This is a genomic window from Corallococcus sp. AB038B (genome assembly GCF_003668955.1).
Taxonomy (GTDB): domain Bacteria; phylum Myxococcota; class Myxococcia; order Myxococcales; family Myxococcaceae; genus Corallococcus; species Corallococcus exiguus.
The window spans coordinates 747,874-976,918 of the sequence record NZ_RAWO01000001.1 but is presented as its reverse complement, the minus strand read 5'-3'; the positions used below and the strand labels follow the sequence as shown (position 1 = coordinate 976,918).

The 229,045-nt window shown below is 69.8% G+C and carries 188 protein-coding genes and 1 pseudogene (2 of these 189 running past the window's edge); 99 read left to right on the top strand and 90 right to left on the bottom strand.

Annotated elements, in window-relative coordinates:
* Positions 1-4,382, bottom strand: the 5' portion of a protein-coding gene (locus D7Y04_RS04130) for a non-ribosomal peptide synthetase/type I polyketide synthase (protein WP_121758379.1). It extends 4,255 nt beyond the left edge of the window; the window shows 4,382 of its 8,637 coding nt (coding positions 1-4,382); the start codon lies at positions 4,380-4,382; its stop codon lies beyond the left edge, outside the window.
* An 85-nt stretch (positions 4,383-4,467) separates the two neighbouring features.
* Between D7Y04_RS04130 and D7Y04_RS04125 the strand changes: the two genes are divergently transcribed.
* Together D7Y04_RS04125 and D7Y04_RS04120 are read left to right on the top strand one after the other, a co-directional pair.
* The gene (locus tag D7Y04_RS04125) at positions 4,468-5,004 is read left to right on the top strand and encodes a metal-dependent hydrolase (protein ID WP_120593229.1); all 537 of its coding nucleotides are present in this window, start codon (positions 4,468-4,470) and stop codon (positions 5,002-5,004) included.
* A gap of 32 nt (positions 5,005-5,036) precedes the next feature.
* Complete coding sequence (locus D7Y04_RS04120; protein WP_121758378.1) at positions 5,037-6,785, top strand: carboxypeptidase regulatory-like domain-containing protein; 1,749 nt, start codon at positions 5,037-5,039, stop codon at positions 6,783-6,785.
* A gap of 6 nt (positions 6,786-6,791) precedes the next feature.
* Here D7Y04_RS04120 and D7Y04_RS04115 read toward each other — a convergent pair whose 3' ends face one another.
* Both D7Y04_RS04115 and D7Y04_RS04110 read right to left on the bottom strand, forming a co-directional pair.
* The gene (locus tag D7Y04_RS04115) at positions 6,792-7,595 is read right to left on the bottom strand and encodes a glutaminyl-peptide cyclotransferase (protein ID WP_121758377.1); all 804 of its coding nucleotides are present in this window, start codon (positions 7,593-7,595) and stop codon (positions 6,792-6,794) included.
* Between the two features lie 59 nt (positions 7,596-7,654).
* Complete coding sequence (locus tag D7Y04_RS04110) at positions 7,655-8,122, bottom strand: response regulator (protein WP_233601266.1); 468 nt, start codon at positions 8,120-8,122, stop codon at positions 7,655-7,657.
* 433 nt (positions 8,123-8,555) lie between these two features.
* Here D7Y04_RS04110 and D7Y04_RS04105 point away from each other — a divergent pair, with 433 nt between their 5' ends.
* The gene (locus D7Y04_RS04105; RefSeq protein ID WP_120593224.1) at positions 8,556-10,070 is read left to right on the top strand and encodes a Do family serine endopeptidase; all 1,515 of its coding nucleotides are present in this window, start codon (positions 8,556-8,558) and stop codon (positions 10,068-10,070) included.
* 54 nt (positions 10,071-10,124) lie between these two features.
* Here the strand turns inward: D7Y04_RS04105 and D7Y04_RS04100 are convergent, their stop codons facing one another.
* Positions 10,125-10,874: an immunity 52 family protein gene (locus D7Y04_RS04100; protein ID WP_199749611.1), complete on the bottom strand. Its 750-nt coding sequence runs from the start codon at positions 10,872-10,874 to the stop codon at positions 10,125-10,127.
* A 12-nt stretch (positions 10,875-10,886) separates the two neighbouring features.
* On the bottom strand, positions 10,887-12,473 hold the full coding sequence (locus tag D7Y04_RS46490; protein ID WP_121758376.1) for a Tox-REase-5 domain-containing protein: 1,587 nt from the start codon (positions 12,471-12,473) through the stop codon (positions 10,887-10,889).
* Between the two features lie 356 nt (positions 12,474-12,829).
* Between D7Y04_RS46490 and D7Y04_RS04090 the strand changes: the two genes are divergently transcribed.
* Entirely contained in the window at positions 12,830-16,747 is a 3,918-nt protein-coding gene (locus D7Y04_RS04090) for a serine/threonine-protein kinase PknK (protein WP_199749610.1), read from the top strand.
* Positions 16,748-16,775: 28 nt separating this feature from the next.
* Here the strand turns inward: D7Y04_RS04090 and D7Y04_RS04085 are convergent, their stop codons facing one another.
* Positions 16,776-18,593 carry an OPT family oligopeptide transporter gene (locus tag D7Y04_RS04085; protein ID WP_121758375.1) on the bottom strand — a complete coding sequence of 606 codons (1,818 nt, stop codon included), beginning with the start codon at positions 18,591-18,593 and terminating at the stop codon, positions 16,776-16,778.
* On the bottom strand, positions 18,590-20,854 hold the full coding sequence (locus D7Y04_RS04080) for a PAS domain S-box protein (protein ID WP_171807203.1): 2,265 nt from the start codon (positions 20,852-20,854) through the stop codon (positions 18,590-18,592). The genes D7Y04_RS04085 and D7Y04_RS04080 overlap by 4 nt, the downstream gene beginning before the upstream one ends.
* A 262-nt stretch (positions 20,855-21,116) precedes the next feature.
* On the opposite strand from D7Y04_RS04080, the gene D7Y04_RS04075 reads away from it, so the two are divergent.
* The 3 genes from D7Y04_RS04075 to D7Y04_RS04065 all read left to right on the top strand — a co-directional run bounded on the left by D7Y04_RS04075 (position 21,117) and on the right by D7Y04_RS04065 (position 25,029).
* Positions 21,117-22,505 (top strand): serine/threonine-protein kinase, encoded by a 1,389-nt coding sequence (locus D7Y04_RS04075; protein WP_121758374.1) that lies wholly within the window; start codon positions 21,117-21,119, stop codon positions 22,503-22,505.
* Positions 22,506-22,858: 353 nt separating this feature from the next.
* Complete coding sequence (locus D7Y04_RS04070) at positions 22,859-23,734, top strand: hypothetical protein (protein WP_120593219.1); 876 nt, start codon at positions 22,859-22,861, stop codon at positions 23,732-23,734.
* 311 nt (positions 23,735-24,045) lie between these two features.
* Positions 24,046-25,029, top strand: coding sequence for a sensor histidine kinase (locus D7Y04_RS04065; RefSeq protein WP_120593218.1), 984 nt, complete (start codon positions 24,046-24,048; stop codon positions 25,027-25,029).
* Positions 25,030-25,032: 3 nt separating this feature from the next.
* On the opposite strand, the gene D7Y04_RS04060 is transcribed toward D7Y04_RS04065, so the two are convergent.
* Positions 25,033-25,743 carry a TetR/AcrR family transcriptional regulator gene (locus D7Y04_RS04060; protein WP_120593217.1) on the bottom strand — a complete coding sequence of 237 codons (711 nt, stop codon included), beginning with the start codon at positions 25,741-25,743 and terminating at the stop codon, positions 25,033-25,035.
* Between the two features lie 142 nt (positions 25,744-25,885).
* Between D7Y04_RS04060 and D7Y04_RS04055 the strand changes: the two genes are divergently transcribed.
* The 5 genes from D7Y04_RS04055 (at position 25,886) to D7Y04_RS04035 (ending at position 33,431) form a co-directional block, all read left to right on the top strand.
* Positions 25,886-26,728, top strand: coding sequence for a sterol desaturase family protein (locus D7Y04_RS04055; RefSeq protein WP_121759269.1), 843 nt, complete (start codon positions 25,886-25,888; stop codon positions 26,726-26,728).
* Positions 26,729-26,856: 128 nt separating this feature from the next.
* Positions 26,857-28,350: an FAD/NAD(P)-binding protein gene (locus D7Y04_RS04050; protein WP_121759268.1), complete on the top strand. Its 1,494-nt coding sequence runs from the start codon at positions 26,857-26,859 to the stop codon at positions 28,348-28,350.
* A 131-nt stretch (positions 28,351-28,481) separates the two neighbouring features.
* Positions 28,482-29,768, top strand: a complete 1,287-nt coding sequence (locus D7Y04_RS04045) for a hypothetical protein (protein WP_121758373.1) — start codon at positions 28,482-28,484, stop codon at positions 29,766-29,768.
* Between the two features lie 116 nt (positions 29,769-29,884).
* Positions 29,885-32,116 (top strand): hypothetical protein, encoded by a 2,232-nt coding sequence (locus tag D7Y04_RS04040; RefSeq protein WP_121758372.1) that lies wholly within the window; start codon positions 29,885-29,887, stop codon positions 32,114-32,116.
* Positions 32,117-32,282: 166 nt separating this feature from the next.
* Positions 32,283-33,431: a bestrophin family protein gene (locus tag D7Y04_RS04035; protein ID WP_121758371.1), complete on the top strand. Its 1,149-nt coding sequence runs from the start codon at positions 32,283-32,285 to the stop codon at positions 33,429-33,431.
* A gap of 3 nt (positions 33,432-33,434) precedes the next feature.
* On the opposite strand, the gene D7Y04_RS04030 is transcribed toward D7Y04_RS04035, so the two are convergent.
* Positions 33,435-34,223 carry a 2-keto-4-pentenoate hydratase gene (locus D7Y04_RS04030; protein ID WP_121758370.1) on the bottom strand — a complete coding sequence of 263 codons (789 nt, stop codon included), beginning with the start codon at positions 34,221-34,223 and terminating at the stop codon, positions 33,435-33,437.
* A gap of 183 nt (positions 34,224-34,406) precedes the next feature.
* On the opposite strand from D7Y04_RS04030, the gene D7Y04_RS04025 reads away from it, so the two are divergent.
* From D7Y04_RS04025 to D7Y04_RS03995, 7 genes are read left to right on the top strand one after another with little or no spacing between them, the layout of a single operon-like run.
* Positions 34,407-35,849, top strand: a complete 1,443-nt coding sequence (locus tag D7Y04_RS04025; RefSeq protein ID WP_121758369.1) for an aldehyde dehydrogenase — start codon at positions 34,407-34,409, stop codon at positions 35,847-35,849.
* 16 nt (positions 35,850-35,865) lie between these two features.
* Positions 35,866-36,294, top strand: a complete 429-nt coding sequence (locus D7Y04_RS04020) for a RidA family protein (protein ID WP_014393721.1) — start codon at positions 35,866-35,868, stop codon at positions 36,292-36,294.
* A 1-nt stretch (position 36,295) separates the two neighbouring features.
* Entirely contained in the window at positions 36,296-36,820 is a 525-nt protein-coding gene (nbaC, locus tag D7Y04_RS04015; protein ID WP_120593208.1) for a 3-hydroxyanthranilate 3,4-dioxygenase, read from the top strand.
* On the top strand, positions 36,817-37,833 hold the full coding sequence (locus D7Y04_RS04010; RefSeq protein ID WP_121758368.1) for an amidohydrolase family protein: 1,017 nt from the start codon (positions 36,817-36,819) through the stop codon (positions 37,831-37,833). Before nbaC ends, D7Y04_RS04010 begins: the two co-directional genes overlap by 4 nt.
* A complete protein-coding gene (kynU, locus tag D7Y04_RS04005) occupies positions 37,830-39,107 on the top strand; it encodes a kynureninase (protein ID WP_121758367.1) in 1,278 nt (425 codons plus the stop codon). The genes D7Y04_RS04010 and kynU overlap by 4 nt, the downstream gene beginning before the upstream one ends.
* The gene (locus D7Y04_RS04000; protein ID WP_121758366.1) at positions 39,094-40,485 is read left to right on the top strand and encodes an NAD(P)/FAD-dependent oxidoreductase; all 1,392 of its coding nucleotides are present in this window, start codon (positions 39,094-39,096) and stop codon (positions 40,483-40,485) included. The genes kynU and D7Y04_RS04000 overlap by 14 nt, the downstream gene beginning before the upstream one ends.
* Positions 40,475-41,200, top strand: a complete 726-nt coding sequence (locus D7Y04_RS03995) for an SDR family oxidoreductase (RefSeq protein WP_233601265.1) — start codon at positions 40,475-40,477, stop codon at positions 41,198-41,200. The genes D7Y04_RS04000 and D7Y04_RS03995 overlap by 11 nt, the downstream gene beginning before the upstream one ends.
* Here the strand turns inward: D7Y04_RS03995 and D7Y04_RS03990 are convergent.
* Positions 41,197-41,706 carry a hypothetical protein gene (locus D7Y04_RS03990; RefSeq protein WP_121758365.1) on the bottom strand — a complete coding sequence of 170 codons (510 nt, stop codon included), beginning with the start codon at positions 41,704-41,706 and terminating at the stop codon, positions 41,197-41,199. The two genes, D7Y04_RS03995 and D7Y04_RS03990, sit on opposite strands and share 4 nt — an antisense overlap.
* A 115-nt stretch (positions 41,707-41,821) precedes the next feature.
* On the opposite strand from D7Y04_RS03990, the gene D7Y04_RS03985 reads away from it, so the two are divergent.
* Together D7Y04_RS03985 and D7Y04_RS03980 are read left to right on the top strand one after the other, a co-directional pair.
* Entirely contained in the window at positions 41,822-42,301 is a 480-nt protein-coding gene (locus D7Y04_RS03985) for a hypothetical protein (RefSeq protein ID WP_121758364.1), read from the top strand.
* Complete coding sequence (locus D7Y04_RS03980) at positions 42,298-42,879, top strand: hypothetical protein (RefSeq protein ID WP_121758363.1); 582 nt, start codon at positions 42,298-42,300, stop codon at positions 42,877-42,879. The genes D7Y04_RS03985 and D7Y04_RS03980 overlap by 4 nt, the downstream gene beginning before the upstream one ends.
* A gap of 7 nt (positions 42,880-42,886) precedes the next feature.
* Here D7Y04_RS03980 and D7Y04_RS03975 read toward each other — a convergent pair whose 3' ends face one another.
* Positions 42,887-43,381 (bottom strand): hypothetical protein, encoded by a 495-nt coding sequence (locus D7Y04_RS03975; protein WP_121758362.1) that lies wholly within the window; start codon positions 43,379-43,381, stop codon positions 42,887-42,889.
* A gap of 222 nt (positions 43,382-43,603) precedes the next feature.
* Between D7Y04_RS03975 and D7Y04_RS03970 the strand changes: the two genes are divergently transcribed.
* Both D7Y04_RS03970 and D7Y04_RS03965 read left to right on the top strand, forming a co-directional pair.
* On the top strand, positions 43,604-46,807 hold the full coding sequence (locus D7Y04_RS03970; protein ID WP_121758361.1) for a TonB-dependent receptor: 3,204 nt from the start codon (positions 43,604-43,606) through the stop codon (positions 46,805-46,807).
* A gap of 40 nt (positions 46,808-46,847) precedes the next feature.
* Complete coding sequence (locus D7Y04_RS03965) at positions 46,848-47,600, top strand: hypothetical protein (protein ID WP_233601264.1); 753 nt, start codon at positions 46,848-46,850, stop codon at positions 47,598-47,600.
* Here D7Y04_RS03965 and D7Y04_RS03960 read toward each other — a convergent pair.
* Entirely contained in the window at positions 47,572-48,285 is a 714-nt protein-coding gene (locus D7Y04_RS03960; protein ID WP_120577663.1) for an HAD family phosphatase, read from the bottom strand. The genes D7Y04_RS03965 and D7Y04_RS03960 overlap by 29 nt on opposite strands.
* A gap of 212 nt (positions 48,286-48,497) precedes the next feature.
* Between D7Y04_RS03960 and D7Y04_RS03955 the strand changes: the two genes are divergently transcribed.
* From D7Y04_RS03955 to D7Y04_RS03940, 4 genes are all read left to right on the top strand, one after another.
* Positions 48,498-50,141 carry a sigma 54-interacting transcriptional regulator gene (locus tag D7Y04_RS03955; protein WP_121758359.1) on the top strand — a complete coding sequence of 548 codons (1,644 nt, stop codon included), beginning with the start codon at positions 48,498-48,500 and terminating at the stop codon, positions 50,139-50,141.
* Between the two features lie 18 nt (positions 50,142-50,159).
* Positions 50,160-50,531: a hypothetical protein gene (locus tag D7Y04_RS03950; protein ID WP_233601263.1), complete on the top strand. Its 372-nt coding sequence runs from the start codon at positions 50,160-50,162 to the stop codon at positions 50,529-50,531.
* Positions 50,532-50,672: 141 nt separating this feature from the next.
* Entirely contained in the window at positions 50,673-51,050 is a 378-nt protein-coding gene (locus D7Y04_RS03945) for a hypothetical protein (protein WP_233601262.1), read from the top strand.
* A 146-nt stretch (positions 51,051-51,196) separates the two neighbouring features.
* Positions 51,197-51,547: a hypothetical protein gene (locus D7Y04_RS03940; protein WP_147477033.1), complete on the top strand. Its 351-nt coding sequence runs from the start codon at positions 51,197-51,199 to the stop codon at positions 51,545-51,547.
* Positions 51,548-51,552: 5 nt separating this feature from the next.
* Here the strand turns inward: D7Y04_RS03940 and D7Y04_RS03935 are convergent, their stop codons facing one another.
* From D7Y04_RS03935 to D7Y04_RS03900, 8 genes are all read right to left on the bottom strand, one after another.
* Positions 51,553-55,095 carry a serine/threonine-protein kinase gene (locus D7Y04_RS03935; protein ID WP_121759266.1) on the bottom strand — a complete coding sequence of 1,181 codons (3,543 nt, stop codon included), beginning with the start codon at positions 55,093-55,095 and terminating at the stop codon, positions 51,553-51,555.
* A 122-nt stretch (positions 55,096-55,217) separates the two neighbouring features.
* Complete coding sequence (locus D7Y04_RS03930) at positions 55,218-58,406, bottom strand: DUF4215 domain-containing protein (RefSeq protein WP_121758356.1); 3,189 nt, start codon at positions 58,404-58,406, stop codon at positions 55,218-55,220.
* Between the two features lie 60 nt (positions 58,407-58,466).
* Positions 58,467-60,236, bottom strand: a complete 1,770-nt coding sequence (locus D7Y04_RS03925) for an OmpA family protein (RefSeq protein WP_120593195.1) — start codon at positions 60,234-60,236, stop codon at positions 58,467-58,469.
* Between the two features lie 220 nt (positions 60,237-60,456).
* Positions 60,457-60,873: a nucleoside diphosphate kinase regulator gene (gene rnk, locus D7Y04_RS03920; protein WP_120593194.1), complete on the bottom strand. Its 417-nt coding sequence runs from the start codon at positions 60,871-60,873 to the stop codon at positions 60,457-60,459.
* Positions 60,874-61,235: 362 nt separating this feature from the next.
* Positions 61,236-61,820, bottom strand: a complete 585-nt coding sequence (locus D7Y04_RS03915) for an imm11 family protein (RefSeq protein WP_121758355.1) — start codon at positions 61,818-61,820, stop codon at positions 61,236-61,238.
* Between the two features lie 17 nt (positions 61,821-61,837).
* Positions 61,838-63,166 (bottom strand): AHH domain-containing protein, encoded by a 1,329-nt coding sequence (locus D7Y04_RS03910; protein ID WP_121758354.1) that lies wholly within the window; start codon positions 63,164-63,166, stop codon positions 61,838-61,840.
* 476 nt (positions 63,167-63,642) lie between these two features.
* The gene (locus tag D7Y04_RS03905; protein WP_216669162.1) at positions 63,643-64,242 is read right to left on the bottom strand and encodes an imm11 family protein; all 600 of its coding nucleotides are present in this window, start codon (positions 64,240-64,242) and stop codon (positions 63,643-63,645) included.
* Positions 64,239-65,570 carry an AHH domain-containing protein gene (locus tag D7Y04_RS03900; protein WP_121758353.1) on the bottom strand — a complete coding sequence of 444 codons (1,332 nt, stop codon included), beginning with the start codon at positions 65,568-65,570 and terminating at the stop codon, positions 64,239-64,241. Before D7Y04_RS03900 ends, D7Y04_RS03905 begins: the two co-directional genes overlap by 4 nt.
* Positions 65,571-65,655: 85 nt before the next feature.
* Between D7Y04_RS03900 and opgC the strand changes: the two genes are divergently transcribed.
* A complete protein-coding gene (gene opgC / locus D7Y04_RS03895) occupies positions 65,656-66,765 on the top strand; it encodes an OpgC domain-containing protein (protein WP_121758352.1) in 1,110 nt (369 codons plus the stop codon).
* A gap of 1 nt (position 66,766) precedes the next feature.
* On the opposite strand, the gene D7Y04_RS03890 is transcribed toward opgC, so the two are convergent.
* The 4 genes from D7Y04_RS03890 to D7Y04_RS03875 form a co-directional block, all read right to left on the bottom strand.
* Complete coding sequence (locus D7Y04_RS03890; RefSeq protein WP_121758351.1) at positions 66,767-67,843, bottom strand: nitronate monooxygenase family protein; 1,077 nt, start codon at positions 67,841-67,843, stop codon at positions 66,767-66,769.
* 220 nt (positions 67,844-68,063) lie between these two features.
* Positions 68,064-69,011, bottom strand: coding sequence for a serine hydrolase (locus D7Y04_RS03885; RefSeq protein ID WP_121758350.1), 948 nt, complete (start codon positions 69,009-69,011; stop codon positions 68,064-68,066).
* A gap of 12 nt (positions 69,012-69,023) precedes the next feature.
* Positions 69,024-70,226, bottom strand: a complete 1,203-nt coding sequence (locus D7Y04_RS03880) for a DUF819 domain-containing protein (RefSeq protein ID WP_233601261.1) — start codon at positions 70,224-70,226, stop codon at positions 69,024-69,026.
* A complete protein-coding gene (locus D7Y04_RS03875) occupies positions 70,223-71,242 on the bottom strand; it encodes a dipeptide epimerase (RefSeq protein ID WP_120593187.1) in 1,020 nt (339 codons plus the stop codon). The genes D7Y04_RS03880 and D7Y04_RS03875 overlap by 4 nt, the downstream gene beginning before the upstream one ends.
* Positions 71,243-71,338: 96 nt before the next feature.
* Here D7Y04_RS03875 and D7Y04_RS03870 point away from each other — a divergent pair, with 96 nt between their 5' ends.
* Complete coding sequence (locus D7Y04_RS03870) at positions 71,339-72,733, top strand: M20/M25/M40 family metallo-hydrolase (RefSeq protein ID WP_121758349.1); 1,395 nt, start codon at positions 71,339-71,341, stop codon at positions 72,731-72,733.
* A 136-nt stretch (positions 72,734-72,869) separates the two neighbouring features.
* Here the strand turns inward: D7Y04_RS03870 and D7Y04_RS03865 are convergent, their stop codons facing one another.
* The 6 genes from D7Y04_RS03865 to D7Y04_RS03840 form a co-directional block, all read right to left on the bottom strand.
* Entirely contained in the window at positions 72,870-73,403 is a 534-nt protein-coding gene (locus D7Y04_RS03865; protein WP_158627446.1) for a TetR/AcrR family transcriptional regulator, read from the bottom strand.
* Positions 73,404-73,531: 128 nt separating this feature from the next.
* Entirely contained in the window at positions 73,532-74,287 is a 756-nt protein-coding gene (locus D7Y04_RS03860; RefSeq protein ID WP_368666412.1) for a class I SAM-dependent methyltransferase, read from the bottom strand.
* A gap of 134 nt (positions 74,288-74,421) precedes the next feature.
* Positions 74,422-77,298, bottom strand: coding sequence for a HEAT repeat domain-containing protein (locus D7Y04_RS03855; RefSeq protein WP_121758346.1), 2,877 nt, complete (start codon positions 77,296-77,298; stop codon positions 74,422-74,424).
* On the bottom strand, positions 77,291-78,508 hold the full coding sequence (locus tag D7Y04_RS03850; RefSeq protein WP_121758345.1) for a VWA domain-containing protein: 1,218 nt from the start codon (positions 78,506-78,508) through the stop codon (positions 77,291-77,293). The genes D7Y04_RS03855 and D7Y04_RS03850 overlap by 8 nt, the downstream gene beginning before the upstream one ends.
* Positions 78,505-80,817, bottom strand: a complete 2,313-nt coding sequence (locus D7Y04_RS03845; protein WP_121758344.1) for a DUF5682 family protein — start codon at positions 80,815-80,817, stop codon at positions 78,505-78,507. The genes D7Y04_RS03850 and D7Y04_RS03845 overlap by 4 nt, the downstream gene beginning before the upstream one ends.
* On the bottom strand, positions 80,817-81,902 hold the full coding sequence (locus D7Y04_RS03840; protein ID WP_120576491.1) for an AAA family ATPase: 1,086 nt from the start codon (positions 81,900-81,902) through the stop codon (positions 80,817-80,819). The genes D7Y04_RS03845 and D7Y04_RS03840 overlap by 1 nt, the downstream gene beginning before the upstream one ends.
* 277 nt (positions 81,903-82,179) lie before the next feature.
* Here D7Y04_RS03840 and D7Y04_RS03835 point away from each other — a divergent pair, with 277 nt between their 5' ends.
* From D7Y04_RS03835 to D7Y04_RS03820, 4 genes are all read left to right on the top strand, one after another.
* A complete protein-coding gene (locus tag D7Y04_RS03835; protein WP_121758343.1) occupies positions 82,180-82,872 on the top strand; it encodes a hypothetical protein in 693 nt (230 codons plus the stop codon).
* A 165-nt stretch (positions 82,873-83,037) separates the two neighbouring features.
* Positions 83,038-84,369 carry a ferritin-like domain-containing protein gene (locus tag D7Y04_RS03830; RefSeq protein ID WP_121758342.1) on the top strand — a complete coding sequence of 444 codons (1,332 nt, stop codon included), beginning with the start codon at positions 83,038-83,040 and terminating at the stop codon, positions 84,367-84,369.
* Between the two features lie 206 nt (positions 84,370-84,575).
* On the top strand, positions 84,576-85,838 hold the full coding sequence (locus D7Y04_RS03825; RefSeq protein WP_121758341.1) for a C39 family peptidase: 1,263 nt from the start codon (positions 84,576-84,578) through the stop codon (positions 85,836-85,838).
* 239 nt (positions 85,839-86,077) lie between these two features.
* Positions 86,078-87,517 carry a glutamine synthetase family protein gene (locus tag D7Y04_RS03820; protein WP_120593179.1) on the top strand — a complete coding sequence of 480 codons (1,440 nt, stop codon included), beginning with the start codon at positions 86,078-86,080 and terminating at the stop codon, positions 87,515-87,517.
* Here the strand turns inward: D7Y04_RS03820 and D7Y04_RS03815 are convergent.
* Complete coding sequence (locus D7Y04_RS03815) at positions 87,514-88,362, bottom strand: DUF1206 domain-containing protein (protein ID WP_121758340.1); 849 nt, start codon at positions 88,360-88,362, stop codon at positions 87,514-87,516. The genes D7Y04_RS03820 and D7Y04_RS03815 overlap by 4 nt on opposite strands.
* Positions 88,363-88,489: 127 nt before the next feature.
* Entirely contained in the window at positions 88,490-89,296 is an 807-nt protein-coding gene (locus D7Y04_RS03810) for a S9 family peptidase (protein WP_121758339.1), read from the bottom strand.
* A 119-nt stretch (positions 89,297-89,415) separates the two neighbouring features.
* On the opposite strand from D7Y04_RS03810, the gene D7Y04_RS03805 reads away from it, so the two are divergent.
* From D7Y04_RS03805 to D7Y04_RS03795, 3 genes are all read left to right on the top strand, one after another.
* Positions 89,416-92,871 (top strand): serine/threonine-protein kinase, encoded by a 3,456-nt coding sequence (locus tag D7Y04_RS03805; RefSeq protein WP_121759263.1) that lies wholly within the window; start codon positions 89,416-89,418, stop codon positions 92,869-92,871.
* An 84-nt stretch (positions 92,872-92,955) separates the two neighbouring features.
* Positions 92,956-93,300, top strand: coding sequence for a VOC family protein (locus tag D7Y04_RS03800; protein ID WP_121758338.1), 345 nt, complete (start codon positions 92,956-92,958; stop codon positions 93,298-93,300).
* A gap of 17 nt (positions 93,301-93,317) precedes the next feature.
* Positions 93,318-93,797 (top strand): PaaI family thioesterase, encoded by a 480-nt coding sequence (locus D7Y04_RS03795; RefSeq protein ID WP_121758337.1) that lies wholly within the window; start codon positions 93,318-93,320, stop codon positions 93,795-93,797.
* A gap of 578 nt (positions 93,798-94,375) precedes the next feature.
* Here the strand turns inward: D7Y04_RS03795 and D7Y04_RS03790 are convergent.
* The gene (locus D7Y04_RS03790; protein ID WP_121758336.1) at positions 94,376-95,278 is read right to left on the bottom strand and encodes an SDR family oxidoreductase; all 903 of its coding nucleotides are present in this window, start codon (positions 95,276-95,278) and stop codon (positions 94,376-94,378) included.
* 80 nt (positions 95,279-95,358) lie between these two features.
* On the opposite strand from D7Y04_RS03790, the gene D7Y04_RS03785 reads away from it, so the two are divergent.
* Positions 95,359-95,991 carry a TetR/AcrR family transcriptional regulator gene (locus D7Y04_RS03785; protein WP_121758335.1) on the top strand — a complete coding sequence of 211 codons (633 nt, stop codon included), beginning with the start codon at positions 95,359-95,361 and terminating at the stop codon, positions 95,989-95,991.
* A 27-nt stretch (positions 95,992-96,018) separates the two neighbouring features.
* On the opposite strand, the gene D7Y04_RS03780 is transcribed toward D7Y04_RS03785, so the two are convergent.
* The 3 genes from D7Y04_RS03780 to D7Y04_RS03770 form a co-directional block, all read right to left on the bottom strand.
* Positions 96,019-96,522, bottom strand: a complete 504-nt coding sequence (locus D7Y04_RS03780) for a hypothetical protein (RefSeq protein WP_121758334.1) — start codon at positions 96,520-96,522, stop codon at positions 96,019-96,021.
* 63 nt (positions 96,523-96,585) lie between these two features.
* The gene (locus D7Y04_RS03775; protein WP_121758333.1) at positions 96,586-98,211 is read right to left on the bottom strand and encodes a sigma 54-interacting transcriptional regulator; all 1,626 of its coding nucleotides are present in this window, start codon (positions 98,209-98,211) and stop codon (positions 96,586-96,588) included.
* 25 nt (positions 98,212-98,236) lie between these two features.
* Positions 98,237-98,620 carry a hypothetical protein gene (locus D7Y04_RS03770; RefSeq protein ID WP_120593168.1) on the bottom strand — a complete coding sequence of 128 codons (384 nt, stop codon included), beginning with the start codon at positions 98,618-98,620 and terminating at the stop codon, positions 98,237-98,239.
* A gap of 236 nt (positions 98,621-98,856) precedes the next feature.
* Between D7Y04_RS03770 and D7Y04_RS03765 the strand changes: the two genes are divergently transcribed.
* Positions 98,857-99,471: a DUF2378 family protein gene (locus D7Y04_RS03765; protein ID WP_121758332.1), complete on the top strand. Its 615-nt coding sequence runs from the start codon at positions 98,857-98,859 to the stop codon at positions 99,469-99,471.
* 20 nt (positions 99,472-99,491) lie between these two features.
* Positions 99,492-99,893 (top strand): TonB family protein, encoded by a 402-nt coding sequence (locus D7Y04_RS03760; RefSeq protein WP_120597243.1) that lies wholly within the window; start codon positions 99,492-99,494, stop codon positions 99,891-99,893.
* Here D7Y04_RS03760 and D7Y04_RS03755 read toward each other — a convergent pair.
* Positions 99,880-100,893, bottom strand: coding sequence for an NAD(P)-dependent alcohol dehydrogenase (locus tag D7Y04_RS03755; protein WP_120597244.1), 1,014 nt, complete (start codon positions 100,891-100,893; stop codon positions 99,880-99,882). The genes D7Y04_RS03760 and D7Y04_RS03755 overlap by 14 nt on opposite strands.
* A 47-nt stretch (positions 100,894-100,940) precedes the next feature.
* On the opposite strand from D7Y04_RS03755, the gene D7Y04_RS03750 reads away from it, so the two are divergent.
* Entirely contained in the window at positions 100,941-101,573 is a 633-nt protein-coding gene (locus D7Y04_RS03750) for a hypothetical protein (RefSeq protein WP_121758331.1), read from the top strand.
* 86 nt (positions 101,574-101,659) lie between these two features.
* Positions 101,660-103,138 (top strand): S28 family serine protease, encoded by a 1,479-nt coding sequence (locus D7Y04_RS03745; RefSeq protein ID WP_121758330.1) that lies wholly within the window; start codon positions 101,660-101,662, stop codon positions 103,136-103,138.
* Positions 103,139-103,141: 3 nt separating this feature from the next.
* Here the strand turns inward: D7Y04_RS03745 and D7Y04_RS03740 are convergent, their stop codons facing one another.
* Positions 103,142-104,047, bottom strand: coding sequence for a LysR family transcriptional regulator (locus tag D7Y04_RS03740; protein ID WP_121759262.1), 906 nt, complete (start codon positions 104,045-104,047; stop codon positions 103,142-103,144).
* Between the two features lie 106 nt (positions 104,048-104,153).
* Here D7Y04_RS03740 and D7Y04_RS03735 point away from each other — a divergent pair, with 106 nt between their 5' ends.
* Positions 104,154-105,200: an NAD(P)-dependent alcohol dehydrogenase gene (locus tag D7Y04_RS03735; RefSeq protein WP_120597247.1), complete on the top strand. Its 1,047-nt coding sequence runs from the start codon at positions 104,154-104,156 to the stop codon at positions 105,198-105,200.
* Here D7Y04_RS03735 and D7Y04_RS03730 read toward each other — a convergent pair.
* From D7Y04_RS03730 to poxB, 4 genes are all read right to left on the bottom strand, one after another.
* Positions 105,184-105,648 (bottom strand): DoxX family membrane protein, encoded by a 465-nt coding sequence (locus D7Y04_RS03730; protein ID WP_120597248.1) that lies wholly within the window; start codon positions 105,646-105,648, stop codon positions 105,184-105,186. The two genes, D7Y04_RS03735 and D7Y04_RS03730, sit on opposite strands and share 17 nt — an antisense overlap.
* An 83-nt stretch (positions 105,649-105,731) precedes the next feature.
* Positions 105,732-106,247: a hypothetical protein gene (locus D7Y04_RS03725; protein ID WP_121758329.1), complete on the bottom strand. Its 516-nt coding sequence runs from the start codon at positions 106,245-106,247 to the stop codon at positions 105,732-105,734.
* Between the two features lie 30 nt (positions 106,248-106,277).
* Positions 106,278-106,796: an RNA polymerase sigma factor gene (locus D7Y04_RS03720; RefSeq protein WP_120597250.1), complete on the bottom strand. Its 519-nt coding sequence runs from the start codon at positions 106,794-106,796 to the stop codon at positions 106,278-106,280.
* Positions 106,797-106,922: 126 nt separating this feature from the next.
* On the bottom strand, positions 106,923-108,659 hold the full coding sequence (gene poxB, locus D7Y04_RS03715; RefSeq protein ID WP_121758328.1) for a ubiquinone-dependent pyruvate dehydrogenase: 1,737 nt from the start codon (positions 108,657-108,659) through the stop codon (positions 106,923-106,925).
* A 217-nt stretch (positions 108,660-108,876) separates the two neighbouring features.
* Between poxB and D7Y04_RS03710 the strand changes: the two genes are divergently transcribed.
* Entirely contained in the window at positions 108,877-110,391 is a 1,515-nt protein-coding gene (locus D7Y04_RS03710; RefSeq protein ID WP_121758327.1) for a hypothetical protein, read from the top strand.
* Between the two features lie 157 nt (positions 110,392-110,548).
* On the opposite strand, the gene D7Y04_RS03705 is transcribed toward D7Y04_RS03710, so the two are convergent.
* Genes D7Y04_RS03705 through D7Y04_RS03695 form a run of 3 tightly spaced genes read right to left on the bottom strand, consistent with a single transcriptional unit; the run spans position 110,549 to position 113,519 of the window.
* Positions 110,549-111,331 (bottom strand): LytTR family DNA-binding domain-containing protein, encoded by a 783-nt coding sequence (locus D7Y04_RS03705; RefSeq protein WP_120597253.1) that lies wholly within the window; start codon positions 111,329-111,331, stop codon positions 110,549-110,551.
* On the bottom strand, positions 111,324-112,445 hold the full coding sequence (locus D7Y04_RS03700) for a sensor histidine kinase (protein WP_121758326.1): 1,122 nt from the start codon (positions 112,443-112,445) through the stop codon (positions 111,324-111,326). The genes D7Y04_RS03705 and D7Y04_RS03700 overlap by 8 nt, the downstream gene beginning before the upstream one ends.
* 54 nt (positions 112,446-112,499) lie before the next feature.
* Entirely contained in the window at positions 112,500-113,519 is a 1,020-nt protein-coding gene (locus tag D7Y04_RS03695) for a zinc-binding alcohol dehydrogenase family protein (RefSeq protein ID WP_121758325.1), read from the bottom strand.
* An 87-nt stretch (positions 113,520-113,606) separates the two neighbouring features.
* Here D7Y04_RS03695 and D7Y04_RS03690 point away from each other — a divergent pair, with 87 nt between their 5' ends.
* Positions 113,607-113,987, top strand: coding sequence for a helix-turn-helix domain-containing protein (locus tag D7Y04_RS03690; protein ID WP_120576442.1), 381 nt, complete (start codon positions 113,607-113,609; stop codon positions 113,985-113,987).
* Positions 113,988-113,998: 11 nt separating this feature from the next.
* Here D7Y04_RS03690 and D7Y04_RS03685 read toward each other — a convergent pair whose 3' ends face one another.
* Positions 113,999-114,655 (bottom strand): hemolysin III family protein, encoded by a 657-nt coding sequence (locus D7Y04_RS03685; RefSeq protein ID WP_366928088.1) that lies wholly within the window; start codon positions 114,653-114,655, stop codon positions 113,999-114,001.
* Positions 114,656-114,783: 128 nt separating this feature from the next.
* Here D7Y04_RS03685 and D7Y04_RS03680 point away from each other — a divergent pair, with 128 nt between their 5' ends.
* Entirely contained in the window at positions 114,784-115,422 is a 639-nt protein-coding gene (locus tag D7Y04_RS03680) for a TetR/AcrR family transcriptional regulator (protein WP_169819916.1), read from the top strand.
* Between the two features lie 2 nt (positions 115,423-115,424).
* On the opposite strand, the gene D7Y04_RS03675 is transcribed toward D7Y04_RS03680, so the two are convergent.
* Positions 115,425-117,338: a propionate--CoA ligase gene (locus D7Y04_RS03675; protein WP_121758324.1), complete on the bottom strand. Its 1,914-nt coding sequence runs from the start codon at positions 117,336-117,338 to the stop codon at positions 115,425-115,427.
* A gap of 145 nt (positions 117,339-117,483) precedes the next feature.
* Here D7Y04_RS03675 and D7Y04_RS03670 point away from each other — a divergent pair, with 145 nt between their 5' ends.
* The 3 genes from D7Y04_RS03670 (at position 117,484) to D7Y04_RS03660 (ending at position 123,654) form a co-directional block, all read left to right on the top strand.
* Positions 117,484-117,882: a hypothetical protein gene (locus D7Y04_RS03670; protein ID WP_120597257.1), complete on the top strand. Its 399-nt coding sequence runs from the start codon at positions 117,484-117,486 to the stop codon at positions 117,880-117,882.
* 363 nt (positions 117,883-118,245) lie between these two features.
* Positions 118,246-120,105, top strand: coding sequence for a hypothetical protein (locus D7Y04_RS03665; protein WP_121758323.1), 1,860 nt, complete (start codon positions 118,246-118,248; stop codon positions 120,103-120,105).
* Between the two features lie 39 nt (positions 120,106-120,144).
* The gene (locus tag D7Y04_RS03660) at positions 120,145-123,654 is read left to right on the top strand and encodes a hypothetical protein (RefSeq protein ID WP_121758322.1); all 3,510 of its coding nucleotides are present in this window, start codon (positions 120,145-120,147) and stop codon (positions 123,652-123,654) included.
* A 61-nt stretch (positions 123,655-123,715) separates the two neighbouring features.
* On the opposite strand, the gene D7Y04_RS03655 is transcribed toward D7Y04_RS03660, so the two are convergent.
* Positions 123,716-124,546, bottom strand: coding sequence for a hypothetical protein (locus D7Y04_RS03655; protein ID WP_147477032.1), 831 nt, complete (start codon positions 124,544-124,546; stop codon positions 123,716-123,718).
* Positions 124,547-124,850: 304 nt separating this feature from the next.
* Here D7Y04_RS03655 and D7Y04_RS03650 point away from each other — a divergent pair, with 304 nt between their 5' ends.
* From D7Y04_RS03650 to D7Y04_RS03625, 6 genes and pseudogenes are all read left to right on the top strand, one after another.
* Positions 124,851-126,215: a cytochrome P450 gene (locus D7Y04_RS03650; protein ID WP_121758320.1), complete on the top strand. Its 1,365-nt coding sequence runs from the start codon at positions 124,851-124,853 to the stop codon at positions 126,213-126,215.
* 105 nt (positions 126,216-126,320) lie between these two features.
* A complete protein-coding gene (locus D7Y04_RS03645) occupies positions 126,321-127,796 on the top strand; it encodes a DUF2252 domain-containing protein (protein WP_121758319.1) in 1,476 nt (491 codons plus the stop codon).
* A gap of 37 nt (positions 127,797-127,833) precedes the next feature.
* Positions 127,834-129,128, top strand: a pseudogene (locus D7Y04_RS03640) (AHH domain-containing protein).
* Between the two features lie 9 nt (positions 129,129-129,137).
* Complete coding sequence (locus D7Y04_RS03635; RefSeq protein ID WP_199749608.1) at positions 129,138-129,725, top strand: imm11 family protein; 588 nt, start codon at positions 129,138-129,140, stop codon at positions 129,723-129,725.
* A gap of 462 nt (positions 129,726-130,187) precedes the next feature.
* Positions 130,188-131,270: a hypothetical protein gene (locus tag D7Y04_RS03630; RefSeq protein ID WP_233601260.1), complete on the top strand. Its 1,083-nt coding sequence runs from the start codon at positions 130,188-130,190 to the stop codon at positions 131,268-131,270.
* On the top strand, positions 131,267-131,617 hold the full coding sequence (locus D7Y04_RS03625; RefSeq protein ID WP_121758316.1) for a DUF2019 domain-containing protein: 351 nt from the start codon (positions 131,267-131,269) through the stop codon (positions 131,615-131,617). Before D7Y04_RS03630 ends, D7Y04_RS03625 begins: the two co-directional genes overlap by 4 nt.
* A gap of 12 nt (positions 131,618-131,629) precedes the next feature.
* Here D7Y04_RS03625 and D7Y04_RS03620 read toward each other — a convergent pair whose 3' ends face one another.
* The 11 genes from D7Y04_RS03620 to D7Y04_RS03570 form a co-directional block, all read right to left on the bottom strand.
* Positions 131,630-132,532: a MerR family transcriptional regulator gene (locus tag D7Y04_RS03620; protein ID WP_121758315.1), complete on the bottom strand. Its 903-nt coding sequence runs from the start codon at positions 132,530-132,532 to the stop codon at positions 131,630-131,632.
* A gap of 12 nt (positions 132,533-132,544) precedes the next feature.
* Positions 132,545-133,405 carry a MerR family transcriptional regulator gene (locus tag D7Y04_RS03615; protein WP_121758314.1) on the bottom strand — a complete coding sequence of 287 codons (861 nt, stop codon included), beginning with the start codon at positions 133,403-133,405 and terminating at the stop codon, positions 132,545-132,547.
* A complete protein-coding gene (locus D7Y04_RS03610) occupies positions 133,402-134,079 on the bottom strand; it encodes a lysophospholipid acyltransferase family protein (protein ID WP_121758313.1) in 678 nt (225 codons plus the stop codon). Before D7Y04_RS03610 ends, D7Y04_RS03615 begins: the two co-directional genes overlap by 4 nt.
* Positions 134,076-134,423: a lycopene cyclase domain-containing protein gene (locus D7Y04_RS03605; protein WP_120596448.1), complete on the bottom strand. Its 348-nt coding sequence runs from the start codon at positions 134,421-134,423 to the stop codon at positions 134,076-134,078. The genes D7Y04_RS03610 and D7Y04_RS03605 overlap by 4 nt, the downstream gene beginning before the upstream one ends.
* The gene (locus D7Y04_RS03600) at positions 134,420-134,803 is read right to left on the bottom strand and encodes a lycopene cyclase domain-containing protein (protein WP_120596449.1); all 384 of its coding nucleotides are present in this window, start codon (positions 134,801-134,803) and stop codon (positions 134,420-134,422) included. The genes D7Y04_RS03605 and D7Y04_RS03600 overlap by 4 nt, the downstream gene beginning before the upstream one ends.
* A complete protein-coding gene (locus D7Y04_RS03595; RefSeq protein ID WP_121759261.1) occupies positions 134,800-135,918 on the bottom strand; it encodes a glycosyltransferase in 1,119 nt (372 codons plus the stop codon). Before D7Y04_RS03595 ends, D7Y04_RS03600 begins: the two co-directional genes overlap by 4 nt.
* 100 nt (positions 135,919-136,018) lie before the next feature.
* Positions 136,019-136,978 carry a carotenoid 1,2-hydratase gene (locus tag D7Y04_RS03590; protein WP_121758312.1) on the bottom strand — a complete coding sequence of 320 codons (960 nt, stop codon included), beginning with the start codon at positions 136,976-136,978 and terminating at the stop codon, positions 136,019-136,021.
* Entirely contained in the window at positions 136,975-138,426 is a 1,452-nt protein-coding gene (locus D7Y04_RS03585) for an NAD(P)/FAD-dependent oxidoreductase (protein ID WP_121758311.1), read from the bottom strand. Before D7Y04_RS03585 ends, D7Y04_RS03590 begins: the two co-directional genes overlap by 4 nt.
* A complete protein-coding gene (locus D7Y04_RS03580; RefSeq protein WP_121758310.1) occupies positions 138,423-139,457 on the bottom strand; it encodes a phytoene/squalene synthase family protein in 1,035 nt (344 codons plus the stop codon). The genes D7Y04_RS03585 and D7Y04_RS03580 overlap by 4 nt, the downstream gene beginning before the upstream one ends.
* Complete coding sequence (locus D7Y04_RS03575; RefSeq protein ID WP_121758309.1) at positions 139,454-140,995, bottom strand: NAD(P)/FAD-dependent oxidoreductase; 1,542 nt, start codon at positions 140,993-140,995, stop codon at positions 139,454-139,456. The genes D7Y04_RS03580 and D7Y04_RS03575 overlap by 4 nt, the downstream gene beginning before the upstream one ends.
* 10 nt (positions 140,996-141,005) lie before the next feature.
* On the bottom strand, positions 141,006-142,094 hold the full coding sequence (locus D7Y04_RS03570) for a polyprenyl synthetase family protein (RefSeq protein ID WP_120596454.1): 1,089 nt from the start codon (positions 142,092-142,094) through the stop codon (positions 141,006-141,008).
* A 123-nt stretch (positions 142,095-142,217) separates the two neighbouring features.
* On the opposite strand from D7Y04_RS03570, the gene D7Y04_RS03565 reads away from it, so the two are divergent.
* The 6 genes from D7Y04_RS03565 (at position 142,218) to D7Y04_RS03540 (ending at position 147,717) form a co-directional block, all read left to right on the top strand.
* Positions 142,218-142,781, top strand: coding sequence for a hypothetical protein (locus D7Y04_RS03565; protein ID WP_171809218.1), 564 nt, complete (start codon positions 142,218-142,220; stop codon positions 142,779-142,781).
* Positions 142,778-143,686 (top strand): TIGR01777 family oxidoreductase, encoded by a 909-nt coding sequence (locus tag D7Y04_RS03560; protein ID WP_120596456.1) that lies wholly within the window; start codon positions 142,778-142,780, stop codon positions 143,684-143,686. Before D7Y04_RS03565 ends, D7Y04_RS03560 begins: the two co-directional genes overlap by 4 nt.
* 98 nt (positions 143,687-143,784) lie before the next feature.
* Positions 143,785-144,837, top strand: coding sequence for an alpha/beta hydrolase-fold protein (locus D7Y04_RS03555; protein ID WP_120596457.1), 1,053 nt, complete (start codon positions 143,785-143,787; stop codon positions 144,835-144,837).
* Between the two features lie 257 nt (positions 144,838-145,094).
* The gene (locus D7Y04_RS03550) at positions 145,095-145,694 is read left to right on the top strand and encodes a hypothetical protein (RefSeq protein ID WP_120596458.1); all 600 of its coding nucleotides are present in this window, start codon (positions 145,095-145,097) and stop codon (positions 145,692-145,694) included.
* A 102-nt stretch (positions 145,695-145,796) separates the two neighbouring features.
* Positions 145,797-147,053: a metallophosphoesterase gene (locus D7Y04_RS03545; protein WP_121758308.1), complete on the top strand. Its 1,257-nt coding sequence runs from the start codon at positions 145,797-145,799 to the stop codon at positions 147,051-147,053.
* Between the two features lie 19 nt (positions 147,054-147,072).
* Positions 147,073-147,717: a TetR/AcrR family transcriptional regulator gene (locus tag D7Y04_RS03540; RefSeq protein WP_120599011.1), complete on the top strand. Its 645-nt coding sequence runs from the start codon at positions 147,073-147,075 to the stop codon at positions 147,715-147,717.
* Positions 147,718-147,858: 141 nt separating this feature from the next.
* Here the strand turns inward: D7Y04_RS03540 and D7Y04_RS03535 are convergent, their stop codons facing one another.
* Entirely contained in the window at positions 147,859-152,451 is a 4,593-nt protein-coding gene (locus tag D7Y04_RS03535; RefSeq protein WP_121758307.1) for a lamin tail domain-containing protein, read from the bottom strand.
* Between the two features lie 238 nt (positions 152,452-152,689).
* On the opposite strand from D7Y04_RS03535, the gene D7Y04_RS03530 reads away from it, so the two are divergent.
* From D7Y04_RS03530 to D7Y04_RS03520, 3 genes are all read left to right on the top strand, one after another.
* Positions 152,690-154,297, top strand: coding sequence for a serine/threonine-protein kinase (locus D7Y04_RS03530; RefSeq protein WP_120599009.1), 1,608 nt, complete (start codon positions 152,690-152,692; stop codon positions 154,295-154,297).
* A 75-nt stretch (positions 154,298-154,372) separates the two neighbouring features.
* On the top strand, positions 154,373-155,227 hold the full coding sequence (locus D7Y04_RS03525) for a RimK family alpha-L-glutamate ligase (protein WP_121758306.1): 855 nt from the start codon (positions 154,373-154,375) through the stop codon (positions 155,225-155,227).
* A gap of 89 nt (positions 155,228-155,316) precedes the next feature.
* A complete protein-coding gene (locus D7Y04_RS03520; protein ID WP_121758305.1) occupies positions 155,317-155,856 on the top strand; it encodes an FHA domain-containing protein in 540 nt (179 codons plus the stop codon).
* A gap of 69 nt (positions 155,857-155,925) precedes the next feature.
* On the opposite strand, the gene D7Y04_RS43955 is transcribed toward D7Y04_RS03520, so the two are convergent.
* Entirely contained in the window at positions 155,926-156,648 is a 723-nt protein-coding gene (locus D7Y04_RS43955; RefSeq protein WP_147454776.1) for a tetratricopeptide repeat protein, read from the bottom strand.
* A complete protein-coding gene (locus D7Y04_RS03505; protein ID WP_121758304.1) occupies positions 156,617-158,146 on the bottom strand; it encodes a serine/threonine-protein kinase in 1,530 nt (509 codons plus the stop codon). Before D7Y04_RS03505 ends, D7Y04_RS43955 begins: the two co-directional genes overlap by 32 nt.
* 420 nt (positions 158,147-158,566) lie before the next feature.
* Here D7Y04_RS03505 and D7Y04_RS03500 point away from each other — a divergent pair, with 420 nt between their 5' ends.
* From D7Y04_RS03500 to D7Y04_RS03490, 3 genes are all read left to right on the top strand, one after another.
* Positions 158,567-159,004: a host attachment protein gene (locus D7Y04_RS03500; RefSeq protein WP_121758303.1), complete on the top strand. Its 438-nt coding sequence runs from the start codon at positions 158,567-158,569 to the stop codon at positions 159,002-159,004.
* Positions 159,005-159,081: 77 nt separating this feature from the next.
* Complete coding sequence (locus tag D7Y04_RS03495) at positions 159,082-160,974, top strand: methyl-accepting chemotaxis protein (protein WP_121758302.1); 1,893 nt, start codon at positions 159,082-159,084, stop codon at positions 160,972-160,974.
* Positions 160,975-160,987: 13 nt separating this feature from the next.
* Positions 160,988-161,587 carry an HAD family phosphatase gene (locus D7Y04_RS03490; RefSeq protein WP_121758301.1) on the top strand — a complete coding sequence of 200 codons (600 nt, stop codon included), beginning with the start codon at positions 160,988-160,990 and terminating at the stop codon, positions 161,585-161,587.
* A 185-nt stretch (positions 161,588-161,772) separates the two neighbouring features.
* Here the strand turns inward: D7Y04_RS03490 and D7Y04_RS43950 are convergent, their stop codons facing one another.
* On the bottom strand, positions 161,773-162,108 hold the full coding sequence (locus D7Y04_RS43950) for a hypothetical protein (protein ID WP_158627445.1): 336 nt from the start codon (positions 162,106-162,108) through the stop codon (positions 161,773-161,775).
* A gap of 36 nt (positions 162,109-162,144) precedes the next feature.
* Here D7Y04_RS43950 and D7Y04_RS46690 point away from each other — a divergent pair, with 36 nt between their 5' ends.
* Complete coding sequence (locus D7Y04_RS46690; RefSeq protein WP_368666411.1) at positions 162,145-162,465, top strand: helix-turn-helix domain-containing protein; 321 nt, start codon at positions 162,145-162,147, stop codon at positions 162,463-162,465.
* Positions 162,462-163,694, top strand: coding sequence for a type II toxin-antitoxin system HipA family toxin (locus D7Y04_RS03480; RefSeq protein WP_121758299.1), 1,233 nt, complete (start codon positions 162,462-162,464; stop codon positions 163,692-163,694). The genes D7Y04_RS46690 and D7Y04_RS03480 overlap by 4 nt, the downstream gene beginning before the upstream one ends.
* Positions 163,695-163,721: 27 nt before the next feature.
* On the opposite strand, the gene D7Y04_RS03475 is transcribed toward D7Y04_RS03480, so the two are convergent.
* Together D7Y04_RS03475 and D7Y04_RS03470 are read right to left on the bottom strand one after the other, a co-directional pair.
* On the bottom strand, positions 163,722-164,372 hold the full coding sequence (locus D7Y04_RS03475; protein WP_120597267.1) for a glutathione S-transferase family protein: 651 nt from the start codon (positions 164,370-164,372) through the stop codon (positions 163,722-163,724).
* 38 nt (positions 164,373-164,410) lie between these two features.
* Entirely contained in the window at positions 164,411-165,022 is a 612-nt protein-coding gene (locus D7Y04_RS03470; protein ID WP_120597268.1) for an adenylate/guanylate cyclase domain-containing protein, read from the bottom strand.
* A 305-nt stretch (positions 165,023-165,327) separates the two neighbouring features.
* Here D7Y04_RS03470 and D7Y04_RS03465 point away from each other — a divergent pair, with 305 nt between their 5' ends.
* Complete coding sequence (locus D7Y04_RS03465; protein ID WP_121758298.1) at positions 165,328-166,170, top strand: hypothetical protein; 843 nt, start codon at positions 165,328-165,330, stop codon at positions 166,168-166,170.
* Between the two features lie 53 nt (positions 166,171-166,223).
* Here D7Y04_RS03465 and D7Y04_RS03460 read toward each other — a convergent pair whose 3' ends face one another.
* On the bottom strand, positions 166,224-168,302 hold the full coding sequence (locus tag D7Y04_RS03460; RefSeq protein WP_121758297.1) for a S46 family peptidase: 2,079 nt from the start codon (positions 168,300-168,302) through the stop codon (positions 166,224-166,226).
* Positions 168,303-168,431: 129 nt separating this feature from the next.
* Between D7Y04_RS03460 and D7Y04_RS03455 the strand changes: the two genes are divergently transcribed.
* Together D7Y04_RS03455 and D7Y04_RS03450 are read left to right on the top strand one after the other, a co-directional pair.
* Positions 168,432-169,574 carry a triacylglycerol lipase gene (locus D7Y04_RS03455; RefSeq protein WP_120597272.1) on the top strand — a complete coding sequence of 381 codons (1,143 nt, stop codon included), beginning with the start codon at positions 168,432-168,434 and terminating at the stop codon, positions 169,572-169,574.
* 10 nt (positions 169,575-169,584) lie between these two features.
* Positions 169,585-170,448 carry an N-acyl homoserine lactonase family protein gene (locus D7Y04_RS03450; protein ID WP_121758296.1) on the top strand — a complete coding sequence of 288 codons (864 nt, stop codon included), beginning with the start codon at positions 169,585-169,587 and terminating at the stop codon, positions 170,446-170,448.
* A gap of 3 nt (positions 170,449-170,451) precedes the next feature.
* Here the strand turns inward: D7Y04_RS03450 and D7Y04_RS03445 are convergent, their stop codons facing one another.
* Positions 170,452-170,982, bottom strand: a complete 531-nt coding sequence (locus tag D7Y04_RS03445; protein WP_167547800.1) for a DUF4442 domain-containing protein — start codon at positions 170,980-170,982, stop codon at positions 170,452-170,454.
* A 40-nt stretch (positions 170,983-171,022) separates the two neighbouring features.
* Between D7Y04_RS03445 and D7Y04_RS03440 the strand changes: the two genes are divergently transcribed.
* The 12 genes from D7Y04_RS03440 (at position 171,023) to D7Y04_RS03385 (ending at position 184,710) form a co-directional block, all read left to right on the top strand.
* Positions 171,023-172,393, top strand: a complete 1,371-nt coding sequence (locus D7Y04_RS03440; protein WP_121758295.1) for an FAD-dependent oxidoreductase — start codon at positions 171,023-171,025, stop codon at positions 172,391-172,393.
* Positions 172,394-172,553: 160 nt separating this feature from the next.
* A complete protein-coding gene (gene dps, locus D7Y04_RS03435; RefSeq protein WP_121758294.1) occupies positions 172,554-173,117 on the top strand; it encodes a DNA starvation/stationary phase protection protein Dps in 564 nt (187 codons plus the stop codon).
* 101 nt (positions 173,118-173,218) lie between these two features.
* Entirely contained in the window at positions 173,219-174,094 is an 876-nt protein-coding gene (locus D7Y04_RS03430; protein ID WP_121758293.1) for an SDR family oxidoreductase, read from the top strand.
* Positions 174,091-174,708 (top strand): glutathione S-transferase family protein, encoded by a 618-nt coding sequence (locus D7Y04_RS03425; RefSeq protein ID WP_121758292.1) that lies wholly within the window; start codon positions 174,091-174,093, stop codon positions 174,706-174,708. The genes D7Y04_RS03430 and D7Y04_RS03425 overlap by 4 nt, the downstream gene beginning before the upstream one ends.
* An 18-nt stretch (positions 174,709-174,726) precedes the next feature.
* Complete coding sequence (locus D7Y04_RS03420) at positions 174,727-176,193, top strand: YdiU family protein (protein ID WP_121758291.1); 1,467 nt, start codon at positions 174,727-174,729, stop codon at positions 176,191-176,193.
* Positions 176,194-176,277: 84 nt separating this feature from the next.
* Positions 176,278-176,778, top strand: coding sequence for a hypothetical protein (locus D7Y04_RS03415; RefSeq protein ID WP_171808251.1), 501 nt, complete (start codon positions 176,278-176,280; stop codon positions 176,776-176,778).
* 52 nt (positions 176,779-176,830) lie between these two features.
* Positions 176,831-177,787 carry a hypothetical protein gene (locus D7Y04_RS03410; protein ID WP_121758289.1) on the top strand — a complete coding sequence of 319 codons (957 nt, stop codon included), beginning with the start codon at positions 176,831-176,833 and terminating at the stop codon, positions 177,785-177,787.
* Between the two features lie 90 nt (positions 177,788-177,877).
* On the top strand, positions 177,878-178,417 hold the full coding sequence (locus tag D7Y04_RS03405; protein ID WP_121758288.1) for an inorganic diphosphatase: 540 nt from the start codon (positions 177,878-177,880) through the stop codon (positions 178,415-178,417).
* Positions 178,418-178,423: 6 nt separating this feature from the next.
* Positions 178,424-179,311 carry a CHAD domain-containing protein gene (locus D7Y04_RS03400; RefSeq protein ID WP_121758287.1) on the top strand — a complete coding sequence of 296 codons (888 nt, stop codon included), beginning with the start codon at positions 178,424-178,426 and terminating at the stop codon, positions 179,309-179,311.
* A 127-nt stretch (positions 179,312-179,438) separates the two neighbouring features.
* Positions 179,439-181,274: a DUF4114 domain-containing protein gene (locus D7Y04_RS03395; RefSeq protein ID WP_121758286.1), complete on the top strand. Its 1,836-nt coding sequence runs from the start codon at positions 179,439-179,441 to the stop codon at positions 181,272-181,274.
* Positions 181,275-181,360: 86 nt separating this feature from the next.
* A complete protein-coding gene (locus D7Y04_RS03390; protein WP_121758285.1) occupies positions 181,361-183,496 on the top strand; it encodes a DUF4114 domain-containing protein in 2,136 nt (711 codons plus the stop codon).
* 326 nt (positions 183,497-183,822) lie between these two features.
* Entirely contained in the window at positions 183,823-184,710 is an 888-nt protein-coding gene (locus D7Y04_RS03385) for an RNA polymerase factor sigma-32 (protein WP_120578168.1), read from the top strand.
* Between the two features lie 95 nt (positions 184,711-184,805).
* Here D7Y04_RS03385 and D7Y04_RS03380 read toward each other — a convergent pair whose 3' ends face one another.
* Entirely contained in the window at positions 184,806-185,660 is an 855-nt protein-coding gene (locus D7Y04_RS03380; RefSeq protein WP_121758284.1) for a hypothetical protein, read from the bottom strand.
* 159 nt (positions 185,661-185,819) lie between these two features.
* Between D7Y04_RS03380 and D7Y04_RS03375 the strand changes: the two genes are divergently transcribed.
* From D7Y04_RS03375 to D7Y04_RS03365, 3 genes are read left to right on the top strand one after another with little or no spacing between them, the layout of a single operon-like run.
* Positions 185,820-187,076 (top strand): Hsp70 family protein, encoded by a 1,257-nt coding sequence (locus D7Y04_RS03375; RefSeq protein WP_120578170.1) that lies wholly within the window; start codon positions 185,820-185,822, stop codon positions 187,074-187,076.
* 3 nt (positions 187,077-187,079) lie between these two features.
* Complete coding sequence (locus D7Y04_RS03370; RefSeq protein WP_233601258.1) at positions 187,080-187,574, top strand: hypothetical protein; 495 nt, start codon at positions 187,080-187,082, stop codon at positions 187,572-187,574.
* Positions 187,575-187,592: 18 nt separating this feature from the next.
* On the top strand, positions 187,593-188,159 hold the full coding sequence (locus D7Y04_RS03365; RefSeq protein ID WP_121758282.1) for a hypothetical protein: 567 nt from the start codon (positions 187,593-187,595) through the stop codon (positions 188,157-188,159).
* A 12-nt stretch (positions 188,160-188,171) separates the two neighbouring features.
* On the opposite strand, the gene D7Y04_RS03360 is transcribed toward D7Y04_RS03365, so the two are convergent.
* The 7 genes from D7Y04_RS03360 to D7Y04_RS03330 all read right to left on the bottom strand — a co-directional run bounded on the left by D7Y04_RS03360 (position 188,172) and on the right by D7Y04_RS03330 (position 195,209).
* Positions 188,172-188,702: a hypothetical protein gene (locus D7Y04_RS03360; protein WP_121758281.1), complete on the bottom strand. Its 531-nt coding sequence runs from the start codon at positions 188,700-188,702 to the stop codon at positions 188,172-188,174.
* Positions 188,669-189,562, bottom strand: a complete 894-nt coding sequence (locus tag D7Y04_RS03355) for a hypothetical protein (protein ID WP_121758280.1) — start codon at positions 189,560-189,562, stop codon at positions 188,669-188,671. The genes D7Y04_RS03360 and D7Y04_RS03355 overlap by 34 nt, the downstream gene beginning before the upstream one ends.
* 5 nt (positions 189,563-189,567) lie before the next feature.
* Complete coding sequence (locus tag D7Y04_RS03350) at positions 189,568-192,186, bottom strand: TonB-dependent receptor domain-containing protein (RefSeq protein WP_121758279.1); 2,619 nt, start codon at positions 192,184-192,186, stop codon at positions 189,568-189,570.
* A 30-nt stretch (positions 192,187-192,216) separates the two neighbouring features.
* Positions 192,217-193,029, bottom strand: coding sequence for an OmpA family protein (locus D7Y04_RS03345; protein ID WP_120599470.1), 813 nt, complete (start codon positions 193,027-193,029; stop codon positions 192,217-192,219).
* A 119-nt stretch (positions 193,030-193,148) separates the two neighbouring features.
* Positions 193,149-193,751: a chalcone isomerase family protein gene (locus tag D7Y04_RS03340; RefSeq protein ID WP_233597476.1), complete on the bottom strand. Its 603-nt coding sequence runs from the start codon at positions 193,749-193,751 to the stop codon at positions 193,149-193,151.
* A gap of 157 nt (positions 193,752-193,908) precedes the next feature.
* Positions 193,909-194,544 carry a hypothetical protein gene (locus tag D7Y04_RS03335; RefSeq protein ID WP_147477030.1) on the bottom strand — a complete coding sequence of 212 codons (636 nt, stop codon included), beginning with the start codon at positions 194,542-194,544 and terminating at the stop codon, positions 193,909-193,911.
* Positions 194,545-194,639: 95 nt separating this feature from the next.
* Positions 194,640-195,209: a hypothetical protein gene (locus D7Y04_RS03330; protein ID WP_147477029.1), complete on the bottom strand. Its 570-nt coding sequence runs from the start codon at positions 195,207-195,209 to the stop codon at positions 194,640-194,642.
* A 130-nt stretch (positions 195,210-195,339) separates the two neighbouring features.
* Between D7Y04_RS03330 and D7Y04_RS03325 the strand changes: the two genes are divergently transcribed.
* Positions 195,340-197,505 carry a molybdopterin oxidoreductase family protein gene (locus tag D7Y04_RS03325; protein ID WP_121758276.1) on the top strand — a complete coding sequence of 722 codons (2,166 nt, stop codon included), beginning with the start codon at positions 195,340-195,342 and terminating at the stop codon, positions 197,503-197,505.
* Positions 197,506-197,868: 363 nt separating this feature from the next.
* On the opposite strand, the gene D7Y04_RS03320 is transcribed toward D7Y04_RS03325, so the two are convergent.
* A complete protein-coding gene (locus D7Y04_RS03320; protein WP_199749606.1) occupies positions 197,869-198,948 on the bottom strand; it encodes a lysylphosphatidylglycerol synthase domain-containing protein in 1,080 nt (359 codons plus the stop codon).
* Positions 198,949-199,229: 281 nt separating this feature from the next.
* On the opposite strand from D7Y04_RS03320, the gene D7Y04_RS03315 reads away from it, so the two are divergent.
* Both D7Y04_RS03315 and D7Y04_RS03310 read left to right on the top strand, forming a co-directional pair.
* Positions 199,230-200,216: a zinc-dependent alcohol dehydrogenase family protein gene (locus D7Y04_RS03315; protein WP_120597432.1), complete on the top strand. Its 987-nt coding sequence runs from the start codon at positions 199,230-199,232 to the stop codon at positions 200,214-200,216.
* 32 nt (positions 200,217-200,248) lie between these two features.
* On the top strand, positions 200,249-201,013 hold the full coding sequence (locus tag D7Y04_RS03310) for a glucose 1-dehydrogenase (protein WP_120597431.1): 765 nt from the start codon (positions 200,249-200,251) through the stop codon (positions 201,011-201,013).
* 34 nt (positions 201,014-201,047) lie between these two features.
* Here the strand turns inward: D7Y04_RS03310 and D7Y04_RS03305 are convergent, their stop codons facing one another.
* Positions 201,048-203,597: a hypothetical protein gene (locus D7Y04_RS03305; protein WP_121758275.1), complete on the bottom strand. Its 2,550-nt coding sequence runs from the start codon at positions 203,595-203,597 to the stop codon at positions 201,048-201,050.
* Between the two features lie 84 nt (positions 203,598-203,681).
* Complete coding sequence (locus D7Y04_RS03300) at positions 203,682-204,014, bottom strand: YnfA family protein (RefSeq protein ID WP_120562296.1); 333 nt, start codon at positions 204,012-204,014, stop codon at positions 203,682-203,684.
* Positions 204,015-204,148: 134 nt separating this feature from the next.
* Here D7Y04_RS03300 and D7Y04_RS03295 point away from each other — a divergent pair, with 134 nt between their 5' ends.
* A complete protein-coding gene (locus tag D7Y04_RS03295) occupies positions 204,149-204,880 on the top strand; it encodes an SDR family NAD(P)-dependent oxidoreductase (protein ID WP_121758274.1) in 732 nt (243 codons plus the stop codon).
* A gap of 293 nt (positions 204,881-205,173) precedes the next feature.
* On the opposite strand, the gene D7Y04_RS03290 is transcribed toward D7Y04_RS03295, so the two are convergent.
* Entirely contained in the window at positions 205,174-205,659 is a 486-nt protein-coding gene (locus D7Y04_RS03290; protein ID WP_121758273.1) for a VOC family protein, read from the bottom strand.
* Positions 205,660-205,765: 106 nt separating this feature from the next.
* A complete protein-coding gene (locus D7Y04_RS03285; protein WP_121758272.1) occupies positions 205,766-206,887 on the bottom strand; it encodes a BMP family protein in 1,122 nt (373 codons plus the stop codon).
* A 50-nt stretch (positions 206,888-206,937) separates the two neighbouring features.
* Here D7Y04_RS03285 and D7Y04_RS03280 point away from each other — a divergent pair, with 50 nt between their 5' ends.
* Positions 206,938-208,515 (top strand): hypothetical protein, encoded by a 1,578-nt coding sequence (locus D7Y04_RS03280; protein WP_121758271.1) that lies wholly within the window; start codon positions 206,938-206,940, stop codon positions 208,513-208,515.
* A 3-nt stretch (positions 208,516-208,518) separates the two neighbouring features.
* On the opposite strand, the gene D7Y04_RS03275 is transcribed toward D7Y04_RS03280, so the two are convergent.
* On the bottom strand, positions 208,519-209,490 hold the full coding sequence (locus tag D7Y04_RS03275) for a hypothetical protein (RefSeq protein ID WP_121758270.1): 972 nt from the start codon (positions 209,488-209,490) through the stop codon (positions 208,519-208,521).
* Positions 209,491-209,568: 78 nt separating this feature from the next.
* On the opposite strand from D7Y04_RS03275, the gene D7Y04_RS03270 reads away from it, so the two are divergent.
* Complete coding sequence (locus D7Y04_RS03270) at positions 209,569-211,245, top strand: amidase (protein ID WP_121758269.1); 1,677 nt, start codon at positions 209,569-209,571, stop codon at positions 211,243-211,245.
* A 67-nt stretch (positions 211,246-211,312) separates the two neighbouring features.
* On the top strand, positions 211,313-212,413 hold the full coding sequence (locus D7Y04_RS03265; protein ID WP_121758268.1) for a PE-PPE domain-containing protein: 1,101 nt from the start codon (positions 211,313-211,315) through the stop codon (positions 212,411-212,413).
* 36 nt (positions 212,414-212,449) lie between these two features.
* On the opposite strand, the gene D7Y04_RS03260 is transcribed toward D7Y04_RS03265, so the two are convergent.
* Together D7Y04_RS03260 and D7Y04_RS03255 are read right to left on the bottom strand one after the other, a co-directional pair.
* Positions 212,450-212,851, bottom strand: a complete 402-nt coding sequence (locus D7Y04_RS03260) for a hypothetical protein (protein ID WP_121758267.1) — start codon at positions 212,849-212,851, stop codon at positions 212,450-212,452.
* A 132-nt stretch (positions 212,852-212,983) separates the two neighbouring features.
* Entirely contained in the window at positions 212,984-213,523 is a 540-nt protein-coding gene (locus D7Y04_RS03255; protein WP_121758266.1) for a nuclear transport factor 2 family protein, read from the bottom strand.
* A gap of 88 nt (positions 213,524-213,611) precedes the next feature.
* Here D7Y04_RS03255 and D7Y04_RS03250 point away from each other — a divergent pair, with 88 nt between their 5' ends.
* From D7Y04_RS03250 to D7Y04_RS03240, 3 genes are read left to right on the top strand one after another with little or no spacing between them, the layout of a single operon-like run.
* A complete protein-coding gene (locus D7Y04_RS03250; RefSeq protein ID WP_120578231.1) occupies positions 213,612-214,391 on the top strand; it encodes an alpha/beta fold hydrolase in 780 nt (259 codons plus the stop codon).
* Positions 214,373-215,170, top strand: a complete 798-nt coding sequence (locus D7Y04_RS03245; protein ID WP_147452122.1) for a ZIP family metal transporter — start codon at positions 214,373-214,375, stop codon at positions 215,168-215,170. Before D7Y04_RS03250 ends, D7Y04_RS03245 begins: the two co-directional genes overlap by 19 nt.
* A gap of 28 nt (positions 215,171-215,198) precedes the next feature.
* The gene (locus tag D7Y04_RS03240; RefSeq protein ID WP_121758265.1) at positions 215,199-215,999 is read left to right on the top strand and encodes an SDR family oxidoreductase; all 801 of its coding nucleotides are present in this window, start codon (positions 215,199-215,201) and stop codon (positions 215,997-215,999) included.
* Positions 216,000-216,001: 2 nt separating this feature from the next.
* Here D7Y04_RS03240 and D7Y04_RS03235 read toward each other — a convergent pair whose 3' ends face one another.
* The 4 genes from D7Y04_RS03235 to D7Y04_RS03220 form a co-directional block, all read right to left on the bottom strand.
* Positions 216,002-218,386 (bottom strand): hypothetical protein, encoded by a 2,385-nt coding sequence (locus tag D7Y04_RS03235; RefSeq protein WP_121758264.1) that lies wholly within the window; start codon positions 218,384-218,386, stop codon positions 216,002-216,004.
* A gap of 129 nt (positions 218,387-218,515) precedes the next feature.
* Positions 218,516-219,553 carry a trypsin-like peptidase domain-containing protein gene (locus D7Y04_RS03230; protein WP_120597418.1) on the bottom strand — a complete coding sequence of 346 codons (1,038 nt, stop codon included), beginning with the start codon at positions 219,551-219,553 and terminating at the stop codon, positions 218,516-218,518.
* 214 nt (positions 219,554-219,767) lie between these two features.
* Entirely contained in the window at positions 219,768-222,137 is a 2,370-nt protein-coding gene (locus D7Y04_RS03225; protein WP_199749605.1) for an alpha-2-macroglobulin family protein, read from the bottom strand.
* Positions 222,134-225,244, bottom strand: coding sequence for an MG2 domain-containing protein (locus D7Y04_RS03220; protein WP_121758262.1), 3,111 nt, complete (start codon positions 225,242-225,244; stop codon positions 222,134-222,136). Before D7Y04_RS03220 ends, D7Y04_RS03225 begins: the two co-directional genes overlap by 4 nt.
* A 104-nt stretch (positions 225,245-225,348) precedes the next feature.
* Here D7Y04_RS03220 and D7Y04_RS03215 point away from each other — a divergent pair, with 104 nt between their 5' ends.
* On the top strand, positions 225,349-226,536 hold the full coding sequence (locus D7Y04_RS03215; protein WP_120598931.1) for a hypothetical protein: 1,188 nt from the start codon (positions 225,349-225,351) through the stop codon (positions 226,534-226,536).
* A gap of 66 nt (positions 226,537-226,602) precedes the next feature.
* Here the strand turns inward: D7Y04_RS03215 and D7Y04_RS03210 are convergent, their stop codons facing one another.
* A complete protein-coding gene (locus D7Y04_RS03210) occupies positions 226,603-226,893 on the bottom strand; it encodes a hypothetical protein (RefSeq protein ID WP_121758261.1) in 291 nt (96 codons plus the stop codon).
* Entirely contained in the window at positions 226,886-227,128 is a 243-nt protein-coding gene (locus tag D7Y04_RS03205; protein ID WP_121758260.1) for a hypothetical protein, read from the bottom strand. The genes D7Y04_RS03210 and D7Y04_RS03205 overlap by 8 nt, the downstream gene beginning before the upstream one ends.
* Before the next feature lie 250 nt (positions 227,129-227,378).
* Between D7Y04_RS03205 and D7Y04_RS03200 the strand changes: the two genes are divergently transcribed.
* A complete protein-coding gene (locus D7Y04_RS03200) occupies positions 227,379-227,588 on the top strand; it encodes a hypothetical protein (protein ID WP_014393545.1) in 210 nt (69 codons plus the stop codon).
* 32 nt (positions 227,589-227,620) lie between these two features.
* Here the strand turns inward: D7Y04_RS03200 and D7Y04_RS03195 are convergent, their stop codons facing one another.
* Positions 227,621-228,526 (bottom strand): AEC family transporter, encoded by a 906-nt coding sequence (locus D7Y04_RS03195; protein ID WP_121758259.1) that lies wholly within the window; start codon positions 228,524-228,526, stop codon positions 227,621-227,623.
* Between the two features lie 242 nt (positions 228,527-228,768).
* Between D7Y04_RS03195 and D7Y04_RS03190 the strand changes: the two genes are divergently transcribed.
* Positions 228,769-229,045: the 5' portion of an MFS transporter gene (locus D7Y04_RS03190; RefSeq protein WP_120598934.1), read on the top strand. 977 nt of this gene lie beyond the right edge of the window; only the first 277 of its 1,254 coding nucleotides appear in the window; its start codon is at positions 228,769-228,771; its stop codon lies beyond the right edge, outside the window.

The window sequence follows — 229,045 nt, the reverse complement described above, 5'->3', positions numbered from 1 at the left end:
TCGATCTCGCCCAGCTCGATGCGAAAGCCGCGCAGCTTGAGCTGGCGGTCGGACCGCCCGTGGAAGTCGATGCCGCCGTCCGGGCGATGGCTGCCAATGTCTCCGCTCTTGTAGAGGCGCGCGCCCGGCTCCGAGCTGAAGGGATGCGGGATGAACCGTTCCGCGTCGAGTTCGGGACGGTGCAGATAGCCGTGCGCCAGCCCCTTGCCTCCGATGTAGAGCGCGCCGCGCACGCCCACGGGGACGGGGGTCAGGGTTTCATCCAGCAGGTAGACCTCGTAGCCGGAGAGAGGTGTCCCGATGGGGTACGGCCCCTCGCCCGCCACGCACTCCGCGGCTGTCGTGAAGACCGTGGCCTCGGTGGGCCCGTAGACCTGGATGAACCGGCGGCCCGGCGCCCACGTGTCCACGAGCCGCGCGGGAAGCTCCTCGCCTCCAATCGCGAGCGTCTTCAGGTCCGGAAGCGCTCGCCACGCCATGGAGCCCAGCGCCGACGGCGTGAACATCGCGGTGTGGATGCGCTGGGTCTCCAGGAAGTCCGCCAGCTCCTCACCGGCGGCCACGTCCTCCTGGGCCATGAGGTACAGCGTGGCGCCAGAGGAGAGCGTCGGGAAGATCTCCGCGACGGAGAAGTCGAAGCCATACCGCGCGCACTGCGCCACGCGCTGTCCCGGTGCGAAGCCGAAGTCCCAGGCCACGGTCTCCGTCAGGTGCACCGCGCTCCGGTGGCTGATGCACACGCCCTTGGGCTGCCCCGTCGAGCCGGAGGTGTAGATGACATACGCAAGGTCATCCCCGGTGACGTGGACCCGTGGCGTGTCCTCCGGACCGCCGCGCACCTGCTCCAGCGCGACCACCGGGACGCCCGCACCGTCCATGAGCGCGAGCGTCGTCTCCTGAGCGAGGATGAGCCTCAGCCCCGCGTCCCGCACCGTGAACTCCAGCCGTGCCCTGGGATAGGCAGGGTCCAGAGGCACGTAGGCCGCGCCCGCCTTCAGCGTCGCCAGCAGAGCGATGATCAGCTCGAAGGAGCGCTGGATACAAACACCCACGAAGTCTCCAGGCCGGACGCCCTGGGAGATGAGGTGATGGGCCAGCCGGTTCGCTTCCACATTCAACGCCCGGTAGCTCAGGGACCGTCCCTGAAAGACGAGGGCCGGCGCGTCTGGCGTGCGCTCCACCTGTGCTTCGAACGGGTGGTGCAGACAGTCGGAGTGAGGCACGTCCCGCACGGGTCCGTGAGCCCAGGCGAGCACCTGTGTCTGCTCCGCCTCCGAGAGCAGCGGCAACGCCGAAACCCGTTGCTCCGGGTCGTGCGTGGCCTCGCGCAGCAGCGTCACGAAGTGCTGACCCAGTTGGTGGATCATCCAGGGCTCGAAGACGTCCAGCGCGTATTCCCACCGCACGGACATGCCGCCGGGCCGCTCGTCCAGCTCGATGGCGAGGTCGAGCTTCGACGTCCCCGTGTCGACGTCGTGGGGCTCCACCCGCCAGTCCGACACCGGCACCGCGATGCGCGGCTCCAGCGTGCAGCACACCTGGAACAACGGGTTGGCGCCAGTGATGCGCGCCGGGTTCACCGCCTCCACGATGCGCACGAGCGGCGCGTCCTGATGTTCGAGCGCCTCCAGGCAGACGCGGCGCACCTGTGCCAACAGGCCTCGTACGGTCAGCCCTTCGGAGAATCGCAGCCGCAGCGGCAGCAGGTTCACGAAGTGCCCGGAGATGGCCCGCGACTCCGCGCGGCTCCGCCCGGAGAAGGCACCGCCGACGATGAGGTCCTCCGCCCCCGAGTAGCGGTGCAGCAACGCGCCGAACACGGACAGCATCGTCATGAAGAGCGAGGTGTCCTGGCCGCGCCCCAGCGCCTTCACGGACTCCAGCAGGTCCCCGGGGATTCGCACGACGTGCTTGGCCCCTCGGAAGCTCGGGGCCTGGGGGCGGGGATGCTGCATGGGCAACTCCAGGTGCGGAGCCCCCGCGAGTGACTGCTTCCACCAGTCGAGGTGTGACGCGATGGCTCCCTGGTAGCGAGGCCCCTGCTGCCAGACGGCGGCGTCGCCGTACTGGAGCGGCAGTGGCGGCAGCGAAGGTGCCTCCGCCAGGTAGAACCCGTGCAGTTCCTGGAGGAACGCCGCCATCGTGAAGCCATCCACGATGAGGTGGTGCATCACCAGGGCGAGGCGACTCTCCGCCGCGCTCAATCGCATCCACGTCGCACGCAACAGTGGCCCGTGCTCCAGGTCGAAGGGCTCACGCGCCTCCTGGGTGGCCAACTGCAACGCCTTCGCGCTCCGCAGGCCTCCGGGCACAGCGTGCAGGTCCACACGTCGCAGGTGGAACGGCATGTCCGGATGCACGCGCTGGAACGGACCGTCCGGAGTGGAGCCGAAGGTCGTCCGCAGCACTTCATGCCGGGCGATGAGTGAACGGAACGCGCGCTCCAGCGCGTCGGGCTGGAGGTCACCGGGCAGATACAGCGTGAAGGGCTCGTTGTAGACGGCGCTCCGGGGCGCCAGCTGCTCCAGGAGCCACAATTGCCGCTGGGAATCAGACAGGGGCAGCGGCCGCGTCCGGTCCACCGGGACGATGGGTGGCACGTCGATGCTTCGACCTGTTCCCCGTGCTGCTTCCACCGACCGCGCCAGCTCCGCGATGTTCGGACTGTCGAAGAGCGCCCGCACGGGCAGACGGACCGATACCGCCTGCTCCAGCCGTTCAATGAAACGGATCGCGAGCAGCGAGTCCCCACCTGACTCCATGAAGCGGTCCTGCGTGCCAGCCTGCTGCGTCCCCAGGACCTCCGACCAGACGCGCGCGATCTCCTGCTCCAGCAGCGTGCGCGGTGTTTCACCCTCCCCCGAACCAAAGCGCGGCACAGGAAGCCGCGAGGGGTCCACCTTGCCGCTGGCGTTGAGCGGCATGTGCTCCAGCGCCATGACCGCATGGGGAAGCATGAAGTCCGGCAGCTTCGAGCCCAGATACGCGCGCAGCTCCGCGTCCTCCACACCGCGCGGTGAGACATACGCGACGAGCCGCTTGTCGCCCGGAGAGACCTCGTGCACGCGGACCACGGCGTCACCGACTCGCGGGTGGGTGCGCAGGACGCTCTCGATCTCCGCCAGCTCGACTCGCGCGCCACGAATCTTCACCTGGTGGTCCACCCGCCCCAGGAACTCCAGGTTGGCATCCTGGAGCCACCGCGCCCGGTCTCCCGTCCGATACATCCGCGCCCCGGGCACGTCGCTGAACGGATCCGGCAGGAACCGCTCGCCAGTGAGGACGGGCCGGTTCAGGTAGCCCCGCGCGAGCCCCTCTCCGCCCAGGTACAGCTCCCCCACTTCGCCCACGGACAGCGGCTTCCCCGCGTCGTCCAGGACATGCAACTGAAGCCGCGCGAGCGGTCTGCCGATGGGAATGGACACGCCCGGCTCTGGAGGCGCGAGGAGTTCATACGCCGTCGCGGAGGTGGTGCACTCCGTGGGGCCATAGCTGTTGAGCAGCCGCTGGGGCTTTCCCTGCGCCATGACTCGCGCCACCCACTTGGGGTCCAGCACGTCGCCACCCACCATCAGGACACGGAGCCCACCGAACGCATCCGGGATGGCGGCGGCCAGTTGATGGAACAGCGATGTGCTCAGCACCGCGGCGGAGATGGCATCCCGCCGGAGCTTCGCCGCGAGGAGCGGAGGCGACAGCAGGGTCTCCCGCGAAACCAGACACAGCGTCGCGCCGTTCAGCAACGCGCCCCAGACCTCCAGCGTCGAGGCATCGAAGGCATACGACGCGGCCTGGAGGACGCGGTCCTCGCGCCGGAAGCCCATGAAGCCCGCATCCAGCACCAGCCGCGCCACGCCCCGGTGCGGGATGCACACACCCTTGGGCCTGCCCGTGGAGCCGGACGTGTAGAGCACATACGCCAGCGAGTCCGGCCCCGCTCCGCTCTTCACGTTCACGGAATCCTGCGCCTCCAGAGGTTCATCCGAAGAGGGAGGCGCGACGACGTGCCCCTGGAAGCGCAGCCCCTGGACCGCCTCACGCCGTCCGACGAGGACCCGCATCCCGGAGTCCGCCACCATCGCGGCGAGCCGCTCCGGAGGATGACTCGGGTCCAGAGGGAGATAGGCGCCTCCTGCCTTCAGGATGCCCAGCAATCCCACCACTGTTTCCGGTGTGCGGTCAGCGAGGATGCCCACGGGCTGGTCGAGCCCCACACCGAGCGCTTGGAGCCGCCGCGCCAGCCGGTTCGCGCGCTGGTTGAGCGTGTCATAGCGGAGCACACCTCCTTCGAAGTGCAGCGCCACGGCCTCGGGTGTGTTTCGTGCGTGCGCTTCAAAAAGCGTAGCGATGCCCAGCCGCGGGTGTGCGGAGATGGAATTCATGATGAGTCATTGCCCCCACCTTCTCAACGCACTGCCCCGGGAACCTTCGCCGTGGGCCCGGCATGCCGTACGCTAGCGCACACCCATGAATCCCATCGTCCACGCCGAATTGTCCTGGCTCCTCTCGCAAGGCCTGCGCGAACGGCGTGACCGGGTCCTCGTCACCTGCGCGGGACTCGCGCCGGACCTGGATGGTTTGTCATTGCTGGCGGGTGAAGAGTTTTATTCGCGTTATCACCACGTGATTTTTCATGGCTACGTGGGGGCGCTCGTCACCATGGCGGTGTGTACGGCGCTGGCGCGGCAAAGAGCAGCGGTGGCCCTGCTGTCGGTGGCTGCGTTCCACGGTCATCTGCTGTGCGACCTCGCCGGCAGCGGGCCGGACTGGCCCATCCACTACCTGTGGCCCACGAGCATGGAGCCGTGGTCGTGGTCCGGGCAGTGGAACCTGGGCTCCTGGCAGAACTCGCTCATCGGACTGGCCGCGACGCTGGCGTGCCTGGCGTGCGCCCTGCCCTTCCGGCGGACCGCGCTGGAGTTGCTGTCACCGCGCTGGGACGTGGAGGTGGTCCGGACCGTGCGGCGGCGCTTTTCCAGACAGGCTGATTCGCAAGCCCATTGAGCTGAAGGCAGACGCGGCCCCAGAATCCAGCCATGGTCCTGATGGGTCTGGGAGTGCTGCTCGCGGGGATGATGGGCGTGGTCGTGGAGGCGGAGGACACCACGGTCACCGTCTACAAGGACCGGACGCTCGTTGAGCGGACCACCACCGTGAACCTGGCTGGCACGGAGCGCGTCGTGTGGCCGCTGCTGCTGGGCGACGTCGACCCCACCGCGGTTCGCGTGGAGGCGGAGGGCGCCGAGGTCCAGCAGTTCGAAGTGCGTCCCACCTATGTCCCCGCATTCACCGCCGAGCAGGCCCGAGCGGCCATGGACGCCGTGGCCCCGCCCGCGCCCCCAGGCACGGAGAGGTCGTACGACCCCGAGAGGGGAGCCGCGAGCTTCGCGCTCACCCGCCTCGCATCGAAGCCCTCACCTCCGGCACTGGAGGTGACAGCCACCCTGAAGGGCGAAGGGGCCGTGAAGGTGGTGCTCCGCCATTTCCTGCCCAAGGCCTCCGTGCACTACCGGGTGGCGCTGGCCGTGCAGGACCCGCCATCCCAGGTGGAGGCGACGTTCCAGGGGCAGATCCTCCAGCGCACGGGCACGGACTGGAAGGATGCGCTCGTCCAGTTCGACGTGAACCAGGGCGCGCCCTCCTTCGAGTCCCTCCGCCCCCTGCCGGTGGTGCTTCAGCAGCCTGACGCGCTGGAGGAGGAAGCCCGCCTGCGGCGCCAGATGTTCGAGCGCGGGGGGTGGTCCACCCTCCCGGTCTGGAGCGCGAAGGCCCTGCAACAGCGGGCTGCACCCGTGAGCCTCAGCGGCAGGGTCGTGGACGTGAACACAGGCGCTCCCCTGAAGGACACAGTGGTGAGCGTCCTCACCAGCCGTCTCCAGACAGAGGAGGTGTTTGCATTCACGGACGTGCGCGGCGAGTACCACATCTCCAACCTCCCCCCCGCCCCCACTGGCTACCGGTTGCGATTCGGGCGCGAGGGCGCCAGCGTGCAACTGTACGAGGCCGTTGCCGCTCCCGCTGGCGCGAACTTGCGTTTCGACGAACAGCTCTGGACGGGCGCCGGGCCGAATCCGGAGCCATCGTCACCGCTGACGTACGGGTGTTACATCGGGAACTCACCGCAGGAGCTCGCGTATATCGATTTCATGGTCGCGGGGGTGGGACCGACTGAGCTCCTGCCGATTCCTCCCCCTCGGGATTTCGCGCGGGAGGGGGACACTTCCCAGAAGAATCCGATGCCTCCCGCCGGGCGCCTCGTCGCACCCGGACGACACACGCTGCGGGATGGGACCTCGCCGCGCGTCCCCCTCATCACCGAGCACTGGCCCATGACGCTCCACCGCCAGGTCTTCCCCGCGCAAGACCCGGCCACCTACCTCATCGCGGAGGTGAGACCTTCCTCGCTGGGAGAACTCGTCATGTATCGCTACGTCCACCCGCTCGTGGACGGCAAGCCACGCACGCTGCTGAAGCTGACCCCGCTGCGGCCAGACAACACCTTCACGCTCCCGCTCGGCACCGACCCGAAGGTCCAGGTCGTGCGAACCGAGCAACGCGTTCCCGTGCAATGGAATGCGCGCGAGGTCCACGACGTCACCCTGCGGGTGCCCAACCCGTATCCCGTGCCCATGAGCGTGCGCGTGCTGGACACCTGGCCTCAAGGAAGCCGGCTCGTCCGCGCCACGCCCGGTGCCCAGCGGGATGACACCACGCGAGGCCTGACGTGGGACCTGAAGGTGCCACCGTCCAGCACGGGCACCGTGTCCTTCCAATACTCGCGCTGACGTGCGCTACGGCGTGGCGGCGGGCCCCACCAGCGTCACTTCGAAGAGGTCGGGCCACAGCTTGCCGGTGAGGAACAGGCGACCGGTGCCGGGCTCCAGCGCGATGCCGTTGAGCACCGCCTCGTAGCTGCGCACCCGGCCTCGCACCGCCTGCGCCAGCGCCGACGCGTCGATGACCGCCAGCACGCGGCCCGTGGCGTAATCAATCTTCAGGATGTTGTTGGAATGCCAGACGTTGGCGTAGACGCCGTCCTCCGCGCACTCCAGCTCGTTGAGCATCTCCTGCGGCGCGCCCTGCAACGTCACCTGCACCTGGGACTTCACGTGGAAGTCCTTCGGGTCGTGGAAGCGCAGCGTGGACGTGCCGTCGCTGCGCACCAACTGGCCCTGCCAGTAGCACAGGCCCCAGCCCTCGCCGTCGTACTCCACCTGCTTCTCCTGCGCGGGCGGCGCGCCGTTCCACACGAAGAGCGCCTCGTCCTGCCAGGTGAGCTGGTACAGCCGCTGCCCGTCGCTCGCTAGTCCCTCCGGGAACACGTCCGGCAGGGGCTGCTTCCACAGGGGCGCCGCCTGCTCCAGCGAGATGCGGCGCAGGTCGCCCTTCTCACCGGTGCTCTCGTAGAGCTGGCCCTGGTGGAACTGGAGCCCCTGCGTGAAGGCCGTGGGGTCGTGCGGATAGGTGTGGACGATGTGCGCCACCAGCCGCTGGGGCTTGACCTCCGGAGTGCCCGCGTCCGGCGTCTGGCGCTGCGTAGGCGCGCATGCCAGGCACAGGAGCGACAACGACAGGGACCAGGGGAGGCGGCGCATGGGCTTCCTTGCGACAGGCATTGCCGCGCCACCTTAGCGCGCCATCACCCGGGGTGGCGTCACTCGCGTGTCACCGCGAGGGCCACCTCCACCGCGCCTCGCAGCTCGTCCATGTCGAACGGCTTGTTGAGCACACAGGCAGCCCCCAGGCGCAGGGCCTCGCGGTGCAGCTGCACGTCGCCGAAGGCGGTGATGAGGATGACCGGCGTGTTCCACTGCTCGCGCCGCAGCCGGGCGAGCACCTCCAGGCCCGTGAAGCCCGGCATGCGCACGTCCGTGATGATGAGGTCGGGCGCGCGCGACTCCTCCGCCGTCAGCCCTTCAATGAGGACGCGCACCAGGTCCGGCCCGTCCGACGCCTCCACCACGTCATAACCGCGCCGCACCAGCATCTTGCGGATGAGCGTGCGCATCTCCGTCTGATCATCCGCGACCAGGATGCGAGGAGGCCTCGCGGGCTCCGAGTGCGGGTCTTCCCAGGCCGCGCCGCGCGCGACTCCTTCTGATTGCTCGTGCACCATGGGCATGAACTCCTGGAGGGGTTGAAGGTGCCGCGGCGGCGACGCTCGCGGGGGGACCTTTGGCTCCATGAGCATCCGCCGTGCCATGTCCGGCGGGAGCCACGGGGGTGGGGTCTGGGGCACGCCGCCCCCGGGCGAAATGCCCCGGTTGGGGCACTTTGCCCCGCGCCCTGGGGCCTTCTGGGGCCCGGCTCCCCTCTGAAGGGGGGTCTGGAGGGGTTGGCCCACGGACTGCAATGAAGTCCCAGCGTCGGACCGGATGCGGGGCTTCCTCCAAGAGCTCCCTTCAGGCAGCTGGGCCACCGGTGGCTCCCGGTGTCGCTGGTGGAACGGGACCGCTGCCTCCTTCCCAGGGTGCCCACCGCATCCGGTTCGACTCTTTCTTTCCCATCTCCGACCGGAAGGCCCTCTTCCGGCCGCCACTCAAGGAGAACGCACGATGGTCCGCACGCTTCCGTCCCGCCGCCACCTTGCCCGCGCGCTCACGCTGATGCCCCTGGTCGCATTGGGGGCCTGCAAGCCGGCCGCGGACGTGGCTCCGCCCGCACGCCCCACGCTGTCGTTGAAGACAGCCACCACGCCCTCGGGCGCGAAGGTGGAGCCGGCGGTCTATTCGCCCACGCCCGGGTCTCCCGGCGCGCTCATGTCGCTGGCGCCGCTCGTGGACACGGTGAAGGGCGCGGTGGTGAACGTGGAGGTGCAGGCCCGCGCCCGCCCCGCGATGGGCGGGATGATGCAGGGCCTGCCCCCCGGCCTCGCCGAGCGCTTCGGCATGCAGGGCGGACAGAATCCCTATGGCGAGGGCGGCGCGCCCGCGAAGCAGGGGCTGGGGTCGGGCTTCGTCATCGACCCGTCCGGCCTGGTGCTCACGAACAACCACGTGGTGGAGGGCGCGGACACCGTCCGGGTGAAGCTGGAGGACGGGCGCTCGTTCGAGGCGGAGGTGCTGGGCCGCGACGCGCTCACGGACGTGGCGCTCATCCAGATGAAGGGCGTGTCCGGGAACCTGCCGTTCGTGAAGCTGGGGGATTCAGATGGCCTGCGCGTGGGCGATCCGGTGATGGCCATTGGCAATCCATTCGGGCTCGCGTCGAGCGTGAGCGCGGGCATCCTGTCCGCCCGGGCGCGCGACATCCACGCGGGTCCGTATGACGACTTCCTGCAGACGGACGCGGCCATCAACCCGGGCAACTCCGGCGGCCCGCTCTTCAACATGAAGGGCGAGGTGGTGGGCATGAACACGGCCATCATCGGCGGCGCGACGGGCATTGGCTTCGCGGTGCCGGCGAACCTCATCCAGGCGCTCCTGCCGCAGCTCCAGGAGACGGGCGTGGTGCGCCGGGGCTGGGTGGGCCTGGCGGTGCAGGACCTCACGCCAGAGTTGGCGCGCGCGCTGCGCGTGGAAGCGGCGAAGGGCGCGGTGGTGGCCGGCGTCAGCGCGGGCGGCCCCGGTGCGAAGGCGGGCCTGCGCGAGGAGGACATCATCACGTCCGTGGGCGAGCGAGCGGTGGACTCCGCCGGGTCGCTGACGCGCGCGGTGGCGTTGCTCAAGCCGGGCAGCGAGGTGAAGGTGAGCCTGGTGCGCGGCGGCAAGGCGATGGAGGTGCCGGTGAAGCTGGGCACCCGGCCCACGCAGCGGGGCGAGGAGGAGATGACGCCTCGGGACGCGACGCCCGCGCCCCTGTCGAAGCGGATGGGCCTGCGGCTGTCGGAGGCGCAGGACGGCAGCGGCGGCGCGCAGGTGGTGGCGGTGGAGTCCGGCAGCCCCGCGGAGCGCGCGGGACTGGCGCCCGGGATGGTGCTGACGCAGGTGGGTGACCAGAAGGTGTCTGGTGTCACGGAGGCGGCGCAGGCCCTGACGTCCGCGGAGCCGGGAGCCGCGCTGCTCCTGCGCGCGCGGGTGCCAGGACAGGATGGGTCGCTGCTGCGTGCGATTGAAGTGCCGCAGCGGTAGGACTGTTGTTGTTGGCGCGCTCCGCCGGCCGGGGTGGAGCGCGCCGTTTTTCTTTCAGCGGGTCTTGATGAGCCCGGCCCGGGTGAGCAGCTCGCGCACGCGATTGGCCAGCGCCACGTGTTCCGGGTTCGCCACGGTGAAGCGCTCCGGGGTCAGGACGATGAGGGTGCCCTTGTCCTCCACGGGCTCGATGCGCACGGGCGCGGGCAGTGGGGGCACCGTGCCTCGCTGCTTGGAGAAGTAGGTCAACCAGCCGACCCATGCGTTGGTCCTGTTGTCCGGATCATCCAGATCCCGATGATCTCTGGACATGGCAGCGATCCAGTCCGGCGCCCACGCGACCACCATTCCGCGCATCACGGCCTCCAGCACGTAGGGGGTCAACACCCGCTCCGCGGTCGGTCCGTCGAATGGGAGGGACAAGAGGCAGTTGTTGGGACTGGGGGCATCGAAGGCTCCGCATTTGATGCTCAGGCGTGCGTCATCGGAGGCGGCACCTCCGTTGAGGAAGCCGACGCGGAGGCCCAGTTCCTCGATAACGGGTCCTCGGCCCTCACGGTTGACGCCCCGCCGGAACAAGTCCGTGAGCACTGACACGTCGGGCGGCATCAATGACAGCTTCTGCGTGCCCTTACGGGAACGGATGGACTTGTACCAGTGGGCCAGGAGCGGATCGCATGCGGCCAGGATTTCCAGGAAGACTGCCGCACGACGCGCGCACGCTTCTGGCGACTCCCGACGTGCCCCCCAGTAGGCACCCACAAAGAAGCTATCCGGGTAGGCCTGGGTGGACTCGGTGGTCAAGGGGTCCTCTGATCAGCGTGCCGGAGTGTGAACGACTTCGATTCCGTCCATACCATCACCCTTGAGAAGGCTCCGGATGGCATCCGCCGCTTTCTTCTCCGCGACATGCCACTCGATGCGGACTCCCATGTTCCGCGTCTTTCTCCACTGCCGCTCCGCTTGGTCCCGGAGCTGCCTGGCCCCCGTCTCCTCGAACCAGACCTTTGGCGCCAGGCTTTCCTGGAACTTGTTCGCGTAGCCCGGGCCCTTGGCCTCCCGTAGCACTCCGTCCCGGAATCCGTCGAACTTCACGCCGCCGCTGTTCCGTCCTACGCCCCCGACCCAGTAGGCCTCGTCCGCTGTGTGTCCGGAGATCTGCTCCTGGTAGCGCCGGGCCCGCGCGGACATCGACTCCTCGGCAGGCCCCCACTTTCCTGGCTCGGCTGGAGCCGGTGTCGCGTTGGCCTTCTGCAGGACGATGGCCGCCCCGGGTCCTCCACTCAGCACCGCCGCCGCGCGTCCCACGGGCACCGCGACACGCTCGACACTGAGCAGTCCCTCCGCGGACACGGCGAGCACGGGCACCGTGGCCTCCACTCCCGCCGCCGCTCGCGTCAACGTGCGCGTCGTCGCCGAGGCCGTGCCCCACAGCGTGATGACGTTCGTGGTCAGCCGCGCTGCTTCACGGATCTGCTCGCCCTCCGTCATGTACCGGAAGCGCTCCCAATACTCGGGCGATGACGCGATGAGCGCCGCCACGCCCTGCGGGAGATGGCGCAGACTCGCGAAGCTGTCCGTGGGATGGGACAGCAGCTGTCCCATGCCGTGGTACAGCTCCACGAACGCGTCCTCCGCGCCATCCAGGGAGCGACTGAGGACATCCGCGTCGTCGTACACCTCCGCGAGCGGGCGCCAGTCCGCCGCACGCAGCTGTGCATCGACGCTTCGGAAGACACCGCCCTTGCCGCTGTAGAAGCGCCCCAGCTCGAAGTTGCCCGCGCGGAAGGTCCCGTCCTTCCACTGCACGGCCCTCACCTTCTGCTGCGTGCGCCCATCGAGCGCCCAGGCCAGGTACCCGTCCGGACGCAGCACCGCCACCTGCTCCCGGACGAACCGCTCCACCCGACGCTCCAACTCCTCGCGCGACACCGCGCCGCCTTCCAGCACCTCGCGCAGCACGAAGCCCGCCGCCATGCGCGGCGGATACGTGCCTGGTGTCACCGGCTTCTCCATCAGCCGGTTCAGCACCTCCGCCGCGTCCTCGGGCGTGAAGGGATTGCGACGGACCGGCGACTCCTCCAGCCCGGCGCGCAGCAAGAGCTTCTCGAACGCGTCCACCTCCAGCAGGCCCAGCTCCACCGCCTGCCGCGTCCGTTCCTCCGCGCTCCCGATGAGCACCGTTCCCGGAGGAATGCGCACCGGAGCCTCATCCCCCACCGTGCCGCCCGCGCCCTCGGGCGCAGCGCCCCCATGCAATGGTGCCGGCGATGCGCTGTGGTAGCGCGCGTAGCCGTGCAGCCCCACCGGCAACGAACGGGCTCGTCCTCCCGCGCAGCCCACCAGCCCGGCGATGAGAACCAGGCACAGCCACTCGCGCCTTGGCGACTGAATCCCTTTCATGCCTGTTCCTCCTGTTGAACAGGGCTAGCAGGGACTGCTGACATCCTTGCCGCGATGCGGTGTGAAATGACGCAGCCGGTGCGCGGTCGACCCTCTGACTTGCTGGCTGCCCCGGATGTCCGGTGTCGCGTGGTTCACAGGATGTGACGCCTGGAAGCCCTCCGGGCTTCTGACTGATGCTTCACGTGTCCGTCGAATCACTGACTCTGGTGGTTCGGAAATCACGGCGGCGCTGGCATAGAGTGACGCTCGTGCCGCGTTGCCTCACATGCGGGCGGCGTTGGGAGGGCTCTCATGCGCCATGCCCGCCCGGCGTCTCGCCTCCCATCGCTCCGCCATCCGATGCCTCGCTCGTCGTGCCCGACGTCCCGGGCTACCGCTGCGAGAAGGTCATCGCGCGCGGTGGCTTCGGCGTGCTGCTGGCCGCGCACAAGCGCTCCGCCGACGGCACCGAGGGTGAACGCATCGCGCTGAAGCTGGCGCGGCCCGGCATCGCGCTCGCGGAGGCGCAGCTGGCCCGCGAGGCGGAGGCCCTGCGCGTCATCGGGCCTCCCACCGTGCCCGCGCTCCATGCCGTGGGCACGCTGCCCGGCGGACAGCGCTTCGTCGACATGGAGTTCGTGCCGCTGCCCACGCTCGCGGACTGGCTGGCCCGGGTGTCCGGGCCCATGTCGCCGCAGGAGTTCGGGCCTCGCGCCAATGCGCTCCTGGAGGCGGTGGCCGTCGTGCACGCGCACGGACTGGTGCACTGCGACCTCAAGCCCGAGCACGTCTTCCTGGACGACGCCCACAAGCGCGCCCGCGTCTTCGACTTCGGCCTGGTGCAGCGTCCGACCCCCGGCGTGCTCGCGGACGACGGCACTCCCGGCGACACGTCCTCCTTCGCCGGCACCGCCGAATACATGGCGCCCGAACAGTGCGCCGGCCACGCGGTCCTGGACGCGCGCACGGACGTGTACGCGCTGGGCGTCATCCTCTACGAGCTCATCGCCGGCCGTCCGCCCTTCTTCGGCTCGCTCACGGAGGTGCTCCAGGCACACCTGTCGCTGCGGCCCCCGCCTCCTTCGGAGTACGCCCCGGTGGCGCCGCCCGTGGAGGAGGTCGTGCTGCGCTGCCTGGCCAAGGAGCCCGCGCGCCGTCCCCGTGACGCCGCAGCCGTGGCCCAGGCCCTGCGTGCGGCGCTGGACCACGCGGGCCAGTCCGCCGTGCAGCCCGCGCCCCGGCTCACCCTGCTGCCCGAGGTGCGCCCCGCCCAGACGCGCCGCTCGGTGGCGGTGCTGTTCACCTTCTCTCGCGCCAACCCCGTGGCGATGCAGAAGGCCCTGACCGCCTACGGAGGCCACATGGCCTTCGCGGAGGGCGAGCGCTTCGCGGGCGTCTTCGACCCCGACGTGGGAGAGAACCCCGTGCGCCGCGCGCTGCGGGCCGCCGAAGGACTGGCCGAGCGGGGACTCGCCCCGGTGTCCATCGTCGACGTGGCCAACGTCACCGTGCAGCGCCGCCGCGACGGCGCTCCCCGCTACCTGGGCGCCATCTTCGCGCGCGAGGAGCGCTACCCCCACCTCGCGGAGCTGCGCGGACCCCTGCTCTCCCCCGCCGCCGCGGAGGCCGTGCCAGAGGTGCCGTGCCTGGCGGTGGCGGGACGGTCCGGGCTGATGCGCCCCGCGCCCTCGGGTGCCGCGCCCCGGCCGGACGCCACCGTGCTGCAACTGGGCAGCGCGATGCTGGTGGGCCGCGACGTGGAGCTGGAACAGCTCCTGGAGAGCGCCCGGTCCGCGGTGACGGACGCGGCGCCCACCATCGTCACCGTGCGCGGCGACCGGGGCCACGGCAAGAGCCACCTGTCCTCCACGCTGGGCCTGCGCCTGAGGGCCGCGCTGCCGCACGCGCGCGTCCACTCCCTGCGCGCGCGTGAGCCCGTGCAGGGCGACCCGGAAGGCACGCTGCGCACGCTCCTGCGCGTGGCGCTGCACGGCTTCGACCGCGACGACACCGACACGCAGGAGGACGGCCGCACCGCCATCCTCGACCGGCTGGGCACCCGGCTGGGCATGGAGCTGTGGCCGGGCGTGGCCGCGACGCTCGGGTGGTACGCGCCGGGCGGGCCAGAGCTGCACAGCTGGGCCGCGGCCCCGGGCGCGCTGCGCTCGCTGGCCATGCGCGCCACGGGCGAGCTGCTGGCGGCGCACGCCCGCGAACGGCCCCTGTGCCTCATCGTGGACGACGCGCACTTCGCGGAGGAGACCGCGCTGGACGCGCTCGAGTACGCGGCGCTCGCGGAGACGCGCGTGCCGCTGTGGATCTGCGTGCTGGTGCGCCCGGGCTTCGAACAGAGCCGTCCGGCATGGAGTGCCCGCGCCGCCCGCCAGTTGGACCTGCCCCTGTCCGGCCTGTCCCCGGGCGACGCGCATGCCCTGTGCCGCACGCTGCTCAAGCCGGTGGAGAACGTGCCCGCGCAGGCGGTGGAGCGCATCATCGAGCGCGCGCAGCGCGTGCCCCTGTTCCTGGTGGAGCTGGTGCGCGGCCTCAAGCGTCAGGGGCTGGTGCGGCAGCGTTCGCCGGGCGGTAACTGGTACCTCGTCACGGACGAGCTGGACCGCCTGCCAGAACTGCGGCTGGTGGAGTGGCTGGCGGACCGCGAACTGGGCGCGCTGCCTCCGGCGCTCGCCGCGCATGCCCGGCTGTGCGCGCTGCTGGGCGCGACCTTCACCGGCACGGCGGCGGACGGCGTGGTGCGCGAACTGGAGCGCGACGGGGCGGCATCCCAGTTCCCGCTGGACATGGGGCATGCGACGCGGCGGCTCCTGGACCTGGGGCTGCTGGTGGAGCACCGCTCGGAGGGGCTGAGCTTCCGCAACGAGCTGGTGCGCGAGGCCGTGGTCGCGGGCCTGCCCGCGGAGGAGAAGGCGCGCATCCACCACGCCGCGTACCGCCACTATCTGAGCCCGGCGGGCGCGCAGGAGCGCCAGCGGCTGGCCCGGCTCGCGCTGCACGCCGCGTCGGCGGGCCTGCGCGACGAGGCGGCGGCGCTGACCATCGACATCGCGGAGTCCGCTCGCGGCCGTCACGCGTACCTGGACGCGGAGGCCATGTACACGCGCGCCCTGGAGCTCATCGAGCCCGAGGACGAGCTGCGCAGGCTCACGGCGCTGCGGGGCCGGGGCCTGATGCGCTACCGCATCGGCCGGTACGAGGACTCGCTCACGGACTTCGCCATCGCGCGCGAGCGGGCACGGAGCGTGGGGGATGCGCGCGCGGAGGTGGAGCTGCTGCTCGACGAGGCGGTGGCGCTCGACTGGGTGAATGACTACGCGCGCAGCGAGGCGCGGGTCCAGGAAGCCAAGCAGCTGACGGAGACGGTGACGTCGCCCTACGTGCAGGCGCGGCTCCTGCTGGCGCTCGGCCGCACGCAGTTCCGCAAGGGCGAATGGATGGACTCGCTCATGACCCTGGAGGCCGCGGCGGAGCGGGCGCGGAAGCTGGGCGACGCGGGCTACGAAACGCTGGTGGTTTCCCTGCTCCTGCTGGTGGCCATCCTGCCGAGCCTGGGCGACATCGACGCCGCGGAGCGGGTGCTGGACGAGCTCATCTGCGCGTGCACGGAGCGCGGAGACCGCTTCCACCTGGGCTCGGCCATCAACAACCGCCGCAACCTGAGAGTGGCTCGGCGCGACCTGACGAACGCGCTGAAGGACCAGGAGCGCTTCATGCAGCTGGGGCGCGAGCTGGGCGTGGTGGGCTGGGAGTACTTCGCCGAGTACAACCTGGGCGAGCTGTACTACCAGGCGGGCGACGTGGAGGCCGCGGCCCCGCACATCGCGCGGGCCATCGTGCTGGAGCGCCGGCATCCGGAGGTCGCGCACCGTCCCTGGGCGCTGCTGCTCCAGGCGCGGGCCATGGCGTGGACGGACAGACACGACCGGGCGCGAGACCTGCTGGAGCAGGTGCGGCAGGCGATGGCGACCAACCGGCATGGCGTGAACCTCAGCCCGTCGGAGGAGGTGCTCTTCTCCATGGTGGAGCTGGCCTCGAAGGACGCGACCGTGGAGGAGTGGCACGCCCTGCGCGAGCGCTCCGCCCAGGCCTCCGTGGAGCAGGAGCCGCTGGAGGTCCTGGAGATGATGGGACTCGCGGCCTGGCGCCGAAGCGACTTCGCGGAGGCGATGCTCGCGCTCGGAGAAGCGCTGGCGCGCGCGGCGCACATGCCGAACCTGATGGAGGACCGCATCCGCCGCTCACTGGAGCGGGTGCGGGACCTCACGCCCGCGGCGTAGCGACGCCTCCGGAAACTCGGGCCTCTCGCTACACCGACCGCGAGAGTGCCGTCGTCGCCGCGATGAGCAGTCCCATCAGCGACTCGCCCACCAGCGCACCGGAGCCCAACGCGGGCACGTGCGCGTCCGTGGCCTTGGGCGACCACCTGCGCGCGAGCGCCGCCATCCCCGCGCCCAGGCACAGCGTCACCGCGAAGTACGCGGGCGTGAGGAAGCCGATGCCCATGGCCACCGGCGACGGCAGCCACCGCGCCGCGCGGCCCTTCGATGCCAGCGTCAGCAGCGCGCCCACCGCGCAGCCCACCAGCGCGCCCCAACCCGCGTACGGAGGCAGGCCCGCCAGGCCTCGCACGGACACCTCCGCCACCGCCCGGAACTGCGCCGCCGCCGGCACCGGCAACGCCGCGGTTCCCAGCCCGTACGCGTCCACCAGCAGCAGATAGGCCGGCACCGACACCAGCGCGCCCACCGCCACGCCCACCAGCTGCGCGGCGAGCTGCCGCGAGGCCGACGCCCCCAGCAGGTGCCCCGCCTTCAACGACCACAGGCTCACGCCAATCTGCGCCGACGCGTTCGCCACCACCGAACCCGCCGCCACGTTGGTCGACAGCTCGCCGGGCCGCACCACTCCGAAGACGACCTGCGTGAGGTTCCCCATCTGGCTCACCGGCGACACGTCCGTCTGCCCCGCGCCTCGCGCGCACACCGCGCACAGCGGCACCAGCAGCGCGAGCGCCAGCAGCATCGACGGCACGCCCAGCCCGAACAGCACCCGGCCCAGCACCACCGCCAACACGCACGTCACCGCCGCCACGCCCAGGCTCCACCGGGGCAGTCCGCCCCGGCTCGCGCCCACCGAGCGAAGGTCCTTCGCCGCGCCCAGGAAGTCCCGCGCCTGCGCCGCCAGCGACACCACCGCCGCGCCCAGCATCAATCCCACGCCGGGCCACATCAGCCACGCGGACAGCGACTCGTATCCCGCGCCCGCCACCACGCCCGTGCCCAACAGCCCCGGCGCGAGCACGCCCCACGCCAGCCCCGAGCCCAGCAGCATGCTCAGCGCCAGTTGCAGGCCCGTCATCATCCCCACCGCCAGCAGCATGGGGCTCATCCCCACGCCCCACGTCAGTGCATCCAGCCCGACGCCACCCACGCGGCCCGGCAGCGCCACCATCCCCGGCAGCCACCCGCGCGAATCCCGCATCCACGTGAGCGCCATCGCCACCACGCCGGCACCCACCAGCGTCCGGCCCCTGCCCGCGGGCGTGCTCCGCGCCTCCGAGGGCGAGGCCGCGTGCAGCGTGGAGATGAGCTCCGCCGTGGCGATGCCCGTGGGAAACGGCAGGGCTTCCTGCTCCAGCAGGCGCCGCCGCAGCAGCCCCGCCACCAGCACGCCCAGTACGCCGAGCACCACGCCCCAGGCCGCGATGCCCCAGCCCGGCACGCTCATGCCCAGGAAGGCCAGCGCCGGCAGCGCGCCCAGGAGCCCCGCCGACGCGGGCATCGCGCCCACCGACGACGCGGCCGTCTGCGTGAGGTTGTTCTCCAGCGGCGTGTACGGCACGCCCCGCTTGCGCCCATAGGCCGCCAGGCCACTGAACCCCAACACCGTCGCGGTGATGGAGCCCGAGTCCCACCAGCCCGTCTTCATCCCCATGTAGAGGTTGGTGACGGCCAGCAGCGCGCCGATGAGCAGGCCCATCCCCAGCGACCGGGCCGTCCACTCCCGGCCCTCTGAAATCTCCGCCCCCGCGAACGCCATCCTCACTGGCGCCACGGGGTCGGGGGCCTCCGGCTCCGCCGCGGCCTCTGGAGGAGCGGCGGGTTGCCCGGAGGAAGCGCTCATCGAGACGCCTCCGCCGAGCGGCCGACCAGTTCGCGCAGCTGCGCCAGGTCCAGCGGCTTGCTCAGCTTGAGGTTCGGCACGTCCCGGAGGAACGACGTCGTGCGCGGCGTGAAGGCTCCACCCGTCATGAACACCATGCGCCCCGCCTGCTCCGGCACCGAGCGCCCCAGCTCGAAGTACAGGTCCATGCCCGTCATCCCCGGCATCATCACGTCGCAGAGGATGAGGTCGAAGCGGCCGCCCTCGTTCACCAGCCGCAGGGCCGCCTGCGCGCTGTTCGCCGTGGACACCTCGTGCTCCGAGGCCAGCGAGCGCTGCAGCGCCACCGTCACGTTGGGCTCGTCATCCACCACCAGGATGCGCGCCCGCGCCCCCGCTGGCGCCGTCGCCGACAGCCGCGGGTAGAGGTCCACTTCGTGCGCCGCCGAGCGCAGCACCACGCGGAAGATACTGCCCTGCCCCGGCGTGCTCTCCGCGTGGATGGAGCCGCCCATGGACTCCACGATGCCGTGGCAGATGGACAGCCCCAGCCCCGTGCCCACGCCCACTGCCTTCGTGGTGAAGAACGGATCGAAGATGCGCCCCAGCACCTCCGGCGTCATGCCCACGCCGGTGTCGCGCACCTCCACCACCACCTTGCCCGGCTCGCCCGGACGGATGATGGCGCGAATCTCATGCTCGGTGACGGAGGATGGATGCTCCGGAATCGCCTGCGCCGCGTTGAGCAGCAGGTTCAAGAACACCTGGCACAGCCGCGCCTCGCTCGCCTCCACCGCGGGGACGGGTTCAAATTCCGTCACGAGCCGCGCGCGGTGGCGGATGACGTTGTCCGCCATCTTGCACGCCAGCTCCACCGACCGGCGCACGTCCACGGGCATGGGGCGCGACTCCTGCTCGCCGCGCGCGAACACCTTCAGGTCCCGCACGATGGTGGCGATGCGCTCCGCGCCCTCCGTCGTCTCGCGCACCAACTGCTGGATGGAGGCCACCGGCTCGGACGGGGCTCCTTGAGCCTCCAGCTTGTCCAGCCCCTCGCGGATGAGGTGCAGGTTCACCAGCATGTACGCCAGCGGGTTGTTGATTTCGTGCGCCACGCCCGCGCCCAGCGTGCCCACGCTGGCCAACCGGTCCGCCACCACCAGGCGCGCCTGGAGCTGCCGGCGCTCGCTCAGGTCGCGGTGCACCATGATGTTCGCGATGATGCGCCCTTCCGCGTCGCGCAGCGGCACCACCACGGACTCGCAGACGCACGCCATGCCGTCCGAGCGCTTGAACTCCATCTCCCCGCTCCAGCGCCCGTGCACCTCCAGCGCGGTGAGGACGGCGCCCGTCAGCCGGTCCGGCTCACCGGGGTGCAGCACGCTGAAGAGCGTCTGTCCCATGGCCTCCTTGCGGCTGCGTCCGAACATCCGCTCCGCGCTGGTGTTCCAGTCGATGACCCCGCCCGCCAGGTCCGTGATGACGACGCCGTCGGAGATGCTCTCGAAGATGAGCGCCTGGCGGTGCAGCTCCTGCTCCGCCTGCTTGCGCGCGGTGATGTCCATCACCGTGCCCGTCACCCGCGCGGGCTGCCCCGACGCGTCCAGCAGCACGTCGCCCTTGCACGAAATCCAGCGGTAGCCGCTGCCCGCGGGCTCGATGCGGTACTCCACGTCCACCTGCGAGCGCTGCTGCAGCGCCGTGGCCAGCCCCGCGCGAAGCCTGGGCAGGTCCGCCGGGTGCACCACCTCCTCCAGGTCCATGGCGCGGCCGGACAGCTTGCCCACGGCCAGGCCCAGGAGCCGGTCCACGTGCTCGCTCCAGGTCACCTGGCCCGTCTTCGCGTTCCAGTCCCAGATGCCCACGCGCGCGGCGGACAGCGCCTGCCGCAGCTGCTCCTCGCGCTGCTCCAACACCTCACGGCGGGAGAAGCGGAACACCGTCACCGTGCCCACCTGGAGCCGGTCGCCCTCCTGCAGCTCCGCGGTGGACACCGGCAGGCCGTTGAGGAACGTGCCGTTGGTGGACTCCAGGTCCGTGACGAGGCACGAACCGTCCGACTTGCGCTGGATGCGCGCGTGCTTGCGCGACACCCCGTGGTCGTCGATGCGCACCTCCGCTTCCGACCCACGCCCGATGACGTGCTCACCCGGCTCCAACCGGTACGCCTTGCCGATGGCCGCCGGCGTCGTGGTGCTGATGAGGATGAGGCACGCCCCGGTCGAGGACGGGGCCGTCACCGACTGGCCCGCACAGGTCGTGAGCTCGTCCACCAACGTCATCATGTATGCAAGCCCCCTGACGTCCCCCTGCGCTCGGGCTGGCAGTGTCCTCGCCGCCTGTCGTGCATGACGCCGCGCTCCGTTTGGGCCCGAAGTCCTGGACCGGACCGCAACCATACCCCAACGGCTTCCAATGAACGTCCCCTCCCCCTTCAGGACAGGGACCCTGACTCCTGGTGAACGGCCAGGCAGGCAAGCAGGGCAGCCAACCCGGCACGGGCACTCGCGACCCACCCCGTGGATGGTAGGGTGCGGGGTATTCATGGCGGTGGATTCAGAGAGCACCTTCCGCATCCAGGCACGCGCGAACGCGAATACCTCGGACAAGGGGCACGACACACCCAGCCGTGCCGAGCGCGGGCCGGGCACCCTGGCGGGTGAATACGTCCTCAAGTCCATGCTGGCGGCCGGCGGCCACGGCAGCGTCTACGAGGCGGAGCACCGCATCCTGGGGCGGCACGCGGCGGTGAAGGTGCTGCACTCGCACCTGGCGGACCAGGGGGAGATGCTCCAGCACTTCGTGCGCGAGGCGCGCGTCGTCAATCAGATCCACCACCCGAACATCGTGGACGTCTACGACTTCGGGCTGATGCCGGACGGCAGCCCCTACTACGTGATGGAGCTGCTCTCCGGGCGAACGCTGAGCCAGGTGGTGCAGGAGCGCGGGCGGCTGTCCGCGTCCCGCGCGCTGGCGTACCTGGAGCCCGTCTGCGGCGCGCTGGAGGCGGCGCACCGCGCGGGCGTCGTGCACCGGGACTTGAAGTCCAGCAACATCCTCGTCGTGGAGGAGGGGGAGAAGCCCCGGCTGAAGCTGTTGGACTTCGGCATCGCGAAGCTCATCCAGCAGGAGCCCGGGCAGGAGGGGCTCACCACCGCGGGACAGCGACTGGGCACCGCGCACGCGATGGCGCCCGAGCAGTTCCGCGGCGGCACCATCGGGCCGCCCACGGATGTGTACGCGCTGGGCGTGCTCCTGTATCAGCTGCTCACCGGCCGCTATCCCTTCCAGTCCGATGATCGCCTGGAGTTGGAGCGCATGCACCTGGAGGCCCCTCCTCCGCGCCCCAGCGTGAAGGCCCCGGTGTCCCCCGCCGTGGACGCGGTGGTGCTCCGGTGCCTGGACAAGGACGCCACCCGCCGCTACCCCAGCGTGAACGCCTTCCTCACCGCGCTGCGCGAAGCCACGGAAGAGCCCAATCAGGTGGAGAGCCAGACGCGGCTCGTGCTGGCCGTGAACGCGGAGGTGGTGCTCCCCGCCACGGACATGGACGACGACACCACCTACGCCGCGCTCGCCCACGTCATGGACACACTGGAGCAGGGCCTGCGCGCGGAGCACTTCATCCTGGCGCTCCAGACGGGCACCGCGCTTCTGGGCGTGCGGCCCGTGGCCGCCGGCATCACTTCCGCGCTCGCCCTTCGACCCCTGAGAGAACTGCAAGCCGAGGCGCAGCGTCTGGCCGAAGCCGTCCACGCCCGCGTCCACCTCTGCCTCCACCATGGTGAGGCGGAGACACGCGGCGACTCCGGCGAGGCCGAGGTGGTAGGCGGCCCGGTCACGCATGTGGCAACCTGGAACGTAAGGGACCCCGGTGGCTTCGCCATCACACGTCCCGCGTCCCAGTACCTCGAAGAGACTCCTCCGCAGTAGGCCGTCCCCGCCGTCCCCGCACTCCTCCTCCCCCGCGGCACCCCACTTGAGTCGTGTGGTCCCATGCCTTTCACCGGCACACGTCTGCCCCCGTGAGAATTAGACCCACACCATAATTTTTTGACGAAACCGTATTTATTTTAGATCCTGAATCCGTCACGATTCCCCTGTCTGACAGTTTCAGCACCTTTCTAGGTGAAAGCCTGGACTGCCTGACATTCTGGAAGCCGGTCCTCCGACTTCCCTCAAGCGGGAGCCCCTACATGCGCCTCACCCCTGCTTTTCGGCCTGGAAGTGGATGCAGCGAGTGGTGGAACCGAGTTGCCTCACGCCAACCCCTGAAGGCGGTGTTGATGACGGGGGCGCTGTTCGCCCTCGTGGGTTGCGGTGGCGCGATGCCGGAGGACGCGGCGTGGGAGGCCGATCCAGCATCGGTGGATCAGGCGCTTCAGGTGGACAACGGGCTGACCGTCAACGGATTGACGGTCAACGGGCTCACCGTCAACGGGCTCACCGTCAACGGGCTCACCGTCAACGGACTGAACACCGAGAGCTTCAACGCGTGGTTCAGCCAGAACGCGGACACGGCGCCGATGCTGATGGCGTACATCGTGAAGTGTTCGGTGCCCGAGGGGCAGACGCGCACCTTCCAGTCCACGACCACCGGGGCGAAGTACACGTGGCAGGGCAGCCTGGGCCTGGCGCCGGGTTGGGCCACGGGCAAGGCCGCGACGGTGACGGAGCAGCAGGCGGTGAGCGCGTGTCTGGCGGCGCACGCGAACAAGTACGGCCTGCACATCGCGCTGTCCGTGCTGGGCCGCACCGCGGAGGGCGCGGCGATTCCCTACTCCGCCGAGGAGCTGTCGCAGTTCAGCGCGAAGGAGGCGTGCTTCTTCGGCAACCTCTTCACCAACGAGGGCCTGTTCGCCGCGAGGGATCGCGACTTCAGCTCGGCGGAGAGCTCCACGCGGGCTTGCGGCCTGACGCTGAAGGCGGACTCCTGCGCGCCCATCACCAACATTGGCAGCTGCGCACAGTTCTGCACCAAGGGCGACCCGAGCCAGCCCTACTACACGCAGTGCACGTACAACGGGAAGTCGTACCCGGCCATCACCACGCGCGTGAAGCCCACGGAGCTGTTCCGCTGCGGTGACGGCGTGTGCCAGTTCACCGAGCGCGCGGGCTCCGGCAACACGGCGGACAGCTGCCGCGCGGACTGCGGCGCCTGAAGCGAAACGCACCTGTTGAACCGGTGGTGAGAAGCGCGCTGGCATGAACGGCCTCCCCCAAGGCCGCGTGTCCAGATGCCTCCGGGCGTGCGGTGAGTTCCTCCCGCGCGCCCGAATCCCCCAGTGGAAAATGACAGTCGGGACGTGAAACCAAAGCGGTGTCCGCTCGACGTCATCACGTACTCGCGCGCACCTTGCCGGGCACGGGGCGGCGGTGTTGGATGGACGTCCACAGGCCGTTCCCGAGAGCAGGGACCCCCGCCACGAGGAACGGTGACGGCCGCGGATGGACGTGGGTGGAGCGGGCCGCGATGACGTTACGAGCAAAGGTCGGGCGGTTGACGGCGATGACGCGCCGGCGGGGCACGCTCCGCCAGGCCTTCGAGCGCCTGGGCCCCGGTTCCAAGACCCGGTGCGCCGTGGAGACGCCCTGCGCGGACAACCGGCTCCTGGAGGAGACGGTGCGCGAGCGCACCGCGGCGCTGGAGGCCGCCAACGCGAAGCTGTCCAGCAGCCTGGAGCAGCTGCACGCGACGCAGACCCAGCTGCTCTTCGCGGATCGGCTCATCGCGCTGGGGCGCATCGCGGCGGGCGTGGGCCATGAAATCAACAACCCGCTGGCCTTCATCCTGAGCAACCTGGAGTACATCCACCAGGAGCTGCAGCAGAAGGAGCGCCTGTCGGAGCAGGACCGGCAGGAGATTCTGGAGGCGCTGGCGGAGACGCGCGACGGCGCGGAGCGCATCCGGCTCATCGTGCGCGACCTGCAGACGCTGTCGCGCGCGGAGGACGTGGGCAGCGGGCCCGCGGAGCTGGCCGCCGTGGTGCGCACGGCGGCGAAGATGGCCATGCACGAGTTGCGGCACCGCGCGCGGCTGGTGGTGGAGTGTGACGGCGTGCCGCCGGTGCAGGGCAACGGCTCGCGGTTGGGGCAGGTGTTCCTCAACCTGCTGCTCAACGCGGCGCAGTCCATCTCCCCGGGGAACGCGGAGGGCAACGAGGTGCGCGTGGTGGCGCGTCCCGGAGAGCCCGGTCACGTGCTGGTGGAGGTGCGTGACACCGGCTGCGGCATCGAGCCCGAGCACCGCGAGCGCATCTTCGACCCCTTCTTCACCACCAAGCCGCTGGGCGTGGGCACGGGGCTGGGGCTCGCGGTGTGCCATGGCATCGTCACCTCGCTGGGCGGCACGCTGACGATGGAGAGCGCGCCCGGCCGGGGCAGCGTCTTCCGCGTGACCCTGCCGGTGGCGGGCGCCTTCGTGCAGCCGCAGCGCCCGCAGGCCGACTGGACCTGAGCTTCAGCCTCCGCCGGGCGGCTTCATCCCAAGAGCCCCCTGGAGCATCCCGCCGAGCACCTCGCGGAACCGCGCGTCCGACGCCGCGTCCGCCGGACGCCCCATCACGGGCAGCAGCGCCTCTCGCGCGAGCAGGAACCACTGCGACGCGCACAGCGCCACGAGCAGCGTCATGTCCACCGTGTCGCGCGAGGGCGGCTGCGTGCCCTGCGCCTCCGCCACGCGGCCCGACTGGAACTCCAGCGCGTCCGCCAACAGCCGCAGGCCTTGCGCGCGCACCAGCGGCATGTGCTCGGCGCGGCCGGTGAGCAGCGCCCACGCCATCAGCCGGCTGTGCTGCCCCTGCTGGACCACGGCGAAGAAGCGCTCGAGCAGCGCACCGGCGTTGGGAGGCGCCTCCGCCGCGAGCAGCTGCTCCCGGAAGGACGCGGCCAACAGTTCGTTGCGGCGCAGGAGCACCTCGCGCACCAGGGCCTCGTAGGTGCCGAAGTAGTGCGTGACGAGCGCGTGGCTCACCCCCGCCGCCTTCGCCACCGCCTGCAGCCCCACCTTGTCCGGCCCCTGCTCCACGAACAGCGTCTCGGCGGCCTGGAGGATGACGTCTCGCGCCTCCTCCGGGGTGCGCCGCTTCCGGGGCGCGGCGGGCTTCGCGGGACGACGGGGAGCGGAGGTGCGCCGGGCCGGAGCGCGGCCCTGGGGACGCTTGGATGCCATCGCCGCGCATCCTAGCCCTCCGCTTCATCGTTCAACGCACCATCGCTATTGTCAGATTTGACAATAACTACGGACGGGCATTATCCATGAGGTGTCCGGGCATGACTGGCCCGGGGGTGTGCTGGCCTTCGCGAGGTCCGTGATGCATGCGCTGCTGCCTGAGAATCCGTCGCTGCCGGTGCTGTTCCTGCTGGTCCTGCTCATCTCCGGGACGCTCAAGCTGCTGACGGTGGTGGGTGGCTGGGGGGTGTGGCGCACGCGGCTGGCGGAGCGCTTCCGGGTGTACCGGCGGGAGCTGGCAAAGGGGCAGCTGCGCAGCGAGGCGCTGGCGGCGGTGGGCGTGGTGTTGACGGACGCGGTGCTCATCGGGACGTTCCGGTATTTCACCGGGCCCCTGATGGCGCCGTTCAGCCTGTCCACGGCGCTGTGGTCGTACGCGTGGATGTTCGTGGGCTTCGAGGTGTGGTTCTACGTGACGCACCGGCTGCTGCACCTGCCGCGCTTCTACCGCTTCCACGCGCAGCACCACGTGGCGCAGGTGACGGAGCCGCTCACCGCGCTGTCGTTCTCCGTGGTGGAGCGGGTGGTGCTGATGGGCGGCGGGCTGGGCCTGCACTTCGCGGCCATGCACGTGTTCCCGGGCACGCAGGTGGGAATCCTGGCCTACATGCTGACCAACTACGTCCTCAACGCGTTCGGGCACGGCAACACGGAGTGGCTGCCGAAGCGCTTCGTGACGTCCTGGGTGGGCCGCGTCTTCTTCACCCCCACGTTCCACGCCCTGCACCACGCGCGCTACCAGGGGCACTACGGCCTGTACACCGTGGTGCTGGACCGGTGGCTGGGCACCGCGTTCGCCGACTATCCGCAAGTGCATGCGCGCGCCCGCGATGGCGAGGGACTGACGCGCATCGGGGAGCGGCTGGCGGTCGCGCCCCCTGCTCCTTCCCTCCCCTCCCAGCCCGAGGCGCACCAGGCGGTTTGAGGTCCGCCGGGCCCCGCCGTCACAGGGTGGGCCTGGAAGGCCAGAGGCCGTGGGCCTACGGACAATCCGAGCAGGTGGCGACGCTCGGGAGGGATGGCATCCGGGGGGGCCGGACCTACAATCGCGCGGTGAACTCCCGGCAGGACGTGATCATCATCGGCGCGGGCGCCAGCGGAACGCTGCTCGCGGCCTGTCTCTTGCGGGGCGCCCGTTCGCCCCTGCGCGTGGCCCTCGTGGAGCGGGGGGAGCGCCTGGGCCGGGGGGTCGCGTACTCCACCACCAGCGCGCGTCACCTGCTCAACGTCCCGGCCGGCCGCATGAGCGCCTGGGTCGACGACCCGGAGCACTTCCTTCGCTGGCTTCGCATGGAGGCGCCGGACACGCCGCCATCCGCGTTCGCCGAGCGCCGCCGCTATGGCCAGTATCTGGAGTTCGTGCTGAAGGACACCGCCGCGAAGGCCGCGCCGGGCGTCCAGTTGGAGACGCCGCGCGACGAGGTGACCTCGGTGGAGGACACGGCGGACGGCGTGAAGGTGACGCTCGCGAGCGGCCAGAGCCTGGAGGCGAAGGGCGCCGTGCTGGCGCTGGGCAACGCGATGCCCGCGGACCTGCGCGTGCCGGACGGCGGGCTGTACGCGAGCGCGCGCTACCACCGCTCGCCGTGGGTGCCCGGGGCGCTGGAGGGCATCGGCTCCGGTGAGTCGGTGCTGCTCATCGGCACGGCGCTCACCATGGTGGACACGGTGCTGTCGCTGGGCGAACGCGGTCACCAGGGCCCGGTGCACGCGCTGTCGCGCCATGGCCTGCTGCCGCACCCGCACCGCGCGCATGGCGCGAAGACGCCCGCGGCGGCGGAGCCCCTGCGCATCCGTGAGCTGTTGCGCTCGGTGCGCCGGGAGATGGACCGCTGTCGCGACGCGGAGACCGCCACGCAGGCCGCGTCCCCTTCCGCGGAGGGCGTGGTGCCGTTCAGCACGCTGCGCATCCGCGACGTGCTGCGCACGATGCGCCAGGAGGTCGAGGCGCAAGCGGCGGCGGGCGCGGACTGGCGCGCGGCGGTGGACTCGCTGCGGCCGGTGACGACGCCGTTGTGGCAGCGGCTGTCGGAGCCGGAGCGGCGGCGGTTCCTGCGCCACCTGCGGGCGTACTGGGAGGTGCACCGCCACCGCATGGCGCCGGAGATCCACGACGTGACGGACGCGTGGCGGCGCGACGGGCGGCTGACGCTCCACTCGGGCCGAGTGCTCCGCTTCGAGTTGGAGCCGGACGCGGCGGCGGTCCACCTGCGTCCCCGGGGCGAGCGCGAGCCCCAGGTGCTGCGCGTGCAGCACGTCATCAACTGCACCGGCCCCGAGTCGAACCCGGCCTCGCGCGGCCAGCCCGTCCTGCGCGGCCTGCTGGAGGCGGGACAGGCTCGCGCGGACTCGCTGGGCATGGGGCTGGCGACGGCGCCCGACGGCGAGGTGCTGGACGCACGTGGACAGCCCTCCGCCCACCTCTTCACGCTGGGCCCGACGCGGCGGGGGGACCTGTGGGAAACCACAGCCGTCCCTGAAATCCGTTCGCAGGCCCGCGACCTGGCGGAGCTCCTGCTGCGCCGGTTGAGCACGCCTGCCCGGTAGAGGACCTGACAGGCTCCATGACCTGGAGGTGAGGCTCCTGCTCGCCAGGCAACGTCGCTCTCGGTGGGTGGCTGTTGGGGCTCTGGCGTTTCGTGCGACATTCCAGGTCCCCCTCCTGGAGTTCCGTCCCGATGGCCTTGAAGCGCCCCCTCCCCGCCCTCATGGGAGGCGTGTCCCTGTCCGTCCTCGTGAGCCTCGGGGCGCTGGCGCACCAGCACCTGCGCACCGACGCGCTGGAGGAACGGCTCCTGCGTGAGGTGAACACGCTGACGCACGCGGAGCACCCGCGTCCGGCGCACATCACCGCCACGCGGCCCGGCACCTTCGGGGACGCGATGGTTCCGCTCCTGCCCGCGCTGCTCCAACAGGCCCGCGCGACCCCGGCCCCCACCTCGGCGGAGGCCGCGACCCTGGAGGCCGTGACGGAAGGACGCGCTCCGGTGACGGACCTTCCCGCCTCCCGCCGTGAAGCCCTGGAGCAGGGCCTTCCGCTGATGCGGCGGGTGCTCGCCGCCACCCATGCGGAGTCCGGTGGCCTTCCGGAGGACCTGCGTCCCCTGTCCGGTCCGGAGGTGTCGCGGCGGGACGCGATGATCCACGCGCTTCGCCGCGTGGTGGAGGACGCGGCGCTGGAGACGCGGCGGCTCGTGTCGCGGGGTGAAGCGGATCCCGCGGTGGACACGTGCCTGGACGCGCTCGCGCTGAGCCGGGAGCTGGCCCTGGGCGGCGGGCTCGTGGGACAGCGACTGTCCGCGGCCGGCTATGCGCGCACGTGGCGGGCCTGCGCGGACGCACTCGACGCGGCCTCCCTGTCCCGCAAGCGTCAGGCCATCTCGCAGCTCACCCGGCTGCATGAGAGCTTCCCGCCGGTGTCCCTGATGCTGCACGAGGAGGCCGTCGCCGCGCAGCTCCACGCCTTCCGCGACCTGCTCTCCGACGACACCCGCGCCGAGCTGCCGCCCACGTGGTTCGACGCCCCCGAGCAGCCCGGAGCCCTGTCGCGCCGGCTCCAGTGGCGTCAGTGGGTGGAGGACGCGGACCACCTCCTCGCCGTGGCGGATCAACCGGCCGAGGAGCGCCGCCGCTCGCTGGCGGCCCTGGAGACCCGGAAGGCCGGGGAGTACTTCCGTCAGGCGGAGGCCCCGTCGGTGCGCCTGTCGCCCGAGGACATGGAAGCACTGGAGCTGCGCACGCTCCGCTCCGAAGCCCTCATCGCCCTGGCGGAGGTGGACGTGGCCCACGCGGAGAAGGGCCAGTGGCCGCGCGCGCTCCCCACGCGGACGACGTCGCTGGTGCTGGAGCCCGTGGATGAAACCCAGGTCAGCATCCGCTCCTGCATCCCGGGGCTGATGCCCGACCCGCTGGTGGTGAAGGCAGACGGTACGCCCGCGCTCCAGCAGGTCCACGACGTGCATTGAGCCGGTGACGGCGACTCCCTGGTGGGTCCGCTCGCGCCCGCTTCACGTCCGGCCTCCCACGTGGGACCGACCATGTAGGATGCGGCCTTTCCGTGGACGTCGGGGAGGGAGCCGTCATGTCGTGGAAGCTCGCGCTGCTGGACGAAGTGTCGAAGGTGCTGCCGGATGCGCCGCTCAAGGGCTCGGACATCCGCGTGGAATTGCCGACCGCCAGCTATGCGCTGCCCGCGGGAGAGAAGCTGGGCTCCCTGACGTTCGCGTTCGACGTGTCCGCGCGCGGCTTCGTGGAAGGCTATGACGCCCCGGCGGACGTGGACGCGGCGGGCGTGGTGGGCGTGGCCGCTGGCGACGCGACGACGCAGCTGGCACCGGCGCTCGTCTATGGCGGCGACCAGGCGTGGCTCAAGTACGGCGTGGAGGCGCGCGTGAAGGCGGACGTCGGCTTCCCGCTGCCCTACGTGGCGCTCGCGGCCAACGGCGACGTGCGCGTGCTGCTCGCGGACTACCACCGGCACACGCAGGACACGAACGCTCGCGCCGCGCTGAAGAAGAACGCGCCGGAGCTGCGGCTGCCGCTGCTCACGTCGTCGCTGGACAAGCTGGGCGTGGGTGACGCCATCGCGTTCCAGGCGCGCGGCGAGCTGTCCGTCACCGCGACGCTGGACTGGACGGACGTCTACACGTCCAACCTCCAGACGCTGACGAAGCTCTTGTCCGCCAGCACCATGATGGCCTTCGAGGCCAAGGCGGGCGCCACCGTGTCCGCCAAGGTCAAGGTGGTGGACGACTACGCCGTCATCTTCTCCCGCCCCGCGGCCGGCCAGGTGCGCGTGCAGGTGAAGAAGGTGGTGGCGCGCGAGGCGGGCGTGACGGCCAGCCTGCACGTGGAGGCGAGCCTCACCGACCCGGCCGCCGTCGTCGCCCAGGTGGAGAGTGTGCTCGAAGGGCTCCTGTCGGTGCCGCTGTCCGAGTTCGACTCCCTGATGACGAAGCTGGAAGCGCACACCCTGTCCGCGAACGAGACCAAGGTCCTGCGCATCATCCTGGACCGGCTGGGCTTCGGGGAGCTGGAGGCCAACACCACGGCGCTGCGAACGCAGTGGGAGAAGCTCCGCACGGACGTGCGCGGGCGCATCCAGGCGCTGGCGGAATCGAAGTTCGAGGCGGGCTTCCGCTACGAGTACCTGCGCCTGCGCGAGCAGACCACGCTCCTGTCCACCGTGTGCACCGACGCCCAGGCCCGCGTGCTGCACCCGCTGCTGGTGTCTGGACGGATGGACAGCGCGATGCAGCGCATGCAGGCCGAAGGCATGGCGCTGGAGCAGTGCCTGCTGAAGGAGGTCAACAAGGAGTCCAAGGCCTGGGGCTTCTCCCTGAAGCTGGGCAAGTGGGCGCTGGGCGGCAGCGACGTGCACGAGCTCACCCAGGTGGTGCAGCGCAACAGCCTGGAGAAGGAGTCGCCCCAGCGCGTCTCGTTCCTGGGCGTGCGCAGCTACAAGGGCACGCTGCTCACGCCGTACATGCACTGGACCGCGGACTTCAAGGCGGACATGGCGGAGTTCCGCAAGTCGCCCACCGTGGCGGACTTCGACCTGGGCCTGTACCTGCTGCTGGCCCATGACGCTCGCAATCTGTCGGACGACGACCTGCGCCAGGCCGTGGACGAAGCCATCATCTGGGGCGCGCTGGATGACGCCGAGGAGGAAGAGGTCCTCAAGCGCATCCGCGACGCTTCCGGCGGCAAGGAGATTGAGACGCGGGTGGAGCTGAAGCTGGACAACCGGACGCTGCGCGACGTCATCACCCACGCGGCGGATCCGGACGCCCACTCCGCCTTCGCTCGCGCGCTGGCCCGGGCCCTGCCCTGGTACGGCGTGCCGTGCCGCGACCGGCCCACCGTGCGCGAGTCTGTCTACGCGCCCCTGTGGAAGGAGTACCTGGAACAGAACTGGTCCGCCGCCGTGGCCGCGAACATGGCTGGCGCGACCCTGAAGAAGAATCCGCTCGTCGGGCACTTCGCGTACATCGAAGGGCTGCTGGGCAACGGCATGCTGACGCTCGCGGAGGTCATCCAGAAGAACCCCGGCACCGTGTCCAAGTGGCACGAGCTGCGCGCGGGCCTGCTGGACCTGCGCAACAGCGAGCAGCGCTCGCCTGCCGTCTTCAAGGGCGCGTTCAAGGCGCTGTCCCAGTCGTGGGCGCAGTCCTTCCACCTGAAGGCCACGGGCGCGTTCTTCCTGGAGCTGGCGGCGCGCGGCGGCAACGGCCTGTCCACCGTGGAGCGCACCTTCACCGTGACGGTGCCGGCGACGGGCGCGAGCATCGTCTTCTCCAAGTCGCGGGCCTGACGGGCGCACGCGTCCTTCGTCCGCTTCCGCACGCTCCCCGGGCGTGCGGAGGGGACTTGCGGCCGGACGGGGGGCGCGAAGGTGACGCGGCGCATTGCCGCTCCTCGGGGGCATCACTACATCCAGCTCCTCACGCAGCACGCCCCGCGAAGAGGAGCCCCGGGAGATGATCGTCGGTCGGATGCTGTCCTGGCGGATCATCCTCCGCTACACGGGGCGCCCCGTCGTCGTCCACATCGCCATCGCGCTGGCCATCTCGCTGGGCTACGAGGTGTTGGACGCCAGATGGCTGTCGGTGCCTGCGTTGCCGGTGACGCTGCTGGCCGCGGCGCTGGGCGTGCTGCTCGGCTTCCGCAACAACTCCGCCTACGAGCGCTGGTGGGAGGCACGCACCCTCTGGGGCGGGCTGGTGAACGCGTCACGGACGCTGGCCCGGCAGGTGCTCAGCTTCCTGCCCGCCCCTCGCGCCCAGCGCAGTGACGGGACGCCGGAGACACCCTCCGCCGCGTCGCGCCTGGTCCAGGTGGCCGTGCAGCCGGAGGGGCCCGCGCTGGCGCCCGCCTGGTCCACGGTGGGTGACGGCGCGGTGCGGGACCAACTCGGCCATGCGCGCGACCTGCGCGGTCCCAGCATCCCGCGCGCGAAACTGGCCACGTTCGTCCATCCGGCCGCGGAATCCCCCCGGGGCATCATCACCGGCATGTTCGAGGGCATCACCGAGGACGCGCGCGAGCTGGTCTACGCGCAGATTGGCTTCGTGAACGCGCTGCGCTGCCACCTGCGGCGGCAGGACCCCTTCCCGGAGATCACCCCGTTCTTCCGGCCGTCCGTGCTGGAGGCGCTGCGCGTGGAGCAGAACGTGCCCGCCGCCATCCTGCTGTGGATGAGCACGCGCATGCGCCGCGTGTACAGCGACATCGAGCACCCGGAGAAGGTCTACCTGCGCGTGGCGATGGACGAGACGCTCACGGAGCTCACCAACTCCCTGGGCGCGTGCGAGCGCATCAAGAACACGCCCCTGCCCCGCCAGTACGACATCCTTCCGCACGCCATGGTGCGCGCCTACCTCACCATGCTGCCCCTGGGCGTCGTCGCGGACCTGGGCGTGCTCACGCCGCTCATCACCGCCATCATCGCGTTCCTCTTCATCGCCCTGGACGCGGTGGGCCGCGACGTGGAGGCCCCCTTCGAGGACGGCGTCAGCGACACGCCCATGACGGCGCTGTGCCGCACCATCGAGATCAACCTGCGGCAGATGCTGGGCGAAGCCGAGCTGCCTCCACCGCTCCAGCCGAAGAACGGCCTGCTGTACTGAGGCCTACTCCGTCGCGGTGACCTCCACCGTGCCCAGCCCGTCCACGGTGAGTCGCACGTGGTCGCCGGGCTTCATCAGGTAGGCGGCGGTGGCCGCGCCGGACAGCACCAGGCTTCCCGCGGGCAGCACCTGACCGCGCTCCGCGAGCAGCGCGCACAGCTGGATGAGGGACACCACCGGGTCGCCAGAGATGGCGTCCGAGCGCGCCTCGCCCTCCACCTTGCCGTTCACCTCCATGCGCATCTGGAGCTTCGTCAGGTCCAGCTCGCGAGGGGCGCGCTCCAGGGTGCCCGGCACGAACAGCGATGACGACGCGTTGTCCGCCACCACGTCCGGCAGGCTGAAGTACTTGAAGCCCACGAAGCGCGAGTCCAGCACCTCCATCGCCGCGAAGACGGCGTCGCACGCGTCCAGCGCCTCGTCGCGCGTCACGGTGCCCTTGAGTTCCTTCGACGTGCGGAAGGCGATTTCCGGTTCGATGCGCGGGTGGATGCCCGCGCCCACGCGCACCACGCCGCCGGGCTGCACGCGCATCCGGTCCGTGAGCACGCCGAAGATGGGCGAGCCCAGGTTCATCTGCTGGCGCTTCGCCTCCGACGTGAAGCCCATCTTCAGGCCCACCACCCGCTCGCCCTGGGCCTCGCGCAGCCGGATGCCCTCCGCCTGCACCGCATAGCCATCCGGAACGGTCAGGGTCGGGTGCGCGTGTGACAGGGGCGGTATCTCTCGCCGCTCGCGCCGCGCCGCGTCCAGGATTCCAGCCAGGGCTGCTACATCCACAGTCGAGCTCATGCGCGAATCTTTTCCATGCCCGGCCCGCAATTCCACCAAGGATTCACCTGTGGAGCGGGTCCCGGAGACGCTGGGAGCCAGACGGCCGCGCAAGCGAGCGCCATCCGACGCCGACTGTTCGGAATCCTGGAGGCTGCGGACGGCCGCGACATACATTGCCGCGTCTCTTTGGAGGGCGCGCCCGTGGAAAAGGTCCTCAACTACATCGGTGGCGAGCTGGTGCCCGCGGCGGGCGGCCAGTGGCTCGACAAGCCGGAGCCCGCGACGGGCCAACTCTACGCGCACGTGCCGGACTCGCGCGAGGTGGACGTGCAGTCCGCCGTGGAGGCCGCGGGCCGGGCCTTCCCCGCCTGGGCCGCGCTGCCGGCGATGGAGCGCTCGCGGTACCTGCGCCGCATCGCGGGTCTCATCCACGAACGCCTGGACGCCTTCGCGCGGGCGGAGTCCATCGACACAGGCAAGCCGCTGTCGGTGGCTCGCACGGTGGACATCCCTCGCAGCGTGCTCAACTTCGAGTTCTTCGCGGACGCGGCGACACAGTTCTCCAGTGAAGCGCACCCCATGGACGGCGTGGCGCTCAACTACACGCTGCGCTCACCGCTGGGCGTGGTGGGCTGCATCTCGCCGTGGAACCTGCCGCTGTACCTGCTCACGTGGAAGATTGCCCCCGCGCTGGCGGCCGGTAACTGCGTGGTGGCCAAGCCGTCGGAGGTGACGCCGATGACGGCCTTCCTCCTGTCGCAGGTGTGTCGCGACGCGGGCCTGCCGCCGGGCGTGCTCAACCTGGTGCACGGCCTGGGGCCTCACGTCGGTGGGCCGCTCACGCGCCACCCGGAGGTCAGCGCCATCTCCTTCACCGGCAGCACGCGCACGGGCGCGGAGATTGCCCGCGTGGCCGCGCCCGCGTTCAAGAAGCTGTCCCTGGAGATGGGCGGGAAGAACCCCAACGTCATCTTCGCGGACTGCGACTTCGACGAGGCGCTGGCCACCACGCTGCGCTCGTCCTTCGCCAACCAGGGGCAAATTTGCCTGTGCGGCCCGCGCATCTTCGTGCAGCGCTCGCTGTATCCGCGCTTCAAGGAAGCGCTGGTCGCGCGCACGAAGGCCCTCAAGGTGGGCGACCCGCTGGTGGAGGGCACGGACCAGGGCGCGCTGGTGTCGCGCGAGCACTTCGAGAAGGTGCTGGGCTACATCGCGCTCGCGAAGCAGGAGGGCGGCAACATCCTTACCGGCGGCCAGCGCGCGAGCGTGCCCGGCCGCTGCGCGAACGGATGGTTCATCGAGCCCACGCTGGTCGAAGGCCTGGCGCCCACGTGCCGCACGAACCAGGAAGAGATCTTCGGCCCGGTGGCCACGATCATGCCCTTCGATGACGAGGAGGAGGTGCTGTCGTGGGCCAACTCCACGCGCTACGGACTGGCGGGCAGCGTGTGGACGAAGGACCTGGCGCGCGCGCACCGGTTCGCGTCCCGGCTGCACAGCGGCATCGTCTGGGTGAACACCTGGATGCTGCGCGACCTGCGCACGCCGTTTGGTGGAGTGAAGGAATCCGGCGTGGGCCGCGAGGGCGGCTGGGACGCGCTGCGCTTCTTCACCGAGCCCAAGAACGTCTGCATCAAGCTTTGAGCCTGGAGAGCGACACGTGAGCGCTGGCGAGCGGATCGATTCGAAGAAGGCCCCGGAGCCGGTGGGGCTCTATCCCCACGCGCGCCGTGTGGGGAACTTGTTGTTCCTCTCCGGCGTGGGCCCGCGCGAGCGCGGCAGCAAGGCCATTCCGGGCGTGGAGCTGGACGCTGCGGGGAACATCGTCTCGTACGACATCGAGACGCAGTGCCACTCCGTGTTCCGCAACGTGCGCTACATCCTGGAGGACGCGGGCTCGTCGTGGGAGCGGCTGGTGGACGTGACGGTGTACCTCACGGACATGAAGCGGGACTTCCCCACGTACAACCGGCTGTGGGCGGAGTACTTCAAGGACAACCCACCGTGCCGCACCACGCTGGAAATCAACGCGCTGCCCACGCCCATCGCGATTGAACTCAAGTGCATCGCCACCATTGGAGACGAGTGACATGGGCCGACTGACCCCCATCAACTTCAAGAAGTGGATCGACGAGCACCGCCCCCTGCTCAAGCCGCCCGTGGGCAACCAGCAGGTGTGGGCGGACCGGGACTTCATGGTCACGGTGGTGGGCGGGCCCAACTCGCGCACGGACTTCCACGTCAACGAGGGCGAGGAGTTCTTCTACCAACTGGAGGGCGACATCACCCTGCGCGTCATCGACGACGGGCAGGTGCAGGACGTCCCCATCCGCGAGGGCGAAATCTTCCTGTTGCCGCCCAAGGTGCCGCACTCGCCGCAGCGGCCCGCGGGCACCATCGGGCTGGTGCTGGAGCGCCGCCGCCAGCCGCAGGAGCTGGATTCGTTCCTGTGGCTGTGCCCGAAGTGCGGCGAGAAGCTCTATGAGGAATCGCTGCACGTCACCAACCTGGTGACGCAGCTGCCGCCGGTGTTCGAGCACTTCTACGGCAACCCCGAGAACTGCACGTGCAAGAAGTGCGGCACGAAGGTGGCGCGGGGTGGTGCGCCCAAGTGAAGGTCGACATCCACACGCACCTCCTCCCCCCGGAGCTGCCCCGCTTCGCCGAGCGCTTCGGCTACGGCGGCTTCATCGCGCTGGACCACCACGCGCCCTGCCGCGCGCGGATGATGCGGGACGACGGGAAGTTCTTCCGCGAGATTGAAAGCAACTGCTGGGACCCGAAGCAGCGCGTCGTGGAATGCGACGCGCACGGCGTCCAGGTGCAGGTGCTGTCCACGGTGCCCGTGCTGTTCAGCTATTGGGCGAAACCGCAGGACGGCCTGGAGGTGGCGCGCTTCCTCAACGACCACCTGGCCGGCGCGGTGGCGACGGCGCCGAAGCGCTTCGTGGGCCTGGGCACGGTGCCGCTCCAATCCACCGACCTGGCGGTCAAGGAATTGGAGCGCTGCGTGCGCACGCTGGGGTTCGCGGGCGTGCAGATTGGCAGCCACGTCAATGACCTGAACCTGTCCGACCCGGCCCTCTTCCCCTTCTTCCAGGCGGCGAGCGACCTGGGCGCATCCGTCTTCGTGCACCCGTGGGACATGATGGGTGAGGCGAAGATGGCGAAGTACTGGCTGCCGTGGCTGGTGGGGATGCCTGCGGAGGTGTCGCTGGCCATCTGCTCGCTCATCTTCGGCGGGGTGATGGAGCGGCTGCCGAAGCTGCGGCTGGCGTTCGCGCACGGCGGCGGCGCGTTCCCCGGCACGCTGGGCCGCATCCAGCACGGCTTCGAAGTTCGCCCGGACCTGGTCGCGGTGGACAACCCCGTCGCGCCGCGCGACTACCTGGGAAGGTTCTGGGTGGACTCGCTGGTGCACGACGCGGAGACGTTGCGCGGCATCGTGAAGCTGTTCGGCGCGGACAAGGTGGCGCTGGGCAGTGACTATCCCTTCCCGCTGGGCGAGGAGCGGCCCGGCACGCTCATCGAGTCGCTGACGGACCTGGCGCCTTCCGTGCGCGAGCAACTGCTGTCCCGAAATGCCCTGGAGTGGCTGGGGCGCTCGCACGAGGACTTCGCACCATGACGGCCCCTGTCTACGAGAACACCGATGTGTTCGCCTACGGCCTGGACGCAGCGGATCCGCTGAGGCCCCTGCGCGACGAGTTCCTCTTCCCGCCCGCTCCCTCTGGAGCGCCGGCCATCTACCTGGCGGGCAATTCGCTGGGGCTGCAGCCGCGCAAGGCGCGCAAGTACGTGCAGATGGAGATGGAGGACTGGGAGCGGCTGGGCGTGGAGGGCCATGTGCACGGCCGCCACCCCTGGCTGCCCTACCACGAAGAGCTCACCGACATGGTGGCGCGGGTGGTGGGAGCGCAGCCGCAGGAAGTCGTGGTGATGAACACCCTGTCGGTGAACCTGCACCTGATGATGGTGTCGTTCTACCGGCCCACGCGTGAGCGCTTCAAAATCCTGATTGAAGGCGGCGCCTTCCCGTCGGACCAGTACGCGGTGGCGTCACAGGCGCGCTTCCACGGCTACGACCCGAAGGAGGCCATCGTCCGGCTGATGCCCCGCGAGGGCGAGGACACGCTGCGCTCCGAGGACATCCTGGAGGCCATCGAGCGGCACGGGAAGGAGCTCGCGCTGGTGATGCTGGGCAGCGTGAACTACCTCACCGGGCAGGCGTTCGACCTGCGCGAGATTACCCGCGTGGCGCACGCGCAGGGCTGCAAGGTGGGCTTCGACCTGGCGCACGGGGCGGGCAACCTGAAGCTGTCGCTGCACGACGACGGGCCGGACTTCGCGGTGTGGTGTTCGTACAAGTACCTCAACGGCGGACCGGGCAGCCTGGGTGGCGTGTTCGTGCACGAGCGCCACGCGCATTCACCGGAACTGCCGCGCTTCGAGGGCTGGTGGGGGCACAACAAGGCCACGCGCTTCGAGATGGGGCCTACGTTCGACCCGCTGCCGGGCGCGGAGGGGTGGCAGCTGTCCAATCCGCCCATCTTCCAGTTGGCGGCGCTGCGCTCGTCGCTGGAGCTGTTCGACAGGGCAACGATGGCGGCCCTGCGCGCGAAGAGCGACCAGATGACGGGCTACCTGGAGTTCCTGCTGGACCGGCTGCCCGCGGGGTACGTCAGCATCACCACGCCGCGAGATTTGAAGCAGCGTGGGGCGCAGCTGTCCCTGCGCTTCAAGGGCGAGCCGAAGCGGCTGCTCCAGCGGCTGTCCGCGGCCGGCATCATCTGCGACTTCCGCGAGCCGGACATCATCCGCGCCGCGCCCGCGCCCCTCTACAACACGTACCTGGACGTCTTCCGCTTCGTGAAGGCGCTGGAGGCCCATGCCCTCGAATGAGTCGAAGCTGACGGTGGTGGGAGCGGGCCTGGTGGGTTCGCTGCTCTCGCTGTACCTGGCCCGCCGGGGCCACACGGTGGAGGTGCTGGAGCGCCGCCCGGACATGCGCCGCGAGACGCTGGACGCGGGGCGCTCCATCAACCTGGCCATCTCCACGCGCGGCCTGCATGCCTTGCGGCAGGTGGGCCTGGAGGAGGAGGCGCTGAAGCACGCCATTCCCATGCGCGGGCGGGTCATCCATCCGGTGAAGGGCGAGCTGGCCTTCCAGCCGTATGGGAAGGATGACTCGCAGCACATCAATTCCCTGTCACGCGGCTGGCTGAACAAGTTCCTGATGACGCAAGCGGAGGCCACGGGCCGCGTGTCCATCCGCTTCCGGCAGCGGGTGACGCAGGCGGATCCAGCGGCGGGGGCGCTCACGGTGCTGGACGAGGCCACGGGCGCGACGCGCGAGCTGCGCGACGCGGTGGTGTTCGGCACGGATGGCTCGGGTTCGGCGGTGCGGCAGGCGCTGCAATCGCAGACAGGTTCCCAGGCGGACTCGCAGACGCTGGGGCATGGCTACAAGGAGCTGACGATTCCGCCGGGCGAGGGTGGGCGCTTCCAGATGGAGAAGCACGCGCTGCACATCTGGCCGCGCGGCACGTACATGCTCATCGCGCTGCCGAATGAAGACGGCAGCTTCACGTGCACGCTGTTCCTGCCGTGGGAAGGGCCGGTGAGCTTCGCGTCGCTCCACACGCCCGCCGCGCTGGAGGCGTTCTTCCAGGAGCAGTTCCCGGACGCGAAGGCGCTGATTCCCGGGCTGGTGGAGGAGTTCTTCTCCCGGCCCACCGGACAGATGGTGACGGTGAAGTGCGCGCCGTGGCGCGAGGGTGGGCGCACGCTGCTGTTGGGTGACGCGGCCCACGCGATGGTCCCCTTTTACGGACAGGGGATGAACTGCGGCTTCGAGGACTGCGTGGTGCTGGACTCGCTGCTGGAGCGGCGGACGGACTGGGCGGCCGCGTTCGACGCGTTCGAGCGGCTGCGCAAGACGAACGCGGACGCCATCGCGGACATGGCGGTGGAGAACTTCATCGAGATGCGCGACAGCACGGCGGATCCGCGCTTCCTGTTGGAGAAGGGCGTGGAGAAGGTGCTGCTCAACGCGTTCCCGGGCGAGTTCGTCAGCCGCTACTCGCTGGTGAGCTTCAGCCGCGTGCCCTATCGGCTGGCGTACGGCGTGGGCGCAATCGCGGGCGGCATCGTGTCGGAGCTGGCTCGGGAGCTGAAGCGGCCGGAGGACGTGGACCTGGACCTGGCGGCGAAGCTGATTCGCGGCCGGCTGACCCCTTTCATGGAGGAGCACGCGGATGGATTTCGGCTTGAAGGGTAGGCGGGCGCTGGTGACGGGCGCGTCGTCGGGGTTGGGGCGCGCCATCGCGGACACGCTGGTGAAGGAGCGCGCGACGGTGGCGGTGTCCTCGCGAGGCGGGGAGAAACTCCAGAAGGCAGCGAAGGAGCTGGGCGCGGCGCTGGCGGTGCCGTGTGATTTGACTCAGCCGGGGGCCGCGCGCGGGCTGGTGCGCGAGGTGACCGAGAAGCTGGGCGGCCTGGACGTGCTGGTGGTGAACGCGGGAGGCCCGCCGTCCGGAGGCTTCGAGTCCATCACGGTGGAGCAATGGCAGACAGGGTTCCAGAGCCTGTGGCTGGCCACGGTGGATGCGATTCAGGAAGCGCTGCCGGGCATGAAGGCACAGGGCTGGGGCCGCATCGTGCTGGTGACGTCCACGGCGGCGCGCGAGGCGATGAACAACCTCACGGTGTCCAACGGCCTGCGCGCGGGATTGCTGGGGCTGGTGAAGACCCTGAGCAATGAAGTGGCACCGTATGGAATCACGGTGAACGCGGCGCTGCCGGGCTACCACGCGACGGACCGGATGAAGGACCTGGGCCTGTCAGACGAGAAGGTCGCACCGAACATCCCCGCGAGGCGACTGGGAAGGCCGGAGGAGTTCGCGGCGCTGGTGACGTTCCTGGCGTCGGAGCCGGCCGCGTATATCAGTGGCCAGTCCATTGCCTGCGACGGTGGGGCGCTGCGGGGCTTCTAGGGTCCCATGTGCACAATCAGGTAGAGCAGGCCCGCGCCGGTCCCCACGGACACGCCCACGGCCCACACCGCTGCCGAGGAGATGGCTCGCAGCAGTCCGTAGGCGCCCAGCAGCGCCGCGGACAGGAGCCATCCGCCGAAGAAGCTGGATACGAACACGATTGGCGAGAGCCAGTACGACACCTCGCAGCTCGAGCCCAAGCACTCGCCGAACGGCAGCGGCAGATGGTTCTTGTCGAGGACGACGGCCGTCGCGCCGAGCCCCGAGAGCAGCGCCCCCGCCAACGACAGCCACCGCCAGGCCCTTCCGGAGAGCGTGAAGGCGCCCTCATTCCGCCAGCGTGGCGCCCGGCGCAAGGTGACGATGACGAGGACCAGCAGGCCCAGGCCCAATCCCAGCGTCACCGGGAGCACGGCGACGCCGCGGAATGCCGTCGCCAGCATCCACAGACCGAAGAGAAGGGAGCCGAGGCACAGGGCCGCGAAGAGCGCGAGGCGTGAAGTCATCAGGGCTTTTATATGCCGATTCAGCCGCGTCGCTCAGCGGACAGCCCGCCCCCTGAGACGATGGAGCCTTGAGAGGATTCCGAAGTGACGTCGGCGGCCTTCCGGGGGGAAGGACATGGACGCGACGAAGTGGGCGGTATACCTGGGGCTGGCGTGGTTGCTCACGGGCTGCGCGATGAGGACCGGGACCGTGGTGGAGGGGAGCCTCCAGCCCCGGCACTTCCGGTTCGTCACGGTCATTGAACAGACAGAGCCAGAGCCAGGAGGCTGGAGAGAAGCCTGTGTCCATGTTCCGCTACGGCGTGACACGGGAGAAATCTTCAAGTGCACGCTGGGAATTGGACTCCCCATCCACGCCAAAGGCTCGGAACCCATTCCGGTGGAACTGGCCCAACGCATCTCGGCGAACTGCGCCAATCTGGCGGCCCAGGCCGTGTTCAGTGCGACCACGCCAGTGACGGCCCTCGGGCTTGCGTGTGAGGAGTTCAGGACCACCTTCGGGACCGCGCTCGACGCGGCCATTCTTGGTTCACGCGTCAGGCAGCAGTGCCACCCGGCAACCTTTCCCTTCAAGTCCGGGCCCAGGAAGCCATGACGCCTTCCGCCGAAGAATTGCTTGCGATTGCTCGTCTCTACTGGGGCGCCGACCAGGCCTATGCCTTCCGTCAGGAGCCCAGTCCCGAGGACCTTCGCTATGAAGCCCTCTGGGAGAAGAAGAATGCGGAGAGGCCCCGCTGGGGGTCTTTCGTGAAGGCGCTTCGAGAAGCGCTTCCCAGCTGCGATGCCTGGGACTACGCGCCGGGCCTGGCGAACCCCAGCTTCTGCGTGCTGGTCTACCCGCATCAGGAGCAGGACATGATGCGCCCGCAGACATCCTGGACGGTCGCCGGGTACCTCAGCATCCTGGCCCCCCTCTACACCGTGCACTGCGTTCGCAGGGTCTTCCTGGGGAAACACCTCATGGAGTCGAAGGTCTTCCTCGGCCCCATCCCAATGGAGCTGCAAGACATCGCGGACACGCTCGCCCGACACATCGAGGCTGAGTACGGCGCGACGGTGCTCCCCCTTGATGTCGCGCAGACGCCCGTCCCCCTCTACGTCAACGCCATGAAGCCACCGGAGACCACGCTCTTCCACGCGCTCTTCACCTCCGAGCCCGGGAACATCTTTTGAGCCGGGTTCAGCGCCCCAGAATCAGGAAGAGCACGAACGCGAAGGCCGCCGTGCCCGCGAGCACGCCCTGCACGGCCACCGGCTTCAATCCCTTCACCATCCCGACCGCCGCCAGCGCCGCTGACGCCACCAGCATCCCCAGCGGCAGTCCGGCCACGAAGGCCACGGGCACGTAGAAGATGACGACCGCGCATTCACCCCTGCTGCAAACCCCCGGCGTGGAGAAGTAAGCGAAGGTCAGCATCACCGCCCAGACGGCCATGAGCAGTCCCCCGACGATCGAACCACCCCACCAGACGCCCTGGTAGAGCGCGAAGTAACCCATGCGCCGCCAGTGAGTCACCCGCTGTCGGACCTCGATCATCAGTCCCATCAGGACCAAGACCGGCAGCAACGCCAGCACGAACGCGCTACCGGCTCCGCGCATCCCCGCCAGGGCGGACGCCAGGAAGGCCACAACACAGGAGAGCAGGGCCGCGAAGACTGCGAGTCGTGAGTTCATCCGGGTCGCGGACGCGGGGAAGAGAAGGCCGCGTCCTCCCACAGAGTGACAAAGCCGCCCCGTCCAGGACCACGGCTCCTCCTCCCCTCCGTGCGGACACTGTCCGCTGACGCAGCGGGCCAGCCGTTTTCCGCTCTGGCGGCAAAGTCTTTTTGATTTGGGCTGGTGGATTTCTCACGTTTTGCGACAGAGTTCGCCGCCTTCGCCGGGAGGGGCGCAGCCGTGTCCAGACGAATCCGTTTCATCCGTGGGCTGTGGCTCATGGTCGTGTTGTGGGGAGCCGGGGCCTGGGCCCAGGGCAACTCGGTCATCACCGGGACCCTGACGAACGCGCTCGATAAGAAAGCGCTGGTGGATGTCGTGGTCACCGCCACCTCGCCCCAGCTGCAGGGCGAGCGCACCGTGCTCTCCGACAAGAGCGGCCTGTACCGCATCCCCCAGCTTCCGCCGGGCACGTACACGTTGCGCTTCGAGGCCCAGGGCTATCAGCCCTATGCCCGCGACGGCATCCTGCTGCGCATCGACCGCACCATCCGCTTCAACGCGGAGCTGGCTCCGGACTCCCTGAGCTCCGACATCGAGGTCGTCGGCTCTCCGCCGACCCTGGACGTGGGCTCCAGCGCCGCGGGCGTCACCGTGGACCAGGACTTCATCCGCAACATCGCCGTCATCCGCCCCGGCACCAAGGGCTCCGCGTCCCGCTCCTTTGAAGGCCTGGCCGAACTGGCCCCCGGCGCCACCGAGGACCGCTACGGCGTGAGCATCAGCGGCAGCTCCTCACCCGAGAGCCAGTACGTCGTGGACGGCCTGTCCGTGAACGACCCCGGCGTGGGCACGCTGGGCACTCCCCTGTCCGTGGAGTTCGTGAAAGAGGTCAACATCATCACCGGTGGCTACATGCCGGAGTACGGCCGCTCCACCGGCGGCGTGCTCAACGTCGTCACCAAGTCCGGCTCCAATGAGTTCCACGGCTCCGTCTTCGCCAACTACGCGCCCGGTGCGTTCCAGACGTCCGGCAAGGAGATATTGCGCGAAGGCAGCGTCATCTCCGCGCAGGGCAGCGCCCACAACCTGGGCGACTTCGGCTTCGACCTGGGCGGCCCCCTGCTCAAGGACAAGCTCTGGTTCTACGTGGGCGTCGCGCCGTCCTTCAATCGCATCCAGGTGGACCGCCAGCTCAGCAGCTACGAGCTGTGCTCGGAGGTGGACCTCGAGAACGGCTGCTCCGCCGTGGGCGCGCGCCGCAAGGACCCCACCACCGGCTTCTCCCAGGTGAACCCCATCGAAGGCAGCCGCACCAGCCGCTTCGCCGACGAGCGCAGCGTGCAGTACCTGGGCAAGCTCACCTACAACTTCAACCCGGACCACAGCCTGTCCGTGTCCGCGTTCGGCACGCCGCGCTCCTCCGGCGGCAGCGGCAAGTACTCCTTCAGCGACGACGGCGAGCCGGAGGTGTGCACCAGCCTGTCGTGCACCGCCTTCGTGCAGGGCGCGTATGAAGCCATCGCCACCCGGCGCAGCAACAGCGCCATGGACATCGTCGCGAAGCAGGCGTCGTCCTTCTTCGACAAGAAGCTGCTCGTGGACGCGACGCTCGGCTGGCACCACCAGGCGGACTCCATCCTCCCGTCGGACGGCTCCGGCCTGGGCTCCGGCGAGGGTCTGTCCGCGAAGTCCAACATCGCCTGGCGCCGCACCCGCAACCCCGGGTTCCACACCATCAACGAGTTCGAGACGCTCCCGTACGCGGACGCCTGCGGCACCACGCCCGAGGAGCAGCGGCTGCGTTGCCCCGTGGCGGCCTACTCCACGGGCGGCCCCGGCACCATCAGCATCCAGCGGCTGGACCGCGTGCAGGGCAAGGTGATGGGCACCTACCTGCTGGAGGCCCTGGGCCACCACATCCTCAAGGCGGGCGCGGACATCGAGCGGATGAGCTTCTACAACAAGCGCGCGCGCACCGGCCTCACGCCCTGGCAGGAGTGCACCGGCGGCGACTGCTTCTTCAGCCTCAACCAGTACGGCTACCTGCAGGGCCCGGACATCCCGGTGTTCCTGCCCAACAAGGAAGGCACCTCCACGTCCACCACCGTGGGCGGCTTCCTCCAGGACAGCTGGTCCGTCATGGACAAGGTCACCGTCAACGTGGGCCTGCGCTACGACGTGCAGACCATCTACGGCCTGGACGGTGAGGTGGGCCTGCACCTGCCCAACCAGTGGTCCCCGCGCCTGGGCGTCATCTACGACCCGACGCAGAGCGGCCGCGCCAAGCTCTTCGCCAACTACGCGCGCTTCTTCGAGAACGTCCCCCTGGACATGGCGGACCTGTCCTTCCCGCAGCAGCAACTGCTGTCCGCCACCTACGACTCGCCCCCGTGCGTTCCCTCCCGTGAGGATTCGCTGCTCGGGGACTGCACCCAGAACGTCAACCGCCAGCCCATTGGCAACCGCGAGAGCCCCAACCAGCTGTGGGACGCGCAGGGCGGCGACCGCGTGCCGGTGGATCCCCAGATTCGCGCCCAGTCCGCGGACGAGTTCGTGCTGGGCGGTGAGTACGAGCTCTTCACCGCGAGCCGCCTGGGCGCCACGTACACCCGGCGCTACCTCAATGACGTCATCGAGGACATGAGCCGCGACGACGGCAGCACCTTCTTCCTGGGCAACCCGGGCAAGGGCTACTCCACGGACTTCCCGCTGGCCCGGCGCGAGTACGACGCGGTCAACCTCTACTTCCAGCGCGCCTTCACCAACGGGTGGCTGGCCCAGGGCAGCTACACCTGGTCCACCCTGCGCGGGAACTACTCCGGCCTGTTCCGCGCGGACACCGGCCAGCTGTCCCCCAACCTCACGCGCGACTTCGACCTGGTGTCGCTCACCGTCAACCGCGAGGGCCAGCTGCCCGGGGACCGCACGCATTCCTTCAAGGTGTTCGCCGCGAAGGAGCTGGTGCTGGGGCCGAGCACCAGCATCAACGTGGGCGGCAACTACCGGGCGCGCTCCGGCACGCCGCTCAACTACCTGGGCGCGCACCCGCGCCGCAGCGGTTCGGAGACGTTCATCCTGCCGCGCGGCAGCGCGGGCCGGCTGCCCTGGGTGCACGGCGTGGACGGGCACGTGGGCCTCAACCAGCGGCTGGTGAAGGACTACGTCCTCACGGTGTCCCTGGACGTGTTCAACCTCTTCAACTTCCAGCAGTACACGGACGTGGACCAGACCTTCACCACCACGCGCGTGTACGCCATCGAGCAGGGCGGCAAGCCGGACGACCTCACCGCCTGCCTCACCAACGGCAACCCCAACTGCAAGGTCATCTCCACCGCCACGAACCAGCCCATTGGCGAGGCGGACATCAACCCCAACTTCAAGCGGCCCACCGCCTACCAGGCTCCGCGCTCCATCCGCCTGGGCGCGAAGCTCAGCTTCTAGGTCTTGAGCCATGAGGACTCCCGCGATGAAGTTTCGTTGGATGGCAGTGAGTGCAGGGCTCGCGGCGGCGGCCGTCGCCGTGGGTGCGTGCGGCAGCGAACCGGAGCCCGAGTGCGTCGTGGCTCGCGCCGTGTCGGACGGCTCCACCGGCTCGTTCGCCGCGTCGTACCAGCTCAAGCCCGGGCAGAACCCGGACCTGGTCTGCGCGCAGCTGAAGCCGGAGCCGCTGGGGCTGCAGAAGTTCTTCAGCCCGGACCCGGCCGCGCCCGACACCGTGGGCGTGCGCAGCGCGCGGCTGGGCAAGTTGCTGGAGGACTTCGCGTCCCGGCTGTCGGAGGACTCGAAGGCGACCGCGACCGCGGTGGGCCCCTTCGCTTCCGTGACGCCGGGGGCGGACCACTTCTGCTCGGTGCCGGATTTGACGCCCACGCGGCTGGAGGTGTCCGCATCCACGGCGCCTGACGGCGGCCCGCTGCCCGCGCAGGACTTCGGCTACGCGTGGAGCAACCTGCGCATCTACAACACGCCAGAGATTCCGGGCACGCAGTTCACCGCGGACCTCGTCTACTCGGAGAACGGCTGCAGCGCCGAGTACACCGTGAAGGGCATCTGGCCGGTGGTGAAGTGCCAGAACAGCGCCACGAAGCTGGCGGACGACGCGCTGTGCGACCCGTACGCGGACTACGACGCGGGCCGGCTGCGCGGCTCCGGCATCAACCCGCTGTTCCCCGTGAAGTGCGACCCGGACGCGCTCATCTGCGTGCTCACGGGTGAGGTGCCGTCGGCGCCGTGAAGCCGTGACTTCCGGGACGCAGCGCCTGCGGCAGGTCCCGGAAGTCCTTCACCAGCCAGTCCGGCCGCTCGCGCACCAGGACCTCGCGCGGGAACGACGTGGCGACGGCGACACACGCCGCGCCCGCGGCCCGCGCGGCCCTCAGCCCCGCCACCGCGTCCTCGAACACCACGCACGCGTGCGGCGGGACGCCCAGCGCGGCGGAGGCCTTGAGGTACACCTCGGGATCCGGCTTGCCCCGCGACACGTCCGTGGACGTCACGCGCACGGGGAACAGGTGCTCCAGCCCCACTCGCTCCAGGGCCCGCTCCGCGTTCTGGGCCAGGGCGCTCGTGCCCAGGGCCCAGGGCACGCCCGCCCGCTTCAAGGACATCAGGTAGGCGCCCACGCCGGGGACGGGGGACACCGGCTCGTGGTCGAGCAGCCGGTGGAAGGCCCGCTCCCGGTCGTCCGTGAGCACGGCCACCTGCTCGTCATCCAACTCCGCGCCGAACCACGCGCGCAGCGTCTCCCCGGCCCGCAGGCCGTTGGTGGCGAGCAGTTGCTCGCGCGTGGGCACGTAGCCCCGCTCGCGAGCGAACTCGTCCCAGACGCGGTAGTGCAGTTCGGTCGTGTCGATGACGACGCCGTCCAGGTCGAAGAGGACGGCACCGAAGACAGGGATGTTCGAGTTCGATGGAGTCATGAAGGTCGCGCTCCCTCTCGAAGAACCACACGGCACGCACCACAAACCTATTCATCGGATGGGACGCGGGCGTGGCTTCCGCCCCTACCGCCCGTGCCCACCTTGCGAGCAGCCGTGGGGACGGCTCCCCGACGGAGTGGGTAGGAGCGCGAAGGAACGCCGCCTGCCAGGCCCCGGGGCAGCCAGCCCGTTGTAGGCTGCCTGGGAGGTCCATGCCGCCCAAGAACCCCACGAATTTCTCCACCACCGCCGTCCGCACCCAGGGCACGCCCTCCCAGGCCGCCCAGGTGATGCCGGCGTTGACGCTCATTGGCCATGCCCAGCCCCAGCGCATCGGGGAGCGGCTGCTGCTGGACGGGTTGCTGTCCGGAGAGCGCGCGGTGGCCCTGTCCCGCAACGCACCGGACTTCAGCCGTCCGGGCGCGGTGCTGGCGCTGCCCCTGGGTGACCCCTTCCTCAGCCGGACACCCGTGCGCTTCGAGGCGGGGACAGACGGCAGCGTGCGGCTGCGGGTGCCGGAGGGCGGAACGCCGGTGTGGGTGGGCAGCGAGCCGGTGCGCGGCGGGCGGGAGTTCCCCGCGCAGGCGCTGGTGGCGGGCGTGCCGCTGGTGCTCGCCGGGCGCGTGGCGCTGCTGCTGCACCAGGCCACCGTGCGCGGCGCCAGTGCCCAGACGGAGCTGGCGGGGCTGGGCATGGTGGGCGACAGCGAGGGCGTCGTCCGCGTGCGCGAGGACGTGCTGCGCGTGGCCGACCTCCTGGTCCCCGTGCTGGTGCGGGGCGAGACGGGCACGGGCAAGGAGCTGGTGGCGAGAGCGCTCCACGCGCGGAGCCCGCGCCGCGCCGGGCCCTTCGTCAGCGTCAACCTGGGCGCCCTGGCCAAGGACCTCATCGCCGCGGAGCTGTTCGGCGCGGTGCGGGGTGCGTTCACCGGCGCCGCGCGCGACCGGGAGGGCTTCTTCCGCGCCGCCCACGGCGGCACGCTCTTCCTGGACGAGGTGGCGGAGGCGCCCCCGGAGGTCCAGGCGGCGCTGCTGCGCGTGCTGGAGACCCAGGAGGTCTATCCCGTGGGCGCGCAGACCCCGGTTCGCGTGGACGTGCGGCTCGTCACCGCCACGGACGCGGACCTGGAGGCGCACATCCGCGACGGCCACTTCAAGGCCCCGCTGCTGCACCGGCTGGCGGGCTTTGAAATCACCGTGCCCCCGCTGCGCGAGCGCCGCGAGGACATCGCGCCGCTGTTCCTTCACTTCGCGCGCCAGGAGCTGGAGTCCACGGGCGAGGCGGGGCGGCTGAGTTCCTCGGATGCGCGCGCGGAGCCGTGGCTGCCCGCGTCGCTCGCCGCGCGGCTGGTGCGCTCCGCGTGGCCCGGCAACGTGCGCCAGCTTCGCAACGTCGCGCGGCAGCTCGTGATTGGAAGCCGGGGACTGCCGGGGCTGCGCGTGGATGCGCGGCTGGAGCAGTCACTGGACGCCGACGCGCTCCCCATCCCCGGACAACCCCTGACCGAGCGGTCGCCCTCCCCTGCCTCGGAGGACACGCCCGCGCCTTCGGAGACGCGCGCACCCGCGCGGCGCAAACCGTCGGAGGTGAGCGAGCAGGAGGTGCTGGAGGCCCTGCGCGCCTGTGCGTGGGACTTGAAGGCCACGGCGGACTGGCTGGGCATCCCGCGCTCCTCCGTGTACGTGCTCATCGACAAGAGTTCGCTCCTGCGGACCGCGCGCGACCTGAGCCCGGAGGAGATCACCCGCTGCTTCCACGAATGCGAGGGCGACCTGGACCGCATGGTGCAGAAGCTGGAGGTCTCCCGCCGCGCGCTCCATCGCCGCGTGCGTGAGCTGGGATTGGACGCGAGCTGAGCTGGTACGGCGTCTGCAATGTCCACCCGCACCATGCCCACCAACACCATCACCATCGACGTCTCCACGACCCCTGTCAGCTACAGCCCCAGCCCCGATGTGAAGCACGGCGACAAGGTGGTCTTCACGTTGGGCAACGCGCTCAGCGCCACCGCCACCGTGACGTTCCCCGACGGCACCTGCCTCACCACGTCCGGCCCGTACACGCTCGGGGGCCCCACGATGGCGACCGCGCCCCTGACCGTCGCCCTGACGGCTGAGCGCGGGGTCTATTCCTTCGACGTGGACTTCAACAGCGGGCAGGAGTCCCTGGCCCGCAAGGGCCACGAGTGGGACCGGAAGAACGGCGGCATCGACGTGACGAGCGACCCGCCGGAGAAGCGCGCCTGACGGACGGACACGTCAGCTCCTGGACCGTGACGTGTCACTGACGCGTCCGGGAGCGTGCGTCCGCTGTCGCAGCCGTGAAACATCCGAGCCGTCATTCAAGACATGCATGTTGGTACGGGGGCTGCAATGCTGCGCGGACCTATGGCCAACATCACAGTCGACCTCTCCACGGTTCCCGTCACCTACAGCCCCGGTCCAGAAGCGAAACACGGTGACACGGTGGTCTTCTCACTGGGCAGCTACCCTCCGGGCGCGACCGCCACCATCACGTTCCCCCACGGGAACTGCCTCACCATTTCCGCCTCGAACCCGTACCCGTACGAGCTCGGAGGGACCCACGCGCTGGCGACCTCCCCGCTGACCGTCTCGATGACGGCGGTGAAGCGGATCTACGAATTCGACGCGACCATCGACGATGGGTCGAGCACCCGGAGCGAGGACAAGGTCCATCCGCTCAAGCTGGACAGGAAGAACGGCGGCATCGACGTGACCAGCGACCCGCCGGAGAAGCGCGCCTAACCGGCGGACACGTCAGCCCCGGACCGTGCCCTGTCATTGACGCGTCCGGGGCCCTGCCCCGTGTCGCGGCCGTGAAACATCCCAGCGGTGTTCACGGTCCGCGCACTGGAACAGGCGATGCAATGCAGTCCGGGCCTATGGCCCTCATGACAGTGACTCTCTCCCCCAAGGACATCACCTACGACCCGTCGCCGGAGGTGAAGCACGGCGACCTGGTGGTCTTCGTGATGGCGGGTTACGCGGCTGACGCCACCGCGATCGTGTCGTTCCACCACGATGATTGCTTCACCGCGCGGAGCCCGTTCAAGCTGACCAGCGACAACGCGGTGCCCGTGCCGTTGACCGTCGCCTCCCACGCGAAGCGCGGGATGCATCCCTTCCAGGTGCGCATCCACACGCACAGGGCCCAGGACGACAGCTCCATCGAGGGGCAATCGGACCGCAAGAACGGAGGCATCGATGTGACGAGCGATCCGCCGGCGGAGGTCCGCCGGTAGTCTCCTCAGGGCGTGGGTGCGTCGACCACGCTCTCCGGGGTCGGGGGTCCGGCACGAAGCGCTGCCAGGCCGGCCCTCACCTCGCGCGCGTGATTCCACCGGGGACGGGCCGACACCACCGCATCGGCCAGCGCCAGTCCTCGCGTCAGCCCGGCCGTCGCGTCCTGCCCTTCACGGATGCGCCACCGCGCCCATGCGCCGTGGAGCTCCGCCGCCGCGAGCCGGTACTCCAGCCTGGGGTCGAGCTTCAGCGCCTCCTCGAAGGCCTCCGCCGCGCGCGTGAACTCGCCGTCCGCCGCCCCGTGGCCCCGCGCCATCCAACGCGCACGGACGCCGGAAGCCTCCGCCAGGTAGCGCCAGGCATTGCCCAGGCGCGGGTTCTGCTCGCGGGCCCGGTTCAGCGCCGTCTCCGCCTTCGTCAGCTCCGCCGCCGGATTTCCCGCCTGTGACAGCGTCCACGCCGCGTGGCGCACCCAGGCCTTGCCCAGGTTCGCCAGCAGGTCCGCGTCGTCCGGCAGCCGCTTCAGCGCCTCCGAGTAGTCGTCCACCGCGGCGCGCAGCGCGACGCTCGGGTCCTCGCCCTTCGCGAGCTGGAGCTCCGCGCGGAAGACCTCCCATTCGCCCAGGTTGTTGAAGGCGAAGCCCTGCGTGGGCGCCAGGGCGCGGGCCTTCTCGAAGGACGCCTTCGCCTCGTCGAGCAGGGCCTTCGTGTCGCCGCCCTCCTCCGCGCGCAGCTCCGCCTGCCAGAACACCGCGGAGCCCAGCGCGTTGTGGAGCGCGGGCTGCTTCGCGTTGAGCGCCAGCCCCTGCCGGTACAGCGTCAGGGCGCGCTCCAGGTCCACGCTCACGTCCTCGCCCTTCAGGTAGCGGGCTCGTGCGAGCTGCTCCGCCACCTCCGCGCCGTTGAAGCACGCGCTGAAGTTGTCCGGGTTGAGGGACAGGGCCCGCGTGAGCGCGCTGTTCGCGAGGCGCAGGTCGCCCATCGCATCCGGCGCGTTCAGGGCGTCCGCCCGCTTGCGATACGCGACGCCCAGGTTGATCCACGAGAACGGCTGCTGCTCGCTCAGCTGGAGCGCCGCCTGGTACTCGGAGATGGCCTTGTCCAACAGCGGCAGCGGGTCTCCGCCGCGCTCGGCCTCCGCGTCCGCCTGCCCCTGCCACGCGAGCCCCAGGTTGGCGTGGAACGCATAGTCGCGGTCCTCCGGGCGCAGCTGTTCGAAGGAGGCAATCGCGAGCTTCAGCTGTCCGCGCGGATCCTCCCCGCGCAGCTGCTCGTAGCGCGCCCACTGGCGATGCGTCAGGGCCCGCTCCAGCGGGATGCGTTCGCTCGGCGTGGCCACGGCCTCCGCGGTGCGCAGCGCGGCCAGGGACTTCTCCAGCAGCACCTCCACGCCCTCCCCGCCCTGGTTCGTGCGCTGCTCCGCGAGCCGGCGGTGGAAGCGCGACACCAGCACCAGCGAGCGGGCGTGGTCCGGCGCGGCGGCGAGCGCGCGCGACAGCGCCTCCAGGCCCCGCTCGTAGTGCGGCAGGATGTTTCCCTCGCCGTACAGCTCCATCACCAGCGCGGCCAGCTCCAACCGCCCCAGCACCGAGTGCACCACGGGCTGGCTCTCCGCCGTGGCGACGGCAGCGGCATAGGCCTCGCGGCTCAGCGCCAGGTCCGCCTGCGAACCCGGGCGGTCCCCGCCGTTCCAGCGCCGCGTGGCACGCGCGAGCAGGATGTCGCCGCGCAACAACGGCGCCTCGTAGAACCACGGCGACTGCGTGCCCGGCGCGTCCAGCAGCGCCAGCGCGTCCTCCGGCCGGTCCTCGTAGAAGGCGAACAGGGCCTTCACGAACGACGGCGGCGCGGGCACGTCCGGCCCCTCCGCCTGGCGCAGGTACGCGAGCGCCGGATCGCGGTAGCGCCCGTTCAGCTCCTTGAGCCGGGCCTCGCGCTGCGCGGGGGCTCGGCGCTCCACGTCCAGTAGCAACTGCTCGCGGTACAGGTGGCCCAGCGTCTGCGCCAGCGCCCACGCCACGCGGGGCTCGCGGAAGCCGTGCGCCCACGCGGACTCCAGCTTCGCGCGCGCGCCGTCCAGGTCATCCAGCGCGAACAGGGCGCGGCCCAGCGCGTACTCACCGGGGCCCACCGCCTGCTCGCCCGCGCGGGAAATCTCCTGCTCCAGCGCGGCCATGCTCGCGCGCAGCGCCTCGCGGTCCTTGCGCGTGTCGTGCAGGCGCGACAGGGCGGAGTAGCGCGCCGAGGACTCGATGCGCTCCACGCGCTCGGTGAAGGCGCGGGCCAGCCGCTCGCGTTCGGCCACCTCTCCGCGCGCGAGCTGCGCCTGCGTGAGCGCACCGGCCACCACCGCCACCACCGTGCCGCCCAGCGCCAGCGCCGCGCGGTGCTTGCGGACCTTCTTGCCCAGCCAGTAGCGCGCGCCGTGGCGGGCCCGCACCGGCTCGCCGGACAGGAAGCGCTCCAGGTCGTCCGTGAAGGCGCGCACGGAGTCGTAGCGGAGCGGCCGCTCCTTCTCCAGGCACTTGAGGACCACGGCCTCCAGGTCCTCCGGGATGTCCGGCTCCAGCGCGCGCGGACGCGGAGGCGGCTCCGTCTGGAGCTTCGCGAGCACCTCCTTCTCCGTCCCGCCGGTGAAGGGAGGCTGCCCGGTGAGCAGCGCATATAATGTAGCGCCCAGCGCGTAGACGTCCGCGCGGCGGTCCAGGCGGTGGCCCTCTCCGCGGGCCTGCTCGGGCGGCATGTAGTGCGGCGTGCCCAGCACCGCATTCGGGGTGGTGCTGTCCTCGCGCCAGTCCCGCGCCAGGCCGAAGTCCATCACGAACGGGTTGAAGCCTCCGTCCTCCGTGCGCTCCACCAGGATGTTGCCGGGCTTCAGGTCGCGGTGGACCAGCCCCACGCGGTGCGCGGCGTGCACACCCTCCGCGGCCTGGCACAACACCCAGACGCGCTGCTCCAGCGTGAGCGAGTTGGAGAGCTGCCCCAGCGACGGGCCCTCCACGTAGCGCATGGCGATGAAGGCGTGCCCGCGCACCTCGCCCACTTCGTAGACCTCGCACACGCGCTCGTGGCGCACGCGGGCCTGGGCGCGGGCCTCGGACAGGAAGCGGCGGGCCAGCTCCGGGTCTCCGTCGCGCACGAACTTGAGGGCCACGTTGCGGCGCAGGAGCGGGTCATAGGCCAGGAACACCTGCCCCATGCCGCCCTGCCCCAGGAAGCGCACGGGCTCGTAGCGGTCCCAGCCGGGCACCGGGAACGAAGGCACGCCATGCACGGCCAGCGAGGACGGAATCGCCGTGCCCAGCGTGGCGGCCTCCTGGATGGGCGCTTCACCCCGGTCCGTGACGCCGCGAGCCAGGTCCTGCCTCAAGAGGTCCAGGGTGTCCTCCGTCAGCCGGCCCCGCTCCTTCAACAGCTCCAGGGGCCCGCGGTGCAGGCGAAGGGCCTCCTCGCGCAGGGCCGCCGCCTCCTCGGAGGACAGCAACCCCTCGTCCAGCGCGAGCAGGACCTCCTCCTCGTAAGACGCTTGATGACCTGCCCCGGGCACGGACGAAGCATACGGGGAAGGCAGGGGGACGCGGGAGCGCCGCCGGAAGGGCGCCATGAGAGGGAGCGAGGGGGCGCTCCCGGGAAGGGGGTAGGCCCTCCCCTCCGGCGGGCTCCGCGAGGCTATGCGGCGCGGCGCTGACGGCGGCGCAGCCCCGGCACTCCCATCAGGCCCAGGAGGGCCAGCCAGGAGGCATCCGGCGCGGTGCTGCACCCGCCGCCCGCGAAGGCGCGCGTGTTCACCACCGTCCAGGTGTACTCCGCCGGGGTCGCATCCGTGTTGCCGCTGCCGTCCACCGCGCGGACGCGCAGGACGTGGTCCCCGCTGCCGACGGTGTAGCTGTCGCGGCACGGCCCCCAGGAGCCACCGTCGAGGCTGCACTCGAACGTGGAGCCCACTTCCGTGGAGGCGTACTCGAAGTCCGCTGTGCGGTCGGAGGTGGTCGGCGCCGGGCCCTTCACGATGGACGTGTCCGGGGCCTGGTTATCCAGCACCACGCTGTCCACCACGAAGGGGACGGTGGCGGACGGAGGGCTGGTGATGCCCGCGGGCGACTCGGCCGTGGCCGTCACGCTGTGCGGGCCATCCGTCAGCGGCGTCGTGGGCACGCAGCTCCACTTGCCGGCCGCGTCCACGGTGGCGGTACAGATGACAGTGGTGCCTTCACGCACCGTCACCAGCGCGCCGGGCTCGCCGGTGCCGGTGATGGCGGGCGTGCCGGTGGTCACCGTGGTGTTCGCCTCGGGGCCAGTGATGACCGGAGCCGGGACCTCCGTGTCCACGATGAAGGGGACGGCGGTGGACGGGGGGCTGGTGGTGCTCGTGGACGTCTCGGCCGTGGCCGTCACGTTGTGCGGGCCATCCACCAGCGGCGTCGTGGGCGTGCAGGTCCAGTTGCCGGCCGCGTCCGCGGTGGCGGTGCAGACCACGGTGCCGCCCTCACGCACCGTCACCTGCGCGTTGGGCACGCTGGTGCCGGTGATGGGGGGCGTGCCGGTGGTCACCGTGGAGTTCGCCGTGGGGCCGGTGATGACCGGGGCCGGCGTCACGGGCTGGGGCTCCTGCGCCACGCACAACTGGGTGGACAGGTCGCAGTACGCCTCGCAGACGTTGGACGCGTTGCACGCCTGGCCCACCTCCAGCAGGCAGCGCGGCGAGCAGGTGTCTCCGCCCACCAGGTTGCCGTCGTCGCACACCTCGGCGCCCGCGCGGATGCCGTCGCCGCAGGTGGTGCCGCAGGCGCTGGGCGCGCCGTTGCAGCTGTAGCCCGGCTCCACGGCGCAGGTGGCGTTGCAGCCGTCGCCGCTGGCGGCGTTGCCGTCGTCGCACGACTCGCCCACGTCCACCGTGCCGTTGCCGCAGGTGTTGAAGCACACGTTGCCAGGGGCGGGGCAGCTCCAGCCCGGCTCCACTGCGCAGGTGGCGTTGCAGCCATCGCCCGCCGTGGCATTGCCGTCGTCGCACGCCTCGGAGCCCGCGCGGATGCCGTCGCCGCAGAGGGTGGTGCAGGTGCTGGGCTGACCCGAGCAGCTGTAACCCGTCTCCACGCGGCAGCCATTGGAGCAGCCGTCGCCGGACGCCTGGTCCGCGTCGTCGCAGGTCTCGTTCGGATCCAGGGCGCCGTTGCCGCACGACTGGACGCACACGGAGGGACCGTTGGCCGGCGTGGAGCAGGCATAGCCGCCCTCCACGCGGCACTCGGTGGCGCAGCCGTCACCGGACGCGAGGTTGCCGTCGTCGCACTGCTCACCCGGGTCCATGTTGCCGTTGCCGCACGTCTTCGCGCAGGGCTGGCCCGGCGTGGCGCAGGCATAGCCCAGCTCCAGGGTGCAGGCGTTGGAGCAGCCGTCGTTCAGGTTCGTGTTGCCGTCGTCGCACAGCTCACCGGCGTTGAGCACGCCGTTGCCGCACAGCGGGGCGCAGACGGACGGGGTGCCGTTGCAGGAGTAGCCCGTCTCGATGCGGCACGCCGCGGAGCAGCCGTCGGAGCTGAACACGTTGCCGTCGTCGCACTGCTCACCCGCGTTGATGGCGCCGTTGCCGCAGGTGGCCGCGCAAACCTGGCCCGGCGTGGGGCAGGCGTAACCGTCTTCCACGCGGCAGCTGGCGTTGCAGCCGTCGTTGGCGGTGGTGTTGCCGTCGTCGCACTGCTCACCGGGGTTCAGGTTGCCGTTGCCGCACGTCTTGGCGCAGGTGCTGGGCGCGCCGGCGCAGCCATAGCCGGACTCGATGCCACAGGTGGCGTTGCAGCCGTCGCCCGCCGTGGTGTTGCCGTCGTCGCACTCCTCGCGCGGGGAGACGGCGCCGTCACCGCAGCGGTCGTCGTAGGCGTCCACGAAGAGGTAGCGGAAGGCGTTCGGCGGGCTGGCCTCGTTCTCGTTGCACAGCTCGATGCGGTTGAGGCCCGCGTGCCAGGCCGCGTTGGTGCCGAACTCACGGAAGATGTTCTTCTGCCAGGGCTGGCCGGGCGGGTCGTTCACGGTGACGGGCGAGATGGCCACGCCGTTCACCTTCGCGCCGTCGAACTGGTTGTCATTGAAGGTGGCCAGGCGCAGGCGGAACTGCGCGATGTTGGTCGTCGAGGGGATGAGGAAGTCCTGGTACACGCACGTCTGCAGGCCCTGGGGCGCCATGAAGCGCGCGGTCTGCATCTCCAGCGGCCAGTCGTTCGCGTTGCGCACGCCGGTGTCCGCGCCGGTGGTGGTGCCGGAGTAGAACCAGTGCGTATCCACCGCGCCCGTGGGCAGGCGGCGGTTCTGCGCGTCCACGCCGGTGTTGAACACCGCCACGCCCGCCCTCACGCAGCGGCTGGGGCTGCCCGCGCAGGCGAAGCCGGGCTCCACTTCGCACTGGCGGCTGCAGCCGTCGCCCTCGAAGCGGTTGCCGTCGTCGCAGATCTCCTGCGCGTAGGACGGGTACTGGCGGTTGTCGAACGCGCCGTTGCCACACAGCGACAAATCACACGTGGCCGAACAGCCGTTGCTGCCGCTGACGGTGTCGCCGTCGTCGCACAGCTCGCCGGTGTTCACCACGTTGTTGCCGCACAGGCTCGCCAACGAGCACGCGTTGCCGGGCACGTTGCACAGGTAGCCCGCCTCCACGGTGCCGGTGGACGAACAGCCGTCCCCGCTCACCGTGTTGCCGTCGTCACACTGCTCGCCGGGCTGGAGCCGGCCGTCACCCACGAGCGAGGACGACTGGCTCGTGAGCACGGGTTCGGAGGCAGCGGGCCGCGGCGTGGCCGACTCGCAGCCCGCGAGGAGGAACAGCGAACACAGGGCCAGCGCGTGGAAGCCCGCGCTCAGGGCCATCCGGGGTGAATCTCCCCGGACAAGGGTATGCATCAGGGTCTTGAGCATGAACGGTCTGCCTTACTTCTGAAGGGTGTCGGGGGAAGAGGAGGAGGCCGGCGTCGTCTGCACGCCCTCGGCCTCTCCGACGATCTTGAACTCGACGCGGCGGTTCTTCGCGCGGCCGTCCGCCTTCGCGTTGTCCGCGATGGGCTGCGTGGGCCCGAAGCCCTGCGCCACCAACCGCTCACGCTGCACGCCCTTGCTCACGAGGTAGTCCACCACCGCCTCGGCGCGCTTCTGGGACAGCTCCAGGTTGTAGGAGGCCTTGCCGGTGTTGTCGGTGTGGCCTTCCACGCGCACCTTCTCGATGTCCGGATGGGACACGAGGATGGACGCGACCTTGTCGAGCACCGCGTTGCTGCGCTTCTGGATGACGGCCTTGTTGTTCTCGAAGAACACGGCCTCCATGATGCGGATGCTGCCGGAGTCGATGCGCGCGACGGGCGCCTCCTTGCAGCCGCCGTTGGCCTCGGTGCCGGGCTCGTCGGGGCAGTTGTCCAGGCGGTCCACGATGCCGTCGCCGTCACGGTCGGGCTCCACGTCCGGGCAGCCGTCCTTGTCCTTGTAGCCGTTGAACGTCTCCGGCTCCTTCGGGCACTGGTCCTTGGAGTCCACGATGCCGTCCCCGTCGGAGTCAGGGTCGTCCGGGCAGCCGTCCTCGTCCTCGAAGCCGTTCTTGTTCTCCGCCTGCGTGGGGCACTTGTCCGCCAGGTTGAGGATGCCGTCCTGGTCGTCGTCCTTGTCCGGGCAGCCCTGGAGCTGCGCCAGGCCGGCCGTCGTGGGGCACTGGTCGTCGCTGTTCTTCACGCCATCGCCGTCGGCATCCAGGTCGGGACACTCGGCGGCCACGTGGGGCTGGCCCGCGATACAGACGGGGCCCTTGGGCGCGGGAGGCGTGCCGAAGGACACACCGGCGAGCACGCGGAAGCGCGGCGTGCCGGGCGTCTGGCCAAAGCCCGGGCCGCCCATGACGTACACCTCGGTGCCGTCAGCGGTGGGGACGCGCAGGCCCAGGAGCGCTTCCATCGAGCTGGGCGAGTCCTGGGTGGGAATGGTGCCGCGCAGGATGACTTCTTCGCGCAGACCCCAGAGGGCGGCGGACAGGTTGACGCCGCCGTTCACCTCCACGCCCATCTCGTCGAGGTAGGGCTGCGTCTGCGGCGTCAGCGCGTACGTCTTCGTGCGCACGAGCGCGCCGACGTCCGCGCCCACGCGGAAGGTGCCGCCCAGCTGCTTGCCGGCGCCCAGGCGCGGGGAGAAGGTGAAGCCCTCGTCGCGGGTGAGGGCGGCCTTGCTGCCCAGGGGCAGGGCCGCGGCCAGGTGCAGACCCAGGTCCATCGGTCCGCCCCGGCTCTCGGAGAGGAAGCCCACGCGCGCCTGGACCCACGGCGTGCCGAGCGCGCTGGTGGTGGGACGGGACACGCCATTCGACGCGGTCTCCGGGCCCCACTGGGCGACGATGGGCACCTGCGCGCCCAATTCCAGCCAGTTCGTGAGGGAGTACGCCGCGGTGATGTGCGTCGTCACGCGGTTGGAGATGATGTCGGCCTGCCGCTCGTCGTTCTCTACCAGGACGAGGGGCCGGTTCTCGTAGTGCGCCGTCAACCCGATGCGGAACTGACCCGCGGGGAGCAGGTCACCGGTGGACAGCACGAGGCTGTCACGCATGGCGGGGTTGAGCTGCAGGCGCTCCAGTTCGATGCCCGGAATGGTGCTCTGGGCCTGGGCGCTGAAGGCGCAAAGGACGGCCAGTCCTCCGAGCCCCAGGTGATGCCTTCGTGCGAACAAGCGTTCCTCCACATGCACACGCGGACGCAAGAGCGTCGCGCGTCCCTTCGCCAGGCGAGGGGTACGCGGACGATTGCATGCCAGGGGCCAGGAGGTGTCAGGAAGACAACGTCCAGCAATCGCGCGGGGATGCGGCGGGGGCCGGCCTCCCCGGGGTGGGAATGACGCGTCAGCGAGGAACGCGGACACAGCGCTGACGCGTCATGGGAGGACGCGGGGCCTACAGGTGGAAGTGGCCGGCGGCCTCCGGCTGGTAGGGCACGGCGACGATGCGCAGGCGGCGGGTGCGGCCATGAGGGAGGGGCCACTCCACGGTCTGGCCTACGGACAGGCCCAGGAGGGCGCTGCCCACGGGGGCGAGGATGGAGATGCGGCCGGCGTCGCTGTTGGCGTCCTTGGGATAGACGAGCGTGACTTCGCGCGTCTCGCCGGCCTCTCCGTCTTCATAGACGACGGTGCTGTTCATGGTGACGACGTCGCGGGGAATGGTGCTGGAGGACGTGACGACGGCGCGGGCGAGCTCGGACTCCAGCTGCTCCACGAGCTCGGCGTTGCGGGCGTTGCCGTATTGCTCGACGACGCGCTCCAGGCGCTGCAGGTCGGTGTCGGTGACAATGAGGGAGTGGTCGTGGGTCATGGCGATTGCCTCCTGTGGGAAGGGGGATGGGGACGGCATGCACACCTGGAAAGGTGGGCGTGCGCGGCGCGAAGGTTCAGTGGGGGTGGAGCGGACGCCGTCCGTCGTGAGCTACGCGAGACGGGCGGCGTGGGTGACAAGCCAGGCGGTGGCTCGGCCGTGCGCGGGCAGCGTCCGGCGCACGGAAATCCGGCGCGGAGCACGCTGCAGGCAGGCTGTGAGCGAAACCGTCATCTGACGAGGAACCCGGGGGTGCGACTGCGGTGAAGTGCTGAATGTAGCCGTGTGCGCCCTGATTGCAACCGAGCCTCGGAAACAAGCGACCTGGCGGACAGTCGCCGTGATGCACGGAGGTACGGAAATCAGCGAAGCGGGGACACGTCCTTGAGCTGAACACCCGTGGCGCCAATCGATTCCAGCGCGAGCTTGATGTCCTCCGGGATGACGAGGACCACTTCCCAGTGCAGGGGCCGGAAGACCCTCGCGCTGCCGAGCCGTGTGGTGTCGATGCGCATGCCCCAGACGAAGATGTAGGTCCCTATTTTCTCCGCGAGCCCGTCATTGGGCGTCCAGTAGCGCACCTGCTCCGAAGCCACGTCGTCGATGCAGTTCACGCGGCGGATGGCGTTCAGGATGAAGAAGTCGTCGGACTGTCCCTCGATGTCCACGGGGAAGAGCTGGACGTCGTTCGGAGCCAGCCGCTCGAAGATCGCCGCCACCCGCGAGGTAACCACGGGGATGCTGCCCGACGCATGGGAGTAGTCGAGAGTCCTGCCTGGAATGTCGATGGGGATGCGCACGCGTCCCGCCCAGGAACTCGGCCTGCCCGTTCTAAACATCTGCCAGGGAGTCTTGAGTTCATGTCCCTGGGCATCTTGTGGATGCCCCAACTCCCAGCGCCCTTCCAGGTACACGTCGTCGCTGAGGTCGAAGTATCGCGAAGACATGGGTCGAACTCCTGGACTCACTCCGTGCGAGTCACCAGCTTGTTGAGGGGGCTCCCCTTCTGGAGGATTTCCTCCGCCAGGATACGCAGTGTGCGCGTCAGCGACTCCCGACACTGCGCAATGGTTTCGCAGCTCTCCGTGGCCAGTTCAAGCGCCCCATGGACACGCTCATGGTACTCGCGAGGATGCGGACCTCGGTGGCCCGGCACGTCGACCTGATTCGCCGGGTCGTCCAAGGACATCCCTGCTCGCCTGAAGATCTTCTGGTAGCGCGGTGTCCACGGGCCTCCATTCGCGGTGGACGTGCTGAACTTGTCGGAAGCGATGTGGTGCTTCGGCCCCGGCACGTCCACGGGACCGCCGGTCGCCACCACGCCCGGCGCCAGGGTGAGCAGGATGTCCCCCGTCGCGGACACGACCACGGACTCCACCTGCGCGACCGCGCCCAGCCGGAAGCCGCCCTCCGCCGCGGCCACGAGTGACGCCTGCGCCGAACCGGGCAGCGTGGGCACCTTCGCGGCAAGTGTCTCCGCCGTGCTGCCCAGCGCCGCCGTGGCCAGCATGACGAAGGCCCGCGCGGCGTTCTGGCCCATCACCTCGCCGTACTGCTCCCCCGCGTCCCGGAGCTCATCGAAGGTCGTGGCCTCCGCCACCGCTTCCGCGAGCCGCATCCATCCCTGGATGAGACTCCACACCGTGTCGACGCCCAGGTAGGCGATGAGCACCGCCGTCATCGTCGCCGCGACGCCCTTGGACACCGGCTCCGGCAACAGCCACAGGCCCAGATACAAGGCGCCGGTCGTGACGATCATGGAGAGCACCGCCCCGCGATCCGTCATGCCCCGCAGCGCGTCCTCCGTCTCGTCCCACACCGAGTCCAACGCGATGGAGAAGGCCAGCGTGCGCTTGCCGTCCTCGTCCAGCGTGGGCCCTCGCTCCAGCAGGTGGAGACAATCGCCAGTGAGCGCCTTGCGCTTGCACCATCGGCCATAGGCCGCCGCCAGCTCCGTCTCTGGAGCATCACTGAGCCGGAGGTGTCCGCGCCCAGGCTCCTGCACGGAGACGAGCCCCAGGTGTCCACGCACGTGGGCATAGGGACGTGACGGAAGCGACGCTGCCAGCAACCGGCGGGCCGCCTCCATGGGGTACGAGGAAACAGGCGCGGTGCGTGCAAGCCCCGCGACCGCGGAAACGAAGGCGTCTTCGTCCAGCGTCACGGGCCGGACGTCCCTTTTTGGCGTGTGGACACGGGTGGGTCCTCGGCCCGTACCGAGCCGCACGTTTCGGGACACCGCACAGCCGGTCCCCACCAGCAGCATCCACGCGATGACGGCTGCGTGCGTCATCCGGACAGTGACACTGGATCCGAGCGACCGGTGCGGTTTACCCGGGACGTGGGGCTGTGGCATGGGTGAAGAGAGTCTATCTGGAGCCTCTCCTTCGCCTTACTGATTGAGCCACACACAGCGGACGGCGCGGCTTCGGTCTCCGTCACCAGGGCCCAGCCCTCGCGTGGCAGGCCAATACCCTCCCCCGCCCACAAGGCGGCGCTGCCACGGGAGAGGATGAAGATGCGGCCCGAGTGGCTGTTAGCGTCCTTGGATAGACGAGCGTCACCCCGCGCGTCTTACCTCCGCATACGAAGACCCGGGACGGAGCACGCTGCAGGCAGGCTGTGAGCGACACCGTCATCTCACGAGGGACCCGGGGGCTGCGGCTGAGGTGAAGCGCTGGATGCAACTGCGTCCTGCCTGATTGCAACCGGGCGTCGGGAAACAAGCGGCCTGGCGGACAGTCGCCGTGACGCACGGAGGCGCGGAAATCAGCGGAGCGGGGACACGTCCTGGAACCACACGCCCGTGGCACCGATGGATTCGAGCGCGAGCTTGATGTCCTCGGAGACGATGAGCGCGATGAGCCAGCCCCAGGTGCGGAAGACCTTCGCGTCCCCGGTCCTGGCCGGGTCGATGCGCAGCCGATGCACCGCTTGATAGGTGCCGACCCGCTCGGGCCGTCCATCCTCTGGCGTCCAGTAGCGCACCTCGCCCGAGGCGGTGTCGTCGATGCACTTCACGACGCGCAGGACGTTGACGAGGAAGTACGGGTCTGGGGTCTCTTCCATCGTGACGGGGAACAGCTCCACGTCACCCGGGGCCAATCGGGAGAGCACCTCCGCGACCCGTTGGGAAACGACCGGGACAGCGCCCGCATCCGCGAGCGAGAAGTCGAGCGCCATTCCCCGCGCGTAGGACGGAACGCGCAGCGCGCTCTCCACACGCGCGGGAGAGCCCTGCATGAACAGCCACGAACCGTGGTCCTGGCCCTGGGCGTCCACGGGCGTTCCAAGCTCCCATCGGCCGGGCAGTGTCACGTCGTCCGTGAGCTTGAAGTACCGGGGCGTCACGCGGGCATCCTGCCTCATCCACCACTCCGGGTGACCAGCTTGTTGAGCCAGCTGTTCTCCGTCGCGAGTTCCTTCGCGAGGATCCGCAGCACCTGTGTCAGGTCGACCCGGCACTGCTGAATCGTCCGGCACGTGCTGGTCGCGAGCCTCAACCGTTCGAAGACCTCCGCGTGGTACTCCTGCGGATGCGGCCCCTTGTGCCCGGGAACGTGAACCTGGTTCTCCGGGTCGTTCAGGGACATGCCCGCCTTGTCGAAGAGTTGTTGGTAGCGCTGTGTCCACGGACCTCCGTTCGCGGTGGACGTGCTGAACTTGTCGGAAGCGATGTGGTGCTTCGGCCCCGGCACGTCCACGGGACCGCCGGTCGCCACCACGCCCGGCGCCAAGGTGAGAAGGATGTCCCCCGTCGCGGACACGGCCACGGACTCCACCTGCGCGACCGCGCCCAGCCGGAAGCCGCCCTCCGCCGCGGCCACGAGTGACGCCTGCGCCGAACCGGGCAGCGTGGGCACCTTCGCGGCAAGCGTCTCCGCAGTACTGCCCAGCGCCGCCGTGGCCAGCATGACGAAGGCCCGCGCGGCGTTCTGGCCCATCACCTCGCCGTACTGCTCCCCCGCGTCCCTGAGCTCATCGAAGGTCGTGGCCTCCGCCACCGCTTCCGCGAGCCGCATCCATCCCTGGATGAGGCTCCACACGGTGTCGACGCCCAGGTAGGCGATGAGCACCGCCGTCATCGTCGCCGCGACGCCCTTGGACACCGGCTCCGGCAACAGCCACAGGCCCAGATACAAGGCGCCAGTCGTGACGATCATGGAGAGCACCGCCCCGCGATCCGTCATGCCCCGCAGCGCGGCCTCCGTCTCGTCCCACACCGAGTCCAACGCGATGGAGAAGGCCAGCGTGCGCTTGCCGCCCTCGTCCAGCGTGGGCCCTCGCTCCAGCAGGTGGAGACAATCGCCAGTGAGCGCCTTGCGCTTGCACCATCGGCCATACGCCGCCGCCAGCTCCGTCTCTGGAGCATCACTGAGCCGCAGGTGTCCGCGCCCAGGTTCCTGCAAGGAGATGAGCCCCAGGTGTCCACGCACGTGGGCGTAGGGACGTGACGGAAGCGAAGCTGCCAGCAGCCGGCGGGCCGCCTCCATGGGGTACGAGGAAACAGGCGCGGCGCGTGCGAGCCCCGCGACCGCGGACACGAAGGCGTCTTCGTCCAGCGCCACAGGCCGGACGTCCCTTTGTGGCGTGTGGACACGGGTGGGTCCTCGGCCCGTACCGAGCCGCACGTTTCGGGACGCCGCACAGCCGGTCCCCACGAGCAGCATCCACGCGATGACGGCTGCGTGCGTCATCCGGACAGTGACACTGGATCCGAGCGACCGGTACGGTTTACCCGGGACGTGGGGCTGTGGCATGGGTGAAGAGAGTCTACCCGCCATGAAACGCCGCCCCGAGTTCGACAGCCTGCGCGGAGTGCTGCTCGTCCTGATGACGCTGACGCACCTGCCCACCCGGCTGAGTGTCATCGGCAACCAGCCGTTCGGCTTCGTGTCCGCCGCCGAGGGCTTCGTGTTCCTCTCCGCGTTCCTCGTGGGCGTGGTGCACGCGAAGAAGTTGGGGACCTCGAGCCCCGTGGCGATGTTCAAGAGCCTCTGGAGTCGCGCCCTCAAGGTGTACGGCTACCACGTCGCCCTGCTCTCCTTCGCGTTCACCATCATCGCCACGCTGGGCGTCGCCGCGCGCAGGCCCGCCATCCACAACCTGCTCGGGTTCTTCCATCAGGACCCGTTCACCGCCCTGTGGAGCAGCCTGTTCCTCCTCTACTGTCCCCCGCTGCTCGACATCCTCCCGCTCTATGTCGTGCTGCTGCTGCTCACCCCCGCCGTGCTGCTCGGTGCGCGCAAGGAGGGCTGGTCCCGGGTGCTGGGGCTGAGCGCCCTCATCTGGGTCTGGGCGCAGGTGGGCCTCAAGCGCGCCCTGTATGACCTGCTCGTCGCCATCCCCGTGCTGCCGTGGCCGCCGTTGAGCATCGACCTGTCGGGCGCGTTCGACCTGTTCGCGTGGCAGTTCCTCTGGGTGCTCGGGGTGTGGATGGGCGTGGCCCGCGCCACCGCGCCGGAGCAGCGCGAGCCCGTGTCGCGCCGGCTCCTCACGGGAGCCATCGTCGTCAGCCTGGGGTTCTTCGTCGTGCGCCACCTCGACGTGGACCTGGGCGCCGCGGGGGTGCTGTTCGACAAGTGGTCGCTCGCGCCGCTGCGGCTCGTGAACTTCCTGGCCGTGGCGCTGCTGGCGAGTTGGCTCGCGCCCCGCCTGTTCCAATGGCTTCGCCCCAAGGTGCTGGAGGCGCTGGGACAGGCATCGCTGCCCGTGTTCGCCGTGCACGTGGTGCTGTGCTTGCTCAGCCTGTCGCTGCTGGACGAGAACGAGGACCCGCTCGACTACTGGGATGAAGCCGCGGTCCTCGTGGCCACGTTCTGCAGCATGTACTTCGTGGCGCTGCGCCAGCGCATCGCGGGCCGGAGCATGGGCCCGCCGTCAACGTCCTGAGTCAGCCGCGCACGGCGGCCAGCGCGGCGTCGGTCTCCGCCACCAGGGCGCGCACCAGGTCCGCCGCGGGGCCCTCTCGCGAGAGGCCAATGCCCTGCCCCGCCCACAGGGCCATGAAGCGCGTGTCGTTCTGCTTCGACGACGCGGCTCGCAGCGTGCGCGTGGCTCCGTGCTGCTGCGGGAACGGCAGGATGGCGCCGGCCTCCTCCAGCGTGGTCGTCAGCTCGTTGGGAATCGCGCGGGCCGGGCGGCCGGAGAAGGCGCGGGTGATGCGAGACGATTCATCCCGGGCCTCGCGCAACAGTGACTTGTGGGCCGCCGCCGCGCTGGACTCCTGGCACCGCAGGAACGCCGTGCCCAACTGCACGGCCGCCGCGCCCAGCATCCGGGCCGCCGCGATGCCGCGTCCGTCCATGATGCCGCCGCTGGCGATGACCGGCACCCGCACGGCGTCCACCATCTGCGGCACGAGCGCCATCGTGCCCACCATGCCCGCATCGAACGAACCGCCGAAGGAGCCCCGGTGGCCTCCCGCCTCCGAGCCCTGCGCGACAATCGCATCCACGCTCGCGGCCTCCAGGGCCTGGGCCTCGCGCACGTTCGTCGCCGTGCCCACGACAAGGATGCCGCGCGACCGGAACGCCTCCAGCACTGGCGCGGGCGGAATACCGAAGGTGAAGCTGAACACCGTGGGCGCCGCATCGAGCACGGCTTCCACCTGCTTCGCGAAGTCCGGCATCGCGACCGCCGGAATCACGGGAGGAGGCAAACCCAGTGCCGCATGGAAACGCTCGATGATGGCGAGCGTGGGCCCCGGGTCGGCGAGAGCCACCGCGGGCTGTGGAGCAAAGAGGTTGATGGCGTAGGGCCGTGAGGTGAGTGAGCGCACCGCGCGGGCCTGCTGGACGATGTCCTCCGGCTGAACGTACGCGGCTCCCAATGAGCCCAGGCCTCCTGCCTCCGACACCGCCGCGACCAATTCCGGCGGAGTCAGGCCGCCCGCCATCGGAGCCTGGATGATCGAATGCTCCACCCCGAGCCGCTCCGCGAACCTGCGCCACGCCTGCGGATCCATCATGGCCACACCTCCCGTGACTCACGTCGGACAGCATTAACGGCCTGGCTTCATCTTGGCGCCCCGCGCAAGACAGAATCATCAGTCCTGCTTTCACGGTCCATGCCAGACACGAAGCGTATCGTCCGCCCCCTCCCGCCCGAACTGGCAAAACTTGTCCGACTGTCGGACAGGTTTTCGCGGTCCGCCTCCGTCGGGGAGGCCCCGCGAGTTTCTCACCTTCTCATTCGCAGTCGTAGTTCGGCGCGGGCGCCCCGGGCTCCAACACGATGGGTACCGGGCCGCCTGCCCGAGCCACGGCCTCCCCACAATCCAGCGCCGCGTCCTTCGCCAGGTGCCGGTACAGGACACACGACGCGCGCTCCACGAAGAACGCCTGCTTCGGCCAGTCCGGTCCTCGCGAAGCCAGGATGGCCACCGCGTACCGTCCTCCGTCCGGCAACGTCACCAGCCCCACCTCGTTGAGCACGTTGTAGCGCGCGTCATCTCCACAGCATCCCGGCGGCAGCCACCCGCCCTTGTGCTGGAGCGACGCGCGGGCGCTCGCGGGCAGGCGCGTTCCCAGCCAGCCGCCGCAGCCGTCCCGAGGCGTCAGTTCCATCCACTTCAGCAGCCGCGCCGTGGGCTCCGGCTCCAACAACTCCCGCCGCTCCAACCGCGCCAGGAACGACACCGTGTCGTCCGCGCAGAAGTAGTTGTCCCGCCCCATCACGCGCGGAGAGTTCGTCGCCCAGCGCTCCCGGCCGTAGTTCCACTTCGTCAGCGCCGTGTGCTCCAAACCCAGGCCGCGAAGATAGACATTGATGGCATCCGGGCCACCCACCAGGTCAATCACCTCGCCGGACGCCTCGTTGTCCGACGTGCGGAACACCTTCTCCGCGAGCGGCGCCACCGTCGCCAGGTCCCGCTGTCCCAACGCCGCCGCCACCCAGAACACCTTCGCGGAGCTGGCGGAGATGTGGGGCTCCAGGCCGGAGACGCTCGCCACCTCCCCCGTGCGCAGGTCCATCACCGCGAGCGACAGGTCCGACCCGGGTGACAGGCGCGTGGCCTCGCCCGCCAGCGACTCCACCACCGCCTTCAGGGACTCACGTGGGGGAGCGCCTACCTCCGGCTTCGTCGCGCAACCACCCACCGCCAGGAGCCCTGCCCAGAGCAGCACCGTCCGCATCCACGACTCCCTTCAGTGAATCAGCCGGTGCACCTGCTCCAGCATCAGCGCCGTCACCAGCCCGCAGTACGTCCCCAGCACATACCCCAGCACCGCGAGCAGCACGCCCACCGGCGCGAGCGCGGGATGGAACGCCGCCGCCACCACCGACGCGGAAGCCGTACCGCCCACGTTCGCCTGCGACCCCACCGCCGCGAAGAACACCGGCGCCTTCAGCCACCGGCGCGTGCCCATCGTCACCGCCGCGTGGATGCACATCCACAGCGCCCCCACGGCCACCAGCGCGGGCGCGTCCCACAGCCGCCGGAACTCCGCCTGCGCGCCAATGGTCGCCACCAGCAGGTACAGGAACAGCGAGCCCATCCGGCTCGCCCCCGCGCCCTCCAGCCTGCGCACCGGCGTGAACGACAGCACCACGCCCACCGTCGTCACCAGCAGCACCACCCACGTGAAGCCCGTCACCACGTTGCCCAGGTCCGGCAGCAACTTCGCCAGCGCCGTGCACGCCACCGTCACGCCGAACGCCACCGCCAGCATCGACAGCAGGTCGGACAAACTCGCGGGCCGAGCGGACGCCGCTTGAATGCGCGCGGACTCCTCTCGCACGTGGTCCAGCGCGGTCCGGTCGGCGCCGATGCTCGCGTCCATCGCCTTCTCGCGCCCGGCGAAGGACAACAGCACCGCCGTCCACACGTTGGACACGCCCACGTCCACCACCACCAGCATGCTCAACGTGCTGTCCAGCGCGCCCACGCTCTGGCCAATCGCCACGAAGTTCGCGCTGCCGCCAATCCACGACCCGCTGAGCGCCGCCAATCCCTTCCACGCCTGGTCCCCCAGCTCCGCCGGCACCAGCCACCCCAACGCCAGATACGCGAGCGGCCCGCCCACCATGATGCCCAGCGAGCCCGCCAGGAACACGCCCACCGCGTTGCGCCCCAGCCGCGCGATGGCGGGCAGGTCCACCGACAGCACCAGCAACACCAGGCTCGCGGGCAGCAGGTACACGCGCGTGAAACGGTACAGCTCCGACTGCGTGGGGATGACGCCCGTGTTCGACAGCAGCGTCGGCACGAAGTACGCGAACACCAGCAGCGGCACGACGTTGAAGAACCGCTCCACCGCCGGGTAGCGCTGCAACGCATACAACCCCGCCAGCACCGCGAGCAGCACGGCGAGCACCGCCATCGGGTCCTGGATGAGCGGTGGCGTCACCGGGGCTCCACGCCCAGGCCCGCGCCCGCTCCCAGTTGGATGCGACCCTGCACCACCGGATGCGCGCGGTACGGATCCTCCGCGAGCAGCAGGTTGCCGTCCAGGTCCACCCAGTCCACCAGCGGCGCCAGGTGCGCGCCCGCCGCGATGCCCAGCCCCGTCTCCACCATGCAGCCCAGCATCACCTTCAAGCCGCACGCTCGCGCCGTCTCGATGATGCGCAATGCCTCGCGGATGCCGCCGCTCTTCTGGAGCTTCACGTTGATGCCGTGGAAGCCCTCGGCCAGCTTCGGCACGTCCGACGCCTTCGTCAGCGACTCGTCCGCCACCAGCGGCAGCGGCGAGCGCGCGCGCAGCCACTTCGCGCCCTCCACGTCCGCCGCGGGCAGCGGCTGCTCCACCAGCTCCACGCCCTGCGTGGACAACCACTGGATGTGCGCCAGCGCCTCGTCCGGCTTCCACGCCTCGTTCGCGTCCACGCGGATGGTCTGCCCCGTGAGCGCGCGCACCGTGCCGAACACCTCCTGCACGCGGTCCGCGCCCAGCTTCACCTTCAGCACCGGGAAGTCCGCCGCCTCGCGCACCTTCACGGCCAGCGTCTCCGGCACGTCGATGCCAATGGACATGGACGTCACCGGCTGCCGCGAGGGGTCCACGCCCAGCATCCGGTACAGCGGCACGCCCATCACCTTGCCCGCCCAGTCATGCAGCGCCAGGTCCACCGCCGCCTTCGCCGCGGGGTTGTCCGGCAGCGCCGCGTCCACGGCCTCGGACACGTCGCGGAAGTGGCGCAGGTCGCGTCCCTCCAGCACGGGGGCCAACTTGTGGAGCGCCGCCTCCACCGTCTCCCACGACTCGCCGTAGCGCACGTTCGGCGCGGCCTCGCCGTACCCCACGTGGCCTTCCGAGCGCACCTCCACGAACACGTTGCGCTTCACCGTGCTCGTGCCCCGGGCGATGGTCCAGGCGTGACGCAGCGGCAGTTCCACGGTGCGAAAGCTCAACGGCGAGGCCATGGCGGAATCCCTCCAGGGCCCTTCCCTTAACACGGCACTCCTTGCAAACACCGCTTCCGTTGCCTTCCCAGGCCGGAAGGCGCGAGCCTCTCCCTCATGCGTCTCCTGCCCCTCGTCATCGCCTTGTTCGCGCTGGGTCCAAGCCACGCCGCGTCATCCCGTCCCGCGCCGAAGGACGAACTGCGGACGCTGCTCGCGGAGCTCATCGCCGCGGACACCTCCAATCCGCCCGGCAACGAGACGGCCGCGGCCCAGGTGGCGGCGAAGTGGCTGCGCGAAGCCGGCATCGAATCGGAGCTCATCGAGCCCTCGCCCGGTCGCGGCAACCTGCTGGTGAGATTGAAGGGCAGCGGCAAGGGCCGGCCGGTGCTCGTGCTCGCGCACCTGGACACGGTGCCCGCAGTGAAGACCGAGTGGCTCACCGACCCGTGGGCGCTCACGGAGAAGGACGGCCTGCTTTACGGACGCGGCGTGCAGGACAACAAGGGCATGGCGGCGGCGAGCATCCTCGCGCTGCGCCGGCTGAAGCAGGAGGGCGGCACACGCTCGCGAGACATCCTGCTGTACCTGGGCGCGGATGAAGAGGTGGGCTCCGGACAGGGACTGGACTGGATGATGGAGCACCGCCCGGAGCTGAAGGAGGCGGAGTTCGCGCTCAACGAGGGCGGCCTCACGGAGCTGTCACCGGACCGCAAGGAGGTGCGCTTCGTGGCGCTCCAGACCGCTGAGCGCGTGTCCCGCAACGTGACGCTCAAGGCCACCGGCCCCGGAGGTCACTCCTCCGCGCCGCCCGTGGACGCGGGGCCCCTGGTGCGGGTGGCCGCGGCGGTGGCTCGCGTGGGCGCCCTCACCTTCCCCGCGCACCTGACGCCCGCCGCGAGGCTCCACGTGCAGGGCCGAGCACAGGCGACTCCCGGCGAGCTGGGCGAAGCGTTGCGCCGCATCGCCGCATCGCCAGACGCGCCGCCCGAGGACGCAGTGACGACCGTGGCCCGGTTGGACCCCGCGCTGGGCGCAGTGCTGCGCACCACCTGCGTGCCCACGGTGTTCAAGGCAGGCACGAAGTCCAACGTCATCCCCGCCACCGCAGAGGCCACCGTGAACTGCCGCCTGCTGCCGGACGCGGATCCGAAGGACGTGCGCGAGCGCATCGTCGCCGCGGTGAATGACAAGGACATCCAGGTGGAGATGGACGTGTCGCCGCCGGACTCGCCCATGTCACCCGTGGGGGACAACGCCATGTTCCGCGCGGTGAAGGCCGCCGCGGCGAAGGTGTGGCCGAAGGCGCCGGTGATTCCTCGCATGTCCACGGGCACCACCGAGTCCGCCACGCTGCGCCGCGCGGGGATTCATGCCTACGGCATCGACCTCTTCGCCCTCACTCCGGACGACGCGCGCACCGCGCACGCCCCCAACGAGCGCGTCCCGGTGACGTCACTCCAGCCCGGCGCGGAGTTCGTCTACCTCACGCTGAAGCACCTGACGCGCTGACGCACCGGCACCACCTCATCACGGGCCCTCGCATCACATCCGGCTCTTGCTCAGGGGGCATGCGTGAACCCCAGCAGTACCGTGGTGGCCCTCCGGCTGGGTGAGCCACCGTCACGGAGCCTCGCGGGCAGCCAGGCTATTTGCGCGTGAGCTCTTCGATTCGGCGGATGACCGCCGCTCGCGTCTGGCTTGAGACCGTGCGGTGCTCGAGCATGTCCGACATCCACAACCCGTCGATCGCCAGACGGCAGAGCGTGAGCTCCGGCGACTCTTGCTCCTGGGGGCTGAGTTGCTCCTCCCGCGCCTCGTCCCAGATGGAGCTCCAGAGCTCCCGGACCTCCGGGTCGAAGAGCATGAGCCCGATGAGCGAGCGCATGACGTGGGCCTCGCCGTCATCGGAGGGAGCGGCGACCGTCACCCGGAGATACGCGCGCGTTCCCCTGCCTTTGGCGTCCGGATCCTTCGCCATCTCGGCGGCGACCGCCCCGGCGAAGCGCTGGGTCACGTCGTCGAACAGCGCATCGAGCAGAATGGGCTTGGTCTGGAAATGCTGCAGCAGGTCTTCCTTTGGGACGCCGGCCCGCCCTGCGATGGCATCGAGCGTCACGGCCTGAAGCCCCTGAGCCAGGATGAGGTCCGCGGCCGCCCGAAGAAGCTTCTCGCGGGTCACGTCAGGCTCCATGTTCCTCGACTCGGTCATCGCCATCACCTCTCACGACAGGAATGCCGCCGCCCGTCTTTCCCAGTTAATCACGAGTAACGCCAGGGAGGCTCGGAGTCTCATCCGACCTTCCCGTGTCAGGGTGATGCGGTGGGACCCGGAAGGTATTGCTGAAGCCAGACCTTCTCGAGCCCCCAGGTGAACAGCATCCAATGGGAGGAGTGGCCACTGAAGCCCTCCGCCTCGATGGGACGGGTGACGGTGATGATGCGCGTGCCAGGGGCGCAGGTGCGCAGGTGGGTGACGAGCCGGTCCTTCGTCTCCGGGCTGAACGCCACCCAGTTGCAGAAGATGTGGGTCGCGTCCCCCAGGGGCTCGCGGGTCATGTCGCCCACGGTGAGCGTGATGCCCACCGGCTGAAGCCACGGCGACACGCGCGCCACGTGGTCCGCGATGAGCTCCACGCCATGCGCCCCCGCCCCCCACCAGCGCGCGGCGAGCAGCACGCGTCCGCGCCCCGCGCCCAGGTCCACCACCCGGCTGCCGCGCCCCACGCCCGCCCTCTTGAGGAACCACAGCGCCGTCACCAACGGCGTCTCGCCGTACATCAACTCGCGGAACGACTGGCCCGTGGCCTGGAGCGCCCGCGCCATCTCGAAGGTGCGTCGCCAACGGAAGGGCGTCCACAGGATGCGCTGCCACCACAACCCGAAGTACGGCTTCAGGAGCCGGGGGCGGAGGAGGAGCAGCAGCAGGTCGGTGACGCGCAGCACGACCGCGATGACGATGCCCTGCATCTGGAGCGACAACCGCTCGAGGAACGGCAGGTCGAACTCGCCCATCGTGTCGTCGCGGCGCGGTGGAGGCGCGGGAGGAGGAGCAGGTTCCGTCATGCCGCGCGGAGGCTGTCCGGATTCGGGACGCCACGCAATGCCTCCGCGTCGGACCGGGACGCGCTGGGAGGCCGTTCCCCGTACCGGCCTCCCCCACCCGCATCGACCTCACCTCGAAGCTGGCGAGCGGAGCCTCACAGCAGCTTCTTCGCCGCCTTGGCCAGGGCCTTGTCCGCGGCCAGCGCGGGCACCTCCATGAGGCGCTGGGCGATGTGCTTGCCCACCGCCGTACTCGACGCCGCCACCTTCAGGTACACGGCCGCGCGAGCCAGCAGGTCCGGGTGTTCAAGGGACGCCTTGAGACGGGCCTCCAGCGCCCGGGCCAGGTCGGTGGGCTGGAAGTTCTCGAAGACGCTCCGGAACGCCTTCCGCTCCAACTCCTCCGGGCGCCGCTCGGCCAGGTCCAGCGCGGGCTGCAGCAGGGCCAGCCCCAGTGAGCGCATGGCCTCTGCGACAACGCCGGGCTTCCACCCGTCCACGAACGCCAGCAGCAGGGCCTCCGCGCCACGCACGTCGCCCAGCATGCCCAGCGCGTACACGGCGTGCTTCGCCTCCACGTCGTCGTGGCCTCGGCCCTGCACCATCAGGATGAACCGGTCGAGAACCTCCGCGTCCCCCATCCGGGCCAGCGCCTCCGCCGCCTCGCGGCGCACCTCGCGCGCCGGGTCCCCGTGCAGCACCTGGCGCAGCACGGGCATGGCCACCGTGCCCAGGTCCGCCAGCATGGCCACGGCCGCCCCGCGCGCGTCCTTCGTCGTCTCGGACAGCGCCGCCTGCATCAGCGGCACCGCCTTCTCCTTGCGGCGCCGAGACAGCTCCACCACCGCCGCCTCACCCGCCTCACGGGCCTGCACGTCCTCCAGCGTCTCCTTCGCGAACAGGCGCAGGCCCATGTCATGGCCCTTGCGCGTCACCGCGTCCAATTCGCGCCGCGCCTGCACTCCACCCATCGCGCCCAGCACGCGGAGGGCGGTGCGGCGCACCATGCGGCTGTGGTGCTCACCGAGCGCGCTGCGCACGGAGCCCAGCGCGTTCTCGCCCAGCGCCGCCACCGTCCGCGCCACGAAGGCGCTCGCCGCGCCGTCGCTCCACGTCGGGTAGAACTGCCGCGCCAGGACGTCCGCGCCCAGGCTCGCGTAGTAGCGCGCCGCGTGCGCCGCCGCCTCGTAGCGCGTCAGCTCCCCGCGAGCCCGGCGCACCATGGCCTCGCCCGGGGTCAGCACCTCCTCCGGTTTCTGCACGTGGATGCTCGGGTGCGTGGGCACGGACTCCAGCTGGGACAGGTCCACCTGCACCGCGCCCGACAGCCGCACCAGCGCGATGCCCAGCACCTGGTACACCTTGATGAAGTCGTCCAGCCGCTCCGCCGGGTCCGCTCGCTGCGCCAGCGCCTCCAGCAGCGCGCCCGGCTTCTCCAGCCCCAGCTCCTTCAGCCGGGACACCAGTGGCTCCACCGTGCGAGGGCTCACCGCCGACAGGCCGCTGGCGAACGCGTCCGCCAGCTCATCGCGCACCTCCGCCAGCGCGATGGCCGCCCGTGACGCACCCGCCGCCCGAGCCGCGTCCGCCCAGCCGCTGCGAGGCAGCGCGTTCGGCGCGGCGGGGGCCCGCACGCGACCGCGACGGCGGGGCGACACGGGCGCGTCCTCCGCGCGTCCCAGCGTGCGCAGGTCCAGCCCTTCCGGCGTCCGCACCACCACGGCCGAGGGGAACAGCGTGGGCAGCGCCGCCTCCAGGCCCACATCGCCCAGCACCGCCACGAGCTTCGCGTCCTCCAGCGCGGTGGACAGCGGCTCCTCCAGCGACGGGTCCACGGGAAGGAAGAGGCCGCGTCCCGTGCCATCCACGAACTGCGAGCGGGTCCCGCTGGCGAGCAGCGTCTCCACCCGCACGGACACTGGCAGCAGGTCCGGCGCGAACACGTCCTTGCGGTGCTCCTGGAAGGCCGTCATCACCGCGCCCACGTCCGGCAGCGCCACCTCCACCAGCCGCTCCAGCGCCGCCCGGTCCACCGATGGCGCGTCCTTCCAAGACTCCAGGTCCAGCCGGTGCGGCGCGAAGCCCGGGTACTGCCCGCCGTGCGCACCCTGAAGCACGGCGCCCGCGTGGCTGTTCTTCGGCGCCACCGTCTTGAGGTTCGCGGGGAGGATCTGCTTCTCGCTGTAGTGCCCGCCCGACACCAGGTCCACGAAGCGGCTCTCACGGACCATGAACCGGTCCGGCGTCACCTTGGAGGAGAACGCGTACTCCACCAGCTTCAGCCCTTCGACGGGCGCGCGGTCCTTCTTCGTCCACGTCTTGCCGATGAGCTCCTCGACGTGGCGGGGCTCCAGCGCATCGCCGCCCAGGTGCTTCTCCACCTTGCGCGCGGTGAGCAGCATGTCCGCCACCAGGTCCGCGTACACCGGCGCCTCGAAGGTCCCCGTGCGAGCCGCCGCCGCGTCCAACAGGCCCGCCAGCTCCACCGCTCGCGCGGACAGCCGCCGCAGGCCGTTGGCCCGGAGCGCTTCACCCAGCGAGCGCACCTGCTCCGGCCGGTCCGCGCCCAGCGACGCCACGCCCGACAGACCCAGCTCGCGCACCAGCGTGGACACCTGCCCCACGCCCGCCTTCATCAGGTCGCCCGTTTCGGCCTTGCCCTTCTTCACGCTCTTCTTCGCACCACCGGAGCCCGCCGGCGCGGCCGGAGCCGCCTCCGCCGTCACGAAGGCCTGCGGGGCCCGGGCCCACGCCACCAGCAGCGCCGCCGCGTGCTTGCAGAAGGGGCGCGAGCGCGCCGCCATGCACGAGCACCGCCCCTTCACGTCCAAGCGCGCCTCGCCGAACACCAGCGTCACCTTGTACGGCGTCGCCCCGGAGCCCGCCGCGTCCGCGAAGAGCCGGTTCTCGAAGCGCGACAGGTTGGTGAGCTGCTTGCCGTCGAACAGCTCCGAGCCCTTCTGCAGCTCCGCCTTGTCGCTGATGATCTCCGTCATTCCGCCCATGCCAATGACGGGCCGTACCTCAGCCATGACGTTCCCCCTTCTTGTCGTTGGACGCGAGCAGCGGCGCCAGGTCCTGGTTGCGCATCACCCGCTCCACAACATCCACCAGCTTGCGGGGCGTGCACCCGAAGCACGGAATCCCCAGCGCGGTGAGCTGCTCCGCCATCGCGTGGTCATAGGACGGCCGCCCGCTGTCCGACAGCGCCAGCAGGCACAGCACCTTGGAGCGTGAGTCCACCAACTGCCTCAAGCGGGCCACCAGCTCCTCGGCGTTGCCTCCCTCGTACAGGTCGGTGATGAGGATGAAGAGCGTCTTCTCCGGCCGGCGCACGTAGTGCTCCTGCGCGTACGCCACCGCCCGGTTGATGTCCGTGCCGCCGCCCAGCTGCGCTGAGAAAAGCACCTCCACCGGGTCCGCCAGCACGGGCGTCATGTCGACGATCTCCGTGTCGAACAGCACCAGGCTGGTCTTCAGCACGTCCAGCGACGCGAAGATGGCCGCCATCACGGAGCTGTACACCACGCTCTCCGCCATGGAGCCGGACTGGTCCACCACCAGCGTCACGTCCCACTCGTGGTGACGGCGCTGGTTGGGCCAGAAGTAGAAGCGCTCCGGGATGAGCCGCTTTCGCTCCGCGTCCCAGCCCTTCAGGTTGGAGCGGATGGTGCGGCGCCAGTCGATGTTGCGCGCGATGGGGATGGGACTCGTCCTGTCCCGCCTGAGCGCCCCCATCACCGCCGTGCGCAGCGGGGACTCCAGCTTCTTGCGCAGGTCCTCCACCACCTCGCGGATGATGGCGCGCGCGGTATCCTTGGCCTGCTCCGGGATGAGCCCCCGGGCGCTCACCAGCGTCGTCACCAGCTCCAGGTTCTTGTCCAGGAAGGGCAGCGTCTCCGGCTCGAAGAGCAGCTGGGTGAGCCCCTTCTTCTCGATGGCGTCCTTCTGCACCAGCGCGATGACGTCGTCCTGGAAGAAGTCGCGCAGCGCGCCCAGCCACTTGGGCAGGTACGGCTTCGAACCGCCCCGCCCGGCCGAGCGCTCGCCGTAGACGAAGGAGAGCGCGTCATCCAGGCCCTCCAGGTCGTCGCCCGTCAGGTCCACCGTGCCCGCCCCGGCGCCCAGCGCGCTCAAGGAGGGGCACGAGCCCGTCTTCTCCGCCTCCGGGCCCAGCGCCAGCCGCCAGCGCAAGAGCGCGTCGCGGTCCTTCGGGTCCAGGTCCTTGGGGTCCACGCTCATAGCAGGTCATCCAGGTCGTCGAGCGCCTTGCCCAGGTCCGCGCTCAGGTCCTTCAGCGTCGCCTTGTCCTTCTCCTCCAGCACCGCCTTCACCGCGCGACCCTTGTCCTTCAGCTGGCGCACGCCCATCACGTTCTCCATCAGGTAGCGGCGCTCCGTGGCCCCCAGCGCGCCCAGCGCCCGGCGCAGCACCGGCAGCGTCTGCCGGAAGCGCTCCGGCTCCACGCTGGTGAGGAAGTCATCCAGCGCCTTCACCACGTCGCGGCTCTTCACCAGCACCAGCGCGTTCACCTGGAGGAAGCCCTCCAGGTAAGCCGCCGCGTCAGCAGGCTCCACCGCCGCCGACAGCCGCCGGCCCACCTCCAGCGCCACGTCCGCCTCCGGCAGCTCGCGAGCCAGGTACAACAGGCCCGTGGCCAGGCCCGACGTCGACGGGTGCACCGCGTGGCTCCCCATCAACCCGCGAGCCTCCGCGAGCCAGCCCTCTTTGTCCGCGCGGGGCTGGGACAGCGCCACCTCGTGCAGCGTGCGCAGCGCCTCCAGCACCGGGGGCACGCCTTCTGGAGCGCAGGCGCTGGCCTCGCGCACGCGAAGGAGCGCCCGGCCGAAGGTCTTCTCCCCCAGGGCCGCCACCGCCTCGTCACCCACGTCCGAGTGCGCGCGCGAGGTGCCGTAGGCCATCAACCCCGACAGCGCACGCGCCGCGCTCGCCAGCGACGGCAGGTCCGCGTCCGTGGCCGCGAGCGCGTCACAGGCCTTGAGCGCCTGCGCCACCGTCTGGGAGCAGCCGGTGATGACGGACTCCAGGAGCACGTCCGCCGCCGCGGCCGTCGTCTTCGCCTGCGTCAGCCGCTCCTGGAGCACGCGCGTCGTCACGCCCTCCAGCGAGTCGCCCAACACAATCTTCTCCACCAGCGCCACATCCGTGGACGGCGTCCACTGCGCCTGCCAGGCCTCGCGCACGCGCGTGAGCGCCGCGTAGCCGCCGGCCTCTGCTTCCGCGCCCTGCTTGCGCGACGACCCCGTGCCGGACAGCGACGCGTACGGGATGCCCGCCACGCGCAGCCGGTGGAGGAACACGGAGGAGCCCACCTCCACCGGGTTGTTGAGCCGCAGCGTGAACGTCTCCGGACTGTCCGTGCGCGGCAGCCGCCGCTCGCCCACCTCGCGCCAGAACTCCGCCTGGAGCGAGTTCTGCCCGATGCGGCTCGCCACCTGCCCCACTTCGTGGCCGATGACGCTCTTCCACAGGAAGCTGTCCACGTGCGTCGCGTCGCCGCGACACAGCGTAGCCACGGTGGCCTCGCGCAGCTCGTCCAGGCCCGGGGCGCTCTTCTCGCGCAGGTCCGACAGCGTCACCGCCAGCCGGTACGCCTCCAGCACGTCCGACAGCGACGCGGAGAAGCCGCGCATCCGCAGGTGCGACGCGAAGTCCAGCAGCACCTCCAGCGTGGCCCGCCGGAAGTCGCAGTTCGCCTCGTGGGCCTTCTGGTAGAAATGCGGCGCCCGGTTGCCCGCGCCGTATCCCAGCTGCTCCGCCAGGCGCGGGAAGCTGTACGGAATCACCGTCACCGCGCACGGCCCGGCCGCGGGCAGATTCGCCTCTTCCTTCGGATCCACGTCCCCCGCGAGGAACGCCGCGGTGTGCGCCGCGCCGGCCACCACCGCCACCTTCTCCGGCGCTACGCCGCCCGCCACCACCTCCAGCACCTTGCGCGCCATGAAGGCGTCGCGCTGACGGTGGTAGGCCTGCCGGGGCCCCGCGTTGACCACGTCCGCCCAGGCGGTGAGCACCGGCCGGAACTGCTCCGGGCTCCAGTCCGGCGCCTCGAAGGACGCCTCCCAGAACTCCTCGAAGGAGCGGAACCCCTGCGAGCGCGCGAACGCCTCCGTGAGCGGAATGGCTTCATCGGAAACGGGCTCGCTGCCCTCCGGGGCCTCCGTCTCCACGCCTGGCCCGGGCACATGGCGGTCCACCGCGAGGCTGACGCCCACCGGGATGTCGATGAACTCCGCCCGCGCGCCGTTCGCCCGGGCCCACTTCAGCGCCTGGTACTCCGGCGAGTACGCCGCGAAGGGCCACAGCGACGAGGACGGGGTGCCGTCCGTGCGGTAGCCCAGGATGGCCACGGGCGGCCGGGTCTGCGCGTCGCACAGCACGTCCACCAGCGCCGTCGCGTCGCAGGGCCCCTCCACCAGGACGACCGAGGGCTTCACGCGCTCCAGCCACTTCAGGAGCACCGCGGTGGTGCGCGGCGAGTGGTGACGGACCGGGAAGTGCTGCACCCGGGAGAGCAGTGCCAGGTCCATCAGCCCCTCAAGAGCTTCTTGCTCGCGGTGTAGAGCTCCTTCCACGGGCCCGTGCGGCTCTTGGCCACCGTCTCCATGTACTCGCGCAGCGCCTTCACGTCGTCCTCCTGCTCCTTCACCACCGCGCCCACCAGCGACGCCGCCAGCTCCTGCGACGTCACCGTCCCGGAGCCGAACTGCTGCGCCAGGATGGAGCTGTTGAACAGCACGCTGATGGCCTCCGCCGTGGACAGCACCGCGCCCGGCGTGCGCACCTTCGTCTTGCCGTCCTTCGTCACGCCCTTGCGCAGCTCGTGGAAGAGCGTCAGCAGCACGCGCGACAGCTCCTCCGGCGGCGGCACGCCCACCTGGTAGTCCGTGCGCAGCTCCGCCTCGCGCTTGGTGACGATTTGAATCTCCTGCTCCAGGTCCTCCACCACCGGCACGGTGACGAAGTTGAAGCGGCGCTTGAGCGCGGCGCTCATCTCGTTGACGCCACGGTCGCGCGTGTTCGCGGTGGCGATGAGGTTGAAGCCGCGCTGCGCGCTCGTGATCTCCCCCAGCTCCGGCACCGACACCTGCTTCTCCGACAGGATGGAGATGAGCGAGTCTTGAATCTCCGGCGACGTGCGCGTCACCTCTTCAAAGCGGGCGAACTTGCCCGTGCGCATGGCGCGCAGGATGGGCGACGGCACCAGCGCTTCGGGCGTGGGCCCCTGCGCGAGCAGCAGCGCGTAGTTCCACGAGTACTTGATGTGGTCCTCGCTGGTCCCCGCCGTGCCCTGGACGACGAGCGCGGACGTGCCGCTGACGGCCGCGGAGAGGTGCTCCGACAGCCAGCTCTTCGCGGTGCCCGGCTCGCCCACCAGCATCAGCGCGCGGTCCGACGCGAGCGTGGCGATGCACACCTGGATGAGCCCCTTGTCGCCCACGTACTTGGGCGTGATGGCCACGCCCCCCACGGGCTTGGGACTGCCCAGGATGTACGTCTCGACGGCGCGAGGCGACAGCGCCCAACCCGGTGGGCGGGGCTTGTCGTCATGCGCGGCGAGGGCGTCCAGCTCGTTCTTGTACTTCGCTTCGGCAGGCAGGCGGATGTCCGGCATGAGCTGCACGCTATCCACTCGGTCTGACATCCGGCAAACGCTTCGGCTGCCTGGCGGGTTGTATTGAAAGAGGTAGAGCGCGCCACCGGGACGCAGGTGCTCACGCAGCCGTGAAACCTCCACGCGGACGTCGTCCTCCGCGAACAGGATCCGCCCCTCAAGTTTTCGAGTCCTGCTCGGCTTTTCGAGCCCTCCGGCGCGCCATCCCTCCTGTGAGGAGGTGTTGGCATCCCCATTGCTCAGGGCTCTGGACACACTGCCTGCCCAGGAGCCTCCCTTGAACATCCATCGACTGCGCCGTCTCTTCTCGCGGGCCTTGCTCGCCACGCCCCTGGTGCTGGCGGGCTGTGGCGGACCGGAGGGCAGCGTGGACCTGACGGGCTACTCGGAGATCGAGTGCACGGACCAGGGCATCGCCATCAGCGACCTGACGCTGACCCCAGAGCCGGACTTCGTGCAACTGCGCTCCTTCGACCCCGACACCATTGGAGACCAGACGCGCTCCCCCTCTGTCAGCGTGAGTTCTTCTGGCCAGCCCTGCGCGACGGCCACCGACGTCACCGCGTGTGAGACCGCGCTGGAGGACGCGACCGTCACCTCCGGCTTCCACTACAACTGCACGGGCGAATGCCGCCAGCACTTCCTGGTGACGACCCGGGGTGACGAGGTGAAAACGTATTCGTCGCAGGCGGAACTCCAGCAGTTGCTGGGCACCATCGACACGGAACAGGAGGCGGTGCTCCAGGCCTTCGCGTCCAGCTACTCCTTCGTCTGCGGGACCAAGGAGCAGGGGGCGGTGAAGAAGAACGCGGATGGGAGCTTCAATGTCATCGGGACGAATGGCTACGCCTGCGGACCGGGCACGAATCTGACGCAGTACGTGCTGCAGGTGACCGCGTCCGGCAAGGTCGAGAAGCTGGAGACGCGCATCCTGGAGGAGGGAGACTCGGTCTGCCCCGACGGCCGGTAGGGCTCCAGGTCGACCTGCGAGCGCGGCGTCCATGTCCTGTCCCCCTCAACTTTCCGAGTCCATCTCGACTTTCCGAGCAACGCGAGATGGGGGCTTCGCCGGGAAGACGCCCTGGCATCCGCATTGCTCAGGGTCCCGGACACACGTCCTGCCCAGGAGCCTCCCTTGAACATCCATCGACTGCGCCGTCTCTTCTCGCGGGCCCTGCACGCCTCGCTCGCCACGCCCCTGGTGCTGGCGGGCTGTGACGGCTCGGAGGGCAGCGTGGACTTGAAGGACTACTCGGAGGTCGCGTGCACGGTTCAGGGCCTGTCCGTCAGTGACCTGACGCTGACGCCGGAGCAGGACTTCGTGCAGCTCCGCTACATCAACCCCAACGGAGGCCAGGCGCCCTCCACCTACGTCAACGTGAGTTCCTCCGGCGAGCCCTGCGCGACGGCCACCGACGTCCCCGCGTGCACGACCGCGCTGGAGAGCGCGAACGTCACCACGGGCTTCCACCATGTCTGCATAGACTTCTGCAGCGAGTCCTTCCTGGTGACGACCCGGGGTGACGAGGTGAAGACGCACGCGACGCTGGAGGAACTCCAGCAGGTGATGGGCACCATCGACACGGAACAGGAGGCGGTGCTCAAGACTTTCGCGTCCGGCTATTCCCTCCTCTGCGGAGACAAGAAGTATGGCGCGGTGAAGAAGAACGCGGATGGCAGCTTCAACGTCGTCGCGACGAAGGGCTACGCCTGCGGACCGAACACGGAGCTGACACAGCACGTGGTGCGGGTCTCCGCTTCCGGCGAACTCCAGGAGCAGGAGAAGCGCGTCCTGGAAAAGGGAGACCCCAACTGCAACATCGGCCGTCGGCCGGTGGGGCTCCAGGTCGCGGAAGCCTGCGAGAGCCCGGAGGCACTGGGCCGCTACTTCGCGAACGCGGCGCACCTGGAGGCGGCGTCAGTGCACGCGTTCCTGCGGCTGCGGGATGAACTGGCGATGCACGGCGCGGACGTGGGCCTCCAGGACGCGGCTCGAAGGAGCGCCATGGAGGAGGTCCAGCACGCCCAGGTGACAGAGCGGCTCGCGCACCGCTTCGGTGGCACGCCCCAGCGTCCGGTGGTGGAGGAGTTGCCGCCGCGCTCACTCGTGGACGTAGCGATGGAGAACGCCGTGGAGGGCTGCGTACGCGAGACGTACGGCGCGCTGCTCGCGCACCACCAGGCGCTGCACGCTCGGGACCTGGAGGTGCGCGAGGCCATGGTCCGCATCGCGGAGGACGAGACGCGGCACGCTGCGCTGTCGTGGGACATCGACCAGTGGGCCCGGCCGCGCCTGTCCACGGAGGAGCGTGAGACGCTGCGCGAGGCCCAGAAGCGCGCGGTGGCGGCCTTGCGCGAGGACGTCGCGGTGCCGCTCGACGCGAGCGTCATCACGATGGCGGGCATGCCCACGCCGGAAGCGGCCCTGGCGCTGCTGGACACGCTGGAGCAGGACCTCTGGGCATGAGCCGCTACTTCTCATGAGTCTCTGAGGCTCTGCTCCAGCGCCTTCCGCCGCATGGCCAGCTCCCAGGCCATGCGGAAACGTTCGCGCACGGCGCTCTAGCAACCGCGTCTGACATTCCATCCCCTGGACCCGAATCTGTCCGCCCGGCTCGACTTTCCAGGAATCCAACTTGAGCCCACGCACGAGCGTTTGCGACAATCCCGCGTGTGAACGCCCGCGCTCGCGTCCTCTCCGCCGTCCTGCTGGCCACCTGCATCTGGGCCTGCGCCTCCTCGCCGCCGTCGGCCCCGCCGGACACGTCGTCTCCGGAGACCGGCTCGCCCGCGCGCCTGTGGCAGAAGACGTCCGTGTCAGGCGACCTCGCGCGCTTCTCCCGTGACGGCACGCGCGTCACCGCGGAAGGCGCGCTGGAGCTGGACCCCTCCACCGCGAAGGACGGCACCGACCCGTTCCCCGCGGGCGGCTGGTTCGACGGCGGCAGCTTCTACAATGGCGGCACCTTCCGAGTCGGCACCGCCACCTCCGAAGTCCAGTCCGTACCCGGCGGCTTCGACAGCATCGTGCCCTCCTTCGACGCCCAGACTCCGCCCGGCACCTGGGTGAAGCTCACCGTCTCCGCCCGCATCGAAGGCACCTGGACCAAGGACTACGAACTGGGCGTCTGGGCCTTCGACACCACCACCGTCGCGCGCCACAGCGTGGACAACCAGGGCGACGCCGACGGCAACGTCCTCACCGACACCCTCAACCTCAAGCGCCGCGCGGACGCCCTGCGCGTCACCGTCCACCTCTTCTCCGAACGCACTGACATCAGCCCCCGCGTCCGTGCGCTCGCCGCCGCCGTCACCGACACGCGCCTCAAGCCCCAGGACGCCACGTCGGACCGCACCGGGTGGGGCGTCGTGCTCGACGTGCCGGGCTACTCGCAGATGATCTACCCCGACGGCGGCGAGGTCTGGTGCTCCCCCACGTCCACCACCATGCTGCTCGGCTACTGGAGCCGGAAGCTGGGCCGTGCGGACCTGGAACACCCCGTGCCCACCGCCGCCGCCCATACCTATGACTGGGTCTACAAGGGCACCGGCAACTGGAGCTTCAACACCGCCTACGCCGCCAGCATGTCCAACGGCGCCCTGCACGGACTCGTCGCCCGCTTCGACTCGTTCGCCCCCGTGGAGCGCCTCGTCGCCGCCGGCATCCCCGTCAGCATCAGCATCGCCTACGAACCCGGCGAGCTCCCCGGCGGCGCCTCCCGCCGCACCGACGGCCACCTCATCGTCGTGAAGGGCTTCACCGACACCGGCGACGTCGTCGTCAACGACCCTGCTTTCGGCTCCAACGAAACCACCCACGCCACCTACCCCCGCGCCGAGCTGTGGCGTGCCTGGCAGCACTCCCGAGGCGCCGCGTACGTGCTGTGGCCCGCCGGCACCGCCCTGCCCGAGCAGGGGCTCGTCCCCCTCCCGTAGCCCGCGTCCGAATGCGGACACGCAGCCAACGCAGCGCGGCGCGCAGTGTCCACTGGCCGGGGCGTCAGACACCCCGTCCCTTGACGTTCGGGCGTCCGTGCTCGACCCGACAAGACCTTTAGCCTTCGGTCCGCCTAAATTAGGCTTGATTTCGCGTCGCGGAATGTAAATACCTGCGACCGTGATTTTGATGTCCCTGCCGGTACTCCGGAACCGGGGACACGCCTGGAGGCAGGACCATGGAGCAGAAGCCGCTGCGGGACTTCCTGGAGATTCCCTACGACGAGCTGGAGGAACTCAACCTCAAGGTGAAGCGCCAGCGCATCAAGCGCGAGTCGCCGGACAAGGTTCGCGAGGAGCGGATCAAGTACCTGACCGACGAGAAGCGCATCAAGGCCGTCACCGTGTGCTTCACCGACCTGGAAGGTCGGCTGCACATGCTGGACTACGACAAGAAGTTCCTCCTCAAGAGCGCGGACAACCTCACCTTCGACGGCTCCTCCATCCGCGGCTTCTCCGCGCAGGCGGAGAGCGACCTGCGCCTGAACGTGGACTGGAGCGCGTTCTACTGGCTGCCGTCCGACATCTTCGGCCCCGGCAAGGTGCTCGCGTTCTGCGAGGTGCTGGAGCGCGACGGCACGCCGTACCACTCGGACATGCGCGGGCAGCTCAAGCGCGCCACCGAGCAGCTGTTCCAGAAGGACGGCACCGTGTTCCACGCGGCGCCGGAAATCGAAGGCTTCCTCTTCAAGAGCCGTGACGCCGAGCGCCACTACCACGAAGAGGGCAAGTTCGAGTTCATCTCCATCGGCGGCTACTACCACGCGCTGCCGGGCGACGGGCTGCGCACCTTCATCGACAAGGCCGCGGAAGCGCAGCGCGCCATGGGCTTCGAGAACGAGAAGGACCACCCGGAGGTGGCGCCCTCCCAGTTCGAGATGAACTTCTCCTACAGCGAGGCGCTCGTCGCCGCCGACCAGATCCAGCTCTACAAGCTGCTCTGCCGCCAGGTCGCCGCGCAGCAGGGGCTGACGGCCAGCTTCCTGCCCAAGCCCGTCACCGGCGTGAACGGCAACGGCATGCACATCAACATGTCGCTGTCGAAGAACAACAAGAACCTGTTCTACGACAAGGGCGGTCAGGACGGCCTGTCGGCCATGGGCTGGGAGTTCATCGACCGCCTCCTGAACAACGCGAACGACATCTGCCTGGTCCTCAACTCCAGCGTGAACTCGTACCGCCGGTTGGATCCGCACTACGAGGCGCCCAACCAGATCAAGGCCTCCGCGAACAACCGCGGCGCCATGGTGCGCATCCCGTTCGGCAACGAGCGCAGCGCGCGCGTCGAGTGCCGTTCGGTGGCGCCGGACGCGAACCCGTACATGGTGCTCTTCACGCTGCTGAAGACCGGCCTGGAGGGCCCGCAGCCGCAGGAGGACGCGGAGACCAAGCGCAGCCGCACGCGCTTCCTGCCGGACAACATCTACGACGCGGTGCGCTTCTTCAAGGGCAGCCAGTTCGTCGCGCAGACGCTGGGTGAGCAGGTGCAGGGCAAGTACGCGGAGCTGAAGGTGTCCTCCGCGGACCGTTGCCCCAAGCAGCTGGGAACCCGCGTGAAGGACGCGGAGATCCAGTTCCACCATGAGGTGACGAACCAGTACCTCTGGAACCTCTTCTAGAGTTCGCGGTAGCGCGCCTGGAGGAACAGGTAGGCGGCGTAGGCCACCAGGCCCGCCGCCACCACTCCCAGGAGCACGTCGCCCGCGGGTTGGCGGGCGACGACGGCCAGGGCCTCTCCCAGGCCCTTGGCCTCGCCCGGGTTCGAGTCCACGCCCGCGAGCACCAGGAAGCCGCCAATGACGGCGAACACCACGCCGCGCGCGGCGATGCCGAACTGGCACACCCGCTCCACGCGGTGCTGATGAGCCGCCGCCAGGCCCGTGAGCGTGAGCTTCTCCCGGAACTTCGCCTTCCATGCCGTGTGGAACTGCTTCAGCGCGAAGCCGACGATGCCCAGCCCCACCAGCACCACCAGGACGCGGCCGAAAGGCTGCTCCATCAGCGTCGCCGTCCAGCCCTGAGTGCCCTTGCCCTTCCCCTGTGACGCGCCCACCACGGTCTTCACCGCGAACAGCGCCAGCGAGCCGTAGATGACACCGCTCACGAAGTACATGGCGCGCGTGGCGATGCCCTTCGCGTCCGAGCCCTTGTCCTCCGTGTCCGCGAACGCCTGCGCGAATCTCCAGATGACGTAGCCGACGAGGCCCACGGCCAAGAGCGACAAGAGCACGATGCCAAAGGGCCCGCGCGCCACGGTGGCGACAGCGCCGTGACTGTCCGTGGCGCGTCCGCCCTCGCCCGCCGCGAGCTTCAGCGCGAGCACGCCAATGATGGCGTAGACGCAGCCCTTGGCCGCGTAGCCCATGCGGCCCAGCCTCTTCGCCCACGGGTGGTTCGCGGCTTCCTTCGCGCCGCGCGACAGCCGCTCCATGCCCGGCCCGCGCATCACGTCCATCGTCGCCATGCGGTCTGCTCCTCCCGGCCATCAAGACCGAAGGACAGGGTGCGCATCCGGAGGCGCGAACGGACGCAAGGCGCTCCCCCCGGTTCCCCATCCGAGCGGGGAACACAGGGCCCGGCTGCCTGGCTGCTCAGCGCAGGTTCTTCACGGCCTGGACCACGCGAGGCCACTCCTTGGAGCGCGGATCGATGAGCTCGAAGTGGCCCGCGCCCTTCAGGGGGACCAGGTGCACCGGGTCCTTCTGCTGGACGCCCCGGGCGTGGAAACCCTCGCTGACCTTCAGCGGAACGGTGTCGTCCTCGGTGCCATGAATGAGGACCTGCGGCAGCTTCAGGGGCTGGAGCGCGGCGGGTGACGCCACGGCGTAGCGCTCCGGGACCTGCTCCGGGGTGCCGCCCATGAAGGTCTTCACGATGCCGTTGCCCAGGTCCAGCGCCGCGCCCTGCGCCAGGTCCAGCACACCGGCCAGGGACACCACGCCCTTCAGCTTCAGCGGAGCATCACGGTAAAGCGGATGCTTCGGCGGGAGGCAGTGCCGCGCGGCGAGCCACATGGCCAGGTGTCCGCCCGCGGAGTGGCCCATGGCCACCACGTTGGAGAGGTCCAGCCCCAGCGACGGAGCCGCGCTCATCAGGTGGTCCGCCGCGGAGGCCACGTCCTCCAGGGTGCCGGGGAAGCCGCCGCCGTCCTGGCCCACGCGCCGGTACTCCAGGCTCCACGTCGCGAAGCCACGCTTCGTCAGGTCCGCGCACAGGTGGCCCGCGTGCTCCAGGCCGTACTCCGCGCGCCAGAAGCCACCGTGGACGAAGAGGACCACGGGGTGCGGGCCCTTCCCCTTGGGTTTGCGCAGCTCGGTGAACTGCTGCGGGGCTTCTCCATAGGCGATGCGCGCGTCAGGCGGCGGCTGCGGCGTTTCCAGGACCCACATGGAACTCATGCCGCGCATCTTGGGAACGGGCGGCCGGGCACCGCAAGTCGCGCCGCGCCGCCGTGCGTGGAGGCCGGGGGCTCCGGTACGCTCCCCGCGTGCTTGAGGCGAATGAAGCGGAGCTGCGCATGGCCCTGGCCGAGGGCCTGCTCTCCCGCGAGGACGTAGACACCTTGCGCGAGGAGGCGGTGCGGCGCGGAGTGTCCCCGTTGCAGCTCCTCGTGGAGCGCGGGCGGCTCACCGGGGATTCGCTCGTGTCGCTGCGCCGGAGCCTGGAAGTGGAGAGGAACGCCCCACCAGGCACCGCTGACGACACGTTGCCTCCAGGCGCCGCACCCACTGCCGTCACGGACGGTCCCGCGTTCCCGGTGCCGCACTGGACGCGCTACCGGCCCATCCGCTTTCTAGGTCAGGGCGGAATGGGCCGCGTCTTCCTGGCCCGGGACCTGCGGCTCCACCGCGACGTGGCGCTGAAGTTCGTCCGCGACGAGGACCCGGAGCTGTCCCGCCGCTTCATCTCCGAGGCCCGAGCCCAGGCCCGAGTGGACCACGAGCGCGTCTGCCGTGTGTACGAGGTCGGTGAGGTCCAGGGCCGCGCGTACATCGCCATGCAGTACATCGCGGGGGCGCCCCTGCACACGCTCGCAGGCACGCTGTCCGTGGAGCAGAAGGCGCTCGTGCTTCGAGACGCCACGCTGGGCGTGCACGCGGCCCATCTGGCTGGGCTCGTGCATCGTGATCTCAAGCCCTCCAACATCCTCGTGGAGCGCGGCGAGGACGGTGCCCTGCGCCCCTACGTCATGGACTTCGGCCTGGCGCGCGATTGGTCCAGCGACGATGCAGCCACCGCCACCGGCACCGTGCTGGGCACGCCCCAGTACATGGCCCCCGAACAGGCCCGGGGCGAGGTCACCCGGCTGGACCGGCGCGCGGACATCTACAGTCTGGGCGCCACGCTGTATCACCTGCTCACCGGCCAACCGCCTGTCACTGGTGCCAATGGATTGGAGGTACTCGGTCGCATCGCCACCCAGGAGCCTCGCCGTCCGCGAGAGCTGGACGCCGGGATTCCGGCGGACCTGGAGGCCATCGTCCTCAAGTGCCTGGAGAAGGACCGCTCGCGGCGCTACGGCTCCGCGCGGGCACTGGCGGACGACCTCACGCGGTTCCTCGAAGGCGACCGGGTGCTCGCGCGCACGGGCCCCACGTACCGCGTGCGCAAGTGGATGGCCCGTCACAGGGTCGCCGTCGTCGTCGCGAGCATCACCGGACTCGCCGTGGCGGGCGCCGTGGGCCAGGGCGTGATGGCCCGGCGGGAGGTGTCTCGGCGCGAGGCCCTGACCCGACGCTTCACCGAGGGCGTCGAACGCATCGAGGCCCAGGCCCGCTACTCCGGACAGGCGCCCCTGCACGACACGCGGCCGGACCGCGAGGCGATGCGCGCCCGCATGCGCGACATCGAAGCCTCCATGCGCGACGCCGGTCCCGTCGCGGAGGGCCCGGGCCATTACGCCTTGGGGCGCGGGTTCCTGGCGCTGGGGGACGAGGAGTCCGCGCTCACGCACCTGGAGACCGCCTGGGCGAAGGGCTTCCGTGAGCCGCGCGTGGCGTATGCGCTCGCGCTGGTGCTGGGTCATCGCTACCAGCGCGAGCGGTTGGAGGCGGACCGCATCCCAGACGCGGCCAGCCGCGAGGCGAAGCGGCGCGAAGCCTGGACGCACTCCCGTGACCCGGCGCTGGCATTCCTGGAGCAGGGCCGAGGCGCGGAGGTGCCCGCCCCTGAATACGCGGAGGCCCTCCGCGCCTTCCATCAGGAACGCTTCGAGGACGCGCTGAAGTCACTGGACGCGCTGGGCGCGCGGCTGCCGTGGTTCCACGAAGCGCCACGGCTCCGGGGCGACGTGCTGCTCGCTCGCGCCGTGCGCCATGCACTGGCGAGTGAACGCGACGCGGCCCGGGACGACCTGGAGGCCGGACGGCGGGCCTACGACGCGGCGGCGGACATCGGCCGCAGTGTATCCGCCGTGCACCGAGCGCGGGCGGAGCTGGAGCAGGAGGCCTTGTTCCAGGAACTGTCCGGCAAGGGCGACGTGCTGCCCGCGTACACGCGCGGGATGGAGGCCGTGTCACGCGCGCGCACGGTGGCTCCCGATGAAGCGGACACCTGGGTGCTGGAGGCCCGGCTCCACCGGAGCCTGGCCCAGGCGAGCCTCAGCAGTGGAGGCGACGTGGAGCCGCTCCTCACGCGCACGCTCGACGCGGCGAAGGAGGCGCTACGGCTTGCTCCCGAGAAGGTGGAGGCGCGCCACACGCTGGCCATGGGCTGGTGGCAGTGGGCCCGCTACCGTCAGGACCGGAATGAGGATCCGCGCGAACAACTGCGGGCCGCCGTCGCCGCCTTCGAGTCCATTCCCGAGTCCGCGCGCGACTACGACTTCCACCTGGACCTGGGGCTCGTCTTCAAGGTGTGGGCAGATTCAGAGGACGGGCGAGGCGGGGACTCGCTGCCCTTCCGGCAACAGGCCATCGCGTCCTACCGGCGAGCGTTGGAGCTGGACGCGAAGCGGCCGGATGCGTGGATCAACCTGGGCACGGCCTACGTGAACCGAGCCAACCATCCGCGTGCACCATCGAAGGATGCGGACCTGGAAGAAGCTCGAACAGCGCTGGAGCGCGCGAGCACGCTCGACCCGGGGCACGTCGTCGCGTGGTTCTACCTGGCGGAGGTGCACCGCACGCTCGCCTTGCGTCTGAGAGACCACGGCGGCGACGCGGGGCCAGGACTCGCCCGTGCGCTGGAGGCCTATCGCCAGGGCGTCGCCATCAACGCGAAGCTGCCGCCGCTCCAGAACGGTGTGGGGACCATCCTGCTCGACCAGGCCCGCGAGGCGTGGGACCGGGGAGATTCACCGGAGCCCCTGTTGGACCAGGCGGAGCAGGCTTTCATCCAGGCCATCGCCATCGCGCCCAAGGTGGGCTTCGCGCACAACAACCTGGGCGAGGTGCGCATGTGGCGCGCGACCTGGCGCCTGCTGCGCGACCAGGATCCCACCGCGAGCGCGAAGGAGGCTCAGGCCGAACTCCAGCAGGCCACGACGTTGCTGCCTGGACTCGCGGAGCCGTGGACCAACCTGGGCCAGGTGCACCACACCGTGGCCGCGTACGCGCTGAAGCACGGGAAGGATCCACGGCCTGCGCTCGCTCAGGCCACGGAGGCGCTGGAGCGTGCGCTGAAGCTCAACCCATCACTCGCGCAGGCATGGCGATGGCGGGGAGAGGTACGAGTTCTCCAGACTCGCGATGAAGTCCGAAGGGGCCAGAAGCCAGACGCGTCCTTCCAGGCCGCTGCGAGCGATTTCCAGAAGGCACTGGAGCTGGATCCCGAGAACCTGGATCCGCGCCTGGCCTACAGCGCGTTCCTTCGCGAATGGGGCGCGACGACCTCTGGTTCGGACGCACGAGCCCACCTCCAGCAGGGACTGTCACTGACCGAGGCCGTGCTCACCGCGCGCCCCCGGTGGAAGGACGCGAGCACCTTGCGCGATGATCTGCGTCGCGCACTCGCGAAGCTGCCGCCGGAATGACGGCCCGGCGCGGGTTGGTGAATGCACGGCATCTTCGCCGCTCCAGGTGTTGCCGCGCTGATGCAACGTACATAGCGTCGGCGCATGCCGCTCGCCCTCTACGCCGGAATCGCCGTCTCGGACTACGCCACGGCTTGCGACTGGTACTCGCGATTGTTCGGCGGACCGCCCACGCTCGTCGCCACGCCCACGAAGGCGGTGTGGGATCTCGCCGAGCACCGGTCCATCTTCATCGATGAACGCCCCGAGCACGCGGGCCACGCGAACCTCTCGATCTTCGTGGACGACCTGGACGGCCTCGTGGCCCAGCTCGCCGAGCGGGGGATCCACGCGGAGAAGCAGGAGACGTACAAGGACGGCGTCCGAAGGGCCACCTACCGGGACTCCGACGGGAACGAGATCGGCTTCGGCAGCGCCCCTCAGCTCTGACCACCGGGAGCACCTCCATGAGCACAGGCAGGCCACCCTTCGGCCCCCAGGTCTTCACTCCAGCGGACGCCGCGTTCGAGCAGCGCGTTCGAGACAGCTTCGCGCGCCAGCGCGTCATGGACACGATTGGTGCGTCGCTGACCTCCGTGTCACCGGGCGAGGTCGTCATCGAGCTGCCGTTCCGAGAGGACCTCACGCAGCAGCACGGCTATCTGCACGCGGCCATCGTCACGGCCATCGTCGACAGTGCATGCGGTTACGCGGCGTACTCGCTGATGCCCGTGGACGCCGCCGTCCTGACGGTGGAGTACAAAGTGAACTTCCTCGCGCCCGCCGCCGGCCGGAAGTTCATCGCGCAGGGCCGGGTGACAAAGCCCGGCCGGACGCTCACGGTCACCACGGGTGACGTGTTCGCGGAGACCGATGCAGGCCTCAAGCCCATCGCGACCATGCTCGCCACGATGATGGCCGTGAACCAGCGGGAGACCTCGGGCTGAGCTGAGTCATCCGGGGCAGCGTCGCCCAGACCTCCCCGCCCCCCATCCCCTGCCGGCGCGACCTTCCAAAACCTGTCCGACTGTCGGACAAGTTTCCGCGGCTCGGCTGAGGCGGCGTGCCCTGGGGACACGGCCACCCAAAAGCTGTCCGACTGTCGGACAGCTTTCCGCGGTTCGGCTGGGGCGGCGTGCCCTGGGGACACGGCCACCCAAAAGCTGTCCGACTGTCGGACGGCTTTCCGCGGTTCGGCTGGCGCGGGAACCCCTCATGGTTCTCCCAATCGCGGTCCGACTGTCGGACAGGTTTCCGTGGTTCGGGTGAACCGGGGTCCTCTGGGGACTCGGCTGTTCAAACCTGTTCGACTGTCGGACAAGTTCGTGCGCTGCGGCCGGGGAGGCCCAGCCGGACTCTCACCTTCTCATCCGTGCGGACGGACAGACTTCTCGTCCGATTGGCGCGGGCATGCGCCCGCTCCTCGCCTATCGAACAACAGGACGCCGCCGGTCCAGCGGATCCCGAGCAGCCTCGTGTCAGACCCGGCCCGTAGAACCGAGACACCAGCGGTCCTCCATCGCGCTCACAGGATCGTGCCAGCGTCCGATGCGAAGTAGTGGTCGTCGTCGAGGTCCGCCAGGAGCCCGGGCCCTTCGGGCCGCCAGCCGAGCTGTTCGCGCGTGCGGGCGCTCGACGCAGAAGCATCGAGCGCGAAGAGTGTCCCCAGGAAGCCGAGGAAGTCGCCGGCCTCTCCCGGCGTCTTCGAAGCGACCGGCACTCCCACCCGGCGACCGATGACGGCCGCGATGTCCCGAGCAGGCACGCCCTCGTCGGCAACGGCGTGGAGCCTCGAACCCGCGGGGGCCCGCTCCAGCGCGAGCCGGAAGAGCCGAGCCGCGTCGGACCTGTGCACCGCGGGCCAGCGATTCGCCCCCTCACCCACGTAGGCAGCCACGCCCGTCCGTCGCGCGGAGGCAATGAGGTGCGGCACGAAGCCATGGTCGCCCTTGCCATGAACCGACGGCGCAAGCCGCACGATGGACGTGCGCACTCCGCGCTCGGCCAGCGCGAGCATCATCGCCTCCGACGCGCCGCGCCCTGATGGAGCCGCCGCATCGGTCTCCACGGCGATGCGTCCCGGCGCCAGGCCCAGCAACCCCGCCGCGATGACAAGGGGCCGCTGGGAACCCTCCAGCGCCTTGCCCATGGCCTCAATCGCGCGCGCGTCAGCACGCACCGAGTCCGCGAAGCGGGAGAAGTCGTGGATGAACGCCAGATGGATGACCCCATCCGCCTTCGCCGCTCCAGCGCGAAGGCTGTCCGGGTCATCCAGCGAACCGCGATGCACCTCCGCCCCCGCCGCCTCCAAGGCCCAGGCCGAAGCATCCGAGCGGGCAAGCCCCACCACCTGATGCCCCGCCCCCAGGAGTTCAGGGACGACCGCCGAGCCGATGAAACCAGACGCACCCGTCACGAATACGCGCATGGAAAACCCCTTGATGTCAGCTACTGACATCACTACTAACAAGTGATGTCAGTGACTGCAATCAGGTTAAGCTTGGGCCCATGGGCCGCTGGGAACCCAACGCACGAGACCGGCTCGCACAGGCCGCGATGAGCCTGTTCCAGGAGCACGGGTACGACCGGACGACGGTGGAGGAGATCGCCGCGCGCGCGGGGCTCACCGAGCGGACGTTCTTCCGCTACTTCACCGATAAGAAGGAGGTCCTGTTCGGAGGCTCGGACGCGCTTCACGAACGCATCGTCTCCACCATCGCGGAGGCCCCTCAGGGGACCGCGCCGCTCGACACGGTCGCAGCCGCCCTCGATTCCCTGGCCCCCTTCTTCAAGGACCGCCGCGACCATGCCCGGGCGCGCCAGGCGCTCCTCGCCGCGCACGCGGAGCTTCGGGAGCGCGAGCTGATCAAGCTGGCCTCCCTCGCCTCGGCCGCCGCGGACACGCTTCGAAAGCGCGGCGTCACCGAGCCCACCGCGAGCCTGGCCGCCGAAGCGGGCATCGCCGTCTTCAAGGTCGCGTTCGAGCGCTGGCTCGAAGACCCGAAGGCGCAGGACCTCTCACGGCACATCCAGCTCGGGCTCGAAGAGCTCCGGGCCGTCACCGCGAGCACCGGCACCACCGTGACTCCGGCCGCGCCGCCACGGCAGCCCGCCCGGCCAGCCAGGGCCCGCAAGCCCTGACGAACCCCGCTCCGGGGACCGCGTGCTTCAGTCCTGGCCGCGCCCGGTGACTTCCAACGTGCCGTTGATGGTCTGCCGGATGCCCTCGGACTCCGTGGGCTGCGTGCACTTGGAGCAGTCGCTCGTCGGGCAGGACCACAGCGACGTTCTCGTCCCCGGCTCATCCCCGGAGCTCAGCGTCCAGGAAGCGACCTGACACGCGGGCACCGACAGGGGGTTCCGCCGAGGGTCCTCGAGGAAACTGCTTTCATGCACGCGGATGCACCGGTCCTGCTGCACCTGGGACACGAAGCCCACCGTCTGCCCGGGCAGCACCTTCACCGTCGTGCTGCTGAAGTGCACCTTACCGTCCGTGCTGGCGGTGATGGTCACCAGCACGTCCGCCTGGGGCGGCGTCGGGTTCACCGTGCAGGGCTGCACCGGCTCGCTGTCGGACGACGCGGCTTCGGATGAGGTGGAACGGGAACCACCGCTGGCACAGGCCAGCAGCAGTCCGGTGAGGCACAGCGGGAAGAGAACGCGGCTTCGCATGGGGAACCCTCCAGGGATGAAGACGGATGACGCGACGGCTCAGCAGCAAGCGTGCCACTGCGTTCATGGGACCTTCGCCGTAAGCCCCAACTCCTTCAACCGCCGCCCCAGCGCGCGCTTCGATACCTCCAGCGTGCGCACCATCGCGTCCAGGTCGCCGCCGCAGGTCTCGAAGCAGCGGATGATTTCGTCCGCGCCCAGGTCTCCGGCGGTGCGCAGGTTCGGGCTGCGCTCGATGAGGTCGTAGACGGACGGGCGTGGAATGCCCAACGCGTCCGCCGTGGCCTTCAGGTCCCATGCGCTCGCCCGCAGCGCGGCCAGCAGCTCCGCCTCCGTCACCTGCGACGGCTTGCGCCGGGGCACCGCCGCCTCGCGCGCCTCCGGGGCCCCCGCGGGCATCGCCGCCGGGTCCCGAGTGGGTGCCACGGCGCCAGAGGACGCCGCGCTCAGCGCTTCGTCCAGCTGTGGATCCAACTGCAACCGTGCCTGTCCCCGGCTCCCAATGACGAGCTGCCGCGTGAGGTTGCGAAGCTGCCGGATGTTCCCCGGCCACGCCGCGCGCACCAGCCTCGACGCCAGCGGCGCGGGCAGCCACGGCTCCGCGTGCGGATCCTCCGTGTCCAGCCGCGCAGCCTCTCCCAGCGCCGCCAGCTCCTCGCGCGCGAAGTGGAAGAACAACCGGCCCACGTCCTCGCGCCGCTCACGCAGGGCGGGGACGCGCAGGTCGTAGCCCGCCAACCTGTGCAGCAGCGGCGCCTTGAAGCGCCCGTCGCGGATCTGCTCCTCCAGGTGCGCGTCCGTCGCGGCGATGAGTCGCACGTCCACCTTCACCGGCTGGCTGGCGCCCACGGGGTACAGCTCCCCCGTCTCCAATACGCGCAGGAGCATCACCTGTACTTCCGGCGGCGCTTCGCCCACCTCGTCCAGGAACAGCGTGCCTTCGTGCGCGGCGCGGAAGAAGCCTTCTCGGTCCTGCGTGGCCCCGGAATACGCGCCCTTCCGCGAACCGAACAGCTCCGCCGCCGCCAGCTCCTTGGGGATGGCCCCCAGGTTGACGCTGACGAAGTGCCCATCCCGGCGCGGTGACAGCCGGTGGATGGCCTGAGCCACCAGCTCCTTGCCCGTGCCCGTCTCGCCCCGGATGAGCACCGACACGTCCAGGTCCGCCACCCGCTCGATGTGCTTGCGCAGCCGCCGCAGGCCCGCGCTCTCGCCCACCATGCCCGGCGTGTCCGCCATGCCCTCGCCGTCCAGCTCCACCGTGTGCAGCAGCAGCACCACGCGGCCCGACAGCTCCAGCGCCACCCCGTCCATCAACTCCGCCGGCCCGAAGTCCCTTGAGCCCTGGAGCGGCACGCCCGCCGCGACCACGTGCGTGCCGTCCTCCGGCACCGTCAGGCGCACGCCCCTGTCCGGCAGGGCGGAGAGCTCCAGCGGCTTGCGGCTCACGAACGGATCCGCCAGCGGCAGCCCCAGCGAGCTGCCCGGCTTCGCGAAGTCCGGCGCGTTGCGCGACAGGGCCAGGGTCCGCCCCGCCACCACCGCGTCCAACAGCAGCCGCTCCCCCACGCGCCGGGGCACCGGATGGGACACCACCGTCAGCGCGGGCACGGCGCGGGGAGCTCCCCGCGAAGCTCCGCGCTCCTTCATCGCGGCCGTGGAGACATCGGCGAGGGGGTCGTGCGGCATGGCCCACGACCCTACCGCACGCGCGTCAGCGCTTCGCCGTCTTGGGCGCCAGGCTCACCGTAACGGTGTAGTTGCCGGAGCCCTGGCTGAACGACACCGTGGAGGAGATGTCGTAGTTGGCGCTCTTCGCGATGACGCCCGGGCCGGAGGCGTGCGACCAGCGGTTGTCCCACCACAGCACGAACTGGTCCGTCGACGGGCTGGCGCCGCACGAGTACGTCACGGCTCCCTCGTCCCCCATGAGCCCCCAGTTGGGCTCCGCGGTGAACAGGTTCTGCGGGCCCCCCTGCGTCGACACATTGGGCGGCGTCGACGGGCTGAGGGCCCCGTGGTCGATGGTGGGAGTGCCCGGCAGCCAGTTGGCACCGCTGGTGTTGTTGGCGACGAAAATCACGGAGGGAGTGCCCATGGTCTTGCTCCTAGGTGGGTTGAGGTGACGCCTCCTCCCCCAGAGCAACCGCGATGCCATGCCCCGCTCCCTCGGAGGAGTCGCTCCGGCCCCCCCTTTCGACGCGTCGAACCGCGTCGGCCGACCCGTCGGGCCTCGTGCCGCACTGCGTTTTCGAACACTCCGCGTCATGTTCTTGAGAACTGGGAACCTACCGGGTTGAGGCGGCCCCGCTCACGCGGGTAGCGTGGGAGGACATGCCGACGACCCCCGAACGCCTTGTCTTCCAGCAGAGCTTCGAAGGGCTGATTCGCGCCCTGGGTGACCACCTGGACGAGCCGTGCGCGCGGCAGCTGCGCGACGCCGGCATCGACCCTCGCGGGAAGCTGGCGGTGGCCTATCCCCTGGAGGTGTGGGTGGAGTCGCTGAAGCTGGCGTCGTCCGTGCTCGCACCCTCGGCCACGCTGGACGACGGCGCGGAGGTGGTGGGCCGGCGCTTCCTGGAGGGCTACGGGTCCACGCTCATTGGCAGCGCGCTCCTGGCGGGCGTGCGGCTGTTGGGGCCGCACCGGATGCTGGAGCGGATGACGCGCAACCTGCGCACGGGCACCAACTACCTGGAGGCGCGGCTGGAGCAGACGGGGCCCACGCGCTACGTGCTCACCTGCCGCCCGGTGGTGATCGCCGGCTTCTACCGGGGCCTCTTCTCCGCCGGCCTGGAGATGAGCGGCGCGCACGGCGCCTCCGTGGTGCTGATGCGCGCGGCGGGCGACGCTGCCGTGTACGACCTGTCCTGGCAGCCGGAGAAGGGCGCTGGCAAGCCCCCCGAAGCGAAGCCCCTCCCCCCCCGAGGCCCCCAGCCGAGGAGCTGAGCGGGCCCTATATTCGGCCCATGCTCCGCATCCCGAAAACCGCCGTGGTGGTGCTCGCGCTGGCCCTCGCTTCCGGGGCCCTGGCCGCGAGCGGCAGTCCCCAGCTCCAGACCTACTTCCAGGGCTCGGTGGACAGCCCCACCTACCAGCAGCAGGCCTTCCAGCGCGTGGCGAAGGCCTGGAAGCAGCCGGGCCCCAAGGGCACTCCGGCCCTGGGCAAGAAGACCATCGTCCAGGCCGTGCTCGACAAGGACGGCAAGCTGATCTCCACCGCCATCCTCACCGAGTCCGGCGCCAAGGCGTGGGACGCCGCCGCGCTCGCCGCGGTGAAGAAGGCGGCGCCCTTCCCGCCCATGCCCAAGGGCACCACCACGCCCACGGTGGAGGCCCACTTCCACTTCGCGTGGGTCAGCTCACCTTGATGACAATCTTCCCGAAGTGCGCGCCCTGCTTCATGTGCTCGAAGGCGGCGCGCGCTTCCGCGAAGGGGAACACGCGGTCCACCACCGGGTGGACGTCATGGAGCGTGAACGCGCGCGTCAGCGCCTCGAAGGACTGACGGTGGCCCACGAACACGCCCTGCACGCGCAGGTTCTGCATCAGGATGGGGACCAGGGACACGGAGCCCGCCCCACCGGACAGCACGCCGATGACGGACACGGTGCCGCCCACGCGCAGCGCCTTGAGTGACTTCTCGAACGTCCCCGAGCCGCCCACCTCCACCACGTGGTCCACCCCCACGCCTCCGGTGAGCGTGCGCGCCGCCTTCTCCCAGTCCGGGGTGGTGACGTAGTTGATGCCCTCCTGCGCGCCCAGCTTCAGGGCCCGCTCCAGCTTGTCGTCGCGGCTGGACGTGGCAATGACGTGCGCGCCGAACAGCCGGGCAATCTGCAGCGCGAAGATGGACACGCCGCCCGTGCCCTGGACCAGCACCGTGTCCCCGGCCTTGAGCGCGCCTTGAGTGACGAGCGCGCTCCACGCCGTCACCGCCGCGCACGGCAGCGTGGCGGCCTCCTCGTCGGTGAGGTACGCGGGCGTGAGCACCACGCCGTCCTCGTGCAGGAGCATCGTGTCCGCGAGCGCGCCATCCAGCGGCCCGCCCAGCGTGGTGGCGGTGATGGCCTTCGTCGGCTCACCGGCCTGCCAGCCCTGCGCGAACAGCGTCATCACCCGGTCGCCTGGCTTCACGCGGGTGACGCCCGGCCCCACCGCGTCCACCACGCCCGCGCCGTCCGAGTTGGGCACCAGCGGCAGCTTCTGTCGAGGGTTGTAGCGGCCCTCCACCATCATCAGGTCGCGCGAGTTGAGGCTCGTGGCCTTCACGCGCACGCGCACCTGGAAGGGGCCAGGCACGGGGTCCGGCCGCTCCGCGCGCACCAGGTTGTCCAGACCGAAGGCACCGCGAATCTCGTAGACGTTCATGGCTCAAGAACTTAGAGCCGGGACCTTCCACCGAACAGGGTCCCACCATGTCACTGCTCCAGAAGTTGATGGAACACGCCTCGCTCCACGAGCCCTGCGGGACGGCCGGGAAGCGGGCCCAACTCAAGGCCGGACTCCCAGCCTCCGCCGCGACGAAGCAGGTGGACGGAGACCTGACGCTGACGGAGGGAACGGACCTCGTCTTCGAAGAGGGCCGCGTCCACGTGAAGGGCCACCTCCTCCTGGAGGACCAGTCCCGCCTGCTGGTCGCGGGGGACCTGGTGGTGGAGGGCAACATCGTCCATGAAGGGTTCGACTACGCCCTGCTCTTCGCGGGCGGCTCCATCCAGGCGGACAACCTCCTCTTCCATGGAGAGCTGGTCGCGCTGGGAGGCCTCACCCTGCGCGGCGCGGCCTGGACCTATTACAACGATTACTCCACCTACGCGGACACGCTGACGGCTCGCGCGGTGGTGGCCGACGACCGCGCGGACGCCGTGGACCAGGTCCACGCGGATACGCACCTCCAAGGACACTCCCAGGTCATCGCGGGAGCGCTGGAGCAGTTGCTGCACCCCGACGCGTGGGCCAGGTACCAGCAGGGCTCCTACGCCGCGCTGGCCAGACATCTGCGCCAGGGCCAGCCGTTGCTGCGCGATTCACCTCCACGGCGCAAGTAATTGCCGGGAGCACCCGGGACGTCCTTCTTCTGGAAATACAGGACCGGCATGTTCGTTCTGTCTTTCGCCCAAGGAGGGCTTTACCCATGTCACGTTTCTTCGGTCGTCCCGCGGTGCTGGCGTGCGCGCTGGCACTGGGGCTCCAGGCCTGCGGCGGCAGCGAGCTTCCCCCCGAGTCCACCGCCCCGAGCGCGCCAGAGGTCCAGGCGCAATCCCTGACACAGGACACGGCGCCGGACATCCTCGCGCAATTGCAGGCGGTTCCCGGCCTCACGGTGGTGCAGGAGCGGCCGGCCCCCGCGCCGGGCGTGCGCTTCTTCGTGCTGAGCTATGACCAGCCCGCGGACCACCTGCGTCCGAACGGCACGCGCTTCCAGCAGCGGTTGACGCTTCGCTACCGGAGCGCGGAGGCGCCCATGGTGCTGGCCACCACGGGGTACGGCCTCAACACGTCCTCCGGACAGACGGAGCCCACCTTCCTGGTGCAGGGCAACCAGTTGCAGGTGGAGCACCGCTTCTTCGGGCCCTCCATTCCGCAGCCCGCGGACTGGAGGCTGCTCAGCATCGAGCAGGCGGCGGCGGACCACCACCGCATCGTCCAGGCACTCAAGCCGCTCTTCCCGGGCAAGTGGATCAGCACCGGTGCCAGCAAGGGCGGCATGACGTCGCTCTATCACCGGGCGTTCTTCCCGCGAGACGTGGACGCCACGGTGGCCTACGTGGCGCCCAACAGCTACGGCACGCAGGACCCGCGCTACGTGAAGTTCTTGAGCAAGCTGGGCACGCCCGCGTGCCGCGAGAACATCCGGACCTTCCAGCGTGAAGTGCTGGAGCGGCGCGCGGAGACGGAGCCGCTCTTCCAGGCGACGGGCGCGGCGTACTACGGCAGCACCTACGACTTCCTGGGCGTGGACAAGGCGCTGGAGTTCAGCGCGCTCGAGTTCGCCTTCGCCTTCTGGCAGTACGGCGACGCGTCGCTGTGTGACGAGATTCCCCCGCCGGGAGGCTCCGCGCAGGGGCTGGTGGACTTCCTGGATTATGTGGTCGGCCTCTCGTACATGAGCGACGGCGACCTGGACTACTACGCGCCCTACGACTTCCAGGCCGCCACGCAGCTGGGCAGCTACGCCTCCGAAGAGGGCCACCTGCGCGGCGTCCAGCGCTACCCGCGCGGCTACGACCCGCGGGCGCTCGTGCCCTTCGACATGCGGCCGTACCCCTTCAACCCGTTCGTCATGCCGCTCGTGGAGGGCTGGGTGAAGGCGTTCGGGGAGCGCATCCTGCTGGTCTACGGAGAGAACGACCCCTGGTCCACGGGCGCGTTCAGCGTGAGCGCGCGCAATGACTCGTACCGGTTCTACCAGCCGGGCGGCAACCACGGCTCCCGCATCCTGGCCCTGCCGGAGGCGGAGCAGGCCGTGGCGACGGAGCGGCTGCGCGCCTGGGCGGGCCTGCCCGCGGAGAGCGCCGCGAGCCTGAGCCTGCGGGCCCGGAGCGCGAAGTCCTCGGGGGAGTCCATCACCACGGGCGTGGTGGACCGCCGTCGCGGCCCGCCGCGCGACTGACCTTCAGGGCCGTTCGGCCGTCACCTCGCGGGCCACGTCCAGGAAGGCGCGGAACGCGGGGGACACCTGGGCGCGGCTGGGGAAGTAGAGGAACAACCCTTCCATCCACGCCGCGTAGGGTTCCAGGACGAGCTTCAGGGTGCCGCGCTTCAAGCGCGGCACGATGGTGGGCTCAAAGGCATACATGAGCGCCAGGCCCGCCTCCGCCATCGCCACCAGCACCTCCTCGTTGGTGGCGAGCACGGGGCCGCGCACGGGGATGCGCCAGGTCTTCTTGCCGCGCTCCAGCTCCCACGCGTACTTCGCGCCGGTGGATGGCAGGAGGATGTTCACGCAGTCGTGCTCCAGCAGGTCCTCCGGTCGCTGGGGCGTCCCCTTGCGCTTGAGGTACGCGGGCGAGCCCACCACCACGTAGCGGAACCGCTTGGACAGACGCACCTGCACCATGTCCCGCTCGACGGCCTCGAACGGGCGGATGCCCGCGTCCAGGCCCTCCGCGACGATGTCCACGAAGCGTTCCTCGATGCGCAACTCCACCTCAACCTGGGGATGGCGCTGGGCGAAGCGCAGCAGGATGGGCGTCACCACCGTGGACAGGGAGATGGTGGGCACGGACAGCCGCACGCGGCCCGTGACCTCGCCCGCGCTGGCCGTGGCGGTCTCCAGCGCCTCCAGGGCCTGCGCCACGGAGGGGCCAGCGCGCTCCAGCAGCCGCTGACCCGCGTCCGTCAGCGCCACGCTCCGCGTCGTCCGGGTGAGCAGCGGCACGCCCAGCCGTGATTCCAGCTGGCGCACCTGCTGACTCAGCGCGGACGGGGAGATGCCCAGCTCGATGGCCGCCGCCGCGAAGCTGCGCCGGCGTCCCACCGCGAGGAAGGCGTTCAGGGCATTGAGGGGGGTGGTGGCCATTCGGAAGTTTTCCGACATTCGATGTGCGGATTCCATCCGTTTCGCGAAGAGCGGCGGGAACGCATCCTGCCTGGCGTCACGCAGCAGCCACACCAGGAGCCCTCCCATGATTCCCGTTCGCGCCTACGCGGCCCGGTCCGCCGGTGCCCACCTCACCCCCTTCCAGTTCGAGCGCCGCGAGCCCGGTCCGCGCGACGTGCAACTGGACATCCTCTATTGCGGCGTCTGCCACGGCGACCTGCACTTCAGCCGGAACGACCACGGCTTCTCACGCTTCCCCATGGTGCCCGGGCACGAAATCGTGGGCCGGGTGGTCCGCGTGGGTCCCGAGGTGAAGCGCGTCCAGACAGGAGACCTGGTGGGCGTGGGCTGCCTGGTGGACTCCTGCCGCACCTGCGACAGCTGCCGGGAGGGGCAGGAGCAGTACTGCGATGCGGGCGGAACCCAGACGTACAACAGCCTGGAGAAGGACGGGACGACGCACACGCTGGGTGGCTACTCGGAGGCCATCGTGGTGGACGAGGACTTCGTCCTGAAGGTCCCCGCCAACCTGGACCCTGCCGCCGTGGCTCCGCTGCTGTGCGCGGGCATCACCACGTATTCGCCACTGCGGCACTGGAAGGTCGGTCCCGGGCAGCGGGTGGGCGTGGTGGGGCTGGGAGGACTGGGACACGTGGGCGTGAAGCTCGCGCGGGCGATGGGCGCGCACGTCACCGTGTTCAGCCAGTCCGAGCGCAAGCGGCAGGACGCCCTGCGGCTGGGCGCGGAGGAGTTTGTGGTGTCCTCCAGTCCAGAGGAGATGGCGGCGCGGGCGGGCCGGCTGGACTTCATCCTGGACACCGTCTCCGCGGCCCACGACGTGAATCCCTACCTGGCGTTGTTGAAGCGGGACGGACACCTGGCCATCGTGGGAGTGCCGGAGCGTCCCCTGGACGTCGCCATCCTGCCCATGATTGCCCGGCGGAGGAGCCTCTCCGGCTCCAACATCGGCGGCATCGCGGAGACGCAGGCCATGCTCGACTTCTGCGGCGAGCACGGCATCGTCTCCGACATCGAACTGATTCCCATCCAGGGCATCAACGAAGCGTTCACGCGGCTGGAGAAGGGCGACGTGAAGTACCGCTTCGTCATCGACCTCAAGAGCCTGGGTTGACCTTCATGGCGAGCATCGGGCGGTACGCCGCCCGGTAGGACCAGGCCAGGAAGATTTCCGCCGCCAGGAGCATCACCGCCATGCCCAGGCCCGACGGCGCGAGGAAGGCGTGCGTCAGGAAGATGTTCACGATGACCGGGGCGATGAGCGCCAGCGCCAGCGGGACGAAGCGGTTGGCCAGCAGCAGCAGGCCCACCACCGTCTCCGTGCCCTTCACCAGCGCGAACAGGAAGCCCGTCGCCTTCATCGCGATGCCAAAGGCCACCGCTGGATCCGCCGGGTTCAGGTCCTTGGGCATGGGAATGAACTCCAGGAACCCGTTCAGGCCGAAGACGAAGAACACCAGCCCCATGAACACGCGGGCCGCCGTCGGCAGGAAGCGGGTGAACGACTTCTTCTTCGGGGTGGCGTCCACCCCGGGGGTGGAAGAGGAAAGGGTGGCGTCCATGACGTGCTCCGTTCAGTTGGAAATCGCGGGCCTTCTACTCCACGTCGAATCAGGCCCACACGAATCGACACGGCCTGCGCTTTTCAGCGGTTCGGCACTCCGCCTACATGGCCGTACGTCCGAGCGCGCAGCCGCAGCACCTGGTACGTGGCGCCGACGAGGAACAGGCCCAGCAGCGTCGCCAGGGCGGTCTGCACCAGGGGGGACTGCGGGCTGTCGGCCAGGGGCTTGCCGGCGGGCAGCCGGGTCAGCGTCTCGTTGATGCCCGGCACCAGCAGCACCATGAAGCTGGCGGAGTACGTGAGGGTCCGCACGTACTCCATGGCGCGGCCGAACACGCCCAGGGCTGGCGCCGCCGCGCCCACCGCCATGAGCAGCAGCGCCACGAGCCCCAGCGCGTGGCCCGGGTTGAAGCCGCCCGTGCTGGACAGGCCGAACGACGTCACCACCGACGTCACCATGCTGACGACGTACGCCTTGCCGACGCGCGTCCCCGGGTCGATGCGCCCATCGCGCACGAAGGCCCAGACGCCGAAGACGATGGGAGGCACGCTCACGAGTGTGTGGATGATGCCCAGGACGGACAGGGGGTTCGCCATGACAGGACTCCAGATGAGAGGGATTGAGCTTCAGGCCAGCAGGTATTCGCGGATCATCACGCGGGCGCGGTGCAGGCGGCTCTTCACCGCCGCCGGCTCCAACGACAGGCGCTCGGCCATCTCTCGGATGGAGAGCGCTTCGAAGTCGCGCAGCACGACGACCTCCAGGTACTGCGGCGGCAGCGACTCCAGCGCGGACGCCATGTCCAGCCGCAGCGAGTCCGGCGTGTGCGCGGACATCCACTGGTCCACGAGCGCTTCCTCGTAGGGGTCGTTCTTCAGAACCGTGCGGGCCAGCCGGCGGCACTCGCGCTGGACAATCTTGAACATCCACCCGGAGAACGACGCCAGCTTGCGCACGGCGGTCAGGTGGCGGGACATCACCAGCATGGCCTCCTGGACCGCGTCGTCCACGTCGCTGATGAGGCAGCGCTTCTGCGCATAGCGCCGGAGGTTCGGCTGCTGGAGCTGCAGCAGGTGCACCATCGCGTCGCGGTCACCGGCGTGGGCCGCGAGCAACAGCGCGTCGGGAGTGGTGGTCGAACCCATGGAAGCGGCCTCATGCGGCGGGGAAAATCCCCATTCGCCAGATAAGAGGCGGCCACGAGGCGAATGGATTCGCGGCCCTGCTGATTTTTCTCCGGCCCCGCCCAACCGCTGGAAATGCCAGGGGTTTCAGCGCCAGAGGTTGGTGCGCGCCAGCTCCAGCACCTCGTTGGTGCGGCCGTTGAGCAGGGCCTTGATGCCGAACAGGGTGAAGCCCGCGGCCATGGCCGCGGTGATGCGGGGCGGCATCACCAGCTCCGCCTTGCTGACCACGGCGTCCACCAGCACGGGCCCGGGCGTCGCGAGCGCCAGTTGGACGGCTTCATCCACCTGCGCCGGGTCCTCCACGCGCAGGCCCTTGACGCCCACGGCCTCCGCCAGCGCGGCGAAGTTCGGGTTCTGGAGCGCCGTGCCCACGTCGAGCATGCCGCCCACCTGCTGTTCCATGGCCACGAAGCCCAGGGAGCTGTTGTTGAACACCACGACCTTGATGGGCAGCCCCAGCTGCACCAGGCCGATGAAGTCCCCCATCAGCATCGTGAAGCCGCCGTCACCGGAGAAGGAGATGACCTGCCGGTCCGGGAAGGCCTTCTGCGCGCCAATGGCCTGCGCCAACGCGCTCGCCATGGAGCCGTGGTTGAAGGAACCCACCAGCCGCCGGCCGCCCTTCATGGTCGCGTAGCGCGCGGCCCAGACCGTGGGCAGGCCCACGTCGCAGGTGAAGATGGCGTCGTCCGCGGCCTGGAGGTCGAACGCACGAGCCACCTGCGGCGGGTGGATGGGCTTCCTGCCCACCGTGCCCTGCCCCAGCGAGTCCAGCTCCTCGCGCGTCTTGCGGTAGTGCACGAGCGCGCGCTCCAGGTGCTTCGTGTCGCGCTTCGCCTCGATGCGGGGAAGGAGCGCCTGGACGGTGGCGGACACGCTGCCCACCACACCCAGGTCCACCCGCGTGCGCTTGCCGATGTTCTCCGCGCGCACGTCCACCTGGATGATCCGCGTATCGGCGCTGTCCGGATAGAACTGCCGGTAGGGGAAGTCCGTGCCCAGCATCAGGAGCACGTCGCAGTCGATCATCGCCCAGTATCCAGACGCGTAGCCGATGAGCCCCGTGAGCCCCACGAAGTGGGGGTTGTCCTTCTCCACGAACTCCTTGCCTCGGAGCGCGGAGACGACGGGCGCCTGGAGCCGCTTCGCCAGCTCCACCACCTGAGCGCTCGCGCCCTCGCAGCCCGCGCCGCACAGCAGCGTCACGCGCCCGCCGCGGTTGAGCAGCGCCGCCATCTGCTCCACCTGCGCGGAAGAGGGCATCAACTGGGACGACGACGCGCGCAGCGATTCCGGCGTGGGGGCGCGAGCGTCCTCCGCCTTCAGCATGGCGATGTCGCCGGGGAGCACCACCACGGCCACGCCGCCCTTGCCCACCGCGCTGCGGACGGCGATCTCCGCCGTGCGCTGCATCTGGTTGGGCCCGGAGACCAGCTCACAGTAGTGGCTGCACTCCTTGAAGAGCGACTCCGGATGGGTCTCCTGGAAGTAGCCGGTGCCCAGCTCCACGGAGGGAATCTGCGCGGCGATGGCCAGCACCGGAGCCCGATTGCGGTGGCAGTCATACAGGCCGTTGATGAGGTGCAGGTTACCGGGGCCGCAGCTCCCCGCGCACACGGCGAGCTGCCCGGTGAGGTGCGCCTCCGCGCCCGCGGCGAAGGCGGCGGCCTCCTCGTTGCGCATGGGCACCCATTCGATGTCGCCCCGGCGGCGCAGCGAGTCCGTGAGGGCGTTCAGGCTGTCGCCCACCACGCCATAGATGCGCTTCACCCCCGCGAGCGCGAGGACCTCCACGAACTGGTCCGCCACCGTCTTCTTCATGGTCCATCCCTCGCCTGGGCCGGTTCACCCCGGGCGAAGATGTGCACCGTCCCGCTGGCTCGCGACCGGCCGTGCAGCCGGGCCCCAAGCAAGGCTGGCTGCCCGGTGCAGTCGGGCGTTCACCATTCGCCGTCCCCCGAGCACCATTCGCCGCGCCATTCAGCTCACTGGCGGCATGGCCCCTGGAGGCAGGTGCCGGTCGAGACAGCGTGGGGCCATGCGAAGCCCCCTGCTGTTGTCCGCTGTCACGGCGCTGCTGCTCACCCTGCCCACCTCCGCCGCCGAGGACCCGGGACGCGCCCACGTCCGCGCCGCCGCCGAGGCCATGGGCGGCGAGGCCCGGCTCCGAGCGCTCGAGGGCCTGCATCTTCGAGGCGTGGGCCACTGGAACCTGTTGGAGCAGTCCGAGCGCCCCACGCCCCCCTTCCTCGTCATGTACGAGCAGTTCGAAGAGGTGCGAGACCTGCAACGGGGCCGCCTGAGCCAGAAGTCGGAGAGCCGCGGGATGGTGATGGATGAGTGGAAGGGAGTGACGATGCTGCTAGCCGACGGCGTGGCGGCGGCGGACTTCCAGGGCAAATGGAGACCGCTGGGCGCCGCGCAGCTCCAGGACATGCAGGAGCGACTGACCTTCGCACCGGAGCACGTCTTGCTCGCGGCCCTGGACGCCAGGGACCTGCGAGCCCAGGCGGACACGGTGCTGCAGGAGGTGCCCCACCACGTCGTCGCCTTCCACCAGGACCGCGCGAGCGTGCGCCTGTTCCTCAACGCCCGCACGGGCCTGCCCACCGCCGTGGAGACAGTGGACGCGCATCCGGAGGATCCCTTCTGGAGCGTCTGGGGCGACGTGCGAACCGTGTTGTCCTTCCAAGCGTGGACGTTGGAGCCGGGAGGCCTGCGCTACCCACGCCACTGGGAGTGGGCGCGCAACGGCCAGCCCCACCACTCCGTCACGGTGACGGCGGTGACGGTGGATCCGCCGCTCGCGGACGCGGACTTCGCCGTGGCGGATGACGTGAAGCAGGGCTTCGAGGCCCGCCGCGCGAAGAAGCTGGACGAAGCCCCCGTGGTCCGTCCGGAAGCGCCGCCCGTGGAGGTGGCTCCAGGTGTGGTGCAACTACCGGGAGCGTGGAACGTGGCGCTGGTGGCACAGGACGACGGCGTGGTGGTGGTCGAGGGCCCGCTCGCGTCCGGCTATTCAGCGCGAGTGCTGGACGAGGCCGCGAAGCGCTTCCCGGGCCTGAAGGTGAAGGCCGTGGTGTCCACCAGCGACGCCTGGCCGCACATCGGAGGACTGCGCGAGTACGTGGCCCGGGGCATCCCGGTGTACGTGCTGGATCTCAACCGCGCGTTGGTGGAGCGGCTGGTGGCGTCGCCGCGCACGCTCGTGCCGGACGCGCTCGCCAGGAAGCCGCGTGCCGCGAAGCTCCAGGTCGTCGGCGCGCGGCGCGTGCTTGGCACCGGGAAGAACCGGCTGGAGCTCGTCCCGGTGCGCACGGAGACGGGGGAGCGGATGTTGTTCGCATGGCTGCCGGAGCACCGGCTGCTCTACACGTCCGACCTGGTGCAGCCCCAGCCGGACGGCACGTTCTTCAACGTGCAGCAGGTGGACGAAACGGTGGAGGTGGCCGCGCGAGAGAAGCTCCCGGTGTCCCAGGTGTTCGGCATGCACCTGAAGCCCACGGATTGGAGCGCCCTCACCACCGCCGTGGACAAGGTCCGCAAGCCCTGAGGCCCTCGGCCAAGAACCCTGTCTCCACCGATGAGAAGGTGAGAACCCAGCCGTGCCTCCCCGTCGGCGGCGCACAGCGAAAACCTGTCCGACTGTCGGACAGGTTTTGGAAGTCCGCGCCCGGCGGGCGGTGGACAACCTGGGCTGTCTGGAGGCTTCAGCGGGCCCGGCCCAGCCGCCGCTCCAGGTGCTCGCGGCGGCTACGACTCACGCGCAGGCGCATGCCGCTTCGCAGCACCACCACCTGCTCCGTGGGCGAGGGCCGGTGCACTTCTTGAATGCACGCCACGTTGACGATGGCGGAGCGGTGGATGCGCACGAAGCGCTCCGGGTCCAACCGCGCCTCCAGGGCCGCCAGGCTCTCGCGCAGCACGTGGGCCTTGCCGTCCGCGTGCAGCGTGACGCAGTAGTCGTCCGCCTCCACCCACTCGATGTCCGCGACGGGGACGAGCACGGAGCGCAGCCCCACGCGCACCAGCAGCCGGTCCGCTGGAGGCCCGGCTGCCTTTGGTGCCGGGCCCGCGTCCGCCAGCAGGGCCGCGAGTCGCCGGCCCAGTTCGGCTGCCTCGCCGGCGCGCAGCCTCTGACGAGCCCGGGCCAGCGCCTCGTCGAAGCGCGTGTCGTCGAAGGGCTTCACCAGGTAGTCCACCGCGTGCACGTCGAAGGCCTTCACGGCGAAGGTGTCGAACGCGGTGATGAAGATGACAGCGGGCATGTGCTCCACGCCCACTTCGCGCAGCACTCCGAAGCCGTCCAACTCCGGCATCTGCACGTCCAGCAGCACCAGGTGGGGACGCTGGGCACGGATGGCATCCACCGCTTCGCGACCGTCGCGGCACTCGCCGCACACCACCGCGTCCGGATGGCGTGCCAGGGCCTGCCGCAATCCCTTCCGGGCCAGCGGCTCGTCATCCACCAGCAGCACCCGCAGCTCAGCCATGCGCCACCCCAGCGGCGTCCGGCTTGGAGCGCCAGGGCAGCAGGACCGTGGCCACGGTGCCCTGCCCCTCCGCGTTGGCGACTCCCAACCGTCCCGCTTCGCCGTAGAGCTGCGACAGACGCGCGCGCGTGTTCGACAGACCGATGCCCCGTGCCGCTTCCAGATCGAAGTCCCGGGGCAGCCCCGGACCGTCGTCACTCACGGTCAACTCCAGCGCGTCTCCGCACCGCCTTGCACCGATGCGCAGCACCCCGGATGCGGAGCGCACACCGATGCCGTGGCGGAGCGCATTCTCCGCGAGCGGCTGGAGCACCAGGTGGGGCACTCGGGCCTCCAGCGCTTCCGGCTCCACCGCCCACTCCACTCGCAGCCGGTCCGCGAAGCGCAGCTGCTGGAGCTCCAGGTAGCGCGACAACACAGCCACCTCGTCGCGCAGGGACACCTCCTGGGTGGCGCCCTGCTGGAGCAACTGCCGGAGCAGGTCGCTCAACAGCACCAGCATGCGCGCGGCCTCCTCCGTCTCCTTCTCGCGCACCAGCACCACGATGGCGTTGAGCGTGTTGAAGAGGAAGTGCGGCTGCAATTGCGTCTGGAGCGCGAGCAGCCGTGACTCGGCCAGCTGCACCGCGAGCGCCGCGGCCTGCCGTTCGCTGTCCCTCGCCCGCTGGGAGGCCCGGGTGGCGGAGGCCACCGCCAGCACCGTCGCGTAGGCCATGCCCATCATCGGCAGCCAGCCCCACCAGGCACGCAGCCAGCGCGCGGCCCAGGTGGCATCCCGCCCGGGCATGAACTGCGCCGTCGTCAGCGCGTACACGGCGGCGAACAGGGCGCCCATGCCCAGACATGCCACCAGGTGCAACAAGACGGGGCGCGGCCTCGGAGGACTCAGGGGCTCGCGAGCGGCGAGCCGGGTGAGCCACGGCGTGAGGGGCAGCCACACGTACCAAGCGGGCATCTGCGCCGCGAACACCCGCCACAGCGCGGGCGCCCCGGCCATGTCCCGGCTGAACGTGTACGTCTCCAACGCGGAGAAGAGCGCGGGCACGGACCACGCGGCGGCCCGCTTCGCCCAGGCACGCCACGCGCTTCCAGAAGTGTCTTCCACAGTGCCCACGAGGCCCGTGAGTCTACCGGCGGGCGCCGCGGACTTCACCGCCTCCGCAAGGGCTCAGGGGAAGCCGCTGAGCACGATCTTGCCCAGCGTGCGGCCCGTCTCCACCGCCGCGTGCGCGCGCCGGAGGTTCGCGGCGGTGAGCGGGCCGAAGTCCTGCGTCATGGTGGTCCGCAGCGTCCCCGACTCCACCAGGTCCGCCACCGCGTCGAGCAGCCGCTGCTGGGAGAGCGGATCCGCGTCGTAGAGCGCGCGCGTGAACATCAGCTCCCAGTGGAGCGCCAGGCTCTTGCGCTTCATCGCGTTCACGTCGAGCGGCGTCTGCGGGTCATCGATGATGCCCAGGTGCCCGAAGGGCGCCATCAGCTCCACCAGCTGCGCGAAGTGCTGCTCCGTCGCGGTGAGCGCCATCACGTAGCGCACTCCGCCCGGCACCAGCGCCTTCACCTGCTCGGCCAGGGGCTGGCGGTGGTCCACCACGTGGTGCGCGCCCAGGGACTTGCACCACTCCACCGTCTCCGGCCGCGACGCCGTGGCGATGACCGTGAGGTCCGTCAGCTTGCTGGCGATCTGAATCGCCATGGAGCCCACGCCGCCCGCGCCGCCCACCACGAGCAGCGCGTCCTTGGGAGTGCCCGTCTTCTGTTGGGGCACACCCAGGCGTTCAAACAGCAACTCCCACGCGGTGATGGACGTGAGCGGCAGGGCCGCCGCCTGGGCGAACGTCAGCCCCTTCGGCTTGCGGCCGACGATGCGCGCGTCCACCACGTGCAGCTCGGAGTCCGTGCCGGGCTTCGCGATGGAGCCCGCGTAGAAGACCTCGTCACCAGGGCGGAAGCGCTTCACGTCCTTCCCCACCGCCTCCACCACGCCGGCAGCATCCCAGCCGAGCACGCGCGGCGAGGACTCCACCTTGTCCTTGGGCGCGCGCACCTTCACGTCCACGGGGTTCACGGACACGGCGCGCACGCGCACCAGCAGGTCTCCGGGACCGGGCGTGGGGTCCGGCAACTCCACGTCGACGAAGGCTTCGGGATGGTCACTGGGGAGGTACTTCGTGAGGGCGACGGCTCGCATTGGGGGCTCCTTTGCGTGCAACATCGTCCCGAAGGTCGGAACGGACAAGTACGCAGGATTTCCGCCCATACGCACGAAAAGGGAACCATGGCCCGGCACAAGACCTATGACTGCTCCGCCGGTTGTCCGGTGTCCGCGACGCTGGATGTGATTGGCGGCAAGTGGAAGGGGCTCATCCTCTACCACCTGCTCGAAGGCACCCTGCGCTTCGGCGAACTGCGCAAGCGCATCCCGGACGTCACCCAGCGGATGCTCACGCAGCACCTGCGCGAACTGGAGGAGAGCGGGCTCGTGCACCGGCAGGTGTACGCGGAGGTGCCTCCGCGCGTCGAATACAGCCTCACGCCGCAGGGCCAGACGCTGCGAGGCGTGATTGCCGCGCTCAAGTCCTGGGGAGAGACCTACCTGGGCCGGAAGGCTCCGGAGCCCGCGGCCTCGAAGCGCCGGCTCGCCGTGGCGGGGCGCTGAAGCGCGGCGCCCTACCCCGCCGCGCGCACCAGGCGCAGCACCAGCACGAAGTGCAGCCCCGCGCCCACCAGCGTCATGGCGTGGAACACCTCGTGATAGCCGAAGACGCCGGGCCGGGGATTGGGCCGCTTGAAGGCATACGCGAGCGCGCCCAGCGTGTACGCCAGCCCCCCGGCGATGATGAGCACGATGGCGGAAGACCCCACCGCGCGGAAGACGTCGCCGAAGTACGGCATCATCGTCCACCCCACCCCGATGGCCAGCGCCGCCGTCACCCACTTGGGCGCGCCCACCCAGAACATCGACTGGAGGATGCCCAGCAGCGCCCCCGCGTAGAGCCACGCCATCAGCGGGTTGCCCACCTCGGGAGGCAGCCCCAGCAGGATGACCGGCGTGTACGTCCCCGCGATGAGCAGGAAGATGGCCGCGTGGTCCGCCCGGCGCATCCACGCGCGGGCCTTCGGCGACCAGTTCACCCGGTGGTACGTCGCGCTGATGGTGAACAGCCCCACCAGGCTCAGCGCGTACAGCGCCGACGCCAGCATCGTGCGAGGCGTGGGCGCCATCGCCACCAGCACCACGCCCGCGCCCACCGCGAAGGCCGCCGCCCACTGGTGCAACACCCCGCGCAGCTTCGGCTTCTCCATGCCCGGCACCGCCGCGCTCACGCGCGCCCCACAGCGGACTCGACACCCTTCGAAACGAAGCATTTCATGACGGTGGCGACTCCACGCTTTCCCTACGGAATGGTAGGTTTCGGTCCGGTAAGTTACCGATGGGTAGGTTAGAGGTCAACTTGAAGAAGAAACAGCGGCTCACGGGTGCGGAACGCCGGATCCAGTTGATGGAGATCGGCCGGTCGGTCTTCGCCTCGAAGGGCTACGAGGCAACCTCGATTGAAGAGGTCGCCCAGCAGGCGGGCGTATCCAAGCCCATCGTCTACGAGCACTTCGGCGCGAAGGAGGGGCTGTACGCGGCCATCGTGGACCGGGAGCTGGAGGACCTGGTGGCGCGCGTATCCGCGAGCATCGCGCAGGGCACGCCCCGGCAGCGCTTCGAGGACGCGGTGCTGGCGTTCATGTCCTACGTGAAGGAGGAGCCGGCGGGCTTCGCGGTGCTCACGCGGGACTCGCCCACGGCGGCGGCGCGGCGCGGACTGACGCGCGTCATCGACGACCTGGCCCAGCGCGTGAGCGACGTCTTCCGCAGCGAGTTCGAGCGCGCCGGCTACCCGTCCAAGGTGGCCCCCATCTACGCCAACGCGCTGGTGGGCATGGTGACGCAGGTGGGCCACTGGTGGGCCGCGGAGGGCAAGTCCTTCTCCACGGAGAACGTGGCCCGCCATGTCGCGGCGCTCGGGTGGATGGGATTGAGACACCTGCCCAAGGACCCGGCGGCCCCCGGCGCGAAGCGCGAGCCGAAGCGCCGGAGCTGAGGCTACGCCTTCGGAGGCCGCGCCTTGAGCGCCGCCTGGATGCCCTCCAGCGCGCCCGGGTCCTCGATGGTGGTGAGGTCGCCCGGCTCTCGGTCCTCCGCCACGGCCTGGATGCTGCGGCGAAGCAGCTTCCCGGAGCGCGTCTTGGGCAGGTTCGCCACCACGTACACCGCCGCGGGGCGGGCCACGGCGCCCAGCGTCCGGCCCACCGTGTCCATCACCTCGCGCGAGAGGGCATCCCGGTCCTCCTCGCGTTGCAGGCGCGCGGGGTCCTTGGGCACGGCGAAGGCCATCACCACCTGGCCCTTGAGCTCGTCCTTCACTCCTACTACCGCCACCTCCGCGATGGCCGGGTGGCCGCTGATGGCCTCTTCAATCTCACGCGTGCCCAGGCGGTGGCCCGCCACGTTGATGACGTCGTCGGTGCGGCCCAGGATGAAGTAGTCCCCATCCGCGTCGCGCGTGGCCCAGTCGAAGGTGTTGTAGAGGGGCGTGTCGAAGCTTGCGAAGTAAGTGGAGACGAAGCGCGCGTCATCGCCCCACACCGTGGAAAGACATCCTGGCGGCAGCGGAGGCTGAATCACCAGCACGCCCTTCTGATCCGCCGACGTCACCTCTTCGCCGCTCAGCCCATCCACCAGCTTCACGCGATAGCCATAGATGGCCGCACCCGGTGAACCCAGCTTGCGCTTGCGCGGCTCCACCCCGGGAACGGGCCCCAAGATGGGCCAGCCCGTCTCCGTCTGCCAATAGTTGTCCAACACCTGCGTGGCCGGCAGCGCATCCGAAATCCACGCGTGTGTGGGCGCATCCAGCGGCTCTCCCGCGAGGAACAGGTAGCGCAGGCTGGATGTGTCGTGGCGCTTCAAGAACGCCGCGTCCTGCTTCTTCAGGATGCGGATGGCCGTGGGCGACGTGAACATCACGCTCACCCGGTACTGCTCGATGAGCCGCCACCAGATGGCGGCATCCGGACGGATGGGCAGGCCTTCGTAGAGCACCGTGGTCATGCCGTTCAGCAGCGGGCCATAGACGATGTACGAGTGCCCCACCACCCAGCCGATGTCAGAGGCAGTGAACATCACCTCGCCGGGCTGGCCCGTGTAGATGTGGCGCATGGACGCGGCCAGCGCCACCGCGTAGCCGCCCGTGTCGCGCTGCACGCCCTTGGGCTTCCCGGTGGTGCCGGACGTGTAGAGGATGTAGCTGGGCTCCGAGGACTCCATCCACTCCACCGGCACCTGGGCACCCTCGTGCTCGCGGCCCAGCGTGGCGAAGTCCACGTCGCGCTCCGGCGTGACGGGGCTGTTGGGCACGAGCCCCCGGTCCACCACCAGCACGCGCGAGGGCGGGTGCTTCGCGAGCGTGAGGGCCTCATCCACCAGCGGCTTGTAGGGGACGACCCGGCCCGCGCGCATGCCCGCGTCCGACGTCACCAGCAGGACAGGCTTCGCGTCGTCGATGCGCATGGCCAGGCTGTGCGCCGCGAAGCCGCCGAACACCACAGAATGGATGGCCCCCAGGCGCGTGCAGGCCAGCAGCACGAAGACGGCCTCCGGCACCATGGGCATGTAGACGATGACGCGGTCTCCTCGCTTCACGCCCAGCGAGCGCAGCATGGCCGCCGTCCGGTTCACCTCCGCGTGGAGTTGCGCATAGGTGTACTGGCGGCGCTGGTCCGTCTCGGTGGACTCGAAGACGAGCGCCAGCTGGTCCGCGCGGGTGGCCAGGTGCCGGTCCACTGCGTTGTGGCACAGGTTGGTGCGCCCACCGACGAACCAGCGCGCGAAGGGGGGCCGGGAGTCGTCCAGCACCGCATCGAAAGGCCGCTCCCAGTCGATGAGCCGGGCCTGCTCCGCCCAGAACGCCTCCGGCGCTTCGATGGAGCGGCGGTAGAAGTCCAGATAGCTGCCCATGCGGACGCTCCTGCGAAGGGAATGTGCCCGGACGATAGTGGCGAGCCCGCGAGGGTGGGAAGGACGCCTTCCGGAAGATGCCCGGGAGTAATCAGCGCTACGGGCGTAACCCCATCAGCTTTTCCACTGAAGGGGAGTCCACACCATGAAGCGTTTCACGCAGGCGTTGGGAACGTCCGTCGCGCTGGCACTGCTGGCCGTACCCGTGGCGTACGCGGGGACGAAGGCAGCGTTCCACGTGGTCGTCAACACCTCCATCCGCTACGCCGAAGGCGCGCAGGGCACGGCGCGCAACAGCACCGACACCGTCCGGCGCATCTACTGCCGCACGTCCGCGGACGCAGCGGGAAATGAGTCGGTGCGGTGCTTCGCCGTGTCCGCGGCGAACGTGTCCGCGACCTGCTTTTCGGCCCTGCCCGCGCACGTGCGCAGCGCGCAGTCCGCTGGCGACGCGTCCTTCATCTATTTCACCTGGGACGTGAACGGCGTCTGTCAGTCCATCGACGTGCTCAAGGGCTCGCACCTGGAGCCGAAGGCGCCGTAGTCCCGCTGCTTGCGCCACGCCCCCGGAGCCTATTGATGAAGACCTTCCTCCAGACACGGATGATGATCAGCGGCGCTTCCACCAGGCCCTCCGCGCCGGCCCGCGCGAGGAGGTCGAAGCGATGGAGCGCGACCTGTCCCTCGTCATCAACAGCGGCCAGCTCCGGCCGACGCTGGGCGACGAGCGGTAGCGCGCGACACGACGCACCTGCGTCCGGCCAGCACGCAGCAGGGGGCGCACGCGCGGGCCGTGGATGTGATCACGCGGGGTTGAGATCTGGTCCTGACCTTGCAGCTGGAGAGGGGGCATCCGTGAAACAGGTTGTGTTTCACGACACATCCCCCTCACCCGCCAGGTCCTCTCATGACGATCTCCACGACCCTCACCATCCAGAACAACTCTGGCTGCCCCATCGATAACCGCGGCACGCCGGACTACAAGGACGGCTCGCTCAGCGGATCCGCGCCCGCGACGAGCATCGCCGCGGGCTCCAGCACGACCTTCAAGATCGAGCAGAACAACTCCCTCTCCCCAGGTCCTGAAGGCACGGTGACGTACAGCCTGGAGACGGGGAACGAGCAGGTCCCCCTCTCCTTCTACTGGAACTACTCCAGCGGGGCGCAGCACCACGAGTCCTATACCGCCACCACGAACTCCAACCTCGCGCCGGTGGTCATCACCCAGACGGACACAAGCGGAGACAACCACGCGACCACCTACCGGGTGGACTTCAAGCCCCGCGCGCCGCACGAGTGGGACCTGGTGTGGGCGCTGTCCGTGGGCCTCATCAACAAGCAACTGCACGCGCTGCGCTACTACCAGCTCATCCCGTCCTCCTTCACGCAAGCGGCGTCCGGCGGCGCGCAGCTCACCGTGGCGGCCATGGCTGACCCGACCGTGTCGGTGCCCGACGACCAGACGACCCACCTGGACGTGCACCTGGCCTTCACCACCGCGACCCTCCAGTACGTGGAGTCAGGCGCGACGAAGACGCAGGACCTGTCGGGCACGACGGTCATCGTGTCCCTGGACCTGTCGCAGGCGCAGGTGACGGACCCCAACACGCTGGCCGCCACGTCGGAGGCGAAGCAGCACATCCAGGGCCTCCAGTCGCTCAACTACTCCGTCTACCGCCTCTTCCTGGACCTGGCCCAGCCGTCCCTGTTCCGCGCGCTCCAGGTGGTCAACGCGAGCAACCAGTCCGTGTCACTCAGCCAGGCCGCGCAGAGCGCGCTCCAGGCCACGCTGGCCGGCGTGGGGCATTTGGACGTGGCGTACACGACGCAGGCCCCGGGCAGCCCCGCGAGCATCATCCCCACGCTCGCGAAGGAGCGCACGACCCGCTACAGCACCAACGGGAACTTCAGCACGCTCAACGTGTGCATGATGAGCCGGGGCCGGAAGGAGCCCAACTGGAACTCGCGCTTCGGCTTCACCGCGCCGCTGGCCGCCACCACCAACCCGGACGGCACCCCGGCGGAGGCCCGTGCGCGGCTGTTCCTCAGCCAGGACACGCTGGGAGAGGGCTACCTCAAGCCGACGGTGCTGCCCGCCATCCTGAAGGCCTCCGGCATCCCCGGCACCATCTCGCGGATGGCGCCGCTGCTGTACCAGTGCGTCGGCTCGCGCGATAACTCCAGCAAGAGCGACGGCCGGGGCGAGTTCGTCCAGGTGAACAACGGCTTTGACCAGTATGTGCTCGGCACGGAGACCATCGTCTTCAACGCCCAGCCCAACCTCACCCAGACCGACCGCTGCACGCTGGCGCTGACGGGCCAGTTCCAGGTGAACATCGAGGTCAGCCAGTATCCGCTCGACTTCATCGGCCTGGGCATGAAGGACGTCCTGGGCAAGGCCACCTACGAGCAGCCCTGGACGGGCACCATCACCATCGCGGCCGGAAACGGCGGCAAGCTGGTGACGTCCGTGAACATCGTGCTGGGCAAGGCTCCCGCGCCGTCCGTGGACAAGACCCTGGATGGCTGGGTCTTCAACGCGTTGGACAAGCTGTTCAACTGGTCCTCCACGTCGCCGCAGGACGAAATCACGCAGAAGGCGCAGGCCTTCGCCAACAACCTGGCCGCGACCTTCCAGAACAACGCCTCCATGTCGCTGGATGTCGAGGACTGCGTCGTGCTGCCCACGGGCTCCGCGCATGACTACAGCCAGTTCGTCTTCAACTCGGAAGGCGCCGTCCAGGTGGACGTGTCGTTCCCCGGCTGAAGCGCCCATCCATCCCAAAGACATCCAAGGAATCCATCCATGTCCCAGACAACCCAGACGGGCTCGGCGACCGTTTCCTCCAGCCTGATGTACAACTACCTGGCCGCGACCTCCGTGGACGCGGCCTATCCCCTGGCCTCCGCGGAGGACACCGGCGGCTCGCCGTTGCTGTTCAGCGTGGGCGCGTCCTCGGCGAACACCGCGCGCAAGACGTTGTGGGTGATGTTGCGCGACACCACCGTGACGACCGGCTGGCGCCAGGTCGAGCTCAGCCCGGACGCGAACCACGACGTGCAGGGCTACGCGGTGGTGCAGGCCCCCTCGGGCCAGGTCATCATCGCCGTGGCCATGGATGACGGCGCGGGCGGCAGCCGCGTGTTTGTCTCCCCCGCCCTCACGCCCACGCCGGATGGCGGCCCATGGAGCACGCTCAACACGGCGTGGGTCCAGCGCAACGGCGCTCCCGCCGGAATGCCCGTGCAGCGGCTGCTGCTGGGCGACTTCGTCAGCGCCAGCGAGGCGCCGCTGCTGGTGGCGGAGGTGAAGAACACGAACGGCTCCACCGGCCGATACTTCGTGGATGCGTCCACGAGCACCACGAACAGCGCATGGGTGAACTGGGCGCCGCCCAAGGACATGCAGACGCTGCACGACGTGGTGGTGGCCCGCGCCTCCATCACCGGCATCTCCTACCGGGGCACCTGGTCGCTGTTCGACGACAACACCGGCAAGCGGTGCCTCACCTTCACCAGCCTCCTGGACCCGTCCACCAACACCACGCACTCGCTTTCGGTGACGGCGCCGTCGGGTGGCCGCTGCCTGTGGGCGCTGGAGGACCGACAGAACCAGGGCCTGAGCGCGCTGTACGTGGGTGGTGACGGGCTGTCGTGGTTCCCCTCCACGGGGCTGAAGAACGCGAAGAGCACCGCGCTGGCCATCGCGTCCTCGGCCGTGCTGTCCGGTGTCACGTCCGTGCTGGCGCAGCAGGACTCCCAGCGCGTTAGCGTGTGGGCGGTGGACGGAAGCCAGCGGCTGTTCTCCCTGAACAACACGGTGGGCGCCACGGAGGGCTGGTCCGCACCGCTCCAGCAGCGCGAGCACGTGGCCCGGCTGGCCCCCCGCCGCAACCAGAAGCGCTCCACGGGGGAGCTGTTCGTGACCTCCACGGACAACAGCCTCATCACCTACCTGTGGCAGGACCCGGACACCACCGCCTGGCAGAACACGGACATGGTGTTGCCCACCCTGGCCAACGGGCAGGAGTTCCCCAGCTACACCACGGTGGTGCGCTTCACCGACGCGCAGGGCGCGGCGCTGGTGGGCCAGCCGGTGCAGGTGAACGCCTCCGAGTGGTCCCGCGTGATGGTGAACGGCTACTGGACGGACCTGGACACCAGCACACGCGTGGAGGTGAAGACAGACGCCAGCGGCACGGTGACGCTCATCAACAAGGTGTCCGACGTGGGCACGCCCGTCTTCCGCTTCAGCGCGCCGTTCCTCGAGCAGGACGTGACGGCGGACCCCAGCGCGGAGCTGCGCGCGAACCTGGCCGCGAAGCTGAAGGGCCAGGACCTGTCCCAGTGGACGAAGCCGGATGGCACGCCCGTGGTGCCCCCCGGCGCGGATCCGGACATGGTGGCGCAGGTGCAGGCATCGCTCCAGCAGCTGATGGACAACATGGACAGCCTGCCCGCGGACGGCACGTCAGCGCCCCTGGAGCCGGCCGCGCCCACGGCGATGGCGAAGACCCAGACGTCCTTCGCGGTGCTGGGCAACGTGACGAACGCCATCGAGACGGCGGCGGGAGACGTGCTCCAGGCGCTCAAGAGCGCCGCGGGTGCCGTCTACGAATACGTCATCCAGCCCATCCTCAGCGGCACGAAGACGCTGCTCCAGTTCTTCGTGAAGATTGGCGAGCAGGTGGTGACGTTCGTCGTGCGCACCATCAAGGAGGCGCTCCAGCTCATCAGCTGGCTATTCCAACAACTGGCGGTGCTGATTGAAGACATCATCGCCTTCCTGGGCTTCCTGTTCGCCTGGGACGACATCCTCGACACCCAGCGCGCGCTGGAGGCGATGACGAAGGACGCGCTCCTGGCGCTCGCGGGCAAGCTGAAGGGGTCGGAGGCCACCATCACCTCCTTCTTCGACTCGCTCATCGGCCAGTTCGACAGCCTCTGCGACTCCGCCCTGGGCATGCAGGATGTGAGCACACAGCAGGTGACGGCCCAGACACAGGCCTCGGCGACCCCCGAGCAGCAGTCCGCGCTCGACTGCCTCAACACCAGCCCGGGCGCGACCTTCTCCACCTACCAGATGTCCCATGGCGGCATCGGCCAGAGCACGTCGGACGCGCCGGACAACCCGGTGATGGAGGCCATCAGCGACTTCGTCCAGACCGTGGAAGACATCCTGTCGGACGTCGCGGTGAGCGTGAAAGAGCTGCTCCAGGGCATCCAGACGCTCACGCAGCAGGGCAACCTCAGCCTGCACGCCCTCGTGAAGCTGATCGCGGGCGAGGCGGGCAAGGCGCTGCTGAGCGCCATGCGCGACCTGGTGCTGGGCCTCTGCGAAGTCGTGGAGGACCTGACCCAGGCCATCATCCAGGACGTGCTGCTGCGGCCGTTCAACATCCCGGTCATCTCGTGGCTCTACAAGAAGCTCACGGGTGAAGAGCAGCTGACCATGCTGGGCGCCTTGAGCCTGCTCACGGCCATCCCGTTGACGATTGTCTACAAGCTGCTCACGGGCGAGGCCCCCGTCGCCAGTCTGGCGGAGGCCCCCAGCCAGCGGAACACGCTCCAGTTGGCGCGGATGCCCTGGCGGGCGCAGCCGACCCTGGAGCTGGCCGCGAAGACGACCGGCCTGGACCCCAAGCGCTGCGCCTACTCCATCCTGGGAGGCGGCGCGGCGGAGATCTCCTCGTTCCTCTATTCGCTCTTCCTGGAGGCCTCGGCGATCCTCAGCGTCGCGAAGATAGAAGGCCCGCTCGTGAAGGTCGTCAACACCCTCCAGGCCGTCACGACCGCGACGGGCGTCGCGGGCACCTTCCCCACCGACGACAGCCCCATCCAGTGGGCGGTGGACCTCATCCTTTGGAGCGTCAGCGCCGTGGAGGCCATGACCTCCGGCTGCGTGGCCTACCTGGGCTGGCGGCCTCCGAGCGGAGCGAACACGAAGCTCGCCGCGGAGGTCCTGGAGAAGGTGGACGCGGGGCTGCTCGGTGTCATTGGCGTCGGCGGGCTCATCCTCTCCGTCGCGAGCTACGTGCTGGAGATGCTCGCCCTGGCAGGGGACGACCCGGTGGCCCCCTCCCATGGCTTCATGACGGACACGGAGAAGCTGGGAGCCAACCTCCTGCGCTACTCGGGGACGTCGCTCGAATGCCTGGGAGGCTTCACCCCTTCACCCGGCAAGGAGGAGATCCTCTTCACCGCCTTCATGTTCGAGGTCGGCGCCGTGGCCCTGGACGTCGCCCGGTGGTCGGGAGCCGTCGTCTACAACCGCGATGAGGACACCACCGACGAGAAGTGCTTCCACCCCCGGTGAGCCCCACGCCCCCGTCCCCTGGCGCCATGCCGGGGGACAGGAGGTGTTTCATCGGAATGGCTTAGCGAGCCTGGGCGCCGTCGGCGCTGACCAGTGCGGTGGCCTCGTTCACGATGGTGTAGCTGCCGGCGGAGCCCTTCACGTCGATGCCGGAGAAGTGGCGGTAGGGATAGGCGCCGTCGCCGATCTGCTCCACCAGCTCCAGGGTGTCACCGGTGAGCTGCTGGCCATCCACCTGGGTGGTGAAGGTCTTGCCCTTGAGGCTCATGCGCCAGATGCAGGCGCCGTCCTCGGTCTGGGGCACGGAGTCCGCGCGCACGGCGAACGGGAACGGCAGGTGGCGGAAGTCGATGGCCGCGAAGCCCCAGGCCATGTACACGTTGCCCATCCAGTCCGTGAAGATGACGACGCGGGCCGCGGGCTCGTGGGTGCCGCCGCCCTGGAACACGCCGTCGCGGTACACGTTGACGCGGTAGGTGGAGCCACCGGCCGTGCCGGTGAAGGCGGGCGCCACGGACAGCTGCGACCCGTTCGCGCTCGGCGTGACGCTCAGGGTGCTGACCACCTGATCCGCGTCACGCGCGGCCAGCGAGAACTGGCCCTGACCGCCGCCCAGGTTCATCCGCGCGGCCTGCTGCCAGCCCGTCGCGTTGGAGAAGTGGCTGGCCACGCCGTTCGCGGTCCCCTGCGCGAGCCCGAACACCTGGAGCCCCTCCGCCGTGGCGGCCAGCTGCGCGTTGCCTACCGCGCAGCTCTGGATGCCATTGAACCGCGAGACACAGCCCTGCGCCTGCGACTCCTGCGTGCCCGTGGGGGCCTGCGCGCTGTCGTCCGGACCCTGGCAACCCGCCAGGGACAGGAACGCCGCCGCCATCACGAATCCGGTCTTCATCGTCCGCATGTCTTCAACCTCGAAATGGGGTGTGTTTCACCCGGTGGGTGAAACACCGCGCGCGAGACATCCGCCCCGCGAGCGGCGGCAGCGGCCTCTGCACCCGCCGAGCCAGTAACATGCGAAAACAAATCTTTCGGATTCCCCAGGAAACTCTGCTGACGCGGTAAGTCGCAGTAGCCCCGCATGTCACACACGCCTGGGTTTGTAGCGTGCGCCGTCACCGTTGGGCCTCCACCGGTCTGGCTCGGGTACACTCGAGCGCTCGGGAAGGTCTTTTGTGCCCCCGCCCAGGAGTCGCCGCATGCACGCCGCCCCTTCCGACTCCGCGGTCCTTCCGCCCTCACTTCCCGCGGGGCTGCCGTGGGTGGGCCAGGGGCTGGAGTACCGGAAGGATCCGCTGGGCTTCTTCCTGCGCTACGCGGACCGGGGCGCGGTGGCGCGAACCCGCTTCGTGGGGACGGACGTCTACCTGCTCAACACGTCGGAGGCCATCGAGCACGTGTTGGTGAAGAACTTCCGCAACTACCCGAAGGACGCCTTCCAGAAGCGCGCCCTGGAGGCGGTGGTGGGCAACGGCCTGTTCACCAGCCACGGCGACTTCTGGATGCGGCGGCGGCGGATGATGCAGCCGGCCTTCCACAAGAACCTGCTGGCGGCGCACGGGAGCGTGGCGGTGAAGGCCGCGAACACCTGGATGGCGTCACGGCGGGAGGGAGCGTCCTTCGACGCGTACCCGGAGATGATGGCGCTGACGATGGACGTGGTGGCGGAGACGCTCTTCGGCGCGAACCTCTCCGCGCAGGCGAGGGAGCTGGGACGGGCGATGGAGGCGGTGATGCTGCATGCCCAGCACCTCTTCGACACGCCCATCACCCTGCCCGCCTGGGTGCCCACGCCGGGACAACTGCGGTTCAGGGCCGGCCTCCGCGCATTGCACGCCGTCGTGGACGATGTGGTGGAGCGCCGAAGGAAGCAGGGAGGCCCTGGAGACGACCTGCTGGGTCTGATGCTGGAGGCACAGGCCGAGGAAGGCGAGCACCTGACGGACGCGCAGCTGCGCGACGAATGTCTGACATTGATGATCGCCGGGCATGAGACGACGGCCGCCGCGCTGGCGCTCAGTCTGTGGTTGCTGGCGCGCCATCCGGAGGCGGAAGCAGCGCTGCGGCAGGAGCTGGCCACGGTGTTGGGAGGCCGCGAGCCCACGGTGACGGACCTGCCGTCACTGCCGTACTGCGAGCAGGTGGTGAAGGAGTCGCTGCGTCTGTATCCGCCCGCGTGGGGCATGAGCCGTGTGGCGGAGCAGGACGACCGGATGGACGGCGTCCACGTGCCAGCAGGGACGGTGGTCGCGTGGTCCCAGTGGGCGCTGCACCGGAACGCGAGCCACTTCACGGAGCCGGAGTCCTTCCGACCCGAGCGCTGGGCGGACGGGCTGGAGCGGCGCATCCCGCGCTTCGCCTACTGTCCCTTCGGAGGAGGGCCCCGGCTCTGCATCGGCGCGGGCTCCGCGTTGATGGTCATCCGCCTGGTGTTGGCCACGGTGCTCCAGCGCTTCCACTTCGAAGCAGCGCCAGGGCCCGCACCCGAGGTTCTTCCCGCCATCACCCTGCGTCCGAAGGGCGGCATCCTGCTCACGCCGAGGAAGGTGTCTCTTCGGGAGTGAACACTGCATCCGCCCCTGCCCCAGGGGCGGGCGATTTTCCGGCCCCGGACGCTTCCGGTTCCGGGGTGCCGGTCCCACTTTTGGCGGTGAGGAGTCACACACCCCATGGATGCGGACGGCACATCCGAGCTGGGAGCCGCAAAGGTTCCCCTCGTATCCAACCAGAAACAGCAGCGCACGCGGCGCACGCCCCGGAAGCTGAAGCCCTCGCGGCTGCAGGCCGTGGACTTCCGCTCCGTGGAGGAGCGCATGGACGCGGGCCGCGCCCTGCGCAAGCGCTGTCCCCGGAGCAGCCACGCCGCGTGGAAGGCCTTCCGGGGACGCGACCCGCTCGCGCAGCTCAAGGAGTCGGACGCTACACGGCTGCCGTGGCTGGTGCCCGTGCGCCATGAGCGCATGTCCGAGTCCCCGTTCGCCTTCCTGCGCGGCACGCCCTTCGTCATGGCGCGCGACCTGGCCCACACGCCGCACAGCGGCCTGCGCAGCCAGATTTGCGGCGACGCGCACCTGGCCAACTTCGGCCTGTTCGGCACGCCCGAGCGCAACCTCATCTTCGACCTCAACGACTTCGACGAGACGCTGCCCGGCCCCTTCGAATGGGACGTGAAGCGCCTGGCCGCGAGCTTCGTCGTGGCCGCGAAACAGAACGGCCTGGGCGCCCGCTGCGGCAAGAAGGCCGCGCGCAAGGCCGTGGAGTCCTACCGGCTCACGATGCGCGAGTTGACGACCCGGAGCCTCCTGGAGGTCTGGTCGCTCCACGTGGACGCGAAGGAGCTGAAGAACTCCGACTCCGTCGACACCGCGAAGCTCGCCGCGGAGGCGGTGGAGAAGGCGAAGCGCCACACCAGCGCACACGCGGTGGAGAAGCTCACCGTGGAGCGCAACGGCCAGCGACACCTGGCCTACCAGCCGCCCCTGCTCTTCCCGCTCAGCGCGGTGAAGATGGACGTGTCGTCCACGGAGTTGGATCGGCGCATCAAGCGGCTCACGGTGGGCTACCTGGAGTCGCTGGACGGAGCGGTGAGGGATTTGTGCCTGCGCTACCGGCGCAAGGAGTGGGGCTTCAAGGTCGTGGGAGTGGGCAGCGTGGGGCTGCAGGCCTACGTCGTGCTGTGTGAAGGCAACGGTGGAGAGGACCCGTTGGTGTTGCAGCTCAAGGAGGCCAAGGCCTCCGTGCTGGAGCCCTACCTGGGTCCCAGCGAGTTCCACAGCGCGGGAGAGCGCGTGGTGGTGGGCCAGCGGCGCATGCAGGCCTTCTCCGACCTGTTCCTCGGCTGGACGGAGGTGGAGGGCATGGGCGCCTTCTACGTGCGCCAGCTGCGCGACATGAAGGGCTCACTGGACGCGGAGAAGATGGAGGGGCCGGTGTTCCAGGACTACGCGGACGCGTGTGGAGCCACCCTGGCCCGCGCCCATGCGCGCACCGGCGACGCCGCGCTCATCGCGGGATACCTGGGCACCAAGGACCACTTCGACGAAGCCGTCACCGAGTTCGCCTGTGCCTATTCGGATCAGGTGGACTCGGACTACGGGCACTTCATCGACGCGCAGGCGAAAGCCCTGGAGGCCCTGACACACTGAGGTCAGGATGCCGCGCTTCCTGAGCTTGGGGAGCGCCATGAGGCTGGCCGGAGCCGTCACGCTGTTGCTGCTGCTCGCGACGGGGTGTGCGACCCGCCCCATTGTCCATATTGATACCGGCAGCGGACCGCGGGTTGTCCACGAGCCGGTGGAGGCCGCCCCGGTCCAGGTGAGCGAAGACGCGTTCACGTCCGCCCTCACGCAGCTCATCCTGGACATGCGAATGGACGTTGCCTTCCGTGAGGCGGAAGCAGCGGATGCGCGAGGGAGGGTGCGCTCCAGGACGCTGCTCGCCTCCGCAAAGGGCCTCGCGGACCCTGGCTCGGGGAGTTCGCCTGAATCGTTGTACGCGCGCCTCTGTCCCGAAAAGGATGACTGCCTGGCCCTGGTAGGCGGGACGGGGCTGACGTTCTCGCGCAAGGACCGGACGCTCATGGCCCTGTCCTTCGCGCTCGATAGCGTGTGGGAGAGCGTCGAGGCCGAGGTTGGCAAGATGCTCAACCCGGCGGCACTCAAGGCCATGGTGACGTCGGCCGCGCTGAGCGTGCTTCTCACCCTGACGCTGCCAGAGCCTGTCACCAAGGTCATCGCCGTGGCGCTGACGGCTGCCATGGTGGCCTACCTGGGCATCGTGCCGGCCTGGGAGATAGGCCAGGGCTTCGTGCGACTTTGGGATGACGCAGGGACGGCAACGAGCGCCATCGAATTGCAGGACATCGGTCACCGGTTCGGCCGCGTGTTGGGGACCAACGGCACGCGCGTCCTGGTGCTGCTCGTCACGGCGGCGCTTGGCGGGAAGAACGCGATGGCAGCCCAGGGCCCCAAGCTCCCGGGCTTCACCCAGGCCGCGCTCCGAGGACAAGCCGAGGCGGGATTCTCACTTGGGCAGCGCTGAATGGTGGCGTGACGTCCATCGCGATGCCCGCCACGGGTGTGCTCAACGTCACGTTGGCTCCAGGAGCCGCGGCTGCTCTCGCAATGTACTCGGACGGGCGGTACCCTGGCGATGCCGAAGGTCCCGTTCACCACATCTGCACGAACAAGAACTGGGTTTCCACCGTGTCAGGCGGGCCTTGGACACCAGCGTGTGAGGAAATCTTCGAGAAGGCCGGCATGACACTTGAGGATGCTGCCAACAAGGTGCGGCTCAAGGGACACGAAGGGCCTCATCCTGAACTTTATCACAATCAGGTCGTGAATCGCCTGCAGACGGCCGTAAGGACGTGCAGAACCACGGAAAGCTGTCGCGCGAAGCTACTGAATGAACTCGCCAATATCGCAAATGAGTTGCTTACAGCGGGTTCGGACCTGCGTAGCTACATCGTGAAGTAGGAGGGCAGCGTGGAACGGAACTTCTATTGGGTGAATATCGCGGATGTGCCTCAGTGGTACATCACGACACCTGTGCCCGCATCCGGTGGAGCGTTCGATGAGCCGTGGATGTTCGGAGAGGGCCACGCTCTTCCGGACCCTGGACCCATCAAGGCTCGGGTTAGAAACCCAGGTCAAAAGCGCACCCTTGTGTTTGCAGGAGTTGAACGCACGCCCATCGGCAGTGAAGCGGTCGCGAACGTTTTCAAGATGCACGCCCCCAACGATGCTCAATTATTCCCAATCACCATCGAAGGGGAATCCGAGCGACACTTCATTATCAACGTAATAAAGACAGTCGACTGCATCGACGAAGCGAAGTGCCGAGAAGTGCAGCACTACGCCGAAGACGACCCTTTTCCTGAGTATGCAGGGGAGTACCGCTGGATCTACGGCCTGCGGATCGACCCCTCGAAGACCGAGGGCGCACACGCCTTGCGGCCGACGAGATTCAAGACAGCGTTCATTGTCTCCGAGGAGATCAAGGCCGCCCTTGAGCAGGTGGGAAACCTGGGAGTGTCGTTCGAGCGCGTGACGGGTCCGCAACGCACACCCTGAAGGAGAAGCGCTCCACGCCCAGAGAGCCTGAAGCGCCTCTCTTGGAGATGGCCGTCCCTGAAGGGCCCCTGCTACCATCACCGGGGTTCCCCGGAGCGGCACTCGCATGCGTCAACCCGCTCCCCCTTCGCTCCGGGTGCACCGAGAGAATGCCTTCGCCTGAGCCGAGACGATTGCTTGCGATTGGAGCTCCTGATGCGGCTTCCATGGCTGGTGCTGTCCCTGTTCTGGGCGCTGGTCGGGTGTAGCGGTGCGACGAAGGCCGTCCGGCTCGACACGGGGCGCGGTGCGCCTGTCATCCATGTGCCTCGTACGGAGGGAACGGCCCAGCCGGTCCCGCTTGAGGCGGGGGCTCTGAAGGAGGCCGTGGCGCGGCTGGCCCCAGGGCTTCGGTTGTCACCGAGGGCCCAGGATGCGGCCCGGCGCCTCTTCGAGGTGGAGCCCCGGAGCGGTTCGTACCTGATGGATGTGCAGCGCCGCCGCATCACGCCGCTCGGGCCTGGTGAGCACCTGTCCTCCGAGCAGACTCAGCCTGACGTGGAGATGACTCGCGCCTACTTGCGCTGGTGCGGACGGACCGGACGGGCCGGTGACTGTCTGGGACTGCTGAAGGAGAGCGCTGTCATCACGGGGGACGCGCGCTTCGCCCTGGCGCTCGCGCTGGCGAAGGGGGCGGTGCTGGACGAGCTGTGGTACGCCGTGAAGGACATGGCGAATCCGGAGGCGCTGATGCAGGCCGCTCTATGGACAGCGGTCACGTATGCGCTGCTCTGGACCGTGCCTGAGCCCGCGACGAAGGGCGTGGCGGCGGTGCTCTCGGCAGGGCTCATCGCCTACGTGGGCATCGACACGTTCTGGGCACTCATCCAGGGCTTCCGACACCTGATGGCGGAGTCGGATGCGGCGCTGACGTTCGACGAACTGCGCGGAGCGGGAGAGCGATTCGGCAAGGTGATGGGCCGCCAGGCGGCACGGGCGTTCGTGATGCTGGCGACGGCGGCCATTGGAAGCACGGGCGCGACGCTCGGGGCGAAGCTCCCGGGCCTGCCAGGGGCAGCCCAGGCCGCGGTCCGAGCCGAGACGGAGGCCGGTGTGGTCTACGCCGCCGTGGGGCAGGTCGAGACGGTTGCCATCGCCGCGGACGGCTTCACGTTTGGCCTGGCGCCGGGCGCCGTGGCCATGTCCTATCACGGTGCGGCAGGCGGCACCGGAGCGCCCAGTTTGAAGGCGTGGAAGTCCTTCAGTGGATTCAAGAAAGCGATGGGGCCCGCAGGCAGCGGGAAACAATGGCATCATATCGTCGAGCAGACACCCGGGAACGCGCAGCGCTTTGGACCCGATGCGCTTCACAACACCGAGAACATCGTTGCGCTCGACGAAGCAGTGCATTCGCGCGTGAGCGCATTCTATTCCTCCAAGCAGCCTGATTTGACAGGCAGTTCAAGCTTGACCGTGCGCCAGTGGCTTGGAGCTCAGTCATTTTCAGCGCAGCGAGATTTCGGGATGCTGGCGATCGAGAACATTCGAAGAGGTACCTGGCGGTGAGCTTGGATACATTGGTCAGGCAGTTCGCGGACAACGTCGCCGCCCAGACCGATGCGATCTGGCAGGGCGACGCGAAGGCCGGGAACCGATACGCGAGGAAATACATCTCCGCTTTCGAGCAACTCCGGGCTCATGGGGATGCAGGCCGCGAGGCGCTCACGGTGCTTTTCAGTCATCCAAGGATGGATGTGCGAGTCATGGCCGCGGCCTACCTGCTTCGCTACCGGACGCGTGAGGCGCGCGAGGTCTTGATGGAGGCGGCCAGGGGCGAAGGACTCGTGCCATTCAAGGCAGGGCAGACCTTGAAACGCTGGGATGAGGGCACCTGGGCCCTGGATCCGGAATAGCGACGAGGACGCTCAGCCCGCCATCCGCGTCCAGTCATCTTCGTGGGCAAAGAGCCTCACACCCAGGCGTTCGCAAACCTCCGCGTGCACCTGGGCGGCGGGGCCTCCCACCCAGAGGGGCAGGCCCTTGGGCAGCGCGGCCTGGATGCGCGTGAGTACGTCCTCGAACACCGTGGCGCCCCGGTTCGTCACCGCCGACAGGCCCACCACGTCTGGCTTTGCCCGGGCCACCATCTCGCCCAGACCTTCCGCCGGCACGCGCTGCCCCAACAGCGTCACCCGCATGCCCGCGTGGCGCAGCCGCAGCGCCACGCCCAGCAGGCCAATCTCGTGCTCCTCCTCCGGGAAGCACGCCAGCACCGCGTGCTTGCGTCCTCCCCGTGGGGCACCGTGCAGCAGGCTCACCAGCCGCTCGCGCACCACCTGCGTCACCAGGTGCTCCTGCGCGACCGTCAACGTGCCCGCATGCCAGCGGTCGCCCACCTCGCGCTGCACCGGCACCAGCACTTCTTCGAAGGCCTTCAACGGCGGCAGCGCTGTCAGCACCTCGTCCAGGATGCGCACCACGCGGGGTTGGTCATACGCCTCGGCCGCGGCCATCACCGCCGCGCGCCACGACTCCGGCTGCGAGCCGATTCGCGCCTGAAGATTCTCGATGGGCGCGGAAGGCGCCACGTCCAGTTCCGCGCGCAGCTGAGGCAGAAGCTTCGCCGCCTCGCTGATGGCAACACCCTCGTCTGTCAGCGCCTTGAGCCGCTTGAGCAGGGCCACGTCGCGGTCGGTGTAGACGCGGTAGCCCGCGGGCGTGCGCTCAGGCTCGAGCACCCCGTAGCGGCGCTCCCAGGCCCGGATGAGCTCCACCCGGACTCCCGACAGCTCCGCGGCGATGTGGATGCGATAGGTGCGCTCAGCCATGGTGTGCGTGCTTCACGGTCGGTTTTGCGCGTTTCGCGCCTGCTGCCAGACGGCGATGAGCTCCTCCGCGGACTCCGCGTACTGCGCGCCCAGGGTGAACAGCGTCTTCAGGTGCTCCCGCGCCCCAGGCCCGCCTACCACCACCGGCACCGGCGCGCACGCATGCATCGCTTCGGACAACACCGAGACGAAGTCGGCCGAGTCCCGGCGGCGGATGAACGACAGCGCCACCAGGTCCGGGCGCACCTGCAAACAGGCTCCCTCCAACGCCTCCGCGGGCGTGTCCGCGCCCAGCAGCGTCACCCGCCAGCCCCGCGCCTTCAGGTGCACGCCCAACGCGAGCAGCCCACCCTCGTGGTGGTCCCTCGCTGGACACGCCAGGAGTCCCCGGGGCCCCTCGCCTACGCGCTCCATCCCCGCCAGCAGCATGCGCAGCCGATGCCGCACCAGCGCGGACGCCATGTGCTCGCGCGCCACGTCCAGGCGCGAGGCCATCTCGCGCAGCAGCGGAATCAGGACGGTGTCGCAATACGTGGTCGCGGACAGCCCCACCTGGGCCGCGGACAGCGCCGCGTCCGCGGCCTCCGAGTCCAGCACCATCACCGCCGCCCAGAAGCGCTCCACATGCCGCGCCAACGGAGGGACTGACGTCCGGGGCTCGTCGCGCACCTGGGCGATGGCCTCGCTCACCGAGAGGCCCTCCTCCATCAGCTTCGCCACCCGGCGGACGGCCTCCACCTCGTCGCGTGAATATACGCGGTAGTTGTTCTCGCTGCGCTCCGGGCGCGGGAAGCCATGGCGGCGCTCCCAGGCGCGCAGGGTGGCCTCTCGGATGCCGGTGAGCCGGGCGATGGTGCGGATGCGCAGGCTCATGGGCTCAAGCCTCGCGCTCGGTCCCAGCGCTCCGCCACGCCTTTCGCCCCCGCCATCTTCCGCGTGAAGCCCTCCAGGCTCGTGGCGTCGGATACCCGCCGCACCACCGTCTCCAGCCCGCTCTGGAAGCGCTCCAGCGGACCGGCCTGGTGGACCTCGCCCACCTCCAGCAAGACGTCCGGACGCTCGTGCTCGAAGAAGGCGTAGCGGATGGCGATGGGCACGCACTCCGCCTTCGCCGCGCGGGCCAGCAACTCCACGCCGCGCTCCAGCTTCAGCGGGTGGACTCCGAAGGGCCGGTGCTCGCCTTCCGGAAAGACACACACGGCCGCGCGCGGCTTGCGCAGCAATTCCTTCGCGTACCGCAACGAGGACAGGGACGACATCGCGTCCTGCTTGCGGATGCTGAAGGCGCCCATCTTCGTGTGGAAGGGATAGCGGCGGAGGTTCTCCTCGTCCATGAGGCAGTACCCGTCCCAGCCCGCCGCCTGGCAGAGCTGATGCAGCACGAAGCCGTCCCACCAGTTGGAGTGGTTCAGGTAGACGAGCCGGCCCACACCGTCGGTGGGCAGCTCGCCGCGCACCCACAGGCCCCGGAACGTCGAGCGGACCTTCCACCCGATGTACCGGTCCACCGCCCACCCGAAGGGCCCACCCTTGGCCGCGCGAATCAAGACGCCCGAGCCTCCCGGAGCCGCAGGAGCGCCGTGAACAGCGCGAGCCCCAGCGACACCAGCACGCTCGTGATGAGGAAGAAGAGGATCTCCTCCAGCGGTACGGCGCCGATGAACACGCCCACGTGGCGTCCCTCTCCGAAGTTCCAGATGCCGGTGGAGATGGCCAGGTGATCCGCGATGGACAGATACACGCCAACGACCAGGGCCGGGGGCAGCACCGCGCGCAGCACCTCGCCCGAGCGGGACTTGTAGTGGTTCACGAGCACCGCCAACTGGATGGCAATCACAGGCAGCGTCCACGCCAGCAGGTGGATGAGGTACGCCCAGCGCGTCTCCATCATGGCGACACCTCGGAAGGCTCCAGGGTCCGCTCCGCGCGGACGGGCTTCTGTTCGTGAGACACGGGCTGAGGCTTCTTCGCCAGCACGCGCTCCAGCCGGTCGCGTGCCCACAGGCCCACGAGCAGCGTCTGGAGGCCGAAGAAGAGATACTCCTCCAGCGGCAGGTAACCCAGCTTCACGCCCCAGATGCGCTCCGGGTCGAAGCCCCACAGGCCCCACTTCACGGCCATGTTGTCCCACGGCGACGTGGCCGCGTAGACGACGATGAACAGCAAGCCCATGGGCGCGAGCCCGCGCCACGACAGCGTGCGGCGATAGCGCACGAGCAGGAACAGGATGGGCAGGACGACGAAGATGCCCAGGAAGCGCGCGTAGGTCATCCCGGGCCTCCACTCCACTGCGACGCCACCCGCACCATGCGTCCCCCAGCTTCCAGCGCGTAGGTATGGCCGCGCCAGGTCACCCTTCCCTGCCGCGTCAGCGAGGCCGCGAAGGCCGCGAGCAGCAGCAACTCACCCTGCATCCAGTCCGTCAGCGCGTGGCCCCGGTCCACTTCCGAAGGCACGCGGCTCAGCGCGGCGAGGCGCAGCGACAGCAACGTGCGCACGGCGACGAGCGCCGCCACCGCGAGCCACACGGCGGGCTCGTGGAGCCACGCGGCCAGGAGCAGCAGCGGCACGGTGGGCGTGAAGAGCAGCGGCACGGTGGGATACAGACCGGGCCGGTGGCTCGCGAGCACCTGCATCCAGCGCGTGAAACGCTCCAGCGGCACGCGCCACGACGTCCCGTTGGCGACAGGCACCCACGCGGGCGCGGGGCTCAGGGCCACGTCCAGGCCACGCGCGTGCAGTCGCTTCGCCAGCTCCAGGTCCTCGCCAATGTGGTCCGACAGTCCGACCAGTTCTTCCGCCGCGCGCGGTGACAGCCCGAGCGCCTTGCCGCACACAGCCTGCGCGCCCGCGCTCATCGCGTGCAGCGCGCGGAAGCTGTGGTGCGTGTAGCGAAGCAGTCCCGCCATCGCGCGGCCCGCCGCGTCCATCGCGCCCACGGGCGTGGGAGCAGCGGTGCTCAAGGCGGCGCCGGCCACGAGCGGAGAGGCCAGGCCCTCCACCAGCGCGCCCGTCACCGCCACGTCCGCGTCCACCGCGAGCACCACGCGCCCGCGAACATCGAGCGTCTCCAGCGCGTAGAGCAGATGGCCCACCTTGCGGTTGGGGCACACGGGGTCGCTCGGAAGCCAGCGCACGCCCTCGGCCAGGCGCGGCCGGTACGGCGACAGCACCACCTGCTCCAGCGGCCCCGCGTAGTCGATACGGTGCGCCAGGTTCTCCAGCTCCAGCGGCGTGGGCGCATCCACGGGGCGCAGGAGCAGCACGGAGGGCAGAGGTCCCCCAACAGTCACGGGTGCACGGCGATACAGCCGCGCCAGCGCCACCGCGCTGAAGCCACCGGCCATCACCGTCCACCCGAGCGTGAAGAAGCCGAGCGCGTTCATGCCGTCCGCCCCTTGCGCTCGCATGAATGCAGCGCCTGCTCACGCGCGTTCATGGCACGATTCGAACGCCGTGCGCGCTCATGCCGACGCATGGCCGCGTTCATGCCGCCCTTCCCACGCGCGTGCGGAAGTGCGCCATCCAGCGGATGAACGGGGAATGGAAGCGGCGGAAGTCCGCCACCTCGCCCATCGTGTCCAGCGTGTCCCGCCGCGACTCCAGGCGCGCGTAGAAGGGCGACGACTCCAGCAGGTGCGGTACGCCCACCACCTCGTTGCCCGTGTGCAGCTTCGAGGGAACGCGCAGCCCCCAGCCCGTCAGGTTCGTGGGACGCGCCTCGGGGTTCGGGCCGCGCTCGCACACCACGCCATTCGCTCCCGCCATCATGCGCACCGGCGCCACGCCGTCCGGCAGGTGGTAGTCCACCACCGTGTGGTTCGCGTGGTGCGTGCGCGCCCAGTGCCAGCCGGACAGCCGCGCCCCCAGCAACTCCTGGCCGTGGTTCGTGTCGTGGTAGCCCATCCCCTCCGCCGTCACGCCCAGCGTTGACACCTCCAGCCGGGCCTCCGAGCGGGGCGCCAATGCCTGCCAGTAATGCGGCAGGCCCGGCATGAGCTGCACCTCCGTGCCCCGCCCCGTCAGCGGCCGCAACGTCAGGCTGGCGCGCACCGGACGGCCCCACGGCGCCGTCCCGTCATCCACGTCCATGCGCACCGTGCCATCCACCGCGTGCGTCAACGTGGAGCGGCCGATGCACAGCCGTCCCGGTCCCTGCATCTCCACGCGCGGGTACTCGCTCAGCACCCACAACTTGCGCACACCCTGGTGATAGAGCGCGAAGTTCACCGCGCTGTACGCCAGCGGATGGCCTCCACGCCGGGCCGCGACGGAGTAACGCGGCGAGAACAACGACCCCAACATGAAGATGCACACCGCGCTGTACGGCCCGGCGGTCACGTCCGCGTAGAACCAGCGGTACGCCCCCGCCGTGTCCGGCAGCGCGGGCAGCGCGCACGACTCCGCCGCGTCGGACAGGAGGCTCTGCGCGAGGCCGGACTTCATGCGACCTCCCGCAGGTGCGCGGACGCCATCTGGGCCGCGAACCGGCCCGACAGCATCACCAGCGGAACCCCGCCGCCCGGATGCGTGCCGCCGCCCGCGAAGAACAACCCCGGCGTGCCGCCCCGGATACGCGGCCTGCGGAACGGACCGAAGCGGCCATGCGGCAGGAAGCCATAGATGGAACCACCCGGAGCCCCGCGCGCCGCCAGGTCCACCGGCGAGCGCTGCCCCACCACGCGCACGCGTCCCTTCAACGCCGGGTAGTGCCGCACGAGCTTCTCGAACATCTGCTCGCGCACTCGCTCCGCGCCGGCCTCCCAATCACGCCGGGCCTGATCCGCCCTGCCCTCCTCCAGCGGCATGGCCGGCGCGTTCACCATCACGAACAAGCCCGTGCGGCCCGGCGGCGCCATGCTCGAATCCGTGGCGGACGGGTTGCAGACATACACCGTGGGGTCCGTGGCGAGCTGACCCGCGAAGAGTTCATCGAACTCCTTCCGGTAGTCCCCGCCGAACATCACCGCGTGGTGCGGCACCGCCGTGCGCCCCTCCACCTCCAGGAGCAACACGAAGCCGGACAGCGACAGCGGCTCCGACTCCCGGCGCAGCGACGCCAGCGGATCCGCGTTCACCACCACGCTGTCGAACACCTCCGCGACCGGCTCCACGCGGTAGCCTTCGGTGATGCGCTCGAAGCGCGCGCGCGTGTCCAGGTGCACCGTCACGCCCAGCCGCCGCACCGCCTGCCCCAGCGCCTCCACCAGCGCGCCGATGCCGCCGCGCACGTGGTGCACGCCATACGCATGTTCGATGTGCGGGATGAGCGCGAACGCCGCGCTGGACGCATACGGCGACCCGCCCGCGTAGGTGGCGAAGCGCCCCGCGTACTGCCGCAGGTGATTCGTCTGGAAGTGCTTCGCCGCCAGCACATGCAGCGTGTCCATCTTCATCCCAGCCAGCATCGCGCCGATGCCCCGGCGGGCCACGCGTGCCATGAAGCCGGCCATGCCCTCGAAGGGGGCTTCCAGGTAGGGCTCGCCCGCCGCGCGCCAGATGGCCGCGGCCTCCGCGTAGAAGGAGTGCACGCCCTTGCGCTCCACGGGCCGCAGCTCCGCGGCGCTGTCCGCCATGCGCTCCAGGTCCTTGTACGCCGTGAAGCCGCACCCGTCCGTGAAGTGGTAGGTGCACTGCGGCTCCAGCTCCGTGAACGGCGGCAGCAGATCCAGCGCGCCCAACTGTTCGAACGTGCCGCGCACCAGCGCCGGCAACGTGAGCAGCGTGGGTCCCGTGTCCAGCGTGAGTCCCTCCACCATCACCGCCTGCGCCTTGCCACCCAGGGTCGGGCCGCTTTCGAACAGCGTCACCGCGTGGCCCTCCTTCGCCAGGAGGCCCGCGGCCGTCAGCCCACCAATGCCGCCGCCAATCACCGCCACGCGCGAGGCCTTCATCGCGAGCCTCCCGTGCCCGTGGGCAACAGCGGTACCGGCGCGGACGGCAGGGCCAGGGGCGCTTCCGGCAACGCGGCCCGGGGCCGAAGGAACACGATCGCCGTCAGCTCCAGCTTGCGCGCCGTTGTCGTGTGGGCCCGGCCGCTGAACACGTCGTAATCCCGCGCCTCGATGTCACGCAGGATGTCGCCGTAGATGGAGCCCATCAGCCGCACCATGCGCTGGCTTCCAAAGCCGGTGAGGTAGCGCACGCCCGCCGCCGCCCGCGCGTAGTACGCCCGCGCGCGCTGGATTTGAAAGCGCATGAAGTCACGCCACTTCGCGTCCACCCGCCCCGCGCGCAGGTCGTCCTCGGTGATGCCGAAGGCCCGCAGCTCCTCCGAAGGCAGGTACACCCGGCCGCGCTCCAGGTCCTCGCGCACGTCGCGCAGGATGTTGGTGAGCTGCATCGCGCGGCCCAGGTCCGCCGCCGGCTCCACCGCGCGAGCGTCCACACAGCCCAGCACCGGCGTCAGCATCAACCCAACCACACCTGCAACCCGGTAGCAGTACAGGTCCAATTCCTCCCACGTGTCGTAGCGCACCTTCGTCAGGTCCATCTCCATGCCGGAGATGAGGTCCTGGAAGGGCTGCTCGGGAATCCGGTAGTGGTGGATGGTGTGGCGCAGCGCCGCGAACTCGCTCGGGTCCCACGGCGACGGCGCGTCCTCGGAGGGCTGGCGCGCGGACGGCGGGCCCAGCTCCTTCGAGGCCAGCTCCGGCAGCGGCAGGTACACCTCCGCCACGCGCTCGCGAGCCCGGGCCAGGCGCGTCGCCAGGTCCATGGGCGCTTCGCCCGGCAGCGCGCTCTCGCCCGCGTCCACCAGGTCATCCAGCCGCCGGCAGAAGGCATACAGCGCGAAGGCCGCCTTCTTCCGCTGTCCGAAGAGGAGGTACGACGCGAAGAAGAAGCTCTTCGCGTGGTGGCGCGTGACGACCCGTGCGCGCCGGTAGCCCTGCGCGATGAGCGCCGAGGAAGCGGTGACGCTCATGCCGCCACCTCCACCGCGGGAACGCCCGCGCGAGGAGACAGGGCCACACCCTGCTTCTGGGCCCACTCCGTCAGCCGCTCGGTGACGAGCCGCGCGGAGATGAGCACCGTGGGCAGGCCCGTACCCGGCTGCGTGGAGGCGCCCACGAAGAAGAGGTTCTTCACGCGGGGATCCACGTTGGCCGGACGGAAGGGGCCAATCTGGAAGAAGTTCTGCGCCAGCCCGAACGCACTGCCACGCGCCAGGTTGTACGTGCCCGCCCAGTCATCCGGGGTGAAGATGCGCTCCACTTCGATGTCCGCTTCCAGGTCCGGGTAGCCCAGCTCCGCCATCCGCTGGAACACCTTCGCGCGCACCTTCGGGCCCTCCACCTTCCAGTCCATCCCCGGGTGCTGATGCGGCACGGGCACCAGCACGTAGAGCGAGTCCTTCCCCTCCGGCGCCAGCGAGGGATCCGTGCGCGTGGGCACGTTGACGTAGAAGCTGGGGTCCTCCGGCACGCGGAAGCGCTGGAAGATGTCTTCGAACGAGCCCGCGTAGTCCCGGCCGAACATCACGTTGTGATGCAGCAGGCCCGGCACCTTCTTCTTCATGCCCAGGTAGAGCATGTAGCCACTGGAGGTGAAGCGCAGCTTCTCCCCCCGCTTGAACGGCGCGTCCTTCGGATCCAACAGCTTCTCGTACGCATACGGCAGGTCCGCGTTGCACAGGACGGCGTCCGCGGACACCACCTCGCCACCCGCGAGCCGCACGCCCGTGGTGCGCCCGCCTTCGGTGAGGATGCGCTCCACTGCCTGGCCGTAGTGCAGCGTCACGCCCTCCTCCCGCGCCAGCCGCTCCAGCGCGAGCGGAATGGCATACAGGCCGCCCTTCGGGAACCAGATGCCCACGCCCAGCTCCGTGAAGGGCAACAGGCCATACACCGCGGGCGACTCGAAGGGAGACACGCCCAGGTACATGGTCTGGAACGTCATCGCCGCGCGCAGCCGGTCGTCCTGGAAGTAGCGGCTGACGTCCGCGTACATGCGGCGGTGCGCGCGTGCCTTGAAGATTTTCGCCAGCACCCGTGGGGAGAAGTAGTCGCTCACGCCGTTGAAGTTGCGGCCCACGAAGTGGTCCAGGCTGATGCGGTACTGCTCACGGCCCTGCGACATGAAGGCCAGGTAACGCTGGAAGCTGCCCGGCTCCACGCGCTCCAGCTCGCGGCCCATGGCGCACAGCTCGGACGTGAAGGTGACGTCCGAGCCGTCGCGGAAGTGCACCCGGTAGTTCGGGTCGCACCGCACCAGCGTGAGGTAGTCCTCGATGCGGCGGCCCAGCGCGCGGAAGGTCTCCTCGAACACCTCCGGCATCAGCACGATGGTGGGGCCCACGTCCCACGTAAAGCCATCCACCTGGAGCTGGTTGCACCGGCCTCCCGGGCCGTGCGTCTTCTCGAAGACCTGAACGTCGAAGCCCTGCCGCGCGAGCCTCGCCGCCGCGGCCAGTCCGCCCACCCCTGCGCCCACCACCACCACCCGCTTGCCCTGTGCGCTCATGACGGTGTCCTCAGGAAGCGCGACGCGACAGCCGGGTGATGAGGGCATCCAGCAGGTCCCTCAGACCATGGGGGTTGGGCAACGCCTGCAGGCTCCGCCGCGCCGAACGCGACGCACGCTCCACCGCGCGCTCACACGCCGCACGGCCACCGAAGTGCTCCACCAGCTCCCGCGCACGGGCGAGCGCCGCGTCGTCCTTGCACTCCACCGGCAGCGCCCACAGTTGCTCCAATTCCTCGCGGCCCTCGGGAGTGGCGCGCACGTACGCGGCCACCACCGGGAAGGTGCGCTTGGCCTGCATGAAGTCGCCGTCGGACGCCTTGCCCGCCACGGCCGCGTCGCCGAACAGACCGATGAGGTCGTCGCGCAGCTGGTACGCCAGACCCACCGAGCGCCCCACCCGCTCCAGGCCCTCCAAGAGCCCCGCGTCCGCACCGCCCAGCATCGCGCCACACACCAGCGGGGCGCAGAAGCCGTAGCGCGCCGTCTTGAGGTGCGCCACGCGCAGCGTCTGGAAGAGCGACATCTCCGCCAGCGGCACGCGCGCCAGGTCCAGGTCCAGGTACTGCCCCGCCGCCGTGTGCCGGCACACGCCCAGGTAGTAGCGCGCCACGCTCGACGCTCCCGTCAGCCCCGACTCCAGCATCGCCTCCAGCGAGCGTGCGAAGAGGTGGTCCCCCATCACCACCGCCAGGTCCTCGCCCGGACGGCCCGGAGCCAGCATCCGGTGCAGCACCGGCCCGCCCCGCCGCAGCTCCGCCTGATCCGCCACGTCGTCGTGGATGAGCAGGAACGTGTGCAAGAGCTCCAGCCCCGCGGCGAAGCGCCACAGCCCCGGCGGCACCGAGGTGCTCCCACGCGCCAGTCCGTGCCCCGCCAGCACCAGCGCCGGCCTCAGCCGCTTCGCCGGCCGCAGCGCATAAGCCCTCGCCTGCGCCGCCGCGTGTGTCCAACGTGCGTCCAGGGCCTGCTCATCCGGCAGCTCGAACAGCTGCGCGAGCGCGGCCTCCACTTCCGCCTGCACGAGCTGCAGCCAGGCTTGTTCAGGCGGCGCGGCTCCGGCGGAGGGCTGCTGCACGTTGGGAAGCAGGGTGGCCATACAGCGGATCTCCGGAATCGGGAGCACGGCAGCAGCCTTCTCACCTAGAGGTAGCGTTTGCGTCCAGAGATTGTCAAGGCTATGTCTAAGGTTTGCAAAAACCTTGTACACGGAGGCTCCCTGATGAAGGCGTGGATCGCAGGCGCGTTGACGGTGACCCTGGCGGCGGGGAGCGCGGGTGGCGCCGCCCCGGATCCGGAGCCCGTGGACGCGACGTTAAGCACCAGCAGCGGAGAGAGGGTTCAGCTGGCCCGCTGGCGTGGGAAACCCGTCATCCTCTTCTACGAGGACAAGGACTCCACGACACTCAACGCCCCCCTGAAGGCGGAGCTGTTCACCCGGGGACGCGAGCGCGGCCTGCTGCAGAGTGCGTTCGTGGTCGCGGTGGCCAATCTGGAGAAATACGACTTCTTTCCCGCGCGGGAGATCGCCCTGTCGTACGTGCGTGACGAGGAGAAGAAGGCTGGCGTGCCCATCCTGGTGGACCTGAAGGGCACCCTGGGCCAGGAGCCCTTGAAGCTGCCCACCAAGACGTCCACGGTGATGCTGCTGGACGCGGAAGGCACGCCGGTCTACCGCCACTCGGGGCGCATGAAGCCGGAGGAGCAAGCCCGCTTCTTCACCGCCCTGAGTGAGCTGGTGGGCCAGGACCTGACCGCTGAACGAGAAAAGGAGGTCCACCCTTGAGGGTGACCTGCACGGGCGCCACCGGCTTTCTCGGTCCAGGCCTTGTCCAAGGTTTGTTGGAGGCCGGCCACACGGTGCACGTGCTCAGCCGGAACGTGGAACACGCGCTCGGCCGGCTGCCCGCCGGAGTCACGGGCTCCTATTTCGATGGAAGCACGCCGCTGTCGCCGGACGCGCTCGCGGGCGCTGAAGGCGTGGTGCACCTGGCCGGGGAGCCGGTGGACCAACGTTGGACGCATGAAGCGAAGCACCGCATCCACCTCAGCCGCGTGGAGGGCACGCGCGTGCTGGTGGAGGCCATGAAGCAGGCAGGCAGCGTGCGGCACTTCGTCTGCGCGTCGGCGGTGGGCTTCTACGGCGGCGCCCGGGCGGGACAGACGCTGACGGAGGAGGACCCGCCCGGCGACGACTTCCTCGCCCACGTGTGCCAGGACTGGGAAGCGCAAGCCCTGCGCGCGGAGGAAGCGGGCATCCGCACCGTGCGCCTGCGCATCGGCGTGGTGCTGCACCCGGCGGGCGGCGTGCTGCACCGGATGCTGCCGGTGTTCCGCATGGGCGCGGGCGCGAAGGTGGGCAACGGCCAGCAGTACGTCAGCTGGGTGCACAGAGAAGACCTCTTCCAGCTGATGCGCTTCGCGCTGGAGCACCCCACCCTGTCCGGCCCGATGAACGCCACGTCGCCGGAGCCCGTCACCAACGCGACCTTCGCGCACACGCTGGGCGCGGTGCTGGAGCGGCCCGCGGCGCTGTCGGTGCCGGGAATCGTCCTCAAGGCGCGCTTCGGGGAGATGGCGCGCGTGGCGTTGGAGGGCCAGCGGGTGATGCCCCGGCGCGCGCTGGAGGCGGGCTTCCAGTTCCGCTACCCCGACCTGACCGGAGCGCTGCGCGATCTGCTGTCGCCCTGAGCGGCCGCAAGCGCGATGTCCGCGGGTGGACGCGGATCCACGTCAGCCACGCTCCCCATCCCAGGCCCCAGGCGCAGTGCATACAGTGCGCGCCACGCATGGACGACACCCGGACGCTGGAAGCCCGCGCACGCAAAGAGGGCACGCCGCTCATCGACGGAGACACCGCCACCTTCGTGTGGAAGGGCCCCCGACAGGTCTTCCTCCAGGGAGACTTCCAGGACTGGCGCGGCACGCCCCTTCCGCTGGAGCGTGTGGGAAAGGGATTGTGGGCGCGCTCGCTGGCGCTGCCCGAGGACGCCTACGTCGAGTACGCGCTCCAGGACGCGAAGGGCCGCCGCGTGCGCGACGCCTTCAACCCGCGCCGCTCCGACAACGGCTTCGGCGACTTCAACCACTGCTTCTGGATGCCGCAGGGCGAAGCGACGCCCCTGGGCAAGCGCATCCGGAACGTGCCCAAGGGCCGCGTGACACGCCACCAGCTGGCGACGCACGAGTGCGCCGTAGGCAAGAAGCGCGCGGTGGCCCTCTACGCGCCGCCCGTGAAAGGCCCCGTGCCGCTCGTGGTGGTGCTGGACGGCGACGACTACCTCCAGCGCGTCCAGCTGCCCGTGGTGGTGGACAACCTGATCGCCGCGGGCCGCATGCGCCCGGTGGCCATGGCCTTCGTGGCCAACGGCGGCCCGGCCCGCACCCTCGAGTACGCGTGCAGCGAGGCCACCGTCGCCCTCCTGCACCAGCACGTGCTCCCCCTGGCCCGCGAGCACCTGTCGCTGGTGGATGAGCAGCGCACGCCGGGCGCGCACGCGGTGCTGGGCTCGTCGCTGGGCGGCCTCATGGCGCTCTTCGTGGCCCAACGCCTGCCGCACGTCTTCGGCCGCGTCCTGTCCCAGTCCGGCGCCTTCTCCATCGAGGGCACCGACATGGTCGTCTTCGACCTGGCCCGGCGCACCGGCCAGCCGCCGCTCCATGTCTGGATGGACTGCGGCCGCTTCGAGGGACTCCAGGACGGCAACCAGCGCCTCCTGCCCCTCCTCCAGGCGGCCGGGCACCGCGCCACGTACCGGACCTACAGCGGGGGCCATAATTACCCCGCGTGGCAGACCAGCCTCCCGGCCGGCCTTGAAGAAATCTTCTCGACCCCTGGGTGACGCATCGCGGCGAAACGCCGGATTTCCGTCCGGGATGAAAGCCCCCTGGAATCAAGGGGTTGGCCGGGAAGGAAGGCGGCCAAGGCCGGATGATCCAGGATTGAGAGGGGGCTCTGACGCGGCATGCGGGCGGCCGGACAGGGCCTGTGGACTGGGGGGCTACGCAACCCTGGGGAAGGACAGCCCGATAACAGATGTAGGTGCGCAACCCGGAGCGAGTACCGCGACGGGCCTTCCCCCGCGCCTGGAGTCCCCTCATGTCTCGCGTCGATGGTGGCAATCGCCCGTCCATTCCCCCGAAGCGCTCGGAGTTCGAGCGGTCCGAGCGGAGCGACGTCACGCGCGACAGCAAGCCGGGAGCCCAGGGCCGGACGCCCGCCAACCCCAACGTGCGCTCCTTCCAGGGACGCAGCGACTTCGAGCCCGCGCGCCCCACCGCCGGGCGCCCCACGCCTCCTCAAACGCAGGCCGTGAAGGCCCCGCCCTCTCCGGCGGACGCGGAGTCCATCGCCCAGGCGGACATGGAGCTGGGGCTTTTGGAGGAGTTCCCGGACGCGGACGCGCAGAGCGGCATCGCCTCCGCCATGCTGCACGCGCACGCGGACGCGCCCGTGTCGCAGAACCGCATCGTGGAGCGGCTGAAGCAGGACGGCCGCCTGGAGTCGCTCTTCGGCGAGGTCTTCCGCGAGGACAACCCGTACGTGGAGCAGCCGCACAAGAATGCCATCGTGAAGGCGCTCGACACGGCGCTCTCCCGCGGCACGGTGACCGGCGACGACCTGCGCGCCTTCTCCCGTGGCACCTACGCCCAGGAGTGGCAGCAGATCGGCGCCGCGCTGGGCACCCGCAGCAAGTAGCCAGCAGCCGGGCTCCCAGGCTCGGAGCCCCCTCGCCGCTTCACGCTTCTTCACGCGCATGCCGGTTGCGCCGTGGCGCGTGAACGTGAAGATGGGCCTCCCATGGTGGAAAGCCCGTTGCGCATCATCCTGTTCATCCTCCTCGTCAGCGTCGCGTCGGTCTACGTCCACGTCTACCTGTACCGGCGCCTCTTCCGCGACACGTCCACGAACCGCGCCTGGCGCACCGCCGGCAAGGTGCTGCTGACGGCGCTGTGCGTGCCGCTGCTGCTGTCCTGGGTGGTGACGCGCATCATCCCCTCCGCGTTCATCGTCGCCGTGTTCGCGTGGACGTGGATGGGCGTCGCCGTCTACCTGCTGCTCTCCCTGGCGCTGATGGGCGCGGTGCGCTGGCTCGTGGCGCGCACGCGCGGCCACCGGGGCGTCACCGCGCCGCTCGCCACGCCCGCGCCGGACCCCGCCGCGCCGCCGTCCCTGTCGGACCTGGCCGTCTCCGTGCCGCCCCCGCCTCCCGCCGTGCCCCCCGTGGACGAAGCCCGCCGGCTGTTCCTCTCGCGGGCCACCGCGGGCGGCGCGGTGCTCGCGGCGGGCGGCCTCACCGGCTACGGCATGTGGAGCGCCTTCCATCCGCCGGTGGTCAACGAGGTCGCGGTGCGGCTGCCCGGCCTGCCCAAGGCGCTGGATGGCTTCACCATCGTCCACATGAGCGACATCCACGTGGGCCCCATCATCCAGCGGCGCTTCATGGATGAGCTGGTTCGGCGGGCCAACGCGCTCAAGCCGGACCTGGTCGCCATCACCGGCGACCTGGTGGACGGCACGGTGGCCGACCTGCGCCACTCCGTCGCCGCGCTCCAGAACCTCCAGGCGCGCGCGGGCACGCACTTCATCACCGGCAACCACGAGTACTACTGGAACGCCAGCACCTGGGCGGACGCCCTCACCGGCCTGGGCGTCACCGTGTTGCGAAATCGTCACGTGACGATTGGAGACGCGGGCGGTGCGTTCGACCTGGTGGGCGTGGACGACTGGTCCATGCGTAACGGCCCCAAGGGTTACAACCTGGACGCCGCCGTCCAGGGCCGGAATCCCGACCGTGCCGCGGTGCTGCTCGCGCACCAACCATCCAATTGGGATGTGGCTGCGAAGGCAGGCATGGGCTTGCAACTGTCCGGACATACCCACGGCGGACAGTTCTTCCCGTTCACCGTCGCCGTCTCCGCCATCTGGAAGCACGACGCCGGCCTCTTCCAGGAAGGCGACAACCACCTCTATGTCAGCAGGGGCACCGGTTTCTGGGGCCCACCCCTGCGCGTCGCCGCGCCGTCTGAAATCGTTAAGGTGACGCTCCTGGCGTGAGGTGTAGATTTACCCGGAAATGAGCAAGGAACCAGCGAAGCGCGAAATCAAACAGGAGCGGGCCGCGCGAACGCGGGTCGAAATCCTGGAGGCCGCCATCAATTTGTTCGCTCGGCGGGGCTACCTGTCGACGACGATGTCGGACCTGGCGAAAGCCATCCGGATGACGCCGGGCGCGCTTTACTGGCATTTCCCTACAAAGGAAGACCTGCTCCTGGCGGCCATCGATGAATTGCATCAGCGCTACCTGATGGAGTTCGCGCCGCTGCTCGCCGAGCGCCGCGTCCTGTCCGGCCGGGAGCAGCTGGTGTTCGTGGTGTCCCGCACGTCGCAGTTCCTGCGCTACCACCGCGAATACGGCATCTTCTTCGGGATGCTGTCCGCCGAGTCCGCGGAGTCCAACGACCGCGTGGCGGAGGCGCTGCGCGACAAGATTTCCCTCTACGTGGCGGTGCTGGCGGGGATGATCCGCTTCGGCCAGAAGCGCAATGAGTTCCGCCAGGAGGTGGACCCGCTGCACATGGCCCACACGATGATGGGCGGCTACCTGGGCATCCTGCTGCACCACAACCTGTTCCGCGCCGCCGTGAACTACGACCCGCTGATGGCGTCGTTGGATCAGATCCTCTCCGGCGGCCTCCACGTGCGCGGCCCCATGGGCTGAGGCGCTGAACCCACCGGGCCGGGCGGCCCGGAAAAACAGACGCCCGGTCCCCCATGTGAGGGGACCGGGCGTTTTTCATTTCAGGGAGGCTTCAGCCCCCCCGCTCCCCTCGGGTGAGGAGAGCGGGGCGGGATGCCGGGACTACGGCATCTCGATGGGGCTCGACGCGTTCTGCGGCTGACGCGCCGTGCGCTGCACGAAGTCCGCCGCGTTGTCGTCCGTGTCCTGGCCGTTGCCGGCGAGCTCGTCGTCGCCGCCCGCGCCCATGGTGGTGGAGGTGGACGACGCCCGGGCCTTGCGCTCCACGCTGCCGCCGTTGGCGATGGTCCCGGGGACGGAGCTCTTGCCTTCCGCCTGGTCCGCGGTCCCGTAGCCGACCTTGTCCACCGCCGTCTCCGAAGCGCCCGTGGCGAGCGTCGAGGGCCCGATGCGGATGTGCCCGCCCGCGGCCGCCATGGAGAAGGACGAGCCCCAGCTCGCGTTACCCGTCACGGAGCCGACGTACTTGGCGTTCGTCACAAGGAAGAAGCCATGCGCCGCGATCTTCGAGCCAGCGGGAATCTCGAAGTTGCCCGAATAGGCCGTGCCGGTGGTTGCCTTCATGTACTGCAGCCTCCAGCCGCTGATATCCACTTCCGCATTGGTCGGGTTGTAGAGCTCGACGAACTCGTCGTCCGCGCCCCCCGGGCCCCCGGGGGCCAGCTCACTGATGACCACATGGCCCTGGGGCGCGGCCACCGTCACGGCCGCCTGCTTCGTCACGCCCTGGTAGGACGCGGTGAGCTGGCCTTCGCCCGTGGCCTCGGTGGCGGTGAAGACGACCGTGGCGGTCGTCTGACCCTCCGTCACCGTCACCGTCGAGGCCGACAGCGAGCCCAGCTCCGAAGGCGTGAACGCCACGTCCACGGCCGCGCCGCCCGCGGGGGCCTTGCGGTCCAGCGTGACGGTGAACGTCTGCGTCGTGCCCACCGTCACCGTCGCCGTGTCCGGCGTGACGCTGGCGAGCTTCGCGGGAGGAGGCAGCACGGTCAGCTCCGCCGACCGGGTGATGCCGTTGAGCGAGGCGGACACCGCGCCCGTCCCCTCACCGTCCGCGGCGGCGGTGAACGTCACCGTCGCCGTCGTCGCGCCCGCGGCCACCGTCACCGACGTGGCGGACAGCGCGCCGAAGGGCGTGGCCGGCGAAGTCAGCGCCAGCAGCACCTGCACGGGCTCCGTCGGAGCGGACGCCAGCGTCACCGTGAACACCTGGGTCGCGCCCGCGTTCACCGTGGCGGTGGACGGGGTGAGCGACGTGAGTTGCGGCACGTCCGTGTTGACGTTCACCGTGGCGCTCAGCGCCCCCAGCGTCACCGTGCCGGAGCCGGTGCTGGCCTCTTCCACGGTCAGGTCGAAGGTGGCCGTCAGCGCGTCCGCCGTCACGGCCTGGGCCGTGATGGTGCCGAAGCCCGCGGGGGCCACGGTCACGTCCAGCGTGGTGCCCGCCGGCACCGGCCGGTCGAACGTCACGGTGAAGCGCGCCGTGCCACCCGGAGCCACGCTCTGCGTCGCCGGGGTGAGGTCCGTGGCGTTGGCCGCCTCGGTCGCACCCAGCACGCGCAGCGCGGTCGTCTGGGAGGAGGTGCCCAGCGTCGCGGTGAGGGTCACCGAGGCCGCCGCCGCCTTCGCGTCCAGCGCCACCGTGGCGCTCGTCTGGCCCGCGGGGATGACCACCTGCCCGCCCGCCGCGGACAGGGCCGCCGCGTCGCTGGAGGAAATGGTCACGGTGACGTCCACCGGGTAGGCGTTCGCCATCGTCACGGTGAGGGGCTGCGGAATCGCCTGGGTGCCGCCCACGCGCGCGAAGCCACCGGACGCGAAGGCCGTCAGCGCCGGCAGGGGCGGCAGCGGGATGACCATGTCGGCCGCGCTCCGGGGCAGGACCTTGTGCTCGTTGAAGCCGAACGTGAGCACGCCGCGCAGCGTGATGTACTCCGTGCCCAGCACCTGCGTGGGGTACGCGAAGGCCTGGTCGTCCACCATCAGGCCCGAGGACGCCGGGTTGCCGGACTTGTTCTCGTCCACGATGAACTCGCGGTTGGTGTTCTCCAGGCGGGTGTTGAAGACGTTGCGGACCTCCACCAGCGCACCCTCCAGCGCCTTCGCCTTCAGGCCATTGGTGCGGATGTCCTCCGTGCGCACCACCACCGGAGCCGGCAGCGGGTTGGCCGCGCTGTGCTTCGTCACCTTGCCGTCGGTCACCTCCAGCAGGCCGAAGTAGTCCTTCAGCGTGCCCTCCACGCGGAGGTTGTCGCCCACCGCGACGTCGGCCTTGGGGCTGTAGATGAAGAGGCCGGAGTTCTCCGCGCCCTTGCCCGCCGGGTAGTTCGCCACCTGCACCCAGTAGCCATTGGCCGCCTTCGCATCCACCGCGGTCACGACCACGTCGTCCACCGCGATCTTCGAGCCCACCAGCGACTGGCCGCCGGAGCGGGGCGTCACCTTCACGTCGTAGACGGTCGTGGGGCACGCGGTGCCGGCGGGGTTGGCCACCGGGCACGCGTCACACGCGTCGCCCACGCCGTCGCCGTCGGTGTCCTTCTGGTCGGGGTTGGCCACCAGCGGGCAGTTGTCCGTGGGGGCGGTGATGCCGTCGTAGTCGAAGTCGGACGGGTCCTCGGCGGAGCACGTGGCCGCGTCATTCGGGCAGCCGTCGCACACATCGCCCTTGCCGTCGCCGTCGGTGTCCTTCTGGTCCGCGTTGGCCACGAAGGGGCAGTTGTCCTTCCAGGTGGCCACGCCGTCGTGGTCGTCGTCGTCGCCGCGGAAGGCCACGCACGAGGTGGTACCCGCCTCCAGGGGGCACGGGTCGCACGCGTCACCCACGCCGTCACCGTCCGTGTCCACCTGCCGCCCGTTGTCCATGGGGCGCACGGGGTTGAAGATGGTGGGGCAGTTGTCGCTCGCGTCCTCGACGCCGTCCGCGTCCGCGTCCGCCGCGCTCGACACGCCCGTGTAGACGGTGGAGCCGTTGACGGCGGCCACCGGGAAGCTGGTGTTCACCGCGCTGCGAGAAGGCTCGCAGGTGGGCTCGTTCTGCGGCGTGCCGCACGCGAACAGCGGGTAGAGGCCCTGGGTGTCCGGGGAGCCCTGGAACTCCGCCAGCGTCTTGCCAATCTCCGACTTCACGCACGCGGCCTTCTGGGTGCCGCACACGTCCAGCGCGTCGCAGGCGTCCGTGCCCTTGAGGCCGTCCACCAGCGCCTGGTCACCGAAGAGCGGCTTGCCGCCGCGCACCGTCAGCACCACGTCCTGCGGCTGCGCGGCGATGACCGCGCGGAACGGCGAGGCCGCGTTCGCGCCCACGCGGAAGATGGCCAGGTCCGCCATCTTGCCCGGGGCGATGCGGCCCACGCGCTCGTAGATGTCCACCACGTCCGCGGCGTTGGCCGTGACCATGCGCCACAGGTCCTCGTCCGTGAAGGCCTTGGCGTAGCGCGTGGTGTTGAGGTGATCCGCGCAGGCCAGCTCGCGCAGGATGTTCATGGAGCCGGAGCGGATCCAGTCCGTGCCCAGGGAGATGGACACGCCCAGCCGCTTGTAGGCCGTCACCATCGCCGTGTCGCCGTACAGCGAGATGTTGGAGCGCGGCGACCAGACGAGGCCGGTGCCGTGCGCCGCCATCTGCGAAATCTCCGCCGCGGTCAGGCCCACGCCGTGGATGATGGACGAGCGCGGGTACAGCACATTGCCCGCGCCCGAGGACAGGCAGCGGAACTCGTTCTGCGCCGTGGACGCGATGCCCTCCGCGACGTGCGGCAGGTACGCGGACGTGCGCGAGGTGATGGTCGCGGAGGACGGGAACGACGAATACGAGCAGCTGTCCGTCAGCATGGTGCCGCTGCTGTCACCCAGCGGGAAGGTGTCCGAGTCCGCGTACGCCTCACTCAGCCCCTCCTGCTGCGCGGCGGCGGACACGTCCATGTTGCGCAGGAAGCCCAGCTGCCCGCCCGCGCCCGCGATGGAGGTGGTGCCCGCCATCACCTGGCGCAGCTCCGACCAGCGGATCGCGTCCGCCTTCGTGTTGGACGGGTTGTTCAGCCGGGTGTGCTTGTTGCTGCCCGTGCGCCACTCGTGGCGGTGCTCGTAGCGCTCCACGCTGGTGCTGGCCTGCGGCGAGCCCGGGTAGGTGATGTGGTCGTGCGGGTTGATGAGGCCCGGGGAGATGACGCCCGTGGGGCACGTCACCACGGTGGCCTCCGCGGCGCCGGCCGCCTTCGAGCAGTCACACTCGGAGCAGGTGATGACGCCCTGGGCGTCCACCAGCACCTGGCCGCCCATCAGCGTCTGGCCATCCTTGAGCACGATGCCCGTGAAGAGCTTCCCGGCCGTGCCCGCCTTCGTCACTTCGCAGGTGGCACCATTCGCCAGCGGCGCGGGAGGCGTGGCCCAACACTGGACCGTCTGGGCGGACGTGACGGTACAGTCCGCCTCGCACCCGTCACCCCCGTTGGTGTTGCCGTCATCGCACTGCTCGGCGCCTTCCTTCTTTCCGTCGCCACACTTCACCCCAGTGACGGTGCAGTTCGCTTCGCACCCGTCTCCGTTGTTGGTGTTGCCGTCATCGCACTGCTCGGCGCCTTCCTTCTTTCCGTCACCGCAGACCGCATTGACCTCTGGATCGGAACTGCAGGCACTGCCCAACAGAAGGACCGCGCCCAGGGCGGCCAGCAATAAACGGGGGGAGCTGCGCATGAAGCCTCCTGCCCGAAGGCAGTGCCGTGAAGAAAGAACGGGTGCGACGAGGAAAGCCCCCCGTGCCTCGCATGCCGCATTGGACGGGGGTGCAACATTTCAGCGATACCTGACCCCTGAAGTCCACTTCGTGGGGCTCCAAGAGCCTTCCGTGTGGCGGAAGGTATGGTAGGAGCACACCCAACGTGTGGGGGAGCAGGCGGATGACGCGTCCTGCCACGTTCTAGAGTGGGGGGACATGATTACCCGGAATCCATCGAGCACCGTTTCGCGCTTCCTGGACTCGCACCTGCGGCGGGACGCGCAGGCCCGCGAGCTGTCCGTGGCGCGCTTCATGAGCATCCTGTCCGCCATCTGCGTGGTGGTGGCCGCGGCGCTCGGGCCTGCGATGGGGTGGGACCTGACGCTCGCGCTGATGGGGCTGTCCGCGGTGCTGTCGGGTTATTACGGCTGCATGTGGTGGGTGTTGCGCTCCGGCGCGTTCCACCCGGCCATCCCGTGGCTGAACGTCTTCATTGAAGTGAGCATCCCGGCGGTGGTGCTGGCGTTCGACCTGCACTTCAAGGGCCCCGTCTATGCGCTCACCGCGCCCACGCTGGTCATCTGGGGCACGCTGGTGACGCTGGCGGGCCTGCGCAGCAACCCGCGCCTGGGGCTGGCCGCGGGCGCGCTGGTGGCGGCGGAGTACCTGGCGCTCTACTTCGGCTTCGTGCGGCCGCTGTTGCCGGAGGAGCCGCTCGTCACGCTGGGGCCGCTGTTCATCTGCGTGCGCGCGTTCTTCTTCGTGGCCACGGGCGCGCTGACGGCGACGCTGGCGCGGCACTTCCTGGAGCGCACGCGGAGCGCGCTCGCGGCGCTGCGCGAACAGGAGGTCATGGGCAAGTACGTGCTGCATGAGCGCGTGGGCGCGGGCGGCATGGCGGAGGTGTACCGGGCCACGTACTCGCCGGAGGGCGGCTTCGAGAAGCAGGTGGCCCTGAAGCGCATCCTGCCGTCGTACGCGGACGACGCGGCGTTCGTGACCATGTTCCGGCGCGAGGCGGAGCTGTGCTCGTCGCTCTACCACCCCAACATCGTCCAGGTGTTCGACCTGGGCCGCCACGGCGGCACCTACTTCCTGGCCATGGAGTACGTGGACGGGCTGCCCATGAGCGCGCTGCTCAAGCCGCAGAACCGCCGGCCGCTGCCCATGTCCGCCGCGACGTTCCTGGCCGCGGAGCTGGCGGGCGCGCTGGACTACCTGCACCGGCGCACCAGCGCGGACGGCGTGCCCCTGCGGCTGGTCCACCGCGACCTGAACCCGCCCAACATCCTGGTGTCGCGCATTGGCGAGGTGAAGCTGTCGGACTTCGGCATCGCGCGGGACGCGATGCGCGCGAACCTCACGGTGGCCGGCAGCGTGCGCGGCAAGCTGGGCTACATGGCGCCGGAGCAGGCCATGGGCAAGGACATCGACGGGAGAGCGGACCTCTTCGCCCTGGGGCTCACACTGCACGAGGCCCTCACCGGCCGGCGCGCGCTGAGCGGCCATTCGGAGGAGGTGCTGCTGCGCGCGGCGGTGGACCAGGAGGTCGTCCCGCCCTCGCAGCTCAACCCCGCGGTGCCGCTGGCGTTGGACCTCATCGTCATGCAGCTGCTCCAGAAGGACCCGGAGAAGCGCACGCCCAACGGCGCGGCGCTGCGGCAGCAACTGCTGGCGCTGGACGGCCCCGCGGCCCCCTTCCCTCACGGCCAGGGAGAGCTGGGGCGGGTGGCGCGCGAGGCGAAGGCGCTGACGGAGCAGCTGACGCAGGAGACCGTGGAGACGGCGGCCGTGGGGAAGCCGTCCCTCGCGCGCCTGGCGTGACGCGGGGCGTGGCTGCACGGGGCACGGGAGCGCGTTAGAACGCGGCGCGTTTCCCGTCGCCTGGAGCCCGCCGCCTTGGACATCGCCGTCATCACCTACGCCGGACTGCCTCGGATGAACCCGCTGGACGCGCCGCTGGTGCCCGCGCTGCAGGCGCTGGGCCTGGACGCACGGCCGGTCATCTGGGACGACCCCTCCGTGGATTGGAGCCGCGTCCGCGCGGCGGTGGTGCGCAACGCCTGGGACAGCCACCTGCGCCGCGAGGAGTTCCTCGCCTGGGCGGACCGCGTGGGCAGCGTCACGCGCCTGTTCAACCCGGCGGACGTGCTCCGGTGGAACACGCACAAGGGCTATCTGAAGACGCTGGAGGCGCGCGGGCTGCCGCTGACGCCCACCGTCTGGGTGCCGCCCGGCGGGACGCTGGACGTGGCGGCGACGGCGCGCGAGCGTGGCTGGGACGCGGTGGTGCTCAAGCCCGCGGTGGCGGCGGGCGGGCTCAAGGTCTTCATCGTCCGGCGCGAGCAGTGGGACGACGCGAGCGCGAAGGTGACGGAGCTGGCGAAGGAGGGCGACGTGATGGTGCAGCCCTACCTGCGCGCCTTCGAGACGGAGGGCGAGCGCTCGTACATCTTCTTCAACGGCGTCTTCAGCCACGCGGTGCGCCGCCCGCCCACGCTGACCACCGCGCCCCGGGGCTTCGCGGAGCCGCACGGCTTCACGCCGGACAACGCGGCGGAGCAGCAGCTGGCGCACGAGGTGATGGAGGCGTCCGGGGGCGCTCGGCTGTTGTACGCGCGCGTGGACGTGGCCACGGACAACGAAGGGCGCACCCGGCTGCAGGAGGTGGAGGTGACGGAGCCGTGCCTCTTCCTGCCCATGGACGCGGGCGCGGCGGAGCGGATGGCGAAGGCCGTCGTTGCCCGGTTGTAGCCTTTCGGGCGGGCCCATTCGCCCACTCGTGGACACCTGGGAAGCCGTCAGGGCGACGCGGAAGCGGCGGATGGGGTTATGAATGGGCCATGCGAGCCCTGTTGCTCTCGCTGCTCATCCGGCAGCACATGGCACTCAAAGAGAAGTTCAACGCCAAGTACCCGCACGCGTGGCTGGTGTGGGAGGCGGGCGCGTGGAACGTCCCCGAGGAACAGAACGTGGCGGCCACGCGGCTGCCCATGATGGACCTGCGCGACTGCCTGCCCGCGGGCGACGCGCTGTGCTTCGAGCTGATGGGGGTGGCGGACCGAGGCCCCCTGAAGCTGGGGCGCGCGTCGCACAACACCTTCGTGGTGAATGACGCCACGGTGTCGCGCGAGCAGTTCGCCCTGCACCCCACGCCGGACGGCGGCTGGAAGGTGGAGCGGCTGGCGCAGTCCCGGCCGGTGACGGTGAACGGCGAGGCGCTGGAGGCGGAACAACCGCGCCTCCTGAGCACGGGCGACGAGCTGAAGGTGGGCGACGTGCGACTCACCTTCCACGACGCCCCGTCGTTCCACGCGCGCATCGGCCGCATCGCCGCGCAGGTGCTGGCGCAGGCCGCCGCGCCGCCACCGCCGCAGCGCTGAGGCCCACGCGGCTGCATTGCCCGCGCCGCGGAAGCGTGTCGTGAACGTCCGGGCGGCGTTGGAAGCCGCCTACCGCCCCACGGTGCCGAGCGTCGTGTCCCGGGGATTCGGCGCCGTGGCGAGCCACACCGCGCCGCCCGCGAGCAGCGCCACCGCGCCCGCGCCCGCCCAGACGTACCAGCGGCGCGTCCACGGCTTGGAGGCGCCCGCCTCCGTCTTCACGGACGCGTCCGGCACCTGCATGGCCAGGGCTTCCGAGGCCCCGTTCTTCTCCCGCGCGGCGGACGGATTCGCGGCGAGCCTCGCCTCGTTGGCGCGCGCCTCCGCCAGCGCGGCCTGCTCCCGCGCCTTCTGGAGCTCGCGGTCCCTGGCGAAGCGCTCGCGCTCCCGGCGCTGCTCCTCCTGGACGCGCGCCTTCGCGTCCATCTCCGCGACGAGCTCGCGCACCACGTCCGCGTTGGCCGGCTCCCCTTGCGACAACGACAGGTAGCGCCGGTAGAAGAAGGACGCGCGCGACGGGTTGTTCAGCTGCCGGTGGCACTGCGCGATGTTGAAGAGGAACGCGGGCAGCGGCTTGAGGCGGTACGCCTCGCTGAAGGCCTTGAGCGCCCGGTCGAACTCGCCCAGGTCGTACGCCAGGTTGCCCTCGGAGAACTTCTCCCGCGCCTGGTCGTCCGCGGCGGTCGCCGTCGTCTCCGCCGCCACCGCCGGGAACGGCGTCCCGAGCGCGAGCGCGAGCGCCAGGCTCAGGGCCTTGGGCTCACTGCGACGCGAACGGATCAATGACCGCATCCCGGCTTCCTCCCTTGCGGCCCGGCGCACGCGCGGGGGCACGACGCGGCCCCGCGCTCGCCTTCACGAGCGGCACGGACAGCTCCGCGGCGGCGGCATCCTGCTTCAGCTCCACCGTCCGCTCCAGCGGAACGTAGCCCGCGAGCTCCACGCGCAGCTGCGGCGGCACGGTCTTCCGGCTCAGCGCCTTCGTCAGCGGCGTGACGCCCAGCTCCTCGCCGGTGTCCACGCGCACCACCTTCGCGCCCGGCGGCGACGAGTGCACCGTGAGCGTCACCGGATCCGCCGCGCCCACCACCGGCGTCCCCTCGGCGGCCAACTCCGTGACGGACGCCACCGCCACCGGAGTCTGCCCGGCATGGGAGGCGCGCATCGAGTGCAGCCCCTTCCACGTGGTGATGCCGGACACCAGCGCGAGCGCCGCCAACCCCACGGACACCTGGAGCCGCCGCGAGCGCAGCAGGCCTGGCACCCGCATGCGCAGGGTGGGCCGCTCCGCCTCCTCCACCAGCGCCTCCGTGCGCGGCTCCGGGGCCGGCGCGGTGGGCATCAGGAGCAGCGCCGTGGTGACCTCCGCCAGTTGCTGGGGCCGTCCTTCCGGCTCCTTCGCCAGGCAGCGCATCACCAGGGCCGCCAGCTCCGGCGGCACGCGCTCGCCCGAAGGCAGGTGCGACGGCAGCGGCGGCGGCGGCTGGGTGATGATCTGCACCACCAGCTGCCCGAAGGCAGACGCCTGGAAGGGCGGGTGGCCGGAGAGCATCTCGTAGAGGATGTTGCCCACCGCGTAGATGTCCGCGCGCCCGTCCACCGGCAGCCCCGCGGCTTGCTCCGGCGCCATGTACGCCGGCGTGCCGATGATGGTCCCGTCCAGCGTGCCGGTGAGGCTCACGCCCGTCTGCGTGGTGATGAGCTTCGCCACGCCGAAGTCCAACACCTTCACGAAGTCCCGCTGCCCGGAGCGCTGCGTGATGAAGAGGTTGTCCGGCTTGATGTCCCGGTGCACCACGCCCACCTGATGGGCCGCGCCCAGCGCCGCGCACACCTGCACGCCCATGCGCTGCACGCGCTCCAGCGTCAGCCCCTCTTCCTTCAGGAGCGCCGCCAGGCTCTGCCCGCGCAAGAGCTCCATCACGCAGTAGACGTGCCCGTTGGGCGACTCGTCCACGAAGTCGAAGACCTCCACGATGTGCTCGTGGTTGATCTGATTGACGGTGCGCGCCTCCTGGAAGAAGCGCTGCACGAACGAGCTGTCCCGCGCGTGCTCCGGCTTGAGCACCTTGAGCGCCACCTGGCGCCCCAGCCGCACGTGCCGCGCCTGGAAGACCCGGCCCATGGACCCTTCGCCCAGCAGCTTCTCCAGCTGGTAGTTGCCCAGCACCGCGCCTTCCTGCGCTTCCTGTCCGACCGGCGACATCACGACTGGCGCTCCGCCACCGTCGGTCACGGCGTCACCCGATTCGGACAGGACTGTGTGTGCGAGGAGGTCGTCGGTGCCCATGGGGGGATCAGGTTTCCATGCCGGGGCGACCCTGCAACCCACGGGAGGGCATCAATCGCGCGCGAAGCGGAAAAACTTTCGGCACGTGACGATTCACCCGCCGTGTACCGGATGGACGGGTGGCATGTACGGCGGCCACGCACCTTGAGTCCACGGACATTGAAATACTTCTCCATACAGCCCACTCCCGTCCAAATCCCCCAGCGCACGATGGTCGCCGCTTGGATGCGGCGGGTCAACGTGGGCGGAGGTCGTCAGGCACCGGGGGGCACGCAGAGTGTTCCCGTTCGTGTTGCCGCTGCGCGAAGGGGGCGGCGGGTGGGCCGCCTGGCCAGCGCGCGGAGGGGAGTCGGCTCGGTGGGGGAAGCTTGCCGGTGGGCGGGGGGGTCCGCATCCCTCAAGAGACAAGGAGGCGTGAAGATGGCGGACAAGAGGCTCTGGATCCTGGTGGCCAACGCGAGTCGCGCCCGGCTCTTCGCCACGGATGCGAAGGCGGAGAAGTGGGACCTCATCGAGCAGTTCCAGCATGACGAGAGCCGCACCAAGCCCGTCGAGCTGTTCAACCAGGCGGACAACCCCAACGCCGGCACGCTGCACGGCCCGGTGCCGGAGAACGACCCGAACGGCCGCAGGGAGCTGGAGCACGAGCGCTTCGCCCGGGAGCTGTCCGGGCGCCTGGACAAGGGGGTGGACTCGCACGCGTTCGACCAGCTGGTCATCGCGGCGCCGCCGGCCTTCCTGGGCATGCTCCGGGGGCTGCTCAGCACGCGCGTGAGGCAGCGGGTGCGGCTGGACCTGGACGCGGACTACTCCAGCCTGCCCGCGAGGGACCTGCCTGACCGGGTGCCCGTGCTGTAGGCGGCCAGCCGGACAGGGGGTTCGGGACCCGGGTTCTGGTATAGGAATCCGGGTCCTCTCCTTCGCGCCGGCGTGCCATGCCTTCTTTCAAACTGCCGTCCCTGACGCTGCGTGGGCGGCTGCTGCTGTACATGACCCTGGTGTCTTGCGTGCCGCTGCTGGCACTGACCGGCATGCAGGACAAGCTGATGCGCCAGCAGACGGAGGCGCAGATCAACACCTCCCTGCGCATGGAGGCGGAAGGGTTCAAGGACCTGCTGGAGTCCACCCTGGCGGAGCGCGAGGCGAGCGCTCACAGCTGGGCGGAGGATCCGGTCCTGCGCCAGGCGCTGCGCACGAAGGACCCCACCGCGAGCGACGCGATGCTGTCGCTGCTGCAGCGGCGCTACCTCACCCTCAACGGCATCGTGCTCTTCAGCGACGACGGCGCGGCGGTCTCCGCCAGCACGCCCGCACTGCGCGAGGCCTACGCCGGGAGCGCGGAAACGGTGCGCAAGGCGCCGTGGTTCCAGAAGGCGCAGGCCGGCACCACCACCGCCGAGGGCGTGGAGGCCGAAGACCCCATCTACAGCGTGCACGTGCTGCCGCTGGCGGTGCCGGTGATGGACGAGCGAGGCCAGCGGCTGGGCGTGCTGCTCGCCGCGTTCGACTGGGGCCAGGTGGGAGAATTGGTGAAGCCCGCGCTCACCCGCGCCCAGCACCGCGGCCACACCAGCTTCTCGCTGGAGGTCCGGGGCGCGGACGGCCGCACGCTGTTCGACACGCGCAAGGGCGAGCACGACGACTCGGGCCGCGTGGCGGTGGTCGCGGTGAACGGCTCGGAGGTGCGCGACGTGGGGGACGGGTGGAAGTTCATCGCCCAGGTGGACCCCGCGGAGGCCTACGCGCCCCTCAACGAGATGCGCCGGCTGGTGCTGGGGTTGGCGGCCCTCTTCGTGGCGTCGGTGGGCCTGGGCTCGTGGGTGCTGGCGCGCGGCATCACCCGGCCGCTGCGCGCGCTCGGTGAGGTGGTCCGCCGCGTGGTGAAGGAGGGCGACCTCACGCAGGAGATGGAGGTGAAGGCGGGGCGGGACGAGGTGGGCGAGCTGACGCAGGCCTTCGCGCAGATGATGAAGAACCTGCGCGAGACGGCCACCAGCCTCCAGGAGGGCACGCACGTCCTCAGCGAGACCGTGGCGGAGCTGAACCTCGCCTCCGAGGTCCAGGAGCGCAACGTGGCCCGTCAGGCCGCCGCGCTCCAGGAGACGCAGGTGACGGCGCAGGAGATCAAGCAGACGTCGCTGCTGGCCGCGGAGAAGGCGGAGACGGTGCTGGGCGTGGCGTCGCGCGCGGAGGAGGTGGGCCGCGCGGGCGAGGTCGCCATCCGCGACAGCCTGGGTGGCTTCCAGGGGCTGCACGAGCAGTCCGGGGAGATGGCCATGCGCATCGTGCAGCTCAACGAGCGCACGCAGCAGATTGGCGGCATCACCCAGACGGTGAAGGACCTGGCGGACCAGTCCAACATGCTCGCGCTCAACGCGGCCATCGAGGCGGTGCGCTCCGGCGAGCACGGCAAGGGCTTCAGCGTGGTGGCGCGTGAAATCCGCAACCTGGCGGACCAGTCCATCCAGGCCACGGAGAAGGTGCGCGACATCCTGGGGGACCTGGGCCACGCCATCATCTCCACGGCGAAGATGACGGAGCAGAGCCACTCCAGCGTCGCGGAAGGACTGGAGCAGGTGCGCACCAGCGGCGAGCACCTGAAGGAGCTGGCCACCATCGTCCAGGACAACGCCGCGGCGGCGCGGCAGATCGCCGGAGCGGTGAACCAGCAGAATGCGGGCATCGCGCAGATCTTCAGCGCTGTGACGGATTTGTCCTCCATGATGACGGAGACGCAGACCAGCCTGAAATCCACCACCGGCGCGGCGAAGCGGCTGCAGGAAGTCGCCAGCCAGATGGAAGGCGTCGCGCGCGCCTACCGCATCTGAAACAGGAGTCACCGTGTCCGCCGTGAAGGCCGTGTTGCTGGACCTGGGCAACGTGCTGGTGTTCCACGACAACTCGCTGCTCTTCGCGAGGCTCGCGGCGCGGGCGGGGTTGGAGCCGCAGGAAGCCGCGAGGCGGCTCACCGGCGCGGGCTGGACGGCGGCGAACCGGGGCCTGCTGGACGCGGAGGGCATCCGCAAGGACGTCTGCGGCGCGCTGGGCGTGGACCTGCCCATGGAAGAGTTCGCGCCCATGTGGAGCAGCCACTTCAAGGTGCACGACGCGGTGCTGCCGCGAGTGGAGGGGCTGGTCGGGAGGGTGAAGTTGGTGCTGGTGTCCAACACCAACGCGCTGCACGTGGCCTACCTGAAGCCCCTGCTGCCCGTACTCCAGCGCTTCGACGCGCTGGTGATGAGCTGCGAGGTGGGGCACGTGAAGCCGGAGCCGGCCATCTACCAGCTCGCGCTCCAGAAGGCGGGCTGCGCGCCGCAAGAGGCCGCCTTCTTCGACGACCTGCCGGAGTTCGTGGACGCGGCCCGCACGCTGGGACTGCGCGGGTACGTCTTCACGGATGCCCCTGCGTTCGACGCGCAGCTGAAGTCGCTGGGGCTATGAGCCCCGAAGCGGATGGGTTCAGAGCCCATCCGATCGCATGGGTATCGACATGACGGATGGTCAAGTCAGCATGTCCCCAGCACGGAATCCATGCGATCACATGGGTATCGACATGACGGATGGTCAAGTCAGCATGCTCCGACATGAAATCTATGCGATCGCATAGATGTTGACATGACGAATGGTCAAGTCAGCATGCTCCACCATGGAATCCATGCGATCACATGGGTATCGACGTGACGGATGGTCAAGTCAGCATGTCCCCAGCATGAAATCCATGCGATCACATGGGTATCGACGTGACGGATGGTCAAGTCAGCATGTCCCCAGCATGAAATCCATGCGATCACATGGGTATCGACATGACGAATGGTCAAGTCAGCATGTCCCCAGCATGAAATCCATGCGATCACATGGGTATCGACATGACGAATGGTCAAGTCAGCATGTCCCCAGCACGGAATCCATGCGATCACATGGGTATCGACATGACGGATGGTCAAGTCAGCATGCTCCGACATGAAATCCATGCGATCGCATAGATGTTGACATGACGAATGGTCAAGTCAGCATGCTCCACCATGGAATCCATGCGATCACATGGGTTTCAAGAGCCTGTACCTATGGATCAAAGTAAAGCCTCTTGGCTCCAGTCCCTCGCAGATTCCGTTAGGACCCAACGCACGAAGCTTGGGTTGACCCAACAAGAACTCAGCGTCCTGGCTGGGTGTGGACCAGTCTTCATTTATGACGTTGAGAATGGCAGGAAGGCAACCTTGCGCCTGGACAAGCTCCTGGATGTCCTCCATGTGCTGGGACTCCGTCTGGTGATTGAGCCAGTCCAACGACGCCTGCAGGCGAGCGATCGCACGTCATGACTCGCCCGACTGATGTAGAGGTCGCCGAGGTTTGGCGTGAATCCACCCACGTGGGCTCCATCACCCGAACAGCTCACGGCTCTTTCTTTGAGTACTCGGCGGACTTCTTCGAACAAAACAAGGCCATGCCCGGTGGTATCGCTGTTCACTTGCCCTATTCGAGGCTCCGCACCGAAACCCTCGGAACCAACCTCCATACTTACTTCGCAGGGCTCCTTCCCGAAGGACTGCGCATGCGGGTCCTCCTTGAGCGCACCAAGACGTCTGAGGACGACCTACTTAGCCTGCTGATGGCAGCGGGGGCCGATACCGTTGGGGACCTGTCCATCATTCCCCGTGGACAACCCCTCCCTGAACCAGCGCACCAAGGAGAGAAATGGAAGCCTGAGTCCGTTCTCTTCTCCGACCTCTTTGCGAAGAGTCTTCCCCTCACGGGAACAGAAAGCACCGAGCCGACGATCCCTGGCGTCCAGGAGAAGATCTCTGCGTCCACAATCTCCTTTCCGGTCTCCACGTCGGGACAGTCTGACTACATCCTGAAGCTCAACCCACGAGACAAGCCCGAGCTCGTGCGCAACGAGCACTTTTTCATGGGCATGGCGAAGCAGTGCGGCCTGCGTGTCGCCACCACAAGGCTCGTCCATGACCGCGATAGGAACGACGGGCTGCTAGTCGCACGCTTCGATCGCAGCTGGCTGAAGGCCGAGCGACGCCTTAGACGCGTCCACCAGGAGGATGCCTGTCAGTTCTTGGATCGCTATCCCAGTGACAAGTATCGCCTAACGTGCGCGGCTATCGCCGAGGGCCTGCGCGAGCACTGCGCCGCGCCCGTTCCCGAGATTGCGCGCTTCCTGCAGCTCGTGGCGTTCAGCTACCTGATTGGAAACGGTGACCTGCACGCCAAGAACGTGAGCATCCTGGCGGATGGCCCTGATGATGGCTTCCGTTTGTCGCCCGCCTATGACCTGCTCACCACTCTGCCCTACGGCGATCAGCGCATGGCCCTGAAGTTCGAGGGGCGCGACGACAACCTCCGGCGCGCCTACTTCATCGCTTTTGGCGAGCGCTATGGCGTGAACGCGAAGGCCGTCAGCGCTATGCTCGACAAGATGTGCGTCAGCGCGGAGCCCTGGCTGGAGCGCCTGGAAGAAATCGGTTTCGACACGCGCGGCACGACCTTCCTGCGACGAACGATGCACAAGCGCCTGGGCGAGCTCCGCGCTGCATAACGCCCTCCGCCAGCAGGGCCTCCCAGCCTACCGGTAGCGAGCGAGCGGCGGCTCACCGTGGGCGGCCTCCGTCCACTTGAGCATCGCGGGCAGGCCCAGCACCGCATCGCGGTACGCGGCGATCTCCGGGCGGAACGGGATGCCGTAGGTGACGAAGCGGGTGATGACGGGCGCGAAGAACGCGTCCGCGATGGTGAAGGCGCCGAAGAGGAAGGGCCCGCCCTTTCCGTAGCGCTCGCGGCAACCCACCCACAGCGCCTGGATGCGCGCGATATCCGCGTGCACGCCCGGCGCGTCCACTCCCGGCACCGTCTTTCGCGCCAGGAGGTCCATGGGCAGGTTCGTGCGCAGCGCCGTGAAGCCCGAGTGCATCTCCGACGTCACCGAGCGCGCCATCGCGCGCATCGCGCTGTCCTGCGGCCAAAGCTTCGCTTCCGGGAAGGCCTCCGCCAGGTACTCGCAGATGGACAGCGAATCCCACACCACCGTGTCGCCGTGCTTGAGCACCGGCACCCGGCCGCTGGGCGAATGCAGCGCGATGAGTGCCGCCGTCTCCGGCGTGTCCAGCGGCACCAGCACCTCCCGGAACGGCTGGCCGGTGTGGGCCAGGGCCAGGTAGGGGCGCAGCGACCACGAGGAGTAGTTCTTGGAACCAACAACCAGGGTGAGCTCGGACATGGCGCGGCACCATACCGCCGCGCGTCCGGCAGTCAGCTTCAACCGTCCGCGCGCTCGCGCTTACGGCCCAGCAGTGAACGCACGCGCGACATGAGCGCCCGCTCGCCGCGGCCCTCCACCGGCGAGTCGATGCGGAACACCGCCACCGGCAGCCGGATGTTCTTCAATTCGTTGCGGCCCAGCTTCACGGGAGGCGCCGTCAGCCGTCCCTCCAACTGCGCGGCCAGCGTCTCGCTGACGTAGACCGTGCCAGGACGCGCCAGGGACTCGATGCGGGCCGCCAGGTTGACACCCTCGCCGAAGATGTCGCCGTCGCGGTGCACCACCATGCCCAGGTGCGCGCCCGCGCGGACGGACATCCGACGCTCGGTGGGCACGGCGCGGTTGCGGGCATCCACGGCGGCGCGCCACTCCAGCGCGAAGGCCACCGCGGGCGGGCCCGACTCGAACTCCAGGAGGAAGCCGCCCTCCTCCATCCGCTTCACTTCGCGGCCACCGTGGCGAGCGAGCAGTCCTCGCACCAGTTGGCCCTGCTCTTCATGCAGCGCTTGTTGTAGCGACTCATCCCGCCAGCGTTGACCTGCAGGGGCCTCCATGTCCGTGAACATGATGGCCGACATCGTCCGGGGCTCCGGGGCCTCCACCACCATCGTGCATCCTCCCTCCCCCCGGCGTGAGACGACCGTGATGCTACCGCACGTCGGGCGCCGACTCCCAACCACCCCGGGAAGGCGCCCGGACGGAGACGTTCCGGGGAACGCAACCGTGCGAAGACAGAGGCGGATTCAAGTCCGCATCCCCAAGGTAGCGACTTCCTGACGCGACGCACCAAGCACCCGGGAGGTTCTGGACCGGGGTTGTCCTGCACCCGACGCGTCGCGGTGGGAGACGTCCAGTGCGAGTCAGGTGATGGGCGCGAGCCACGTCCGCGCCGGTCACGAAAGGCCCACGCGCGATGATCCACTCAGACGAGAAGATCCGGCAGATGGCGCGCTCGCTGTTGCCGTCGAAGCACCGGAAGCAATCGCGCAAGGCGCGCAAGCACATCCACCGCGTGGCCCGCAATGAGGCCCGCCAGGAGCTGGCGATGTGGCTGCGGTGCAACGACCTGGAGGCGGACGTGCCTCCCTGCGCGCCGTGGGAGGACACGGCCATCCGCCAGCAGGTGTACTGGCGGCAGGGCGGTGACAAGGTGAATCCCTTCATCCGCTGGGCCACCGCGCGCACGCGCCACATGCCGCGCGAGGCCCGCGCCGGCTACATCCGGGGCCTGCTGCCCAGGAGCGTCATCGGCGAGCACGCGCTGGGCCACTTGGAGCGCACGCCCGCGTTCGAGGATCCCACCGAGAAGGCGTGGCGCAATCGCTACTGGCTGCACAAGCAGGCGCGGCGCAAGGGGGCACTGTTGGATCGAGGTGAGCAGGCGCGACTTCTGCGCGCGCTCATCCAGGAGCCCGACGGCCAACGCACCTTCAACCGCTTCCTGCGAGAACGCCACGCCTGTGCATCCGCGCCGCGCAACCAGGGGTCCTGGCCCGGGAAGGGACTTCCGCCGCACCGGCCGCTCCTGGGCCTGCATGACGTGCTTCCCTTCCTGGACACCCTGACGCGGCATCCCTGGGGCAACGCCGTCCGCACCTGGGGACAGCAGGAACCGCCAGCGCACTGGGTGCGGCTGTTCCTCCAGCGCTTCAAGGCGCACCGGGGCCACATCCCGTCGGTGCGCGCCGCGCTGGAGGCGGAGGGCCTGCTGGAGCGCGCCGAAAAGGCCCGGCTCTGGAATCCCCCGGGACGCTGAGCCGTCCCGAACCTGTCCGACGGTCGGACAGGTTCAGGACCGCGTCAACGCCCTCAGCGAGCCGGAGCCGCGGACGCGGCCTGCGCGCCCTTCAGCTCATTGACGACGCGAGTGGCGCCGTACACGTGCTCCAGCGCGGCCATGATGCCGTCGCCGTGCACCGCCACCGCGCGGTTCGTCTCCGGCACGTAGAGGTAGCGGCCTCCCAGCGACGGCAGGTTGCCGTCGAAGATGAGCCCCACCACCTGCCCGTCCCGGTTCACCACCGGTGAGCCAGAGTTGCCGCCGATGATGTCGTTGGTCGTCGCCATGTCCAGCGGCGTCGCGTCCGGCACCTTCCCCTTCGCCTTCACCCACGGCGCCGGCAACTTGAAGGGCTCCTTGCCCGTGTCGCGCCCGTAAGCACCCCCGAACGTGGTCAGCGCGGGCACGGCCTTGCCGTTGTCATCCCAGCCCTTCACCTGCCCGGAGTTGAGCCGCAGCGTGAACGTCGCGTCCGGAGCGCCCGCCGTGCCGTTCACCAGCAGGTACGCCTTCGCCAGCCGCTCACCGTTGCGCTTGAGCACCGCCTCCACCGTGTCCTCGTAGCGCTTGCGCGACGCGCGCGTCTCCGCATCCACCTTGCGTGCCAGGACGATCATCGGATCCTTCGACGCGTCCACCGCCGCCTTGCCGCCGTCCAGCAGCGCCTTGCGCACCTTCACGTCGCCCAGCTTGGAGCCCTTCACCAGCGCCTTCGCCAGGTCCGCCGGGGCCTCCTTCTCCAGCACCAGGCGCACGAACGGATCATCCGCGCCCAGCGTCTCGCGCAGCTTGTTGAAGCCGAACGTCAGCGTCAGCGTCTCCAGCTCCGCCGGGATGGGCGCTTCCCGCAGCAGCCGCTGCTTCAGCGCCGGCAGCTGGCCGTCCGTGTACTCGCGCAGGCGCTCCGCGTTGGCCTTGGGCAACTCATCCGCCGCGCGCACCAGCGCCTGGGCGTAGGAGAACAGGTCGGAGCGGAACGCATCCCCCGCGCCCTTCATGCGGTGGTCGTTCGTCATCCGGCGCCACGCGTCCAGCGCCTGCGCCGTCTCGTCCCACATGCCCTGCGTCAGCGCCTTGGCCTGGGGGTTCGCGTCGATGCGCTTGCGCAGCTCCGCCTCTTCCTGCCGCTTGCGCGCGAGGACCGCGGGGTCCGCCAGCGTCTCCTGCCGGCCCTTCAGCGCCTTCAGTCCGTTCTCCACGCCGCGCAGGCTGGAGCGCGCCACGCGGAAGCGCTCCGGCGACGCGCTGGTGAACTCGCGCAGCGCGCCCCGCATCTCCGACAGCTGGAGCAGCGTCTGGGGCAGCGCCACGTCGCGCTGGAACTCCAGCTCCGCCACCGTGCTCTTGCGCTCCGTGCCGCCCGGATGGCCGGAGACGAAGACGAGGTCCCCCTCCTTCGCGCCCTCCTTGGCCCACGGCAGATAGTCCGGGCTCTTGGCCGGCGCGTCGTCCTGCCACACGCGCACGAAGGACACGTCGTAGCCGTAGCGTGGGAAGTTGAAGTTGTCCGCGTCCCCGCCGAACGCCGCCATGGAGAACTCGGGCGCGAAGACGAGCCGCACGTCCTGGAAGCGGCGGTACTTGTAGAGCTGGTACTTGCCGCCGTTGTAGAGCGTCACCACGTCGCACCGCACGTCCGCGCCGGTGGTGCACGCGGACTCCACCGCGGCCATCTCCTTCTTGAGCGCGGTGTTGAAGGCCGCGCCGGACAGGCTCTTCGTCGCCGCGTTCATCCGCTCGGTGACGTCCGTCATCTCCACCAGTTGGTTGGCTTCGACCTTGGGACAGCGCCGCTCCTCCTTCGCCGTCTTCGCCTGGAAGCCCTTCGCCAGCAGGTCGTCCTTCGCGGTCGTCAGCTCTTCGATACAGCTGCGCACGCAGTGGTGGTTCGTCATCACCAGGCCGTCCGGCGACACGAAGCTGGCGGAGCAGCCTCCCGCGAGCCGCACGGAGCCCAGGCGCACCTTGTCCAGCCACGCCTGGGTCGGCTCGAAGCCGTAGGCCTTCTTCACCTGCGCGGCGGGAAAGGCATCGTAGGTCCACATGCCCTCTTCCGCCGCGGCGGGGAGGGACGACAGCAGGCCAAGCGCGAGCAGTCTGCGGTACACGGGGAGTCTTCCTTCGTGGGTAGGGGAAACGGGCGACCGTTTTGTCAATGCGTCCGGGCGCGCGTCAACCCCGTGGGACGCCGGGTATTCCAAGCCCATCCGGGGAGCGTGGGGTATGATGGGCGACCCATGTCCGTGAAGCACCACGTCTACCTCGTCCCTGGTTTCTTCGGCTTCACCAACCTGGGCGAGCTCCTCTACTTCGGCCACGCGTACGAGTTCCTGAAGCAGGACCTCGCCCGCCGGGGAATCGACGCGGAGGTGGTGACGATCGTCTCGCACCCCACTGCCTCCATCCGCCAGCGCACCGCGGACCTGCTCAAGGCCGTGAGCGAGACGGCCTCCGGGGACGACGGCCCCATCCACCTGGTGGGCCACTCCACCGGCGGACTGGACGCCCGCCTGTTCGTCTCCCCCGGCGCGCAGGTGTCGGACGTGCTGGAGCTGGAGCCCTTCGCACGCCGCGTGCGCTCCGTGGTGACGCTGTCCGCGCCCCACGCGGGCACGCCGCTGGCCACGTTCTTCCTGGGCCTCTTCGGCCAGCAGCTCTTGAAGCTGTTGTCGCTGTTCACCATGTACGTGCTGCGCTTTGGCCGGCTGCCACTGAGCGTGGTGTTCCGCTTCGGGCACCTGATGGCGCGGGCGGATGATCAGCTGGGGTGGAAGGCCACGCTGCTGGATCAGCTCTTCGACCAGCTCCTGGGCGACTTCTCCAGCGAGCGGCGCGACGCGGTGACGAAGTTCCTGTGGGACGTGGGCCGTGACACGTCGCTCATCCCCCAGCTCACGCCGGAGGGCATCGACCTGTTCAACGGCGGCACGCATGACCGGCCCGGCGTGCGCTACGGCTCCGTGGTGACGCAGGCCCGGCCGCCGTCCCTGCGCACGCGGTTGGCCGCGGGCCTGGATCCGTACGCGCAGCTCACGCACACCATCTACGCGTTCGTGTACGGCAAGACGCAGAAGATGCCGCTCACGCAGCTGCCCCTTCACACGCCCGCGCAGACGGCGGCGCTGGTGCAGGCCTATGGCGCCATGCCCGGCCCCACCGCGTGTGACGGCATCGTGCCCACGCGCTCGCAGGTGTACGGCCGCGTGCTGGCGGCGGTGCGCGCGGACCACCTGGATGCCATTGGCCACTTCGACCAGCCAGCGCACCAGCCCCCGCACGTGGACTGGCTCATCTCCGGCTCCGGCTTCCGCCGCCCCCAGTTCGAGGCGATGTGGAAGACCATTGGCGACTTCCTGATGGAAGATGAAGCAACGCGCTAGCTTCCGCCCCATGAAGACCCTTCGCCTGTGGTCCGCCTGTCTCGCGCTCACCGCCTGCGCCAGCACGAACCCCGCTTCGCGGACCTCCACGGCCGCCCCCGGCGTGAAGCTCTACGCCATCCACTGCGGCCGCGTGGAGCTTGGCGACTCCGGCTTCATGGCGGACGACGGTTCGATGAAGGGCGTGCCCGCCGAGACCGTCGTTCCGTGTTACCTGATCCGCCATCCGAAGGGAGACCTGCTCTGGGACAGCGGCCTCTCCGAAAGCATCGCGGACATGCCGGACGGCATGCGTCCGCAAGGCCAGCCCGTGCACTTCGAGGTGAAGAAGAAGCTCACCGCCTCGCTCGGCGAGCTGGGGCTCTCCCCCGCCGACATCGAGTTCGTGTCGTTCTCCCACCTGCACTTCGACCACGCAGGCAACGCCAACCTGTTCGCGGGCTCGACGTGGATCGTGGACGCGGAAGAGCGTGACAGCGCCTTCTCCGAACAGGCCCACCGGCGCGGAGAGGTCCCCCACTACAGCGCCCTGGAACAGGCGAAGACCGTGCGCATCGAGGGCGACGCCCCCTACGACGTGTTCGGCGATGGCACCGTCTCCATCCACCAGGCGCCCGGGCACACGCCCGGCCATACCGTGCTGCTGGTGAAGACGGCGAAGTCCGGCGCCGTCCTGCTGACCGGCGACCTGTGGCCGCTGCGAGAGTCCCGCGAGCGGCAGCTGGTGCCGGTCTACAACGCCAGCCGCGAACAGACGCTGGAGTCCATGAAGCGCGTGGAGGCGCTGGCGAAGGACACCCACGCCCGGGTCATCCGCGAGCACGTGCCCGAGGACTTCGCCGCGCTGCCCGCGTTCCCCACGCCGCTGGAGTAGGCCCTACCCGCGCTTGAACACGGCCAGGAAGCGCGATTCGGCGACGCACTGGCCGTCGGTGCCCAGCAGGCGCACCGGAATCCACGCCTCCGCCTTGTCGCCCGTCGCGCGCAGCTCCGACGCGAGCTTCTGAAGCAGCTCATCCCCCGGCTCACACACCGCGCTCACCGCCGTCTTTGCCTTCGCGTGGAAGGCGACCTCCATGCGGTTGACCAGCATCTTGTATTGGCTGGGCGGGAAGCGGCGGAAGAGCATCACGCCCATCGTCAGCTCCATCACCGTCACCTGGGCGCCCAGGTACACGCTGCCCACGTGGTTCTTCGTCTTGCGGTTCAGCGGCACCGTCGCCTTCACGCGCGCGTCCGTCACCTCATCCACGCGGTAGCCCATGGCCGCCGCCAACGGGACGATGTTCTTCACCGCCAACGTCGTCAGCGCGTTCGCCGCGCCCGGCGACACCTGCCGCACCTTCTCCACCATCTCCAACGCGAACATCCGGTCCTCCACCCTTCCCTGCTGACGTCCCGCGCGCATCCTAGCCACCCAGCGCTTCCGGCATAGAGTCCGCGGACCTATGGGTGATAGCGCGGACGTGGTCGTCATCGGCGCGGGCGTCGCGGGACTCACCGCGGCCCGGGACATCGCTCGCACCGGCGCCACCGTCGCCGTGCTGGAGGCGCGAGACCGCGTGGGCGGCCGCACCCTCACCCGCGAGCTGGGCGGCGGACTCGTGGACCTGGGCGGTCAGTGGGTGGGCCCCAAGCAGCGCCACGTGCTCAAGCTCGCGGATGGCCTGGGCCTCCAGCGCTTCCCCCAGCACCATCAGGGCACCAAGGTGCTGGAGCTTCGCGGCGAGCGCCGCACGTATCAGGGCAAGGTCCCGTCCCTGCCCCTCCTGTCGCTGTTGGACTTGCAGCGCATCATCTGGAAGCTGGATGGACTGGCGAAGCGCGTCCCTCGTGAGAAGCCCGCCGCCGCGCTGAAGGCCGTCGAGTGGGACGCCCTCACCGTGGAGGACTGGAAGCAGCGCCACGTGCCCACCTGGGGCGCCCGTGCCGCGCTGGACATCGCCACCCGCGCGGTGTTCGCGGCCGAGCCTTCCGAGTTGTCCTTCCTGCACTTCCTCTCCTACGTGCACTCCAACGGCGGCCTCATGCCGCTCACCGAAATCGAGGGCGGCGCCCAGGCGGAGCGCTTCGTGGACGGGGCGCAATCCCTCTCACGGCGGCTGGCGGAAGGACTGCCCGAGGGCCGCGTCGTCCTCTCCGCGCCCGTGAAGGCCCTGCTCCAGGACGCTCGCGGCGTCACCGCCACCACGGAGGATGGCCGGACCTTCCGCGCTCGCTACGCGGTGGTGGCCACTCCGCCCGCGCTCGCGGAGCGCATCGACTTTGGCGCGGACCTGCCGCCGGGCCGCCGCCGCGCGCACGCGGACATCCCCATGGGCAGCGTCATCAAGGTCGTGGCCACCTACGCCACGCCCTTCTGGCGCGAAGCGGGCCTGTCCGGCGAGGCCGTCAGCGACGCGGGCCCGGTGCGCCTGTGCTTCGATGACTGCGGCCCGCACGGCCACCACCCCGCGCTCGTGGGCTTCTTCCTGGGCGACACCGCGCGCGCGTGGACCGGCCGCCCCGAGCAAGACATCCACCGCGCGGCGCTCGCGGACTTCGCACGCTTCTTCGGCCCCCAGGCCCTGTCGCCCGTGGCCATCGCGGCGCTGGACTGGAAGCAGGAGGCGTTCAGCACCGGCTGCTACGTGGGCCTCCCCCGCCCCGGCACCCTCACCGCCATTGGCGACGCGCTGCGGGCGCCGTTCGGCCGCGTGCACTGGGCGGGCACCGAGACGGCCATCGAAGGCTGTGGTTACCTGGACGGCGCGGTGGAGTCCGGCGAGCGCGCCGCCACGGAGGTCGCCGCCCGGCTGACCGCCCCCGACGTGGGCTGATCCACGCCGCCCGGCCGCCCGCCCTTCGAGCCAGCCGGGCGGCCAGGCGAAATATGCCGCGCCATGGCCAAGGGCACGGCCCATCCCCACCCTGTGGGAAGCGCCGAGACGTCATGCCGACGGCCTGCCGCGCGCACCCCACCAGCGAGGGACCAGGACCATGTACACGACCAGCCACGTGAACCTTCCCCAGGACGCGCGCGAAGAGCTCATCGACATGCTCAACACGCTGCTCGCCAACGCCGTCGACCTGCACTGGCAGGTGAAGCAGGCCCACTGGAACATCCGCGGCACGCACTTCTACAGCCGCCACCTGCTCTTCGACGAAGTGGCCAAGCACGCGCGCAAGCACGCGGACTCCTACGCCGAGCGTGCGGGCGCGCTGGGCGGCTACGCCCAGGGCACCATCCGCCTGGCCACCAACAACAGCCAGCTGCCCGAATACGACCTGCAGGCCGTGGACGGCGAGGCCCACATCCGCGCGCTGGTCGAGCGCGTGGGCCGCTACGCCGCCAGCCTCCGCGACGGCATCAACAAGTCCGACGAGGTGAACGACCCCGTCACCGCGGACATCCTCACCCAGACCCTGGGCGAGACCGAGGAGGACCTCTGGTTCCTGGAGAGCCACCTCAACGGCGACGCGCGCGCGGGCGCCACCATGCCCCCCAAGGGCGGCAACCGCCGGGGCCGTCAGGCCGAGGACATCAGCCAGGCCTCCACCTGACGCCTGACGCCACCCGCCGCCGCCTCCCTGGCAGGTTCTCCTGCGCGGGGAAGGCGGGGAGCGTATAGAACGCGTCCCCGGATTCCAGGAGGACGCGTCCCATGGCGGCAGGGCTTCCCGAAGACCGTCTCGACGGCAAGGTGTGCCTCATCACCGGGGCCACCGGTGGCATTGGCCAGGAGACAGCCAAGGCGCTGGCGCGGCGGGGGGCCACGCTGGTGCTGTCCGGCAGGGATGAGGCCCGCACGGCGGCCACGGTCGCCGCGGTGCGCGAGGCCGCTCCCGGAGCGCGAGTGGAGACGCTGCTCGCGGACCTGTCCTCCCTCCAGGCCGTGCGAGACCTGGCGAAGGCGTTCCGCGACCGCCACCCGCGGCTGGACGTGCTCATCAACAACGCGGGCCTCATCATCGACCGGCGGCAGGTGACGGTGGACGGCTACGAGGCCACGTTCGCCACGAACCACCTGTCCCACTTCCTCCTCACCCACCTGCTGCGTGACCTGCTGGTGGCGAGTGGACAGGCGCGCATCATCAACGTGTCCTCGGAAGGCCACCGGCTGGCGCACTCGGACTTCCTGGACGACCCGCAGACGGAGAAGCGCCGCTACGACGGCATCCGCGTCTACGGCAACGCCAAGCTCAGCAACATCCTGTTCTCGCGCGGACTGACGAAGCGGCTCGCCGGCACGCAGGTGACCGCGAACGCGCTGCACCCCGGCGCGGTGGCCACGGGCTTCGGCCACAACAGCCAGGGCTTCTTCAAGCACCTCATCAAGCTGGCCTCGCCCTTCATGCTCTCCCCCGAAAAGGGCGCGAGGACCTCCATCTACCTGGCGTCGTCACCGGAGGTGGCGGGCGTCAGCGGCGAATACTTCATCAAATGCCGCAAGGCGAAGCCGTCGTCCGCTGCCCGGGACGAAGCGCTCGCCGAGCGGCTCTGGCAGGTGAGCGAAGAGCTCACGGGAGTGAAGGCATGATCGACCTGTACACGTTCAAGACCCCCAACGGCCGCAAGATCTCCATCGCCCTGGAAGAGCTGGGCATCCCCTACAAGACGCACGCGGTGGACATCTCCAAGGGCGAGCAGTTCAAGCCCGAGTTCCTGGCCATCAATCCCAACAACAAGATTCCGGCCATCGTGGACCACGACGCGCCGGGTGGACGGCCGTTCGCCCTCTTCGAGTCCGGCGCCATCCTGCTGTACCTGGCGGAGAAGACGGGCGCGCTGATGCCAGCGGATCCGCGCGGCAAGGCGGAAGTGACGCAGTGGCTGATGTTCCAGATGAGCGGCCTGGGACCCACCCTCGGCCAGCTCAACCACTTCGGGCGCTACGCCTCCGCGAAGATTCCCTACGCCATCGACCGCTTCGAGGCCGAGGCGAAGCGCGTCCTGGGCGTGGTGGAGCAGCAGCTGTCGTCGCGGGACTACCTGGCCACCACGTACTCCATCGCGGACATCGCCACGTACCCGTGGCTGAAGGGTTCGCGGGACTTCTTCCCGGAGCTCTTCAACAACATGCCCAACATCCTCCAGTACCTGCACCGCGTGGGCAGCCGTCCCGCCGTCCAGCGGGGCATGCAGATTCCCTGACGTCTGTTGTTTCCATCCATGGCCTCGCTCGAACAGCTCGTCTTCGACAACAGCTACGCCCGCCTGCCCCCCGGGTTCGCCGCCCGGGTGGCCCCCGCGCCCTTCCCGGACGCGTACGTGGTGAGCGTGAACCCGGCGGCCCTGCGGCTGTTGGGATTGGACGCGGAGGAAGCCGCGCGCCCGGAGTTCGCGCGCGTGTTCGGCGGGGCCACGCCGCTGCCCGGCATGGAGCCCCTGGCCATGGTGTACGCGGGGCACCAGTTCGGCGTGTACGTGCCGCGCCTGGGAGACGGCCGCGCGCTGCTCCTGGGCGAGGTGCGCGGCCCGGACGGCGACAGATGGGACCTGCAGCTGAAGGGCGGCGGGCCCACGCCCTTCTCGCGCGGCGGTGACGGACGCGCGGTGCTGCGCTCCACCGTGCGCGAGTACCTGGCCGGAGAGGCCCTGCACGCGCTGGGCATCCCCACCACGCGGGCCCTGTGCATCCTGGGCAGCCGCACGCCGGTGTACCGCGAGGAGGTGGAGACCGGCGCCATGCTGGTGCGCCTGGCCCCATCACACGTGCGCTTCGGCACCTTCGAGTTCTTCCACCACACCGAGCAGCCCGGCCACGTGGCCACGCTCGCGGACCACGTCATCGCCGCGCACTTCCCGCACCTCGCGGGCCAGGAGGGCCGCCACGCACGCTTCTTCGCGGAGGTGGTGGAGCGCACCGCGGAGCTGGTGGCGCGCTGGCAGGCGGTGGGCTTCGCGCACGGCGTGATGAACACCGACAACATGTCCATCCTGGGGCTCACGCTGGACTACGGCCCCTATGGGTTCCTGGACGACTTCGACCCCGGCTTCGTCTGCAACCACTCCGACCACCAGGGCCGCTACGCGTTCGACCAGCAGCCCCGCGTCGCACTGTGGAACCTGGCCTGCCTGGGCGAGGCGCTGCTCACGCTCATCACCGAGGACGAAGCGCGCGCCACGCTGAGCCTCTTCCAGCCCACGTTCGCGCGGCACTTCCTGACGCGCATGCGCGAGAAGCTGGGCCTGATGGAGGCCCGCGACGAGGACCGCTCGCTCCTGGAGGACCTGTTCACGCTGATGGCCGGCTCGCACGTGGACTACACGCGCTTCTTCCGCGCGCTGAACCGGTTCGACTCCAGCACGGGTGCTCGCAACGACGCGCTTCGCGACCACTTCCTGCCGCCGGAGGGCTTCGACGGGTGGGCCGAGCGCTACCGGGCGCGGCTGGAGTCGGAAGGGAGCGTGGACGGCGAACGCCACGCGCGCCTGGACCGCGTCAACCCGAAGTACGTCCTGCGCAACTGGGTGGCACAGCAGGCCATCGCCCGGGCACAGGAAGGCGACTTCGCGGAGGTGGACCGCGTGCTCGCGCTGGTGTCCGCGCCCTTCGACGAACACCCCGGCCATGAGGCCTACGCGGCCTCGCCTCCGACGTGGGGACGGCACCTGGTGGTGAGCTGCAGTTCCTGACGCGCGGGCACAACGGGATGCCGGGCAGGCGGGCAGGCGCCTGTGGACAGGAATCCCGTGCGCGCGGTGCCTAGCTTGGAAGGCATGATCGAACCTGCCGCTCCGCCCCGCATCGTGTTCCGAGCCCTGGGTCCTGGCCTCGTCGGCGCCGCCGCGCTCACGCTGGTGCACGAGAGCGCCCGGCGCGTGTTGAAGCACCCGCCGCGCATGGACGTGCTGGGCATGCGCTCCCTGGAGAAGGGCGTCCGCTTCTTCGGCGGAGTGCCCGCGAAGGGGCGCCAGCTGCATCGCCAGACATTGGCGGGTGACATCCTGTCCAACGGCCTCTTCTTCTCGCTCGTGGCCCTGGGACGCCCCAAGCGGCCCTATCTGCGCGGCGCCGCGCTGGGCCTGCTCGCCGGCCTGGGTGCGGTGGTGCTGCCGCCGAAGCTGGGATTGGGCCGCAAGCCGTCCCAGGCCCGCCCGTCCACGTCGCTGCTCACCGTGGCCTGGTACACGTTGGGAGGACTGGCCGCGGCGCGCGCCACACGGAAGCTGGTGGCGCGCCGTCAGCCGGAGCCGCCCCTGGGCCGGCCCCTGCATTAGCGCCGGGCGGTGACTGGAATGCGTTGCACGCGATGGACTACAAGTCCCCGCGATGCATCACATCGACATCCCTTCCGGCGCGATGAACGAGTTCGACCTGCCCCCCATCTGCATCGTGACGGGTGAGCGGGAGGGCGTGGTCTTCAAGACGGTGCATTTCTCCTGGTATCCGCGCTGGATTGGGTTCCTCGCCCTCCTCAACCTGCTCATCGCCATCATCGTCGCGGCCGCGATGACGAAGCGGGTGAAGGGAACCCTGCCCTTCACGGAAGAGGCCTGGAGCCGGTGGAAGCGCGGGCAGATCATCATGGGCGTGTCGGTGGTGGCCGGCATCGCGCTGCTCATCCTGGCGTTCTCCCTGCTGGCATCCGACGCGCCCGAGTGGCAGGGACTGGTCGCGCTGGCGTCGAGCGTGGCCCTCCCCGTGCTCGCATGGGTCTTCTTCCTGCGCGCCCGGGGTCCCCAGGTGCGGCGCATCGACCCGGACAACATCTCGCTCGCCATCCCCAACGGTCCCGCGGCGTATGCCATCACAGACCACTTCCTGGCCGGGCTGCCTTCCCCGGTACTGGATGACGGGGAGAGACTGGACGCGAACGACGCTCCGGATCGCGCCGTCTGCGCGCGGCACGACGACATCGTCGCGAACCAGGTGTGCACCCGTTGCGGCGTGTTCATGTGCCCGCGCTGTGAGCGCCGCGTCCGCAGGGAGTCGCCGCCGATGTGCCCGGGCTGCTGGGAGCTGCGGGGCCGCACCATCACCGCGCAGGCGAAGGACCCCGGCGTCACGCTGGCGAACTCGGGCCTGTTCGTGGGCGTCATCTCGGTGATTCCCATGTGCTACGTGGCCCCGGTCGTATCGCTGGTGCTCAACACCGTGAGCCTGGTGCGCAACCGGCATCCCGACTCGCCCCGCATCCACCGGAAGAAGGCCTTCGCCGGGCTCGCGCTCACCGGCATCGGTCTGTTGCTGTCTCTCGGAATGTGGCTGTACTCCGGGGGCGGGTAGGCGCTCGGCGCCCCCCAAGGTTGGCGAGTGAAACCCTCTGGCACAGGGGCACTTGCCGGGGACGGAACGGCGACCCCAGCCTGAAGGTCCATGGCCACTGACTTCACCCGCCTGCCCCTGCGCGGCGATCAGGATGCGTTGCACGTCGTCGTCGAGTCGCCCCGCGGTTCGACGGTGAAGCTGAAATACGACTCGAAGCTCCAGGCCTTCACCCTGTCCCGGCCGCTGACGCGCGGCTTCCGTTATCCGTTCGACTGGGGCTTCATCCCCAGCACGAAGGGCCCGGACGGAGACCCGCTGGACGCGCTGGTGTACTGGGACGTGCCCACCTGGCCCGGCGTGGTGCTGCCCTGCCGGCCCCTGGGCGTGCTCCTGGTGGACCAGAAGCCGAAGGGCGCGACGAACGGCGAGCGCGAGCGCAATGACCGCCTGCTGCTCGTCCCGGTGAATGCCACCCGCTCGGACGACCTCAATTCCTATCAAGACCTGTCCAAGCGCGAGCGCGAGGAACTGGAGCACTTCTTCCTCGCGGTGGTGCACTTCGCGGACAAGGACGCGCGCATCCTCGGTTGGGAGGGCCCGGACGCCGCGGAGCGCATGGTTCAACAATACGCCCTCAAGGAGGACTGACCCGCCATGCCACCTCCCACTCCCATCCGGGGCCTGGGCCCCGACACCGCGCTGGGCGACGCCGCCCGCCGCATCCTCGCCGGCCGGCTCGCCGACGTGCGCCACCCCGAATCCCAGCTGGACGACGAGCTGGGCGAGGACGGCGTGCACGACATGCGCGTGGCCACCCGCCGCCTGCGCGCCGCGCTCCAGGTGTTCCAGGCCACCGGCAAGCTCACCCGGCTGGAGGCGGACGTGAAGCGCCTCCAGGACGCGCTGGGCGACGTGAGGGACCTGCACGTCCAGGACAAGTGGTTGGACACCGCCGCCAAGGGCAAGAAGGACGCGAGCAAGGCGCTGGCCGGCCTGCGCGAGTCCCACCTGTCCGGACTGAAGTCCCGGGAGAAGAAGCTGCGCGCGGAGCTGGAGCGATGGACGGACAGCACCGTGCCGCGCCTCCTGAAGAAGGTGGACACGCTGGAGGACGCCCACCGCTTCGCCGGCAAGCGCGTGCGAAGCCACCTGCGCCTGCGGCTGCGCCGGGTGGAGAAGCGCCTGGAGCGCTACGCGGACGCGCCGGACGCGGCCTCCGCGCACGCCCTGCGCAAGGATTTGAAGAAGCTGCGCTACGAGCTGGAGATCTTCCAGCCCGCCTTCCGCCGCACCGTGGGCGCGCTGCTGGAGGTCCTGGTGCCGCTCCAGGACGGCCTGGGCGAGCTGCACGACGCGGACGTGCGCCTGGAGCTCTTCGAGCGCGCCGCCGCGGAGGCCCCGCCCGGCCAGCGCAAGGCCGCGCGAAAGCTGCTGCCCCAGGCCCGCGACGAGCGCGCGGAGCGCTCCGCCGAAATCGCCCGCGAGGTGCAGCGCTGGCACGCGGAGGCCATCCCCAAGAGGCTGCGCAAGGCGTTGACCTGACGAACGAGGGGGAGCAAGGGCAGACGGGTCGTCTTCATGGGTGAAGCCTGACACACTCGGATAGAGCCGTCTTCCTGGCCAATTCTGATAGACCCTGGGAGCCATCTTCATCCCGAGGAGTCTGTCCTTGCACCCGAATCCCTCCCGTCTCCTGGCCCTCGTGGCCGGGAGCGCCTTGTTTGTCATTCCCTCGCTGCGTCCGGCCCAGGCGGCCGAGACCTGCGGCCCCGGGGACCTGTACGAGGACGTGCAGCCCGCGTTCACCGCCGCTGGGTTCGACCAGCTCCAGCAGATGACGCTCACCCCGCAGAAGACGCTGCGGTCGGTGAACCCGTTCTGGACGCCCACGTCGGTGGACTCCATCGTGTTCCCGTCGGACCAGAACGTCACCATCAGCTTCGTGTACGAGAGCGCCGGCGCGAGCCACGCGCTGGGCTACCTGTACATGAGCGACCTGCGGGCCCGCGGCTACGTCAACGCCCAGGGCGACCTGGTGGATGCCAATGGCAACGGCATCACGGACCTGCACGAGGACCTCTACAACCTGGCCCCGCCCTCTGGTGCCCAGGCCCGCCCGTACATTGGCGTGAGCCCCCGCTGTTCCCAGACCTTCATCTCCCGTGGCTTCACCTACCGCCAGCCGGACCTGGCGCTCAACCCGGCCTGCGCTTCGGCCTTCCTCACCAACCGGGACATGACGGATGCCCGTCCCGGCCGCACTTCCTCCGCCTACAACATCACCGTCGACGTCGTCGGGAGCACCCCGCCGGGAGCGGCCGGCACCGGCTATTCGGACAACGGACTCTTCACGCGCATCCCCAACCTGTTGGAGCCCGCGCACGCGTCCAACAACCACATGGGCATCGGCCACCTGGCTTTCCTGCTGACGGACGACGACTCCGACGTTGCCACCTACCAGGGGCTGGGCGCCGTCGCTGACGCGACGGATGTGAACGACGGCGTCCCGGACTACGACGTCTCCGCCTATGACGGCCATGGTCTTCGGCGGACCCTCAACCCGGATCCCGGCATCACGACCTACGACCGCACGGTGGACCTGGGCGTCATTCCGGGCGGCCAGGAAGTGGTTTTCTTCCTCGTCTCCGCCTTCGAGCCGATCCACAACACGGACGCGGGCATGGTCTACCCCTGCCTGCGCAGGGATGCCGACCTCAAGTGCACGCTGCACCTGAAGACGCCCCTCAACGTGTTCTTCTCCAAGGCGAAGTGGAACCTGGATCAGGACTTCATGGGCCAGAACCCCGTCGTGTCCCGGAACATGGGTTGTGATTACCGCGACGCATGCAACGCGGCGAACCCGGCTTCGTCCCCATACGCCTGCACCCTGGCCGGCACCTCCCAGAAGCTGTGCGGGTGGTTGGATGACTGGACCCGGGAGCGCCTGGCGATGATGCCCTACGGCAACACGAGCCTGCCCATGGCCGCCACCACCGTCGCCGCGCCGGGCAATCTCGTCATGCCCCACGCCGTGCTGGGCAGCGTGGGCCCCGCGTCCGACCGGTGGCTCCTGGCCTTCGAGGACCTCCCGGGTGGAGGCGACCGGGACTTCAACGACGTCGTCTTCATGCTGCGCAACTGGGCGCCCACGTCCGGCCGCGTGCGCTCCACCGTGCTGAGCCCCGCGGCCCCCAGCTGCGCCATCCAGCAGGTGTACATCCACAAGGACGACGCCCAGGACCCCACCTGCGCCTCTCCGGTCGCCATCAACTACGCGGTGGCCACCGACTGCCGCGTGTGCAGCGCCGGCACGTGCATCCCCAATCCCACGCCCACCTGGCATCCGGTGACGTTCGATTGGAACCGGGATGCCTTCCTCGACGTGTCCGGCACTCGCGGCCATCAGCTCTGCTGGAAGGCGGACCTGACCGCTGGGAACGGTCCGTGCCAGGCCACCATCAACAACGTGGACATCGGCTACGAGTCCGGACCGGTCAATCCCTGACAGCCAGGGATTGGCCACCGATGGAGAGGCCGGTCAGCTCCATCTGATAGACCCTCGGGGCCGTCTTCACCCCGAGGAGTCTGTCCTTGCAGCCTCATCTTCTTCGCCTCCTGGCCTTCGTGGCCGGGGGGTTCCTGCTTGTCATTGCCTCACCGCGCACGGCCCACGCGATGCCCCCCGGGGGAACCCAGCCCGGCCCTGTGCTGCCGCGGCTCAACGGCTTCTCGCAGTCCTCGGCGGTCCTGCCTCCCGGCGGCACCGCGGAGGTGGGCATCCTGGCCATGGATCCCCAGGGCCATCCGCTGACGTTCTCCTGGGACGCCAGCACGGGCACCCTGGGGACGCAGGTGGACACCGGGACCTCGAGCCTCCAGACCTGGACCGCGCCGCAGTGCCTGGCGGAGGACACCACGCCGGTGGCCGTCACGGTCACCAGCAGCTATGGCCAGTCCATCTCTTCGTCGTTCGGATTCAGCGTCGCCCAGGACCTGGCGGTGAACCGGCAGCCGCCGTTCGTGGACTCGGGCTTCGAGCGCCTGGAGAACGCAACCGCCATGCTCCCGCAGGAGCTGTGGTTGACCGCGCCCGAGGCCCCCACGTCCTCGGAGCGCATCGTGTTCGCGACGGACCAGGAGCTGAGCGTCACCTTCATCGCCAAGGAATCGGAGGCCACGCACGCGTTCGGCTACGTGTACTACGACGACCTCGTCGCTCGCGGCTACGTCAACGCCCAGGGCGACCTGGTGGATGCCAACGACAATGGCATCGCGGACCTGCACGAGGACCTCTACAACCTGGCCCCGCCCTCCGGCGTCCAGGCCCGCCCGTACATCGGCGTGAGCCCCCGCTGTAGCCGGACCTTCACGTCCGGTGGCTTCCTCTTCCGTCAGCCGGAGCTGGCGCTCAACTCGGTCTGCGCTTCGGCCTTCTTCACCAGCCAGGACCTGACGGATGCCCGTCCCGGCCGCACCTCCTCCGCCTACAACATCACCGCCGACATCGTGGGGACCGTCCCCCCCGTTCCCTCCGCGAACGCGGGCACCGGCTTCTCCGACAACGGCCTCTTCCCGCACATCCCCAACCTGCTGGAGCCCGCCCACCCCACCAACAACTTCATGGGAATGGGCTCGCTGGTCTTCCTGAGCACCGAGGACGACAGCAACCTGACCACCTATCGCGCGATGGGTCTGGTGCCGGACGCCGATGATTTCGAGGACGGCATCCCGGACTACGACGTGTCCCGGTACGACACGCGGGGCCTGGTGCGGTCCGTCAACCCGGATCCGGGCATCACCCGCAAGGACCGCACGGTGGACCTGGGGCTCATCCAGGGAGGCAAGGAGATGGTCTTCTTCCTCGTCACCGCCTTCGACGCGGCCCACTACCTGGACGACGGCACCGTCTTCCCGTGCCTGCGCAGGGACGCCAACCTCAAGTGCACGCTGCACCTGAAGACGCCCCTGTCCGTCTTCTTCTCCAAGGCGAAGTGGAACCTGGATCAGGACCCCGTGGGCCGGATGCCGACGCTGCAGCGGAACATCGGCTGCGCCTTCTCCGACCAGTGTGACCCGGACCACGCCCAGTCCTCCTCGAAGGCCTGCGCCGTGGTGGCGACCAGCCAGAAGCTGTGTGGCTGGATGGATTCGTTCGTGCTGCAGCGCATGGCGGATCCGTATTACGGGCGTCTCGTCCTTCCCAAGGAAGGCGCCACCGTCCCCGCGTCGGGCAACCTCCTCATGCCGCACGTGCTGATGACGGCGCCCACGACCGTGCCGGGCCAGTGGATGCTGGGCTTTGAGGACCTCAATGGCGGCGGCGACCGCGACTTCAACGACGCCGTCTTCCTGTTCCAGGGTCAGGCTCCCATGGCCGCGCGCTCGAAGGTGTTGAACCCTCTGGACGCAAGCTGCGCCGTGTCCCGCGTGCGCTTCACGAAGACGGACACCGTGCCGACAGGCTGCGCCACCAGCCAGCCCGCGCCCTCCTATGCGCTGGCCACCGACTGCCAGGTGTGCGGCGACGGCGTCTGCACCTCCAACCCCACGCCCACCTGGCACCCGCTGCCGCTCATGCGCGGGGCGGACAGCGTCACCGTGGATGTCTCAGGCACGCCCGGCAACCAGCTCTGCTGGAAGGTCACCCACCCCGGTGACACCCCCGCCTGCCTGCCCGCGGCGGTTCAGGTGAACGTGGGCTACGAGCTCACGCCCGTGGCCCCCTGAGCGGGCCGCCACCTTCCGGACACCCGGCGCCCCGGTCCCCTGGTGTGGGGGCCGGGGCGTGCCCACATCCCTGCTGGATGTGATCCGCCCTGTGCCCGGGTCGGAGGGCAGGCAACCCTCCCTTCGGGGCACCCGGAAGAAGTGTCGGAACCCCTCGCTGTAAAAAGTGCCGGGTTCCGCCCTAAGCATCGAAGCCAAATCGCGCAACGGCCTGGAATCATTGAGGTTGCCCGTCGGCTGGCATTGGCCCGTGCGTTGCTAAAGGTCTCCCCGTCGCAGCAAACGGCGGTCGCACACACCGCCCTCTTCCCCGAGAGAGACCCCCCATGCAGGCTTCCAGCTCCTTCTCTTCCGCCGACTCGCTCTCCACGTACCTCTCGGAGATCAACCAGTACCCGCTGCTGAACCCGCAGGATGAGCAGTCGCTGTCGCGCGCCTTCCGCGCGGGCGACCTGTCCGCGGGCCACCGCCTGGTGACGAGCAACCTGCGCTTCGTGGTGAAGGTTGCGTACGAGTACCGCTCCTACGGCCTGAAGATGTCCGACCTCATCCAGGAGGCGAACATCGGCCTGATGAAGGCGGTGCAGAAGTTCGACCCTGAGAAGGGCATCCGCCTCATCTCCTACGCGGTGTGGTGGATCCGCGCGTACATCCAGAACTACGTGCTCCGCAACTGGAGCCTGGTGAAGCTGGGCACCACGCAGGCGCAGCGCCGGCTGTTCTTCAGCCTGGCCCGCACGCGCCGCGAGCTGGAGAAGCTGGGCGCCGGCGACGGCCACATCGTCAACGCGGACGAAATCGCCAAGAAGCTGAACGTGAAGCCCACGGAAGTGCGTGAGATGGAGCAGCGCATGGGCGGCCGGGACCTGTCCCTGGACGCGCCGGTGGGCGAGGACGGCGACGCCACGCACCTGGACTTCGTGGAGTCCGATGCCGCCTCCCACGCGGACGAGGTCGCCGACCGGCAGCAGGCGGGCCTCACCCGCAACCTGGTGCAGCGCGCACTGACGCGCCTGGATCCGCGCGAGCGCTTCATCATCGAGCAGCGCGTGATGAGCGACTCGGAGATGACCCTGAGCGAGCTGGGCGAGCACTTCGGCTTCTCCCGCGAGCGCGCCCGCCAGCTGGAGATCCGCGCCAAGGACAAGCTGAAGGCGGAGCTGGCGAACCTGATGGCCGAGGCCGGCCTGGACCAGGCCGAGCTGGCCGCGTAACGCGCGGGTAGCAACAAGTCTGCGACACGACACGGCACGGCCCCGTCCCCTCGCGTTGGGAAGCGCGAAGGCACGGGGCCGTGGCATGTCTGGAGTCACGGTGACCGGGGCACGCCGGGCGAGGACTCGCCGCTCTCCGCCGGTGCGGGCGCGACCGGCTGCGCGCGGGACGTGGCGTCGATGCTCAGGGCCTCCGGCTCGCCGCTGCTCGCGTCCGTGGTGTAGGAGGCGCGGATCTGCGCGCCCTCCTGGATGTCCGCGGCGCTCGCGGCCCGGCCATCCACCTTCACCTGCGTGGTGGGGCCCACCTTCAGGCGCAGCTGCGGCTCTCCGCGCTGGCTCACCAGCACCTCCTGTGCGCTCGCGCTGAGCACGTCGCCGGAGATCTGCTGTCCCGGGGCGGGTGCCGCCCGCGAGTTCTGGGCGATGGCGGCCTGCTGCGTGGCGGCGTTCTGGTTCGCGGCCTGTTGCTGCTGGGCGGCGTCCTGGGTCGCGACGCGCTGGTTCGCGGTGGCGTTCTCGTTGGAGGCCTGCTGCTGCTGGGTGGCGAAGTTCTGCTGCGTCCGGCGCTGGGCCTCCAGGGCGCTGGCCTGGGCCTGCTGGGCCACGGACTGGGCCTGCTGGGTGCGGGCCTGCGCCTGCTGCTGGCTGGCCTGGGCCTCCTGGGATTCCTTCTGGGCCTTGGCCTGGGCCTCCTGGAGCTCCTGCTGCTTGTGCTGCACGTCCTCCTGGGCACGGGCGGCCTCGCGCTGCTGGCTGGAGGCCTCCTTCTGCGCGTCACGTGCGTCGTCGAAGGCCTTCTCCGACTGGAGCTGGGCCTGCTCCACCTGCTGTCCGGGGGTGTTCCTCTCCGCGGTGTCCTGGCGGGAGCGGTCTCCGTCCTGGCAGGCGGTGGTGCCCACTGCGAGTGCGACGACTCCGGCACCCAGCCATGCTGCGCGCGATTTCATGGGGTTCTCCTGTCAAAGGGATGACAGGGCAAAGATGGCGGTGGCCCGTGGAGCGCCAAGCCATCCCACGGAGAGCGCCTGCTCGGCCGCACGCCCCACGGCGGGGGCTCACTTTGGGGCTACCGCGTCCGGAAGAATGGCGATAAGGGGCGCCCCCCCATGCGCGCCTGCGGACTCGACTTCGGAACCAGCAACACCGCCCTGGCCCTGCCGGACGGCACCGTGTTGCCGCTGCAGCCCCACACCCCGGAGCCCCGGCTGTTCCGCTCCGTGCTCTTCTTCGCGGAGGAGGAGCGGGAGGTCTTCACCGGCGCGGACGCCATCCAGCGCTACCTGGAGGACAACAACGGCCGGTTCATCCAGTCCGTGAAGTCCTTCCTGCACAGCTCGTCCTTCCGGGCCACGCAGGTGAAGGGGCGCACGTACACCATCGAGGACCTGGTGGCCATCCTGCTGCGCCGCGTGCGCGAGTCAGCCGGGGCGCATCTGGGCGAGGCGCCGGACGCGGTGGTGCTGGGCCGCCCCGCGGTCTTCACGCCGGATGCGGACGCGGACGCGCTGGCGGAGAAGCGGCTGCGCAAGGCCGCGGAGATCGCGGGCTTCACGCACGTGCAGTTCCTGATTGAGCCCATCGCGGCGGCGCTCGCGTACGAGGCGCGGCTCGAGAAGGACGAACTGGTGCTGGTGGCGGACTTCGGCGCCGGCACGACGGACCTGACGTTGATGCGGCTGGGCCCGTCGCGGCGAGGGAACCTGGACCGCAGGCCGGACGTGGTGGGGTCCACGGGTGTGCGCATCGGTGGTGACCGCTTCGACGCGGAGATCATGCGGCACAAGCTGCTGCCGAAGTTCGGGGCGGGGTCCACGTACAAGGTGAAGGGCTTCAGCCACAAGCGGCTGCCCATTCCGCAGCACGTGCTGGCGAAGCTGCTCAACTGGCACGAGATGTCCTTCATCCGGGAGAAGTCCACGCAGGAACTCCTGGAGGTGATGCTCGACACGAGCGACCACCCCGCGGAGATTCAAGCGCTCTACGACCTGGTGATGGACAACCTGGGCTACCGGCTGTTCCGGGCGATTGAAGCGACGAAGGTGAAGCTGTCGAGCGAGGACGTGGCGACCATCGACTTCGAGGACGCGCGCATCCACCTGCACGAGCCGATGACGCGGGCGGAGTTCGAGACGGCGAGCCGCACGTTGTTGGATGAACTGTCGCAGTGCACGGAAGGGCTGTTGGCGAAGCACCCGGAGGCCAGGGAGATTGACGCGGTCTTCCTGACGGGCGGTTCGTCGCAGATTCCGGCGGTGCGGGAGCTGTACGTGAAGCGCTTCGGAGAGGACCGCGTGCGCACGGCGGACGCATTCACCTCCGTGGCGGAGGGCCTGGGCCGCGCGTCCGCGTGGCTGACGGGGTGAACCATGGCGGCACAGGCAGCACGGCGACGGTGGCTTCAAGTCGCGGCCGTGCTGTCCCTGTGCTCGGCGTGTGTCGGGCCCACGGACCGGACCTTCGTCACGGGGCGGATTCTCCCCCGGCAGATCCGCTTCGTGACCATCGTCGAAGCAGCTTCGGGTAAGGCCGGTGGCTGGCGGGCCGCCTGCATCCACATCCGCGTTTCCCGAGACAACACCGGTGAGTCCATCCTGTGCAGGTTCGGGATTGAAACGCCCCTTCACAACGTCGAGGGCCCCATCTCCACGGCGCTGGCCCAGCGAATCGCGGCGGACCGCATCAACGAAGCCACGCAAGCCATCTTCAGTTCCTCCACCATGGCGTCTCCCTTGGGGATGCTCTGCGAGTCAGTGAAGGCCACGCTGCGAACGACCGTCCCTGCGTCCATCGCGGGCTCGAAGGTCCCGGCCGTATGTCACGAGCGAGCCCTCCCTGTGCATTTCGGTGATTTCACCCTTTGAGGCCGGAGCCCGCGCGCGATGACTCCCAGCACGGAGCAGTTGTTGGCCATCGCCAGACACTACTGGCCTGCCTCGGTCTCCGACGCGAGCGAACCCGGTCCTGAGCTTTCCCGCCTCTTCAAACGCTTTGACGAAGCACTTCAGGGCCTGGGCCAGTGGCATGGGTTTCTTGACCATCTGCGCACGCTGTTTCCAGACTTCTCGGTAGGCGACGGCACGGGCCCCACGCGATGCAGTTTCCGGTGCGTCGTCTATCCTGCGAAGGGCTACCCCATGCCGCCCATCCCCTGGGCCGTTGTGGGCTGCATGAGCATCCTGGCCCCGGTCGTCACCGTGTACGGCATCACGTTCGAATACGAGGGGAGCAAGCGCCGTGCGGCGCAGCTGCACCTGACGCCCCTGCCCGGCCCCATGGAGGAGACGGCGCGCATCGTCGCCAGGGAGCTGGAACTTCGCTTCCACGTCAACGAGTTGCCCCGCGAAGTGGCAGCGACCCCTGTTCCAGTCGTCGTCGAGTGGACGGAGCCCCCCAAGACCACCCTGTTCGACGCGCTCTTCGACAGCGAGCCGACCATCGTCCCGTGAGCGGGGGACCGGCTACGGGGCGCCACCGTCCAATGCAACGCCTTCCAGGACTCCTGCATCCATGTCCGGAGGCGCCGGTGGAACTTCAGGTTCCGCGCCCACGCTGCGCCTCAGGATTCGACCATCAAGGCTGACCGCGTAGCGTGCGCCGGTGTCCACACCGATGAAGGCGTTGCCACAGGCGTCCGGGGCCTCGTGGATCAGGATGAAGAAGACATCGCCCTGACGGATGACACGGGAGTGATACGCCTCCGGTCTTCCCCAGCACGGCGTGTCCTTGGACTGCTTCGGGAAGAAGTCCTCCATGGCGACCTGGACGGCCCTGAGCAGGTTGCCGTCCAGCACATACGCCTGCTCATTGCCCCACACCTGTACTGCGGACTGCGCATGGAACGGCGGAAACGCGATGCTCCGGTCTCCCTCCCAATCAGGGGGCCGGGCTCCCTGACCTCGCAGGCAGCCCGCCAGGAGCAGCACCCCGACCACCACTGCGATGGCCCGACCGGCGCTCAGGGCCCCACGCCCACCGTGCGCGTCGTCCAATCCGTGCCTCCGCGACCATCGCGGGCCACGACCCAGACCGTGATGCGCTCGGGCGTCTTGGCTGTCGTGTAGGTCGTCGTCGGGTCGCCGGGCTTGCCGTCCACCGGCTCCAGCGAACGGAACGACCCCACCTCGCCCTCGCCCGTCGCGAACCAGCTGTAGAAGACCTGCTCCGTCCTCAGCCCGTCCGCCGTGGAATAGGACTCCTCGCTGCCCTCTCCCAGCACTGGCGTGAACGTCACCTCCGCGTCCAGCGGCAGCGGCCCGGACAGCGGCGCGTCGTTCCACAACACGTCCTGCACCACCGGGTTCTGGTTCGGCGTCTCCGTCGAACGCAACGTGATGCGCCGCACGCCCCGCTCCACGCCCTCCGGCGTCCCGCTGCCGTCCGTCGCCTCGTACCCCACGAACAGCGGCAGCCCCGCCTGCAACACCTGCTGCACCGCCGGGTCGTTGAAGTCGAACGAGCCTCCCTGCCCGCCCCCCGTGCTCCCCGTGGCCGCCTGGAACGCCGCGATGAGCAGCGCCTGCACCGCCGGGTCACTCAACGACAACACCCCGCCCGGCAACGGCACCCCGCTGTCCCCCGGACACGCCACGTCCCCGTAGGGATTCACGTCCGGCCGGCACAGCGCGTACGTCACCGTCACCGGACGCGCGTCCGGCGTCACCGCCAGCGCGGTGAACGTCACCGGCGGCGGCAGCGTGGAGGCGTTCGGATCCAACGCCAGCTCCGGCGGCTCCGCCTTGATGCCGAGCACGCGCACGCTGCGAATCTCACTCTGGGCTTCGAAGTCGGGGCCACTGCATGCGCTCGACCCCAGCAACGCAATGACAGTCAGCAGAACGGGAGTGCGCATGGCGTTCAGAAGGCTCCCTTCAAGCCGAGCACGGGCAGGATGGGCAGGCCCTTGAAGTACTCGCGCTTGGAATAGTTGTAGTTGTAGGCCACGCCCTCGACCGACTGGTTGTTATACGCGTTCGTCAGGTCCAGGTAGAGGTCCAGGTTCCAGGTGTCGAAGATGAGGTTCTTGTCCACGCGGATGTCCAGCTGGTTGAACGACGGCAGCCGCTGGGAATTGACCAGCCCGTAGTACGGGATGAACACGTCCGTCGCGTCGTCGCGCTTGGAGCCCAGCACCGGCGTCGTCGGGTTGCCGGACGCGAAGCGGAACCGCGCGCCCACCTCCCAGCCCTTCGGCAGCTTGTAGCTGGCGATGGCCGTCAGCACGTGCGTCTGGTCGTTGTCGAACTTGCGCCAGCGCGCCCCCGGCGCATCCCGGCGTTCGCTGCGGCTGAGCGTGTACGAAATCCAGCCGAACAACCGGTCCGTCAACGCCCGGCGCACCAGCAACTCGAAGCCATAGATGCGCCCCACGCCGCCGTTCTTCAGGTTCTCCGGCACGGACTCGCCGTCGCGCACGACGCGCGCGTTCGAGCGGACGATGAGGTCATCCAGGTCGTTGTAGAAGACCTCGCTGCCCACGAACCACTCCGGCCGCGCCTGCCACTCCGCGCCCACGCTGTACTGGAGCGACCGCTTCGCCCCCAGGTCCGGATTGCCGAACCCCGGCGACGGCTCATCCTGCACCGGAGGGCTGTGGTAGACGCCCGCGCCGCCCTTCAGCGTCAACGTCTCCGTGAGCGCATAGCGCACCGCGAGCCGAGGGTTCACCGTGCGCTTCACCTCCTGTTGGTCCGTGAAGATGTAGCTCTCCACGCGCACGCCCGGCACCACCAGCAGGTCCTGGATGGGCCGCCACCGCACCTCCGCCCAGGCGGACGGGTAGTACTGGGTGAACTTCCCGTCGATGTTGATGAGGTCCTCCGTCACCAGCGGCGACGGCGGCTCACCTTCGCGCGGCGGCTGCTGGATGCTGGCCGTCACCTTCGCCAGGTTCGCCACCACGTCCAGACCGCCCGCGACCATCACGCTGTCGTTGAACGCGTACTCCACCGTGGGCCGCAGATACAGGTCCGTGGACGCGATGCGCAGCCCGCGCTCGCCAATCTGGAAGTCCAGGATCGTGTTGCCCACGAGCCCATGCGTGTCGACCGTCAGCCTGCCCTCGCGGTACTGGTGCCGCAGGCGCAGCTGGTTGAAGCCCGTCGTCACATCCAGGCCACCATTGACGGACGGGTCGCCGTCCGCCGGCTGGTCCAGGAGTAATGCCAGACGGTCGCGTGACGTCAGGCCCTGCAGCGTGAAGGTGTGGCGGCTGCTCGGCTTCCACACCAGCTTCGCCTGCGCGTCGTAGTAGCGCGGCGCCACCTGGAGGCTGTTGTCGTCGAACGGCACCGCCTTGAGCACCAGGTCGATGTACGAACGCCGGCCGCCAATCGCGAAGCTCAGCGTGTCCGTGATGGGGCCTTCAATCACCGCGTTGGACTCAATCAGGCTGATGCCCACCGTGGCGTGGTAGCGGTCCGTGCGGGGCTCGCGGCTGCGCACGTTGATGACGCCGCCGGTGATGTCGCCGTAGTACGCGGAGAAGTTGCCGGGCAGGTAGTCCACCGCCTCCAGCAGGTCCGAGTTGTACACGGAGGTGAGACCACCGAAGTGGTACAGGATGGGGATGCGCAGGCCGTCCAGGAAGACTCCGGACTCCTGCGGGCTGGTGCCTCGGATGACCAGCGCGCCGCCGTTGAACGCGGGCCGCGCCACGCCCGGCAGGTTCTGCACCACCTTGAGCGTGTCACCCTGCGTGCCCGGTATGCGCTGCACCTCCGCCACCGAGATGGTCGTGCGCGTCACCTCCTTGCGCTCGCGGTCGCTGCGGACCACCGTCTCGTATTGGCTGAAGATGCGCTTCTGCACGTAGTACGTGGCCCGCGTCTCCTTGCCCTCTTCAATCGTCTCCTGCGTCTTGAAGCGGTCGTAGTTGCCCAGCACCACGACGACCGGGTGCGTGCCCACGGGGACGCCCCGGAAGGAGAAGCGCCCTTCGCCGTCCGTGACGGTGGAGCGGTCCAACTCCGTCAGCACCACCTCCGCGCCCACCAGGGGCTTGCGCGTGCCGCGCTCCACCGCCTGACCGCTGAAGTTCACCGGCCCCTGCGGCTCCGCGACGCCGCCGTCCGGAGAGGCCTCCGGTGGCGGCTCCGGCGCGCGGAAGACGAACTGGTAGGCGTACTGGATGCGCACCGGCGCGGGGACGTTGTCCACCTCCGCGGGCTCGAACTGGAACTGCTTCACCGCTTCCGTGGCGGCTTCGTCGAAGCCGTGGCCCGCGGGCTGGGTGATTTCGACATTCGTGACAGCGCCCGTCTCCGAGATGTCGATGAACATCACCACCGTGCCCTCGAGCTGCTGGGCGGCGGCATCCGGCGGGTAGGCCGCTTCGACCTGACGCAGGAGGGCGGGCGGCCTGGTCAGCACGCCCGTGGGAGCGCCAGCATCGCCAGCGAGAGTTCCTGCGTCCGGAGCCTGTGCCACGGCTCCGGTCGCAAGCAATACACAGACGACGCAGAGGAGCGTTCTCATGAAGGGTGCGCGGGTCTCCCGCGCCCCCTCCTAGCGCCCCCCGAGGCCGGGGGCGAGAACGATTTCGATGCGCCGGTTCTGGCTCTTGTGCTCCGGCGTGTCGTTGGGAACGAGCGGCTGGTACTGCCCGTAGCCCGCCGCGGACAGCATGGTCGGGTCCACGCCAGAGTCCTGAAGCGAACGAACCACCGCCATCGCGCGCGCCAGGCTCAGCTCCCAGTTGGTGGCGAACTGTCCGCCGCCGGTGGGCACGTCGTCCGTGTGGCCTTCCACGCGCACGATGCGGCCCTTCACCGTCTTGAGCGCGTCGGCGATCTTCACCAGCGCGTCCTGCCCTTCCTTGCCCACGCGCGCGGAGCCGGACGCGAAGAGGATCTTGTCCTTGAGCTGCACCGTCATCCGGCCCTTCATCTCCGACAGCTCGATCTTGCCGTCGGAAATCTCCTGCTTGAGGGACTGGGCCAGGTTCTCGTACTCGGAGCTCTTCTTCTCCAGCTCCTCCTTCGCCTGCGCGAGCTTCTTGGCGTTGCGCCCCAGTTCGTCGTTGAGCGCGGCCAGCTGCGCGTTCTTCTCCTCCAGGGCGCGGCGCTCGGCCGCGGCGCCGGTGAGGCGGTTCTCGGAGGCGTTGAGGCGAGTCTCCAGCGCGGTCTTCTCCTGCTCCAGCGCGGTCTGCTTCTCCTCCAGCTCCTTGATTTTCGCCTCGGCGGCCGCGCGGGCCGCCTTCTCATCCGTGAGGTTCTTCGTCAGCCCTTCCGCCTCCAGGGCCTTCTCGTTGAACTTCCCCTGCGAGACGCAACCCGTGGAAAGGGCAACGAGGGCAGCCAGAACCAGACGTGTCCGCATAGGTGCGATTCCTCCTGACAAGGATGTTGGTGGGTCCGAGATTACCGCTCTCGGGCCCGCAGCCTAGGAGAAACGCGCATCCAATTTGAGGCCAAAACTTCCCCGCCGGGCGAGCGGCCCTACTTGGGGAAGATGGGGTGTGTGTCCAGCCAGGAGCTGAAGAGGGCGTCGGCGAAGGACTTGCCGGGGATGTGGACACCGCCGGACGCGCCACCGGAGACGTGGAGGCCGGAGCCGGGCAGGTAGGTCAGGACGAGGTCGTCGCCCTTGCGCACGTCATGGAGGGACGACAGCAGCTTCTCCAGGGACTGGTTGAGGGCGTCCTGGCGCATGGCCGGGTTCTGGCGGAGGCCCTCGCGGAAGCTGCCCACGAGTTGGTCCTTGCTGATGGTGCGCAGGAAGCGGAAGTGCAGTCGTTTCAGGCTGTTGGACGACACAGCCTCCTTGAAGCAGGTGGGCTCCTCCTCCATGTAGAGGCTCCACACGTACACATTGAAGAAGAGCTTCTTCTTCAGCTCCATGTGGGTGAGCGCGAGTGTGCGCCCCTCCACCTGGAGGGAATCCGGCATGTTGACCCCGCCCGCCTGTCCCGCATGGGCAGCAGCGCCCACCAGCAGGAGCATCCCCAGCGCGAGCCCTCGCGCCCCCTTTTTCAACGCCGTCCCCATCATCGCCTTCCCCTTCACCCTCTTCCCAACGCCGGTGATCGCAACGGTGCGCATGCTCTTAAAAACCGCCACCGGTCACGATCATTGGTTTGTGCACCATTGGACGGCAACCGGAGGCTCAAGGCAAGGCTGTTGGGGGCTCAAGTGACTCCCCGGTTGTCCGGCGGACAGGGCGGATGGCGCGGGGTGTCATGAAACCCGGGAGCTGAGCTTACTCCGGAAGCGGGTTGGGGCGGGCCAGCGATTCGCGGAACTCGTCGATGAGCTTCCAGTACAGCGCCCATGCCTCCGAGTCGCCGCCGGCGGCCTTGTGGATGGCGGCGGCCGGACCGCAGGAAGCGCTCCACCCTCGGGTCTCGGAGAGGTACGCCCCGAACTTCACGGGGAAGTCGAGCCCTGGCTCCAGAATCCCGTGGTGGTGCAATGCGCATGAATAGCCCCAGAGGATTTGCTCCAGGCTTTGCAGATGCACCAGGCCCAGGGGCTCGTTGCCAGGCACATACATGAACGGGCGCTGACGAATGTTGTCCAGCAGCTTGAAGATGTCCGAGTGGATCGTCTTCGCGAGCTTCATTCGCTCTACTTCATCGCGCAGGTCCTTCAAGTGCCGAGCCGCTTCGCGGAGCGCCTGCCGGAAGGCAGCGACATCCCGCACCCGTGCTTCCTGATCCTCATACGTGATCACCAGCACGCCTTCGTCGTGAGCCAAGCCCAGGGCATCGGATTCCGCGAACAACTTCACCCGCGCGAATGACTCGCGTTGGAGCCGCTCCAGGCCCGCGTCCAGGGCCCACAGCCAGGCATTGATGTACGTCTGTTCATTTTGGATTCGCCCTTCGTCGCCCATGACACGGATGGTCCCCATAAGGGCGTAGGGCGAGACAGCTTCGGGCTCGAGTTCCAGGTGAATGAATCGATTGGAGTGGGAAATCATGTGACCTCTCATGGGTCCGGATGCACCGCCCGGAACATCACCTGAAACCCAATGCTTTTGCGTGCGCGAGACATCAGCCGGTAGAGGTGCCCCGCCTCATCCAGTTTCTCCAGGCTCATGTAGTCGCCGTACGTGATGAACTGGGCAATGCGCCAGATCTCCGAACTGAACTCAGGACCCGCGGGGCCTGTGACCACGTGGTTCCCGCCGTCCTCCATTGTCCGCTTCCAGCCGGGTTTGAGGAGGAAGTCGAGCTCGATGGAGACGCCTTGCAGGGAGCTCTCTTCCCAGGTGCGCGCCATCGTCACGGCGCGGGCCACGACGTAGCCGCCCATCCCCACGGAAGCCTCGAACTCGTACAGGGCGAGTTCACCCGAGAGGACCTTCTGCGTCCAGACGGCATCCAATGCCCACTCCGCGCAGCGCTCGGCGGCTCCGTCCATTCCCGCTCGCCATTCGCGAATGTCGAAGAGCACGTTCTGAGTCCCGAGCCTCTCCAGGGACCAGTCCTCCGCACCCTGGAAGTCAAACCAGACGGTTTCGCGGGTGTGCAGGACCAGCTCCACCTGCAGGAACATCTTCTCCCGATCCATCCGCACGCCCGTGACCTCGGCGTCGTGGACCGGCACGTTCAGGAAAGCCATCGTGGGGAACAGTCTGTCACCCAATGGCCCCACACGGGGAAGAGCCGGCGTAGGCTCTCCGTCCATGAGCGCTTCCGTCCATTTCCGCACCTGCAATCTCTGTGAAGCCATGTGCGGCGTGCGCATCGAAGTGGCGGATGGGCGCATCACGTCCATCAAGGGGGACGCGGCGGACCCGTTCAGCCGGGGCCACATCTGTCCCAAGGCCGTGGCGCTCCGCGACCTGCACGAGGATCCCGACCGGCTCCGCCATCCCATGAAGCGCACCGCTTCCGGCTGGGAGCGCGTGTCCTGGGAGGACGCGTTCCGCGACATCACGCAGCGGCTCCATGACCTCCAGAAGGAGCATGGGCCGAACGCCGTGGGCGCGTACCTGGGCAACCCCAACGTCCACAACCTGGGCGCGATGATGTTCGGGCCCGGGCTGCTTCGCGCGCTGCGCTCGCGCAACCGGTTCTCCGCCACCTCCGTGGACCAGTTGCCCCACCAGCTCGCGGCCCACCTCATGTTCGGCCACCAGTTGCTGGTGCCCATCCCGGACATCGACCGCACCCGGTACATGCTCGTCCTGGGCGCGAACCCGCTCGCGTCCAATGGCAGCCTGATGACCACGCCGGACGTGCGCACCCGGCTGCGTGCCATCCAGGAGCGAGGCGGCAAGGTCGTCGTCATCGATCCCCGCCGCACGGAGACGGCGGTCATCGCGAACCAGCACGTCTTCGTAAGGCCCGGCACCGACGCGCTCGCCCTCTTCTCCCTGCTGCATGTCGTGCTGGAGGGAAGCGCGCACCGCATGGGACGGCTCGCGGAGTTCGTGGACGGATTGGACACCGTGCTGCCGCTCGTCCGGGACTTCCCTCCGGAGCGTACGGCGCCTCACACGGGCATCGCACCGGAGGTGCTTCGCGGCATCGCCCGGGACTTCCTCGCCGCTGACGGGGCTGTCTGCTACGGGCGTGTCGGTGTGTCCACGCAGCCGTTCGGCTCGCTCTGCCAATGGCTCATCAACGTCCTCAACGTCGTCACCGGCAATCTGGACCGCGAGGGCGGCGCGCTCTTCACCCTTCCCGCTTTCGACCTCATTGGCGGGCCTCGCGCGTTCGGTGTCAGCCCTGGCAGCCATGGCCGATGGAAGAGCCGGGTGCGTGGCCTGCCGGAGTCCTCCGGAGAGCTTCCCGTCGCGGCGCTCGCGGAGGAGATCCTCACCCCGGGCGAGGGCCGCATCCGAGCGCTCATCACCATTGCCGGCAACCCCGTGTTGTCCACACCCAATGGCACGCAGTTGGACACAGCGCTGGGGCAGCTCGACTTCATGGTGAGCGTGGATCCGTATCTCAACGAGACCACTCGCCACGCGCACTACATCCTGCCGCCCGCGTCGCTGCTGGAGCGAGGACACTACGACCTCGTCTTCCATGTGCTCGCCGTGCGCAACACGGCGAAGTATTCGCCGCCGGTGTTCCCGGCCGGTCCGGACTCACGTCAGGACTGGGAGATCCTCCTGGAGATCCAGCACCGGCTGGAGACCCTGCGCAAGGGACGGAGCGTTCGCGCGCTGCTCCAGTACCAGGCCCTCAAACGGATGGGGCCGGAGCGCATCCTCGACCTGGGCCTGCGCATGGGGCCCTATGGCTCGCGCTTCCATCCGCTCAAGAAGCACGGCCTGTCGCTCGCGAAGCTTCGTGCCGCGCCTCATGGCATCGACCTGGGCCCGATGAAGCCCAGCCTGCCCGGCAGGCTCCGCAACCGCTCCAAGCGCATCCAGCTGGCGCCGGAGCTGCTCGTCGCGGACGTGGCCCGGCTTCGCGCCGCGTTCCCTGATGACGCGGCACCTCGCGATGGCGAACTGCTGCTCATCGGCCGCCGGCACCTGCGCGACAACAACTCGTGGATGCACAACGTGCCGGGGCTCGTGAAGGGCCGTCCCCGCTGCACGCTCATGGTCCACCCGGACGACGCCTCACGCATAGGGCTCGCGGATGGCGCCAACGCCACCATCCGCTCACGCGTAGGGGAGGTCACCGTGCCCGTCGCCGTCACCGCCGACGTGATGCCCGGCGTCGTCAGCCTGCCGCATGGCTACGGACACCAGCGCCCAGGCATCCGCCAGCAGGTCGCCAGCGCGCACGCGGGCGCCAGCATCAATGACCTCACGGATGACCAGGCGCTAGACGTCGTCAGCGGCAACGCCGCGTTCAGCGGGACACCGGTCCAGGTCCGACCGGCCTGAACCTCGACCATCCGAGGTGTACACCGTCGGTCTGACGCGGTTCCGCGAAACCTGTCCGACTGTCGGACAAGTTCATCCGCCCGGATGGACGGAGGCTCTCCGGCAACGGCCCACCAAAACCTGTCCGACTGTCGGACAGGTTTTCGCCGCTCGGGTGGACCAGAGGCCCTGGCCGCGGTTCTTCAAAAGCTGTCCGACTGTCCGACAGGTTTCCGTTGCTCGGATGAAGCGGCGGCTCCGGGCTTCGGTCCTTCAAGACCTGTCCGACTGTCGGACAGGTTTTTACGGTGCGACTCCGCCAGCGAGGCCCCACTGGGCTCTCGCCTTCTCATCCGTGAAGACGGAACCTGGAGCTGCCAGGACCTAGCGGTACACCGGCGTGGACAGCACGGGCGGCGCCACCACCGGCGCGGCTGCCGCCACCTTCGCCTTCGCGCGCCACACCAGCGGAGTGAGCGCTCCCACCAGCACGAACACCGCCTGCACCGTGTGCGCGAGCAGCGCGATGGACATCGCCTTCGCGGCCGTCGTCCCCATCGCTCCCGCCGCCAGCGAGAACATCCCGTCCGTCACGCCCACCTGCCCCGGCACCAGCGAGCCCATCGCCAACGCCACCAGGTAGAGCCCCTGCGTGAACAGCGCCTGCACCACCGACGCGTCGATGCCCACCGCGTGCGCCAGCACCGCGTACTGCATCACCTGCAACACGCGGCTGCCCAGGAAGGCCAGCATCGGCCGCCACGGACACAGCCCTCCGGCGCATACCGATGCCTGGAACGCCTCCGCGTGCTCGCCCCATTTTCCGCACCGCCTGCGCATCCACGTGCCCAGCCGCTTCGTCCGGAGCCCCGCGCGCACGCCCAGCGACGCGAGCAGCAACACGACGCCGTGCACCAGCATCGCCACCGTGAACGTGCTCCAGCCCGTCATCAGATATGCCGCCAGCGCGCACGGGAAGGAGATGAGCCCTCCGGCTCCCAGCGACGCCGACTGCGACGTGGCCGCCGCCGCCGTCGCGGCCGCGCCTCCCGTGTATGGCGTCAGCAGCGTGGCCTTCGTCGCCTCCGCCGCCGTTCGGCCCGCGGGCGCCATGCTCGACACGGCGGTTCCAATCAGCTGCGCTCGTACCAACACCGACAACGGCACCTGCCGTGCACGCGCGCCATAGGACAGTCGCGTCGCCGTGGCGTCGCACGCCTGCCGTCCCATTTCGATGAACACCACCCAGGGGAGCAGCGGCAGCGCATCCAGGAGCGTGGTCTTCAGCTCGCCCGCGCCGGCCTTGTGCACCAGGGTCCCCAACATCCCCAGGCCGCCCATCGCGAACACCGGCTTGAGTACCGTCAGCAGTCTGCGTCTCCAGACGCACGGTGAGGCGGAAAGCCCCTCCCCTGCGGCGGCCCCCGGCCCGGCCAGGGCCCCTTCGCGGTGCTCGTTGCTCACACTCGCCCTCCTCGCCCGTCCCCACCCGCCCCACCGAGGGGTCCATTTCAGAACCTGTGCAGCCCCCAGCGTCGTGGCGAGGCCCGATCGTCGTCGGCCGTTAGCCTCCTTCCTCTCGCGTCCGGGGGTGGACAGAGCGCCGTGCCCTCGGGACGGGAATGCAGGCGGAGCGGATCCATCCACCAGCGGATGCACACCGCGCGTGGCATCACAGCGCACGCTCGGCAGCAGGGCGGAAGGCGGTTAGGGTGGCGCCGCCTTCACAGCGCGGGAGCAATGCCATGAAAGCAGTGCGCTTCTCGGCCTTCGGGCCGCCTTCCGACGTCGCCCAGGTGGTGGAGGAGTCCCCCACCCCGCTGAAGCCCGGTGAGGCGCGGCTGGCCGTGCTCGCCACGCCCATCAACCCGTCCGACCTGCTCACCCTCTCCGGCGAATACGGCGTGCTGCCCAAGCTGCCCGCCACGCCCGGCAACGAGGGCGTGGGCCGCGTGGTGGAGGTGTCCGGCTCCGACGCCGTGGCCGTGGGCGACCTCGTGTTCCTCCCGCTGGGCTCGGGCACCTGGCGCACCCACCTCACCGCGCCCGCCGCGCAGTTGCTGCCGGTGCCGCCGGGTCTGGACCTGCTCCAGGCGAGCATGCTGCTCATCAACCCGCCCACCGCCTACCTGATGCTGCGTCAGTTCGTGACGCTCCAGCCCGGCGAGTGGGTGGTGCAGAACGCCGCCAACTCCGCGGTGGGCCGCTACCTCATCACCCTGGCGCAGGTGATGGGCCTGAAGACCGTCAACGTCGTGCGCCGCCAGGAGCTGGCCGACGAGCTCAAGGCCCAGGGCGCGGACGTGGTGCTGCTGGACACGGACGAACTGCCCCAGAAGGTGCGCGCGGCCACCGGCGGCGCGAAGGTGCGGCTGGGCATCGACGCGGTGGGTGGCGAGTCCGCTCGCCGCGTGGGCGACTGTCTCTCCACCGGCGGCACGCTGGTGAACTACGGCGCCATGAGCGGCAAGGGGCCCATGCTGTCCGCTGCCGCCAGCATCTTCAAGGACGTCACCCTGCGCGGCTTCTGGCTGACGCGCTGGCTGCGCGATGCCCCTCGCGAGGAGCAGAACGCCACGCTCGCGCGGCTGGCGGAGCTGATGGCCGTGGGCACGCTCCAGGCGCCCGTGGACGGCACCTATCCGCTGGAGCGCATCCAGGACGCGGTGAAGCGCGCGCTGGAGCCGGGCCGCAACGGCAAGATTCTGCTCACCCCCAACCCCGCGGCGTGAAGCACCCGCCGCTCACTGAAGGAACGACGACCATGAAGCGAGTCGAAGGCAAGGTGGCCCTGGTGACTGGCGGCGCGGGGGGCCTGGGCGCCGCGTCCGCTCGGATGCTCGCGCGCGAGGGCGCGAAGGTGGTGGTCACCGACCGGCGCGAGGGCGAGGCCCGCGCGGTGGCGGAGGAGCTGGGCGACGCCGGCCTGTTCCTCCCGCTGGACGTCACCCGCGAGGACCAGTGGGTGAGCGCGCTGGCGCGCACGGTGGAGAAGTTCGGGCGGCTGGACGTGCTCGTGAACAACGCGGGCATGGGCATCGTGAAGGACGTGGAGGAGATGTCCCTGGACGAGTGGAGGTTCGTGCACTCGGTCAACCTGGACGGCGTGTTCCTGGGCTGCAAGCACGGCATCCGCGTGATGAAGGAGTGCGGGGCCAAGGGCTCCATCATCAACATCTCCTCCATCGCGGGGCTCGTGGGCGTGCCCCAGTTCCCCGCGTACTGCTCCAGCAAGGCCGCTGTGCGCATGCTGTCCAAGTCCATTGCGCTGCACTGTGCCTACAAGGGCTACGGCATCCGCTGCAATTCCATCCACCCCGGCTACGTGGAGACCGCCATGGTGGAGGCGCTGGCCCAGGCCGGTGGACAGGCGGAGAAGACGCGCGCGCGCATGCTCAAGGGCATCCCCATGGGCCACTTCGGTGAGCCGGATGACGTGGCCAACGCCGTCGTCTACCTGGCGTCGGACGAGTCCAAGCTGATGACCGGCGCGGAGATGGTCCTCGACGGCGGCGCCACCGCGCAGTAGCGCGGCAGGCCCCCACTCCAGGCGCCCGGGGACATCACTCCCAGGGCGCCCCGAGCAGCTCCCCGAAGCGCATGCCCAGCTCCATGCGGCCCACCATCACCTGTCCCCAGGCGGTGGCCTGCGCGGCCCAGGTGGCGGGCGTGAGCCCCAGGGTCTCGAAGAGCTTCATCACGTCCCCACCCTGCTGCATCGCCTTGATCATCCGCGCGTAGTCCACAATCGTGGGGAAGGCGGACTCCGGGAAGAGCACCTCGCGGTCCACGTCCTTCAGCGGTACGCGGGGCTGGAGCGTCACCAGCAGGCGCTGCGCCTTCACGCGGGAGAGCGTCTCCTGCTGTTCGCGTTCCGCGGCCTGCCGGGCCCGGAGCGCTTCGGCCTCGCGGCGCTGGGCCTCCAACTGGCGCTCCTGGTCGCGGCGGCGGGACTCGGCCACCTGACGGTCGATGGCACGCTGCCGCTCGCGCTCCTCGTCTTCACGTCTGCGCTCGCGGCGCTCCCGCATCATCCGCAGCGCGCTGTGCGTGTCGTCCAGGAAGTCGCGGTGGATGTTGGACTCCTCCTGCGGAGACGGCGTGGCGAGCACGCGCTGTTCGAAGGCAGGGAGCCACGACTCGAAGTGATCCAGCTCCGCGTCCAGGACGTCGAGGACGTGGACATCACGGCCTTCCAGCCCGTTGCGCAGCGCCATGGCGCCCTTCGACACGGAGAGGGACGCCGTGCGCGGGCGCGTGCCCACCAACTCCTCCGCCGCGTCCCAGAGGGCTCGCAGCCTCTTGGGGAGCGCGTCCACCGGGACTCGGTCCAGCAGCTGCTCCGTCTGGCGGTAGAGCCCTTCCGGATCCACGCGCCACCAGGCCTGGAAGCGCACGAGCGCGTCCGGCTCCACGTCGCACTGGTACTCCCACAGGCGGTCGCGCCAGGCCGCGAAGGCGGTGAGCAGGGTGGCACGCTCGGCGGGATGGGACTGGAAGCGCCTCCACACGGCTTCGACGAACAGCTCGCTTCCGGTGAGGGAGCTCCAGGAACGCACCACTCGGGTCAGCGGCGCCACCAGGAGGTGCTGGCCCGGCCCTTCCCAGACGGCCATCAGCAGCCGGCCGAAGTGACCGGGGTCGGGGTGCTTCTCCGTGCTCGGGTGCTCTGGAATGAGGCTCAGGTTCCGGGCCCTGGAGGGGAACATGAGCAACGCCTCCAACAGCGCCTCACCGCTGTTCGGGTCGCGGGCCCAGTCGTTCAGCCGCCGCTGTTCGTCCACGCCCGAATGGTGGAGGAAGCGCGCGAACGAGGAGTCCTGGAAGCACTCGGTGCGGTCCTTCTTCGCGCCCCGGTCGATGGCGTGAACGGTCTCCTCCAGGAAGGCCCACATCGCCTCGGACTCTTCTTCCTCGGGGGGCTCGGGGTCGTCGCGGGGAGGCGTGGCGGCCCAGCCGAAGAAATCGAGCGCGGTCTCCGCGGGCAGGTCGCTCAGCACCGAGCGCGCCCAGCGGGCCCAGCGCCGCTGGTCCTCCAGCCCCCATTCGCGAAAGGAACGCCGCTTCGCGAAGGAGAGCAGCTCGTCCGCGAGCGACCCGACCGTGCGCAGCGACACGGTGAGCAGCGCTTCCAGGGCGCCCTCGGGTGGAGGGGTGGGCAGTTCGCGGAGGACCTCCTTGGCGAAGGCCGCGTCCCCATCCCGCTGCAGGCGCGTGAGCAGCCGGCGTGAACCCCACTGGCTCAAGGTGCGCCGCGCGAAGGCGGCGAGGTCCGCATCGGAAGAGTCCAGCGCTTGGGCGACCTCCACCTCGTCGTGGAGACACAGCGCGCACTCGAAGCGGACGTCGGGGTCCATGCCATACAGGCCCCGACGGAGCGCGGTGGAGACATTGTCCGGCGGCGCTTCGTGCGACGCGCGCACCCAGGCGACCGCGGCGCGTGAGGACAGCTCCGGCACGTCGAGCACGCCCAGGGCGAGGGTGCGGATCCGCTCACGCTCCTCCTGATTCAAACGGGGGGAGAGGCCGCTGCGCCAGCGCGTCATCGCGAGCATGGCCTCCACCGCCACGCGGCCCTCGCCGTGCAGCAGCTGGTTGCGCACGGAGAAGCGCGCCTCCTGCGACCAGGTGCCCTGGTGCACCCAGGCGAACGAAGCCAGCAGGCGCAGGGTCGGATCCGGGGACTTGCTCGCCAGCCACTCCACCGAGTCCGGCATGGGACTGAAGGGCGCGAGCATCTCCTCCAGGGACGCCTCCTCGATGGGCAGAATCACCGCCCACGCATCCTCCAGCTCCCGCACGAAACCGCGCTGGATGAGGAGGGGCTCGATGCGGCGGGCGTCCTCGGCGAGGCGCTGCACCGCGCCCCACTGCCGTGCGTAGCGCGCCTCCAGCACCGCCACCTGGGCGGGCTCCAGCGCGGCGGTGCGGGCCGCCAGGGAGAAGCGGTCCACGCCGGACTTCACCAACGCCCGCGCGGAGCCATAGCGCTCCAGCGGGATGGCACCACAGAGGCAATGCGGGCACGCGGCATCAGCAGGGATGAAGCGGATGCACCCGGGGCAGCGAACCTCCGCGCCCTGGCGCACGCCGCTGTCGAGCAGGGCGGACATGCCGTGTGTCTACCCCGGTCCGGGGGTGTCGCGCACCCTGGGCCACAGGCAGCCCGCACGGCTCTGGGATGCCCTGACGCAGGACTACCTGCGAGGCGCCAGAACGATGATCGCCATCCCTGTCAAAGCCACCAGGGCCCCCACGATGTCCCAGGTGCTGGGCCGCTCCCCCTCCACGGCCCACAGCCAGGCCAGGGCCACCGCGATGTAGACGCCTCCATAAGCGGCATAGGTCCGCGCGGCCCCCGTGGGGTGGAGCGTCAGGAGCCATGCGAAGGCGGCGAGGCTCACGGCCGCGGGAACGAGGAGCAGCGGAGATCGGCCCTCGCGCAGCCAGAGGTACGGCAGGTAGCACCCCACCACTTCGGCCACTGCGGTCAGAACGAAGAGGCCCAGGGCTCGCAGGAGGATGAGCATGGGGCACTTCGTTCCATGGGGTGCGGTGCGGCAGCAAGCGCGTCCGCGAGGAGCGGTGGGAATGACGCCCTTCCGCCGCATGGCATTGCCAGCCGTGCCTGTGCCATCCGTATGCCTATCCAGGAGGCACACACATGGGCGCATTGGACGGGAAGATCGCGGTCGTCACGGGCGGGAGCACGGGCATTGGCTTCGCCATCGCGGAGCGCTTCGCCAGCGAGGGCGCGGAGGTGGTCATCGCCGGGCGCCGGCAGCAGCGCCTGGAGGACGCGGCGGCGCGGATTGGCAGGGGCGCCCGCGGCGTCGTCACCGACGTGGGCGACGACGCGCAGGTGAAGCGGCTCATCGACTCCGTGCCGCGCGTGGACCTGCTGGTGACGTGCGCGGGTGGCGCCGTGTTCGGCGCGGTGGACAGCGTGCCCTCGCAGTCGTGGCGCGCCCTCTTCAACGACCGCTTCTTCGGCCAGCTCTCCGCCTGCCACTACGCGGTGCCGAAGATGGCCCCGGGCAGCGCCATCATCCTGTGCTCCGGCATCGCGGGTCACACTGCGCTGGTGAACTACTCGGGCGGCGCGGGCCTGTGCGGCGCGGTCAACGCCATGGGCCGCTCGCTGTCCGTGGAGCTGGCGCCCAAGGGCATCCGCGTCAACGTCCTGTCCCCAGGGCTGACGCGCGACACGGATATCGACTGGGGCGTCCCGCCGGAGCAGGTCGGCGCGTTCCTGGACGCGCTCGTGAGCAAGGTGCCCCTCAAGAAGCCGGGCACCGTGCACGACATGGCGGACGCGGCGTACTTCCTCGCCACCTGCGCGTACGCCACAGGGCAGGTCATCGACATCGACGGCGGCTGGACCGCCGGGGCGTAGCGCTCCGAAGGACGGATGCGCCGGGGCCGGAGGAGCGGTAAAAAGTCGCTCCGATGAGCATGCCCGACGAAGCGCGCCGCTCGCGACGGCGGCCTCTTCTACCACCTCATCCTGGACCTGGTGGGGAAGCACGGCGACGCGGACATCGTCTGGGCCAACCAGGACGCACTGGAGGACGCGGTGGCGCGGCTGAGTGGATCCGCGCGCCCGCTCCCGCGAATGGTTCGCGGAGATGAAGCACCGCGGGCCGTGAACCTCCGGCGCCGCGTGGCTTCGCGGGACCGAGCCGGCGGCTACCGCGCCTCCGCCGCCCGCTTCAGCTCGGCGATGTCCAGCTTCACCATCTTCATCATCGCGCGCATGACACGGTCCCGCTTCGCCTCGTCCGGATCCAGCAACACCTGCTGCATATAGGTGGGGACGATCTGCCAGGACAGCCCGAAGCGGTCCTTGAGCCAGCCGCACTGCACCGGCTTGCCACCGCCCGCGAGGAGCTTGTCCCACAGCTCATCCAGCTCCGCCTGCGTCTCACAATCCACGCTCAGCGAGATGGCGTCCGTGAAGGGGACACCGGGTCCGCCGTTGAGCGCGACGAAGCGCTGTCCCGCGAGCTCGAACTCAATGGTCAGCACCTTGCCCTTGGGCTGGGGGCCCGCGTCCGTGTAGTGCGTGACGTGCAGGACCTTCGAGTCCTTGAAGACAGACGTGTAGAGGGCGACGGCCTCCTCAGCGTTGTTGTTGCACCACAGGTTGGTGACGATCTTCTGGGCAATGGCCATGGGGGGATTCCTCCTGGCCCTAGGGTGGACGCGGCGTGCGCGCCGGGCAGCAGCACAAGGCTGGACCGCCCCCCTCCCCTCCAATCGCCCGAGCAGGGGCCCGTGTTCAGGGCTGCGTGGGCACCTTCAGCTCCCCGGAGATGATGCGGGCCTTGAGCGCCTCCACCGTGCGCAGCGCCTCGTCCTTGCCCGGGAAGTCCAGCCGCACGGGAGCCAGCCCCATCCCTCCCTCCTTCAACCCGAGCGAGACATTCCCACCCTGGAAGCGCCCCTGGCGCTGTTCGCGGATGGCCTCGTACACCACCAGGTCCACGTGCTTCACGACGGCGGACAGCACCGCCTCCGGCGCCAGGTGGGACGGGTCGGAGTCCACGCCAATCACAGACACGGCCTTACCCGCCTCGCGCGCCTCCTTCACGGCCTGGATGGCGCCCAGGCCGTCCACGCCGGCCGCCGCGAAGAGGACGTCCGTGTTCTTGAGCAGCAGGTCCTGCCCCACCTGCTTGCCCAGGGCGAAGTCCGTGAAGCTGCCGGTGTAGTTCACCAGCACCGTGGCGCTCGGGTTCGTCGCGGCCACGCCAGCCCGGAAGCCGGCTTCGTAGCGCTGCACCAGGGGAATCTTCATCCCGCCCACCATGCCCACCCGGCCCGTCTTCGTGACGAGCCCGGCCAGCGCTCCCGCGAGGAAGCAGCCCTCCTCCTCGCGGAACACAACCGTGCGGACGTTGGGCAGCGTGATGACCCGGCCCTGCGCGTCCAGCAGCGGGCTGTCCACCAGCAGGAAGGGCAGTGAGGGATTGCGCCGGGCCACCGTCTCCACGGCGTTCTCCAGCATGAAGCCCACGCCCATCGCCAGCGACACGCGCTGCTCCGCGAGCAGTTGGAGGTTCGGCTCGTAGTCCTCCGCCACGCGGCTCTGGAGGACCACCGGCGTGATGCCCAGCGGAATCATCTCCCACCCGCGCGCGGCGACGTCCGGGGCCAACGAGTCCTTCCGCTCGGACGCGGTGGTGTCCTGATATCCAGCCTTCTCGTATTTCACTCCCGCGGCCCACAGCTCCAGTCCCCGCAGCGCGGAGTCATTGAAGGCGTGGTCGCCCCGGCCCCCCAGCCCCAGCACCAGGCCGATGGCGGGCTTGGAAGGCGCGGCCGGCGCTTCCTTCTTGCAGCCAGTAGCGACCGCCAGCAGACACACGACGAGGGGGAGGATTCGGCGGCGCGGGTGCATGACGCCGCGTAATGTACCATGCGGCTTCTGGCGCTCCCCCAGGGTGGACGATGCTCTACTACTTCAAGTGTCAGAAGTGCCTGAACACCAGCGGCATCTTCCTGGAGAGTGAGTTGCCGGGCGACATGCCGACGTGCAACCACTGCACGAAGGAAGGCGGCAGCAGCAAGGTCGACAAGCTGTCGACGATGGCCTTCTTCTTCGGCTGCTCTGACTGCAAGGGCCAGTGGATGTACTCCGCGCCCAGCACCTACTCGGATGAGAAGGCGAACCGTCCGGACTGTCCGACGTGCGGACACAACCACTCCATCTTCTTCGTCCCGCTGACGACGGGCGCCAACAAGGCCCAGAAGCGCAAGAAGGCCGGATTGCTCAACCCGGCGCGGCACGACGTCAGCGGCTCGCTCGACATCGCTCCGGACGCGGCGGTGCTGAACCTCAAGCGGCGGCGGCTGGACGACGGCTTCCAGGACGAAGTCCCCACCTTCAGCGTGAAGCCCGTGGAGGACGATGACGCCAAGGCGCGCATCGACACCGAGCGGGCCTACCAGAAGGTGAAGAGGCGGCGGCAGGACTACGACACGAAGTTCGGGGCACTGACGAACGCACAGAACCCGAAGACGACGACCACGCACCCGGGCCGGGTGGTGTCACTCAACCAATACAAGACCCTGCTGACCCACCGGGAGACGGTCAACAGCACCAGCTATCCCCGTCTGAGCCAGTCCGCCCCCACGGTGGTGAACGCCGCGAAGATCGTCGGCCGCGACGCCGTCTGGGATTACCGCGAGCTGGGCCCCAACTCCTTCATGCGGCGGCTGTGCACGCTGCTCTACACCATCGACTTCGGCGGGGACTCGATGAACCCCGTCGAACTCCAGGCCATGTGGGCCCACGGCTCGCTCTTCATCTCCTCCAACAACTACTCCTATGGGCTGGAGCTGGAGGACTCCCTGGGCACGCACGGGACGCTCAAGGCGCTGATTGGTCAGATCAAGATTGGCAAGGCGGGCGCGGGGTCCATCAACTCCTCCAAGCGCAACCTGAAGAAGTCCCACACGGATCGACTGCCGGATTACAAGACGGCCTTCGTCTCGAACACCGAGGCGGCCTATTCGGAGTACTTCCAATATCAATGGAAGTACATCTTCAAGCAGCTCCGGGCGTCGCTGAACTGCGCGAACCACGAACTCCTCACCATCACGAAGAATGGCGACGACTACACGGCCTGGACGGCGCCCGCGGTGGCTCCGGGCCGCGTCTACCTGGTCGTGCCGGAGCAGGGCCGCGGGACCTTCACGAAGAAGGACATCCACGCGGAGCAGATGTTCTATCCCATCCTCATGAACCTGGACGCGGCGGGGCTGTTGAGCGAGTCATCCCCCGCGTTCATCGGCGGCGTGAAGACGCCCTGCCGGACCTGCTACGAGGTGCTCCAGGCGGCCTCCGGCGCGCTGGGCAACAAGCTCGTGCTGCCGACGGATGCCTCCGGCCACTACTGGGAGGCGTCCGGCATGCACGTCCCGGGCACCGTCTTCCCGCCAGCCCATCAGACGATGGTGTTTGGCAAACCGGGGTCGGACAAGATTTTCGACACGGAAGTGCCTCCGTCCCCCACGGGCCACTGACGCTCAGGCGTCATCGCCATACATGCCAATGGGAATCTTGGCCTTCACGGCCTCGATGACGGCCGCGGGACACTTCGCCTCGGCCGCCGTCATGAGCGCCTTGGGCGATGCGTGGAGGGTGACGGCTCCCAGGGAGTACTCGACGAGCGGCACCGCCATCTTGCAGGTGGTCTTCAGGTAGAAGCGCAGGTCCAGCGCCCCCCGGATGGCCTCCACGGCGTCCTGGAGGGCGACCTCCGCCGTGCGCGCGTTGTCCGCCTGCTGATACGCGGTGATCTGCTGCTGGCTCAGCAGCTCCGCGTAGACTCCCAGGACGTGCTCGGGGAGGTAGTGCACCTGGGCCTCGCCGTAGGGGATGGAGGCCGCGTTCAGGTAGGGCGCCTTGATGACGCCGCTCGGGAACGAAGTGCCGTCATCCAGGACGATGTTCCGCTCCACACCGCGCTGCTTTCCAGTGGAGCTGACGTCGGGCCGGGTGCCATTCACCCGCTCCCGCATCTCCACGAGCTTCGCGCTGACCAGATCCCAGGTCCCCAGGGTCTTTCCATTGGCCTGCGGCGCCGCGGTGCGGGGGAACTGGCCGGGATACCGGTTCTCGAGGACGTTCTTGGTGGGCAGCCCCAGGTCCCCCTTTCCCCAGCCAGCGAGCTCCGCCTGGTTGCTGATGACCACCCCCGGGCATTTGAAGGAGTCGTACTCCTGGATGGGCAGCCCCTGCAGCACGGTGAACGCCGCGTGCCAGTAGTTCTTGTCCATCGAGGGCTCCACCGCGTCGATGCCCAGGTGGTAGTATTTGTACCTCGGGTGGATGTTGTATTTGATTTCATCCTCCACCCGCCGCGTCTTGCGGATGCAGAGCACCCGGTCGAACTCGGTGCGGATCCGCTCGGAGAGGGTGGCGACGCTCGCCTGACTCTCCGTCTTGGACAAGTGGTTGAAGCGCTTCGGGCGGGTGCCTCTGGCAATCTTGGGCATGACTTGAATCTACGAGGTGTTCCAGGGACAGGGAATGACCTGATGCGTGGATGAGCATGGGGTGTAGGCTCGGGGGCCATGACCTACCGACGCGCTCCGGTGAAGGCTCCGCGACTCTCCGGCATGGCCCTCAAGGCCATGGTCAACACGCTGGAGCGGGGCGGCGTGGGCCCGGCGCTGGTGGAGAAGTTGATGCGGGACAGCGGCATCGAGCCCTGGCGCGAGCTGTCCGCTGGCGATGCTCCTCCCATCCAGTACCCGCTGCCTCCGGGCGCGCCGCCTTCTGAATCACAGACACCGGTGGAGCAGGCCGCGCGCGCCGTCGCCGCGTCGCCCGTGACGCCGAAGCAGCAGACGGTCGCGGCGTTCGCTCGCGCCTACAGGGATGGGAGCACGGACCCGGTGGCCGTGACGCGCAAGGTCCACGAGGCGATTGAACGGCTGGACGTCGGAGCGGACCGCCTGGGGCTCTTCATCGCTCGCAAGCCGGAGGAGGTGCTGCGGGCGGCGGAGGCGTCCGCGGAGCGGCTGCGCGCCGGAATGCCCTTGAGCGTGCTCGACGGTGTGCCTGTCGTCATCAAGGACGAGCTGGACCTGGCGGGCTTCCCCACGACGCTGGGCACCACGTTCCGCACCGAGCCGGCCCAAGCCGACTCCACCGTGGCCGCCCGGTTGAAGGCCGCGGGCGCGGTCATCCTGGGCAAGGCCAACATGCAGGAGATTGGCATCAACCCCATCGGGTTGAATCCGCACCACGGCGCCGCGCGCAACCCGTGGAGTCGGGGCCACATCACCGGAGGCAGCTCCAGCGGTTCTGGTGCCGTGGTGGCGGCGGGCCTGTGCCCGGTGAGCATTGGCGCGGACGGCGGCGGCTCCATCCGCATCCCCGCCGCGCTGTGCGGCATCGTCGGGCTCAAGGCCACCTGGGGCCGCATCCCGGAGACGGGCGTGCCGCCGCTGTGCTGGAACGTGGCGCACGTGGGCCCCCTGGGCCTCACCGTCGACGACGTCGCGGCGGCGTATGCGATTGTGGCCGGACCGGATGGACACGACGTCGTCGCCCGGCAGCAGCCTCCGCATCACCTGTCTGGCTATGAAGACGGCGCGTTGAAGGGCGTGCGGATGGGAATCTGCACGCCTTATTTTGAAGACGCGGACGCCGACGTGGTGGCTCGCTGCCGCGAGGCCGTGCGCGCCCTCACCGACGCGGGCGCCACGGTGGTGGAGCTGCCCGCGCCGGACCTGAATACGATTCTCTGGACGCACAGCTGCATCATCCTGAGTGAGATGGCGGAGGCGATGCTGCCGCAGGTGAAGGCCCGCGCGTCGGTGTTCGGGCTCGACTCGCGCACCAACCTGGCGCTGGGGCGTCACTTCCGGGCCACGGACCTCATCCACGCGCTGCGGCATCGGCACCGGCTGACCCGCGAGCTGCTGGCGCTCATGGCGGACGTGGACGTCATCGTCACGCCGACGACGGCGAGCACCGCGCCCGCCATCCCCGAGGCGACGCTCCCGGCCGGAGAGTCGAACCTGCCGGTGGTGGACGCGCTGATGCGCTTCATCCGCGTGGCGAACCTCACCGGCTGCCCTGCCCTCTCCGTGCCCGCGGGCTTCGACCGCGCGGGCCTGCCCGTGGGCGTGCACCTCATGGGGCGCCCCTACGAAGAGCACCTGCTGCTGCGCCTGGGCCGCGTGGTCGAGCGCGCGACGGAGCGCCGCACGCCGGGCATCCACGTCAACGTTCTGCCCTGATCGGGGCAACTCCTTCTCTCACTTCCCGATAACCCTTCTCGAACCGCGAGCACGGAAGGTCCGGGACATGTCCATCGACGGAGTGGGTAGAGGCGGAGTCCGGCAGGTGACGCCGCGCGCCGTGGAGGGACAGACCGGCCCCGTGGCGAAGAACGCGCTCGCGCGCCCGCTGGCGGCCAAGGACGTCTTCGAGGCGAAGAGCGCCCAGCCCTCCAGCTCCGGCAACGCGAACCTGCCGCCCATCCAGTCCAACACGGGCACGGTGCAGGCCGGCACGGTGCAGCTGGATGACGCGACGAAGGTGGCTCGCGGCGCGCTGAAGATCGACTCGAACGCGGATCCGAAGACCTACGACGGCATGTACCTGGGCTCGGACGGCTACGCCTATCCGCCGGACAAGTTCTCCGTGTCGGAGGTGCCGCCGTTCAAGCCGGAGAAGCCCATCGCCTCCCCGGCGCCGACGACGTACCACGTCAACGGCATCCTGACGCAGCCGCAGGGAGACGGGAACGCCACGGGCGAGGCCCAGAAGCTGGCGAACGAGTCGGGCACCAACGTGGTGCCCATCTACAACGCCACGGAGGGGCTGCCCGCGGACGTGACGCAGACGGGCATGGACCGGTTGGGCCTTGGCGACAACAAGGCGGCCCAGACGCTGGCGGACGCCATCTACCGGGACCTGCAGGCAGGCAAGAAGGTCAACGTCACCGGCTACAGCCAGGGTGGCGCCATCGTGTCGAGCGCGCTGCGCGACGTGGACAACCGCATCAAGGACGACATGGGCGGCTTCTGGGGCAACCTGCCCGTCCTCGGCGATGGCAACCGCGACAAGCGCGAGGCGCTGCTCGGGAACATCAACGTCTCGACCTTCGCGGGCGCGGGCAAGACGTTCCCGGACGGGCCCAAGTACACCTTCTACGTGAACAAGCAGGACCCCGTGCCCACGTGGCTGGGCACGCACGCGTTCAACCCGGTGACGGACATCGTGAGCGGCATCGCGTCCGGCCTCTTCCCGGGCATCGGCATCCTCAACGGCGGCCCGTCCACCCAGTATCCGGAAGGAGCGACCATCCACACCTTCGACTCCGCCGGGAACGGCGAAGTCTTCGCCCTGGATGGCAAGCACGGCATCGACACGTACCTGAACAACATCCAGAACGCGGTCTGAAGCCGCTGGGGCGCGGTGTTCCTGCTCGCCCCGGATTCACGGTGAGGCGGGCGCCTGCTCTTCGGTCCGCGCCCGGTTGGGACGGCGCTCGGGGACGGGGGCGATTCCGCCCACCCACTCCCAGTCCATGCCGTTCCACGCCTGTTCGCACCAGCGCAGGTCCGTGGCCAGCTCGCGCGCCTTGGTCCCGTGGGGGATGAGCGACCAGCCCAGCCGGGACTGCTTGCACTCGCCGCTCTTGAACTTCAGCAGCCGGCGCTGACCCTGGGCCTCGGCGCGCTCCGCTTCCCAGAGCGCCTGGTTCCGCAGGCCGTCGCCCTGCGCATCCACACCGTTCCACTCACACCACGCCTGCACGTCCTTCAGTCGGACCAGCTTCGATCCCCGGGAGAGTTCCGTCACGGCCGCGACGAGAAGGTCGGGGGTGATGACACGCATGCGTTGGGGCCTCCGTTACAGAGCGGCGAAGGACTCCAACGTACAGCGTAGGAAATGGCGGAGGGCCTCAGCTCCGCCATGCGTTTGTCATGGTTCTGTCATGAAGCCCGGCATGACGCAGGCGGGCATGCGTCAGGGCTTCGGCGCGGGCTTGCTCGCCGGGGCGGGCGGTGTGGCTGCCTTTGTCTTGGAGTACGTGGCGATGCGGTTCGTCACCTCGCCCATCAGGTCGTTGGGGATGGGGACGGAGAGGTTGTACTGGGCGATCTTCCAGCCGGCCGCGTCCTTCACCAGCACGCCGCTGCCGCGCGCGGGGCCCAGGTTGGGCGTGTCCAGCGCCTCGTCGAACCAGGCGACCTGGCCGTCCTTGGAGAAGAACACGTTGCGGGACACCGACTTGAAGGACCACGCCTTGCCCTTGGAGAAGAAGGGCTTCGACCACGCGCGGAACTGGTCCACCGTCCAGCGCTCCTCGCCGTCCGTGCCCATGAAGACCGCGTCCGGCGTGAAGAAGGAGAAGTAGCGCGGCTCGTTGGCCACCGCCGCCGCGCGGTGCCAGTCGTCCAGCACCGTGGCCACCGCGACCTTCGGGTCGGCCGGAGCCTGGGCCGAGGCCGGAGCAACGACGGGGTTGGCGCCGAGCGCCAGCAACAACCAGGAGACAGGTGCCATCGGGTTCACCTCGACGAAAGGGGGGTTCGCGGTATGAAGCGGCAGGCGTGCCTCCAGGTCAAGGCATGCGACACAAGGCGGTGGTGGCGTGGTGCTCGAAAGTTTTCAGGTGGGCACGGGGGATGTGCTCACGGTGATGTTGCACGGCTTCCTCGGCACGGGCCGCAACCTGCGCTCGCTGGCCGTCGCGTGGACAAAAGCCGATCCGCGCCGCCGCATCCTCCTGCCCGACCTCACCGGCCACGGCACCTCCCCGGCCCTGCATCCGGACGCGGACCTGACGACGCTCGCGCGCGACGTGGTGGACACGCTCGACGCGCAGGGCTTCACCGGCGCCGTGGACTGGGTGGGCCATTCGCTGGGCGGCCGCGTGTCACTGGCCGCCAGCCTGGAGGCCTCCGAGCGCGTGCGCAGCATAGCGCTGCTCGACATCGCGCCCGGCCCCGTGCCGGTGAACCTGTCGGACAGCGGCTATGTCCTGGACATCCTGCTGAAGGCGCCGCCGCGCGCCGACAGCCGCAAGGACCTGCGCGCGAACCTCATTGGGAACGGCCTGTCAGAGCCGCTGACGGACTGGATCCTCATGAACCTCACGCCCGACGGTGACGGCGTGCGCTGGCGCTTCGACCGCGACGCGCTCCTCCGGCTCCACCGCCGCGTCACCGGCGAGGACCTGTGGCCCGCGGTGGAGCGCCCCGTGCACCCGCCCCTGCGCTGCATCCGCGGCGGGCGCAGCCGGTACGTGTCCGATGAGAGCGCCCAGCGCCTGGAGGACGGTGGCTGCCCCGTGGCCTTCCTTCCGGACGCCGGCCACTTCGTGCACGTGGACAGTCCCCAGGACGTGCTCACGTGGCTGATGGCCCCCTGATGGATACACAGACCGTCCTGCTCGTCTTCGTCGCGGTGGGGCTGGACGGCCTGGCCGGGCTTGCGGGCGGTGTGTTGTCCGAACGTTGGCTACAACGGCGGCTGCCCGCGCTGGTGGCCTTCGCCGCCGGAACGCTTTTGAGCGCGGTGTTCCTGGAGGTGCTGCCGAAGGCGGTGGAGGCCAAGGGCGATGCAGCCTTCGCGTGGGCCTTCGCCAGCTTCGTCGTGCTGACGTTCATGGAGTGGGCCCTGGGCCATCACCATCACGACGCGGAGGCCGCCGCCGGACACGCGCACGGCCATCATCATGCGCACCCGGTCTCGCCCACGCTGCCCACCGCGCTGCTCGCATCGGATGCGTTGCACAACGTGGGTGATGGCGCGGCGGTCGCGGCGGCCTTCCTCGTGTCGCCGCAAGCGGGCTTCGCCACCGCGTTCGCTGTCATCGTCCATGAGCTGCCGCAGGAGGTGGGCGACTACGCGCTCCTGCGCGCCGCGGGCTGGACTCGCGCGCGGTCGCTGGTCGCGTTGGGCGCGGTGCAGCTCACCGCCGCGGTGGGCGCCGCCGGCGTGTTGCTGGGCACGCGGTATCTGCCCTCGCTCCAGGGCACGGTGCTGGCCATCGCCGGAGGCTCGTTCCTCTACATCGGCGCGGTGGACCTGTTGCCAGAGCTGCGCCGGGGCCCGGACTCACGCCAGCGCGTGGTGGGCTTCCTGTGTGGCCTGCTGCTCATTGGCGGACTGCACTTCGCGGAGCGGTTCGCGGGAGGCCATGGCTGAAGGGCCGCGCCCCTGAGAGGATGGGGCCATGCAAGGAAAGACCGTGATTGTCACCGGTGCCTCCGCGGGCATTGGCGAGGCGCTGGCGGTGGCCCTGGCCGGCCGGGGCGCGAACGTGGCGCTGGCGGCGCGGGATGCCCAGGCGCTGGAGCGCGTGAAGGCGAAGTGCGAGGCCGCGGGCGGCAAGGCACTGGCAGTGCCCACCGACGTGGGCGACCCGGAGGCGTGCCGCAGTCTGGTGGAGCGCACCGTGGAGGCGTTCGGCGGCGTGGACGTGCTCGTCAACAACGCGGGCATCACCATGCACTCGCGCTTCGAGGACGTGAAGGACCTGGGCCTCTATGAGCGCCTCATGCGCATCAACTACCTGGGCGCGGTGCACTGCACCTTCCACGCGCTGCCGTATGTAAAGGCTCGCAAGGGATTGCTCGTCGCCGTGTCGTCGCTGACGGGCAAGACGGGCGTGCCCATGCGCACCGGCTACGCCGGCAGCAAGCACGCCATGCAGGGCTTCTTCGATTCGCTGCGCATCGAACTGTTGGGCACCGGCACGGACGTGCTCGTGGTGTCACCGGGCTTCGTGGCCACGGACATCCGCGCGCACGCGCTGGGTCCGGAGGGCCAGCCCCTGGGACAGAGCCCTCGCGACGAAGCGGGCCCCACCATGGACGTGGACACCTGCGTGGCCCTCATCCTGCGCGCCATCGAGCGCCGCGAGCGCGAGCTGGTGATGACGCTCACCGGCCGCGTGGGACTGGTGCTCAAGCTGGTGGCGCCCGCGCTGGTGGACAAGCTGGCCGCGCGCGCCATCCGCGGCAAGAAGGCCTGAGGCTACTTCTCCAGCCGCGACACCATGCCCCACAGGCCGTCGAAGGTGGCGTTGCCCACCTGATGCAGGCCGAAGCCCCAGAGGAAGGCGGTCATCCACCCACCGGAGCCGCCCCACGTGGGCGCGAAGACGTCCAACACCTGGAGCCCCAGCAGCACCGCGATGATGGACATCATCCCCAGCACCGCGAGTTCCACCTTCCACAAGTCCCTCGAGCGCGGCAGGGGAATCCAATCCAGGTTCACCAGCGCGTCGGTGCTCGCCTTCGTCGATGACGGCGGCAGCGGGGAGAGGTTCCCGGTGGCGGGACCGCCGGGCAGAGGTGATGGCGACGGCTGCGGCGATTCCATGGCCGGCTGCGAGAAGGGGTCCAGCGTCACGGCGGAGGGAACGGACTCCAGGGCCAGCCGGCCGCCCGTGGACACCGGAGGCGGTGGGAGCGTGACGTGGCGCGCGAAGTCCTCGCGGGCGGCGCGGTACTCCGCCGCGGCCAGGTTCGCTTCGCCCTTGTCCAATTGCTCACGCGCCGCCGCCAGCCGTGCGTCCACCCCTGTGCGCCAGTCCGTCAGGGTGTTCAGGCCGCCGCCGGATTGCGCATGGAGCTGCGTCAACGCCTCCTCCAGGTTGTCCACCAGCTCGCGCAGGTACAGCGCGTGCGCGGACTGGTAGTAGAGGTACGCCTCATCCACGCTCGCGGACATGCGGGCCCGCGACCGGGCCAGCTGTTCGCCCACGCGCAGGCGCAGCGCCGCCCACTCCTCCTGCGTGAAGCCGCCGGGCAGCTCCTTCGCGGTGAAGGCGTCCTCCAGGTCCGTCAGGAGGATTTCGAGGAAGGCCTCGCGCGCGGTCTCCACCAGCCGGCGCGATGCCTCCAGGTCGGGCCCCGGCAACTGCTGACGCGCGCGCAGCACGTACACGGGCAGCTCCCCCTGGAGCCGGCGGCTCACGGGGTCATCCCCACGTTGGGAGGACAGCGTCCGCGACTGCTGCTCCAGCTCCGTCAGCCGCGCCTCCAACACCGCGCGGGCCACCGCCTCCAGGTCGAGCGTGCGCAGCAGCTGCACCTGTTCGGTGAAGTCCGCGGACGTGGCCTCATCATTCTGGAGCAGCGTCTCCACCGCCTTGAGCTTGCGCTCGGCGTCCAGCAGCGCCACGCCCTTGAGCCCCTCCAGCTGCCGCAGGAGCACGGACCAGAGGGAGAAGAGCTGGAGGCGCGCCTCGAAGAGGGCGAGCACGGAGTCCTGCACGACGAGCCCGCTCAGCGGCCGCTGGATGTCCGCGAGGAGCGCGTCCACCTGGCGGCGCAGCGACGCGGCCACGGTGGCCTCGCGCTCCAGCGGACGGGCGGGCACCAGCGAGAGCAGCTTCTGTCTCGCGAACTCCGCGCGGCTGCGCAGGTTCACGCGAGGGCGCACGCGCTGCACGTAGAAGCGCACCGCCGCGGACGTCACCACGCCCAGGAAGATGAGGAACGCGCCGAACATCGCCGGCGTCTTCACCCAGACGGTGAAGGCCTGCTCCACCGCCGCGCCCTCCGGCACCAGCAGCCGCACCGTGCCGGTGTACTCGCCGGACTCCGGCAGGTCGTCCACGTCCAGGCTCAGCAGGCCAGTGCCGTAGGCGGGCACATGGAAGATGCCTTCCTTCCCCGTGCCTTGCGGCTGGCCATCCGGTCCTCGGAAGAACCACTTCGCGTCCTGCGCCTGCACGGGCGCGGCACCGTCTCCCGAGCCGCCCGCCCTGCGGTCCAGCTGCACCACCGCCGCGGGCCCCACCGCTCCGCTCACGCCCGCCGTCTCCCGGAAGGTCAGCCGCACCGTGGCCTTGCCGGAGAACGGCCCCAGCGTCCAACCGCGCGCGGGAGCCACCGGATAGAACTGCACCGTGGGCGCCATCGCCACGCGCTGCACGACGAGCGGAGTGGCTTCCCGCACGCCATCCCCCAGGAGCACCACTCGGCCGTGATAGTCGCCAGCCGCGGGCAGGTCCGCGGACAGCGTCACCGTCACCGGCTGCCGCACGGAGATGGGCACGTCCGCCGCGCCCTCCGTCGTGCCCACGCGCACCGTCACCGGCACCTGCGTGCCGTCCGCCGCGAGCAGCGGATCCACCAGCACCGTCACCCGCGTGACCTCCGCGCTCGCGTCGCTCGGTGACTCCGGAGACACGTCCGTGGGCGTGGGCAGCAGGTCCACGCGCAGCACCGTCTCCAGGTGGGCGGTGGACGTGCGCAGGCGCACCTGGTTGTTGGACGACAGGCCGGCGAGGCCGAAGCGCGGCGCCGCGCCCGCGAGCATGGGCCACAGGCAGAGCACGGCGCACGCCAGTGTCACGCCCGTGGAGAGCGGGCCCTTCGCGGCCAGGGTGCTTCGAGCGGGAAGGCTCATGCGTGGGGACGATAGCAGTCCCCTCCTCCGCGCTCGCATGCGCGTCCACGCGTGCGGATCCGAGGCCTCGTCACAACACGGGTGTAGCAACCCCGCTTCCCAGCTCGACCTACGTCCGCTTGCGAGGCCTCACTCCCAGCCCAGGCGGCGCAGCACGCTCCCGGACAGGCTCCCGCGGATGGCGTCCAGGGGGATGCCCTCGTCGTCCTCGGCGGATTCGTGGCCGGGGCGCGGGTCTCCGCTGTGGTGCAGCGCGACCAGCTCCAGGTCCGGCGTGAAGCACGGCGACCCGGACGAACCCGGGTGCGTGTTGGTGCAGTACGTGACTCGCGTCTGGGAGCGGTTGACCGTCTGGAACGTGTCCAGCGCCACCTGCATCGGCCGGCCCTTCGGGTGCTGCACCACGAGCGCCAGCGCGCCAGGCTCGAACGCCGTGGGCGACGACGGGGCCAGCGGGACGAAGCCGCGCGGCTGGTCCCCTACCCGGTCCTCGCCGGGGGCGTCCTGGATCTGCAGGAAGGCGTAGTCCAGCTCGTCGCGCGTGGCCTCGCGCGGACGCGGGTGCATCAGGTCCGCCGGGCTGTGCGGACTCTGCGCCAGGCACGCCGTCACCGCGTACACCCGGCCGGGATGCACCGCGATGCGGTCCGGCAGCACCTTCAGGTCGAAGCGCACGCGCAGCGCCTCCAGCAGCCGGTGCTCGATGACGTGCGAGTTCGTCAGCACGATATCCGGCGCCACCAGGAATCCCGTGCCCAACGCGCGGCCGCCCTCCAGCTCCACGCGGCACACGCGCCGCGACAGCGTGGTCAGCCGGTCGCGCCAGGCCTGCGGCGTCAGCGCCAGCCTGGACTGTTGGACGATGCGCGCCAGGGCACTGCCGGGCACGCTGCGCTGCACGGAGGACAGGTAGCCCTGCAGGAAGCGGCGGATGCGCGGATGGCCCGGCGCCGCCGCTTGCGCGCCGCGCACCAGCACGTCCGTCCACCCCTCCGCCTCCGCCGTGCGCACGAGCGCCCGGGCCCGCGCCGCCCCCTCCCGTTCGACGGGGGGCACCAGGCTGCGGCCGCATTTCACCTCGACCATCTGGAGGAGTTCCTCCAACGAGGTGAACGCGCCCAGGAGGGCGTGGGTCAGTTCCTCCTGTTCGGAGCCTTCAAGCTCCATCCGTCTCCTCGCTGCCGCGCGCGATGCATTCCGCCGTGCACCTAGCAGTGTACGCACGCGGGCAGCGATTGCACCGGGCGGGGGGCGCCCGGAGGAACGGGCCCCTGCCGCGCTTCCGGCGCGCATTCCACCTGCCTCCGGGGCTGGACGGAAGGGCCCTGTACCGGCGCCGTGAGTGGAGAATGACCCCACAAACTCACAGCGCCGGAGGGCTTCAGCGCACCGCCCAGGTGGTGGGCGGAAGCGACGCGGTGATGTCCGGCCGGCCAGGCACGCCCAGTCGCGCCGCGCCCGCCTGCAACGTCCCGGCGAGCGTGGGCAGCACGCGGAACTCCACCTGCACCAGTGCGCCCTGCTCCCTGGGAGAAAGGTCCAATGACAACGCACCATCCTGCACATCCCAGGAGCTCACCTGTCCGGACGCCACGAGCGCGGCCAGGCTCGCGGGGTCCACCTGGACGCCCGCGGGCAGCTCCTGCTGGAAGCGCAGCGGCAACGAGGACGGCGCACCCACCTGGACGCGCACGTTGGTCAGTTGTCCCACGCGCGCCTCCTTCGGCCCCGTCACGGCCAGTTGCAGGCCGCCCTTCACCTCGCTCTTCCAGGGCACCGCCGCGGACAGCGCCAGGGAGAAGCCCAGCCCCGGCACCGCGGGCTCCGCGCGCACGGTCCACGTGTGCGACCCCGCCGAGCCCGGCGCCGCGGCCTCCAGCGCCAGCACCTCGCGCAACGCCTTCGTGTCGTAGGTGCCCTCCGTGACGACCTGTCCGTCGCGCGCCACCGACACACGCACCTGGGCAGGCAGCGGATCCTTGAAGAGGGCCAGCGCCGCGCGCAGCCCCACGCGGTTGGCCTGCCCATCCCCCCAGCCCAGGCCCGGCGTGTAGTGCGCGAGCAGCCAGGCGCCCAGGTCCGCGAGCGGCGCCTTCGCATCACCCTGGAGGGCGAGCACCGCCATCGCCGTGGCCTCCGCCTCCGAGGGCATCTCCCCGTCCGCGCGCACCGTGTCCGGCTCCACCGGCAGCCACGCGGTGCCGTCCGTGCCGGTCTTCAGCGCCTCGCGCACGCGGGTGCGCAGGGCGTCCGCCACGCCGCCCTCCGCGGAGCCCTCCGCCAGCAGCACCGCCGCCGTGTAGCCGTCCTTCACCTGCGGCAGGTAGCGCTCGAAGACGCCCGACGCGCGCACGGTGAAGGCCGACGCGCGCTGCTTGCCCTCCGGGGTGCCCTGCGCCGCGCGCACCGTGCGGGCGCAGTTCGCCGTAGCCACCAGCAGTCGCTGGAGCGTCCAGCCGTCACCGCCCTGGCAGGTGCCATCCGGCCGCTGCGCCTGGGCCACCTGCGCCACCAGCCGCTCGCCCAGCCGCGCGAGCACCGGGTTGTCCGGGTGGGCCAGCGCGCCCTCCGCGAGCCGCGTCGCCACCTCTATCGACGGCGCCCGCGCCGCGCGCAGCACCCGCTGCGTCGCCACCAACGACAGCGCCTTCAGCGCCGCGGGGTCCGCCGTCTCGCCCAGCGACTTCAAGAGCTCCGGCGCCTGACCCGCGAGCAGCAACGCGTACGCATCCCCGGCCACGTCCACGGGACGGCGCTCCACCGCCGCCAGCTCCGCGCGCACCATGCCCAGCGCGCCCGGGTACACCTGCAAGCGCACCCGCTCGCTGCCAACCTGCGCGTCCGCGGGGCCCACCAGGGACAGAGTGCGCGGCGCGGCCAGTGAACCGCCGCGCGTCTGGACCACGGGCTGGCCGGTGGCCCACACGTCGAAGTCGCGCACCACCGCGTCCGTGTCCCCCAGCGAGGCGCGCAGCGTCACCGGCCCCGCGCCTCCGGCCTTCACCGTCACCAGCTCCACCACGCTGCCACGCGCGGGCACCCGCACCGTGCGCGCGCCGGCCTCCACCTGCGCGCCCTTCACGTCCACCTTGAGCGCGGCCTCCACGGCCTTGTCGGTGGTGTTCACCACCTGCACCGGCAGGCGCACGGTGTCGCCCGCGCGAAGGAAGGGCGGCAGCACCGGATCCACGTACGTGGGCAGCGTGCCCGCGAAGGACGTCACCGCCCCCGCCTGCGCGCCGGAGCGCGAGTGCGCGAGCGCCAGCACCCGCCACTGCGTCAGCCGGTCCGGCACGCGCACCGGCACCGTCGCCGAGCCGTTCGCGTCCGTCACCACCAGCGGCTCGAAGAGGAACGTCTCCGGGAACCACGCGCGGGTGGGCGCGGCCGCCGCGCCACCCTTGTCCGCGGTGGCGCCCCCCTCCTCCATCTCCGGCTCCGGAGGCGCCGCCAGCTCCATCACGGGCGCGGCCGCGGGCATCGGAGGTGCGCCCGGTCCACCACCACCGCGAGACCCGACCTCGTCGTCGTAGGAGTTCGCCGACCCGAAGCTCTTCATCGACTTCTTCGGGCGTTCCGCCATGAAGCCGTCGGACTCCTCCGGTGGCTCCGCACTCCCCGCGAGCGCGGCGGCGGAGCTCCCCATGAGGCGGCGGACCGACTCCCCCGTCACCACCGCGATCATCACCCCGCCCAGCACGAATCCCACCCCGAGGCCCACCGCCCCGGACATCCACGAGCGCTGCTTCATGGCGCCTCCCGGGCGACCCACGCGCCCCAGTTCACGACGTCCTCCGGCAACCGCGTTCCATTCACCACCACCGTGCGCGGATCCGTGAGGGCCAGCAGGTCCTGTGGCAGCCGCGACAGCCGCAGCTTGCGGCCGAACGCATCCGTCACCTTCTGCCCGCGCTGCTCGCAGGCGGCGAGCGACTCCGCCCACAGCCGCGCGAGCCCCTCGGGATTCAACGTCTCACCCTCGGGCGCGGTCTCCTCCCACTTGCGCGTGCGTGCGTGCAGCTCCGTCAGCACCGCGTAGAAGGGCTCCGTCAGCTCCGCGTCCGGGGAGAAGGGGCTCGTGGCGCTCGCCGACAGGGGCGTCTCCACATCCTCCAGCGTGGGCACCGCCGTCACGCGCAAGAGCGCCGCCGCGGCCGCGTTCGCGCCCCGGATGCGCCCCATGGCCAGCGCCTGACCGTCCAGCACGCCGAAGGCCGGCGTGGCCACCGACGGAGAAGGCCTCAGCCCATCCAGCGCATCCGCGCCCGGCAGCGGCGCCAGTTGGGACAGCGTCTCGTCCACGCCGAAGAGGCCCACCGCCGCCTCGCCGTCCTTGCCGTCCACGCGCGTGTGGACCTGGAGACGCGCCAGCTCCCCGGGCGCGTACGCGGGCTTGTCCGGAGACACCTCCACCGTCAGCGATGCGCGAGGCGCCACGTACACGCGCGCGGTCGCCGCCACGCCCTCCACCTGCGCCCAGCCCTCGAAGTCCTTGGGCAGCGTGAAGCGCGCGGAGCGCGTGGCCGGGTCCAGCTTCTCCTTGAGGCGCGTCGGCCCCGCCACCAGCTCCAGCGTCTTGGGCAGCTCGCCCGTGAAGCCGGGGCCGCGCAGCAGCTCCACCTTCACGGACTCGCCCGCCTTCGCCAGCACCGGCGTCATGCGGAGGCGCAGCGGCGGCAGGCGCGCGGGGCGCAGCACGAACTTCGTCTCCCCCATGTCCTGGCCGTCCCACTTCGCGCGGACCTTCAACTCGTAGCCCAGGAACGTGGTGGCCTGAGGCGGCCGGGGAATGCCGTTGCCGCCGTACGTCGGCTGCGTGATGAAGCGCACCACGCCCATGGCCTCCGACGGCCTGCGTCCCGCCAGCAGCTCCGCCTGCGTCGAGGCCGGAACGCGGATGCGCGCGAAGCGCTCCTTCACGCACGCCAGCACCGCCGCCGGGAGCGCATCATCCGTCGCGGGCTCCGTCACCCACGACAGCGCCAGCTCCGGCTTGTCCGCCCACCGCCGCCACGTCATCACCCCGGGCACCGCCACGGCGCGGTCCAGCGTGGGCGGCAGGCACGAGCGCGCATCCAGCGCGGCGACCGTCAGCCCCTCGCTCACGCCCCGCTCATCCCCGAAGGCGACCTGCGTGTTCCAGCGAATCGAGGGCAGGCCTGGATCCATGACCTGGAAGCGCAGCTGGAGCATCCGCTCCGCGCGCGCCGGCAGTCCTTTCGCACGCAGCGCCGACGCCATGCACGCCTCCAACCCCTCCTCCGCGCCGGCCACGTCCAGCACCTGCCCGGACGCGCCCACCCGCACCACGAACTCCGCCATGGAGGCGCCGGAGGACGGGCTGACGAAGCGCGCGCAGGGATGCAGCACCGGCAACAGCCGCTCCAGCGCGAGCTGATCCTCCAGCGACGACTGCCCTCCCTGCGCGCCCAGCAGATCCCTCGACGACGCGAGCGACACGGGCGGCGGACGCGGCTGCACGCGCACCGGCAGCGGCGGCACCACCACGTTCACCGCGGGGCCCGGGTCCAACTGGAAGGCGGCCACGCCGTCCTCGTCCGCCACTGCGCTCACGCCCTTGTCGCGAGGGTCCCACGCGCGCGTCACCATCACCTCCGCGCCCGGCAGCACCTGGCCCGACGCGGTGGTGGCGCGCAGGTAGACGCGGTTGCTGAAGCCCGCCACCAGCCCGTCCTCCAGCTCCGTCACGGAAGACACGGCCACCGCGTCCTCGGACAGGAGGAGCGACACGCCGCCGCGCACCGGCTCGCCCGTGGGGTCCTTCGCCTCCAGGCTCGCGCTCAGCGTGGCCTGGCCGCGCAGGTCCTGGGGCACGCGCGGCAGCGTCACGCGGAAGCGGCCGGCGGCATCCGTGCGCGCCTTCGTGGGCAGCTCGCCCCGGAGCCACTCCGTCGGAGGAGGCCATGCGCCCGCGTGGCTCCACGCCAGCGTCACGTCCGTGTCCGCCACCGGCGCGCCAGACGCGTAGGACACCTGCCCCGTCACCTCCGGCGTGTCGTTGGCGCGCCAGAAGGGCCGGGGGCTCATCGCCTCCATCCGCAGGCGCGGCAGCGTGAAGGGCTCCACCGTGAAGGTCGCGTCACCGGAGGCGCCACCGCTGGTCCACGCCACCGTCCACGTGCCCGTGGGCGCGCCCCGGTCCAACGGGAAGTCCCCCGCCACCACGCCCCAGTTGCCCGCGGGCGCGCGCTCCTCCAGCACCACCTCGCCGGAGGGGTCCATCACCTTCCACGTCCCCGGCCGTCCATCGAGCGGCGACAGGTCCTTCGCGCGCAGCGCCACCGCGCGGAAGCGCACCCGGTGCCCGGGCTCGTAGAGGGGCCGGTCCGTCAGCACGCGCACCCGCGCGGGCGCGTACAGGGGCAGCGCCGCGTCCACCGTGCCGGTGCCCAGCGGCGTGGTGAGGCGTGCGCGCAGCTGGTAGTCGCCGTCCGGCACCGCGGGCAGCGTCACCGGCGCCCACAGGGAACCGGAGTCTTCGCGCTCCCAGCGGCCCTTGGCGTCCAGCGGCAGCGGCGTCTCCTTGCCGGACGCGTCCACCAGGAACAGCTCCGCCGTGCCACGGCCCACGAGGGCCTCGAGCTCGCGACCCTCCGCGTCCATCCCGTGCGCCTGCGCCCAGACGGTCACCCGGCTGGAGGCGCCTCGCGCGAGCCCGCTGGCGGACATGCTCACCGTCTGGCGGAACTCGCCGTCCGGACACCACGGCACCTCCACGCCCTGGAACATCCAGGCGGACAGACACCGCCCGGAAGCCATGAAGGCCAGGCCTCCCCCCAGAAACAACAGCCCGAGCCCGCCGGCCACCCATCGCCGGCGCTGGATGCCACCTGTCATGCGTTTTCTCCCCGTCTTTCCACTGTACGCCGGAAAGCGTGGAGCCGGTCCCCACCTCCCCCCGTTGACGTATCCGTGGGGTGGCTGGGCTAGGGTGACGCGCCATGGTCGTTTCGAAGAACCGTCCCCCGCAGGATGCCCTGCCGCCCCGCCTGGATGCGCTGCTCGAAGCGTTGATGGATCGCGACTTCGCGACGCGGCTGCGCAAGGTCTACCAGGCGGCCGCGGTCGCCATCGACCGGCTGGGGCACCTGAGCATCGTGAAGTACGAGCCCACCACCGCCGAACCCGACGACGCCGCGGACCTGTCCCTCTGGGAGACCATGGCGCCCGCCATCGGCGAGACGCTGACGGACGTCAACAAGCTGGTGGCCGCCATCCGCGACGCCTTCCCGCCGCCCGCGCGCCCCGCCGCGTCCAACGACGGCGGCTGGGCCCCGCCGCCCGCGAGCTCCGACGAGCGCCTGTCGCAGGAAGCGGAGGCCGTGCTGCACGCCAGCGCGGAGCGCCTGTCCAAGCGCGTGCAGGAGCTGGGCGTGCAGATGCGCCGGCCGGAGGTGGTGAGCGACCGCTGGACGCTGATGTCGGAACTCGCCGCGTCGCGCGCGGACTTCCGCAACCGCATCGGCGACCTCGTGTACCTCACCGCCGCGGCCTTCGCGGACGTGCGCCGCGAGGACGTGGTGCCCGGCTACACGAACCAGGTGGGCGCGCGCGTGGCCCTGCGAGGCGCCGCGGCGGACCTGCGCCGCTCACTGCAGGGCCGGCTGGAGCGCGCCGCGAAGGCCACGGACGCCCAGCGGCCCGCGCTGGCGAGGCAGGCCGAGGAGAGCCTGGCCGCGTTCGTGTCCCTGCCCGCGTCGCTCGCGCTGAAGACGCCCACCAAGCGCGAAATCGTCGCGGCGCGAGGCCGGCTGCGCGAAGCGGGCACGCAGTCCGCGCTGGGGCCGGAGGTGCTGCCCGGGATGGTGGAGCCCTTCCTCGCGCTGATGGAGGACGCGATGGAGGAGCTGACCCGCGCGTGGCTCACCGTGCACGACCGCGCCGTGTGGGCCGCGAGTAGCGCCCGGCTGGAGCAGGTGGACATGCACCTGGAGCTGGGCTCTTCGGGCGCGGCGCGGGTCCTGGAGGAGGCGGTGGCGGCGGCGGGCGCGCTCTCGGGCCGCTCGGCGCCCTTCGACGTCTTCCTGCGCAAGGGCCGTCAGGAGGCCTCGGAGGGGCTCAACGAGGCCGGCGCGCGAGACCTGCTCGCCCGCTTCCGCGAGCGGCTGGCCAGTCTGCCGTTCAGCTAGCGGGCTTCACGCCTCCACACAGGGCCCGGGAACCTTCCGAGCCCTGGAAGGGGACGGCCCGCCGATTCAGGGCTTCGCGGGCGTGGCCTGCGCGGGCAGCGCGGGGGCGTCCTTCTTCGGAGGCAGGATGCGCAGCTCCTCGAAGCGCTCCGCCAGCGTCTGCGGCGTCAGCTCCTCCTGCCACTGCTTGGGGTTGGTGTTCCACCCGAAGTCGGCCGGCACCTTGCCGCCGCCCTGGCTGGTGTAACCAATCATCTCCGGGAACTGCGCGGACCAACGGCCGCCCGGATCCGGCTCCTTGGTGACGTGCTGCCGGTTGGGGAGGATGAAGGGCTTGGGCTTGGGAGCATCACTCATGCAGCCAAGCCTCTCCGAAAGAGACCTCATTGGGTAGAGCCAAGCAGGGCTCCTGCCGCCTTCGCGCGTGGTTCTTGGGGGGCAGCACGCTCGGCCCCAGCTCGAATACCGCCGCGAAGTAGCGCGCCTGCGACTCGCTGCCGTACCGGTAGCGCCGCACGCCCTCCGAGTGCGCCACCTCCACCCGCCAGCCCTTCCGGTCGCACATGACCTTCACTGTGTTCCCTGCACCCATCCCGCACCTCCCCCGTCCCGTTGCTGTCCGAGGGGGTGCGCCATGAAATCCCCGTGCCAGCGCTCGCCAGCCCGCTCAAGAGGTTGCGTTGTCGCCGGGTGAGCAGTCGGAGATCGGCCGGTAACCTTTGCAGGCTGCCCCAAGGGGCCGTCTTCTGTGCCCGAAAGGTGGGGCAAGGCGCCATACCGGGTCCTCGCGGGAGGGGAGCCGGTCTGCTTGTGTCGGGCAGATCCTGCGTTAACTCAATGGCATGACCCAATTCGAGACCCAGAGCGGAGAGCGGTTCGCGGACTTCGATCTTCCCGAGGGCTGCATGATGTGTGGCGGCGCGGTCTCCATCCGGGCCACGCCAGCGGGTGCCCACGGCTATTGCCCGCACTGCCATGTGCTGTCGCGCCCACAGATGCGCGTGAAGCCCAATGGCGTCGAGCTCTCCTTCGAGACCACGGCGCTCGCCTGAAACGAACCCCTGACGCCCGTGCCGAACGGGCGTCAGTGCACCAGCGACAGGAGCAGCGGCGCGGTGGCGAACGACAGCGGAATGCCCACGCCCACCATCAGCACCGCCAGGTCCGCGTCCAGGTCGTGCTCGGCGGCGAGGATGGCCGCCGTCACCATGGGCGCCATGGCGATTTGCAGCACCGTGGTCTGCCTCACCACCAGCGCCAGCCCAGGCATGAGCATCAGCAGGCCCAGCACCGCCAGCGGCGCGAGCACCAGCTTGTAGGACAGCCCCAGCGCGAGCGCCGGCACACGTGGCCAGAGCCCCTTCAGCCGCAGCTGGAAGCCCACGACGAAGAGCGCCAGCGGCGTGAGCAGGTCACCCAGCCGCTGCAGCACGGACTCCAGCCAATCCGGGAAGGGAAAGGGGCGCAGGAGCAGCGCCAGCACCAGCGCCTGGAACGGGGCGAACCCCACCACCTTGCGAACAAGCGTGCGCACGGACAGCTCCGTCCGGGCGCTGGCCCTCGCCGCCGTCAGCGTGGCGAGCGTCGCCAGCACCAGGAACGAGCCCAGCTGATCCGCCACCACCGCCACCGGCACGCTCGAGGGCCCCAGGAGCGCGGCGGCCATGGGCAGGCCCACGAAGGCCGTATTGCCCAGCCCCGCGGTGAGGATGAGCGCCGTCACCGACTCGCGCGACAGCCCCAGCCGGGGCCCGAGCAGGCGAAGGAAGAGCACCGCTCCCACGAAGAGCAGCCACGGCGCCGCGGCGGCCACCACCAGCCCGGGCGCGAACTCCAGCCGGTGCATGGCGCGCAGCACCAGCGCCGGCAGCGACACGTTGAGGAGGAAGACGTTGAACGCGGGCGCCGTCCCTTCCGGGAACCGGCCGCTGCGTCGCGCCAGCACGCCCAAGACGAGGCACACCCCCAGGAGTCCGATGACCTGCCCCATGCCCGCCTTGCGTCCCGCCTTCCAGGGTGTGGATTGGCGCGGCAACCTGGAGGAGCCCGCCAACGATGTCCAGCGCCATGAAGGTGCGCCCGGGGAAGTCGCGTTTCGCGCGCGACTGGAATGCATGAGGCTCCAACCGCCCGTGTGAGCCAGAGGGCGCATGGAAACGCGCGGGGCGCGAGCGCATGCTGGCGCGCGCCCGCGGTCAGTCCCTCCTCTCCACGTCCGTCGGGCATCCCGCCATGAATCCCGTTGCCACGGTGTTGAGAGCGCTGGGCGGGGGTGGCCTGCCACGGACGTATTGGGTCCTGTGGGTGGGCACCTTCGTGAACCGGCTGGGGTCCTTCGTCGCGCCGTTCCTGGCGCTCTACCTCACGCGCGAGCGCGGCTTCAGCATCGAGCAGGCGGGCTTCATCGTGGCGCTCAACGGCGCGGGCGCGGTGCTGGCGGCGCCGCTGGGGGGCATGCTCGCGGACCGGGTGGGCCGGCGGCTGACGCTCGCGGGGGGCCTGTGGCTGG

Bases quoted from the DNA above. Each gene is read 5' to 3' on its own strand.
- D7Y04_RS03845 (WP_121758344.1), bottom strand. From the start codon at position 80,817: ATGGACCTGGCACTGCTCTCCCGGGTGCAGCACTTCCCGGTCCGTCAC.
- D7Y04_RS03740 (WP_121759262.1), bottom strand. From the start codon at position 104,047: ATGGCCACCACCCCCCTCAATGCCCTGAACGCCTTCCTCGCGGTGGGA.
- D7Y04_RS03575 (WP_121758309.1), bottom strand. From the start codon at position 140,995: ATGAGCGCACAGGGCAAGCGGGTGGTGGTGGTGGGCGCAGGGGTGGGC.
- D7Y04_RS03465 (WP_121758298.1), top strand. From the start codon at position 165,328: ATGATCCACTCAGACGAGAAGATCCGGCAGATGGCGCGCTCGCTGTTG.
- D7Y04_RS03655 (WP_147477032.1), bottom strand. From the start codon at position 124,546: ATGAAGACCGGATTCGTGATGGCGGCGGCGTTCCTGTCCCTGGCGGGT.
- D7Y04_RS03660 (WP_121758322.1), top strand. From the start codon at position 120,145: ATGTCCCAGACAACCCAGACGGGCTCGGCGACCGTTTCCTCCAGCCTG.
- nbaC (WP_120593208.1), top strand. From the start codon at position 36,296: ATGGGCCGACTGACCCCCATCAACTTCAAGAAGTGGATCGACGAGCAC.
- D7Y04_RS03260 (WP_121758267.1), bottom strand. From the start codon at position 212,851: ATGCGTGTCATCACCCCCGACCTTCTCGTCGCGGCCGTGACGGAACTC.
- D7Y04_RS03600 (WP_120596449.1), bottom strand. From the start codon at position 134,803: ATGACCTACGCGCGCTTCCTGGGCATCTTCGTCGTCCTGCCCATCCTG.
- D7Y04_RS43950 (WP_158627445.1), bottom strand. From the start codon at position 162,108: ATGTCGGAGCATGCTGACTTGACCATCCGTCATGTCGATACCCATGTG.
- D7Y04_RS03325 (WP_121758276.1), top strand. From the start codon at position 195,340: ATGAGCGCTTCCGTCCATTTCCGCACCTGCAATCTCTGTGAAGCCATG.
- D7Y04_RS03420 (WP_121758291.1), top strand. From the start codon at position 174,727: ATGGCCTCGCTCGAACAGCTCGTCTTCGACAACAGCTACGCCCGCCTG.
- D7Y04_RS04065 (WP_120593218.1), top strand. From the start codon at position 24,046: ATGACGTTACGAGCAAAGGTCGGGCGGTTGACGGCGATGACGCGCCGG.
- D7Y04_RS03200 (WP_014393545.1), top strand. From the start codon at position 227,379: ATGACCCAATTCGAGACCCAGAGCGGAGAGCGGTTCGCGGACTTCGAT.
- D7Y04_RS04000 (WP_121758366.1), top strand. From the start codon at position 39,094: ATGCCCTCGAATGAGTCGAAGCTGACGGTGGTGGGAGCGGGCCTGGTG.
- D7Y04_RS03755 (WP_120597244.1), bottom strand. From the start codon at position 100,893: ATGAACGTCTACGAGATTCGCGGTGCCTTCGGTCTGGACAACCTGGTG.
- D7Y04_RS04060 (WP_120593217.1), bottom strand. From the start codon at position 25,743: ATGGCATCCAAGCGTCCCCAGGGCCGCGCTCCGGCCCGGCGCACCTCC.
- D7Y04_RS03280 (WP_121758271.1), top strand. From the start codon at position 206,938: ATGCTCTACTACTTCAAGTGTCAGAAGTGCCTGAACACCAGCGGCATC.
- D7Y04_RS03670 (WP_120597257.1), top strand. From the start codon at position 117,484: ATGAAGCGTTTCACGCAGGCGTTGGGAACGTCCGTCGCGCTGGCACTG.
- D7Y04_RS04085 (WP_121758375.1), bottom strand. From the start codon at position 18,593: ATGAGCGCTTCCTCCGGGCAACCCGCCGCTCCTCCAGAGGCCGCGGCG.
- D7Y04_RS03310 (WP_120597431.1), top strand. From the start codon at position 200,249: ATGAAGCGAGTCGAAGGCAAGGTGGCCCTGGTGACTGGCGGCGCGGGG.
- D7Y04_RS04075 (WP_121758374.1), top strand. From the start codon at position 21,117: ATGGCGGTGGATTCAGAGAGCACCTTCCGCATCCAGGCACGCGCGAAC.
- D7Y04_RS03220 (WP_121758262.1), bottom strand. From the start codon at position 225,244: ATGACAGGTGGCATCCAGCGCCGGCGATGGGTGGCCGGCGGGCTCGGG.
- D7Y04_RS04045 (WP_121758373.1), top strand. From the start codon at position 28,482: ATGGCCTTGAAGCGCCCCCTCCCCGCCCTCATGGGAGGCGTGTCCCTG.
- D7Y04_RS03370 (WP_233601258.1), top strand. From the start codon at position 187,080: ATGGCGGCACAGGCAGCACGGCGACGGTGGCTTCAAGTCGCGGCCGTG.
- D7Y04_RS03345 (WP_120599470.1), bottom strand. From the start codon at position 193,029: ATGCGGACACGTCTGGTTCTGGCTGCCCTCGTTGCCCTTTCCACGGGT.
- D7Y04_RS03950 (WP_233601263.1), top strand. From the start codon at position 50,160: ATGTCCACCCGCACCATGCCCACCAACACCATCACCATCGACGTCTCC.
- D7Y04_RS03725 (WP_121758329.1), bottom strand. From the start codon at position 106,247: ATGGCGAACCCCCTGTCCGTCCTGGGCATCATCCACACACTCGTGAGC.
- D7Y04_RS03795 (WP_121758337.1), top strand. From the start codon at position 93,318: ATGAGCACAGGCAGGCCACCCTTCGGCCCCCAGGTCTTCACTCCAGCG.
- D7Y04_RS03850 (WP_121758345.1), bottom strand. From the start codon at position 78,508: ATGAGCGTGGACCCCAAGGACCTGGACCCGAAGGACCGCGACGCGCTC.
- D7Y04_RS03605 (WP_120596448.1), bottom strand. From the start codon at position 134,423: ATGATGGAGACGCGCTGGGCGTACCTCATCCACCTGCTGGCGTGGACG.
- D7Y04_RS03595 (WP_121759261.1), bottom strand. From the start codon at position 135,918: ATGAACGCGCTCGGCTTCTTCACGCTCGGGTGGACGGTGATGGCCGGT.
- D7Y04_RS03870 (WP_121758349.1), top strand. From the start codon at position 71,339: ATGCGTCTCCTGCCCCTCGTCATCGCCTTGTTCGCGCTGGGTCCAAGC.
- D7Y04_RS03540 (WP_120599011.1), top strand. From the start codon at position 147,073: ATGAGCAAGGAACCAGCGAAGCGCGAAATCAAACAGGAGCGGGCCGCG.
- D7Y04_RS04120 (WP_121758378.1), top strand. From the start codon at position 5,037: ATGGTCCTGATGGGTCTGGGAGTGCTGCTCGCGGGGATGATGGGCGTG.
- D7Y04_RS04105 (WP_120593224.1), top strand. From the start codon at position 8,556: ATGGTCCGCACGCTTCCGTCCCGCCGCCACCTTGCCCGCGCGCTCACG.
- D7Y04_RS03455 (WP_120597272.1), top strand. From the start codon at position 168,432: ATGTCCGTGAAGCACCACGTCTACCTCGTCCCTGGTTTCTTCGGCTTC.
- D7Y04_RS04110 (WP_233601266.1), bottom strand. From the start codon at position 8,122: ATGCCCATGGTGCACGAGCAATCAGAAGGAGTCGCGCGCGGCGCGGCC.
- D7Y04_RS03650 (WP_121758320.1), top strand. From the start codon at position 124,851: ATGCACGCCGCCCCTTCCGACTCCGCGGTCCTTCCGCCCTCACTTCCC.
- D7Y04_RS03225 (WP_199749605.1), bottom strand. From the start codon at position 222,137: ATGAAGCAGCGCTCGTGGATGTCCGGGGCGGTGGGCCTCGGGGTGGGA.
- D7Y04_RS04055 (WP_121759269.1), top strand. From the start codon at position 25,886: ATGCATGCGCTGCTGCCTGAGAATCCGTCGCTGCCGGTGCTGTTCCTG.
- D7Y04_RS03230 (WP_120597418.1), bottom strand. From the start codon at position 219,553: ATGGAGCTTGAAGGCTCCGAACAGGAGGAACTGACCCACGCCCTCCTG.
- D7Y04_RS03690 (WP_120576442.1), top strand. From the start codon at position 113,607: ATGGCCCGGCACAAGACCTATGACTGCTCCGCCGGTTGTCCGGTGTCC.
- D7Y04_RS03340 (WP_233597476.1), bottom strand. From the start codon at position 193,751: ATGCGCACCGTTGCGATCACCGGCGTTGGGAAGAGGGTGAAGGGGAAG.
- D7Y04_RS03800 (WP_121758338.1), top strand. From the start codon at position 92,956: ATGCCGCTCGCCCTCTACGCCGGAATCGCCGTCTCGGACTACGCCACG.
- D7Y04_RS04070 (WP_120593219.1), top strand. From the start codon at position 22,859: ATGACGGGGGCGCTGTTCGCCCTCGTGGGTTGCGGTGGCGCGATGCCG.
- D7Y04_RS03545 (WP_121758308.1), top strand. From the start codon at position 145,797: ATGGTGGAAAGCCCGTTGCGCATCATCCTGTTCATCCTCCTCGTCAGC.
- D7Y04_RS03470 (WP_120597268.1), bottom strand. From the start codon at position 165,022: ATGGTGGTGGAGGCCCCGGAGCCCCGGACGATGTCGGCCATCATGTTC.
- D7Y04_RS03550 (WP_120596458.1), top strand. From the start codon at position 145,095: ATGTCTCGCGTCGATGGTGGCAATCGCCCGTCCATTCCCCCGAAGCGC.
- D7Y04_RS03590 (WP_121758312.1), bottom strand. From the start codon at position 136,978: ATGAAGTCCGGCCTCGCGCAGAGCCTCCTGTCCGACGCGGCGGAGTCG.
- D7Y04_RS03570 (WP_120596454.1), bottom strand. From the start codon at position 142,094: ATGGCCACCCTGCTTCCCAACGTGCAGCAGCCCTCCGCCGGAGCCGCG.
- D7Y04_RS03760 (WP_120597243.1), top strand. From the start codon at position 99,492: ATGCTCCGCATCCCGAAAACCGCCGTGGTGGTGCTCGCGCTGGCCCTC.
- D7Y04_RS03990 (WP_121758365.1), bottom strand. From the start codon at position 41,706: ATGACTTCACGCCTCGCGCTCTTCGCGGCCCTGTGCCTCGGCTCCCTT.
- poxB (WP_121758328.1), bottom strand. From the start codon at position 108,659: ATGAAGAAGACGGTGGCGGACCAGTTCGTGGAGGTCCTCGCGCTCGCG.
- D7Y04_RS03695 (WP_121758325.1), bottom strand. From the start codon at position 113,519: ATGCGAGCCGTCGCCCTCACGAAGTACCTCCCCAGTGACCATCCCGAA.
- D7Y04_RS03665 (WP_121758323.1), top strand. From the start codon at position 118,246: ATGACGATCTCCACGACCCTCACCATCCAGAACAACTCTGGCTGCCCC.
- D7Y04_RS03940 (WP_147477033.1), top strand. From the start codon at position 51,197: ATGACAGTGACTCTCTCCCCCAAGGACATCACCTACGACCCGTCGCCG.
- D7Y04_RS03295 (WP_121758274.1), top strand. From the start codon at position 204,149: ATGGGCGCATTGGACGGGAAGATCGCGGTCGTCACGGGCGGGAGCACG.
- D7Y04_RS04035 (WP_121758371.1), top strand. From the start codon at position 32,283: ATGATCGTCGGTCGGATGCTGTCCTGGCGGATCATCCTCCGCTACACG.
- D7Y04_RS46690 (WP_368666411.1), top strand. From the start codon at position 162,145: ATGGTCAAGTCAGCATGCTCCACCATGGAATCCATGCGATCACATGGG.
- D7Y04_RS03425 (WP_121758292.1), top strand. From the start codon at position 174,091: ATGATCGACCTGTACACGTTCAAGACCCCCAACGGCCGCAAGATCTCC.
- D7Y04_RS03530 (WP_120599009.1), top strand. From the start codon at position 152,690: ATGATTACCCGGAATCCATCGAGCACCGTTTCGCGCTTCCTGGACTCG.
- D7Y04_RS03945 (WP_233601262.1), top strand. From the start codon at position 50,673: ATGGCCAACATCACAGTCGACCTCTCCACGGTTCCCGTCACCTACAGC.
- D7Y04_RS03875 (WP_120593187.1), bottom strand. From the start codon at position 71,242: ATGGCCTCGCCGTTGAGCTTTCGCACCGTGGAACTGCCGCTGCGTCAC.
- D7Y04_RS03500 (WP_121758303.1), top strand. From the start codon at position 158,567: ATGGCGGACAAGAGGCTCTGGATCCTGGTGGCCAACGCGAGTCGCGCC.
- D7Y04_RS03960 (WP_120577663.1), bottom strand. From the start codon at position 48,285: ATGACTCCATCGAACTCGAACATCCCTGTCTTCGGTGCCGTCCTCTTC.
- D7Y04_RS03890 (WP_121758351.1), bottom strand. From the start codon at position 67,843: ATGATGGATCCGCAGGCGTGGCGCAGGTTCGCGGAGCGGCTCGGGGTG.
- D7Y04_RS43955 (WP_147454776.1), bottom strand. From the start codon at position 156,648: ATGCGGTCATTGATCCGTTCGCGTCGCAGTGAGCCCAAGGCCCTGAGC.
- kynU (WP_121758367.1), top strand. From the start codon at position 37,830: ATGACGGCCCCTGTCTACGAGAACACCGATGTGTTCGCCTACGGCCTG.
- D7Y04_RS04125 (WP_120593229.1), top strand. From the start codon at position 4,468: ATGAATCCCATCGTCCACGCCGAATTGTCCTGGCTCCTCTCGCAAGGC.
- D7Y04_RS03765 (WP_121758332.1), top strand. From the start codon at position 98,857: ATGCCGACGACCCCCGAACGCCTTGTCTTCCAGCAGAGCTTCGAAGGG.
- D7Y04_RS03265 (WP_121758268.1), top strand. From the start codon at position 211,313: ATGTCCATCGACGGAGTGGGTAGAGGCGGAGTCCGGCAGGTGACGCCG.
- D7Y04_RS03535 (WP_121758307.1), bottom strand. From the start codon at position 152,451: ATGCGCAGCTCCCCCCGTTTATTGCTGGCCGCCCTGGGCGCGGTCCTT.
- D7Y04_RS03235 (WP_121758264.1), bottom strand. From the start codon at position 218,386: ATGAGCCTTCCCGCTCGAAGCACCCTGGCCGCGAAGGGCCCGCTCTCC.
- D7Y04_RS03270 (WP_121758269.1), top strand. From the start codon at position 209,569: ATGACCTACCGACGCGCTCCGGTGAAGGCTCCGCGACTCTCCGGCATG.
- D7Y04_RS03810 (WP_121758339.1), bottom strand. From the start codon at position 89,296: ATGAGTTCCATGTGGGTCCTGGAAACGCCGCAGCCGCCGCCTGACGCG.
- D7Y04_RS03745 (WP_121758330.1), top strand. From the start codon at position 101,660: ATGTCACGTTTCTTCGGTCGTCCCGCGGTGCTGGCGTGCGCGCTGGCA.
- D7Y04_RS03735 (WP_120597247.1), top strand. From the start codon at position 104,154: ATGATTCCCGTTCGCGCCTACGCGGCCCGGTCCGCCGGTGCCCACCTC.
- D7Y04_RS03710 (WP_121758327.1), top strand. From the start codon at position 108,877: ATGCGAAGCCCCCTGCTGTTGTCCGCTGTCACGGCGCTGCTGCTCACC.
- D7Y04_RS03975 (WP_121758362.1), bottom strand. From the start codon at position 43,381: ATGAACTCACGACTCGCAGTCTTCGCGGCCCTGCTCTCCTGTGTTGTG.
- D7Y04_RS03330 (WP_147477029.1), bottom strand. From the start codon at position 195,209: ATGTTCCTGCAGGTGGAGCTGGTCCTGCACACCCGCGAAACCGTCTGG.
- D7Y04_RS46490 (WP_121758376.1), bottom strand. From the start codon at position 12,473: ATGAAAGGGATTCAGTCGCCAAGGCGCGAGTGGCTGTGCCTGGTTCTC.
- D7Y04_RS03555 (WP_120596457.1), top strand. From the start codon at position 143,785: ATGGACGACACCCGGACGCTGGAAGCCCGCGCACGCAAAGAGGGCACG.
- D7Y04_RS03585 (WP_121758311.1), bottom strand. From the start codon at position 138,426: ATGAAGGCCTCGCGCGTGGCGGTGATTGGCGGCGGCATTGGTGGGCTG.
- D7Y04_RS03440 (WP_121758295.1), top strand. From the start codon at position 171,023: ATGGGTGATAGCGCGGACGTGGTCGTCATCGGCGCGGGCGTCGCGGGA.
- D7Y04_RS03410 (WP_121758289.1), top strand. From the start codon at position 176,831: ATGCATCACATCGACATCCCTTCCGGCGCGATGAACGAGTTCGACCTG.
- D7Y04_RS03900 (WP_121758353.1), bottom strand. From the start codon at position 65,570: ATGACGCACGCAGCCGTCATCGCGTGGATGCTGCTCGTGGGGACCGGC.
- D7Y04_RS03840 (WP_120576491.1), bottom strand. From the start codon at position 81,902: ATGCCGGACATCCGCCTGCCTGCCGAAGCGAAGTACAAGAACGAGCTG.
- D7Y04_RS03565 (WP_171809218.1), top strand. From the start codon at position 142,218: ATGAAGGCGTGGATCGCAGGCGCGTTGACGGTGACCCTGGCGGCGGGG.
- D7Y04_RS03860 (WP_368666412.1), bottom strand. From the start codon at position 74,287: ATGACGGAACCTGCTCCTCCTCCCGCGCCTCCACCGCGCCGCGACGAC.
- D7Y04_RS03615 (WP_121758314.1), bottom strand. From the start codon at position 133,405: ATGAGCCTGCGCATCCGCACCATCGCCCGGCTCACCGGCATCCGAGAG.
- D7Y04_RS03780 (WP_121758334.1), bottom strand. From the start codon at position 96,522: ATGCGAAGCCGCGTTCTCTTCCCGCTGTGCCTCACCGGACTGCTGCTG.
- D7Y04_RS03580 (WP_121758310.1), bottom strand. From the start codon at position 139,457: ATGAGCGTCACCGCTTCCTCGGCGCTCATCGCGCAGGGCTACCGGCGC.
- D7Y04_RS03385 (WP_120578168.1), top strand. From the start codon at position 183,823: ATGCAGGCTTCCAGCTCCTTCTCTTCCGCCGACTCGCTCTCCACGTAC.
- D7Y04_RS03915 (WP_121758355.1), bottom strand. From the start codon at position 61,820: ATGTCTTCGCGATACTTCGACCTCAGCGACGACGTGTACCTGGAAGGG.
- D7Y04_RS03495 (WP_121758302.1), top strand. From the start codon at position 159,082: ATGCCTTCTTTCAAACTGCCGTCCCTGACGCTGCGTGGGCGGCTGCTG.
- D7Y04_RS03980 (WP_121758363.1), top strand. From the start codon at position 42,298: ATGACGCCTTCCGCCGAAGAATTGCTTGCGATTGCTCGTCTCTACTGG.
- D7Y04_RS03820 (WP_120593179.1), top strand. From the start codon at position 86,078: ATGGAGCAGAAGCCGCTGCGGGACTTCCTGGAGATTCCCTACGACGAG.
- D7Y04_RS03275 (WP_121758270.1), bottom strand. From the start codon at position 209,490: ATGCCCAAGATTGCCAGAGGCACCCGCCCGAAGCGCTTCAACCACTTG.
- D7Y04_RS03380 (WP_121758284.1), bottom strand. From the start codon at position 185,660: ATGAAATCGCGCGCAGCATGGCTGGGTGCCGGAGTCGTCGCACTCGCA.
- D7Y04_RS03315 (WP_120597432.1), top strand. From the start codon at position 199,230: ATGAAAGCAGTGCGCTTCTCGGCCTTCGGGCCGCCTTCCGACGTCGCC.
- D7Y04_RS03195 (WP_121758259.1), bottom strand. From the start codon at position 228,526: ATGGGGCAGGTCATCGGACTCCTGGGGGTGTGCCTCGTCTTGGGCGTG.
- D7Y04_RS03240 (WP_121758265.1), top strand. From the start codon at position 215,199: ATGCAAGGAAAGACCGTGATTGTCACCGGTGCCTCCGCGGGCATTGGC.
- D7Y04_RS03790 (WP_121758336.1), bottom strand. From the start codon at position 95,278: ATGCGCGTATTCGTGACGGGTGCGTCTGGTTTCATCGGCTCGGCGGTC.
- D7Y04_RS03300 (WP_120562296.1), bottom strand. From the start codon at position 204,014: ATGCTCATCCTCCTGCGAGCCCTGGGCCTCTTCGTTCTGACCGCAGTG.
- D7Y04_RS03400 (WP_121758287.1), top strand. From the start codon at position 178,424: ATGCCACCTCCCACTCCCATCCGGGGCCTGGGCCCCGACACCGCGCTG.
- D7Y04_RS03930 (WP_121758356.1), bottom strand. From the start codon at position 58,406: ATGGCCCTGAGCGCGGGCTTCCACGCGCTGGCCCTGTGTTCGCTGTTC.
- D7Y04_RS03985 (WP_121758364.1), top strand. From the start codon at position 41,822: ATGGACGCGACGAAGTGGGCGGTATACCTGGGGCTGGCGTGGTTGCTC.
- D7Y04_RS04115 (WP_121758377.1), bottom strand. From the start codon at position 7,595: ATGCGCCGCCTCCCCTGGTCCCTGTCGTTGTCGCTCCTGTGCCTGGCA.
- D7Y04_RS03375 (WP_120578170.1), top strand. From the start codon at position 185,820: ATGCGCGCCTGCGGACTCGACTTCGGAACCAGCAACACCGCCCTGGCC.
- D7Y04_RS03630 (WP_233601260.1), top strand. From the start codon at position 130,188: ATGGATGTGCAGCGCCGCCGCATCACGCCGCTCGGGCCTGGTGAGCAC.
- D7Y04_RS03285 (WP_121758272.1), bottom strand. From the start codon at position 206,887: ATGCACCCGCGCCGCCGAATCCTCCCCCTCGTCGTGTGTCTGCTGGCG.
- D7Y04_RS04030 (WP_121758370.1), bottom strand. From the start codon at position 34,223: ATGAGCTCGACTGTGGATGTAGCAGCCCTGGCTGGAATCCTGGACGCG.
- D7Y04_RS03645 (WP_121758319.1), top strand. From the start codon at position 126,321: ATGGATGCGGACGGCACATCCGAGCTGGGAGCCGCAAAGGTTCCCCTC.
- D7Y04_RS03450 (WP_121758296.1), top strand. From the start codon at position 169,585: ATGAAGACCCTTCGCCTGTGGTCCGCCTGTCTCGCGCTCACCGCCTGC.
- D7Y04_RS03675 (WP_121758324.1), bottom strand. From the start codon at position 117,338: ATGGGCAGCTATCTGGACTTCTACCGCCGCTCCATCGAAGCGCCGGAG.
- D7Y04_RS03365 (WP_121758282.1), top strand. From the start codon at position 187,593: ATGACTCCCAGCACGGAGCAGTTGTTGGCCATCGCCAGACACTACTGG.
- D7Y04_RS03505 (WP_121758304.1), bottom strand. From the start codon at position 158,146: ATGGGCACCGACGACCTCCTCGCACACACAGTCCTGTCCGAATCGGGT.
- D7Y04_RS03475 (WP_120597267.1), bottom strand. From the start codon at position 164,372: ATGTCCGAGCTCACCCTGGTTGTTGGTTCCAAGAACTACTCCTCGTGG.
- D7Y04_RS03480 (WP_121758299.1), top strand. From the start codon at position 162,462: ATGACTCGCCCGACTGATGTAGAGGTCGCCGAGGTTTGGCGTGAATCC.
- D7Y04_RS03350 (WP_121758279.1), bottom strand. From the start codon at position 192,186: ATGAGAACGCTCCTCTGCGTCGTCTGTGTATTGCTTGCGACCGGAGCC.
- D7Y04_RS03905 (WP_216669162.1), bottom strand. From the start codon at position 64,242: ATGAGGCAGGATGCCCGCGTGACGCCCCGGTACTTCAAGCTCACGGAC.
- D7Y04_RS03305 (WP_121758275.1), bottom strand. From the start codon at position 203,597: ATGTCCGCCCTGCTCGACAGCGGCGTGCGCCAGGGCGCGGAGGTTCGC.
- D7Y04_RS03210 (WP_121758261.1), bottom strand. From the start codon at position 226,893: ATGAGTGATGCTCCCAAGCCCAAGCCCTTCATCCTCCCCAACCGGCAG.
- D7Y04_RS03290 (WP_121758273.1), bottom strand. From the start codon at position 205,659: ATGGCCATTGCCCAGAAGATCGTCACCAACCTGTGGTGCAACAACAAC.
- rnk (WP_120593194.1), bottom strand. From the start codon at position 60,873: ATGACCCACGACCACTCCCTCATTGTCACCGACACCGACCTGCAGCGC.
- D7Y04_RS03205 (WP_121758260.1), bottom strand. From the start codon at position 227,128: ATGGGTGCAGGGAACACAGTGAAGGTCATGTGCGACCGGAAGGGCTGG.
- D7Y04_RS03770 (WP_120593168.1), bottom strand. From the start codon at position 98,620: ATGGGCACTCCCTCCGTGATTTTCGTCGCCAACAACACCAGCGGTGCC.
- D7Y04_RS04040 (WP_121758372.1), top strand. From the start codon at position 29,885: ATGTCGTGGAAGCTCGCGCTGCTGGACGAAGTGTCGAAGGTGCTGCCG.
- D7Y04_RS03445 (WP_167547800.1), bottom strand. From the start codon at position 170,982: ATGCGCGCGGGACGTCAGCAGGGAAGGGTGGAGGACCGGATGTTCGCG.
- D7Y04_RS04080 (WP_171807203.1), bottom strand. From the start codon at position 20,854: ATGACGTTGGTGGACGAGCTCACGACCTGTGCGGGCCAGTCGGTGACG.
- D7Y04_RS03405 (WP_121758288.1), top strand. From the start codon at position 177,878: ATGGCCACTGACTTCACCCGCCTGCCCCTGCGCGGCGATCAGGATGCG.
- D7Y04_RS03620 (WP_121758315.1), bottom strand. From the start codon at position 132,532: ATGGCTGAGCGCACCTATCGCATCCACATCGCCGCGGAGCTGTCGGGA.
- D7Y04_RS03215 (WP_120598931.1), top strand. From the start codon at position 225,349: ATGGTCGTTTCGAAGAACCGTCCCCCGCAGGATGCCCTGCCGCCCCGC.
- D7Y04_RS03415 (WP_171808251.1), top strand. From the start codon at position 176,278: ATGATCGAACCTGCCGCTCCGCCCCGCATCGTGTTCCGAGCCCTGGGT.
- D7Y04_RS03520 (WP_121758305.1), top strand. From the start codon at position 155,317: ATGCGAGCCCTGTTGCTCTCGCTGCTCATCCGGCAGCACATGGCACTC.
- D7Y04_RS03730 (WP_120597248.1), bottom strand. From the start codon at position 105,648: ATGGACGCCACCCTTTCCTCTTCCACCCCCGGGGTGGACGCCACCCCG.
- D7Y04_RS03750 (WP_121758331.1), top strand. From the start codon at position 100,941: ATGTCACTGCTCCAGAAGTTGATGGAACACGCCTCGCTCCACGAGCCC.
- D7Y04_RS03885 (WP_121758350.1), bottom strand. From the start codon at position 69,011: ATGCGGACGGTGCTGCTCTGGGCAGGGCTCCTGGCGGTGGGTGGTTGC.
- opgC (WP_121758352.1), top strand. From the start codon at position 65,656: ATGAAACGCCGCCCCGAGTTCGACAGCCTGCGCGGAGTGCTGCTCGTC.
- D7Y04_RS03430 (WP_121758293.1), top strand. From the start codon at position 173,219: ATGGCGGCAGGGCTTCCCGAAGACCGTCTCGACGGCAAGGTGTGCCTC.
- D7Y04_RS03805 (WP_121759263.1), top strand. From the start codon at position 89,416: ATGGCCCTGGCCGAGGGCCTGCTCTCCCGCGAGGACGTAGACACCTTG.
- D7Y04_RS03910 (WP_121758354.1), bottom strand. From the start codon at position 63,166: ATGACGCACGCAGCCGTCATCGCGTGGATGCTGCTGGTGGGGACCGGC.
- D7Y04_RS03965 (WP_233601264.1), top strand. From the start codon at position 46,848: ATGGCAGTGAGTGCAGGGCTCGCGGCGGCGGCCGTCGCCGTGGGTGCG.
- D7Y04_RS03255 (WP_121758266.1), bottom strand. From the start codon at position 213,523: ATGGCACCTGTCTCCTGGTTGTTGCTGGCGCTCGGCGCCAACCCCGTC.
- D7Y04_RS03355 (WP_121758280.1), bottom strand. From the start codon at position 189,562: ATGCGCACTCCCGTTCTGCTGACTGTCATTGCGTTGCTGGGGTCGAGC.
- D7Y04_RS03720 (WP_120597250.1), bottom strand. From the start codon at position 106,796: ATGGGTTCGACCACCACTCCCGACGCGCTGTTGCTCGCGGCCCACGCC.
- D7Y04_RS03815 (WP_121758340.1), bottom strand. From the start codon at position 88,362: ATGGCGACGATGGACGTGATGCGCGGGCCGGGCATGGAGCGGCTGTCG.
- D7Y04_RS03955 (WP_121758359.1), top strand. From the start codon at position 48,498: ATGCCGCCCAAGAACCCCACGAATTTCTCCACCACCGCCGTCCGCACC.
- D7Y04_RS03785 (WP_121758335.1), top strand. From the start codon at position 95,359: ATGGGCCGCTGGGAACCCAACGCACGAGACCGGCTCGCACAGGCCGCG.
- dps (WP_121758294.1), top strand. From the start codon at position 172,554: ATGTACACGACCAGCCACGTGAACCTTCCCCAGGACGCGCGCGAAGAG.
- D7Y04_RS03775 (WP_121758333.1), bottom strand. From the start codon at position 98,211: ATGCCGCACGACCCCCTCGCCGATGTCTCCACGGCCGCGATGAAGGAG.
- D7Y04_RS03855 (WP_121758346.1), bottom strand. From the start codon at position 77,298: ATGGCTGAGGTACGGCCCGTCATTGGCATGGGCGGAATGACGGAGATC.
- D7Y04_RS03705 (WP_120597253.1), bottom strand. From the start codon at position 111,331: ATGGCTGAGCTGCGGGTGCTGCTGGTGGATGACGAGCCGCTGGCCCGG.
- D7Y04_RS03335 (WP_147477030.1), bottom strand. From the start codon at position 194,544: ATGGGCGACGAAGGGCGAATCCAAAATGAACAGACGTACATCAATGCC.